The following is a 230,686-nucleotide window of genomic DNA, read 5'->3' as shown; positions in this document are numbered from 1 at the left end:
TTGTCGAGGTCTAAAAATGACACTTGTATGTCATATGCTTCAGCAATGCCGATTATTAAATCCTTTAAGTGAAGTTCTGAAAAATAAACCAATGGCACTTCTTCTTCTTTTGCGGTAAAGACTAAATGCTCCTGAAATTGATAGACAGCCATCCGGACATCTTCTGCACTGCCCCCGGTTATAGTAAAGGCGCTAAGGAGCTCGGTGAACAAGCAGAACCCGCTGTCTGTTTCTATGGCAAAGTCATCAAAAGTTTCTCCCTTTACACCAGATTTTATGTACCAGAGATTAAAAAATTCTTCGAATAGCCCGGCTTCGACAAGTACACTTCTTGTGAATTCGGCATGAGCCATCTGCTCAAACAGAAACGTGCTCTGCTGAAAATCGAACAGTTCAGTCTCTTTTTTTATTAGATCCATGAATTCGGGCACATCTTGAATAATATAGCTGGCTTCAACACCAAATAGGATTTTCATCTTATTCTCCTTTTGCAGATATAAGGCATTCCATTCTGATATAGTGTAAAATAATAAACAATTAAACCAACACTGGGAGGTGTAAGCAATGGAATGGAATCAGATCCCTCTTGGCCCATTGCAAACAAACTGTTATGTTCTTTCGAATGAAACCAAAGATTGTTTAATCTTCGATCCGGGTGAAGAGAGCGGAAAACTAAGCGGTATTATTGAACAGAAAGGACTAAAACCTCTAGCTGTAATTCTTACTCATGCTCACTTTGATCATATTGGCGCTGTAGACGAAATAAGAGATGCATTTTCTATTCCTGTATACATACATGAAAAAGAAGCAGCATGGCTTCCAGATCCAGCCTTAAACGGATCTCACCTTTTTAAAATAGGCAAGCTGATAAAAGCAAGGCCCGCCGACCATATTATAACAGGGGAACAAGAGTTGAGCATAGGTGAATTTAACTTGAAAATTCTAGAGACACCAGGCCATTCTCCGGGCAGTATTTCACTATATTTTGAAGATGCAGATCTCGTGGTTGCCGGGGATGCTTTATTCAGCGGGAGCATTGGACGCACAGACCTTCCTGGCGGCAATCATCAGCAGCTTCTTGAAAGTATACATAATAAGCTTTTAACATTGCCTGAAGAAACAGAAGTACTCCCTGGACATGGACCGGTAACGACAATTGGGCAGGAAATGGATTCAAACCCCTTCCTGAATGGGTTCTGAATGTAAAATAGAAAAGCCCTTCTCCAATGAGAAGGGCTTTTCTGGGGGATGTTTTATTCATATAAAAAATGGGAGGGGATATAGTTAAGCTACTACATTAACAATATAACAGAGAAAACACTATGTCAATAGTGAAAAAAAGTGATCAAAACAAGATTGCATGGCTGTTTCCAATAAGCTAGAATTTTTTAAAAAAGGGAGTTCTTATGCGGAATTTTTTAATGAATTTTATAGAAAATACTCCTCAGCAAATGATCAGCTATGCTGAATATATCCAGCAGGCCCTGTATCATTCCGAATATGGTTATTATATGAAAAACACACCAAAAATTGGGCCGGCAGGAGATTATATAACAAGCAGCAATATTTCTGATATATATGGAAGGACGATTTCAAAGTGGTTTTTTCAGATGGCAAAGGAGTATAAGCTGCCTTTTCAGGTCTGCGAAATAGGGGGCGGAAATGGGCGTTTCGCCCGAGCTTTTATTGATGAATGGAAGCTTATTGCTGATGAAGAGATTCATTACTGCATTTTTGAAACAAGTCCCTATCACAGAAAGCTGCAGGAGGAACAGATTGTATTTTCTGAAAGTATAAGACAAATAGATAGCTGGAATGACATCACCCCATTTTGCGGCATGATTTTTTCAAATGAGCTGTTTGATGCCTTGCCCGTACATGTGGTTGAAAAAAGGAAGGATCAATTGCATGAAATTATGGTTACCGTAAAAGAAGGGGAGCTTGCAGAGATAGCTGTGCCATTAACAAATGGAGATATTTACTTATTTCTTGAAGAAAGCGGTCTGTCACCTAGCAATGGCCAAAGAATTGAAATTCCTCTGCAAATGGAACAGATGATCAAGAGCTTGTCTGCTGCTCTGGATAAAGGCATTGTACTGACTGCCGATTATGGGTATACAGATGAGGAATGGCAAGAGCCGATGAGAAGGGATGGAAGTCTTAGAGGCTATTACAAGCATTCTTTAATGAATAATGTACTCGAGCACCCTGGAAAGATGGATATAACCAGCCATATCCATTTCGATTCCCTGATCCGCATTGGAGAAAAGGAAGGGCTGAACTTCCATTTTAAAATGAGACAGGACGAATTCTTGCTGTCTGCAGGCATACTACAGGAACTTGAAGATCATTATGATTCTAACCCGTTTTCTCCTATCAGCAAAAGAAACAGGGCAATCAGAAGTCTGATTATGCCTTCAGGTATGAGTTCAGCATTTCACCTGGTTCTTCAGGCTAAGAAAATATGAGAAAAATAAAAAAGCGATGGTTTCATCGCTTTTTTATATCGGCAATTAGTGGCCGCCCGCGCCTGGTGTCATCATAAATGTTGACCAATAAGTGAAGCCTACGAAGAAAACAGTCAAGTATGCTCCAAAAACATAAATATACATACGTTCGGAAAGCTTTAAGTAGCTTAAAAGCAGGAAAAATCCTGTTTGGCCGAAGAAAATCAGGGACGTTGTATACATGTCGCCAAGGTAAAACATAACGGCGAAAATTCCCGTCCAGAAGCCTAATACTCTGTACATACGATCCATATGTATCCCTCCTTTTACCCTTACAAGTCCATCACTACAATATTATAAAGTAAATGCTTAATAAAAGTAAATAATGGTTTCAAAATAGTCCAGAAAAGAGCAGGAAAAACGATATGCTTGTTAAGCTGGTTTTTTCCTGGATCTGTTTTTTTAGTTTCCAACAAATGCCTGATAGGAGCATGCATCACAGCCAGTCAGCATATTTTGCTTTTCCACCAGCTGAATAGAATGAAACAAACTTTCGAACATACCCTTCAAATATTCATTATGCATATTGCACACAGGCTCTCTGTGGCGGGCTGCAACTTCTTTAAATGGGCAATTATAAATTTGGAAATAGACAATAGTCTTTTCGGCGTTTACATCAAATTCAGGATGAAAACCTGACATATCGGCAGCATGCTTTAGGATGTTTAATTTCTGGTCAAAGGTAAGTTTTTCTGTTCCTGCAAATCTTTTAAGCTCTTGCTGGATCAGTTCTCTGCCAAATTTCTTTCCTGTCGAATACAGTGCCTTTCTGCCTTCTTCACCTAACTCCAGCATTGTCTCCATGGTTATTTTTGCAAGCAGCTGATAATCCCTGTAAGGAAAATGCAGCTGAATCACGTCATCAGATAACCGATATAAGCGGCTTGGCCTTCCGCCTTTGCCTGTTTTTTTTGTTTCAGATACAAGCATATTGACATCTTCGAGCTTGGATAAATGCAATCTTGCAACATTGGGATGAATGCTGAAATTATCTGCAATCTCCTGTACGGTCACATCTTTATGTCTTTTCGTAATGTATTGATAAATATAATAGCGGGTTGGATCGGATAACACATTAGTTATTTTTAATGTTTGCTCCATTTATTGTCACCTCAAAAGGGTAATTTATTCCCGAGGTCATCAGCTGTCACTTATATGAATGAGCTGGCGCCTTCCTGGCATGCTTCCATTATAATACAGTCGATTTAGGTTAACACTGTAATCACTATAAGTTTAGAAAATGTTCACAAATGAAGTTTAATTACGTATACAAATGTGTATACGTTTATTGTACAAATGATGTACAATTTAAGTAAAATAATATTGAAGTTTGTGAGGAGAAGAGTTATGAGCCAATTGACATTTTTCACATATCCCAGCTGTACTTCCTGCAGAAAGACGAAAAAATGGCTGACAGCCCATTCAATTGATTTTGAAGAAAGGCATCTCTTCAGGGAGACTCCATCATCAAGAGAATTACTAAAAATACTTTCCTTAACAACAAGCGGCCTTGACGAACTGCTCGCTACCCGCAGCCAGACCTATAAAAAACTGGAACAGAACCTTGAGGAATTATCTTTATCAGAAGTGGTGCAAATAGTAATTAAGGAGCCAAAACTGCTGCGGAGGCCCATACTGACAAATGGAGATAAAATTGTCATAGGCTATAATCCGGATGCATTTAAGAATATTGCCAAATAGATTTTATCGCAGTCTAACGGGCAGTAAAATTCCCGTTACAAGAATCAGAGGAATCAATTGAGGATAAGTGGTGGGCAAAATGCCCGTATAGGCCCGATTGGTTCAACTAACAATCAGTGGGTTATAAAAAAAACCACTGATTGAAATTTGAAATTTCACTTTATGGGAAATGCGTATAGATTGCGCATTTCCTTTTTTTGTAGTAAAAAAAGGAAGGAACACCTGGTGTCCTTCCATAATTACTGGGCTAGCAGGATTCGAACCTGCGCATGACGGAGTCAAAGTCCGGTGCCTTACCGCTTGGCTATAGCCCATCAATTCATTTGGTACACTTTTATTATGAAAAGAAAAAAATAATTTATTCACAAATTCGTCAAAAAGATTTGCCGAAATATGGAGGTTATACTCGGGATTAGGCGAATTATTATCTATAACAATTAATAAAGGTGGTGCATAATTAGTTGAGTGTAATTGAAAGAATGGCAGAACGAATTATCAAAGACGCCGTCAGGAGCCATGCTTCCGACATCCACATTATTCCCCGAAGAAAAGACACTCTAATTCAGCTCAGGTTCGGCAGCCAATTGACCCCCAGGCTTTATCTTCCTAAAGAAGAGTGCGACAGACTGATTTCTCATTTTAAATTTACCGCTTCGATGGACATTGGTGAAAAGAGACGGCCGCAAAGCGGTGCCTATTCTCTTGAAGTAGATGGACAAATGATTGGACTGCGTTTTTCAACCCTCCCATCAAGCCACAGCGAAAGCCTCGTTATCAGAATTCTGCCCCAGCAGGAACAAATTCCTTTTTTTCAAATCAGCCTTTTTCCAGACATGACCAGAAAAATGCTGGCATTGCTGAAACATGCTCATGGATTAATTATTTTCACAGGACCAACTGGAAGCGGAAAAACCACAACATTGTATTCTCTGCTGAATGAAACCTCTCATATGTTCCATCGCAATGTGATTACCCTGGAAGATCCGATTGAAAAAGAGAATGACTTGGTCCTTCAAGTTCAAGTCAATGAGAAAGCGGGCGTATCTTATTCCGCAGGCTTGAAAGCAATCCTTCGCCATGACCCCGATATCATTATGGTGGGTGAAATCAGGGATGCGGAAACTGCGAAGATTGCTGTTAGAGCAGCACTTACAGGTCACCTTGTCTTAAGCACGATGCATACTCGGGATGCTCAGGGGGCTGTATATCGTTTATGTAATCTTTCACCAATTATGAGATAGCGTCATAAAACGTGAGACAGTTTCATAAACCGTGAGAAAGAAGCATGTCAAAATGCTGATATAGCAACCCCCAATTTCATAAAACATGAGACAACAAAAAAATGGTATAAATCTGCCGACTTTTTAACGTAGGTTCTTTCTATCTCAACATTTGTGAAAGAAAATAATTTCATAAAGCTTGAGAGAAAGTGTAAAATTGTCAAAAAACTTGAGATAAAGTGACCGAAAAATAATGAATATTAAACATTGTTGCTCATCAATTTTTTCGAATTATACGGTGAATACATCAAAAAAATTATAGATAGTAAAAAGTTTTTTTGGATTTGGAAACCTTCATAGGTTTATATTCCAGGATTTACAATAGAAACCTGAGATATCTTAAATGCTGTAAACGTACATAAAAAAGATTGGTATGAAAAGATACTGCAATTCAACCATGGTAATTAAATCTTGTTCACTTACATTCGTATAATCCAGTACATTAGATAATGAATAGCCTATTTAGTTAAAGGAATAATAATATTGATTTTATCAGGGGGTGTATTATGATTAAAAAGTTACTTCTTGGAGCTAGTAGTTTTTTATTATTTTCCTTTTTCTTAACACCAATAAACACATACGCCTTAACCTTTGATAACCTGCCTATCAAACAAACATCGAAACAATGGGAAGTTCGAATAGGTGAAGCTGGTCAAGGTAAGGGGATGGTAAAGCCTGTGAAAGGAAAATTTCAAACTTACTCTTTAGAAGTTGAAAACATTGGTAAGGATGTATTTTCCGTAGAAATCAATTTGTTTAGAAATGAACCTAATTCTAAGACGAAGTTTTCCCTTCACAGTTGTCCACACGGATGGGATTGTAATAATGACAACTATGAAAGAGCAATTTCCTTAGCAAGGACTTTGAATACTAATGGTAATTTCTTTCGTCATTCAAATTTCCTTTTGGCTGAAAAAGCAACGGAATTGGAAGTGGAAATTGTTTGGACTCAAGGCAAGGATGGAAGACGTTTAAAAGAGACATTTACCTTTACTGATTAATACCCTGATGAAAAGCGTTAATTTCAGATGCTTTTTTCTTTTTTTCTTGCCAACATAACAAAAAGTCTTTGTTAATCCCATTATGCCTAGGTATCAAAAAATTAAGTGAGCACCATTCATTTTAAAGTATTGTAGAAGAAGAGGTTGCTGTTAAGGTATTTAAAACCTATTTAAAAGCCATTTGTAAACAAATACCAAATAAAAAAATCAAAAGGCATAACCGGTAGTGAACGACTATGTCTTTTGATTTTTTATCGCTATACTATTCTTTATCTTTTATCTCTTTATTATAGTCATGTAAATCAATTGTTGCCCCAAAAGTAGGTATGTCTGCATCCTTGTAACCTTTATTATGTAAGAAAGCTAAAAAACATTTTTAAGATATCGTTCTTTTTGTTTTTCTTTATTCTCCTTTTTAAATTCTAAAACTAATTCCTTTAAGACTGCCGTTTCAACAGGTTCTTTGAAAGTAAGCAAATAGCTACTCTGGTGTAAATCAACCATTATATGTGCAGCTTTGTTAATCATTTTTTCACTTCCCTCGGAGGTTCTTTTATATTTATTTATAATACATAATAAATGAAGGAACAAAACAAGCGGAGGTGTTTTAAGTGGATAAAAGCGACCTTCTAAACGAAGCTTCTAGAAGGGGAATTTTTGTTGAGCGGTTTCCTATTTTAACAACTGAAATTATATTAAAAATACTGAACATTATGAGTGATGAAGAGATTTATTTTTGGTCAGTAGTACAAAAAAAGGATAAATTAATTTCATATACCATTAAGCAGTTTACTTCTGAAATGTATCAATTTAGAATTTTAAAGGTAACTCAATTGGATATTGATAGTTACGATTATTATCGTAATGAGTTACTCATTAAAATGGTTGAAATAGATTTGAATAGTGGATTAGAAAATGAGACAAATATCATTCTTTAATAGACATAAATGTTTTTTGCTTATTAGGCAGGTAATAAGAAATTAATAATAATCTGCGAAAACAATGAGAACAGGGGGTGCAATTCCGTGTTACTTTTTGTTTTTTTATATATCGAAGACGGAGAAATGCAGGAAAATGTTATGTTGCAAAATATTGCCTAAATAGGTATTTTTAAAGGATAAAAAGCAGAAGCTACGAATATAATAATAACAGTCGAATTAATATTCGAACAGGGTATGGCGGCACTCTGTACCCCACGGGGGGGTCTCAAAAATACCTTGTTTACCAAAAAATGCCGCCTATTTAAATTTTCGTTGAGTTATTTATTGACGATTATAATTTTTGGCTTTATAATACGAATATAGAGATTAGGTTGTCTCCTTTTAGGAACAAGCTGGAACTGGTGGCTTCCGGTACCCCACGGGGGGGTCTCAAAAATACCTTGTTTATCTAAAGATGTGCCGCCTTTAAATTATTAAAGTGTAGGCTCTGATGATTTCATCAGGGCTTTTTTATATGAAAAGGGTTAAGGAGAAAAAAATATGTTAGACCTTACAGGTTTGTTAAGCTTAAATAGTCGACCAAATTTTGCAGACGTTGACCTACCAGTTCTACGAGAATTCTATTATACTCAACTTTACCCTTATACATACGAATTTGCTTTATCTTCGGGTGAAAGAATAAAGCTGAAATTTGATTTGGATAGGTTTTGTCATTTGGTTGCAATTGAAAAGACTATTAATCCTCAAAAAAGAATGAATTTTCAACTAGTGAAAGATTATAAGGGTATGGGTGGTTGGAATAATATATATGAGGGTAAACTTAACAAGGCATTTATCAGAAGTAAAGGTGTTAAATTAAATAAAATGAAGGATAAAATGCTTCATTTCTATTACTTACCATATTTGCTGGAACATGGTTCCTTAATGATAAAATATGTTCCGAGTCCAGGAAGGTTTATTAATTCCAACTTTATTGTATTCAACTTTCATCTCAATGATAATGCATTTATACAGTTAGGTATGAAGGAAGAATGGCATGGTAAGTGGTATTATCCTGAAACTTTTATAATAGAACGTAAAACTCCAGCACATCCAACTAATCCTTATACTAATCCCCCTAGCACGGTAGTGAACGTGACTGAAAGAATAAAGCACAAAAGATTTAAGTCAAATACCAAAAGAAGAAGAATTTACTCCCATAAAGGTGGAATAAGAGGAAATAATCCAAAACGCTGAAATTAACAGCGTTTTTTTATCTTATGAGTTTGGTTAATAAATAATTTTATTTTAAAAATAATGAAAAGGAGCTCCTTACAGTTATGGTATTGAGTTCCAAAAGCTCGCTTATAGCGGTCGAATTTAATAATCGAACTGAGTATAGTGGCACTCTGTACTTTACGAGAGCTCATAAATACCTTGTTTATCAAATAATATGCCGCCATAAAGTTTTTTTAGTGTATGCTCTGATGCTTTCATCAGAGATTTTTTATTAAGTATATTTTTCGACTGTTGGAAGGTAATTTCCATAATATATTGTATAATAATAGAAAAGGGGGTATCAGCCATGAATTTATGGATAGTTTTTTTAATCATTGCTGGTGGTTTACTTCTGTTCGGTTTTATTATCGATAAAGTTGCTAAAAAGAAAAACCTTGAGTTAAATCCAGAAGAAGGTCTAAAAAACGCAAGCAAATCCGAACATATCTATAAAGAAGCTCACTTAAAGCAGACCATTGATAATTTCAATAATCCTAATTCTTAAACATCGTGATTTGCACGATGTTTTTTATTCCTAAAATTAGGCTTGCTCTAAATTGCTCTAATGTTGTGTAGTTTAATTTTTATACAGACTAGAGAAGCATTTGTATACTTATTTTCAAATGCTTGCTTAAGACCCCTTCATGAAGACTTTATCAACCTGATTTCGGTCATAATCTAAAATCCAATCATTATATTCTTCATAAATATCTCGTATTGTATTGGTTGAAGTAGCAACCAAGTCACAACCTCTATCATCATAAACGTGAAAAATAGTTCTTCTATCTATATTTATAAAGAAGATATCATGATAAATACTAGGCTTTAATCCCATATCTTGATTACAGATAGCTTTTAGAATGGCTGCGTAATGAAGGTCAGATGTTTTGCATTTCAGAATAAATCGATGCGTTTTATATCTTCCATCCTCATCGTCTTCTGGGAAAATATAAGGAATTGTACGTTGTTGCAGCATAGACAAAACTGATTTCTCTTTTACATACTTAGAAAAGATGTTCAACTTACGTTTGAACGTTTCACCATCTGCGAAATCATTTACATTAGCTACAATATAAATACAGTCTTCAGATGAATGTAAAGACTTAAATAACGTAATTGCTCTTTTATAAACCCCTTTTAAATATGGACAATCTTCATAAATTTCATCGCTATCATAATCCACGCCTAATTCAAAACGAATACCAATATCCCAATTATAAAAAAGGGGTGGTCTGAGTTTTAAATTAGGAAAGTTTACTTCCATATATCTATTTAACTTCACCTTCAAACCTCATTTCTCTCGTGTGTCATAAATACTTCTTCCACTGGTCTGCCCGGTAACTAAACATATCCTATCCGTTTCTCTTTGTATATTAACATGAATTACTTGTTCTTTTCTTATTTCCTCAATTTGCCACCATAATCTCATCAAAAATAACAAACTGACATTGTCATCCTATTTAAGGCTGCTTCAGTTAAGGCAGTTATATACGTCTAAAGTATTTAAATAGAACCCTTTAGAAAAGCATTGTTGTTATTTTTCAATTGTATAAAATATCCAACAACATATATAATCACATTAGGCACAGATACCATGATAGAGGTGAATTTTCACATGCAATTTAACCCGACTATTTTCCAATTAAAAAAGGTAATTGGAGATATTAAAAATTACGATAAAGATTGGCATTATACCGATGATTTCATGAAACTTACCGGCGTAATGAATAAATGTACAAATGAATTGAACCTGCCAACATTTGAATTTGAAACTTTTCATTACTCTAATAGCGGAAAAACAATACACCAAACTGGATACAAGTCTTTACTAAATCATGTAACACTTCTTGAAGAAATGATTCCGTTATTGTCTGGACCTCAAAAGCAACAAAATGTAATGCAGGAAACGGTCATTAAAAGTGAAGAAAGAACTAAAATATTCATCGTGCATGGAAGGGACAATACTGCTTTGTTGGAGACGGAGGGAATTATAAGGAGAGCAGGACTGGAACCAATTGTACTAAGCAGGATGGCTAACTCCGGCTTAACATTGATTGAGAAGTTTGAGAAACATTCTAATGTTAAGTACGCCATTGTATTACTGACACCAGATGATATTGGAGCATTATCCGAAAATGCGCCATTGGAATCCTTAAACCTTAAGTTCCGAGCTAGACAGAATGTGATTTTTGAACTTGGTTTCTTTTACGGGAAACTGGGTCGTGCTAATGTTAGCTGCATCTATAAATCAACCGTAGAGCTACCTACAGATATAAACGGTGTTGCTTATTTGCCATATACTCAATCCGTTGAAGAGCTTGAATTTGCTATTTTAAAAGAATTAAAAGATGCGGATATTGAGGTAAAAGTATTTTGAGTAAGATGGGGAAAATCCTTACTGGAGAAGACTTCGCCAAGGAACTTTTGCTGGTACTTGGTATATCAGATAATAAATGTATTGTGGTCACTGAGAAATCAAATAAAGCTAGCGAGACAGTTTTTAGTGTTAAGAGTACTTCAAAAATAATATTACGAGATGACAGTAATGAAACGAGTAAAATCATAACAGCCGCACATGAAGTAGGACATTTTATCAATAATTCTAAGGACATTGCCGCTTATAAAAAATTTAAAATGTCAGGGGTCACTTTAATAGCTCTTACAGTCTTCGCAATTTTAATGGTCCTTTTTGATGAATTTCTAACCAATATCCCGAAGCTTTTCATGTTTCTAATATTCCTTATTTGTTTCGGCTCCTCCATTTGGTGTAACCGGATAAAAGTTCAGGACGAAGATGGAGCAAACAAGGAAGCTTTAAAGGTACTTGAAAAGCATTCTGATGAGATATTCAATAAATATAACGACTCAAGAAGTTGGAATATGATAAATAAGGAAGCGAAAATTCAACTAGAGAGTGGTACAGTAAAATATAAGGATTCAAATATTATTTTGAATTTTGTTAGTTTATTGCCATTCATTGTTTTTATATTTTTTATTGCAAGTTAAATTGACATCCTTTCCAAATGACATAAAATTTGGAAGGGGTGAAATTATGAAGATTATCATTTTGTTGGCTTTACAAAATATATTAACCACGATGTTTTATTACAGTGTGTATGTTGTATTAAAAAAGAAGAATGCCAGGTTGGAAATTGATTATGAAATAATCGGCTGTATTCTAATAGGACTTACAATAGTCATTACCTATTTTTCTTTATTCTTAAAATATTCTCCAAATGTATGGTTCAGTTGGGATAAAGTTTCCATTTGGATTATTATTTCAAATCTCTCACTTTGTTATTTTTTGAGGAAATTTTCGATGCTTAATAAGCAAAATAGTTAAATACAAAATTTAATTTTGGTAGGTAAAACATGAAGATATACGACAGAGATTACCGAGAAATAACTGTAGAAGAAAAAGAACAATGGGAAAAAGTAAAAAAAGAAGAAGTATGGGGAAAAGATTTGGCAGGAAATATTCTTATCAAGGTTAATAAATGGAGCGAATATCCAAAGGCTGTTAGGCATTGGCTAAGTCTTTTTCCAAATAACTTTTTAGACCCAATGGACTTAAAGAATAACCCAAAGCGAATGAGCGATGTTCTTCATAGGTATTTGTCTGTATTAGATGAAGAAGCAACGAATGAAAGAACCCTACTTAACTTCATTAAAGACCATAGGGCGTATTACATTGTTGGCGCAATTTTCAACTCTTTTACTTTTGGGCACCATGGCGCCTTCGTATTTCCTGAATTTCAGATAGGGAATTCATTCAAAATCGATTTTTTATTAGTAGGGGAATCATCTGGAGGATACCAGTTTATTTTTGTTGAATTCGAGCATCCACACAAAAACATCTTCAAAAAAGAAGGTCATTTAGGTGACGCGTTTCGAAAAGGTTTAAATCAGATACAAGACTGGAGAGAATGGGTGCAGGAATATTTTCCTTCCTTTAGCGAGACTTTTGAAAAAGTTAAAGGAAAGAACCAATCACTTCCTCGTGAATTCTTAAAATTAGATAGCAGTAGATTTCATTATGTTGTAGTAGCAGGGAGAAGAAGTGATTTTCAATTAAACATTGATAAGACCTATAGGATACAAAGGGAGTATCTCGAAAGAAAAATTCACTTATTGCATTATGACAACTTGTACGATATGACCAAAGAAGTGATAAGAAAAGGGAATTATTAAAGTAATGGGTTTCACAGCTAGAGAGAAAATAAAATTATAAAACTTGCGCCGATATATCAGCTTTATTGACTGTATCATAATAAAAGCTTTATCCTCAAATTTGTGAGTATCTCCAACATAATTCTTATCCAGGCAAGTAACATGATTGCTCATAATCCATCTGTTCTTCGGTGAAGCGGTCGGTTCAATAAAGAAATTCATATTATCTTATGTTTGTAGATTATGTGTATAGAAAAGGGAGAGTAAAATGAATTTTTTAATGGGAATTTTGTACGTCGCTATATGTTTTATTATCATTTTTCTTTCTTATAAAACTCTTGCTGAACTTATTAAATCACAGCAAAAGTACACTATTGGAGTTATTATTGGAATAATTTTATTTTTGGGGGCTATTTGGTGGGGAGCTTTTACTTCTTCCCCAATACCTAAATACTTTACGGTTATTTTTACTGTAATTACTTTTGCCTGGTCTTTGATTGAATTGAGTGGTTGTATTGAGGAAGAGCAAAAGAGGAATAGGTGGCAAGGTGTGACCAAAGTGTTATTTGGAATAGTTGTGGTAGGTTTAGTGATTCTTCTTGCTGAAGGAAAACATCTTATAGAAAATTTTGATACAAGCGTATTGGAAACAATTGCTTTTTCAATTTTTATTATGTTATTTGGTTTAAAGAAGTAAATGTATTAAGAAAGAAGTAAAGGGATATCCTCTCCTTAATCTAATACAAAATTATAGGAGGGGGTGTCTAATGATTATCAAAGTTAGGAGCCTTCAGTTGGCTCTTTTTTTGTACAGTCTTGGTCCTATAATTTTATTTGTAATGGGAAGACAGCCATCATCATTTTTCTTTAGTCATATTTTAGCAAGTTCTATAGGGGTTTACTATCTTGACTTTTTAAGATTAAAAGGCAATATTAAAACTCAAAATATCTTTATATTAATAATTGTTATGGTGCTATTTTTGCCTTTTTTTGCGATAGGCGACATTATTCCTGAATTTGCTCCTATCTCAGAAATGCAAGGGAATATCTTGATTTTTAATAGTGTAATTATGCTATCTCTATTTTTAAAACTTCGCCCAAAAAGAGATTAATTATGTTTGTTTTACTAAGTAGTTTTAATACTAGGGAGAAGATAATAACAGCATAACAAAACACCTACAGTTTCCAATTACTGATTTTATCAATTAAACAAGTGAAATGGGTATTTGTGTAAACCCAAAACATGTAATGTAAATGATAGTACATAAATTAACCGGGCAGGATAACATAAAAATGATTACTTCTCCTTTTGGTTTCTTGAATGTTTTGAAACTTCAGGTTCTTAAATTTGTATATGTATTTATTATGCCTTTATAGCTAGGTTTGATAGTGGAAGAAGGAGCTGCAGCCTTATAGTGGAATGTTATTAAGACAGGAAATATTTGAAAAAGCGAGTGGATTTATATGAAACACCGAGTCTATAATGGTTTTCCCTTGGTAATAGAAACAGATATTGACGGGTTTATCTATGGAGAAATCAGTGACCACTTTGATTTCGATGAAGAAGTAGGCTGTACGTTTGGAGATGGATTTGTTCAAGCACCTAATGGTAGCAGGGCAGGTATAATATGGGAAGTGTCTGAAAAGCCATATATATCTACATGTATTGAACCAGAAAGAATCAGATGGGGAGTATATAATGTGGGGTTCGTTAAACCAATAAAAACAATAGATGATTTAGTATACAATTTTAAAACAATATATCCATTGATTAAAGAAGCATACAACAACGCTAAAATGGGAAAGTAAATAATTGAACTAACGGGTTTTAGAACCGGCTGCTGTTTCAGTCGGTCTTGTCCCTTTTCAACAAAAGGGACAGTTAGTTAAATAAGTCCAAATGATAAGATAAAAGAACTAATAGGAATATAGGAGCGATTCAAAATGGATAACTGGAGAGATAATACGATTTGGTTTGAACAAATACCAGAAAAACTTCAGGCTTACTTTAACTTAAAAGAAGATGTATTTAATGAGATGGAGCTTGAAAACATTGAGTATTTAACTCTTTGGCATCATAAAAAGAATAAGCTAGGCAGCTTTGTTGGTATTCCTAAAAATCTCCTCTATCTAGAATTAAACTGGTCCAATTTACAAGATTTCCTTGGAATAGAAAAAATGAATAAATTAAAGCGTTTTGAATTACATTACTGTACTAAATTACATAATGATTTTGGTTTGTCTGGATTATCCGATACGCTAGAACATTTACATATTAACCAATCAAAGAAATTTGTACCGAATGAAGAATTATTCTCTCTGAAAAATCTTCGGGTTCTGCGCCTTAACTCTTGTGGTAACCTTGAGAATTTGAATTTTTTATATCATTTTCCTAACCTAATTGATTTTAGATTTGTTAATACTAATGTGTTAGATGGTGACTTATCACCAATTTTAGACCATCCAACAATCCGAAGTGCAGGCTTTCTAAATAAGAGACATTACAATATTAAAGATGATAAGATGGATGCTTTGTTAAAGGATAAAAATGATGGAGAAGAATTTAAAACTTTTATCAAGTATGGGAAACATGAGAATTTTAGATATATTTATTAACTCAATTCTTCTTAAACTAACTGGTGCATTTATTTAAAATACGGCTGCCAGGAACTCAAGTGCACCATCTCAGATGCAATTCTTCTTCAACAAAAGGGGCAGGTTTGTTGAAGAAGGAGTGGCATTTTTCATAGCGATTACAGACGTTTTTACAATAGAAGGTGGGGAGATTATGGATTTCATACCGATATACACCAGCATCAAAAGTATGTAATTTCTTTTCGCAGAGACTCTTTTGTGGTTAGCTTTGGTTCGGATAAGGACTTTGGTGAGGAACAAGAATATTTAAATTGGTTAAAACGACAGTCGACAAAATATCCAAATGGCTTTGTATTAGGGTTTGAAAACGATGAACCAATTGGTTAACTTGAGTTGACAGTGAAACAATATGATGGAAAAGAAATTGGATATGTTAACTTATATTATCTTATTCCAGAAAAACGTGGAATGGGACTAGGATTTAAACTCCACGATTATGCACTTAAATTCTTTAAAGCCAGTAACCTTAAGGAATATCATCTTCGAGTTTCAACAAGTAACCAAAATGCGTTAGCATTTTATGAGAAAAACGGGATGAAAAAAATCAGGCTGAAATGGATGGTAAAGTTATAAGAATGTCGGTGAAATTACTTAGTAAACCCTTTGCCTTGACCCAAATGGAAATAGGTTTTTATTGATATCCTTATTGAACAAACGGGGATTGTTTAATAAAAAAAATAATTATTTTAAGTGTAGTTTATTTTTATTATCATGAAACCTTTAGGGTGTTGTTCCGTATATATAGTGAAAAAGGAGATGTTAAAAAGTGAAAAAAAGTTTTTTGCTTGGTATTTTACTATCATTTTTCCTTTTTCTCTTTGGTTTTTCTACAAATTTGGATGCGTTTATTTTAATTTCAGGCGGTATAGGATTAGGTTGCCTTTTAATAGCAGGATTACTTTCGGGAGTTTTTATAAGTGGTGATAGAATCAGAGCTAATTTTGCTACTGAAACAAGTTCTGAAAGGCAAAAAAGGTACAATAGAATGCTTTCTTTTGTGGTATTTGGAGCACCCAATTTTTTAGTTGCTATCTTGTTGACATTAATTTCTTGATAGAGGAGACTGTCAAAGTATTTCAGGGGTTCAATAACTTATATCTAGAGCTGAAAGAATCGAGAGAAAAGTTACAATTTTTAGTTAATTTACTTATTAAGCTACCAAATGCAAGAGATAATGTTTAGGCTGTCGTTTGGCAGTTTTTTTTATTGTCAAAAGGAGCATCTTAGCTGAAGAAGAGATTGTATATATTCACTTTTTTTACATAAAATTGAAACGAAGATAGGGATTAAACGTCTATTATATATAAAAGAAAAGCACCTGAATGAAAGGAGTAAATATGAGGTTATTTTATGTATTTGGAATTTGCTTACTGCTGCTTACTGGTTGTTCGTTTGAAGAAAGTAATGCAAAATTTGTAAAAGCTAAAGAGCCAACTTATGAAGAAGATGTCAAAAAAAGCGACTCTATTAAAATTCCTCCTGGTAATCCATCAGAGCAAACACCTACTTTTACAATAAATGAAAAAGTAAAAGGTGTATTGATGCTTTATGAGGTAAGAGGAGAAAGAGGTAAGTTTGGTTTTTTGGATATACCGTTGATAAAAGGGAAAGACATTCAATTGGATTGGCTTTTTTGGAAATCCGATAACCAGCAGCTTACGGGAAATCTAAAGATAAGAGGGAAGAATCAAGAGACAGGACAAGACTTTATATCCAAAGGAAAAATTATTAATAAAATAAAATCAATAAAAGATTTACCTAGAAAATATAAACCATTGCCATTAAATGATAATAATTCATTCAATTCCGCAATAAAGAATGAAATTACTCCTGCATCAATAGCCTCAACTTCAATATCTTTCCCGGAATCGGGAATGTGGGAACTAGAGGTATTTGTGAATGAAAAAATGATTGGCAGTATGGAGGTCTTTGTAAAAGATAGTGAAGCAGGTATACAATACTTGAAAAATTAACTGATGATGAAAAAAAGAGCTGCCAAAAAACCGGCGGTTTTTCATATTCAACAATAGGGGACAGCATTTCTCTAGTAAGTTTGTGAAGAAATGTAATTAAATAAACGGGTGTGTTTATCCAGGAAGGATTAACCGCCTTTATCGTTAAATTCCTTTTTAAGCTAAGAAGCAGATTAGTAAAAAGGACTATTCCCCTTTTGTGTTGGAATATTTTGAAACTTTAAACTTTTATGTTCGTACATGTATTTATTATGCCTTTCTAGCGTGTCTAGCGTGTAAAAGCCCGCTTAGAGAAAGCAATCGACTCAAAGCTAACCAATTCCAATGTCCTCTGTACTAATGCGTGGCGAGCCTTCAAAACCTATGCAAAAGATAAAGGGTTAGAGCATTAATTAAACTTAGATTGATGGAAAGGAGGTTGAAATAGGTGAGCCCAAAACCCATCTTAATTTTAGATATTGCAGGAGTAATTGCAACTAACTTTTCCCCGATATTTTGGGAAGATTTATCTTCAAGATTTGAGGTTTCATGCGATGACTTAATTAAGTTTAGAAAGGAAGTTCGTGAAGAGTTATGGACAGGAAAAATTGAAGAAGTACAATTTTGGGCTAGGTTGATAAAAAGGTTTCCAACAATTAATAAAGAGTATGCCAAAAATAAATTATTATCATTGATTAAACCATTGCCTGCTCTTGAAGAAATCATTAAATGGAGTAAGTATGCTGATATCCATTTGTTAAGTAATCATCGCAAAGAATGGGTGGAACATATAATCAGGCCCTATGAAGACTACATAAAAAGTATAACTATTTCTGGTGATGTGGGATATTGTAAACCAAAAGTCGAAATATACTTAAAAGTTAATTCCTACTTTAACGGCAAGGATAATGTGTTATTCGTTGATGACCAAAAGAAAAATCTGATTGAAGCAAAAAATCTAGGTTGGAATACTTTACTTGCAGATGGTAAAGGTGAATGGATTGAAAAAGTCGGACTTCAGTTATTAAGCTAAAGGTACTTTTCTTCAATAATCAAGGACCTTTTTTTGAGGTCCTTGATTTTAATTTAATATCAACAATATTATTTAACAGAGCCAAATGAATAAAGGAAGGGCGATTGTTCTTAAATGGACAGCCGCTTTTTGTGCTAACGATGCAGTATAGTGCAATAAGAAGGAAAACTGTAAACTGTAATAAAGGTGAATTTATTCAGAGTTAAAATAGGAAAAGAACCAATGTGTAAGAAAGTTACTTTTTCATTCAGTAGTACAAAATTTGAAGGTACAGAGGCTACAGAAACATTTACTCTTAAAGAATTAGGTATTGATGAGGATATGGATGATGAAGCACTAAAAATAGAAATAGATAGGATTTTTCAAGCTTGGGTTTCGGATAAACTTAATATTTCATATAGTATTGTAATAGGATAAGGAAACCGGACATAATCAGATGATGTTCAATAACACTTTTCGACGGGGGCTTTTGTTTAAGATGGGAGTCCTTTGGCGATTCCCTATTTGTTATTCAACCAAAAGGCAGTTTAGTGGAAGAACAGTATAATAAAACAAATAAGGAGTTAATGAATGCGTGATAAAAAAATACGAGGTTTAAAACGAAAAACAAAAAATATGGTTAACAGAATTGTACAAGAAACAATCGAGTTCCCTTCAGATTTTTATAACGGATATTGGCATCTTCACTTGCCTGTTGCACAAGATTTTATTTCTTCAAGTAAAACACCCTTCGAGGTAAAAAAGATATGTATTGAAACTCTCATATCTAGAGCTGAACACTTGATTAAAATAAAGCCAATCACTTCCGAAAAAACTCGTGTGGTTGTTGCAATAGATTTCCAAAGGTTATGGGACTCGCAAATTATAGTGTTTTCCGGTAATTCATACTTTGAAGGTTTCTTTGAGAGGAATGACCAATATCAGAAGTGGATTTCCATTACTAAAGATAGGAATTTTGAAAGTGAATGGAGAATACAAATCCCAGAATATTTATATGTTAAAGGCTTTAACGAAGTAATTACTGAAGAAGAAGGAGAAGTTCATTCTGGAGAAATCTGGTTTATTGGTGAGTTGTAAGACACTTTCTTGGACTATCGGGTGCCCTAATCATGGACAATTATCGCTTTTTATTATTGAATTCCTTATCAGGCAGCTTTATGCAAAAAGGATTTAAGGTTCTGAAAAGAATGTTTATTGGAGGTGATGAAGTGGAAACTAATGTTTTATTTTATAAAATTCGAAAGGGAACAGTTTCAACTGAGGATTATGTAAATTGGTCACACAGTTTATTAGAAAGAAGCGTAACATCACCATCGATACCAATCCTCTCTTCATTTACCTCCAATGATAATATTTTTGAAGTTGAGGTGTACTTTAATAGAGCTATAATTGAGTTGGGAATAAAGGAGCCAATCTTTGAGGTATGTGCAAGAGCCTACATAGGTCTTTTAGCAGATAGAATAATACAAGTTAATGACCACAAAGAGATTTTCGATTTAACGAATATGATTTTTCAAATTGTTGCTATGGAATTGGATTATCCAGACGAATTATATACTTGGTTCGAACTTAATGAAATGATTGATAGGCTAGATTATGATTATGCAGCGAGAGATTTTAATGAAGACGATGTAATTTTAAGGATAAAGAATGAGGCTGAAATCTTTTTAAAGTCATAACATATATTCCACTGGTGTAAGAGTCCAGAGTATGCTAACAACCAGGCGGCACTTTATTCGGATAAAGAGGAAGGTTCGTTTAGGAAAGGGGTTTATATGAATTACTCTGAACTACTTCAATATCAAGGTTATATTTACTTAAACTCAATATTCGAACCCGAGGATAACACGTTAATCATCGATATTGACCGTTGTATAAGAAATGATATTCTAGTCTGTGAAAATGATACTTCTTCATCTTATGGCTCCATAGATGTGGACGAAACACTCCCCATTATTCGACTTAAATTTGATTGGTACATTGCTTACTCAGTTAGAAATGAGAGTTTTACTACAATAGATGCGTACGAGCATTATGAAGGAAGGGTTTTTTCTCTGTATTCAAAATCCCGATATCTTAACTTTATTGAAGTCGGCACCATAGCAGACGAAATTTATCCTGGACCGTTCAAACACTATGGGATAAATGCCTTAAATCACATAATTGATGTAATATCGACTGAACCTCCAAGCATTTCAGTAATACAAAGAAATGGTCAATAAGAGTAAGAAAAAGCAAGAAATGTACTTTAACTAAATGGTGCTTAGTTGAAATTGTACTGCCATTCCAGACAGTACTTTTCTTATTCTACAAACGGGTCAGGTGTGCGGCCGAGCGTAGGTCGTATCATATAGCGGGTGGGATTCCCGCCGAGTAAGAACTAGCCATTCGCTCGTAGCGAGTCTTGGAGGGCTAAAGGTAACTTTAGTCTTTAAGCGTAGACAGTTAGGTGGCGGGCCGAAAGCCATATGGTTGAAGGGATTGAGCTCCATAAACGTTTGTAAATCGAGAGGGCTGATGCCTTACCTGCGTGCAGAAAGCTACATTTTATCCTTTGTCAAAGGCAAGAAGGGTAAGACCTCTCTGGAGTCAGAGACCTTGGCACGTTACACATTGATATGATACGGCAACTCGGGAGACCCTACCGGTCTTTTCTTCTGAAGAGTATGGTCTACAAGCGATAACAAGCAAGGAAACCAAATGCCGATGGTAGGGAGTCGGATAGCAGCGTAGTACCAATGAAGTTGGGTAATGCCGATGGAGGGAAGGCTAGCTACCAGTTATCACCCTTACTAGGGACACATTTACTACACACAGAGGTAGGAATAATAAATGGAAACAAAACTACTAAGGATAGCAGAATTAGCAAAATCTGAGCCTAAAATGAAGTTTACCTCTCTTGCACATTTATTGAATGAGCAATCTTTAACTCAGTGTCATCATGAATTGCCTAATAAAAAGGCAACTGGTATCAACGGAACGACAAAAGAACAATACAGTGACAGCCTAGAAGAAAACATAGAGGATTTAGTAAGTAGGCTTAAAAGCAAAAGTTACCGTCCTGTTCCAGTAAGACGAATGTATATCCCAAAGCTCAACTCAAACAAGATGAGACCATTGGGAATACCGGAACATGAAGATAAAATTGTTCAAAAGGGCATTACGAAAATACTAAATGCCATCTATGAAAATGACTTTTTAGACTGCTCATTTGGGTTCCGTCCAAATAGAAACTGCCACGATGCGCTGAAAATACTGAATCAATATATTGAGAAGAGAGCAGTAAGCTATGTAGTCGATGTAGATATTAAAGGATTCTTTGATAACGTTGACCACAAATGGATGATGGAATTCTTGAAACTCCGAATCACTGACCCTAACCTACTGAGAATAATCAGCAGGTTTCTTAAAGGTGGATATATGGAGGAAGGTAAGAAATACAAGACAGACAATGGTACACCGCAAGGTGGAGTGATATCTCCGATATTAGCCAATGTCTATCTCCATTATGTTCTTGATCTATGGTTTGAAAAAGTGGTTAGGAAACAATGTAAAGGCCAAGCATATATAGTTAGATACGCAGATGATTTTGTTTGTTGTTTTCAGAATAAAAGTGAAGCCCAGCAATTCTTCCATTCATTAAAAGCGAGATTAAAGAAATTTAACCTGGAAATAGCCGAGGATAAAACTAAAATAATTCCCTTCGGACGGTTTGCGGAAAAGAATGCAAAACGTGACGGGACTGGCAAACCAGACACCTTTGATTTCCTCGGGTTTACCCACTATTGTGGCGTAAGTAAACAGGGTAATTTCCGAGTAAAGCGGAAAACCAGCAGGAGGAAAGTTCAAGGTAAACTAAAAGAAACGAAAGAATGGCTGAAGAATAATAGGAATAAAGATATTCATATGATTATGGATAGATTTAAACGCTCACTAATAGGTTATTACAACTATTATTGCATCACTGATAACACCCAAACTGTTAACAACTTTAAAGAGAAAATCCAGCGCTTACTATTTAAATGGCTAAACAGAAGAAGTCAAAGGAAATCCTTTACATGGAATAAATTCAGGCTCTTTCTTAATAAATATCCACTACCTTCACCAAGAATCAAAGTGAATATCTATGAACTTAGAAAAGAGATTAACTACATTCTGTAAATGATAACTAGGAGGAGCCGTGTGCGTTAATAGCGCAAGCACGGTTCTGTGAGGGGGGAGGAGTACAATTTACCGCAAGGTAGAAAGGCTCCCTTCTACTCGACTTGTGTAACAAGCTTATGGAACTAATAAGCCATAGAAAAAAAGTTTTAGGTGGTAAGATAATAAAAATATAATTATTCAAACCTTTTAAGAGAGGCGATTAAAATGAAGATGGAAATAAGCTACTTCCCTCCTGAAAACACTTATCCTTTTGAGATTAACGGTGAGTCCCAATATAGCGTAGAGTTTTCTTGTTATATAGATGGTGATTATACAAATGCCCATGAAGAGTTCTTTTGCAATTGGATGGAAAATCCAGATTATTACCCTATTTATTCACTTGCGGAAATCTATGATATACAACAGGCAGAGTACGAAGAACTGTTTAAGATGCAAAATATAGAGTTCAAATACATGAAGGGTAGCCGTAAAGATACGTTCTTTGTAAAGGCAATTATCCGCAACCCTCAGCAATTTAAAGCATATTATCCTTATTTGCACGGGAATGGAAGCATGTTGAACTTATCATTATGGTCCTTAAAACAGGATGTATTCCGATTAGAGGAAAGGGAATATGAGTCATCTTATCCTGTAAAAAAGACTAAAAAAAATCGAACCCGACTCGTTAAATTAAAGTGGATAGCCAATACTACGATAGTAACTTTAACTGAAAGTTCCACTATGTTTTGGGTAGGGTATGATGGTGATTATATTACTGCGTTCTCAAATAAAAAATGCTTTTCAACAATAGACTCTCTTCAAAAAATAGTACCAGAAACAATCGAACTGGTGATTGCTGGTTATGAGTGGCAGTAGTGTTTTCATACCCTTGTTGAACTAAAGGGTACTTTGCTTTTGTAAGCAAGGCATTTTCCTTATTCAAGTAATGGGGAAGTTAGTTAAGTACATATTTAGTGGACAAAAACCATGCTAATTTTAATAAAAGTTTATAAGGAGAAAGAGTATGGTTTATAAATTGCTCTCGTTTGCATTGTTTAGTATGGTTATAAGTCGTTTAATTTTTCATATTAGGTTCTCAGCCGTGGGATTAAATTTATGGTTCTCTTGTAATAATCGTTTTATACACATCCCCTTTTTACTTGGTATTAAAATCAATCTTATTTAGTTAGAAAAGCGGATGCTTGTAACTAATAAAGGGCAGCTACGGCAGCTCATTTTACTTGTTTGACTAACAGGGTAAATTACAGAAAATTCAGTCTGCGCTTATCTAATGTGTTATTATGGAAAAAAGGTAGCCTAGAAGCTGTGCTGATTTCACTTATTTATTATTAGCATATTGTGATTTGCATACTTTATTGTTTTAGAAGATAGAGAAACAAAAACATTCCAACTAATCCAATGCAAAGCTAGGTTATAGCTCAAAGTATATGATTGGTGACCATAAATATACAAATGGACAATGATATAGCCTTTAGGGGATGGCACTTAAAGTATAAGTTAAAAGCAGTAAATAAGGAGAATGTTATGAAAACAACAAATTACTCAAATATAGCTGAAAAATACGATAAAAATCAGTTCCGTGTTGATGAAATAAGATTAGACTATGATTTGAAAGATTATATAGAGAACAATAGGAAATTTGAATATAGTGTATTAGATTTATCTTGTGGAACAGGTCTTTATCTTGAAAAACAAGTAAATTATTTTAAGGGAGTTCATATAAGATGGAATGGACTTGACTTGTCCGACCGAATGCTTAAGAAGGCTAATGAAAAAGTAAAAAATGTAGAGTTTACTAATGCAAATGTTGAAGATATGCCATATAATTCAGATGAGTTTGATTTTATTTCAAACAATTATGCCTTTCACCATTATAGCAATAAGGAACAAGCATTAAGTGAGATACATCGTGTATTAACAAAGGGCGGCATTTACAAATTACATAATATTTCCATTCACGATATGCCTAAATGGTGGGTTTATTACTACTTCCCAACAGCTTATTATGAGGATTTAAAAAGGTATTGGAAAAAAGAAGTTATTTTTAACGAGCTTACAACAATGGGCCTACAAGTAAACTTAAAAATAGAGTACAGAATGGAAAATGTAAGGGTAAAGGATTACTTAGATTATGCCGTAAACAGGGATATTTCTGTACTGACTCTGATAAACGATAAAGATTATGAAGAAGGATTAGAAAAAATGAAATATGATTTGAAAACTAACCTAGACAAAACTATTGTCAATGACTTTGCAGAAATGTTTTGTATTGCTAAAAAACTTTAAGGCTTTTAACTAAAGATAAGCGATTGCTGAACAAGAAGATATCGCTTTTTTATTAACGAAACAGGATATTTGGATAAGAATGAATAAAAGGATAAATCAAATTAAAGAGAACAACAGGGGGAGAAAATGAACCCATACTGTAAAAGTGCATTAAATCAACTAAAAATAGCATTAACAAAAACAATCGAGATAATGGAAAAATTAGATGAGAGCGATTTGCTAAAAAGACCATCCTCTAATAAACATTCTATCGGTGAGTTGTTAGAACACATAGCGAATATATGTAGAGCAGATTTGCTAATTGCAAATGGTGCTACACAAGATGAAATGAATCAATTTTATTCATCAGTTAAATACATGGGGATAAATGAAATAAAAACTGGTATTCTAAATAACTTTAAACTACTTGAAGAAAGCTATTTGAAGTACACAGAGTTAGAACTTCAACAAAAAATTACTTCTTTTTAGGGTATTTCATATTCCAGATATGAATGGTTATTAGAAATTTTAGCTCACGATTATCATCACAGAGGACAATTACACGCAATAATTGTTCATTGTTATAATAAAGACCCTAAAATATTATTGTTTGAATAAAAGTAAGGCTGTTTTCGTAACCTTTGTTGCTTTTAGAATAAGGGTGGTTAAGTAACGAAATTTTATGGAATATTCTCCCCTGCATCTCAATGTGCTAAAATGGGAATATACGTTCGATAATAAAAGGGGAACTACAAGATGTTAAAGAATGAAGAAGATGTGATTAAGGTAATTCAATGTGATGAAAAAATGATGGAGATTATAAAAGTTGCAAGCACTTTAAATTTACCTGACTGGTGGATATGTGCAGGATTTGTGCGTTCAAAAATATGGGACGTATTGCACGGTGTAAACGCTAAAATAAAAGTTGACCACTTTAGCGCAATTCGCTAACCAAAAAGTTGACCACCCTTAACACCCAATCCCTTATCATAGAGTTTGTCGAGAACTTCATGATTCGGGAGGAAAAAAAGGATGTTAAAGATGGCTAATATAGAGCTTATCAGAAAATTGCACTTTAAAGAAGGTCGTTCTATACGACAATTAGCGAAAGATCTTACATTATCAAGACAAACCATTCGAAAAGCTTTACAACAGAATAAAATTCCAACCTATCAACGATCAAAGCCGGTTACCAACCCGGTCATCGACCCCGTTAAACCAATTATTATCCGATGGTTAACGGACGATGAAACAGCCCCCCTAAAACAGCGTCACAGTGCTGCTCAAATCCACAGACGCTTGGTGAAAGAATATGGCTTTAAAGGTGGAGAATCCACTGTACGCCGTTTTGTACGCCAATATAAGCAGCTCAAAGAAACTCCTAATTCCTCTATACCGTTGGAATTCGATCCCGGTGAATTTGCCCAATTTGATTGGGGGGAAATCATTGTGCTTTTAAATGGGATTGAAACGAAGGTAATGCTTTTTTGTATGAGACTTTTGTATAGCCGTAAGATTTTTGTAAAAGTGTTTCAGCATCAACGGCAGGAGGCGTTATTTCAAGGTCACGCAGATGCCTTTGATTATTTCGGTGGTGTCCCGAAAACGATTGTCTATGACAATATGAAAACAGCGGTAAAGAAGGTGTTAGAAGGGACCAAGCGTGAAGAACAGGAGGCCTTTATCCAGTTTCGATCATACTATCTTTTTGATGCCCAATTTTGTGCACCCGCAAAAGGAAATGAAAAAGGACAAGTAGAGAAACTAGTTCAAACAGCACGAGCTCAATTTTTAGTTCCCGTTCCACAGGTAAGTGACTTACAGGTACTTAATCACTATCTTTTAGAACAATGTGATGCCTATGAAGAAACCTATGTTCCAAAAACGAAAGAACAGGTGGGTGAACGATTTTTACTAGAGAAGCAACAGCTTCTGCCGATTATTGGTACTCATCCTTGCGCAAGGAAGGTAAGAGCCTCTGTCAACAGTCTTTCGCTTGTTAATTTTGAAACAAACGCCTACTCGGTACCTACTAGGTATGCCGGTCGGAAAGATGCACAAATAAATGCTTATGTAAATCACATTGAAATAAACATTGACGGAAACTGTGTAGCCAAACATGAGCGTTCATACGAAAAGCTTCAAGAAATTTTTGAAGTGGATCATTACTTGGATGAACTGGAGAGAAAACCAAGGGCCATCCAGCATGCGCGCCCAGTTCGAAGAGCTAATCTTCCACCAAGTTATCAAGAATTTTATAAGAGAAGTCTTTCAAAGTATGGGCATGGAAAAGAGTTTATTCAACTATTAAAACTCCATCGGGAGTTTACGATGGAAACAGTAGAAAGGGCAGTGGCAAGTTGTGTAAAAGAGCAGCTATATACAGCTGATAGTGTAAGGCATTATCTTTACCTCATGACTCAGCCGGAAGCAACAAAGCCAGCCCCAATAAAATATGAAATGGAGCAGTCCGTCACCGTCAAGGCTCCTACATTTAGCCCGTATGACCAACTATTACAGAAAGGGAGGTATATTCACTGAATACACACCATTATCAAATGGATGAATATCTAAAAAGGCTGCGCTTGCCGACTATACGTGAACAAGTTGACGCTTATTTGCGCGAAGCAAATGAGCAACAAATTACCTATGAAGAATTTCTCTTTCAATTATTATCGATTGAAATAGCTGAGCGAGAAATCAAAAAGAAAGAGTTAGCCAGAAAAAAGGCGCAATTCCCTGTACATAAGGACCTCCTCTCTTTTCAATTTGAGGAGGCTCCCCACGTACCAAAAAGACGCATTCTGGACATCTTTCAAGGAGAGTACATTCAGCAGAAAAGGAATGTCATTTTTATTGGGAACTCAGGTACAGGAAAGTCGCATTTATCAATTGCGTTAGGGGAAGAGGCGATTAATCAAGGCTATACTGTCAAATATTATACGGCCGCCCGCCTATCGAATGAACTGATGGAAGCCCAAGACGAAAAAAGGCTCCTCCAGTTGGAGAAACAATGGTTGGCTGCAGATGTCACGATTATTGATGAACTTGGCTATATCCCCTACCACCAGAGAGCAGCCGAATTACTGTTTCAATTTTTTTCTACTCGTTATGAAAGAGGAAGCATGATTATCACTAGCAATCGGGAGTTTAGCCGATGGGTAGAAGTTTTTCACGATGAACAGATGACCGCCGCCTTGTTAGATCGAGTGACTCACAAGGCCCACATTATCCCAATGAACGGAGAGAGTTATCGTCTCAAAGAAACATATTCGAAGTAACAAGAGGGTGGTCAACTTTTACATGAGCGACATGGTCAACTTTTGGGTTGACATTTACACCATTCAAACCATCTACCGTGTCCATCAGTTTCTGCAATAGTATTTTGACTTTCAATACCGTCCAAATAATAATCTAGATGTAAGTATCTATCTTGAACGTTATTGTAAATATGAAATACATCTCTTACCTTACCAATATCTTTCACAGTTTTTAACAGATTTTTTTTCATTTCTAAAGGCATTTGGTTTGCAACATGGGTATGAAAAATGCAAATAACACTTTCCTTTGGAACCTTCTCAACATATTTAGATAATAAACTTATCCCATCACCGTCAATTAAGCTTATTGGATTTTCTTTTATATAATTTGCAGCTTCTTCGAACATAAACAGCCTCTCACTATGTTCGGTCCATATTAAGGATTTAAGCCACAAGTTCTCTTCGATATCATTTAAATCAATAGTATTTAAATCTAAGCCAATCCTGGCTGAAACCGGTGGTGGTGTCGAGTGGAGGATTGGAGTAATTTCTCCTTTTATTTCAGCTGTAATATTAAGCTTTGAATCTATACTACCATAAATATTATTTTGCCCGTATGAATATGAATATTTATCCCAAAGAAGCTGTAACCCCGCACTTGTTCCAATTTCGACAAGATATAATGGTTTCTTTGCTTTCTCGTAAATAGTACAAAAAGCAGGATAGAGGTATGCACATCTTCGTACTTCGTTCGTTTGAACCAGCCTAGTTTTGAGTATCGACTCAATTTCATCTCGGTATTTGAAGCAAAAATCCTTAAATAATTCAAACGATTCATTATATGACTTTGGATTATTTACAATACTGGGGTAATACTCTTTTAATGGGTGTTCCATACCTTTTAGTAAGAGAAAGTGTACAGCACCAAATAATAGGTTTGGAATAGGTTGTCCCTCAGGTGCGTTACTACATATTTCAAGAAGACCGTCATCCCTAGCAATTTTATTGGACAAATATTCGTATAATAAGCTAGACCCCTTACATTCTCTTTCGGCAAAAGTCAAAAAAGTTCTAGACAAAGCTTCGTTATTAGACAAATAAACTCCCCCTTTTACAATCTCTTAATACCTTCGACACCTTCCAAAAAAATCCTTTTTTTATTCAATGATGATGCTATTTCACAAGAAAAGTCTAACATTGGATATTTAGAAACAGATGCTAATGTTCAAAATGATTCAGAAACCAGTGAACAAAATAATTCAGTAACAAACGATGACAATTTAGAGACCATTATACCTGAGTTAGAATATTTACATGAGAAAGATAAAGATAAAGAAGAGGAGGGATATACTGTTGAAACCTACAGAGAGTATGAAATTTAAAAGGATAAGGATGGCAACATAATAAAACAGGTTCCTACCTCAAACTTTAATTATTTAAGATATAAAAAATACTAATGGATTTCTCTATAAGTGAACATTTTTGGCAAAGGTATGTAATCTTTGTCTATTTCTTATTACACTTAATGTGTCAAAATAGAGGTGGTGGTTCGAAATACGGTCGTAACTCAATGAAACATATCTATCCAATACTTTAATAGTTTGTGAAAGTTATTTACGATATTAAGTTTGGAAATATCTTTATTAATTAAATCCTTTTTCATCAAGAACAATAGGCTCATGTTTCAATGCCTTTAATAGAGTATTTTCTTGTAGTTTGTAGCTAGTATCAGTACATAACAATTAAAACGGTTTTCGTTTTTTTTTTTGCTATTGGAAAATTGATAGCTGGGGGTATCTTCACATAGATTACCAATCAATTCGGGTAAGATTATCAAGCAAAAAAATCTGGATATCTATACAGTAAACGAACTAAGTCAAAAAGAGTTTTAAAAATATGTTGATTATTCTTCTTTTTAGAATATCTAATCAGATAATTAGTAATTTCATATTCTATTTTTTAACTTTATTTTTACGCTTTTCAAAGAATGAAATTAGGACATAAATTAAAATGGTGGATGCAAAGATTAGGAGTAAAGAATTTGTTAACAGGTTAAAATCCAATTCATTAATTACCTTCTCAACCTCTCCATTCTTATTGTGATGAATGTATGTCCAGCCGTTATAATTAAGTATTAAAATTGAGGAAATAAGCCCTAATATTAAACCGCCTGCAAGTGAAATCAAAGTTTTTTTCATTTATATTATTTCACTCCTTTTATTCAACTACCAATACCCTAAGCTAATGGTTAACTAAGGTTGGCATTACTCTTTTCCTAACAACAATTCATCTACAGAAGGCTTGATTTCACCTGGTGCCCGTATCCATATTTTTACATCTCTATCCAAGAAAAGCGAACCGGAGTTAATAATAAAAATTAAAATGATAAGAATGAAGATAAAAAATATTTCATTTTTATATTCTTCAGCTTCGTTTCTTTTTCGAACTTTTTCTCGATACTTACCTTGGACTTTTCGCATTTTATCCTTAGATTGCACATTGCAGCACCTCACATAAATTCCCTCTAATTGGGATTTTAACATAATTTCTGTATTTTTTTTATATTCAATTAATTTGATGGTTTTGTTTTTAACGGTGCTTTCGTAAGAAGATTTTTAAGTCTCAGCACTTCTTTTGTTAAAACATGCAAAACTATTCTCTTATCAAAAGCTAGTGGTCGAATAAAGGTCAGGGAAAAGTAAAGAAAAAGAAAGTATGCATATAACCATCAAGAAGCGGTAAATAACAATTTATAGACCTGGGCAACTTGCGATTAAAAAGATGCTCTAGGCTAATGGTTATATTTTTCTTTCTAATCGTTAACACTATTTTTTGGTGTTGAACATTCCCAATATATCTTCAGTTTGTGCACTTTCAATTCTTTTTAAAGTAACCTTGATGTCTTGTATGTCTGAATTAAGCATTCTCATATCCTGTTGTAATTCAGCTAAGATTTCGAGGATTTTTTGCTCCATGCGGTTCTCCTTCCTTAACTTTATTGAATGGTTATCTCTACTCTAACTTCTCTCGCAAATATGCCTAGATTGTCGTAATTATGAAGAGAATGGGGTATAAAAAGATTGTAAACTATAAAGGGAAAGAAAAGCTATAGAACCCTTAGCTACTTAAAATCCGTGGCATCAACCTAAGAACTTTATTGAACAATTCAAACCATTTCCTAGTTTGGAATTAGAGTATGAACATGGGATTAAGCGAAATTTTTTTGAGCAATCAGGGGGAAGTTTATAAATTATAGGAGTTAATTTATGAATATGAATTTGAAAGGAAGGTGCAAGAGGTGGGTAGGATTTTAATTACAGGGATTACAGGGAATGTTGGTCGGGAGGTGGCGGCTGCATTAAAAAAACGGAATGTGTCGATGGTTTGTGCCGTTCGAAACATCGAGAAGGCAAAAAAGCTTTTTTTTAATGAATATGATTTTGTTTCCTTAGATTTCTCAAATAGAGAAACATTTGATAAAGCGCTTGAAGATATTGAATGCATTTTTCTCAACTATCCACCAGAAACACCTTTTGATGATTTTCATGCCTTTATCCGTAGAGCAAAGGAAAAAGGTGTTCGCCATATAACTTATTTGTCAGTAAAAGATGTACAGTTTTTACCCTTTGTACCACATCATAAAAATGAAAAAGCGATTGTTCAGGCTGGTATCTCTTTTACTTTCTTACGAGCAGGGTATTTTACGCAGAATTTGAATATGTTCTTGCTCGATGAATTGGTAAAGAATGACCGCATCTATGTCCCTTGCGGAAAGGGTAAAACAAGTTTTGTCGATTTGCGTGATATTGGTGAAGTCGCAGCGATTACCTTGCTGAATCCAGATTATCATCTTAACCAAAAATATGTGCTTACGGGTAATAAAGCACTGGATTTTTTTGAAGTTGCTGAAATAATGACTCTTTTTCTTGAACGTAAAATTATATATTCAAACCCTAGTCTTAATGAATTTAAAAAATACATGATGAAAAAGGGGTATGAAGCTAAATATGTAAATTTGGTGGGGAGCCTACATTTTTTTACCAAGCTCGGTATGGCAAAGAGTGTTAAAAGTGACTTATCACAAATCTTAGGAAGACATCCCATCACAGTTGAAGAGTATGTGAATGATTATAAGGAAGTTTGGAGAAAGAATTGAAATCTTATTAATGCCGTTAGAGATAATCTATTTTACCTAATTAACATTTTATAAAAACAAAAAAACCGCCATAAAGCGGTCCAATAATTTTTAAATTATCAATAAAAAAACAAACGTATTTTATTTTTTAATTTAACGATTTGCATTGCTGTTAAATGTAGAATATCGGTCTCTTCCACCCGTTTTAGCTATATATAACGCTTTATCTGCTCTGTCAATCAACTCGGATTGAGAAATATTCTTTTTTGGTCTCATTGTAGCTATTCCCATACTCAACGTAACGATATCTTTAATTTTCGAGCTGGAATGAGGAATTTGCATGGAATGTATCTTGTTCATTACATCTAGTGCAACTTCTTTTGCTTTTTGCGTGTTTGAATTGCAAAGTAAGAGGACGAATTCTTCTCCACCATAACGTGCAACATTGTAATCAGTATCATTAATTGCCTCTAAAAGAGTTTTTGCAACTATCTTTAAGCATTCATCACCTTCGAGGTGTCCATATGTATCATTGTATTCCTTAAAAAAGTCAATGTCACAAAATATAAGAGAAAGAGGTTGATGTGATTCAATTGACTCTTTCCAAAGGTTGTCCAACTTTTCATCAAAGAAACGTCTATTTGGAATGCTTGTTAAACCATCTAGATTTGATAATTTTTTTAAGAGCTGGTTTGCTTCTTGCAACTGCTGTTTTGCTGCTTTACGTTCAGAAATATCTCTAAATGTGGTCATGATAGCTGGTTTGCTATTAAAATGTACAAGACTAGCAGATACATCATAATAATGTTTCTTTCCATCCACCCTCAATATGGCGATTTCTTCATTTGAAAACGAGTCTTTTTCATTATTAAGTTTTCGAATGAGTTCTTTTATTCTTTCATGATGTTCTGGAGCTAAAAACTGAAAGCTATCAGTTCCAATTAAGTCTTTAGTTTGGACCCCGATTTGAGTTGCAGCTTCATCGTTAGCAAAAATTAACTTCCCTCCTTGATATACACAAATACTATCAGGCGAAAGTTCAATAAGCTTGCGGTATCTCTCTTCACTCTCTAATAAAGAAGCTTGGGCATTTTTCCTACTAGTAATATCTCTAATGATGCTGCTGAAAAAATAAACCCCGCCAGTTTTCCATTTATTTAGTGTCAATTCAATGGGAAACTCTGTCCCATTCCTATTTACTCCTTTTAATTCCAATGTATTTCCAATAACCTTTGATTCCTCGCCTTGCAGAAACCTTTTAACTCCTCTGTTGTGAGCTTCTTTAAAATGGTCTGGAACGATAAAGTTAACATCTTGTCCTATTGCTTCTTCTTTAGTATATCCGAAGATGGTCTTGGCGCCTTTATTCCAAGAGATTATACGCATATGCTGGTCCGCAAGGATTATAGCATCCTGGGTAGATTGGGTTATAGTTTTAAATCTACTTTCGGAATCTAAAAGAGTGAAGCCAAAACTAATAATCGCGTTCAAATTACATGTATATTCTAATTGCTTCTTTGTGAAGTGATATGGAGTTAAAGAACCAAGATTTATACAAGCTATTACCTTTGTTTTTTAAATGATAGGAAAATGCATAGAAGAAAGTATTCCATCATTAACTAATCTCTTTTCTAGTTTTCCGTTAGGTCGCTCATAATTCCAATTTGAAAACACAAGTGGTGAACTGGTATCAAAAACTTTCGTTGATTCAATTTCCCCTTCTTTTAAAATATAGTTTGCAATATTGTAGTTACCTAGTTCAAGTGTGCAATAAATTTTATAAAGTGAGCCATGTGCAAACATAATGCTACCGAATTCACAATTATAGAATTGCATGATTTCTTCGAGTACTTTTCGATAGGCTATCTCAATTTCTGTTGTTTCAAAAATTGAGGTTAGTCTTGTAGTGGTATTGTTCGCTTGCAACTTTGTATTTATTGCTTTAAATAAATCGTGTACGAATGCTGAAATAACTCCTCCAAACAATATAAAGGATGAGAAATAAATGAGAATATGTGAGACGTTATCCTCCAGCACAATTAAAAATGTAAGGTTGCTAATGACTAAGGAATAACCAATTAAAAGTAGCCATTTATAAAAAACACGGTACACATATGTTGAGATTAACCCTAAACCAATGCCTTGAACGAGAATAGAGATTGTGCCAATAAGTGAAATTTCATTAAATCCATTAACAAAAAATAAACGATGTATTCCTAAAAAGAAGCTGGTCAAAATAGCAGCGGGAAAGCCACCAAAGAATGCAGACAGAATCAGTGCTAATTGCCTAAAATCTAGTATTGTATTTTTACTAATTTCAATAGCAATAAACATTGAAAACATTCCAAATATACCTTGTATAAACCCTATTGATAATTTGTCATATATTCTTAATTGCTGATGTGGCTTTTTAAATAAGAAAAGAATGACAAATAAAAAAAATACTACCAGAGAGAAGTTTTCAGCTGCTTGAACTAACAATTTATACCTCCATAAAAATAAACTATCTATAGAATAAAGATTTCTGATTCATTCGACCTAGAAAAGAAAGCAACATGATATATTTTACAATTTAAATCAATTGATTGTAAGTATTAGAAATAAAAATCAATCAATGGTTCCCGAAAATGAGGTAGTGAAAGTTTTTTGTAAATAAACGTTAATAAGTTGAAAGGAGAGATAATGAGACAAATATACTTGAGTCAATAGAGGATTACTTGCAATTGTATTTTGATAGTGAACAAAAAAATCCGCTACATGTTGGAGAGGTAATGAGTTGTTGATTTATTTGAGGCGAAGTTTATATTCAAATTGAATTGAATACTACGACTGACGATGATGTTCGGAAAATATTAAAAGAAAGGTTAAACCAATGTGATACATAAGGGAAGCGGTCACAGTTCGATAAATAATAGGTAATAATGTGGAGGAAAAAAAAGACATACATGTCTCAATGAGTTAACATTCTGTTCAGATGTACATCTCCTTGAGAAAATACTACTCTTTTCGAAATCATTTGTCTCGAAATTGGGAGAAATTCTAGAAGTTCGGTAACTTTGCTTTATTGAAGGCAAAAAAGAATTTTTGCCATTAAAGAATGGGACTTTAACCACTATGAAATAATCAAGGAGAAAGTCTATTTGGTGTTTTTTATTTTTTTAGCCAACAACACCCTTTTATTTCCATTTGTTGTGTTAGAATAAACTTAAACTCATGGATTAATATGGTGATAGAAATGTTGGAAAAAGAAATTGAAAAATTAATTAAGACGTATAATACTGAACTACGTTATTTCGCATATAAATTTGTAAGGGACTGGATTTTGGTAGATGATATAATGCAGGAAGTCTATTTAAAGATTTTCTTAAAATGGACCACCTTTGTACAAATATCAAATTTAAAGAGTTGGCTATATAAAATTACTTGTAATCAATGCATTGATTACTTACGAAGTAGTACATATAAATCAACACTTTTAATAGAAAACTTGGAGGAATTTTTAATAACAGATAAAATTTCTGCGGAGTATAAAGTTATGAAAGCTTTAGAAAAAGATACACTTCTTAAACACATAGCCACTCTCCCTTTTTATTACAGAACCACAATTATATTACATTATTTTAGAAATTATTCTTATAAGGAAATCAGCAGCCTTTTATGCAAAGATATAGCTTTTGTTAAAAATAAACTTTTTCATGGGAGACGTATGCTACGAGAAATGTATACCAATGAAGAAGTGATATTTGCTACGCAATTTTAAACCTACAAGGGTGGGAAGGAAGCGGAAACAGTAAATTTTATACCAGTTGCTTTAGGCACTCAAACTCATTAAAAAGCTTTGAATATGTGGGGGGAATTTATGTGACTACAATATGTTTGATAAGGCACGGAGAAACAGATTGGAATTCACTAGGCAAGCTTCAAGGAAGTGCTGACATCCCACTCAATAATATTGGATTATTACAAGCTGAGGAATGTCGAGAAGTTCTTAAAACCTTTAGATGGGACATAATTATAGCGAGTCCATTAAAAAGGGCAAAGCAAACAGCAACAATAATAAATTCTGAGTTAAACGTCCCTTTAATAGAAATGAAAGAATTTACAGAGAGAAATTATGGGTTAGCAGAAGGAATGACAGAAAAAGAGAGGTTAGCCGCATTCCCAAATAGAAATTACCCTAATCAGGAAGATAGGTATACTCTAAACAGCCGAGTAATTGATGGAATTAATAAAATTCATCAATTATATAGTGGACAAAAGGTCTTATTAGTAGCTCATGGAGCTGTAATTAACACAGTTTTAGGGCACTTTTCAAATGGTAAAATAGGCTCTGGTAAAACAAAGTTAGTAAATGGGTGCTTTAGCAATATTGAATATGCAGAAGAAGGGTGGTTAATTAAAAATTATAACCAAATTTCTCATCTTTCAAATTACTGTAAGGAAGGTAAACCCCCATTTCAGAAACAAGGGGTTGAATAATAATGTACCGACTAGCCTAATAAATACATTAAAAGTATGTCAATTGTCCAGGCCATTAATATGCCGGATACAACAAAAAAGGGTGAAATTCTTATGTGATGTTCCCTTAAATAACTTTAGGAGTATCATACTCAACAGGAATTTTATCTATTCATATTGAACAAAACTGCTCCCTGGTGGAATTTTAAAAGGGCTGACGTAGCAAGCCCAGATAAACACAAACAAGTTTAGTTGAAAACCGTAAAGTTAGGGAACACTTATCAATTCTCAGAACATCTACTCCAATTAAAAGGCTTCATGTGAAGTTGAACCGCATTTCTTTCGTCTACTGACATAACAACCCAAACTTCTCCAATTTTATGCAATTCCTTTAGTACATTGTTTCCATCATTTCTTTTATAAAGAAAATATCCCTTTGTACCTTCTAAACCATTTTCTAGGAACAACCTCATTGAACCAATACTAAACCCAACAAATAAATGTTGTAATGAGATTTTGTCAGAATGGTCATTAAGGTTATCCCCAACTTTTAAATTTAAATCATCCTGTCTAAATTCTTTATATCCTGATAAATCTAAGTTATAGCTCTTCACAATATCTGTAAGCACTTCATTATCAAATTTTCTCCACTGCTTTTCATATTCTTCTACACAAACACTTTTAGGAGGTTTTTCTTCTACTTTTGATTTTGCAGAAACACTTTCTTTATTTATTTCACAAAATAAGATACTTAACATAAGCATTAATACTGCAAACTTTTTGTTCATTCTCCATCACCTTAAATTATATTTATAGACATTTTGCCCATGTATAGTTCAACTATTCCTATTCAGTGCCTTGGTAGTCATAAATTAACCTCTAAGAAGTCACGAGTATCTTTCAACAATGGTCCCTTTTTATTCCGCATAAGACATTAACTATCTTTTTCTAAAAAGTTGTATTTTTATAGCAACTTAATTTGATGGTACTGTCACAGGTAGACTAGGTGAGGGAGGAAATAGGAGAAAAAGGAGAGAAGTAATAAATTATCCAGAAAATGGGGTGATTTAATGAAGTTAGGACTAAAGCGAAATGAAGTAAGACTAGTGCCATACGCTGCTGAATGGCATAAAGAGTTTGTGAATGTGAAACAGAGTATTTTAAACTCAACTCCTATTCAGGAAAGACAAATTGAACATGTAGGTAGCACAGCCATTAAAGGTATGGTCGCCAAACCTATATTGGATATTGCTATTGGTGTTGATGACATTAATAACGTTGATAGAGCAATATTTCAAGGACTAAACCATTTGGGTTTCTTAAGACTTCGAGTAGAACGTCCAAATGAAATCGTACTTGCAAAATTTACGGATGAAACTTTCGAAGAAAAAACTCATTATATTCATTTAGTTGAATATGATAATGAGCTTTGGAAGAATTTAATTTTTTTTAGGGATTACTTAATTTCAAATGAGGCAGCGCGGGAACAATATAAAAGTTTGAAAATAGAATATCTGAAACAAAATAATGGTGGTATTAAAGGGTATACCGATAATAAGGAACAGTTTGTAAGAAATATTTATGAGAAAAGAAAATAGTTCCTTATTATGTTGAACAGTACAGGAGTAAAAAAATCGTTAAATATATAGCCTTTCTGCATATAAATTATAATTAGGTTTTTTTCATGGTGTGAAAGAGAAAACAATTAGAAAGTAGTAAGGGGAGAAAGTTGTGGGGGAAAACCTAGCGTTTCACATACCTACTTACAGTGAAGGTAACTCAGCCTTCCCGAAACCTTTAAATGATGATTACGATTATTGGGTTCCCATTATAAATCACTATTTGGAAAAAACAAACATGGTTGAGGTTCATTGTTGGAATGATGAAACAGACACTATTGAAGAAATTAAATCCCTTCCAAATTTTTACGGATGTAAAGAAGTAAATCTCACGATATTACAAGGGTATGTAACTTCACTTCTTACAGATTATTTAACGAATGAAATTGTGGATATAGACGGACGATTTAAGTGGTTTACTATAAATTTATATAATGACAAATCATCTGTATTCCATTCAGGGCATTGGGGAACGGAGTTTTTTATACAGAAAGTGTCGGAAAAAGATGACGAATTTATCAGAAGAGTTACTCCACTTGGGACAGTTCACCATAGATAGTGATAATGCTCTAATACTGTTATGCCTATTTTGCTTCCACATTTTTTAATTTGAGTATTTTATGTACAAAGGTGAAAAATTGAAAGAAATTTTTTAGAAAGCACAAAAAGCTTTAGCAGGGTATAAAATTGTAATAAGAACACGTCATAAACATTACTTAGAAACGAAGGATTAACAACTTTTTATGAACCTACCCAAATGTAAAAAGTATTGGTAACATGAACATTATTTTAAGTTGATGCATTTAAAATTATTTAACTAACATAAAAAACTGAGGAGGTAATTTCCTTTGTAAAATTCCCTTTTTATCTTAAATTTTATGATAATAAGGGGTAGGTAAAATGAAAAGTAAATCTTTCCATATGCTTTGGCTAGGTCAATCATTCGCAAATTTAGGTGATGTATTTTATATAGTTAGTTTGATTTCTATTTTATATTCAGTTACAGAGTCGTCGATATATTTGGCGTTGTTACCTTTCTTAAATATGTTAGGGAGATTTATAAGTGGTATTATTTCACCTTTGATACTGCATATGTATAAATTAAAATCAGTACTGGTATGGTCACAATTTAGTAAAACAGTAGTATTGTTCCTTTTAGCATATTGCCTTAGTTCACAGGTAGCTTCTAGTATTTGGTTTATTATTATTTGTATGTTTTTTATTGCCTTTTTCGATGGATGGGCAATGCCAGCAACGGATGCGTTGCTTCCTAGATTGGTGGAACCGCATGAATTGATGAAGGCAAATAGTTTTGTTTCGGTAATAAGTGAGACAATTCAATTAGGTGGATGGGCATTGGGAGGAATCCTCGTTGCAATATTGGGGAAGCAAAATGTCATTTGGTTAACCTTTGCCTTATTTGTAGTTTCAACAATTATGATGCAATTAATTGTCGATAAAACCTCATTTCAAGCTATTGATGTAAAACAAAAGACAATGAAAATCCTATTAGAAGGTTGGGTTATCATATGGAAAAATCCGATATTTAGGAGTATCCATATTATAATTTTTATAGAAGCAATCGCAAATGTAGTATGGATAGCTGCCATTCTTTATGTGTTTATAACAGAGATATTAAATGTTACTGAAGTATGGTGGGGATATATAAACACTGCATTTTTTCTTGGCTTAATATTAGGTGGAATAATTTGTTCAAAGCTTTCGTTATTATTCGAAAAAGCTATTAAACTTACTATTTTAGCAACTTCTGTAGGAGTTTCCTTTGTAACGCTAATTTTTGGTTTAAATTCACTTGCTGGGATAGCATTAATAATAGTCTTCCTTAGCGGGTTAATCAACCAAATTAAAGGAATCACCATACAAACATATTTACAAAGTGTAGCTTTCATAGAAGACCTGCCAAAGATATACAGTGCTCAACATTCTCTGGTTTCATTGGCTTTTGGCTTTTCTACACTAATATTTGGGGGAGTTGCGGATTACATTGGCGTTCAATTTACATTTATAGTTGCTGGGATTTTATTAGCAGGTTCTGCATTATATCTGTTTACTGTCAATCAACGCTTCTCATCAAAATACCTATTGAATAGAGAAGATTAAACTTTGCTCCTATTGAATAAAGCCCATTTGCATCTAATTAAACAATCAGGTGTTTGTATCTAAAAAGAGTTGTTAAGGCAGCTCTTTTTTCTTATCAATCATTTATAAGAAAGTTCGGCTGCTGTTCTAATAGGAGTTTTATTTGGTAAAAAAGGATTTTTAACGCGATTGGAAGAATAAGTAAGTGTGTGGTTTGTTTATAAAATAGAGGAGGACCTATATGCGCCATAACACCCGTCCAACTGTCCCATATAATGAACAACTATTATCGATAGATGAACAAATTTGTGCTTTATTAAAACAACGTAAAGTTCTTTCTAACAATAATCCTGGTCTTCCATCGAGTAAAGTTATCACAAGCTGGGCTAAAAAGTATGAACTTTATGAAGACTACTTAAATCATTTGTTCGAAACTATGAGATTTGAGGGCTTATTTAAATCACGTATAGAGCCAACTGGATATAGAAAGCACCTTTCTGTATTAAAATCAATTGAACATGGTGAACGCATATATTCTGTTACAGTTATAAGACAATATCAAAATGCTAGTGTAATCCAACTTCATGTCGATTGGGATGGCACAGAGGAGTTGCAGCTTGATTCACAGCTAAAACATCATAATAATACATTTGAATTGTATATCGGGAACCAATACGAATGTAGACAGGACAGAGCAGGAGGTTCAACAGGTCACTTTACATATAACTTCATTGTTTCACCGCCTTTACCTGATAATATATCGGAAATTGATTTAATATTTAAAGAATATACGGACACCTTAAAAGAGCAGCCAACAGGTCTTGAAATTGTAATGCACCTAGATTAACTCCTATTAGCCTCTGTAAATATATTGAAAATTAAAGAATAAACGCAATTTGCATTACTACTAAGAAAGGATGGGATAATCTGTTAAAATACATTGATTATATATCACGATTATTAATGATTTCTCCTCCAATGATATTAGGATTTAAATTAGATGTTATTACTGTATCCATTTGTGCGTTTGTTGTGGGCGTGTTATTACAAATTATTAATAGCAAAGTAAAAAAGGATAGTGGTTTTTACCAAAAGAAGTCGCAAGATGTTGAATAAATAAAAGGTATATTCCTAAATAGTGCCACGAGGAGTGATTGTTTGAAAATAAGAACAAAAAAGCCCTATGTTTATTTTTTCTTCGAGCCAAATATAGTAATCGCGCGTGAAATACCAAACAAACCCTATGGAAATTTAGAGGAATTTTGCTTGTGCCCTAAGCTTCATTTTACATACGAACTTAAAGGTAACGAAGATTTTGAGTCATTTGACCATATAAAGAAGAAACATTTAGAAGGAAAAGGTTATATTATAGACCAAGAGTCAACACTTATTATGTTCAAAACAATGAATCGACACTCAAAAGGTAATTGAATCAAATTAAGTGAGGTCATTGTAACCCTTTTTCATCCTTTGCGAAGGTGGAGGTTTTCTTTTAAGGAAACACTACTCATACATTATTGTTCAGATTTTCATATTAGAAGAGTGAGAACATTAACTTATGGGGATAGATACGGAAAATAATCCTACAAGGGTTATTCATTTATTATTTTCCTTCCGTATAAGCGGTCTTTAAGAAATGGGGAGAGTACAGCTGATGTAAATGAAATGACTTCTATTGTTTTAACACCGTTAAGGGAGATTTAAATTTAGGATTGCAGAAAAAGTTAATAAAGTCATTTTTACGAGCGAGGGGGATTATTATTGGAAGACAAGAAGAAGGAGAAAATAAAAACTTGGTTACTGATTGTTATGGTACTATCGCTCATCAGCTCTTTTGTATTATTTTTCATTGGATATTATATGATTGGATTTGGGATTGGCGGTATCTGTATGTTCCTGGCTACGTTTTTATCGCAATGGAGTTCAGATAAAAGCGCAGATTACGTTTTTAGGGGTGAGTATAATAACAATAAAAACAAATGGAACAATAAATGGTGAAAACGCTCAGATGAGACTATATCTGAGTGTTTTCTCATTTATGAATACACAAATGACCTTTATAATTGGGGCAAAATATGTTCTGACAAACTAAAAGTCTTCATGAATTTTTCACATCCAATTAGCAATAACTCTTGTTGGAATATGTATATTGATTATTTCATATTTATGTAAAATAGAAAGGTGAAGGAGGGCTGTTTTGAATGGGATTGAAGTTCTGCCGCTATTAATAATCCTAATCCTTATTATCTTCATTGTTTGCCTTTACTTTATTTCTAGACACAAGCGACAGACTGTTCAGGTTTTTACACTAGAAAGTTTTATGAAAGTTAAACATTTGGATGAAATTGTAAATCAAAATAGTTTTTTTGATATCATGAGGGACTATTTCGATGAGAACCATGAAGAAAGTGATAATGCTAACGATGGTTCCGATATAGGAGACAGTGATGATGGTGGAGAATGAAAATTTGATGTCACCTACTAAAAGGTGCTGATTTTTTGTATAGAAATAAAAATGTGAATATAATAATTCTTTTGCTTTTTTGTTTGCTTATTATGCTTATTGTTCATGTTTTTCTCCATGTTAAAGTTTATATTGTATATAGCGCAAGTATTGGTTCTATTTTCATGATAGGTCTGATTATTTTCCTTATTTGTTTTCTTTATTTTAAAAGCTAAAAAACTTAAAGGGGGCATGCAGCAGCCAGGTAATATATACTTAAATTATGGATAGAAATTAGAATGATAAGAAGAAATCCCTCGTTAGGATATTAAGAGGTTCTCTTGTTTTGGGTAAAACAAACAAGTATTTAAAAATAGCAGACCTATTTGCAAAAGCGGGTAGGTCATTTCTTGTGAAGATAAAGCAATTTATACAGTTTTAACAGCGAAAATAATATAAGTTTAAAATAGAAAATTACTGATAAAAGGAAGTTGGTATAAAAACTAAAATATGAAATTGTTATGATGAACTTTTTGTGTAAATTGGGTAGAAAAAGGGGGAGGCAAATGAAAAGGTTAATAATGCTAGTATGCTTAATAATGCTTTTTTTGTTTTCTACACTTTTAATAGCTTGCTCGTCTAAATCAAATCTAGAACTTTTAAAATCAAAAGTTGATATTGTTAATGATAAAAGCAAAGTAGGAGCAATAGGAATAACAGAAGGCAAGAAGAAAGGTCAAGAACTAGTACCAACAGCGTTATATTATGAATTCGAAATCAAAAATAATGGTAATAAAAAGATAGGTGGTATTGGTGACAAGGGGTTACAAGTGAAAATTGAGCCACATGATAAACTAGTTTCAATCTCAAAAGAAACAGTTGGCTTCAACATTTTTAAACCCTCATCTTATATTGATACTGGTGTAGGATACGGAACTTCTTTTGATGGGGAAATCCTGCCTAATAAAAATGGGAAATACATTTTAACTTTCGATTTGGGTGTAAGCGAAGAAAATCCACAAGTTCCTTTAAGAGTTCCATCAAAAGATAAGCTAAACAAACTTAAGGAAAATGCTTTAGATGCTTCTCTAATAATAACTTTAAATGGTAAAGAATTAACTCGTTTTAATTTAAAGACGGAATAGATAAAATTGAGTTATTTAATTTGATGAAACTCCAATTAAAACAGTAAAGCATCGGTGCAAAAACCGATGTTTTTATAGGTTTTCAATTATTGTGTTTTTATCCTAATCTTTGTATCAGCAGAACCCGTAATGAGTAAATGTGGACTCTTTTATGCTTCACCTTCGTGGTTCTCAAATTTTTTTGCTGCGCATTATCTTTTGGTTCTCAAGAGCAAAAATACCGTACCGTATAAAAGAGACCAGAAGGACTATTTTTATTAATTTGAAAGGAAAGTATTGAAAATATTTAACAAAATCAAGTGTTTCGATTTAATATCATATTGAAACAAGTATTCATTAAATAAAACTATAGCGACCATGTATAAATTAGAAAATTCTGTCAATGATAATTGGTAAAACTTCCTGGATTGGAGGGATACCCATTACTTCATTACTGAATACTCCAATAATACACGAAGAAGAAAGCTTAGCTGGCTTTGTTTACAGACTAGCTAGTGCCAATTATTATTCGTCTCCAAAAATTATCGCCGACCATATAAATCTTACACTTTGGGACCTTCAGCAAAATGTTTTTGATAAGAATATGTGTAAAGAAATTTCTTATTTAAGCAATGTAGACATAGAGGATTTGTACGAAAGGTCGTACCATCCAATTGAAGAGTATATGGATTTGAAAATAAAAAAACTACTATTCTTAAAATCAAGTGTTAAATTTTGTCCCGAGTGTTTAAAAGGAGATAAAGTACATAAATATCTTTGGGGATTTAATTCGGTGAGTATGTGTATCAAACACTCCCTAATCCTAAGTAACTGCTGTCAATATTGTAAAAGGAAAATTCAATTGAAATCATTATTAGATGGGCGTTGTTCTGCTTGTGGATTTCATTATGAGAATTCACCTGTAAATAGAATACAAAAACAAAGTGAATATTATAAAGCCCAATATGAGCTACATCAATTTATTCTCGGTGATAATAATTGCAAATTCTCAGATTCAGAATTGACACTAGTGGAGTATATGACATTATTTGATGCTTTGTTCAAACTTTTTGATGGTTTAAATACCTTTATTCAACCTATGAGTGAAGGAATTTACATGAAATTTGATTATCATCACTTGTATGACCAAACATTTTATACTGCTGCTTTTGCTAATGTTTACTGGATGTGTTTTGTAAACTATCCTCATAATTTGATATATGCTTTAGAGTCATTCGATAAAAGTGATTGCACTATGAAAAAGTATAGAAAAAGACAATTTAAGAAAACACTATCTGGTAATAAGTCGTTCTTATTCTTAAAGAAGGAGTATGAAAAATATCTCCTTGAAAGCGCGAAAGCAGGGAGATTAAATAGAAATTTGGCTTCATATGATAAGGAAACTAGTCAAAAATTGAAAATTGAATATTATAATAAAAGAGATTTGATTGAAAGGTTCAACCTTTCCAAAGGAGAGGTAAATGAATTATGTGTTAAAGGATGGTTAAAGCCAAACATAATTAACAAGGGTAAATACATTAACTATCTATTTGAAGTAACTACAGCAAAAAAGGTAATCAGCGATTATCAGTTATCCCAAAAATCACTTATTACAAAAAAAGAGTCAGCTAGACTGTTGGGAATTAGTATTGAAAGCATTAATACTTTGATACAAGAGGGCATAATTGAGCAGAAGGCATCTCTTCTAAATAAGCAAACTTCATTTATTGATGAAAATTCCATTGATAAATTAACAAAATCAATCTCAAAAAAAGCAAAAAAACCGGAACGTAAGGAACCCTCATCCTTATTATCATTAAAAAAGTGCTTAGACAAATATGTAACTAGCGGGTTGCAAATAAGTAAGCTTATTAAGTTATCCATAGATGGAAAAATAAAGGTCTACAAGGAGGGAGATGGTAGCAATCTAACTCATCTATATTTTGAAGAGGATGAAATAAAGCGTTTCCTGAAAACAGAAAGCATTCAGCGTGATGGATATAATCTGGGAGAGGCTTCAAAAATTTTAGGCTTTGGTGAACGGACGCTTCATAAAATGATAAATGCTAACATTATCAACCCTGACAAAATAATGAAAAAATCAAACAATAGAGTTGTGTATATGTTCAGTCAAAAATGTGTAGATGACTTTTATAATCAGTTTATTACTGCATCTGATGCTTCCTTAAAATATCAAATAAATATTAACACACTACGCAACTACATATTTGACAAGAAAATCCGTAATGAGCTGAGTGGAATATGTAACAGAGTGTTGTTTGAAAAAAAGGAATTGGAAGCATTGTTATTTACTATTCGTCAACAACCCAAAAAGAAGAACTTCAGATTGGATTAGTGAATCATATTTTGATTTAAAAAATCAATCAGTTTGTCATGTTCCCGGTACTTTTGCGTATGGTATCGCTTTGTTGTTTTGCCTCTTTGAATACCTATTTTGTATATATCGAGATTGCTGCTTAAAAGAGTTAACAATTCTTTCTGTGTCAAGAGTACTGTACATTTGGGTAATTTAATTTCAATGAGCTCCATGACATTCTCTCCTTTATCAAGTAGTACAATTATTATTAGTTAGAACATTTGTTTTTATGTAATAAGGAGTATATAAGTTACCACCAATTGCTGCATGCCTACGTGAGAAGCAGCAATTGGCTACGCTATGTAATGTGTTTTATTGGAAATAACGACCTGATAAAGGGTTAGTTATGAACAAATTAATACAGGTGTTACAACAATAACTACACCTGTGCGTTAACTTATTCCCTCGATGTAACCACTTTCTGACCAACCTGCATAGAAAACAAGAATTCCTTCTTCAGTTTCTACTTCAGCAAACTCATAAGTTCTTCCAAGGCTTCTACAAGAAGCAACCGCTTTTTCAAAATCATTGTACTCACCACTGAATTCACTTACCCCCTGGTCTCTAGACCACTCGTCTTCCCAATATTTAACTGAGAAAGTTTGACCAATTCCAATAATTGATTGAAAGAAAGTATTGGCTGTTTGCATGCCTGAGTTACTCCATATGTCTTCATATTCAGTGAAGAAGTTATCGATGACTGCCTTTTCTTCCGGTAAATCAACTACCGCTCTCTCTTGAACGAAGCTTATTGCCTTTTGTAGGTCTTTTAAGGTGATGTCATTATTATTGCTGTTAGTTAGATACTTAGATACCTCGTAAGTAAGTGCCCAAAATGCTTCCTTTATTTGCTTCTTATTATTAAAAAATTGATTAATAATGAAATAATTTTTGTTAATGGACATGTTTTGACCCCCATGAAATATTGTCTTTGGATGTTAACAAATGATTACTTAAAAATAGAAAATTTATATTTGCATCATCGATAACCTCATAAATTGGCAACCTTCATAATCAATTATAATTTCCATTTTTTTACCTATAATGATAAAAGTGCTAGAGTTGATAGAGCTCAAACTATCAATTCCTAAATATCATAACTTATTGAAACACCTTATTAATTACTATTGCTGAAAATTTTTATCTATAAAAATAAAGAATGAATATCCCCAATTTGCTTTGTTTTTTTTGTATAATAGTATCTATTTTTTTCTTAATTGAACAGTATTCTAGGCAAACATTGTAGTTCTAATCATTTTTTGATTGCTTAACTTCTCTTTTCAAGAAATGCCAATAGAATTACAATAAAATTAATAGGTTTTTGGGGTTTGAATTGTTTTATTTTTACAATTTTATAATGTCTGGGGGAAAGTTATGGATATTGTATCGCAATTTAAGGATTGGCTTGTTAATGAGCAAAAAGTGTCAGAAGCTACCCAGCAAGTATATTTAGCTGCCGTTCGACATTTTTTAGATTATTATGAGCGCATAAATGAAGGAGAATTTAGACTTCTAGAAAGAGGAGTAGTTAATGGATACAGTTTGAAACTTGAATTAGACAATATACCAGCAGCTACCATAAATGCTCGAATTACGGGATTGAAAAAATTCAATAAGTTCTTAGTGGAAAAGGGTTATCAGAAGGACATAGTTATTAAAAGAAGTGATAGAGTGGAAAATAATCACCTGGAAATTCCTAAACCAGAGAAGCTAGATACTTACGAAAAGGAAAAATTTATTCAAGCCGTTAAAATAGGGAAGAATAAGCGAGATTTCGCAATAATGATGCTGATTTTGAAAATTAATTTAGGCGCTTCAGAGATTATAGAGCTCAGGTTAGAGGATTATAGGAATGGTGCTATTTTAATAAAAAATAAAGATAGAAGATTTGAGTATATTCTTAATACAAAACTCCAACAAGTGTTGGATGAATATCTGAATGAAAGAATTAATCATCATTTTTCAAACAGCGAATTCCTTTTTATAACTAATAAAAGTGGGAAAATGGTGAAGCGGCATATCTTTCAGTTATTCAATAAGTATAATCAAGAAGCAAACCTGGTTAATCCAATAACACCCAAAAAATTAGCAGCATTTAATCTTAAGGATGAAAAGCGGGTTATTGATAAAGAATTTAAATATAGTTTAGACGATGATATTCAATTAAATTGTAATACGGAGGACACTAAACATAGGAACCTCCTAAGAGTAATGGTTGAAGTTCAATATAATGGAAGTATTCGTACTTTTCTCTTTGGAGCAGCTAATCAGGAGTTTATGAACCATCTCTTACTAGAGGGAAAGGCGATTATTCCTAATGGTTTGATTTTAACAAGGAGTTTTAATCAGGATGATATTTGCTCGTCTCTTGTAAATATATTTAACAAAAAGGGCAAAACACCTTTAGAATTTCTGAATTTTTTAGAAGCATACAGCATAAAGGAAGATGAGTTCAATTGTTATTTGCAGAGATTGTAATTCTTTTCGAATTACAATTTTTTTTGATTTTATTATCATAAGTGTTTACAAATTTAAAAAAGTGTGAATAATAAAAAATATGAGATATTTAAATATGTGATATTTTAAGTTTGAAATTACGGTTAATTCAGGAAGGTGAGGACCTATGGGAAAAAGTTATATTGGTGTAAATACCAAGTTCTTACTTGATGGTAGACGGATGGAAATTATACAGGAAGAAGAAAAAGACGTATTTCTAGTCAAAGATTTAGAATTTGGTATAACAGAACGTTTCGAATTAATGGACATATTACATCATTTGAATATAGGAAATATAGTATTTACCAACAGTTTAACAGGCGATTCAGAGCCTCCAGGTTATTGTGATTTTTCAATGTTAGATGAACATATTAAAGCTCGTGCAATGTTTAAGCTTGAAGCTATAAAACCACTTCTTAAATTAAATGTTAAAGTCTTAACACCTTATGTTCAATCAAGAGTAGAGACATTAAAAAAGAAGGGACAAAATGTCTCAAGAGCATCTCTCTTCAGATGGTTAAAATCCTTTAGAGATAGTGACTTCGATATTCTAGGATTAGTGGATAATACAGAAAAGTGCGGACCAAGGGAAAAAAAAGTAGATAAAGAAGTGGAAATGATAATTGAAAGGATAATATCTAACTATTATTATGCCCGTGAAGAAATATCTAGTAAAACGATATATGAATTGGTTTATCACGAAATAGATAAAGTGAATGAGACAAGAATAGCAGGGGAACAGCTGTTACATCCGTCTGAATCAACCGTACGACGTCGAATAAAAGCGCTCCCAATCTATGATGTTGAAAAGGAAAAGAAAGGGATAAATGCTGTCCGAAATAAGTACAAAAATGTAAACTATCATGAAAAGCCAACATATCCACTCCAAAGAGTGGAGTGCGACCATACCAAATTAGATTTGATAGTAGTGGATGATGAAAATTATTTACCCATAGGTAGACCAACCATTACTAGTATCTTAGATGTTTATACTGGTTATCCTCTGGGGATTTACATAGGTTTTGAAGAACCTTCCTACACTGCGGTTAGTCATGCATTGTTACATGCAATTACCCCTAAAACCTATGTCAAAGACAAATATCCCGAAATTGTACATAGCTGGTTAGCATATGGAATTCCTGAATTATTAGTAGTGGATAACGGAAAGGAATTTAAAAGTAAGCATTTTAAAGAAGCATGTTTACAGCTAGGAATTGATATCTATCATTGTCCTGTAAAAATGCCATGGTATAAAGGTGCTATTGAAAGGCACTTCAGAACCATTAATCAGCACTTTTTGCACTCAGCACCTGGGACTACATTTTCGAATGTTTTTAAAAAAGGGGATTACGACCCAAAGAAAAATGGCGTTATTCGATTTAATAATTTTCTAGAGTATTTTCACCTGTGGTTAATTGATTACTACGCTATGTCAAAAAATACCGGAGTAAATGGAATTCCGTCTAACTTATGGAAGAGCTACTATGAACATTCACCTCGACCCGCTGTTCCTGATAAAATGATTGACTGGAAAATTGCTTTGATGAAAGTTGGATATGGCAGTATACAAAGGAGGGGCATACGGAGGTCTCACCTCTTCTATAAATCAGATGAATTATTTGAATTGAAGAAAGAAATAGAGGTAAAAGACAAGCCGTGTAAAGTGAAATATAAATATGACCCTACCGACTTAAGTAAGATATACGTCTTTAATGTAAACAGCCTGAAATACTTAGAAGTGCCATGCACTGACCAGAAATACACACAAGGACTAAATGAGTATGCGCATAGAGTCATAGTAAAAAACACCAATAAAGAAAGAGGAATACCTGATAAAAAGCATTTATCAGCTACTAAAGCAAAGCTTATTGAAAAAATAAAGAAAGAGAAAGAAAGTACTATGCAAGAACGAAAGAGAATGAAGAGGATTGAAGGTACAGGAACTGATAGAATATTATCGACTGAACCATTGAAACCTTCAATAAAAGAGATTGAGGTTCTTGAAGAGAAAGTGGAAGTAAATGATGAATTAGACTTTATAGATTTTGATGATTGGGAGGAATTTTAATGGTGACTGAAAACCGAGAAAGATATCTAACGATGAGCGTAAAAGAGAAGAAAAAGGAGATTAGTAACCTAAAAATACATCACCCAAGGTTCAAAAAGGCTCTGGAGCTGATTAAGCTATGTCACAAATCAAAGGAAATATCATCTGACCCTCAATGTATGCTAATCACTGGTCCTTCTGGCTCTGGCAAGTCAACCATATTAGAGAGTTATTTTAGTCGTTATCAAAGTACAACTTATGTCAATACACGAACCAAAAAAGTAATTTTAGCTGGGGAAATCCCTAGTCCTACTACAATTAACACTTTTTTAGAGACTATGCTGGACCGTTTAGGGGACCCCTTTCCGACTAGAGGGACTATTGGCAATAAAAATCATCGATTAGTTAAACTAATAGAGGATTGTAGTGTTGAAATTATATTACTTGATGAATTTCAGCATTTTGTTCATTCAGAAAATCAAAGGGTAAATAGAGCAGTTGCAGATTGTTTCAAGTCTCTTGTTAATCAAACAAAGGTACCTGTTGTTTTGTTTGGTTTAGAGGATGCCAAGACCGTCCTGGATTGTAATTCTCAGTTGAAAAGAAGGTTCTCTATTTCCTTTTCATTACCACCATTTGGTGATGAAGATGAAAGAAGAGAGAAGGAGTTCAGGACACTATTAAATCAGATAGACAACAAATTACCTTTTCCAATCATGGGGGGATTTAGTAAGCCTGAAATTGCTAAACTCATTATGGCTGCAACAGAAGGAAACATGAATTCCATTATAAAGTTAGTTAAAGGAGCAGCTCTATTTGCTTTGGAGGAACAAAAAAATCATATTGAAATTGCTGATTTATACAAAGCATATCAAATACATTCCTATATCCTAAAGGGGACAAATCCATTTATCAATAATAAGAATAAAGGAGCTTAAAATATGAAACCTTTATTAAATAGAGTGGTCGGAAAAAAAAATGAAAGTTTGTATTCGCTCCTGTTTAGAGCAGCAAGGGAAAACTATTATGACCATTTGGGCTCCATGCTTAAAGAGATAGCTGCGACGATTTATAATACTAATTGTAATTACTTAAGAGAAGAATATGGCTCAACACACGTATTTAAAGAATTAAGTCGGTCGTTGAAACTCGATGTCTCAAAATATATCCTAAATAAATATGATGATATTTTAGTAGATATAGTTAGTCCAAATGGAGAGGTATCTTCTCTATTTCAAAGCCATCGAGTTTATCAGAAATACCATACCAAGTATTGCCCGGAATGTATAAAAAATGATTATTATCATCGTTTAGATTGGGATTTATCATTAATTACCTTGTGCAATGAACATAAAATTAAGCTTATTGATGTATGTCCGAATTGTAAAAGGAAAATATTACTTGGTCGCTTTATGGCAGATAAGTGTAAGTGTAGTTTTCGTTTTAGCGCAACTGAAACTATTGATAAAGAGAATGAGGTAATGGTACTAGAAGCTCAAAAAGCAATATTTAATTACCTTCATGGTGTAGACATGCAACAATTCAAAAATGTTTCGCTAACTGCTCAAGAATATTTTTTTCTTTTCTTCTATTTATGTAAGGCTATGGATAATAGGAAGGTGGAATACTTTACTTCTTTTAACCATATCAGCCAGTTAAAAAAACTGAATTTTAATGGGAATAAGAATATCGATTCAATGAGATTGATGAATACCATTGCACATTTCTGTATTATTGACCCATTTGATTATTTTCATGAACTACTAAAGTGTGTTGATTCTCTAAGAAAGCAAAAGCAGGATACTTATTTTAGAGTTGCTAATTACCTTAAAAAGGTAATTAATCATCCGAAAGGGAGTATTTATCAACAAGCTTATGATAATTATCTTAATGAATTGACAGATGAAAATATAAACCAGAGATACAAAATAAAAAGCAAACTGAAGGAAAAAAAGTATGTAACTCGTACTGAGGCGCTAAAAATATTGAATACTGAATGGAAAGTAATACTAAATCTTTGTCAATATAATCTATTGAAACAAAGAATTATTAAAAGAAAGGAGAGGACTGTAAAGTTAATTGAAAGAGAAAGTCTTGAAAGGTATATAAAAATGAAAGAAGAGAGTTTGTCATTGAGTGCTCTTGGTAGATTTATAGGAGCTAACTTTTATACTACAAGAGGATTAGTTGAAAAGGATATAATAATGGCGGAGCATGGTCCTGGAATAGAGGGATATCCGATATGGTATATTAGGAAAGAGCGAGGAGAAGAGTTCCTAAATAAACTATCCAACTTAGCAGTAGAGGGAATAAATAGTATTAATCAAGAGTGGATTTCCTTCGAAAAAGTGAACACGCACTTAATGTGTTATGAAATTAAAACTGTGAACCTAATAGAATTACTTTTACAAAATGTATTCAGGTTTGCTTTCCTGCGTGGGAGTAAAAAAATTAAATCGATAGTTATAAACAGTCAAGATGTTAGTTTTTTTATAAATAGAAAAAAAATAGAGACCGTTTCAAGTGATGGTTTTAGTGTAAGGGAATTAGTAAAAATACTTAAAATGGCACAGCCAACCATAGAAAAGAAGTTAAATGCAGGGATTATCTCTATTAGCAATACGAAAAGAAATAGAAATGGTTCAATTGTAAGATATGTGTCTAAAGAAACAGTAATGCGATTCTTGATGGAACGAAATAATTTTAATGAAACAGAAGCTCAATGTTATATAGACCAATATATATTTGAGCGTTCTAATCTTGCTAAAAGAAAATAAATTTGGTGAAATCAAAGAATGGAATTAATTAGAAATACTCTTTATTAAAACGCGTAGGAAATTTTAAAAAACGGAGTTGTTATATGGAAGAAACTTTGAGGCAAATACTGTGGGAAATTCAAAAGGTAAATAATCGGCTTGAAAATTTAGAGAAAGGTCAAGAAATTCTTCTAACAGGACAAAAACAGTTGAATGATAACCTTATAAATGGACTTGTACCATATTTTGAACAGATTGAGAAACACTATTATGCAAAAACATCCGAATTCATAGATACATTAGAAAGACCAATAAAGATTCAAAATGCTTTAGTGTCTCACGATTAAACTCTAAAGCGAGATTAATAACTTAATACGAAGAACTAATAAAAGGAGCTATTGTGCTCCTTTTTCTTTGTCCCTCAAATTCTTTGTGCGTGTAACATATGATTTACATCACGATTAGGAGGTACAGTATTAAAAACTAGCAAATGAATTGCTAAATAAAGTAGTGGATGAACTTAAAATTCCCATCTGGATAATATTTAAATTAACAAGTTAACTCATTTAGTAAATAGCAGGAAAAAACTCTTCTCTAAGTATTTCTATTTTTAGGGGAGTCTAATCCATTCAACCCCTTTTTAGAAGGATAATGTTATACATTATTATTTAAAATAAAATTTTTTATATAACCAGGTTAAAGCATCATTAAGGTCATTAGCTATGTAGTCTATTTTAATGCCCTTTAATTTATCAAAGTGTTCATTAACTGTGAATTCACCAGCCCCAGTTCTAACTAAAATTTTAATGCTTCCTACTTTTTCAGCTGCAACAATATCACTCCAGCGGTCCCCAATTACGACACAGTTTTCGAGAGTTAAATCATGTTTTCGTTGAGCTTCGAGTAACATTCCTGGGCTGGGCTTTCTGCAAGAGCATCCCTCATCATGACCGTGTGGACATATATATACTTCATCAAAACCGAACCCTTTTAGTTCCTCTTTAAAGTCTTTTACTTTAGCGAACCCTCTTGATATTCCAGGTTGATTAGTAAAAGAAAATATTTTTACATTGTGTTTCTTTAATTTATTTATATGGAAGGCTGTAAAAGGAAAAAGTTCAAATTTTCCAGGATAATGGACAGTATCATCGCCACCGATTGTTCCATCTCTATCTAAAAAAATTGCTTCTATCTGTTTCACATTAATTTCCCCATTCTTAAGACTCCAGTATAAATATAATAGGACAATCTTTATACGGTTTTTTCTGTAGGTTCTCAACTAAAAAAATGTTTATTTTTTGTATAACTTATTTATATGGTTCCTTAATAGATAAATTAAGTGAAATCCATCAAATTTAATATATAGTGATTACCTATTATTCATAGAAAGCTCCTAGTTAATTGGTTGGAATAAAACAATTACTCTTTTATATTCTATTTAAAAGATATTCATTTAGTAATTTTCAAATTCCTAAATCATCAATTAAGCCTAATTTAAATAATCTAATCATTAAGGCTTGTTTGCTTACTTGAAAAGTTTCTGCAATACTATCTAGTTCATCACTATGCTCGAAATCAATTCCTTCTTTTAACTTTTTGTTATAAAATTGTTTGAGTTTCTTTTCTGGCATTAAAAGAGCGGCAGCAAAGGCATTAGCTTCAATTTCTTCAATACTATTTGCAAGTGAAGAATTCTTATCTCTAAAGTTTACTCGAAAAGTTCTATCAATATGTATCGGATTTCCTTCATGTAATATAAAATGACCTATCTCATGTGCAATAGTAAATCTTTGTCTGTTAGGTAAGTGCTTAGAATTTACTCCAATTACTGTTTTATCACTATCTCTTATCAAAACTCCTGATAAATCTCCCTCAAGTTTCTCTTCTTGAATTGATATTTTTAATCCTTCAGCTATTTTATCTAGTGGTATAGGAACTTCATCTATATTGAACATTTTTAATAATTCATTAGCTTTCTGTTCTATCTTCTTTTTTGTTTTCATCTTTCAAGCCTCCTTCATTTTCAGTTTTTTTCTTAATTTGATATACCCATTCAAGTTCTTTTAAAGTTAACCTTTCTTTTAAATTATCCAAATCTGTATTTAGATTTTTTTGCGATTTTGTAAGTACTTCAACTTCTGGTAGTAGTGATTTAGGTGACACGTCTAGACTTTCTGCTACTTGATATAAAGTATACAAAGAAATCTTTTGACTTCCTCTTTCAATATTTGCAATTGAAGCTCTAGTGATATTTATGGATTCACTAAGTTCTTGTTGGGTTAAATTCCTCAAAAGTCTCGTCTTTTTAATAAGTTTTCCAATTTCAATATATATAATATCTTCCATTTCCTCACCTATTCATAAATCTCTTATAAAAACAGTATAACTTAGTCAACATTTTAAAGGAATTCATTCCTAAAATGTTTCTATAGTAAACAAGTATGAAATAATAAACAAAATTTTATTTGTGGAGTTTAAAGAAGAAACTTAGCCATTATTTTGAACGAATATGACTAAAGTATAGATGCACCTCTATAAATACCATTATTTTCTTGTTTGTGACATAAACATTTTTAATTCATTTTTTTTGGATTTTTTGCTTGATATTTTCAGAAGACTTGCTATATACTGAATTTTGGAAGGAGTTGGTGGACTATGAAAATATAAAAAAGACAAGAGTAGTGTCAGTACCCTTGTCTTCTGGATGGAATTCTGTTTTTGTTTTTCAGAAAGAAAAAATAGAAGAGCTTTTCGAGGGTTGCCGCCCAGCGAAAAGATAAATTCTTTCATTTTTCTTAAAACTTATATAATTATAGTATGGTTTTAGTGAAATGTAAAGATTTCTCTTCTGAATAAAAATTTAAAGTAAGAGGAGAGGTTTATATGTTAACTGTAAATCAAGAGAGAATTAATGTTACTTGGGTATCCCTTAATGCAACTGTACTTTCGAGTTCTAGGTATGGAGAAGAATATGACCGGGTAAAAGTATTGCATGAAATTGGATTAGAGGCGCCGCTTCCACATGATGAATCATTTTACATTCCTGCACAAGGAAAAGCGCTGGATACACGTACGAATTTCCCTGATGGCAATATTACAAATTTTGCTGGGCAGCGCTTTAAAGATATTCAGGACGAATTAGAAATATTTAAGGAAGCTCTGAAAACAGGCAATGCTGAGAAATTGGACGAGATGTACAAGCTGCTCAGAACCACAACCATTTTATCTTCTGTGGTATTTAAAGCAGGTACAAAGGTTTTGACTTTTGAATATGACCTGGCTCTTTATCCGAAGGAAGATAAAACATTTGAACTTGGCTTATGGGCACCAATGCCGACTTTCAATGTTGTCACTAGTGGACAAGTTGTCACTAATATTCAAATACCTGGGAACGGTCCGCAATTCAGATGTTCACTGCTTGAAGCGGAAGGCTATATCCCAGACGCGCAGGGCAATCCAACCGGTCAAACAGTAAGTAAGACTATTGACAGCGAACAAGGATTAAGAAGGATTATTGGGTGGGTTTGGCAGAACGACCCATTATTCAAAGTTCGTTATCAATACCAAAACTAGTAAACTGGTAAAATTCCCTCTCCACATTGGGAGAGGGAATACCGGTAATATTTCATTGCCATATAATCGGAGAAAGACACGGCTAGTGGCTTACTAACCTTGAAAAAGGGGGATTTAAATGCCTGTTGTTCAGAAAATTGTTGAAATTATTGAATGGGCAAAACGTGTAGAGGCAGATATTGAAATATGTAATCAAAATTTGGTTGGTGCTACACAAGCTTCAAAGGGCTTTGAAGAATTCCGAAAAAAATTGTTATTTGACATGTTGCAAAAACCTCAAGCTATTTATCCTGCAACTGTTTATGAATTTTTACTTTTATTGAAGCAGCCAATTGGCAGCTGGGGTTATTTTTCAATAGACGAATTGAATAAAGAAAATATCGATGAATTCTTTACTATTTTAGATGATGAAATTGGTATAACGCCTGAAGCCGAAGAATTACTGAATGAGGAACAATCTTTTCATGAAAGTTCTACTAAGAAAATTCGTGAAGCATTGGTATCTTGTAGAAAGTTTTATGAAATTTATCAAAATGAAAGCATGCAGGAACAATATACTGCTTTTAGAACTTTTTTGATACATAATCCAATCACCGATGAGGAAACAATTGAAGCTTTTTGTTTTAAACATAGGTTAGAACCCTTCCTTATATCAATCCTTGAGGATTGCTATGAAAACATTCCTTCTGGCTTTGTATACAAATGTCAGGCGTGCGGGTGGACTTTAGAGGAAAAGACGAAAGGGTACTTTACATGTGTGAAAAGAGAGTGCCGTAAAAAACTTGATGTTTTCTCCCTGAAAAATTCAAAAATCGAAAGTCACCAAAATAAACGCGTTTTAAAAAGTATTCTGTTAAGTACAGTTATCCCTGGCAAAAAAGAACTGCAACTGGTTGAAGACTTAAAAAAATTGAGTGTTACAGTCCAGTTGTATCCGCAGCTTGAAAAGAAAGGCGATATTTATGCTTTTCAAGAATACGAAAATATATTGGAATATGCATTTATAGATGTTAAAGATTACACCAGACCAAAAAGGCTGGCAGAAGAACTGCTGAAAGAAAAGGAAGAAGGAACTCTAAAAACTGAAATCATTGCCGTGCCGGACGATAAGGCTTCAAAAAGGTATATTGAATACGTCAATCGGACTCTCCAGGAAAGAGGTCATATGGATGTTAGAATATACTCTTTCTCCATGATAAAAGAAATGTTCAAAAGAAACGGTTCATCAAGACTAAAAGGCAGAGTGAAGCACAAATCAGTAAATAGAAAGGAAAATGACAATGTTCAAATCCTTTTCTGATGTATCAAGGGGGACACTTGAAGCTTTCAGTGAGGAAGTGAGAAACCTTAATAATGAGGACTTATCATTTAGCCCGTCCGCGCTGAAAAAGGTTTTACTTGTTGAATTGACAGTTTATGCTTTTGAGAAGAGTTTCGGCAGTGAAAAGGCAACAATAGACAATGTTTGGTCAGTATTTCCAAATTATAAAAGCTTATATCCCGCATCTCAAGATGAAGCGTCTATTGAAATAATCCGTATTTTTTTTGGCAGTAATTTTTCACACATTAATTGGAAGGATACTGTTCGGGAGTATCTGCGTTTGGATAATTTTATAAGAATGTATCGGCTGGGCGAAGATGAAAAGTTCATTCAAAAGAGTGTATCGGTCTTTACAGAAAGGCTGACACATTACAAGACATTGCTTAATCCTAAAACGGTAATGCCGACATCAAGAGAATATCCACCTTTTCTTACAAAAGATAAGATTGATAACATATATTTTTACTCAAGTTCTGATTCAAAAAAAAATAACATTAAAAAGTATATGATGACTACTGAAGGTGGGGGGAAGAGAGCTGTTCCTGAACACCTTGTAAAAGAAGAAAATATCTTAAAGGAGCAACTGAATGAATTAAGATTGCCTCAGCAACGCAAGAAGGTTCCATTTGAGATATTGTCTACTAACATTGATGAAGAAACTTGGAAAACCACTGCTCAGTATATAAATGAATTTATTCAAGCTAATAAGCAACTTTATACGGATGAAGAAAACAGCAGGATGCGTGATTGGACTGCTGCAGCTGATATTTTTAAGCTAACTCCTACAAATCCAACTTCAAATAAGTTTTTATATAAAGATAAAGTGAGTATTGGTGGTATTGTCGGGGCAGGAAAATCAACATTTTTACAATTAGAGCTTTTCCGGTTAAAGCAGCTGAAGGCAAAGACTGCCGTTATGACAGTCAATGTGGTTGATACATTGGAACTTGTTTACAAACTTCATTTAGTCGGGCTCAAAGCTGTTCCCCTTATTGGAAAGAGAAACATGGCTCAGCACCTTAAAAATTTCATAAAAAAAGTAAAACGGGAAGCTGCAAGGGACTATCAAAAAAACCCATTATCCGAGTTGTCTTTGCAGTATGTATTGCAATTCTTTAGTGGGGTTTGTACAGCAGAAATTTTAGCTGATGCAAAAGAAAGTACCGGCTCTCCATGTGTTAGCTTGTATCATCATGATGAACAGTTTTCCTGCCCTATGTTTGATAGATGCGGTAAGTATACTGTGGAAAGGCAGCTTGCCGACGCGGATGTTTGGGTGGGCACACAGAGCGCGTTTATCCATACAAAACCCAATGTTCTTGTTAACCCATATGATTTTACATATGCCGAATTAGCCTATGAAATGATGGATGTAATTTACGTCGACGAGGCAGATAGTGTACAAGAGGCGGTAGATGGCTCATTTTTATCGCAAAATATTTTACTGGGTAACAAAGATGCTCTTTTTGATAACTCATTTCTTGCTGCAAGAAATACCTTAGATAAGCGATACGATTTTTCATCAAGTAAAACATCGAAGGAATGGCGACACTTTGTTAACGAAACTAGTAAAGTGGCACATTACCTTTATGAGCTGATACAAGATAGTGCCTATATCAGACGAGAGGTTAAAAACTATGCTTTCGGTCACCATCAGTTATTATCCAAAATAACAAAATCGTTATTTAAAAAAGTTAAGCAAGTTGCGAAACATCCTTTTTATGAAACCATGATAACTGTGGATTTCCCTAATTCTAATGAAAAAGGGGACATGTCTCTTGAAAAAGTGATTCGTAAGTATATAAGGGATATCGACGAAGTTAAAATTTACTCTGGTAATGCTATTGAGCAAAAAAAGCAGGAGCAAGATTTGACTGAAGGATTATTAAATAAAATCTTGGTTAAATACGACTATTCTGAGCTCTCGGTTTATACAGGAATGAAAGAGGTCGAAAAAAAGCAATTATTGCTTCTGTTTCAGTTTTACATTTATTTAATAAATTTCGATTCACATTTTAAATATTTATTAAAAATTAAGCACCAAGTTGAAAATATTTTAGGAGAAGAAATTCCTGAAATCTCTAGTGTGTTTAAAAATGTAAAAAGGTTTCTTCCTTTTCTTCCATACGCAGCCACCGGACGTTCATTTCAATACTTCTTTAGGGAAACACATGGTGGTGAAGAAGGGTCGGTCGGAACATTTAGGACATATGATTACTTGGCTGTGGGTAGACATTTTTTAATGAATTTCTCTAATTTATTCGAAAATATCACCCAAAAAAGGGACCTTCTATGGTCTTTATGTCAGGAACCAGCTTTGCTGAAGGTTCAAAGCATTATCATCTCAATACTGACTTGGATTATTTGCTGGAAACAACAACTCTAATAAAATCTAAAATTTATCAGGAATGCTTCCCCGTTTATTACAACGGTTCTCCTATTTTTATTTCAGGGCAATCAAATGAACTAACAAAACAAAAAATGCTTAAGAGAATGTCCTCTGAATTAGTACCCAAAATTAATGAACAACTGACGTTATGGGGTTCAGAAAAGCGGAAAGTATTGTTGGTAGTAAATTCTTACGAACAGGCATTGGTGGTTCTAGATGAACTTAAACAACATTTTCCTAATAGGGTAAAGGCATTAACTAATGAGGATGTCGAAAATGAAGATTTGGTCCTGAGGGGCGAGGTTGAGTTCTTTGGAGATACAGGAGCAGATATTTTGATTGCGCCGCTATTATCCATTAACCGCGGATATAATATATTGGTTCCTGGGACAGACAAATCTCTATTCGGCAGCGTCTTTTTTCTAATACGTCCGTTTATTCCATCAGGAGAGATTGAATATATTATTAAGGTTATCAATGGAAGTTTACCATTTTATATCAAAGCAGCAAAGGAAAATTATAATTATTCGTTCCATAAAGCTGTTGATTATGTCCGTAAAAGGTCGAATATGTTGCTGGAACATATGCTTGCGGAAGATGAGAGCGGCTGGTCGTATCTTCAAAAGGAAGAGCAAGAAAATATGGCATGGTATATGTTTATAAATTTTTGGCAAATGATAGGGCGACTGCTCAGGGGACAAACAAATGCGAATGTCTTCTATGTTGATGCACCTTTTGCCTGGGAGAATGCCAATCAAACAGGGAAAAAGGAAAAGTACCAAACTAGTATGCTAAGAATTTGGGTTTCAATTTTGGAACAGCAATCCAACTTTCCAGAGGCAAAAGAACTTCTTTATGGAGAGTTTCTAAGAGGACTAAAGAAAGCCTTAAAACTAGAGAATGCAGAGGTATTTTAATGAAAACAGCAAAAACGAAGGATATTATTTTTCACAGTCTGTTGCTTAATGAAGACTTCTTGCGTAATAAAACAACTCAGGTAGTTTATTTTCCGTATGAGACCTTTCTTTACTTGGAGAAATTTAAGGATGGATATAAATGGGAAACTAAGATATCTACATTTAGAACGGTGATGCAAGGTATATATGCCGATAAAGTGATATGTGCAAATTTTACAGATAATGCTATGAAAGGCAAAGAACCCTGGCTGTTTTTAAGTGATGAAGCAAAGAGCGATACAGGTACATTCATTCATCACCGATTTCTTAATTGGCTCAGTAATGTTCTGGAGAAAGACTACCCTGGCTTAGTAATTCCTGAGGATTTACGTTATCTGGAATTGTCATCCACTAATTTTCCTTTGACGGACATCCTAAACTTTAAACATAGAAAAATGATATTGTCGAGTTATCTTTCTTATTATTTTGTAAAAAATGAAAAGACACTTAAATTCCAGTTCGACGCATCTGAAGGAGTGAATCATTTTTCTTTTCCGGAAAAATGGTTCATAAGCTTTGATGGTTTTCAATATGAAATCATTTCTGAACCCATTTATCCAAAGCACTATATTGGTAAAAAAGAAGTTTACCAGAAGCAGTGTTTTTCCTACGTACTATCTTTTTCTTTTGAAGAAGAAATGAATACAGCTGGGATTAAAATTCATATTCACTCTTCTAAAAGGAGATGGAACTACAAGCCTTTGATTAATAAGGCAGGTAAATTAAGCTTTCCACGAAATGACAAAAGAACGATGTACTTTTTTGATTTTCAAAAGGAAACACTGTATACATTGCCTATTAATGAGTTCAGAGGAAATGTCGTCTTTTCCTATTCCAATTTGAACAAGTCTATGCTTAATAGCATAAACCTGGAAAAAAATTTATTAAAACAAATTTTGGAAAATCCAAGTCAATTTTATAAGAGCGAGCCACTAGCTGCATTTATTCCATATAAATTGGACGACAAAAAAGGAAGCAATTTTTTGGAATCAGGTCTTTCTAAATATGAAAAGCAGTTCTTGTTTGAAATGTTTGAAAGTGCTTTTCCTGGTTTGTGCAGCGCCTATGAAAATACAAAATTGTTGGAAATAAAAAACACTTCTCTCAGAAAAGGGTCAGTTTGGATTGATGATGTACAGGTTAGGGATAATGAGAAGGTGACTATTGAGCTCTGGTCAGAAAATAAGGATATACTTGAGTGGATTTCACACTCTTTTAAAAAGTGGAATAGCGTAGATGAAAAATACAAACGTTATGAAATTATTCAAGACTCATTAACTGAATACCGGTTATATGATAAAAAAAATGACCATCAATTAGCCATGTCAGTTGATATAAAGGTTGTCGAGAAAAATAAAGAGTTAATTTCTGATTTGACTGTCGAGTATAATTCGAAGACATCTGAATTAAAGCGGATAAAAGAAATAATATCATCCTTATCTAAGCCGGAAGAAATTATTTATTCACTCATTGAAAAAATGATTATCAATATGACAAAAAGTCTGACCCTAAAAATGCAATTAGGAAAGGGTTTAATGAAGTTGGGAGGATAACTCAATTCTTTCATCCTCTAGAAGAGAAATCTCTTACCCAACAAAGGTCAATAATAAATAGCGCATTGTCCGACCTTTTAGCCAGAAAAGGACTTACTAATCAAATGATAAACGATTACCAAGTGCTCTTTTCAAAATATGATTTTTATTTTCCGTATTTATTGGAGCTAAAACAAGGTGGAGCAGCCCGATATCTTTATATGCTCGTAAGAATGAAAAATGCCCTAATTGAAGTGAAATATCCTAATACAGGATGGATGTCCGTTGAAAAATCTTTAATTTATCTAAATGAAAATTATTTAAGGACCTTGATTAAGGAAGATAATAAAGATTTCACGATATTTATTGAGTTAAATGTAGACAGCGAGAATAGTATAGTTGTTTTCGAAAAGGATAAAGTGCCTGAAAAATACCTAAATAACTGTGCAGATTTTAATGTTGCTGTTTATGATATTTCCAGATATCGAAATCCATTTATTATGAATATGGTTGATGGTAAACCTTCTACTGGAACATTCTTAGTGCGAAACGGTGATGAATATTATTCGGTTCCACCTAAGCTAACAACTGATAAGACGGCTATGTCTGTTACAAATCATGATAGGAACTTAGCTTTCAAGAATAGACATACATTTAGGCTAAAAATGAGTGAGCCAAATGATGAAATTGCGACTTGCTTACATCTGATGAGGAATATTGCAATTACTTTCAGTAGTTACATTAATAATCCTTTGCCGATACATCTTGTAAGACATCATAAAGAATTATTAAAATAGGATTATTCATGTTGAGTAAGGATTCCCAAAATGATATGGGGAATCCTTATTTTTGTTACGCCGCAGCAAGCATTAAAAAATAATAATGTAAAAAACAGTTTTCTATCTTTTATAAAAGTTTACTGAGAGAGCAAGTGGACATAATTTCAATTTGCAATGTTTTACTGGTCTATTATAAAAGGAATTGCTCCTAGCCTTATCACTCATAATTTTAAGAATTCATTTTGTTGACTATTTTCTTCATTTCATCAATAGAGAGAACATTATCTGGTCTTCTGTGTATAATTCGATGACAATTAGAACAAACAGGTATGAGGTCTGTGCGTGGGTCAAAGAATTCTTGTTTTCCCCTTAATGTATGTAAAGGTTTTATGTGATGTACTTCTATGAATTCCTTTCCCCGCTCTCCATAAACCTTTTCAAAATTAAAATCGCATACTTTACAACAAAACCCATGTAAATCTAAAGCTTTCTTGCGGTTTACTGGACTTCTTTCATACTTATTACCAAAATATTGAACAGCTTTACCCTCTAACATTGATTGATATTTATCGGAATTCTCTTCAATTTCAGCTGCTTTTATATCTTTCTCAATCTCCTGGAGGTCAGCAGCATAAATCGTAGGAATGAATGTTAGAAATTCTGAAATAGGGTAGTTCCTTTTTACAAGTGGACGGCTTCTACCTGAAGAAAACGAGCAAATTCTTATGCTTTTAAGGATGGAAAAGAAATCGGCGCGATATACTTCAGAGAAATAGCGATAAGCAGTATGTCTTGTAGAGTTTTCACCTTGCATTTTAGAAAAAAGATGGGTAAAGAAAATTTCTTTTTGTTGGTCCTTTATAAAGAGAACATAATTTTGGGGTTCATACTTAAATTCCCATATTTCATAGTCGCATCTTTTATTATCTTCAATAAATAATTTTTTGAAGTTATGATAACCATTATCATGATGTCTCTTCATTTTATGGAATAAAGGAAAAGCTTTATTATTAACCATGCAATCTAGACACTCATCTTCTAGAACCTCAAATAATTGGTGACTTTTTAGATTGGTGTTTTTATTAAACTCATGTAAATCTTTATTTTCTCCACATTGGATGCATGACTTTAATATTTTGCCATTTGCATCTTGTATACCTTTTATAGTTCCTCTAGAACCAACTTCTTTTGTCCAAATCACAACCATAAATTCACCCCTTTAATGGATAATTTTACTATTAATTGATATTGTTATTGTAGTAATTTATTTTATAATTTGATGTTTTATTCGGGTTGGTTATTAAGTATAGAATTCTACAAAAATAGTTTTTAGGAGAGTTTGGTATGGAGAAAACGATATCCGAACAATGTAAGCTTATTGGTGAGCACCCCAATTCATCCTTTTTTTATGAATGGCTGGAATCAGTAGATGAACCAGTCACTGAAAATAAAAAACATAGGCATTTATCCGAGAAAAAAGCGTCAAGAGAATTTGCAATTGAGCAAATTTCCGATTGGATAGTAAAGCATCACATTGATGAAAAAAGAATAAAGAGATTGAAGAAAAAACGTGAGGAAATACTAGATAAATATGGATTCGAAGAATATGTAAAGAAGCAAACTTTATTACCTACTGTTGACAAAACAAAGAAGGGAAACGGTACAGAAATTATATTAGCTGAATACCTACAAGAAACTACGAAGCTTAACTTGCTAGTGTATAGACTAAGATATAACACAAACGTAAACCAGGCAATGAAAGGTGATGATGTCCTTCTTTTAAATCGTGAAAATTTGTATGAAAAAGTAATCATTGGGGAATCGAAATTTAGGACAACTCCTAGTAAAGCAGTAATCGAAGAAGTTACTAAGGAATTTGCTAAAGAAATGAGGTTGCCTCTGTCTGTAACTTTTCTAGCTCAAAAGATGAGTGACTTTGGTGACGAGGATTTAGCCGAGAGTCTAGAAGATTTAAATGTTACTCTGCATGATGGCAAGGTTCCAATTATTAGTGTTGGATTTTTACTCAGCAATCACAATACTACTGCTAATGTTAATAGACATCTGGTTTCAAATAATCCAAACTTTGTTTTTGTTTCATTGGGTATTGAAAAGCCAGAGGAGCTTATTGCAATGAGTTTTGATTTGGCAGAGGAGAAGTTAAAGAGGGGTAACGATGAATAAAATAAAAGCATTTGATTTATTACAAAAACTGGAGAGCGATAAATTTGTCCAAAAACTTATTGCTCAGGGAGACTCCAGATATATTTTATTTAACGTTCATGAACCAGTTGAAGATTTTCCTAATTTCACTGCCGGTTTAGACGGAAGGCTTACACATATTGCTTTATCTTATCTCTCGGTTGGTTGCTCTTTTGTAGAAAATAAGGATATAGAAAAATCGATTTTTCCGTTGGAAAAAGGGGCAAATATATTAGAGCACGTGCATAATCCCATAGAAAATCGAAATGAGCTAAGTACTTATTTTGTACTTGCTAGCTCCCTGGCATATTACGCTGCTCATCAGTACTCAAAGTCTTTCATTCTTTTAAAAAATGTGGAATTCGATACAGTTATTTCAAAAATAATAGGATACTTCTTGAAACGTGACTATAACCGACTCGGCAAATTAATATCTGAAGTTTTAATAAGCAATGATTATAAAAGTGAAGTTGTTTCGGACATTAATGATGATGATAATGCAAACACAAGAATATACACGTTTATATTATCCAAGGCAGTAGCATCTTTATTGGAGTTTGTATATTCGGGTAATGATGATTGGTTAGAAAAATGTAGAGAGTATACTAATGACTTGCTAGATTTGTTATCTATTGATGAAGAACCTTCACTATGGTGGTGCATACGATTATTCCGTATTATAATTGATGGCTTTTATCATAATTCTTTGTGGAAAACAATTCCGCCAACTGTTGGAGATGATGACCAAGGGATTATCGAAAACTATATTATGGCTATGGCATTCCAAAAAAGTCCTGTTGTTGAATTGTTTCATTCCCAAAAAGAGGCGCTATCAAAGGTAGTAAATCCTGCTGGAGCGGTAGCAAGTCTTCCAACAAGTGGTGGTAAAACCAGAGTAGCTGAAATAGCGATACTTCAAAAATTGATAGAAGAACCCGATGCAGTGATAATCTATCTAACGCCATTTAGGTCCTTAGCGTATGAAGTGGAGGACACATTATCAAAAGTGTTTCGTCCACTTGGATTTGAAGTGTCTCATCTCTATGGAGGTACCCAATTTAGCAAAATTGATGAACTGGTTATCAATGAATCAAATATCATTATTGCAACAGCAGAGAAGGCTAAAGCAATCATAAGAAGCAACTCGGAAATTAAATCACGAATCAAATTGGTTATTATTGATGAAGGGCATTTAATTGGTCCAGAAGAACGTTATGTAACCAGTGAGATTTTAATTGAAGAGCTAAGGTTTCATATTAGGAAAAATGAAGGGAAAATGGTTCTCCTTTCAGCGGTTTTGCCAAATACAGATGAAATTGCTAAGTGGATTGCTGGTGACGGTAATATGAAGGCTCACTCAAAATGGAGACCATCAACTCAAAGGTTTGGTTTACTGGAATATACAGGTAGTAATGTAAATATCACATGGAAAGGTGAAATTGAATCATTCAATCGTAATTTTATAACACCATTTGTAGTGAAAAAACCAAGGTCTGAATTCATTTTCCCAAAGGAAAAAAAGCAAGCAGTAGCTGCTTCAGCAGTTAAATTAGCTTTATCAGGTTCAGTTCTAGTTTATGTAGGTAAGCAAAACATGGTGGTATCACAAGGGGAAGAGATTATAAGGGCTATGGAAGAACTTCGCCTAGAACATACTTGGTCGAATCAATTTGAATGGAATGCTTTTAAACTGGCTTGTGAAGAGGCTTATGGTACCGAATCAAAAATTTATAGATTTGCTTCTTATGGAGTCTTATGTCATCATGCTGGTCTCCCTTCAGAGGTCAGGCTGCTTATGGAAAAATTAATGAGGAATTCAAATCCTAAAATCATTGTTTCGACTTCAACTTTAGGTCAAGGGGTTAACATTGGGGTTTCATCTGTAATCATTGCTAACGTTTGGTTAAATCAAAGTGATAGAGTCGAGCATTCTGATTTCTGGAATATTGCAGGAAGAGCTGGTCGAAGTTTTATTGACACAGAGGGGAAAATACTATTTGTAGTTGATGCAAGTAAAGGAGCCAAAAAAGCTAGCAATGACCGGAAACTGGCGATGGAATATTTCAATATTGAAAAACAGGAAAAAGCAGTGAGCGGGCTTCTATACGCCCTAAGGTTTTTTTACCGAGTAGCAGAAACATCCGATATAGAATTTGATATGTTGCTACAAATGATTGCTGAAAACGACTTTTCGCAATTAAAAGAAGAACAAATTGATACTTTCACTATGTTATTTGACCTGATTGATGATACACTACTTAGTTTAAATCTCGAATTTGAAAGTTACAAAGAGGAAGATGCATCTGCATGGGTTGATGATTTCTTTAGAAGTTCGTTAGCATATATTCAGGCAAATCATTTCAAGGAACTTGAGGAAGAAGATATTCTTGCTTTAATAAAAGCGAGAAATCGTGGTGTATTGAAAATGGTTGGAGACCCAATAAATTGGCGTGGATTTGTATCTTCAAGTGTCCCACTTCGTTCAGGATTATTCATCAAACAGGAGTTAGAAAATATCTTGGAATTACTCTATAAATTCCAAATTTCAGACCGAAGCACAGTAGAGTTAATTTCGTTTTTAAAAGAAATAGAGAATACAATTGCTAAATTTCCTTCCAACCAATTTAAAGTAGAAAATGAGCTTACGGAGTTGGATTTATTAAGAGAATGTTGGGTTAGCGGTAAATCAATAAGTTCATTCAGCGAAAAAGCTTTAAAAATCTGTAGTACTTATTTTGGGTTTAAACTACCTTGGGCAATTAACGCTATTGCTAGAATGTTATCTACAAAGGGATTGGAGGAAGAAAGCAAAGTTTTTGAAGAGTTAGCCGTCCTGGTTCAAATGGGACTTCCTAATATGTTTTCAGTTAACATTTATCTTTGTGGAATCCATTCTAGAGTTGCTGCTACTGAATTAAGCAATGTTTTAGACCAAAAGCTTCAACAATATAGTATCCGTAAGTTAAGAAATGAATTAATAAAAATGGCTGATACAATTTCAGGAATAACCGAAAGGACGTTTAAATGGCTTCAAATCCTTAAAAGTAATGACACTAATCTAATTAAATATACGAAAAGAGTGCCTAACTTTGCATTTAATAATAAGGTTGAAATTAAAGACTCGACACTATTTGTCAAACAGTTTCAAGATGAATACTTTTTATGTAGTCCTGATTATGAAGATATTATTAAAGTACAGATAAGCCATAAGCTTCCTTTTGATGTGTTTTCTGATGATTTTGGTGTGTATTTCGAACATACAGATGAGGGTCAATGGGCAATGCAAATAAGAAATCCTTTTATAAAGCATAACGTCTTTGATTTCCTAAATTAAGGAAGGGTATAAATATGAGTTCTGATAGAATTAATCTTATTCGAAAAGAAGAAAAACTATATCACGACTATTGCTATGATAACTTCAAACTTTTTGAACAAGGCTCTTGGTTGTATAGACCTGTAAAAGCTGTATTGGATTTAATGTCCTATTTCGAAGATAAAGATGTCGTAAAAGTACTTGACCTGGGTTGTGGAGTTGGAAGGAACAGTATCCCGATTGCACAAAAATTAAAAGTTGGTTCAGAAGTGGTCTGCGTAGATTTACTTGATACGGCAGTTGAAAAGTTAAGACAATACAGTAAGGAATTCGATGTTGAGCAATTTATCGTTCCCCATAAAGCAGACATTGCAGATTTTGTTATTCATTCAAATGAATATGACTATATTGTTGCCGTCTCTAGCCTAGAGCACGTTGATTCTAATGGAACCTTAGAAAAAGTTCTGTTAAATATGAGAAATGGAACAAAACCAAATGGTCTGAATTGTATTATTTTAAATTCCGAAGTAGAAGAATTTGACTTGGAAACTGGAGCTAAAATGGCTGCACTTATGGAAGTGAATATTTCGACAGAAGAAATGTTGGATACTTTACGACGGATATATACCGGTTGGGAAGAGGTATTAGTATTACCAAAGCGATTAGAATACCAAATTACACGACAAGACAAACCGGTTCTTTTAAAGACAACAGCTATTACTTTCGCTGTCCGAAATACCTAATTTATAATACTAACGCCAATATCTATGCTAAAAGGGATGCAAAATCATATTTAAAAGAGGTGCAAATTTGCACCTCTATTTTGATAGTTTTTTACTTTTTGCACTTCAAATCCGAACCCTTTAGTACAAATGAAGTAGCTTCATTGGTTAATCCCAGTCTTTTTAAAACTCTCTAATAATCGCTTGACTTCATCAATAGAAACATCTTGGGTAACCATCTCGTATTTATATTCTCCGGAACTACCAATAAAATGAGCATTTGGGTTATCTTTTATTTCAAATACAGTCCATTTAATTCCTTTTAAAGTGAATGTATCGAGTTCTTCTCCTTTTTCTGTATTAAAATCTCCCAGTGAACTCACAACTGAATCCTTATGATAAGCTCTAACATATATTAAACGAGAACCAGAACCAATTTCGTTTTCTTCTTTTTTATAGCTATATGTCAAATATGCATGCTTGTAGTCTTTATACCTTTCCATACTAGCTGAGAAAATCTTTAGGTCTGGATTTGAGAATTCAAATAGAAAAGGTACTTTTGAACGAAGAATACTCAATACAGCCTTAACTTCTTCTTCGATTGAATCAGCATGTTCTACTACCTCAATATCTTTCTCTCTGGAATCTTTATATTGTCTCTCTTGTACTTCCATTGGTTGATAATTATCCAAATTAGGAATGAATTGTTTTGAATCAATTGCAACATTTACCGATAAACTTTCTGGGTGTAGATAACTTATAATTTCTGACTTTTCATTGTAAATTTCGTACTTTAATAAAATGCCAGTATCTTTATCCACCCAAAAGCGAAAACTTTTTTCATCTGGCTGCGAATTATCTACAACGCTTTTATCAATACTTCCATGTAAAACAATGGTATTATGTCCAAGCAATTCTTCATTTTGTTTTTCAATTTCCCAAAGGTTATTAAATCTTAAGTATTTAGCACCCATTTCGTATGGAAACAAAGAGGCACCGGAAACTCCACTTGGAGGTCTTTCTCTGTACATATCTTCTGAATCGTACATTTTATTTATTGGAATTGAAAACACTCTTTCGGGTTTAACGATTTCCCTGCTAGGCTCAATTTCATAATCGTCAATATAATATGTCTTAACATCATCATTTTCTAATCTCCATATTTTCTTATCATTGTAGAACATTTCTTGTGTTGTTATTTGTGCTCCTACAACCTTTTCATCAGGGATATTTATTATTTTTTCATAGCCCCCGATTAAGTTCTTTAAACTTATCTTATATTCGACATTAGCTTTACTTGTGGAATCATCATAATATTTATTATAAATTTCAAACTTACCTGAAGCACTTTGAAAGTAGTCAACCGTATTAAAAAGTTTTGTTAATATGTCTTCTTTTTTCATGTTTTCGTAGTTTTCTTCTTGTTTGGGAGGAATATTCTTGGTATCTTGAACCTCGTTATTTGACTTAACCTCTTTATTATCAATTTGACTAGATATGGGCTTATCGTTCTGGGTAAACCCAAGTTTCTCCATACCATAATAACTAATTCCAATTATAAAAATACAGGTGAAACCAAGACTCAAAATCCGAGGATAAAGGCTTCTCATTCTTTTAGTTTTATTAGTACTGTAAATTGCTTTTCGTACCGCCGTTTTATTTACATCTTGAAAGTCTAAATCTTTTAAAATAGTTTTATCCATGTTTTCTTTCAATTGTTTTAACATATCATCCATCATTTCTTCCTCCTTCTTCAATTATTTTTTTTAAGTTAAGCCGCCCCCTATGTAACCTAGATTTTATCGTTTGTACGCTAATGTCCAGCAAATCAGCAATTTGGTTGTAGGATAACTCCTCATAATAATATAAAATAATAACTTCACGGTACTTAATTGGTAGTGATAACACTTTTAGTGATAAATCAGTTTTCCTCTCCAAGTTTAATAACTCTGATTCAGGAGTAGTATTAGTAATTTTACTTTTTGAAAAAAAATCTGTTAGAACGATGTTTCTGAAATTCCAACTTTTTAACCTATCCTTACATAAATTCACTGTAATACGGTAAATCCAGGTTTTATAAGATGATTCATTTCGAAATGTATCTAAATTTTGATAGCATTTAATGAAAACATCCTGTGCGATATCCTCTGCTATTTGTTCCTTCTTTACAAAAGTGAACGCTAACCTAACGACACTTTTTCCGTACTCATTCATTAACCATTCAATTGTCTCTTCCTTGTTGGAATAATTACCTTCCATAAAATCACTCTTCTTTTTCTCTAACATCTTCTACACCCTTTCAAACTTTAGACGATACTGAAAATGTATGGTTGCATAAATTTAAATTGAATTAAGGTTTGTTCTTCATAAAGGCATAAAGCATCACCTTGATTGCCTTTTTGTTCATATTAAATAGTTAATTATACCAGTTAGTAAATGGGTTTATTATTTTGATGTGAATGACCAGATGTAAAAAAGATAAAACCACTATATCGAAACGTCACCTACTAAATCTTCAATTTCAAGCTGCTTAACCATGCTTCTGTTACTCTAAAAGATATTATTAATCTTAGGATAATCTTAGATAAATCATCCTGTTTAGAAATAGGATGATTTTTTTAATAATAGAATACCTTGCTTTATTAAGTAATATATTTTATAACTAAGTAAGGTGGTGAAAAAATTGGAAATTAATAAAGAGGTTTTAAAAGGTCATATTGATACATTAATCCTATCTTTATTACATAGCAGAGAGATGTATGGATATGAATTAGCGAAATTGGTTCGTGAAAAAAGCGATGAACAATTTGAACTAAAGGAAGGAACGCTTTATTTATCTTTAAAGCGTTTAGAAAAGAATAAGTGGGTTTCTTCTTACTGGGGTGATGAACAAGGTCCTGGTGGAAGAAGGAAATATTATAAACTTACACCTTTAGGTGAAGAAGGCTTTGAAGAAAAGCGTAAGGAATGGCAATTTGTAAAAAAAATTATTGATTCGTTTTTAGAAGGGGGAGAAGAAGCATGAAACAAATAGAAGCATATGTTGAGGAAGTTTATCATAATGTCGGTGGAAACAAGAAAGAAATTGAAGAGTTAAAAGCAGAAATGAAAAGTCATTTGATAGAGGCTGTTCACGAACTAAAATCAGAAGGAAAGTCTGAACAAGAAGCCATTAGTATTGCCATTAAGCGTTTCGGTGGAGAACAAGAAATACGTTCGATTGTAGGTCAACTATTTAAAGCACAAAAAACATTCGCTAAATGGGTACTTTATCTTTCGATGGCTATAATTCTTTTTACTTTATCTGCATTTGGGTTTATATGGGCAAATGAAGAAGAAAATGCCCATGAAAACTCAATTTTAGCTACACAGATTTCAGAGATTTTAAATGATAGAAGCAATATTACTGAAGAAATGAAAAAAGAAATAAGTAGTTTAATAAAAGGAACTGACCAAATCTCAAAAGTTGAAATTTATAGTGTGAGCAATGTGGATAATGTCAATTTGGTATTTGATTATGTTAGAGATACAAAGCCAGATTACCGATATGAACAAAAAGTGTGGAATCCCAAATGGCTCCAAGCTGATTTCTTTCCATATGCAAACTGGGATAATCAGTGGTACATTGGAATGGAAACAAGACATGCTGGTAGTTTGATGGCTATAATTTTGTTTTCAGGAATTGCAATTTATGCAACTTTATTTACGATTTGGGCAACAATCAACGCATATCATCATAGACGATTAAATATTGGTTGGATACTTACTTTTGCTTTATTAAATATTGTGGGTTATTTAATTTATGTTTTAGTGGGAAAGAAAGCTCTACTTTCTAACGAAAAAAAATATTGAATTAAAAAAATGCTCAGAGTTGATGCCTGAGCGTTTTTATATGTTGTTTTTATTCTTATTTCCTTTGCTAAATAGTTGTTAATTGATACTGTTTTTAAAGTGTTATTTGACTATTTCTCCCCAACAACCGAACCCGATAGTATAAGTTTTCATTGCTTTTTTTGTTTAATTATTAGAGCTTGTCACTTTGTTTAATAAATCGTCAATAGTTCCCGTCACTATTTCAACTTCAGATAAATGATAAAATGTGCTAGTTGTGTTAATATTATGTACATCATTGTTTTGAGAGTAAAGGTATATCTTTTTGCTTTGACCTAAAGCAATACCTAGTTCGATATGACTCCCTTTACCTGCCGGTAGTACAACTATTAAAAAATCTGCTTTCATTACTGCTATTTTCTCTTCTTGACCAATTTCTTTTAAATCTTCAATTGATGCTGCTCTTTTATTTTTTGTCCAATCATAAGTTTGAACATACCCCATATTTTTTAACTGTTCGCTAACTAATCGAACTGTCTCTACATTTTGAAAACTTGATGCAACATAAAATTTATTCATTTTTTGTCCCCCATATCTTTCTATAGAACTATTTAAATCTTATCAAATTATTTCTGCTTTAAGGAATAAATTATTGTACACAAAAATTAACACATTCTTTGGCACAGTTTTGTCTACGGGCGGCAGACTCCCACTAATTATTGTTGTAATTGCCACTGCTAATTAGTTTCTATTCCAATAGCTTATAAATCAACAATTAATAGCAATCTAATTAATATGCATATCTAAACTCCTACTGATTAAATAAAAGTGAATAGTTATCTACCAATACGCTTGAATAAAAAAAGAAAAAGAACAATTTAGTGAAAAACGAGTTGGTATTATGAAAAAAATGTTATAATATTTGGAATTTATTGTAATTAAATTTCATATAGAGAGGCTGATAAGAATGGGATATTTAATTCGTAAAATGGAACAGGAAGATATAAAGCAAGTACAAGAAGTAGCGAAAACTACGTGGAATGCTACTTACGAAGGAATAATTCCTCTTGAAGTGCAAGAAAAGTTCTTAAACTCAGCATATAATGATGATAGGATGATGCAACGGTTAGGACGCTCTACTCTTTATGTAGCTGAAATCGAAGGTAGAGTTGTAGGATTTGCTAATTTCTCTCAGGTAAGGGAAGATGGGAAAGTTGAGTTAGGTGCTATTTATCTTTATCCAGAACAACAAGGTAATGGTATAGGTTCAGCATTGTTACAGAAGGGAATTAAAGATTTAGAAGGTGTAAATAAGATTTATATAAATGTCGAAAAGGATAATAAAATCGGAAAGACCTTTTATGAAGCCAAAGGTTTTGAAGTTGTTAAAGAGTTTGATGATGAATTCGATGGACATATTTTGAAAACAATACGAATGGTGTTAAAAGTTTAAAGCTCGCATAAGCGAGCTTTTCGATTGTAGAACCAGAGATAAACCCTGCTGCAATTGGTCGTCTTCCGCATTTCAGTGGTTGGCTTTTTTTATAATGGAGTTTCTATTATTAGATAATGGTATTAATTATTTTCCTCGGAGTAGTCATCAGGGAACATATCGGTGTGGTCAATGTTCTTCCAATCAATTACTTCAATATTAACATTGCTCAATTCGATTCCATAAACGTGCTGTTTTAAAGTAAATGTCTCTTCGTTAATTTCAGTTGCATTTCCTAAGGGTATAACAAAAACGATACTTTCCTCCACTTTGACTGTATCGGTTCCGTAATATTCAAACTTCTCGTCTCTATCTTCCCAAACAGGGTTATATAAATAAATTTCAACTTCCATTTCAACATCAACATCAACAGCTACTGTGATTTCATCACCATATACCTCTAATTCGTTTAGACGTATACCAGAAATTACTCCTTCCATAGAAGGGTCCACATAACCGCCGATAAAATAATCTTGATGTATCCTTTCTGGTTCTTTATTACGAAGAAAATCTTGCGTGAAGGAGGAGATTTCGCCAGTCAGGAATTTCGTTACTAATTCTGCCGCTAGTCCTTCTTCTAATTCCTCTTCTACTATCTCATATAATCTCTCTGAAATTTGGGTATTAATATCCTCAAAAAGTTCTTTCACTTGTTCATCATTATGTACAAGGAAACCTTTGATGGTTTTATATAGAATCAGATTAGTATCTTCGGCGAGTTCTGGATGTAAGGTATATGGTTCAGTTTCTGCCGTTTTATTAGCTCCAACATCTCCAAATTCTTTTGTATTGTTTGAAATAAAGTAACAATTCTCTAATTCGTTTTTCTTTATAAAAGTTTGGTATGAGTACCAAATAATAGCGTCACGTACCTCTTTTTTGCTAAAACGAACAATATCTCCACCTTTATTTTCAATTTCTTGTTTCTTAATAAAGGGGTTTTTATCGTACATGTCCATATCAACCACATGTTCAAGAACATCTGCATCATACTTAATTATTTCGAGTTTCCCTTCATCTTGTAGAGTTTTAAATTGGATTTCGAAGTCTTCAAGTAATTCATTAAGCTCCACATTTATAACAAATTTTTGTTTTTCTTCATTTAAATAAGGGCTTATTTTGGTTAGGGCATTGTTTGCTGCATTAAGCTCTTTCTCTAGAAAATCTTTGTGACCTCTAAGGACTTCTTTATACACTGTTTGATTGATATACATTTTAACATCTTCATGTCGTGCCATTCTGTTCAGGGTTTTATTAAACCCTTTTCTTAAAAAGGGGTCTTTGTAAAGAGCATTCGAGTCCAAAAATATATTCATTTGTTTCTCCTTTTATTGAAGGTAACATAATCCCCAAAGAGTTATTTATCTGGATAAAAATTTATTTGTTCAAACCACTTTTTTGAAGGCTCAAAAAATACATAATTGATTGCACCCTTGTAAGCAGCACTCTTATATTTTATTGCTTCAATTCCTGCCATTTGGCAACATTGTGCCAAAAAATTAGGAACAAGGTACGCAGGTTCTACTCTTTGATTTTTACTTGCAGGGTAGTGACAAAAATTAAATAAAGGACATTCTCTATCTGTAAGGTCAAGATACTGAATAGGATGATTTAAATCCCATTCTACAACATCTATGATTTCATCACTTCTACCTAGTTCTTGGATAGCTGCCTCTAGAGTATCACAAGTATACAATGTTCCATGTCCGGTTAAATTCCATCGACCATTGCTAGCTATACCATATGGCGCTTCAAACATTTCCAAAATAGAAAATGGCGTTTTCCTACCTGCATCTCTTATACGTGCGCGGTATACTCTAATAGGGAGTCCATCTAGTGTTTTTAATGGTGCCTGCTGGACACCATTAAGTATCTTCTTTCCGACTTCATGTTGAAGACCCATCATCGGATAAACAGATAAATGCTGATAAAACATCAGCACTTCTTCTTCTGTCAAGTTATCTAATATGTCTAAAACACCGAAAGTTGTAGGGATTTCTGATAAAGGAATTTCATCATGGGTAACTTCATTTTTTACTACCATTTCAGGTTGGGCTTCAACTATAGTATCTTTGGCATCCCCAGTCTCTATGACTGCCAATTGGTAATTGGAGGGAAGGTTCTCTAAGTGTCTTAAGAACACATCAGATACAGTTTTTGGAGAAAAATCTAAACTTTTTCTTATCTCTTCAGCAGCCCTGCTCACTTGAGTAACCTGGCTACCGTAGAACGTTTTAAATTCGAGAGCAATCTTGCCTAATGAAAAAAGAGGCGATTCCAAGGATTGATGAAGTTCGGCTGCCGCACGAGCTAATTCATTTATAGAAGGGTTTAAATTCCTTTGTAATTCCAAAGCTGCTCTAGTCATTTCAAGTTGGGCAGGGGTAATAGTACTGCTCCATTCTCTAGCAGCTCTATGAAGTTGAACCATATTGGTTTCTTGAGCTGGCAGCGAATATCTTACCTTTTTATTTGTTTCAGTTATTTGTCTTTCTTGAACACTATTCACTTCAGGAACAGCGGACAAATTTTCTTTTGGAATTTCACTCATTTTTGAATTTTTTTGGACTTTATTCTTCTCTAGTTTTGATTTTTCCAACTTTCTCTCTCCTTGAAAGAACTTCGTCATGAATATGCATTCATAATATTAAAATTACTCTTTCTCTTTCTTTAAATCAAATAATAAATGGGTTATTTTGCATAAGAATTCCGTTTAGGGGTTGGAACATTAAATATAATTTAAAAGACCATTTAGTATAGAGAGATATTTTTTTATTGTTATATCAATGTTAATCGGTGAATTAGGATTGAATAACAGCACAATTAGGAAACGCTTAACAAGTGTATTGTAGTTATTGTCTTATGTGAAAAGATTTTTAATATCTAATGTAATTATTGCTGATAATAACTTCAGTATGTTCCTAATAACTCTCAAGGACGTGGTCATTATGAAGATATCAAAAATCTTCGTTCTGTGTATTATGATAATCTACTCAATGTCTTACGGAACTAAAGCTAACTACACAAGCGAAGAATTCCAAAAATCGCTTTTTGATGTTGGTTTCAAAGAAGTTAATGTTGCATTGCAAGAAAGTAAAGACCACTTTAAGAAGGAAATAGCTTTGCCAATAAAAATACCTCCAATTGAATTTACACACAGTTTCGGAAGGCTTAGTGATTTGGATGGTGACATAAATGATGTATTTGAAATTGAGTACCGCCATATAGATAAACCGAAAAATCACTATATGATTAGGGTCTATCCAGTAAAGTATGGTTTACCAATTTGGAAGGAGCATATTGACCAAACCTTCAAACTTAGAGATGGAAGTAAAGCCACTTATAGTACCACAGCGGCAAAAGGATTTAATCTTTTGGTATTCGAAAAAAGTGGTTGGCAATATGTTCTAAACATTAATAAAGCTGTTTCGGACCAAGTAACACCAGAAATTTTAGTGGAGATAGCAAACTCAGTAAATCCATAAACAGAACCACATAAAAAAGCATCGGTCGTTTCATAAAGGCTTCGGTTTTGATGTGCTTTCCTAAAAAAATGTAACGAATTGACAGTCGTTTTGACATTGTAATTGGCATATAGAAACTCGTCACAGTATTGGCGAGTTTTCTTTAATAAAATCCGGAGTCCATATTGAACTAAAGCGCCTTATTGTTTGAGTACATTCTTTCACAAACCTTAACTTTTGTACTGTTTTTTATACAGGAATGCTATCCCGTTAATCGAAAAAAAGAGCTGCCGCAGCAACCCCTTATTAAAAGCAAGTTATTCGTTATCTATTATACAAAAACGATGACCTCAACAAATTTACTTTTGTTCTTTTCTTAAATAACTGTACCAAGGTTTTCCTATGAAGAATAAAGCCGTTATCAATAGTGCGATAAAACTTTTTGTTTCTAAACCATTAAAAATAACAAATACCAGGAGAATAATATAACCCATTAGTCTTAATGCAAAACATCGCTCCATTGCAATCTTAGGAATTTTCTTCAACTCCTTATTATCAAAAACAGTTTTACTTTTAAATAATACCTATATTTTACCTTAAAAACACCATGCTTGTTGAAGAAAACTGCACCGTTAGCAAAATAAGAAAAGCTGTCACAAGACAGCTTCGTTTATTAGTCTCCATTTCTTACGACCAGCTTATTGTAATCCTGGTTCGATTTTATGTCCTCAACTTTAATTCCCTTAAAATAATATCCTAATATTTCCTTAAAGTTCTTTCCTTCCGTTGCCATACTATTAGCCCCATATTGACTCATTCCAACCCCGTGTCCATAACCCTTGGTAGTTACTTGAATTTCATTCCCCTTAATTTTTAAGCTGAAATCCGTCGACCTTAAACCTAAAGCATTCCTAAATTCGGCACCGGTAAGTTTCTTTCCACTAATATTAATTGTGGACACTCTATCACTGGACGTTCTTTCAACATTAATCTCATTTGACATTTTAACTCCAAGACTTGATTCAACTTCATTAAAAGAAAATGTTTTCGTTTTAATAAAATCAGGAGCTGCTGTGTCCCAAGGACTAGGGACACTTCTTAAATAGGGAAGGGATGCTGTCCAGTAGTCCTCAGAATTCTCCGTATACCCATTGCTTATAGCAAAGAAAGAGGCATCAATAAGCTTATCATTGTAAGTCATTACCAGTCCTTGAGTTTCTTTAACAGCCTGAGTGATTTTTTTAATATTCTTTTCATAATTATCGTTCTTCCACATTTCTTTCAATTCATCCTGATTTTTATAGACTTGTTGTAGGGTTGAGTCTGTAATATCTGCTCCTTGTGGCATGTCACTTTTATTTTCATTCATTAAAAACTTCATAATATATGTTCTTGCACTAATAGCTTGTGCTTTTAGGGCATCCAATTCGTAATTTGCGGGCATCTCTGATGCTAAAACTCCTATTAAATATTCATCTAAGTTCACGTTTTCTATTTCCTTATTATTCATTCTAAATACAGACACAGTAATGTTTTCTGTATTACTTTTTGTATCATTTATTGGATTTTCACCTGTATTATTTTGTGACAATATAGTTGGACTTGTAGATTTGGGAAGTTCAGATGTTTTATTTTGGGGATATGTTTCATCCGTACCAAAAGCAATTACGATTAGAGAAGGGACACAAAGAACTAGAATAAGAAATGTAATGATAATTACAGGTATTGATTTCATAAATGCCTCCCATAACTTATATACATAATTTATATGGGTTTAGGACAAGCTTTTAGAACCTATTTTGAAGAAATCTGTATTATTATGGAAAAAGTTCAAAGAAGGAAGTTGACAGAGTGTCGGATTTGAAAACACCCAAGTTTATTCCTATCTCAGCTTTCCTGATAGTTGAGATAGAAGTACTTCTCTCTATCTCAAGTTTTATGAAAGAAAATCATCCTATCTCAAATATAGTGAAATGCTGTCTCAGGTTTTATGAATTTGGAGGTTGATGTATCAAGGGTTTGTCTTATTAGGTGTCTCAAGTTTTGTGAAAAGTTACAGTTTAGCTGAGTTTGGGGTGAATATGATGGAAATTGAGCAGACACTAGTGGCTGTCACGGCTCAGCGCCTTGTCGAATTGAATTGCCCTTATTGTGAAGGGGAATGTTCTCCATTCTGCTATGGATACGGCAGGTGGAAAAGGGCAAGTGTGTTTGAGCTTCTTGCAGGAAGAGCGCTTAATGCCTCCATAAAGAAGGCGAGAGGCGAAAGAAGCCTTGTTAAGTATCGCACACTTAAAGAGGTAATAACTAAAGGGATTGCTCTTGGATATATAAAGGAAACTGAGTACAGCAGGTGGGTGCACGATAATGCGGAAACATAAATGGACCATTCAAGAACAGGGCTTGTTTCTGAAAAATACTGGTGAACTGCTGTCCAGAGGGTACCCCTTATCTGAGGCACTGGAATCAATGATGCATCAGCTGCCGCCAAAACGAAAACATGAAATTAGTCAGTGCCTCTCTCAATTGAAAGAAGGATTTCCTTTTTATCAAATCCTTGCAAACATGAACTTTAATAATAATCTGATCGGCTATGTGTTTTTTGCCGAACAGCATGGCGGCCTTGCTTCTGCATTTCTTGAAGGAAGCGAAATGGTGCTGAGAAAAGGAAGGGACATTCAAAAATTGCAAAAACTGATGACCTATCCTATTTTCCTGATGTTCATTACCGCATTCCTATTTGTTTTCGTTGATAAAGTCCTGCTGCCCCGTTTCTCTTCCTTATTCGTTTCCATGCACCTTAAGCCTAATTTCTTCACAAAAGCCGTTTATTTGTTTGGGGACCTTCTCCCATTATTCATTCTGATTGTACTCTTCGGTTTAGTCACTTTACTTATATACTATTTTTTTAGATTCAGAAACCTTTCCCCTATCCAGCAAAAGATGGTCATAGTAAAAATTCCTGCTGGAGGCCATTTTCTTCGTCTTTACTACACCCATTTCTTTGCTGTACAGCTCAGTCACCTCTTAAACGGCGGCCTATCCACACATGAGGCGCTTAGTCTTTTTGAAAAAAATGATAAGCAGCCTTTTTACAGCGCCCTTGGTGAAGCCGTGAAAATCAAACTCCGTGAGGGGAATAAGCTTGAGGATATACTAATTAGTTATCCTTTTTTTGAAAGGGAGCTGGCCAATATTATCAGACATGGTCAAAAAAATGGCAGGCTGGACCAGGAATTATCTTTTTTCAGCAGGCATTGCCTAAATAAATTGGAGGAAAAGACAGAAAAACTTCTTAAAATGATTCAGCCTGTTTTATACATGTTTATCGGTTTTTTAATAGTGTCAATGTATTTGGCAGTTCTGCTGCCTATGTTTCATCTATTGGAGGGATTTTAATGAAATGGCGTACAGTAAATAATGACAAAGGGTTCACGCTCATTGAAATGATGATTGTTTTATTGGTGATTTCCGTACTCTTAATCATCACCATTCCGAATGTAACGAAACACAATTCAAAAATAAACAGCAAGGGATGCGATGCGTTTGTTAAAATGGTGCAGGCCCAGGTTCAGGCATATGAAATTGACAATAAAGAGCTTCCTTCAGGTATACAGGATTTAGTGGATGCCGATTACCTCAATGCTGAAACCACGACTTGTCCAAATGGAGATGCCATTAAGATTTCTGCAGAGGGGAAGGTTGAATCTTCAGGGTTATGATAAAGAACAAAGAGGGCTTTACATTAATAGAAACTCTTTTCGTTTTCAGTATTTTCCTTATAATTGCCACGATTACCTCTATTCTTCTTAAACCGCAATTCCTCTATCTTGAAAAGAGAATGTTCTTTTCCCAATTAAAGTCTGACCTGCTTTATGCCCAGAATTATGCCATCACCCATCAGACAGATGTAGCTATTCAAATTGTTCCCGAGGAGAAAAGGTATTACGCCCAGGTAAAGTTTGCAGCTGATCCTATCTTCAGCAGAGAATATCCTGGAATCATTGAGATTAAGGAGGGTACCATGCCATTGTATTTTCAATACGGGCCAGGGGGAATTACAAATAAATTTGGTACTTTCTATGTCAAAACAGACAATGAGCAATACAAAATTACCTTTTTAATCGGAAGAGGGAGATTTTATGTGGAGAAGGAATGACGGCTTCTTTTTGGCTGAGCTCCTTCTGTCTTTATCGGGGATGCTGCTTGCAGCGGGTGTAATGTTTCCTCTTGTCATTAAGGCTATTGAGCATTCTGAAGAGGTAAAACAGGATTACGAAAGCACACAGCTGCTTTATGAGAGTCTCCAGGAAGCCGCCTCGGAAGGGAGTTATCCTGTGGGGAAGACTATTATAAAAAATCAAACCGTCTATGAAATAGTCCCTATGGAAAACCAAGGATTTATGGAGGTTTGCATAAGATATGAAAACGTACGGGATAGATCGAAAGAAAAGTGTGAAGTATTCCAATAATAAAGGATTTACCATGCTGGAAATGCTGTTTGCGTTTGCAATATTCTTAATGATTGCTTCCTTTTTGCCTGTCAGCATTAATTTCCTCTTTCAGGACTGGAAAATGGAAGCCAGGACACAAAGACTTGAGTGGCATGTATTTATCAATCAGCTGAAAAAAGAGATTAGGCTTGCTGATGCTGCAGAAATATCACCTGTTTCCATTGTATTAACCATAGACGGGAAAAGTGTGATTTATGAAAAATATGGTTCCAATTTGAGGAGGAGAGTGGATATGAAAGGCCATGAAGTTGTCCTGCAAAAACTTGATAGAATAACATTCAGTTCCATTAATGGCGGAGTTGAAATAAATGTATCGGATAGTTTTGATCAGGAGCATTCAGCCTGTCTTTATTACCTGATGAATATGGAGGATATTGATGTACCGTAATCAGGATGGATTTTCTTACCCTCTTACTTTAACAATCATTCTGGCTGCACTCTTTCTCCTTACGATTCAATTAGATCAGTTTATTTCTGAGAAAAGGATAGTGAATCAGGCGGAAACCGTCATAATGCAGGAGTATTACTTACTATGTTCCTTTAAAAAAACTGAAAAAATGCTGAGCGAAAATATAGACCCTGATAAATCAGGAATTTTTTCGTTTAAAAATGGATCTGTTTCATATGAAATCTCCCCAGTGGCAACAAGCTTAATTCAAATTACCTTCAAAACGAAAATTGGCTCTGATAAGGAAATTTCCGGATATGCTTACTATGACACGGATCTGCAAAAAATGATAAAATGGATTGAAAAAAACTGAGTGGGGATAAAGATGAAGCCAATTTACTTAATCGGATTCATGGGTGCCGGCAAAACAACAATTGGAAAAGAGCTTGCATCCTGCTTAAACCAAGAAGTAATCGATACAGATGAAGAAATAGTTATGCGGGAGAAGAAAAATATTAATGATATTTTTGAAGAGCATGGAGAGGAATACTTCAGAAATCTTGAAACGCTTATATTAAATGAGTTTGACAATAGAGCGGGAATTGTTACTACTGGCGGGGGAATTGTAGTTAAGCCTGAAAACAGAAAAAAGCTGAATGAAAAAGGAATCGTTTTCTTCCTTTATGCTTCGCCGGAAGAAATATTTAAACGGATTGAAAATGATCATTCCAGACCCCTGCTGAAAGGCGATAAAAAAAAGCTGATTCAGGAACTTTATGAAAAAAGGATGCCGCTTTATAAAGAAACCGCCCATGTAGTCATTGATACCACCAATAAAGATAAAGCAGAAATAATTCAGGAAATAATAGATTGTTTAGGGTAAAAACTCGTTGGACATACTTGTAAATATAAATAGCAGGGTGTAATTGCAATATGTGCAGAAAAAGGCAGGTATGACAAATGAAATCCAACGATTATGTAAAGTATCTTACCCAGACAGTAGTAAAATATATAGATCAGCCCAAAGATGAGCGAAAACGGCATAGAATAGAGAAAAAGGACATGAAAGAGCCATTTTTATTCAGGTGGTTTGGCATGTTTTCATATGTTTTCTATTTGGGCATGAGAAGAAAAAAACATAAGTAGATTTCACGCAAAAAACCGGCAATTTCTGCCGGTTTTTTGTGTGCTTTCATACTGCGCTGTCTGTCAGATAGAAGAGGCCTCCATTTATTATAGAGATATTAATCTTTGGCTCATATTGCTCTTGAAGGGCTGCTTTCTCGTTTTCATAGCTTTCGCCCTTTTCTTCTGTATCTTCATAAAAATGTTCAAGAAGGCTGAGATCCTTTTGCCAGCGCTTGCGGGCTTCATCAGCCCATAAATGTTCTTCCTGTTCAATTACGGACTTTATGAAATTAGCTACCCTGAATACACCGCTTCCCGGCATAATGAGCGGTGACAGAGTGAAAGAGTAGTCGGGAATCTTTGGTGTAAGGCTCATGCCAAGCAATCTGTCATGAAAGCTTTCAACCATTTGCCCATTTATTAATTGGAGGCCGATGGATTTAAAGACATCTCTTTTTCGGTCGCATTGATAAGATACACGGACGTTCATTCCCAGCCATGGCCTTAATGGAACCTGCATGCCTGGTGCCTCCCGGTGGTTTTCATATAATCGTATATAGCCTGCCAGGTTCCGGGCAGAATGAAAGATCTGGTGAAGTCTTGGGGAGCCAAAATGAATGACTTCCCCCTTAATATGTGCAGGGGCGAGCTGCTGGTTTGTAATAAGTGTAAGCTGCATTGGGTTAGGAACTCCGCCTGTTTTTTCGAGATAATGCCAGTAAAAGGGGCGATTCATTAATTCCTTATCCAGATCAATCGTCAGCTGTACGGTCATATACCCCGGGCCTTTATCAATTATTTCGCATCCATTTGCGTGAAAATACCTTTCAAGGAATTTATGAATTTCCTGTTGCTGCATTCAGTCCACCTTCTTTCATATCCTCAGCAAATTGAATCATGCTCGTAAGGTTCTCCATTTTGATTCTCATTTCACCTTCAGAAGCAGATCTTCCGAAAATGTCAACAAGGTGATCGTCAATACTGCCAAATTCAAGTTTTGTTAAAATATCATCCAAATCACCTATGACTTTTTCAAAAAGATGTATTTTCTCATATAAAAGCTTCATTACATGTTCTTCGACTGTATCTTTAGTGGCAAAATTATAAATCATGACATCCTTTTCCTGGCCGAGACGATGGATACGTCCTATCCTTTGTTCGAGACGCATTGGATTCCAGGGGAGATCAAAATTAATGATATGATTGCAGAATTGCAGGTTTATCCCTTCTCCTCCTGCTTCTGTTGCAATCAGGACTTGAGCATTCTTTTGGAAAAGCTCCCTCATCCAGTCCTTCTTGCCTCTTTTAAATCCTCCCCTGAACGGCACAGATGTAATCCCATATTGTTTTAAAAACCACTGAAGATACATTTGTGTTGCTCTGTATTCAGTAAAGATTATGACCTTGTCATTTATGTTTTGTATTAATTCCAGAGCTTTTTGAGCTTTGGAATTTTGCTGGACAGCTTCCACTTTTTTAATAAGGTATTGAATTTGTTCCTGAAAAGCTATTGAGGGCTGTTCCTGTCTTTTTAGCATATTCTGAAGGGTGAAATAGACAGCTTCCCTGCTGCTGCACGCCTCTCTTTGCAGGGTCATCACAGAAAATTGGCTCGAACTGACCCAGTCACCTTCACCCCGCAGCTCTGTTACAGCTTCATAAAGCTCGCGCTCAGCCTGCGAGAATTCAATCGGTATTGTTTCCACCTGTCTTTTGGTCCATTCAATTCCTGTATCTGCCCTGCGGTTGCGGATCATTACTTTGTTTACGAGTTCTTTTAGATGTGCATCATCGTTTAAAGAACGCGAGTCCTTTTTATAATTCTCATAAAAGGCTGATTCATTGCCCAGATGGCCTGGTTTGAGCAAAGACACAAGGTTGAATATCTCACTTATGCGATTCTGAATAGGTGTCGCTGTTAAAAGGAGGCAAAACTTCTTTTTCAGGTTTTGCACAAACTCATAGTTTTTGGTTTTATTATTTTTAAGCTTATGAGCTTCATCTATAATGATCAGATCATAATCAAGGCTGTAGATAATATCCCGATGGGGATTTCGTTTGGCTGTATCAATGGATGATACCACTACATCGCATTGTTCCCATACATAGCTTTTCCGCTGTGCCACAGCCGGAATAAAAAATTTGCTGTTGAGCTCCATGGCCCATTGTGAAACGAGGGAAGCAGGAACGAGTATAAGGACTTTTTTTACGAGTCCCCTGATCATATATTCCTTTAATATCAAACCAGCTTCAATCGTTTTGCCGAGACCGACCTCATCAGCAAGGATCGCTTTGCCGTTCATGCTTTCAACAACCTGCTTGGCTACTTCCAGCTGATGGGGAAGGGGAGTAAGATTCGGCAGATGCTTTGGAGCCTGCAGGCCTTCAAAATCAGGAATAGTCGTGTGGTTTTCAACCTCAACAGCCAATTTATAAAGCTCCCAATTTCCCCATGGGCCGTCGTCATCAATTCTTTTTAAGAATTCATCCTGCCAGGCAGAATCAAAGCCAATTTGCACTGTCATAAAAACAGCTCCTTTTATCTATATAAAGATATTGCCCAAACCTCGTTAAGGTGGTACGATGTTAATAGCTTTGAAAGTTTTGAAAGTTAACACATTACATTTAGTTAACCGAAATAATGGATTTTTTATTTTTTCTGTTTGGTATAAGTATGACCAACTTGGAAAATTTTATAAATGCGAATGACAACAAGGGGAGAGACTACTTTGTAGCGCCGAAGGAGCAAGCAAAATCTGTGAATCTCTCAGGCAAAAGAACTCTTGTTTGACGCAGCTCTGGAGAGTGCTTTTTAATAAGCCACCCAAGGGGAAAGCCGATTTCGGTAAACTTTCAGGTGCAAGGACAGAGATCTTCTCATATTTGAGGGGATACTCTGTCCTTTTTTATGTTCAACAAGAAATTTTTGAACTTCGAGAACTGTCTAGCTCCATCGCCTACTCCCTCGAGGTCACAAGCTTGTCTTGTTTCGGCTTCTAGGGACTCGGGGTCATAAGCCGTTTCCTTTCAGAAGGAAAAACGCCTTCTTACAGGAACCGTCTTATGCCTGAGGCCCCCAGGATGAGGGTCATGCAGACGTTGCCACAGGACGTGGCGCTCTCAGTCTGCGTTCCTTGAAAGGACAATCGCCTCCACATTTCGAGCAATCCTCCCAAAAAGGCAAAGAACGCCTTTCCGTGAGGCTTGTCTTGTGCTTGTCGGGGGTGGGCAAGGCGCTTCCGCTTTTCTTATGTTCCTGCAACAACTTCAAAAGATTTAAGGGGGACGAGTAAATGTCACAGTTAAAACGCACGCCTTTATTTGAGGTGTACAAAGATTACGGAGCAAAAACCATTGATTTCGGGGGCTGGGACCTTCCTGTTCAATTTTCAAGCATTAAAGAAGAACATGAAGCAGTCCGTACAAAAGCCGGGCTTTTTGATGTATCCCATATGGGTGAAATCGAAGTGAAGGGGACGGATAGCCTTAAATACCTTCAAAAAATGATGACGAACGATATTTCCAAATTAAAGAACTCAGGTGCTCAATATACAGCCATGTGTTATGAGAATGGCGGAACTGTTGATGATTTACTTGTCTATAAAATAGAGGATGATCATTATTTGCTGGTTGTAAATGCTTCCAATATTGAAAAGGACTTCAACTGGCTTCAGGACCATGCTGAAGGGAATGTGGAATTGAAAAACCTTTCTGAAGATATGGCACAGCTTGCGATTCAGGGACCGCTTGCAGAAAAAGTGCTCCAAAAGCTTGCTGGCACGAACCTGTCGGATATCGGATTTTTCAAATTCCAGCAGGATGTAGATCTGAATGGAAAGAAAGCGCTAGTCTCCAGAACAGGTTATACAGGAGAAGACGGATTTGAAGTTTATTGTGATGCCCAGGATGCAGTCGCATTATGGATTGAAATCCTTGAAGCAGGCAAAGAAGAAGGCGTGCTGCCATGCGGGCTTGGCGCAAGGGATACTCTTCGTTTTGAAGCCAACCTGGCACTCTATGGGCAGGAGCTCTCGCCTGAAATCACACCTCTTGAGGCAGGAATCGGCTTTGCTGTAAAAGTCAATAAAGAAGCTGATTTTATCGGCAAAGAAGTGCTTAAGAATCAAAAAGAAAATGGGGTTCCCCGCAAGCTGGCTGGAATTGAAATGATTGACCGCGGCATTCCGCGCCATGGCTATCCTGTATATAAAGGGGAAGAACTGATCGGGGAAGTGACAACAGGAACTCAATCTCCGACATTAAAAAAGAATATTGGCCTTGTTCTTATCAAGAAAGAGCATGCGGAGCCGGGAACTGATTTGGAAGTGGAAATCCGCGGCAAACGACTGAAGGCTAAGATTGCAGCAACACCTTTTTATAAAAGAGAAAAGAACTAACCGGGGGGAGAAAATGATGAAACATCGCTATTTACCGATGACAGAGTCTGACCAGAAAGCAATGCTTGAAAAAATCGGCGTCAGTTCTGTGGAAGAACTATTCAGTGATATTCCCGAAAGTGTAAGATTTAAGGGTGAATATAAAATCAAGCCGGCAAAATCTGAGACAGCCTTACTGAAAGAGCTTACTAAAATGGCTCAGAAAAATGCTGATCTTCGTACAAATACATCTTTCCTTGGTGCGGGTGTTTATGATCATTACATGCCAATCATTGTTGATCATGTGTTATCCCGTTCAGAGTTTTATACTGCCTATACTCCTTACCAGCCAGAAATCTCCCAGGGAGAGCTCCAGGCAATTTTTGAATTCCAGACCATGATCTGTGAGTTAACAGGAATGGATGTTGCCAACTCATCTATGTATGATGGCGGAACAGCACTTGCTGAAGCAGCCATGCTAAGCGCAGGCAGCACACGCCGCAAGAAAATTCTTATCTCAAGCGCCGTTCATCCTGAATCTAAAGAAGTAGTAAAGACATATGCAAAGGGCCAATATATTGAAGTGATTGAAATTCCTCATAAGGACGGCATCACAGATCTTGAAGCTCTAAATGGAATGATTGGCGATGATATCGCAGCTGTCATTGTACAGTATCCTAACTTTTTTGGCAGAGTCGAGCCTTTACAAGAGCTTGAGGAGATTATCCATGCCCATAAATCCATGTTTGTTGTTTCAAGCAACCCGCTTGCTCTTGGCGCACTGACACCTCCTGGTAAATTCGGAGCAGACATTGTAGCAGGAGATGCCCAGGTTTTCGGAATTCCTACAGCTTTCGGAGGCCCGCATTGCGGATATTTTGCCGTTACAACCAAGCTAATGAGAAAAGTGCCGGGCCGTCTTGTCGGACAAACGGTAGACGATCAGGGGCGCCGCGGCTTCGTGCTTACTCTTCAGGCGCGTGAACAGCATATCCGACGCGATAAGGCAACCTCAAATATTTGTTCCAATCAGGCTCTAAACGCACTTGCGGCATCTGTAGCGATGACTGCTCTTGGCAAGAAGGGCGTAAAGGAAATGGCTGCTGCCAATATGCAAAAAGCCCATTATGCGAAACAGCAATTTAAGGCTGCCGGTTTTGAAGTTCCATTCGAAGGCCCTTCATTTAATGAATTTGTCATCAAATTGAATAAGCCTGTTAAAGAAGTAAATCAAAAGCTTCTTGATAAGGGCATTATTGGCGGCTACGATTTGGGCAGAGATTATGCTGACCTGAAAAATCATATGCTTGTTGCTGTAACAGAATTGAGAACGAAGAATGAAATTGATGCATTCGTTAAAGAAATGGGGGATTACCATGCATAAGGAAGATCAGCCACTCATCTTTGAATTAAGCACAGAAGGCCGTATCGGCTACAGCCTGCCTGAAATGGATATTCCAGAAATTGACCTGGGCGAACTTCTTCCCGAAGGCTACCTGCGAGAGGAAGAGCCTGAGCTGCCGGAAGTGTCTGAACTTGATATCATGCGTCATTATACTGCACTTTCAAAACGCAATCATGGCGTTGATTCAGGGTTTTATCCACTGGGCTCCTGCACAATGAAATACAACCCTAAAATCAATGAGAATGTAGCGCGCTTCAATGGTTTTGCCCACTTGCACCCGCTGCAGGATGAAAGCTCTGTTCAAGGTGCTCTGGAACTGATGTATGATCTGCAGGAGCATCTGATTGAAATTACGGGAATGGATGAGGTTACACTTCAGCCAGCTGCAGGAGCACATGGAGAATGGACTGGATTAATGATGATCCGTTCTTATCATGAAGCGAATGGCGATACAAAGCGCACTAAAGTAGTCGTTCCTGACTCTGCCCACGGAACAAATCCTGCATCTGCGACAGTCGCAGGCTTTGAAACAGTAACTGTTAAATCTGATGAAAATGGGCTGGTGGATTTAGAGGATCTAAGAAGAGTGGTTGGCGAGGATACTGCTGCCCTTATGCTGACTAACCCGAATACTTTAGGTTTGTTTGAAGAAAACATTCTTGAAATGGCTGAGATTGTTCACGGCGCCGGCGGGAAGCTATATTATGATGGAGCTAACCTGAATGCTGTACTTTCAAAAGCACGCCCTGGAGATATGGGATTTGACGTGGTTCACCTTAATCTTCATAAAACCTTTACAGGACCGCATGGCGGCGGCGGACCGGGATCAGGGCCAGTCGGGGTAAAAGCGGATCTGATTCCTTTCCTTCCAAAGCCTGTTTTGGTAAAGAACGGTGACCAATATGAATTTGATTATGACCGCCCGCAATCAATCGGCCGTGTAAAGCCATATTACGGAAACTTTGGAATCAATGTCCGGGCTTATACTTATATCCGTACTATGGGGCCAGATGGACTGAAGGCTGTTACGGAAAATGCGGTATTAAACGCAAACTATATGATGAGAAGGCTTGCGCCATTCTTTGACCTGCCATTTGACAGACATTGCAAGCATGAATTCGTTTTAAGCGGCAAGCGCCAAAAGAAACTTGGCGTGCGTACATTGGATATTGCCAAGCGTCTTCTTGACTTTGGCTACCATCCGCCAACCATCTACTTCCCGCTTAACGTGGAAGAGTGTATTATGATTGAGCCGACAGAAACAGAATCAAAAGAAACGCTGGACGCTTTTGTCGACGCCATGATTCAAATAGCTAAAGAAGCTGAGGAAAACCCTGAGATTGTTCAGGAAGCACCTCACACAACAGTAATTGGCCGTCTTGATGAAACAATGGCTGCAAGAAAGCCGGTTCTTCGCTATCAAAAGCAATAAAACGAAAAAGGGTGTCCCTAAGAGGGCACTCTTTTTTTGCGTCTTATAGACTACTTGTGAACTCTGGGAAGGAATAGGGAAATTTGGGAATTTGCAGCGATTCCGGGGAAAGGAATCGAAAACCTGGGCATGAAACAAGCTAAATGAGAAAAGAACAGCGGTTTTGGCGAATAGATTATATGATTGAACTTAGAAGAGGGGTTTCCAATCAATAGACCCCGTTAAAATAACGGGGTCTTTTTAAATATTGCTATTATTTTTTCGCTTTCACTTTTCCTGTCCATTTTTTAAATCCGCCCTGCAGGTGTGAAAGGTCTTTGTAGCCTTTACGATGCAAAAACTGGGCAGCTCTCGCACTTCTCATGCCGCTTTGGCAATATAAGTAGACTGGCTTGTCCGGACGCAATTCCTTCATGCGCATTTTCATTTGTGAAAGCGGTATATTGCGGGCACCTAAAATATGGCCGTTTTCAAATTCATTTGGTTCACGTACATCGATTAATTGGGCTTTTCTGTAGCCTTCTCTGAACTGGTCTTCCGTAAGCGTTTTAACAATTCGGCGCTGATAAAACCAGGTTATCACGGAATAGGTAATGATTGCACCCAAAATGATAAGAATGAAATAAAGTGTTTCCAATATGTCTTTCTCCTTTCACACATAGGTAAGCCAACTAATATTATATAAGCCTTTCCTAATAGGAGTAAAGGAAATCTGTTAAATTTGTTATGGAAATTCAACTTGCTTTAAATTTCACTGGAATTTTGGTAGACTATTAACCGCAAATGACTAGTTAAAGAATCTGAAAATGAGGGCTACATATGACTAAAGAGGTTTGGCGTTTTATCGATTCAAAAGAGGGGTCACCTTCTTTTAATATGGCTTTGGATGAGGCGTTGCTTGACTGGAACAGTGAGGGCAAAATGCCTCCTGTAATCCGTTTTTACGGCTGGAATCCGGCGACTCTTTCAATCGGCTATTTCCAAAAGGTTGAAAAAGAAATAGATATGGAAGCTGTGAAGCAGCATGGATTGGGATTTGTCCGAAGGCCTACAGGCGGAAGAGGCGTACTTCATGAACATGAACTCACATACAGTGTGATCGTACCTGAAGCCCACCCCGAAATGCCGAATACAGTAACTGAAGCATACAGAGTTATTTCGGAAGGGATTTTAAAAGGTTTTCACGGACTTGGGATGGAAGCTTATTTTGCAGTGCCGAAGACAGCTGAAGAAAGGGACTCTCTGAAAAATCCAAGATCTGCTGTTTGTTTTGATGCCCCCAGCTGGTATGAACTTGTTGTAGAAGGCCGTAAAGTGGCTGGGAGTGCACAAACAAGGCAAAAAGGGGTAATCCTTCAGCATGGTTCCATTTTGCTTGATTTGGATGAAGACAAGCTGTTCAGCTTGTTCAAATATCCGAATGACAGAGTCAAAGAGAGAATGCAAAAAGCTTTTAAGAATAAAGCTGTTGCTATAAATGAGCTGACAACTGAAAAAATTACCCTGGATCAAGCAAAAGCAGCTTTCAAAAAGGGATTTGAAGAAGGCTTGAATATTGAACTTGAACCTTACAAGCTTACAGATGAAGAAATGGCATATGTACAAAAAATCGCAAAAGAGCGATATGAAAGTGATGACTGGAACTATAAGAGATAAAAGCGGCAAAGTCGCTTTTTCTCTTTTTTTAATGAATAATTTTCCAATTGTTGCCCTGGAAAAGTGCAAGCTTCAAAATATGTTAAAATTTATCGTTAATTGTCGGAAATCGGCTATTAACTCTGTTTTTCTTTAAATTTTGGTATATTTTAAGTTTGACAAAATCACTTTTAGTTGAACTAGACACAATATGTAGTGGTGTCGAAAATATTTAGGACACTATATATTGATTTTGGGGTTTGAGGTATGGTAACTTTAGGGTACTCTTTTAAAACAGATAGATTTACCCTATCTGCCAGAATACTTACACAAATTGATAATTGAATTTAGAAGGAGTTGTAACAATGTCTGTTGCTCTAGGACAAAAAATGAAATTGAACATTGATCGTTTAAACAAGGATATCCGTCTTTTTCCTCAGGTTCACCCTGTAACCCCAGATATGAAAATGACCCACAAAGGTGTTTCCCGCTTAGTTATGCTAGATCGTTACACCTTCAAAGACACCGAGAAAGTGACACTCACAAACGGTGACTTCGTCGTCCTCACAATCAAGGAAGATCCAAAATTTCCGGCACGAGGCTTAGGATTCATCCAGGATATTGACTGGGAAAACAAGACAGCCAAGGTTTTAGTCGAGGAAGACTACAGAGGAGTACTGGATGATCCGGAAGAATCGAGAACAGGCATTATTACAAAGCCTCTTGATGTAATCGAGAAACCCCTTGAAATCTTCTATGAGCAAATCGCCAAGCGTAACGCAACAGGCCTGGCATCTGTTGAGAAAACCGAAGAAAAAAGAAAAGAATGGTTTGAAAAGTTCTATCAGGAATTGAAAAACTTGAATTTCATTCCGGCTGGCCGCGTATTGTATGGAGCGGGTGCCGACACAGATGTTACGTATTTCAATTGCTACGTAATGCCATTCGTACAGGACTCCCGTGAAGGAATTTCCGAGCACCGAAAGCAGGTAATGGAAATCATGAGCCGAGGCGGAGGAGTTGGGACAAACGGTTCAACCCTAAGGCCGCGCAACACACTGGCTAAAGGAGTAAACGGCAAGTCATCGGGTTCAGTATCCTGGCTTGATGATATTGCGAAGCTTACACACCTTGTGGAGCAGGGAGGTTCCCGCAGAGGCGCTCAGATGATTATGCTGGCAGATTGGCACCCGGACATCATCGAATTCATCATCTCGAAAATGCAAAACCCAAGAATTTTACGATTCCTTCTTGAAAATACAAATGATGATACAATAAAAAAATATGCTAAAGAAAAATTAAAATTCACTCCATTTACTGAACAGGAAATAGCCATGTACCAGGGTATTATCAATTACAAGAGCATTCCCGGCTATGGCGGTTTCAGCGATAAAATCATACAGGATGCTGAAGAAAAACTGGCGACTGGCGGTACTTACAGTGTTCATAATTCTGAATTCCTGACCGGGGCAAACATTTCAGTCTGCCTGACAAAAGAATTTATGGATGCAGTTGAAAATGATGCAGAATATGAGCTTCGCTTCCCGGATGTTGAATCATATGATGCTGATACCATGAAAACCTACAACGAAGAATGGCATAAAGTCGGTGACGTCAGAGAATGGGGAAAACTTGGCTATAAAGTCCGTGTTCACCGCAAAATCAAAGCGAAAGAACTTTGGAACCTGATTAATATCTGTGCAACATACTCGGCAGAGCCAGGTATTTTCTTTATTGATAATGCCAATGACATGACCAATGCACAGGCTTACGGACAAAAGGTTGTAGCAACAAATCCGTGTGGCGAACAGCCTCTTGCACCATATTCAGTCTGCAACCTTGCAGCAGTGAACCTTGCAGAAATGGCAGATAAGGAAAATAAGACCGTTAATTTTGAAAAGCTGAAGCGTACTGTTGAAGTGGGAGTACGTATGCAGGACAATGTAATAGATGCTACACCATACTTCCTTGAAGAAAACAAAAAACAGGCATTAGGCGAGCGCCGTGTTGGTCTTGGCGTTATGGGGCTTCATGACCTGCTGATCTATTGTGAAACAGAATATGGTTCTGAGGAAGGCAATGTGCTGATTGACAAAGTCTTCGAAACCATTGCAGCCACAGCTTACAGAGCTTCTGTAGAGCTTGCGGAGGAAAAAGGGAGCTTCCCATTCTTAACAGGTGAAAATGCTGAAGAAACAAATCGCCTGCGCAAAGCTTTTACAGAAACAGGCTTCATGCAGAAAATGCCTGAGGATATCCGTGAATCCATTTTACAAAGCGGAATCCGTAATTCACATCTTCTGACTGTTGCACCTACTGGATCCACAGGTACCATGGTTGGAGTATCTACAGGTCTTGAACCATATTTCTCCTTCTCATACTTCAGGAGCGGCCGCTTAGGCAAGTTCATTGAAGTAAAGGCAGATATTGTTCAGGAATATTTAGACCGCAATCCGGATGCAGATCCTAATAATCTGCCTGAATGGTTTGTGGCAGCAATGGATCTGGCTCCTGAAGCCCACGCAGATGTTCAATGTGTTATACAGCGCTGGATCGACAGCTCGATCAGTAAAACAGTAAATGCACCGAAGGGCTACAGTGTTGAACAGGTTGAGCAAGTGTATGAACGCTTATACCGCGGCGGTGCAAAGGGCGGCACTGTCTATGTAGACGGCTCACGCGATTCTCAAGTATTGACGCTGAAAGCTGAAGAGAACAGCTTTGAAGATACAGATACAGTCAAAAAAGAAAAATCAAAGCAGCATGTAGTTCTGGTTGATACAATCAGCGACCTGCGTTCAACCGATGTAACAATCGGTTCTGAAGTCGGCAATACATGTCCAGTATGCCGTAAAGGAAAAGTCAAAGAAATCGGCGGCTGCAATACTTGCACAAACTGTAATGCCCAGCTGAAATGCGGTTTATAAAAGAATAATTTAAACGAACCAAGAAGATGGAAATAATTGTTCCATCTTCTTTTTTTGCTGTTGGATTAATTGGTTCATACTACAGACATAGGGTTCTGCTGACATTTTTCCGCTGGCAGGACAAATTGATAAAGTGAGGTATGCCTAATGAAGCCATTTATCCCTCAGCTAGTTTATATAGAACCTCAAGCTCTCGAATATCCCCTAGGAAGAGAGCTAAAGGAAAAATTTGAAAAAATGAACTTGGAAATTAGGGAAACAACATCACATAACCAGGTGAGAAATATTCCCGGTGATAACGAATTGCAAAAGTACCGCAATGCGAAATCCACTTTGGTGGTAGGCATCAGACGAACTCTGAAATTTGATACATCCAAGCCTTCGGCAGAATATGCCATTCCGCTTGCTACAGGCTGCATGGGCCACTGCCACTATTGCTATCTGCAAACCACACTTGGAAGCAAGCCATATATTCGCACGTATGTAAACCTTGAAGAAATCTTTGAGCAGGCCTCTAAATATATGGAGGAGAGAAAGCCGGAGCTTACACGATTTGAAGCTGCATGTACATCCGATATCGTAGGGATTGATCATTTGACCCATTCTCTGAAAAAAACAATTGAATTTATTGGCCAGACGGAGTATGGCCAGCTCCGCTTTGTCACTAAGTATCATCATGTCGACCATCTGCTTGATGCTAAACATAATGGGAAAACCCGATTTCGATTTAGTGTTAATTCGCGGTTTGTAATAAAAAACTTTGAACCGGGCACTTCCTCTTTCGACGATCGGCTTGAAGCTGCCCGCAAAGTAGCTAATGCCGGCTACCCGCTTGGCTTTATCGTAGCGCCTATTTACATGCATGATGATTGGCGTGAAGGCTATCATGAACTTTTTCAAAGGTTAAGCAAATCGCTCGAAGGCATCAATCTGGAAGGATTAACTTTCGAGTTAATCCAGCACAGATTTACAAAACCAGCCAAAAAGGTAATTGAAAAACGCTACCCGAAAACAAAGCTGGAAATGGATGAAGAAAAACGCAAATACAAGTGGGGAAGATATGGAATAGGCAAGTATGTTTATCCGACTGATGAAGCAAAGGATCTTGAAAATACGATTAGGGGGTATATTCACTCTTGTTTTCCAGAAGCAGAAGTGCAATATTTCACCTAAACCTGAGTTTTTGCTTGTCAGCCGTACTATTTTAAAAAGCTCCTGATTAAAGATGTATAAGTAAGAGTTCCTCTATGGGCAAGTACATCGACAGGAGTGGCTTACATGTATATAGATGGGGTTTTTTCAGGAGGAGGCATCAAGGGGTTTGCGTTAATCGGTGCTTATGAGGAAGTTCACAAAAGAGGCTTTCGATTTAAGCGGGTTGCAGGGACAAGTGCTGGTTCCATCGTTGCTGCTTTAATTGCTGCCAATTATACAAGTGATGAAATATATCAGCTCGTCGATCAGTTTGATGTAAAAAAGCTTCTTGATGAAAGAAAAACCTTTATTCCCTTCGCAGTAGGAAAATGGCTTAACCTTTATTGGCGGCTGGGATTATATAAAGGATCCGAGCTGGAAACCTGGATTGCTCAAAAGCTGGCTGACAGGGGGATTAGAACCTTTTCAGACCTTCCTCCGCAATCGCTGAGAGTCATAGCTTCTGACCTGACAAACGGAAGACTGGTAGTACTGCCCGATGATCTTATAAATTATGGGATTGACCCCGCTTCGTTTTCGGTAGCAAAGGCGATAAGGATGAGCTGCAGTCTCCCGTATTTTTTTGAGCCGGTTAAGCTGAACGCATACAGCAGCTCGAGTGTCATTGTGGATGGCGGGGTTCTAAGCAATTTTCCCATGTGGCTTTTTGATAAGGAAAACGTGAAAAAGACAAGGCCTGTCCTCGGGATAAAGTTAAGCCATAATTTAAGCGAACGGCCGCCGAATAAAATTGACAACGCCATCCAAATGTATGCTGCGCTTTTTGAAACGATGAAGGATGCACATGATGCCAGATACATCTCCAGAAAACATGCACAAAACATTATTTTCATTCCAACGGATGGCGTGCTGACTGCTGAATTTAATATAACCGAGCAAAAGAAAAAAGATCTTCTGGAGCACGGCAGGCAATGTGCGGAGCAATTTTTTTCATCATGGAGCTATTAAAGAGAAAAGCCAGAGCCCGATTCTTGAAGGTTCCCCAGAATTCAGGACTTATCATATAAAAGTAAAAAATCGAGCCCGAGTTAAAGGGAGGCTCGATTTTTCTTTTTGCCTTTTTTGCCTTCTATGACTGTCAAGTGTGGAGAAGATTTTTTCTTAGCCTTTTTAATTGAAGTAAGGGAACCTACAGAAGCCTTTCTTCCATTGGCTGAGCCCGTTTCTTTATTGTTAAAGCGCCTTTTTGATTTTTTGGCTGCCTTTATAAAAGCTCGCTGTTCCCGCTTTGAGGGATTAAATCTGTTAAAGCGCTGAAAAAGAAAGTATACAACAGCACCAATGATGACAATGACAGCTATTCTCTGCAAAAAACCGGCAGGATTTGAGATCAGGCTGACGGCAACTCCGATAACAGCTAGCAAAATGAGCCCGGAGACAATATAAAATGTAAATGGTTTTTTCAAGAAAGCCACCTCCCTAAAAGCATGATGAGCAATTTTATAAGCTTTTAAACTATATAAGCTAAAGTTTATCGAAATAATTAATGAAAGTTGTCTTCATATTTTTCTTTTCCTATTTCTTTACAATTTAAACAGCGGAATATATCTTTTAATAAGTATCGGGAATAGCTGGATGCTGCCTATACTTAAATTTATGCTATGCACACAAGTCCCGGAACACACATTACCTCAAATAAGCACAAAATCAAAGGACTGTATCATTAATTATTTTATTCGACCTAAAATCTCATAAAACCTCTATACAACAGGAAATTATATAAAAAATATGGACGATCTTTGCAGGATAGTTAATCCAATCTGCATTTATTTTAAATCTGGTGCAATGGAATAAATGCGTGTGGACATAATAGGAAAAGGAGGTGGCGCAAAGTGGCAGAAGAAAAGGAGCGCTTGGAACAGGATCAAAGGGAAAAACCAATGTCTTTTATGGCAATGGTGGTCATTACCGGACTGGTTGGAGGCATTCTTTGGAGCGGCCTGGCCTATCTGGCATACGTGTTTAATTTTACCGAAATTCGCCCTAATGTCATTCTCGAACCCTGGACGATTGGTGCCTGGAAAGAGGGCTGGCTGGGAACATTGATCTCAATTCTCTTTATTGGAGGAATATCAATTGTGGCGGCCTTAATTTATTATGCAGCGCTGCGGAAATTTCAAAGTATTTTCGTGGGGGCTGGCTATGGAGTTGCCCTTTTTTTACTGGTATTTTTTATACTCAACCCAATCTTTCCTGGAATCAGCCCGTTTTGGGATCTTGAGCGGAATACAATTATCACATCGATCTGTTTCTATATATTATTTGGCGTTTTCGTAGGGTATTCCATTTCATATGAAGCCCAAGAAATCAGAGGCAAGACTGAAGATGAAAAAAAGACCCGCACAGATCCGGATTTAACTTGATGAACAAAGCATAATGACGAATGTTTTATCTTTGTGCATGATTGCTGTTAAGTGATGAAAAATTATGCGAAAAGCGCTATACATCAGAACTGTATGAAATTTTGCTTTATGATAGAATGTTCTTAATGGGCATTCTTTTTCGATGCTGTCAGGGAAATGACTTGAATAGAAAGAGAAGCCCGTCAGCAACTATGTTAAAGGGGGTTGAACATGGGGAAAATACTCCTGTTAAATGGGCCGAATTTAAATCTGCTCGGCAAAAGGGAACCAGGTGTTTATGGAAAAGAAACGCTTGATCAGCTGGAGCAAAATATGAAAGCATTGGGTGCTTCGTTTGAGACAGAAGTGTCCTGTTTTCAGTCAAATCATGAAGGGGAACTCATTGACAAGCTTCACTCCGCCAATGAAGATGGCACACAGGGTATTATTTTCAATCCCGGGGCATTTACCCATTATAGTTATGCGATCAGGGATGCTGTTGCAGGAATCCAGGTTCCTTTGATCGAAGTACATATTTCTAATGTTCATGCCAGAGAAGAATTCAGGCATACTTCTGTCATTGCACCTGCTGCAATAGGGCAAATAGTTGGCCTGGGCTTTAAAGGATATGAACTTGCTTTTCATGCATTATTGGATATTCAAAAGGGGAGAGGATAAGATGGAGAAAATACAAAAATTACGCGAACGCTTTACAGAGTCTGGGATAGATGGAATGCTGATTACCAGCAGTTACAATCGCCGCTATATGACTGGCTTTACCGGTTCAGCCGGCGTCGTATTAATCAGTGCGGATAAAGCAATCTTCATAACCGATTTCCGCTACACGGAACAGGCAGCTAAACAGTGTGAAGGGTATGAAATTGTAAAGCATACTGGTGCAATTCCTGAAGAAGTTGCCAAACAGGCTGAACAGCTTGGGATCAAAAAGCTTGGCTTTGAAGAGAATCATCTAACTTTTTCTTCCTATAAGGCTTATGAAAAAGCTGTTAACGCTGAACTTGTCCCTGTTTCTGACACAATTGAAAAGTTACGCTTGATAAAGACCGAATCAGAGATTAAGATAATAAAGGTGGCAGCTGACATTGCAGATGCTGCGTTTAAACATATTCTTGATGTCATTCGGCCGGGAATTACTGAACTGGAAGTTTCGAATGAATTAGAATTTTTTATGAGAAAAGCGGGTGCAGTTTCATCATCGTTTGATATTATCGTAGCATCCGGATACCGTTCAGCACTTCCGCATGGAGTCGCCAGTGATAAGGTTATCGAAAAAGGCGATTTTGTCACACTGGACTTCGGCGCTTATTATAAGGGCTATGTTTCAGATATTACCCGCACGGTTGCTGTTGGAGAACCTGAAGATAAGCTGAAAGAAATCTATACAATCGTGCAGGAAGCTCAGGAGCGGGGGATGGAAGGCATCAAACCGGGAATGAGCGGCAAAGAAGCAGATGCCTTAACTCGTGATTATATTTCTGGTAAAGGCTATGGCGAGTATTTTGGCCATTCTACCGGACATGGCATCGGGCTTGAAGTGCATGAAGGGCCTGCATTGTCATTTAAGTCTGATGTTATCCTTGAACCTGGAATGGTTGTAACGGTGGAGCCGGGCATTTACATACCGGGCCTTGGCGGTGTCCGCATTGAGGACGATACAGTCATTACAAAGGATCACAACGAAACGCTTACTCATTCTACTAAAGAATTGATCATTCTTTAATTGTACACAATAGGAGGACAAACTCATGATTTCTGTAAACGATTTTCGTACGGGATTGACGATTGAAGTTGATAACGGCATTTGGCGTGTAATGGATTTCCAGCACGTTAAACCTGGAAAAGGAGCGGCATTTGTACGTTCCAAATTGCGCAACCTCCGTACAGGTGCCATTCAGGAAAAAACCTTCCGCGCAGGTGAAAAAGTAGGGAAGGCACAAATTGATAACCGCAAAATGCAATACCTTTATGCAAATGGAGATCAGCATGTTTTCATGGACAATGAGTCTTATGAGCAAATCGAGCTGCCTGCATCTGCAATTGAGTACGAATTAAAGTTTCTAAAAGAAAACATGGAAGTTGCTATTATGCTTTACCAGGGAGAGTCTCTTGGAATCGAGCTTCCTAACTCTGTTGAACTTACAGTGACTGAAACAGAACCAGGCATTAAAGGGGATACTGCTTCCGGCGGAACGAAACCTGCTACACTTGAAACAGGCCTGACTGTACAAGTTCCTTTCTTTGTCAATGAAGGGGATAAGCTGATCATCAATACAACTGATGGTTCCTACGTGTCTCGTGCATAATTTGAAAAAAAAATCCCGATTTCTCGGGATTTTTTTTATCCTTTATATTTCCTGCCTTCAGCTCCAGGGGATATGTCAGTATCATTGCGATTATTATAATCAGGGTCAGATGCAGGAGCATTTCTGTTATCGCGTGTTCCGCCAAGATAAGCCCTGTCGCCTTTTTTCTGGTATTTTAAAAATTCACCTAAGTTCTCATTCATCCTTAAACCTCATTTCTCTGGGAAGTTACTAAGTGAGACATTATTAGTATTAGCTTTATCCTCAAGATTATAAGACGAAGATCTTTTAACTATAATATGTGAACTCTGCTGTGATTTGGCTTTCTATGTCTATGGTTCCCGGCTGGATAGGTGTACTGACGGCACTTTTCACAAAAGTGGAGGATTGAAACGAAATAGGCTGCTCCATGCCTAAAGTTCCTTCCGCAACGGATAGCGGGGTGCTGATTAATTGTACTCTTAGTGCAGAGGCAATTGTTTCTGCCTTTTTGTAAGCATCCATAACGGCCAGACTTAATGCCTGCCGGTACAATTCAGACTGGTTTTCAGCTTCAAAATGAATTCCTCTGATAGTGTTTGCACCATTATTCACTGCTGTATCCACAACGAGTCCCGTATTTTCTATCTCATCGACAGTAATGCCTAGTATATGCTCGACCCTGTATCCGCGGAAAATTTGCTTGCCATCCACAAAATCGTATTGCGGAAAAATGGTGAAATCGGACGTTTTAATCTGCTGATCTGTTATTCCAATAGCATTAAGAGCCTTTTTGACACTTGAAATGGCATCTGCATTCTGTTCCTGTGCCTTCAGAAGCTCCTTGTCTTCTGTTAAAACTCCCAGTTTTATGTTAGCCTGGTCAGGCTGTACAGCTAGCTTTCCCTCACCTGAAACCCTTAAAATATTTCTGTTTGATCTGGAATGGCTACCTGTTTGTACAGAATTGCGGACAAAGGGCTGATAATAATACATGAATTTCATTCCCCGCTTTCATTGAGGTATCATTCTAGAATTACGCCGGGGAAAGAGAGAAAATGCTACATAATTAATCCCAGCTGTAATTCATCAGCTGCGCAATTCTCTTTGGGATATCTATATTCTCCATCACTCCTGTAAAAGTTTCGCTTCCATTGCCATAAGCAAATAAAGGGATCATATTGCCTGTATGTCCGCCGGTTGAGCTGAGAGATCTTACTTTATTTGTTAAAATGCCCCCATGATACTTTTCTGCAATCAGGCTTCCTATTTCCCATGCTGCTATATATTGAGGATAAACTTGGCTGTCTGTGGCCATCAGCTTGCCATTAAATGCTTTAATTTCCTGCTCGGTTAAATCAATATTTGCATACTTTTTTAAAACATCCTTCACGCTTTCTGACCGGTAAGTACCTCTGTTTTCACCTTTTGCAAATTGGCTGACCATATACTGCGGCGTCGCCTTGATTTCTTTTAACTGCTGTATATCCAGCGGTTCTGATGCTGATATCCCCATTGTTTCATGATCAGCGGCAACCAATACCAGTGTTTCTTTGTCCTTTTTTGCCCATTCAACTGCATATTTTACAGCTTCATCAAATTCAATGGTTTCTTTCCAGATGCTTGTAATATCGCCTGCGTGAGAAGCATGGTCAATCCTTGCGCCTTCTGCCATAAGAAAAAATCCCTGTTTTCCTTTTGAAAGTACACTGATCGCTTTTTCAGTCATCTCTTTTAAGCTTGGTTCTTTGCTGTTTTTTAGAGGACGGTCCAGTTTAAAGTTCATATATCCATTATTGAACAATCCGAGAAGCTTTCCCCCTTTGGCATTCTGCATTTCCTCCCGATTGGCTGCATAGTCATACCCTTTCAGCCTGGCCTCGTTAATTAAATCCTTCCCATTTTGCTTATCCGGGCCGAAATAGGCTCTCCCGCCTCCCATTAACACATCGACCTCATTATTCAGCTGCTGGCGTGCAATTTCCTCCTGTCCGGACCATCTGTTTGAAACACTTGCTGTAAAGGCGGCAGGTGTTGCATCTGTAATTGTATTGGTAGAGATAACCCCCGCCTTCTTTCCGTTTTTCTTGAATAAATCCAGAATGCTGTCTATTTCCTTGCCATCAGGAGTAACTCCAATCATTTCATTATTCGTCTTTTTTCCAATTGCAAGTGCAGTACCACCGGCAGCTGAGTCTGTAACGAAATTATTGGCAGATTCGGTATGCACCAATGCCGTGTGGGGGAGAGATTCCAGGAACAGCCGCCCATCCTTTCCATATTCCAGTTTTCTTGCAATCTCAATCTGGCCTATTCCCATTCCATCTCCAATCATAAGAATGACATTTTGCGGTCCTTTTGTATTTCCCTGAAGAGCCATTCCTTCTGAAGGGAAGATGCCAAGGACTAAAAGAAGAAAAATAACCAGAATGTAAGTGCATTTAGCTTTCATAAATTGACACCAGCCTTTTTCAATGTTCTTATTGGATTATTTTTTGAAAAAAAGATTTTTTTTACTCAGCAAAAAGCTTGTCCTAAATAATTGTGAAGCTTGCAAATCTAAGTCATATTGTTTTGCCTCAGGCATACATTTTAAATAATGAGAAGCTAGTCCGAAATCAGATGATGAATGGAGGAGCAGACATGGAAACGATTATAGCCTTTTTGCCGAAAAAAATTGCCGAACAAATACAGAGAATCCCTCCGCAAATCTTAGAGGATCTGGAGGAAATCAGGGTCCGTATTTCCAGACCCATTGAGCTGACAGCAAGGGGGATGCCGCATTATCTCCCATATATAGTTGAGTCAGAGGATGCTGTGCATTTGCTGAATAAAATAAGCCATTTTTCCATTTACACACTGGAGGAAGAACTGAAGAGAGGTTATATCACGATTGAAGGCGGCCATAGGGTAGGACTAGCAGGGAAGGTCATTCTTGAACAAGGGAAGGTTAAGGCAATCAGGGATATTTCCTCTTTTAACATAAGAATTGCCAGGGAGAAAATTGGCATTGCCCAGAATCTGATTCCCAGAATTTACAGGGATGGGTGGCTGCATACCATGATTATTGGTCCGCCGCAGACTGGTAAAACCACCTTACTGCGCGACATTGCAAGAATCATTTCATCTGGTGATCCAAATAATGACTTTCCTGCCAGCAAGGTTGGGATTGTGGATGAACGCTCCGAAATAGCAGGATGTGTGAACGGGATTCCGCAAATGACATTTGGGAATAGAATTGATGTCCTTGATGCCTGTCCAAAAGCTGAAGGCATGATGATGATGATTCGTTCCATGAGCCCCGAGGTTCTGGTTGTTGATGAAATTGGCAGGCATGAAGATGCAGAGGCCATAATGGAGGCTGTAAATGCCGGAATAAAGCTGATAATGACTACACATGGGAATTCACTGGAAGAAATTAAGAAGCGCCCCACTTTAAAAGCCATATTGGAAATGGGCATTTTTCAGCGATTTATTGAACTGGGCAGGAAAGAAGGGCCAGGCAGCATTGTGTGCATTAGAAACTCAGACAGTGCGGGATATCCTCATAAAGCGGGCGTGATGTAAATGATGAAGGTTATTGGAGCTGTTTTGATCATCGTTGCTACAACGTGGGCAGGATTTGAAGCTTCGAGGCATCTGACCGAACGGCCGCGCCAGCTTCGCCAGCTTAAATCGGCACTGCAGTCCCTGGAGGCTGAAATTATGTATGGACATACGCCACTTCATGAAGCAGCCAGAAGACTTTCTGCCCAGCTTTCCAAGCCATTATCCTGGTTCTTTGAATCCTTTGCAAAGAAATTGACTGATTCCGAGACGACCGTTAAGGACGCCTGGGAAGAAAGTTTGAAGGAAATATGGAAAATGACGGCTTTTAAACAAGGGGAATTCGAGATTATGAAGCAATTTGGCGAAACACTTGGAAGACATGACCGTCTTTCCCAGCAAAAGCAGATTATGCTGACCCTTTCCCACCTGGAACGTGAAGAAGCAGATGCACATGACAGACAAGTGAAATACGAGAGAATGGTCAAAAGTCTGGGTTTTTTATCTGGATTGCTCTTAATCATTTTACTAATGTAGGAAACGCCGGCAGCCTGAATGCCGGACGCTGATCAGAGCTTAGGGGGAGAAAAGATGGGCCTAGAGGTAGATATCATATTTAAGATTGCAGGTGTCGGAATTGTTGTAGCCTTTTTGCATACTATTCTTGATCAGGTGGGCAAAAAGGAATACGCACAATGGGTGACGCTGTTCGGATTTATATATATCTTGTTCATGGTTGCTTCCATTGTAGATAACCTATTCCAAAAAATAAAATCTGTTTTTTTGTTTCAGGGTTAAAAGGGGGGCTCAGCCATTGAAATTCTGCAGATAGTCGGATTTTCGCTTGTAGCCACTTTCCTGGCGCTGATTGTTAAGGAGCAAAAACCCAATTTTGCTTTTTTGCTGATTGTTTTTGTCGGCTGTGCCATCTTTCTTTTTCTGGTAGACCAAATTTATGCCATTATCCATATGATTGAAAAGATTGCCGTCAATGCAAAGGTGAATATCGTATATGTTGAAACCATTTTAAAGATAATCGGAATAGCCTATATTGCTGAATTTGCAGCCCAGATCACGAAAGATGCAGGTCAGGGGGCCATTGCAGCAAAAATTGAAATGGGCGGGAAAATACTTATCCTCGCCATGGCTATCCCGATCCTTACTGTATTAATCGAAACCATCATTCGCATGATTCCGAGCTAGCTTATGCCGGCCTGCTGAATAGGCTGGGTGCCGGAATGGACAAGCACATATTGCGGGCATTAGACAGGGTCTTTTAAAAGAGGTGAAAAAAATGAAGCAAAGGATGCAGAAAACGTTATGGTTAAGCTTAATTCTATTCTTTTTCCTGGCACCAATTGTACAAGCCTCACCTAAGACCGGCGAAGCAGAGGAAACGATATCCCCCCAGGATTTAGTGGAATCACAGGTGGAGAAGTTAGATCTTAATGAATTGAAAGGGTTTTGGGAAGAAATCACAACAGAGTATGGAGGCTTTTTGCCTGAAAGCCAAAAGGGGAGCCTTTATGAATTTATAAAGGGAGAAAAAGAATTCTCACTAAAAGAGTGGGCTGCCGGCGCAATGAAGTTTGTGTTCCATGAGTTTATTGTAAATGGAAAACTGCTTGGAACCTTAATATTGCTGACGGTATTTAGCATGTTCCTCCAGTCCCTGCAGAATTCATTTGAAAAAAGCACTGTCAGTAAAGCGGCCTATTCAATCGTTTTCATGGTTTTAATAATTATTGCACTGAATAGCTTTCATGTTGCGATCACTTATACACAGGAAACCATTTCAACCATGGTGTCATTCATAATGGCTCTAATACCGCTGCTGCTTGCACTGATTGCTTCTTCGGGAGGTGTGGTATCCGCTGCTTTTTTCCACCCGGTGATTTTATTTCTGATGAATGTCAGCGGACTATTTATCCAGTATATCATCCTTCCACTCTTATTCTTATCCGCTCTGTTAAGCATCGTCAGTACATTGTCAGAGCATTACAAGGTAACCCAGCTTGCCAATCTGCTGCGGAATTGGAGCATAGGACTTCTCGGCATGTTCCTGACAGTCTTTTTAGGAGTCATTTCAGTTCAGGGAGCCTCAGCGGCGGTTACCGATGGAATTACCATACGTACAGCGAAATTTATTACTGGAAATTTCATTCCAGTCATTGGGAGGATGTTTACAGATGCGACCGATACAGTCATTAGCGCTTCGGTGCTATTGAAAAATACTGTTGGGATAGCAGGAGTCGCCATTCTCCTTATTATCGCAGCTTTTCCTGCAATCAAGATTTTAATGATTGCGTTTATATATAAATTCGCGGCTGCCATTTTACAGCCGCTGGGGGGAGGGCCGATCATATCCTGCCTGGATATAATCAGCAAAAGCATCATCTATGTTTTTGCCGCTCTGGCCATCGTCTCCCTGATGTTTTTCCTTAGTATTACGGTTATTATAGCAGCCGGTAATTTGACCATGATGGTCAGGTAGGGAGGGAATGAAGTGGATTTCATAAAAGAATGGGTAACGAACATCATATTATTTGTTCTGCTTGCCACTGTCATAGATATGCTCCTCCCCAATTCAAAGCTTCAGAAATACACAAAAATGGTGACAGGGCTGCTGCTGATTGCGATTATTCTTACACCGATTTTAAGAATTATATCAAGTGATTTTGAAGAGGCTCTTGTTTCAGTGCCAGTTTTTGAGGCATCTGGTGAAAAAAACATGGAAAATTTAATAGAAATGAAGAAAAAAGAAATACAAGCCTCAAGTGATGCATATATTTTAGAACAAATGGCTGTCCAAATGGAAAAGGACGCAGAAGAGGAGTTGATGGAACAGTACGGTCTGGAAATTGCCAACATTGATATTTTAGTAGATGAAAGCAGTGATCAAGCCTTCCCGGATAACCTGCAAAAGGTCATGATCCAACTTAAAGCAGAAGATGCAGAAGCAGAAGCTGTAGAAGTGGTTAAAACAGTGGATATCAATACCGGGGAACCTCTTCCATCCAGCGGACCCGATCATGAAGACACAAAAGGAATCGCTTCTTTTCTCGCACAAAAGTGGAATGTAGACGCAAACTCAATCGAAGTTCTGGCAGAAGGGGGGAATATGGATAAGGATGGATAATGAAAAAGGACCTTTCACGTGGATAAAAAAGATAATTTCCAAAGACGGGCAGTCTGACAAGAAGCCTGGGAAATTCCATTATTTGCTTCTAGTTCTCCTTTTTGGAGCAGCGATCATGCTGATCAGCAATACACTGTTTCAAGAAGACAGCTCCACCGAGGATTTGTCCGTTTTTAAAAATGGGGAAGAAGCGAAGCAGAAAGAAGAGGTGCCGGTATTCGGCCAGCAGAAATCCGGAGGAAATGATACAATCTCCAATTATGAAAAGGCATACGAAGCTCAAATAAAAGAGGCCCTTGATGCAATCGTAGGGGTTGAAGATGCAACAGTTGTGGTAAATGTGGATGCCACAGAGAAGAAAGTCCTTGAAAAAAATAAAACGACCCAAACACAGAAAACCGATGAAACTGATCGGGAAGGCGGCAAAAGGAAGGTTGAGGATCAGTCACAGGAAGAACAGCTTGTGATCGTCCGAAATGGAGAAAAAGAGGTTCCGATTGTCATAGAAACCAAGAAACCTGAAATAAGGGGAGTGCTGGTCGTGGCAAAAGGGGCAGAAAATATACAAGTGAAAAAATGGATTATTGAGGCAGTAACAAGGGCACTCGATGTCCCAAGTCATAGAGTATCCGTAATGCCTAAAAAAACAAAGGGGGAATAATAGATGCTTTTAAAGAAACAAACAGTCTGGCTTTTAACAATGCTAAGTTTGGTGGTTGTATTATCCGTATATTATGTAACATCTCCGGAGCAAAAAGGCAGTGACCTGGCTGCTATGGAAGAGAAGGCAAAGGGTGAAATGGAATCAGTTGAAAGTGAAGATGGCAAGGCGATTATTACAAACACTGCCAGTGATGAAATGTTTGAAACTTTGCGCCTTCAGCTTGACGATGAGCGCAGCCGCATGAAGGAAGACCTTACGTCAGTTCTTGGGCAAACAGATCTTCCGGCTGAAGAAAGAATGAAGGCAAAAGATCAAATTGATGAATTAAATGAAATCGCCCAAAAAGAAGCGATGCTTGAAACATTAATCAGAGCGATGGATTATGAAGATGTACTTGTCCGTGCTGACGGCAAGAAGGTTCAAATTACGGTTAAAGCAAAAGATCATTCAGCTTCTGCTGCAAACAATATCATTCAGGAAGTAAGGAACGAAATTGGACAGCTTGAGGCAGTCGCCGTTGAGTTCCAGGTTGAAAAGTAAATAATATAGAGGGAGCCTGCATAATTCCTGCGGGCTCCCTTTTATAATTTTATTTTATGTTTGGTAACTTTTTCATATAAGTGCATAATATAAAAGTCCTGTTTACTATAGAAATCTGGCTGAATTTCATGTAAAATCCTTAAATATTTCACAAAAAATTAGAAAAATATTAAAATGGAACACAGGATGGATAGAGAAATTATTATCCAGTACATAATAGGATGTTGAAGTTTTATAAGGTCTTATCGTATGATATTAGTATCTAGTCATAATTAAATCATGCAGAACATTCCTGCCGTATGTTCTAATTCTTTGCATCAAAAGGATAAATACGGATTAAAGGGATTGTCATGCAGTGAGAAAACAAGGGGTGCCAAAATGTTAAAAGTACAAGAAATCCGTGAACTGATTAAATTAGTTGATCAGTCAAATATTGATGAATTTGTATATGAGCATGAAGGTTCAAAAATTAAGATGAAGAAAAAGGGCAATGAAGCAGCCGTTGTTCAGCAAGTTCAGCCGGCAGCTGTTCAAGCGATAGCTCCTGCTCCGCAGCCAGTCCAGCCAGCTGCTGTAAAAGTGGAAGAGCCAAAAGCAGAAGCGCCAGCGCAAGTGCCGGCACCACAGGCTGATGCCGCGGAAGATTTACATAAGATTGTTTCACCAATGGTAGGGACCTTTTATCAATCATCTTCACCTGATGCCGATGCTTATGTAAAAGCCGGCTCCAAGGTTACAAAAGATTCCATTGTCTGCATTGTAGAAGCAATGAAGTTATTTAATGAAATTGAAGCAGAAGTTAATGGCGAAATTGTAGAAGTGCTTGTAAAGGATGGCCAGTTAGTAGAATATGGCCAGCCACTATTTTTAGTAAAGCCTGAATAAGGAGCGGTTACAGATGATCAAAAAACTCTTGATTGCCAACAGAGGAGAAATAGCGGTGCGCATCATTAGGGCAGCCCGCGAGATGGGGATAGAATCTGTAGCTGTATTTTCAGAAGCTGACAGGGAAGCACTCCATGTTCAGCTGGCCGATGAGGCTTACTGCATTGGCCCAACAGCGTCAAAGGACAGCTATTTGAATTTCACCAATATAATTAGTGTCGCTAAGCTTACAGGATGTGACGCGATCCATCCAGGTTATGGATTCCTTGCTGAAAATGCGGACTTTGCTGAACTGTGCAGAGAATGCAATATTATCTTTGTCGGCCCGACTCCAGAAGCCATCAGCAAAATGGGCACAAAGGATATTGCAAGGGAAACCATGAAGGAAGCAGGAGTACCGATTGTTCCTGGCTCCAACGGAATCATAAAGGATACAGAAGATGCTATTCAGCTTGCTGAAAAGATTGAATATCCGGTAATTATTAAAGCGACTGCCGGCGGAGGCGGGAAAGGAATCCGTGTAGCCCGTACTGAGCAAGAGCTTATTAAAGGAATTACGATCACTCAGCAGGAAGCACTAACGGCTTTCGGAAATCCTGGCGTTTATATTGAAAAATATATTGAGGACTTCCGCCATGTGGAGATCCAGGTTCTTGCAGATAATTACGGGAACACCGTTCATCTGGGAGAAAGGGATTGCTCCATTCAAAGGCGTCTGCAAAAGCTGCTGGAGGAAACGCCTTCACCTGCCCTTGACGGGGAAACACGCGAAGAAATGGGAAATGCAGCTGTTAAAGCAGCAAAAGCGGTTGATTATACAGGCGCTGGCACGATAGAATTTATATACGATTATCAAAATCGCAAATTCTATTTCATGGAAATGAACACGCGTATTCAAGTGGAGCATCCAGTTACAGAAATGGTTACAGGGGTCGATTTAATCAAGGAGCAAATTAAGGTTGCTTCAGGTGAAAAGCTTAATTTCACACAGAGTGATGTTACTTTTAGCGGCTGGTCGATCGAATGCAGAATTAATGCGGAAAACCCTGAGAAGAACTTTATGCCATCAGCAGGAAAGATCAATATGTACCTGCCTCCTGGCGGGCTGGGTGTCAGAGTGGACTCTGCTGCCTACCCTGGCTATATGATTCCTCCATATTACGATTCAATGATTGCAAAAGTGATCACTTACGGCAATACTAGAGAAGAAGCCATTTCCCGAATGAAACGGGCATTAAGTGAATTTGTAGTGGAAGGGGTACATACAACAATCCCATTCCACCTCAAGCTCCTAAGCCACGAAAACTTTGTGGAAGGGCAGTTTAATACGAAATTTCTTGAATTGCATGATGTAATGAATTCTTAAAGACTTGTGGAGGTGCTAAAATGAGCGAAAATAATATTCTCGAAATGAGCCCTGAAAATTCTGGCCTTGGCAAGGTGGAAATTGCACCGGAAGTTATTGAGGTTATTGCCGGCATTGCTGCTTCGGAAGTAGAAGGCGTAGCGCAAATGCGCGGAAACTTTGCTACAGGAGTGGTTGAAAGGCTCGGTAAGAAGAACCATGGCAAAGGCGTAAAAGTCGAATTAACAGAAGAAGGCATCAAAGTTGATGTATATTGTCTGATGAAATTCGGCGTCTCCATTCCAAGCGTTGCCCAAAAAATTCAGGATAACATCCGTCAGGCCCTCCTGAATATGACAGCCCTTGACGCCCAGGAAGTAAACATCCACGTAGTAGGAATCATGTTTGAAAACCAAAAGCATGAGGTTGAATACGAACAGGAAATGTAACCCACCATCAAGCCAAAGACATAGAATTCGTCTTTGGCTTTTCTCATGGTTCAGTCTCCTTCATCATTCACTCCTTAAGACGTAATAAAGGAGTTTTTAAAGGGAAAATTAAATTTATAAGTTTCCAGCCTGAAATCATGTTTCTGTCCAAACATAATGCTCTTGTTGTAGTGCGAAGATTCCTTACTTATGCTATTATCTTCTTATGCAATTTTTGGACGTGCAAATGCTCAAAAATGAAAAATTACTATGTTAAGCCATAAAGGGGTTTTATAAAGATGAAGAGAAGAACAGCCAGAGAAAAAGCATTGCAGGCTTTATTTCAAATTGATGTAAGCCAGGCAGAACCGGAGACCGCCATCGAACATGTTTTAGAGGGTGAAAAAAGCGATGAGTACCTAAACAAACTAGTATCGGGTGTCCTGCAGCATAAAGAAACAATTGATGGCAAAATCAAAGGATTTCTTGAAAAATGGACACTGGAGAGGCTTGCTACTGTAGACCGCAATCTTCTGCGCTTATCCGTTTACGAGCTGCTGTATTTAGCGGAGGAAGTCCCGGCCAATGTGGTGCTCGATGAAGCTATTGAAATCGCCAAACTTTACGGTGATGATCAATCAAGCAAGTTTATTAATGGTGTTTTATCAAAGGTAAAAGAAAAGCTTTAAAAATAATAGAGTTCTGACTCATACTGGATGTGCTGGCACTTTTTAGATGCAAGCGAGCCGGCAGTCCTTATCATAGGCGCTTCCGAGTTCCTGATAGGGGGATGAAAATGGCTGCAGAATTAATAGATGGAAAAGAAATTGCAAGAAAGAAACAGGATCATATCGGTTCAGAAGTTCAAAAGCTGAAGGCGGAAGGGATCACGCCAGGCCTGGCCGTTATTTTAGCAGGGAATAATCAGGCATCCAGGACATATGTGAAAAACAAGCAGAAAACATGCGATAAGCTGGGAATGAATTCTATGCTTATTGAACTTCCCGAAAGCGTCAGTGAGCAAGAGCTTATCAGAAAAATCACTGAGTTAAACGAAAGTGAAGATATCCATGGAATCCTTGTCCAGCTTCCGCTCCCAAGCCATATTAATGAAAAAGCCATCATCGAGGCCATATCTCCTGACAAAGATGTAGATGGGTTTCATCCCATAAATATTGGCAGGATGATGACAGCTCAGGATGCATTTATCCCCTGTACTCCCGCAGGGATAATTGAAATGCTGGATAGCATTGGTACAGACATTTCCGGAAAGCATGTAGTGGTTATTGGGAGAAGCAACATTGTAGGAAAGCCCGCCGGGCAGCTGTTCCTCAATGAAGACGCTACTGTCACATACTGCCATTCGAAAACGGCTGATTTGAAGGAATATACAAAGCGGGCGGATATACTGGTGGCAGCAGCAGGCAAAGCGAAATTAATCACGAAAGACCACGTTAAAAATGGTGCAATCGTGATAGATGTCGGCATGAATCGAAATGAGGGAGGAAAGCTTTGCGGCGATGTTGATTTCGAGGCAGTGAAGCACAAAGCAGGATTTATTACTCCTGTTCCAGGCGGAGTGGGGCCGATGACAATTACCATGTTAATGCATAATACGCTAAAAGCAGCAAAGCTTTCCATAAGCAAAGTTAAAAGTAATGGCCGCCATTGATGCAAAATCTGTCCATTTCCATTATCCTGTATTTAGGAAACCTGTCATGCAGGAAAAAGCATGCAGGCAGAATGGAAGGACAGTTTTTTTGATAGATAGGAAAGTATAACCTTGAACTTTGATAACTGTCCAGCTTCGCAAGGAAAGCTTCGACAGCTTTATCATCGCACGAATAAAAGCGCTAGCTTTTAGAAGGAGCGCCTACCCCCTCGAGATCATAAGCCGTGCCTCACAAAAAGGCAAAGAACGCCTTTCTATGAGTCGCGTCTTGTGCTTATCAGTGGTGGGCAAGGCGCTTGTGCTTTTCTTGCGTTATTGCTCTGCAGGAGATGCAATGCAGCTTCAGCATAAAGGAGATTGTTATGAAGGAACAGCAGTATCTGACAGTAAACGCACTGACCAAATACATAAAACGAAAATTTGATGCCGACCCTCATCTGCAAAATATTTTGGTTAAGGGGGAAATCTCAAACTTTAAACAGCATTCAAGCGGTCATATGTACTTCACTTTAAAGGATGAGAAAGCCCGAATTTTAGCCGTAATGTTTGCAGGAAATGCGAGGACAATGAAATTCAGGCCGGAAAATGGCATGAAAGTCTTAGTTCGCGGAGCCATATCCGTTTATGAATCCAGCGGGCAATATCAAATATACGTACAGGAAATGCAGCCCGACGGGATAGGAGAACTTTATCTGGCTTATGAACAGCTTAAAGAAAAACTTGAGAAAGAAGGATTCTTTTCACCTGCGCATAAAAAAGATATACCGCGTTATCCAAAAACAGTTGCGATAATCACATCCCCTACTGGAGCTGCAATCAGAGATATTTTGACAACGCTCAAAAGGCGCTATCCAATTGCGAACATACTTATATACCCTGCGCTTGTTCAGGGGAACCAGGCAGCTCCCTCAATTGTGAAAGCGATAACGGAAGCTAATACCTCCAGGGATGCAGATGTCTTAATCATCGGACGGGGCGGAGGCTCCATTGAAGAGCTTTGGGCCTTTAATGAAGAAGCCGTAGCAAGGGCAATATTTAAGTCTGAAATACCTATAATTTCAGCTGTAGGCCATGAAACGGATTTTACAATAGCAGATTTTGTTGCAGATTTAAGGGCCCCAACCCCAACGGGAGCTGCAGAATTGGCTGTTCCGCATATCGATGACTTGACGGAAAGACTTTTCAACAGGCAATCACGGCTGATAAGAGCGATGAAAGAACAAGTTGCACTGCAAAATGAAAGGCTTCTAAGGGTGCAGAAATCATACGCTTTCCGGTACCCGCAAAAATTGTATGAGCAAAAAATGGAACAGCTGGATAAAGTGACCGAACAGCTAATGAGAGGTTCAAGAAGGCTGCACGATTTAAAGCTTGAGCAGGCAGAAACCCTGCAAAAAAGGCTGGTTCGGAGTCATCCAGGGCAGCTGAAGAATCAGGCGAAAGAAAACAATGATCGGCTTCATAAACTTTTAAACAGAACAATGACAAACATCCTGGCTGCAAAAGAAAAGGACTTTGCGAGAGTTATTTCAACCCTCGAGGCGCTCAGTCCGCTAAAAATTATGGATAGGGGCTATAGCCTTGCTTATACAGAAAATGAAACCCTGATAAAGACCGTGTCCCAAGTTAAAGCGGATGATATGATAAAATTGAAGGTGTCTGATGGAAGCATTGAATGCAAGGTAACGGATATTGAGGAGTGAATGGCATGGCGGATGAAAAACAACTTTCATTTGAACAAGCAATGGAAGAACTTGAAGTTATTGTGGAAAAGCTTGAAGAGGGAGATGTTCCCCTTGAAGAGGCTATTAATATTTATAAAAAAGGCATGGAGCTTTCAAAATTATGCCATGATAAGCTTAAAAATGTAGAATCACAGCTTACGGAAATACTGGCGGAGGATGGCCGTAAATCGAACTTTGCCATTCCGGAGGAGGAATAATTTTGCATCAATCCTTAAGTTCTTTCTCTGAACTGCATAAAGAGAAACTGGAAATTCATTTAAAGGATTACGTACATAAATTAAATGCTCCTCCTGAGGTCAAGGAATCAATGCTGTATTCACTTGAAGCCGGAGGAAAGCGGATAAGGCCAATGCTGTTATTTGCTTCATTGGCTGCTTTTGGCGAGGATACGTCGAAAGGGCTGTGGACTGCGGCGGCGATTGAAATGGTCCATACTTATTCGCTCATTCACGATGACTTGCCAAGCATGGATAATGATGACTTAAGAAGAGGCAAACCGACGAACCATAAAGTATTTGGAGAAGCATTCGCCATCCTGGCAGGCGATGCCTTGCTTACATACAGCTTCCAAACAATTGCGGAAACGCCTGACGAATTTGCTTCTGCTGAAACAAAGCTTTCTTTAATTAAAGAGCTGTCGAAAGCTTCCGGTGCTGAGGGGATGGTAGGCGGCCAGGCAGCAGACATTAAAGGGGAAGGCAAGCAGCTGGGCTTAGAGGATCTTGAGTACATCCACTTGCACAAAACGGGCAAACTGCTGGAATGCAGTGTTGTATCAGGAGCAATTTTGGCAAATGCCAGTCAGGAAACAATTCAGGCTCTATCTAAATTTGCCTATCACCTGGGACTGGCTTTTCAAATCAGGGATGATATCCTCGACCTTGAAGGGACAGAGGAGATAATCGGGAAGCCTGTAGGCAGTGATGAATCAAAAGATAAAAGTACTTATCCATCTCTTCTTTCAATGAGCGGGGCGAAAGAGGCGCTTGAAGAACATATCAGATCTGCAAAAGAAAAGCTGAGGGAAACAGGCCTTCAAACAGAGCTGCTCGAAGAAATAACAGATCTAATTGCAAACAGGGATCACTAAATCGGAAGTCAGGGTGCCAAAAATGAATTAGAAAAACGATGGTCTTGCCGCTGTACTTTTGTATCAGCGGCATTTGCTGTTTAATAAAATGATGGTCTTCAATGTGTATATTTTGGTATCATAGGAATTGCTGCTGGAGAAGCTTGCACTTTTTTTCCTGTGGATGCATTGGCCAGCGGAAGAGACACCATCAAGACTAAAGCTGTTTAATATGAAAAGCATTTGGAAAATCTCCTGTAATAAGGTAATCTTAAGATACTATCTTTTAGACAGGCTAGACGCTGTAATAAATAGGCTTGTTTTGTTTAGGCTTATACAAACACTGCCTAACATTACGTAAAAAGAAAACGGATGAATAAGAAACGAAAGTGAGTGGTCCGCAGTATGGATCTGTTATCAATTAAAGACCCTTCCTTTTTAAAAGGGCTCTCGAATAAAGAATTGGAAAGTTTGAGTCAGGATATCCGCACTTTTCTAATAGAAAAGCTTTCAGGCACCGGGGGGCATATTGGGCCTAATCTTGGAGTTGTTGAGCTGACTGTCGCATTGCATAAATGTTTTGACAGTCCGAAGGATAAAATTATTTGGGATGTCGGACATCAGTCTTACGTCCATAAAATTCTTACGGGCCGTGCGTGTCAATTCGATACTTTAAGACAATATAAAGGTCTTTGCGGTTTTCCGAAAATGATTGAAAGCGAGCATGATGTATGGGAAACGGGGCACAGCTCCACTTCTTTATCTGCAGCAATGGGAATGGCTATTGCCAGAGACTTGAAAAAAGAGAACAATTATGTCATTCCAGTAATTGGGGACGGTGCATTAACAGGCGGAATGGCTTTAGAAGCCTTAAACCATATCGGTCATGAAAAAAAGGACATGATTGTCATATTAAATGATAATGAAATGTCAATTGCACCTAATGTTGGTGCTCTTCACAATGTACTTGGAAGGTTAAGGACTGCAGGCAAGTATAATTGGGTGAAAGATGAACTTGAATATTTATTAAAAAAGGTTCCGGCAGTCGGCGGAAAGTTGGCCTCAACTGCTGAAAGACTGAAAGATAGCCTAAAGTATCTGTTTGTGTCAGGCATGTTCTTCGAAGAATTAGGTTTTACCTATTTGGGACCTGTCGATGGGCATAACTATGAAGCCTTATTCGAGAACCTTGCTTATGCTAAGAAAACAGAAGGCCCAGTGCTCCTCCATGTTATAACGAAAAAAGGAAAAGGCTATCACCCTGCAGAAAGCGACCGGGTTGGCACATGGCATGGTACGGGACCTTATAAAATGGAAACAGGCGACTTTTTGAAACCTGCAAGTACACCGCCAGCATGGAGCAAGCTTGTCTCGGAAACCGTCAGGAAGCTTGCGAGAGAAGATGAAAGAATCGTTGCAATTACTCCTGCAATGCCTGTTGGCTCGAAGCTTGAAGGCTTTGCAAGTGAATTTCCGGATCGGATGTACGATGTTGGTATTGCTGAACAGCACGCAGCAACGGTAGCTGCCGGGCTGGCAACCCAAAACATGAAGCCGTTTCTTGCAATTTATTCTACTTTCCTGCAGCGTGCTTATGACCAGGTGGTACACGATATTGCTCGCCAGAACTTGAATGTATTTATCGGAATAGACCGGGCAGGACTTGTGGGTGCAGATGGTGAAACCCATCAGGGTGTATTCGATATTGCGTTTTTAAGGCATTTGCCGAATATGGTATTGATGATGCCAAAAGATGAAAATGAAGGCCAGCATATGGTAAAAACAGCTATAGAATATAATGATGGCCCTATCGCAATGCGTTTCCCGCGCGGAAATGGCATAGGAGTACCTATGGACACAGAACTTAAGCCAATTCCAATTGGAACATGGGAAGTTCTGCTCGATGGCAATGATGGAGCGATTTTAACCTTTGGGACAACCATTCCAATGGCTTTGAAGGCAGCACAAATCCTGGAGAAACAGGGACACTCCATTAAAGTCATTAATGCAAGGTTTATTAAGCCGCTTGATGAAAAGATGCTGCATGAATTGTTCACAGCCAATATGCCAATTCTCACTATAGAAGAAGCTGTGCTGCAGGGTGGCTTTGGCAGTGCAATTCTTGAATATGCTCACGAACATGGCTTCCATCATGCGGAAATCGACCGTATGGGGATACCTGATAAATTTATTGAGCATGGCAGTGTAAATGAACTATTAGAAGAAATCGGCATGACTTCAGAAGATGTTGTTGAGAGAATGGGAAAACTGGCAAGAAAAAAACAAAAAAGGGCTTAAAAAATGAAAACAAAGAAAGAACGATTAGACGTTTTATTAGTTGAAAGAGGTCTTGCTGAGACAAGAGAAAAAGCGAAAAGAGCCGTTATGGCCGGCCTGGTGTTCAGCAATGAAAGCAGGATGGATAAGCCGGGCGAGAAGGTTAGTGCGGACATTCCGCTTACTTTAAAGGGGAAGGTCATGCCTTATGTCAGCCGGGGAGGCTTGAAGCTTGAGAAAGCTCTAAAAGTTTTTAATTTAGAAATCGAAGGCAAGATCCTCCTTGACATTGGGTCCTCAACCGGGGGCTTCACAGATTGTGCCCTGCAGAATGGCGCCAAATTGTCATATGCATTAGATGTCGGATATAATCAGCTTGCCTGGAAATTAAGGCAGGATGAACGAGTAGTGGTAATGGAAAGGACCAATTTCCGGTATGTAACCCCGGCCGATCTTTCAGCCGGTATGCCTGATTTTGCTTCCATTGATGTTTCGTTCATTTCTCTAAAGCTTATATTGCCTGTATTAAAAACGCTGCTTGTTCCGGGCAGTGACACAGTTGCCCTAGTGAAACCCCAGTTTGAAGCTGGACGGGAACAGGTTGGGAAAAAGGGGATTGTCAGAGATCCTAAAGTACATGAAGCAGTGCTTGATAAAATTATCGGATTTGCACTGAGCCTCGGTTATGATGTCAAGGACGTTTCCTATTCACCCATTACAGGCGGAGACGGCAACATAGAATTTCTCCTCCATCTGTATTGGTCAGGCAGCAGAGAGGAAGGAGAAAACCTTCTTAAAGCCCAGACAGATGAAGTTGTAAAAGAAGCCCACGCCGAACTGAAAACGAAGGTTAAAGAAGAGGAATAGGCTGATGCCTGTTCCTCTTTTTAAAAAGGATATATAATGTCTGCTTCGAGAACTATCCAGCGCAAGCAGCCTGCCCTTCGAAGGTTTCAGGTGGGAATGGCCCTTGCGCTTTTCTTAAAGGAATTTGTCGAGTTTGAACGAATAATAATAAATAATATACGGGAAAAATTGTACTTTATTGAGAAAATCAGCTAACATTAGAGTACAAAATACTTTAAATTAATTTTTTTCTGCCCGCTGTTAAGCGGCTGATTATAGAGGTGAAAAAATGAATAAAGGGCAAAGACATATTAAAATCCGGGAGATTATTACAAATAACGATATTGAAACACAGGATGACCTGGTGGATGAATTGAAAAACGCCGGGTTTAATGTAACTCAGGCGACTGTCTCAAGAGATATTAAAGAGCTTCATCTGGTAAAAGTTCCTTTAATGGACGGAAGATATAAATACAGTCTTCCAGCGGACCAGCGCTTCAATCCGCTGCAAAAGCTTAAACGAAATTTAATGGATGCCTTTGTCAGAGTGGATACTGCAGGACATCTCCTTGTAATGAAGACTCTCCCGGGCAATGCCATGGCTATTGGCGCACTTATTGATAACCTTGACTGGGAAGAGATTCTGGGGACAATCTGCGGGGACGACACATGCCTGATCATATGCAAAACCCCAGAAGATACAGAAGCAATTTCAAACCGTTTTCTTGAAATGCTGTAGATAATTCAAGCTCCGAGCGCCGTCGCTTATGCCGATAGGCTGGTGTTCATCGTGTTTCTTAAAAGATAAGAATGTATGAATACTGAAGTTAGATAACTGCCTAGCTCCAGAGACTGCCCCATCGAGGTCACAAGCTTGTCTAGTTGCGGCTCCTAGAGACTCTCAGATCTAAGCCGTTTCCTTACAGAAGAAACGCCTTCTTACAAGAACCGTCTTATGCCTAAGGCCCGCAGGACAAGGAAGGCTTCGTCAGCATAAACATCGCACGACCGAAAGCGGAAGCTTTTAGGAGTGTACGGGTCATGCAGACGTTGCCATAGGACGTGGCGCTTTTAGTCTGTATTCCTTGAAGGGAAGTCGCCTTCACATTTCAAACAAGCCCCCAAAAAGGCAAAGAACGCCTTTCCGGGAGGCACGTCATGTGCTTGTCGGGGTTGGGCAAGGCGCTTGCGCTTTTCTTAAGAGGTGATATGATTGTTAAACGAAATATCCATACGAAATTTTGCCATAATCGAAGCCCTTTCTGTCTCATTTGAAAAGGGCTTAACTGTTTTAACTGGTGAAACAGGGGCGGGAAAGTCCATCATTATCGATGCCATTCACTTGCTGGCTGGAGGCAGGGGATCTGCAGAATTTGTCCGCCATGGTGAGGATAAGGCTGAAATTGAGGGGCTTTTTATCCTGGATGATCTTAAACATCCTTGCTATAAACGGTCTGCTGAATTTGGGATAGAGATTGAAGATGGAATGATTGTTCTCCGCAGAGATATATCAAAGACAGGAAAAAGCGTCTGCAGAGTGAACGGAAAACTTGTCACTATATCTGTATTGAGAGAAATCGGAAGTTCCCTTATTGATATACATGGCCAGCACGAACATCAGGAATTAATGGATGAAACCTTTCATCTTCCTCTCCTCGATCAGTTTGGGGGATCCAAATTATCCGCTGCTTTAACTGAATACCAGGATATCTACAGGTTATATGAAAACACACTGAAAAAGCTTAAAAATTTAAGTGAGAATGAACAGCAAATGGCGCACCGGCTTGATTTAATTCAATTTCAGCTGGATGAAATTCAATCTGCTCAGCTTAAATTGAACGAAGATGAAGATTTGATTGAAGAAAAAAGAAAGCTTTCCAATTTTGAACGTATTTTTGATTCTCTTCAGTCAGGCTATAATGCTCTTCAAGGAGAACAAAAAGGGCTTGATTGGATCGGAATGGTTATGGGCTATATGAATGATGCCGCGGAACTGGACCCCGCCTATAAAGAAATAGCGGAAAATGTGGCAAACAGTTTTTATTTGCTTGAAGATGCAGCGAGATCACTCCGCAATGAAATGGACTTTATGGAATATGATCCCCAAAGACTTAATGAGATAGAAAGCAGATTGAATGAAATTAATGGGTTGAAAAGAAAATATGGAAAAACGGTTGAAGAAGTGCTGGAATACTCTGCACAGATAGAAGAAGAAATTGAAACCCTGCTAAATAAAGAAACCCATATTGATAAGCTGCAAAAGGAAGTTGCTGCCCTGAAAAAAGACCTTCTGGTTGAAGGAGAAGAATTGAGCAAGCTGCGCAGAAAATCTGCCCTTAAACTTACCAAGTTAATTCACAAAGAGCTTAAGGAATTATATATGGAAAAGACAGTCTTTGAGGTCAGATTCTTTTCTGATTCCGAAGTCTTCCTGAAAAACGGAATTGACAGGGCTGAGTTCTACATTTCCACCAATCCGGGAGAACCGCTTAAGCCGCTGTCTAAAATTGCATCAGGCGGTGAATTGTCCCGAATCATGCTTGCTTTAAAGAGCATATTTTCAAAGCATCAGGGTGTCACAAGTATTATTTTCGATGAGGTGGATACAGGCGTGAGCGGCAGGGTTGCACAAGCCATCGCGGAAAAGATTCATCACGTTTCCGTGGATTCACAGGTTCTGTGCATCTCTCATCTTCCTCAGGTTGCGGCCATGGCAGATACTCATTTATTTATTGCTAAAAACACAAAGGATGGGCGGACAAAAACAACAGTAAAACCGCTCACTGAAGATGAGAAAATCAAAGAAATCGGCCGTATGATTTCCGGGGTGGAAATTACTGATTTAACAAAAGAGCATGCGAAAGAGCTGCTGCACCTGGCTAATCAGCTAAAGTAATTTTGATCCATTATAAGGTCTGTTCCCGCCAGCGGCGCTATCAGATCTAATACCTTGAAAAGCTATCCAAAGCAGGATAGCTTTTTTTATGTGAATGGCTGTTATAAATGCCCTCAATGCAGGCAAAATTAAAGATGTAGCCATTTGACGTGGATGGACTAGAAGCGAGGAGAGTGAAAAATTTGACATATGATGTTTTACGCAAAATAATTGGTGGAATTCTCCTTGTTTCATTAATTGCTTTAGGTTTTTCCAAGCCTGTTCAGGAATATTTGCAAGTACCTGCAAATATTACTCTTTTTGAAGGGCAGCAGCTGGACATTGCAAAGGCAGAAGCAGTGTCGGCCGGACTGTCCATAGATAATACAAGTGTTTCACTTAAAGAAGATAACCATTCGATTTCGCTTCATGCAAAAGAAAATGGAAAAAATGAAATGCTTCTCGAACTGGCAGGTTTTCCGATAAAGAAAGTTGATGTTAACGTCTTAAAAGATTTTAAAGTTATTCCAGGAGGTCAATCGATTGGGGTTAAACTGAATACAGTAGGCGTGTTAGTAGTTGGACACCATCAGGTTAATACGGCTGAAGGAAAAGCTTCGCCTGGCGAAACGGCCGGCATAAAAATTGGAGATATCATTACAGAAATCAATGGAACGAAAATAGAAAAAATGTCAGATGTTGCTCCCTTTGTTCAAGAAGCTGGCAAAAGCGGCAATCCGCTCCAAATTATCGTAAGCCGTGAAAGCGGAAAGGTGAAAACAGAGCTGACACCCTTGAAAGAAAACGGGGAAGAAACCTATAAGCTTGGATTATATATACGTGACTCTGCAGCAGGTATTGGGACGATGACCTTCTATCACCCGGAATCGAAAAAATATGGAGCACTCGGCCATGTTATTTCCGATATGGATACAAAGAAGCCAATTGTGGTTGAAGACGGGCAAATTGTCCGATCAACTGTTACTTCAATTGAAAAAGGAAGCAATGGCAATCCTGGTGAAAAACTTGCACGATTTTCTTCAGATAAAGAAATAATCGGGAATATTGTCAGAAATAGTCCATTCGGAATATTTGGGGAATTAAACCGGGATATGAAGAACGGAATTTTTGACAAACCGATGCCTATAGCCTTATCTCATCAAGTCAAAGAGGGCGCTGCCCAAATTTTAACTGTGGTCGACAATGACGAAGTACAATTGTTCGATATTGAAATTGTCAGTACGATTCCGCAGAAGTTTCCGGCAACAAAAGGAATGGTCATAAAAGTGACGGATCAGAAGCTGCTTGATAAAACAGGCGGCATAGTCCAGGGGATGAGCGGAAGCCCGATTATCCAGGATGGCAGGATTATTGGAGCAGTGACCCATGTATTTGTAAACGACCCTACTTCAGGATATGGTGTTCATATTGAATGGATGTTAAATGAAGCAGGTATTGATATATATGAAAAAGCTGAAGAAAAAGCATCCTAATACTGAATGGATCTTAAAAAAGGCGGGTTAAACCCGTCTTTTTTTTACTGCTCTTGCAGTGAAAAAACAGGCCGCATTATAGGCTAAACAAAAACTATGAGTAAAATAGTTATGTTAAAATGAAAATAAAGAATTTTCGACAAAGAAACACGGATTGTAAAGAGTATGACGAAATCGGTCGAAAACAGAAGAAAACAAAAGAATAAATGAGGTTTAGTTGGTTTTTTAAGAAAATTTCAAAAAAGTAGAGGAATTTTTGTTGCATTGTCGAATTTCTCATTTAGAATAGAAAATAGATATCAAAAAGAGCATGTTCGAAAATGAACATTTATTAAAGAGACCATAATTGGACCGAGGAGGAAAGTAAGTGAAGAAAATAAAAGTTTGTGTTGTGGATGATAATAGGGAACTGGTCGGGCTTTTAGAGGAATATATATCTTCTCAGGAAGACATGGAAGTTGCCGGTGTGGCACATAATGGACAGGATTGCCTCGAAATATTAGAGCATACACAGCCCGACGTTCTTGTATTGGATATCATCATGCCTCACTTGGATGGACTTGCTGTACTCGAAAAAATGAGAGATTTAAATTTGAAAACACTCCCTAATGTAATCATGCTCACTGCATTCGGACAGGAGGATGTTACCAAGAAGGCAGTGGATTTGGGAGCTTCATACTTTATCCTTAAACCATTTGACATGGACAATTTGGCAAGTCATATACGCCAAGTCAGCGGAAAATCGAATTCATTTCTCCGCAAACCCGCTCAATCTTACCGTCCTCAGGGAGAAGCAAAGCCTAAGAACCTGGATGCCAGCATCACCAGCATCATCCATGAAATTGGCGTTCCTGCCCATATTAAAGGATACTTATATCTCCGTGAAGCCATTTCAATGGTATACAACGATATAGAACTTCTCGGTTCCATTACAAAAGTGCTGTACCCTGATATTGCTAAGAAGTTTAATACTACTGCAAGCCGTGTGGAGCGTGCAATCCGCCATGCGATTGAAGTTGCGTGGAGCCGCGGTAATATTGATTCCATTTCCTCTCTTTTTGGGTATACAGTCAGCATGACAAAAGCAAAGCCAACCAACTCGGAATTCATTGCAATGGTTGCAGATAAGCTGCGTCTGGAGCACAAAGCTTCTTGAAAGGGTAAGGACTTATAACAAAATCATTTATTTTTTATGCTGCGCTCCTTATGGGGCGTTTTTTTATTGTCCTCAAAATTAAACGGAAACAAAAAAGTTCAGTTTGAAATTTTTCAAACTGAACTTATTAATTTATTTCTTTTCTTCATTCTCAAGCTCCATCATCTTTTGAATCAAAATGTGCTGAGGCATGTGCATGATTTGCTCAAGAGGAAGATTTAGTTTTTCAGCAAGCTTTAATGCTGTTTCCGGTGATAACTGCAGCGGCTTCACTTTTTATCCCCCCACTAACTTATTTGGTTTTAAATCGTTCCTGAACTTTGTTTCTCTTTCGATCGCGATAAAGAATAAATCCTGCGATAAAGCCAAGACCTATGATTAAGAAAAGGAAACCTGAAACAAATTGAAGCCATAAATATGGAAATGGGCTTTGCAGGATGCCAAAGACCATATCTCTCATTAATTTTATCCCATAGACAGCCAATATGCCTGGCAGGAGTAAAATTAATAAAGCAATTAGTCTAATCATAAAAAAATTCCCTTCAAATCGAATTACCTACCGAAATCATAAATCATTAAATAAATTTGTCAAGTACCGCTGCTGTGCTAAAATAAATTCATGAAGAATGTTGCACGGAATAATGTCAAGCGTGCAAGAATTTTCAATGAAAGCAGGTAGAAAAATGCAAACAGTAATGATTGTCGGTGCAGGTAAAGGCGGTACGGCCATCCTTAAAATTATAAAGGAAACGGCTGTTCTGGATGTAAAAGCTATGGTGGACATTAATCCGGGTGCTGAAGGACTTCGGATTGCCAAAGAAAGCGGCATCCCGATTGGCACTGATTGGCGTTATTTTATGGATCAGGATATTGATATCATTATTGAAGTTACCGGAAATGAACAGGTGTTTATCGACATCAGGGAAGCCAGGAGCAAAAATACGGTCCTGATTCCTGGAAGTGTAGCTTTCTTAATCGCGAAATTACTTGAAGAAAAGGAAGAACTGATTTCAAAATTCAGAAATGAAACGTATAAGCATGATTTGATTTTTAATTCGACTGATGACGGTATGATTGTAATCAACAACTTTAGTGAGATTACAGTCTTTAATCGAAGTGCGGAGAGAATGACAGGAATTAAGAGGAAAGACGCTTTAGGGAAAAAAATTAATGAAGTCATTACAGACAGCATGCTTCCCAGAGTTATGGCAACAAGGAGAATTGAAGCGAATCAGGAAATGACTTTGGCAAATGGCCTGAAAATTATTACGACAAGAATACCGATGCTTGGAGAAAATAACGAATTAATGGGTGCGTTTGCTGTTTTTAAGGATATAACAGAAGTAGTCTCGCTTGCGGAAGAAATTACGAATTTGAAAGAGATACAGACAATGCTTCAGGCGATTATTCAATCAAGTGAAGAAGCCATTTCTGTGGTTGATGAAAATGGGAAAGGGATTTTGATCAATCCGGCATATTCGAGGCTAACAGGCCTGGAAGAAGAAAAAGTGATCGGGAAGCCTGCCACAGCTGATATTTCCGAAGGTGAAAGTGTGCATATGAAGGTTCTTCAAACGAGAAGGGCAATGAGAGGTGTGGCCATGAGGGTCGGACCGAAAAGAAAGGATGTTATTGTAAATGTTGCGCCTGTCATTGTTGATGGAAAGTTAAAAGGAAGTGTGGGAGTTATTCACGACGTATCGGAAATTCAGAATCTGAATCGTGAATTAAGCCGGGCAAGACAGATTATCCGTACATTGGAAGCGAAATATTCATTCGAGGATATTATTGGATCATCTGAAGAGATGAAGCTTGCAATTGAACAGGCAAGACTCGGGGCTAAAACTCCAGCTACCGTTTTGCTAAGAGGAGAGTCAGGGACAGGCAAAGAATTGTTCGCCCACGCTATACATAATGCCAGCGACCGAAAATATAACAAGTTTATCAGGGTTAATTGCGCAGCATTATCAGAGTCTCTTCTGGAAAGCGAATTATTTGGTTATGAAGAGGGGGCGTTCTCAGGAGCAAAAAGAGGCGGCAAACGGGGTTTGTTTGAGGAAGCTGATAAAGGCAGTATCTTTCTGGATGAAATTGGCGAGCTGACAGCTAACACTCAGGCGAAACTGCTCAGGGTTCTTCAAGAACATGAAATTACAAGAGTGGGAGGGACCAAGCCCATTTCAATAGATGTTCGAGTTATTGCTGCGACCAATGTGAATTTAGAAAAAGGAATTGCAGACGGCACTTTCAGGGAAGACTTATACTACAGGCTGAATCGAATGCCTATACATATTCCTTCATTAAGACGCAGAAAGGAGGATATTCCTCTTCTATGCAGCAGGCTTATTCAAAAGATCAACCAGGAATATGGACGGAATGTAGAAGGTGTAACAGAACAAGCAGTTAATAAACTAATGGCCTATGATTGGCCGGGAAATGTGAGAGAACTTGATAATATCCTCGGCAGAGCCATTATTTTTATGAACTACAACGAAACAGATATAGAGGAAAGGCATATTCCGGATTTGATAGGTGCCAATAAGCCGTCTCCAAGTGTTGAAACAAGTGAAGGAGCACAAACTAAAACATTAACTCAGCTGGTAGAGCAATATGAGGCAAAAATGATCAGACAAACACTTCACAAGCTGGATGGAAATAAAACCAAGACTGCTAAATCGCTTGGACTCTCTGTCAGGAATCTTTACTATAAATTGGAGAAATACGATATTGCAAAAGATGGCATGCAATAAATTTCACAGTGTGCAATTAATTGCGCACTTTAACTCAGTGAATAAAGCGTTTTCACAGTAATTTTAAGTTGGCACACTTCTTGCAAGTATAATAAACGGATGGACATCAAGAAAAAGGCGCCGGTAATTGTCTAGCACAATCAGCCTGCCCCGCGAGGTGCCGTGGGAGGGCGAGGCGCGCGCTTTTCTAGTAAGGGGGTTGAACAGATGAAATTGGATTCGCTTCTAACGAAAGCAACCCAATATGGTGAGAAAACAGTAGCCGTAGCCGCAGCGGAAGACGAAGAAGTTCTCGAAGCAGTTGCTGAAGCAATTAAGCTGAACTTAGCAAGCTTTTTATTATTTGGGGATCAAGTAAAAATCCGCGAAATCATAAATCGGAACCATAGCGCAGCAGCTGAAAGCCCTAAGCTTGAAATCCTTCATGCAGAATCGCCTGCATATGCTGCAGAATTGGCAGTAAGGGCTGTAAAAGAGCAGAAAGCCAATGTGCTGATGAAGGGAAATATCCCGACGGCAGGTATTTTAAAAGCTGTCTTAAATAAAGAATTCGGCTTAAGAACAGGAAATGTTTTATCACATGTGGCGGTATTTGAGGTTCCAGGTTTTGAACGATTTACGATTGTCACTGATGCAGCAATGAATATTGCACCGGACCTCAATCAAAAAGCACAAATCCTGAAAAATGCAGTTGAAATTGCAAGGAGCATAGGAATAGAAAAGCCTCTTGCAGCCCCGATTGCTGCAGTAGAGGTTGTTAATCCTGCTATGCAGGCAACTCTGGATGCCTCAGCATTAACTCTTATGAACCAAAGGGGCCAGATAAAAGATTGTCTTGTCGACGGTCCCCTGGCTTTGGATAATGCAATTTCTTTTGAAGCGGCTGAACATAAGGGGATCAAAAGTGAAGTTGCCGGACAGGCAGATATTTTATTGGTGCCGACTATAGAAGTTGGGAATACTTTATATAAATCACTTGTCTACTTTGCGAAAGCAAAAGTAGGAGCTGTTATCGCAGGTGCCAAAGCGCCGATCGTTCTTACTTCAAGAGCAGATTCGGCAGAAAGCAAGGTTTATTCCCTTGCTTTAGCGATATGCTCAGCAAAGTAATGGGCTCTGAAAGAAAGAAATTAATTCATTCAGTATTTTATAAATCGTAAATTAAATTTTTTTTAACAAAACGAACATATTACTTTTAAAGAATCCGGGGAGGAATTATAACATGGAAATCTTCAAATACCTAGAAACTTATGATTACGAACAAGTGGTGTTTTGCCAGGACAAACAATCAGGATTAAAAGCTATTATTGCTATTCATGATACCACTTTAGGCCCAGCACTAGGCGGTACACGCATGTGGACTTATGAATCTGAAGAAGCTGCTATTGAGGATGCATTGCGTCTTGCACGCGGCATGACATATAAGAATGCAGCAGCTGGTTTAAATCTTGGAGGCGGTAAAACAGTTATTATCGGCGATCCGCGCAAAGATAAAAACGAAGAAATGTTCCGTGCATTCGGACGCTATATCCAAGGTTTAAATGGACGTTACATTACTGCTGAGGACGTGGGTACTACAGTAGCTGATATGGACCTGATTCATGAGGAAACAGACTATGTAACAGGAATTTCACCTGCGTTCGGCTCTTCCGGCAACCCTTCACCAGTTACAGCTTATGGCGTATACAGAGGTATGAAGGCTGCAGCAAAAGCGGCATTCGGAACTGATTCTCTTGAAGGCAAAACAATTGCTGTTCAAGGTGTTGGAAACGTTGCGTTCAATCTTTGCCGCCATCTGCATGAAGAAGGTGCACAGCTGATTGTTACGGATATTAATAAAGAAGCAGTTCAGCGTGCAGTTGAAGAGTTCGGTGCTAAAGCAGTTGAACCAAATGAAATTTATGGAGTTGAATGTGATATTTATGCTCCTTGTGCTTTAGGTGCGACAGTTAATGATGATACAATCCCGCAGCTGAAAGCAAAAGTAATCGCTGGAGCTGCCAACAACCAGCTTAAAGAAACACGCCACGGTGATTTAATTCATGAGATGGGCATCGTTTATGCTCCTGACTATGTAATTAATGCAGGCGGAGTTATTAATGTTGCGGATGAGCTGTACGGATACAACCGTGAACGAGCAATGAAAAAAGTTGAAACTGTATACAATAATATTGAAAAAGTTATTGAGATTGCTAAAAGGGATGGAATTCCGACATATAAAGCGGCTGACCGCATGGTTGAGGAAAGAATTGAAAGAATGCGTAATTCACGCGGACAATTCCTCCAAAATGGCCATCATATTCTAAGCCGCAGATAAGCTTTAGGGAGGAGTAACTTTCCTGAAATGCAAAGCGCTGAATGGAATATTCAGCGTCTTTGCCTTTAAAAACAGAGTAGAAAAAATGCAGCGGCAGTTAATAGTACCTGAGTAAGAGTATACTTTTACAAGGGAGATTTCCGCTCTTTATGGAGGTTTAAACGTGCTAGAACAAGAACATCGAATTCTCGTCATCAATCCGGGATCCACTTCAACTAAGATTGGAGTTTTCGATAATGAGATCTCTGTCCTGGAGAAGACATTGCGCCATGATGCAGATGTCATTAACTCTTATGAAAGTATTATCGATCAATATGAATTCCGAAAGCAGACCATTCTGGAAACATTGGATCACGAAGGAATCAATATCTCCAAATTAAGTGCAGTGTGCGGCCGCGGGGGGCTGCTGCGACCGATTGAAGGAGGCACATATTCAGTTAATGATGCAATGCTAGAGGATCTTCGTGCCGGTTTTGCTGGTCAGCATGCTTCAAACCTTGGCGGAATACTGGCATATGAGATTGCTTCTGGTTTAAATATTCCTTCGTTCATTGTCGATCCGGTGGTGGTAGATGAATTGGATCCAATTGCCCGAATTTCAGGCTTTTCAATGATAGAAAGAAAAAGTATTTTCCATGCCTTGAATCAGAAAGCTGTTGCCCGGAGAGTAGCCAAAGAACTTGGCAAAAAGTACGGGGAGCTTAACCTAATCGTTACGCATATGGGCGGAGGTATAACTGTAGGTGCTCATAAAAAAGGCAGAGTGGTGGATGTTAATAACGGACTTCATGGAGACGGGCCATTCAGTCCGGAACGGGCAGGTACAGTACCTGCCGGTGATTTGGTGGGACTTTGCTACTCCGGAAGCTTTTATCGTGAAGAAGTGATGAAAAAGCTTGTTGGACAAGGCGGTCTCGTTGGTTACCTGGGAACAAATGATGCAGTAAAGGTTGAAAAGATGATTGAAAGCGGAGATGAGAAAGCAAAGCTTGTCTACTCCGCAATGGCTTATCAGGTGGCTAAGGAAATCGGATCTGCCAGTGCAGTGCTTGGCGGAAAGGTTGATGCCATCATCCTTACAGGGGGTCTTGCCTATGGCAAGGACTTTGTAAACGAAATCAGTGAACGGATTAACTGGATTGCAGATGTCATCGTGCAGCCTGGTGAAAATGAACTGCAGGCACTCGCTGAAGGCGCTCTTCGTGTCCTCCGCGGTGAAGAGACTGAAAAAGAATATCCTGGAAAAAAAGCTGACAAAGCAGCGTTGAAATAGAAGGGGGAAGCAATTTGGCACAGGAATATGATTTGGTGATTTTAGGCGGAGGCACAGGCGGCTATGTAGCTGCCATCCGTGCTTCACAGCTTGGTTTAAAAACGGCAATCGTTGAAAAAGGAAAACTTGGAGGGACTTGCCTTCATAAAGGCTGTATACCAAGCAAGGCTTTATTAAGAAGTGCTGAAGTGTTTGCTACCGCAAAGCACAGTGAAGATTTTGGCGTAGTGACAAGTGATGTATCCATCAATTTCAATAAGGTACAGGAAAGAAAAAATAAAATCGTTGATCAGCTTCATAAAGGTGTTCAGCACTTGATGAAGCAAGGCAAGATTGATGTATTCGAAGGAACAGGCCGCATACTTGGACCATCTATTTTCTCTCCGATGCCGGGCACAATTTCTGTTGAAATGAACAATGGGGACGAAAATGAAATGCTGATCCCTAAAAATGTTATTGTAGCAACTGGATCACGTCCTCGTACTCTGCCAGGATTGGACATTGATGGACAACTTGTAATGACTTCGGATGAGGCTTTAGCTTTGGAAGAAGTGCCAAGCTCCATTATAATTGTTGGCGGTGGAGTCATCGGCATCGAATGGGCATCTATGTTATCAGACTTTGGTGCTGAGGTAACAGTAATCGAATATGCTGACCGCATTATACCTACGGAAGATAAAGAAATTTCAAAAGAAATGCAGCGCCTTATGAAGAAAAAGGGAGTCAAAATTGTAACAGGAGCAAAAGTGCTTCCTGAAACCCTTCAGAAAGGCGACGGAGTTACGATTTCAGCTGAAGTGAAAGGATCTCAGCAGGAATTCTCCGCCGAGAAATTGCTTGTTTCAGTGGGACGTCAGGCAAATACAGAGGGTATTGGCATTGAAAATACTGACATTCAGATAGAAAAGGGATTTATTTTAGCAAATGAATACTTCCAGACAAAGGAATCCCATATTTATGCGATTGGTGACGTCATTGGCGGCCTTCAGCTGGCTCATGTTGCTTCTCATGAAGGAATCGTAGCCGTTGAGCACATTGCCGGCAAGAATCCTTCTCCAATTGACTATAGCCTGGTTTCTAAATGCATTTACAGTTCACCTGAAGCGGCAAGTGTAGGATTAACAGAGGATGAAGCAAAAGAAAAAGGCCATAATGTCAAAACGGGCAAGTTCTCATTCCGGGCAATCGGAAAGGCACTGGTATTTGGTGAATCCGACGGTTTTGTGAAAATTGTGGCAGATAAGGATACCGATGATATCCTGGGTGTCCATATGATAGGCCCGCACGTTACAGACATGATCTCAGAAGCAGGTCTGGCCCGTGTTCTTGATGCAACTCCATGGGAAGTAGCACATACAATCCATCCTCATCCGACGTTATCTGAAGCAATCGGTGAAGCTGCCCTTGCAGTTGATGGAAAAGCTATCCACGGATAAAGTTCCAATTGAATAAACAGAAAAGTCCAGGCTTCTTTTGGGAGCCCGGTGATACATATTAGCTTAGGAGGTTGTATAAATGGCTGAAAACCGACATAAAGATTTAGGTTTAAGTGATGAGAAAGTTCTTGAAATGTATGAGACGATGCTATTAGCTCGCCGTATTGATGAGCGTATGTGGCTTTTAAACCGCGCGGGAAAAATCCCTTTCGTTATTTCTTGCCAGGGACAGGAAGCTGCTCAGGTAGGTGCTGCATTTGCACTTGATCGCGAGAAGGATTATGTCCTGCCATATTATCGCGACATGGGAGTAGTCCTTACGTTCGGCATGACAGCCAAGGAATTAATGCTGTCAGGGTTTGCTAAAGCCGAAGATCCAAATTCAGGCGGCCGCCAAATGCCAGGACATTTTGGTCAAAAGAAAAACCGAATCGTAACGGGCTCTTCACCTGTTACTACACAGGTGCCTCATGCTGTTGGAGTTGCTCTTGGCGGAAAGCTGGAAGGAAAAGATCTGGTAACCTTTGTAACTTTTGGTGAAGGTTCTTCAAACCAGGGGGACTTCCATGAAGGTGCGAACTTTGCAGGTGTTCATAAGCTCCCTGTTATCTTTATGTGTGAGAATAATAAATATGCAATCTCTGTACCGATTGAAAAACAGCTTGCTTGCGAAAACGTATCTGACAGAGCTATCGGCTACGGTATGCCAGGTATAACAGTTGATGGAAACGATCCGCTTGAAGTCTATAAAGCTGTGAAAGAAGCAGCGGACAGAGGCCGCCGCGGAGAAGGGCCGACATTGGTCGAAACCATTTCATACCGTTTAACACCACACTCATCTGATGATGATGACCGAAGCTACCGTGCTCCTGATGAAGTGGCTGAAGCGAAAACAAAAGATCCGATTATTACTTTTGGCGCATACCTGAAAGAAAATGGTGTAATGGATGATGCGATTGAAAAGGAAATTAATGACCGGATTATGAAATTGGTAAACGAAGCAACTGATTATGCTGAAAACGCTCCATATGCAGAAGCGGAATCTGCTTTAAAGCATGTCTATGCTGAACAGTAAGGGGGAGAGAATATGGCTGTAATTTCTTATATCGATGCGGTAACTATGGCAATCCGCGAGGAAATGGAAAGAGATTCAAAGGTATTTGTTTTAGGTGAAGACGTAGGTAAAAAAGGTGGCGTGTTTAAAGCGACACAAGGACTGTATGATAAATTTGGCGAAGACCGTGTAATTGATACTCCGCTTGCTGAATCAGCAATTGCAGGGGTTGGAATCGGTGCAGCGATGTATGGAATGCGCCCGATTGCTGAAATGCAATTTGCCGACTTTATAATGCCGGCGGTTAACCAGATTATTTCTGAGGCAGCACGCATCCGCTATCGTTCCAACAATGACTGGAGCTGTCCGATCGTTGTTCGTGCACCATATGGCGGCGGTGTTCATGGAGCACTATACCATTCCCAATCTGTCGAAGCAGTATTTGCGAATCAGCCGGGACTTAAGATTGTTATGCCTTCTACGCCTTATGATGTTAAGGGATTATTGAAAGCGGCAATCCGTGACGAGGATCCTGTACTGTTCTTTGAGCATAAGCGTGCATATCGCCTGATTAAGGGTGAGGTTCCTGATGATGATTATGTGCTGCCAATCGGAAAAGCGGATGTAAAACGCGAGGGTGAAGATATCACTGTGATCACTTATGGCCTATGCGTTCATTTCGCTCTGCAGGCTGCTGAAAGACTTGCCAAAGATGGCATCTCAGCGCATATCCTTGATTTAAGGACGGTATATCCGTTAGATAAAGAAGCAATTATCGAAGCTGCGACAAAAACAGGAAAAGTGCTTCTTCTTACTGAAGATAATAAAGAAGGCAGCATTATGAGCGAAGTTTCTGCCATTATTGCAGAGAACTGCCTGTTTGAATTGGATGCACCAATCAAACGCGTTGCCGGTCCTGACGTGCCAGCAATGCCTTACGCCCCGACTATGGAAAAATACTTTATGGTTAACCCTGATAAAGTAGAAAAAGCAATGCGCGAATTGGCTGAATTTTAATAAAGGCATTAGTTAATAAAAATGGAAAGAGCAGATGGTGCAGCTTTCCGGCTGGAATTCATACCGGATCAGCTGTACTAGCTGCATGACCCGCAAATGCGGGCAGCTAGAAGGAGGTTACCCAATGGCTATTGAGCAAATTAAAATGCCCCAGCTTGGGGAAAGTGTTACTGAAGGGACAATCAGCAAATGGCTGGTTTCCGTTGGAGATAAAGTAAATAAATATGATCCGCTTGCTGAAGTAATGACTGATAAAGTAAATGCTGAGGTCCCATCCTCTTTCTCTGGTGTAATCAAAGAGTTGGTTGCAGAAGAGGGAGAAACTTATGAAGTTGGCCAGGTTATTCTGACAATTGAAACTGAAGGCGGCGGAGAAGCAGCTCAGGAAGCCCCATCAGAATCTAAAGCAGAGGACAAAGCTGAAGCTGCACCTTCAGGTGTGGCGCCTTCTGCACCAGCGGCACCTATTTCGGCAGATGCTCCAAAAGGAGTCCGCTATTCACCTGCCGTCTTAAAGCTTTCTCAAGAGCATGGCATTGACTTAAACCAGGTGACAGGTACAGGCGGAGGCGGACGCATTACGCGTAAAGACCTTATGAAAATCATTGAGTCCGGAGATATTCCTACAGCGGCAGCTGCTGCATCAGCACCAGCACCGGAAAAGACAGAGGCACCGGCTCCAGCACCTTCCCAGCCTGCACAGAAACAGGCAGCGCCAGCACCTAATGTTCCAGTAATGCCGGGTGATGTTGAAATCCCTGTTACTGGAGTGCGTAAAGCGATTGCAGCCAATATGCTTCGCAGCAAACATGAAGCACCACATGCCTGGACAATGATGGAAGTAGATGTTACAAATCTTGTTGAATACCGTAACAGCATTAAAGGTGAGTTTAAGCAAAAAGAGGGCTTCAACCTTACGTTCTTTGCTTTCTTCGTGAAAGCTGTTGCGCAGGCCCTTAAAGAATTCCCGCAGATTAATTCTATGTGGGCAGGTGATAAGATTATCCAGAAGAAGGATATCAACATCTCCATTGCAGTTGCAACAGATGACGCGTTATTCGTTCCGGTCATCAAAGCAGCTGATGAAAAAACGATTAAGGGTATTGCCCGTGAAATCAATGATCTTGCTTTAAAAGTACGTACAGGTAAATTGACTTCCGCTGAAATGCAGGGTGGAACTTTCACTGTAAATAATACCGGTTCATTCGGGTCTGTCCAGTCAATGGGCATTATCAATTATCCTCAGGCTGCAATTCTTCAGGTTGAATCCATTGTGAAGCGTCCTGTAGTAATGAACAATGGCATGATTGCTGTCCGTGATATGGTTAACCTTTGTATGTCACTCGATCACCGTGTATTAGACGGCCTGGTTTGCGGCCGCTTCCTGCAGCGTGTGAAGGAAATTCTGGAGAACACTTCTAAAGAAAATACAACTATTTATTAGTAATTAAAATTGCCGCTGTCCTGCTTTGGGACAGCGGTTTCTTATTGTTCATTGCTTGTTTCTCTTTTGTATACTAAAATAGGTATATGGAGAATTTAGAATTTTATTATAATTTTCTTGCGGCATTGTTTCTTATAAGAAACGGGTCCGCTGCCGCATGAGGGGAGGGAACGCTGTCAGCTACAAGGACAGCAAATTTATGTCATTAAAGAAAATGATTGAAGAAAAATTCCCGCAGCAGACAAATGAAGATTGGGAACAAAGTGCGGAAAGAACTCTTAAAGGGAAATCCTTAGAAACATTATCACGAAATACATATGAAAACATAAAATTGAAACCGCTTTATTCCAGAGAAGACCTGGAAATAGGTGCATTATCACAGTATCCGGGCTTAGAAGATTTTAGAAGAGGTTCCTATGCAGCCGGATACCTGTCTGAAGAATGGAAGGTTGCACAGAAAATTAGTGCTTCCTCTTCCGAAGAGCTGTCAGATAAACTTCTTGCTGCCATCAAGACAGGGCAGACAGCTCTTGCGTTTGAGCCTGAACAGTTAAAAAATCCAGAGAAGATAAGCCTGTCTGTAGGCGAACTTTATGAAAGGTACCCTTTCAGTGTGGATGCCGGACGAAATCAGCATGTATTAATAGCAGGACTTGGAAAAGTAAAAGAAAGAGAAAAAGTCTCCGGATATGTTGCCGCAGATCCACTTGCTATTGCTGCTGCCGATACATTGAACGACCGCTCAATCGATGAACTATACGAAGCTTTGAATAAAACGATGAGTAATGCAGAAGAAAATCTGCCAAGCCTGAAAACAATCATGGTGAATTCAGCGGTTTATCATAATAGTGGTGCAAATGCCGTCCAGGAACTTGCATTTTCTCTTGCAGCAGGAGTAAATCACCTGCAATATCTTCTTGATAAAGGCAAAGGCCTTGAACAAATATTATCTAAAATGGTCTTTAAGTTTGCTGTTGGCTCAAACTTTTTTATGGAAATTGCCAAGCTGCGTGCTGCAAGAGTATTATGGGGCAAAGTGGCGGAAGCATTCGGAGCTGGGGGTGACAGTAAAAAAATGGTCATTTCAGCAGAGACGTCCTTCTTTACAAAGTCTGCCTATGATTCCTATGTAAATATGCTGAGAGCGGGGAATGAAGCGTTCGCAGCAGTATTGGGAGGAATACAATACCTTCATGTCAGTCCATATAATGATCCGGAAAGAGCCAAATCTCCTTTTTCAGAACGGATTGCCCGCAATACTCAGTTGATTTTAAGGGAAGAGGCGCATTTACTAAAGGTCTCTGATCCAGCAGGCGGCTCCTGGTATATTGAGCATCTGACAAATGAACTGATTTCCAAATCATGGGGACTTTTCCTTGAGATAGAAGAGCTGGGAGGAATGAAGGATGCCCTTCAAACAGGATGGGTTCATGATCAGATTACCCAAATTCTTGAAAAGAAGAAGAAAGATGTTCATACAAGAAAACAAAGTATCATCGGAACGAATATATATGCAAATCTTGATGAAAAGCCGCTTCAGACAGAATTGGAAACCGTCCAGAACAGCAGGAGTGATCTCAAGATTATCCAGCAGGTTCGTCTTTCTGAGTCCTTCGAGGGTTTGCGGAATTTATCTGAAAGATTAAAAGGAAAGGGCATTCGTCCAGAAGCAGGTCTTATCTGTCTGGGAGCATTGAAAGACCATAAGGCGCGTGCTGATTTTATTTCAGGCTTCCTGGCTCCTGGCGGGGTTGATGCAGTTAAAAGCGGTTCGGTATATAATCCTGAAGATGCTGAAGCATTTATTCAAAAAACAAATTGCAGGCATTATTTTATTTGCGGATCAAATGAACTATACGATAGCATTGCTGTACCTTTAATTAAACAATTGAAAGAAACTTTCCCGTCAGCTGAAATCTATTTAGCCGGCCTTCCCGAAGAGAGGAAAAAGGATGAATATCAGAACGCTGGCATCGGCGGATACATTCATGTAAAAAGCGATTGCTATGAAACTCTCTTAAATATGCTGAACGAGATGGAGGCGGCAAGCAATGGCCAATAAACCTGATTTTAAAAGCCTGGATATTCTTGAAGTAAAACAATCAGCCAAAGATGACTGGAAAAGAAAAGCAGAGGAAGAAATCGATTCATCCATTGATCAACTTCTCTTTGAAACAAATGAGCAAATAAATGTAAAGCCTCTGTACACAAATGAAGATCTTAGAGACATGGAGCACCTAAACGATAAGCCTGGACTGCCCCCTTATACAAGAGGGCCATATTCAACCATGTATGTGAACAGGCCATGGACTGTCCGGCAGTATGCCGGTTTTTCTACTGCAGAGGAAAGTAATGCCTTTTACCGGCGTAACCTTGCAATGGGTCAAAAAGGCTTATCAGTCGCTTTCGATCTGGCTACTCATAGAGGCTATGATTCAGATCATCCAAGAGTCGAGGGAGATGTCGGGAAAGCTGGCGTAGCCATTGATTCCATCCTGGATATGAAGATGCTGTTTGATGGGATACCTTTAGATCAAATGTCTGTATCCATGACGATGAATGGAGCGGTATTGCCTGTCATGGCTTTTTATATTGTTACAGCGGAAGAGCAGGGAGTAAGCCAGGAGAAACTTTCTGGAACGATCCAGAATGATATCCTAAAAGAATATATGGTGCGCAACACATATATATATCCTCCGGAAATGTCCATGAAGATCATTGCCGATATTTTTGAATATACTTCAAAATACATGCCTAAGTTCAATAGCATCAGTATTTCTGGCTATCATATGCAGGAAGCGGGGGCTCCTGCTGATATTGAACTTGCCTATACGCTGGCTGATGGTCTCGAATATGTAAGAACCGGCCTTAAAGCTGGAATCGATATCGACTCCTTTGCGCCAAGGCTCTCGTTTTTCTGGGCAATCGGCATGAATTACTTCATGGAAGTGGCAAAAATGCGCGCAGCCCGCTTCATTTGGGCAAAAATGATGAAGACCTTCGAGCCGGATAATCCCAAATCAATGGCGCTTAGAACGCATTCGCAAACTTCCGGCTGGAGCTTAACAGAGCAGGATCCGTTTAATAATGTAACAAGGACTCTCATTGAGGCGCATGCAGCTTCAATGGGCCATACACAATCCCTTCATACTAATGCGCTGGATGAAGCCATTGCATTGCCGACAGACTTTTCTGCCCGTATAGCCAGAAATACGCAGCTGTACCTTCAGGAAGAGACAGGGATCACGAATGTAATTGATCCATGGGGCGGCTCTTATTATGTTGAAGCTTTAACAGATCAGTTAATTAAGCGAGCCTGGGAGCATATTAAAGAAATCGAAAATCTTGGCGGAATGGCCAAAGCGATTGAGACAGGCTTGCCAAAAATGAGAATCGAAGAAGCGGCAGCCAGAAGGCAGGCACAAATTGATTCCGGAAAAGAAACCATTATTGGTGTGAATAAATACCGGCTGGAAAAAGAAGAGCCGATTGATATTCTTGACATTGACAACACGGCTGTCCGATTAAAGCAAATCGAGAAGCTGGAGCAGCTAAAGGCTTCCCGCGACAATGAGAAAGTTGCTGAAGCTTTGGCGGCTATTACAAAAGCTGCAGATACAGGGGAAGGCAATCTTCTTGAGCTAGCAGTAAATGCAGCCAGGGTTCGAGCCACTCTCGGGGAAATTTCTGAAGCGATTGAAAAAGTTGCCAACCGCCATAAAGCAATTATCCGTTCTATCAGCGGCGTGTACAGTTCTGCTTTTTCCAACGAAGAAGAAATTGCAGAAGTAAAGCAGATGACAGATGAATTTCTTGAAAATGAGGGAAGGAGACCGCGGATTCTGATTGCCAAGATGGGGCAGGATGGACATGACAGGGGAGCAAAAGTGATTTCAACAGCCTTTGCCGATCTCGGTTTTGATGTGGATATCGGCCCTCTTTTCCAGACACCGGAAGAAACAGCCATGCAGGCTGTAGAAAATGACGTTCATGTCATTGGGATCAGCTCACTTGCTGCCGGTCATAAGACTCTTCTGCCGCAGCTCGTTGCTGAACTGAAAAAATTGGATAGGGGAGATATTATTGTCGTAATTGGCGGGGTTATCCCTGCGCAGGATTATCAGTATTTATATGAGCATGGAGCATCTGCCATTTTTGGACCGGGCACAGTCATTCCAGTGGCAGCCCAAAAAGTCATCAGGGAGATCTACAGCCGTCTCGGGTATGAGGAAGTGACCCAGTAAATGACTGAGGATAAGAAACCGGAATGGTTTGATGAAGAAAAGGCAGATAATTTTACAAGCATTGTGCGCGGTGGTGTGGATACAGGCGAGCCGGAGCTGAAATTTGAGAAAAAAGGCAGGTTTCAAAAAAAATCTGCCTCCCTCCCTGATCTAAACGTTCTTGAAGAAGGCATTTTGAATGGCAGCAGAGGTCTGCTTGCCAGAGCGATCACTCTGATTGAAAGTAACGCTGAACATCATTTTCGCCATGCACAGGAAATCCTGCACAAACTTTTGCCCCATTCAGGACAATCGCTTAGGATTGGGATAACAGGAGTGCCGGGAGCAGGAAAGAGCACGTTCATTGAATCTTTTGGGACATACTTATGTGATTTAGGGTTAAAAGTAGCGGTGCTTGCGGTCGATCCGAGCTCCAGCTTGAGCGGCGGCAGCATCCTTGGCGATAAAACAAGGATGGAGCAGCTTTCCAGAAATCCCCGGGCATTCATAAGACCTTCACCTTCTGCAGGAAAATTGGGTGGAGTTCACCGGAAAACGAGAGAGACCATGCTGCTGTGTGAAGCGGCAGGCTTTGATGTTATTCTGGTTGAAACAGTTGGTGTGGGACAAAGTGAAGTCATTGTCAGGGACATGGTGGACTTTTTTATGCTATTAACGCTGACAGGGGCTGGCGATGAATTGCAGGGAATGAAAAAAGGCATTATGGAACTGGCTGATGCGGTAATTGTCAACAAAGCCGATGGAAGCAACAAAAAATTAGCTGAGAAAACAAAAGCAGAGTATAACCGTATACTTCACTTTCTCCAGCCTGCTACAAAGGGATGGCAAACCAGAGCCTACACCTGCTCTTCTGTTTTGAACGAGGGCATCCCTGAGATATGGAAAGTGATCAAAACGTTCGAAGATACTGCAAAATCTTCAGGTGTATTTGAGGAAAGAAGAAGACTCCAGACAAAACAATGGATCCATTCCATGATCCTGGATCAGCTTCAATTCAGCTTTTTTTATCATCCTGCCATTAAGCCGCTCCTTCCGAAAATCGAAAATGAGGTTATCTCAGGAAACAGGACGGTTACATCTGCAGTGGAAGAATTGTTTAATGTCTATTCGAAATGAAGCTGTCCTTCAACAGGGCAGCTTTTCCTGAAAAAAAAATGGCCAGTGCCTTGTGGGCACTGGCGAATCTAGGGAGTTTAGGGGTATGGATCTAGCTGTAGTTTTATCTTTCCCCCATAACCCAGATGCTAAACTTTTTTATTCAAAAAAATGACTTGATTGTAAATTTTGTTCTTGTATTGGTATTATGTATATAGTGAAAAAGATTAATCAGCATAAGGAGCGATGATCTATGAATATGGATTTCAATTTATTTATGAATGATGTTGTAAGGCAGGCACGCCAGGAAATCGTGCATGCCGGCTATACAGAATTAACTACACCGGAGGAAGTGGATGAAGCCCTTAATAAAAAAGGCACCACACTTGTAATGGTGAACTCAGTCTGCGGATGTGCAGGCGGAATTGCCCGCCCTGCTGCCATGCATTCTCTGCATTATGATAAGCGCCCTGACCATTTGGTTACTGTATTTGCCGGCCAGGACAAAGAAGCAACCGAAAAAGCAAGATCTTATTTTACCGGCTATCCGCCATCATCACCATCTTTTGCTCTTCTTAAAGACGGAGAATTATGCACGATGATCGAGCGCCATGAAATTGAAGGCCATGAGCCAATGGCTGTTGTTCAAAAACTGCAGGATACCTTTGAGAAATATTGCGAAGAGCTTTAAACAGGAAAAGCGGAAGCGCCTTGCTCGCGAAGGAACGCCACTTCCTCCCAAAAGCTGCCGCTTTCGGTCGTGCGATGTAAAGCTGTCGAAGTATTCCTTTTGGAACTAGATAGTTTTTCGACGTTCAAAGTTTTCTTTTTTATTTCTCCAGTAAAAGTCCCGAATTACGGGACTTTTTTTATGTCCATTTATCTGAATAATTAAACTTCTAATAAATATTTAAAAATCTTATTGCATAAATATAAAAATCTGTTAAAATTCATTTTAGTGAATATTTATTAATAGTTATGCAGAGATTATTCATATTTTATAGGGGGAAACTAAAATGAAAAAAGTCATCATGTTTGCTTTAAGCATACTTTTAGTTGGCGTATTAGCTGCATGCGGCACAAGTGAAGAAGCCAGCACTGGAAGCGGCTCAGGGGAAAACTCAGATAAAAAAGTATTAACTATGGGTACATCAGCTGATTATCCGCCATTTGAATATGTAGATTCCGCAAAAGGGGAAGAAATCATCGGTTTTGATGTGGATTTGGCCAAAGCGATCGCTGAAAAATTGGGTTATGAGATACAAGTGAAGGATATGGACTTTAACGGACTGATTCCTGCATTGGAAACTAACCAGGTCGATTTTGTTCTTTCGGGGATGACACCTACTGAAGAGCGCAAGCAAAACGTTGATTTCAGTGATGTATATTATACAGCCAGTCATATGATCGTTTCGAAAAAAGGAAGCGGAATTGAGTCATTGGAAGATTTGAACGGCAAAACTTTAGGTGTGCAGCTTGCCTCTATTCAGGCTGATAAAGCAGAAGAAATTGGTGAGACAGTTGATATGAAAGTAGAAAACCGCAACCGCATCCCTGAATTGATTCAGGAAATTATGGCAGACCGTTTTGATGCTGCCATGATTGAAGATATTGTTGCAAAAGGATACTTTGAAAAAAATGAAGATCTTGCCGGTTTTACGATCGAAGAAGCTGAAGCGGAGGCAGGTTCTGCCATGGCTTTTCCAAAAGGCAGCGAATTAACTGAGAAATTTAATGCAGAGCTTGTGAAGATGAAAGAAAACGGTGAATTGGAAGACCTGATCGTAAAATGGTTTGATAACAAATAATTCCGCTGGGAATTGGCGTCCAAGGCATATTTTCCTTTGGACGCTTTATTCTTCTTGGAAACTAGTAAACTATTTATAGAGAGAGGATGGAAAGATAGTGAATCTGGATTTTCAGCAGTTCGTTCCCTCCCTTCCATATATACTTAAAGGCATTGGCGTTACGCTACAAATAGTTTCTATGGCAGGCATATTGGGTTTTGTATTAGGCATTATTCTATCATTCTTTAAAATCAGCAGATTTAAAATTCTTGGGTGGATAGCAGATGCCTATACATCCGTTTTTAGAGGAACACCTCTTGTTCTTCAGCTGATGCTCATTTATTATGGATCGCCCCAGCTGATCGGGTATAAAATTGATCCGTCAACAGCTGCCGTCCTGTCATTTGGACTAAACTCAGCTGCCTATATTTCGGAGATTATCCGGGCAGGCATCCTGGCTGTTGATAAGGGCCAAAGTGAAGCGGCCATGGCTTTAGGTGTCCCATATAGGCCGGCCATGATGGATATTATTCTCCCGCAGGCGATGAAAAACATTTTGCCTGCTTTGATGAACGAGTTTATTACCCTTACAAAAGAATCTGCAATCGTAACAGTTATTGGGGTAACAGACGTGATGCGCCGGGCTTACATCGTGGGAGGCGAAAAGTTTTCCTACTTTGAACCAATACTGATTGCCGGGCTTATCTATTACATTATGGTAATGATCCTGACTGTGCTTGGAAAAGGGATTGAAAGGAGAATGAGACGCAGTGATTAAAGTGGAAAATTTGCATAAACATTTCGGTAAACTTGAAGTTCTTAAAGGAATTTCAACCAGTATTCAAGATGGCGAAGTAGTAGCTATTATTGGTCCATCCGGTTCCGGCAAGTCAACATTGCTGCGCTGCATCAATCTCCTGGAAGTGCCTACAGATGGCAGGATCATGATTAACGGGCAGGACATTACGGATAAGGGCACAAACATTATGAAAGTGCGCCAAGATGTGGGAATGGTTTTTCAGCATTTTCATTTATTTCCGCACAAAACGGTTCTTCAAAACCTGACCTATGCACCAATGAAGGTTAAGGGAGTTTCGAAATCGGAAGCTGAGAAAACAGGGCTCGAGCTTTTGGAGAAGGTCGGATTATCGGCCAAAGCCTACGAATATCCAAATCGGTTATCCGGGGGACAGAAGCAAAGGGTTGCGATATCCAGAGCTCTTGCTATGAAACCTGATGTCATGCTGTTTGATGAGCCCACATCCGCTCTTGACCCGGAAATGGTGAAAGAAGTACTGGACGTTATGAAAAATTTAGCCCATACAGGCATGACAATGGCGATTGTTACCCATGAAATGGGATTTGCCCGTGAAGTGGCAGACAGGGTGCTTTTCCTGGATGGCGGCGTGCTTGTAGAGGATTCTTCACCTAAAGAATTTTTTTCTAATCCTAAGAGTGAACGTGCAAGGGATTTCTTGCAAAAAATGCTATAATCGATATATGCTATGGGAGAAGATGGTCAAAAGGATCATCTTCTCTTTCACTTTTCTTAAAACAAACAGCCTTCTTTAAATTTAGGTGCGGGCAAATGAATATAGGAGTTTGACTATATGAAATACAGAATTGGCTACCGGACAATCAAGACTGCCGTGGGAACTTCCATTAGCATCATGATTGCACAGATGCTGCAGCTTGACAATTTTGTCTCTGCAGGAATATTGACTATTTTATGCATAAAAGTAACGAAGAAAAAATCTCTGCGAGCTTCATGGGACCGTTTTTTTGCATGCTTAATGGCAATGGTGTTTTCTTCCTTGTTCTTTGAGGGGATTGCCTATCATCCGCTTGTAATAGGACTGCTGCTTTTGTTTTTTATTCCCGCAGCTGTCATGTTAAGGGCCAGCGATGGTATTGTGACAAGCTCCGTTATTATTCTGCATATTTATTCAGCAGGGGAAGTTTCAAAGGAACTCCTGCTGAATGAGCTGGGCATTATTACTGTCGGAATTGGTGTGGCGCTCATCGCAAACCTCTATATGCCAAGTCTGGAATCGAAGCTTAAGGAGTATAGGCTCGAGATAGAAGATAACTTTAAGATTATCTTTGATGAAATCGTGAAGTATTTGCGTACACATGAAAGCAGCTGGGATGGCAGAGAAATCACTGAAACGATGGAATTAATCGATAAGGCAAAAACATTGGCCTTCAGAGATGTCGAAAACCACTTCCGAAGGAATGATAACTTATATTATCACTATTTTAAAATGAGGGAAAAGCAATTCGAGATTATTGAGCGTGTTCTTCCAAGCGTAACGTCCATAGCCCTGCCTGTTGAACAGGGGGAGATGATTGCTGATTTTATTGAGGAGCTATCGGACCACATTCATCCAGGGAATACGGCCATTCAATTTCTGGATAAATTATACAGAATGAGAGTTTCCTTTGAAAATATGGAGCTCCCCAAGACAAGAGAGGAATTTGAGGCACGGGCTGCGCTGCTTCACTTTGTAAAAGAAATGGAACAGTATTTAATTATAAAAAGCTCTTTTAAAGGATTAAAGGATAGGGAAATGAATCAAGACCGGACAGCAGAAGCAAACTAAGGAAAAGGAATTGGAGCGTGAATGATCATGCTGAAGTTTGCTGCAGCGGCCATCATGTTTTTTTCATTTTCCCCAATCTGGCCATTGGGACCCAACCCGCTGCCCGGAGATCCATTTTTAATTGTCAATAAACAGACAAATGAAGTCGCGTTTATTCATGATCATAAAGTACAAAGTGTAATCACAGCTGCAACCGGGAAAACCGATGATCTTACACCTGAAGGGATGTTCACTGTCACTGTTAAGGCAGCTAATCCTTATTACAGGAAAAAGGATATTAAGGGCGGTGACCCACGTAATCCACTCGGGACTAGATGGATTGGATTTGACGCAGAGGATACAGATGGAAGGATTTATGGGATTCACGGTACGAACGACCCTGCATCCATCGGCAGGTACGTCTCAAATGGATGCATTAGATTGCAGAATGAAGCAGTCGAGTCGTTATATGAATCTGTACCGGTTGGTACGAAAATTTTAGTTGTCAGCTCCCCAAAAAATTTTGATGAACTTGGAAGAGAGTACGGGGCAATAAAAAAATGATCCTTTGAAATAATAATTAGCTGCATCTGAATGGATGCAGTTTTTTTATGCATTGCAGAGCGTTTAAGAAGTAAAATAAAATGGTATGCATGTTAGGTAAATTGAGAATATGCTGATTAAAAAATAGAACATAAGAAAAATTCATGCCAGAAAAAAAAGCTGCCCGGAATTGCCCTCCGCAGCAGCTGAAAAAGTCTACATAATTTCTGTTATAAAAACATCGACATCCCCATAATGAGGGTAGATGCGAGCATTGCAAATATCATTAAATAAACAATCACTTTTGTCATTTTCTTATTTGACATTCTATTCCTCCTCGTTCCAATTCTTACTATTATTTTACTAAGAATCTTCAAATTGAACAACCGCTCAATTTTTAAAAGGATTTTCGACATTTTTAACGAATATTTAAATAATAGACCCAAAATATGCCCGCATTCTGCGGGAAATTGATAAATTCCGACATCCATGAGGAGGAAAACATATGATCAAGAAGGTGGACCATATAGGTATCGCTGTCAGGTCTCTTGATGAAGCGCTTCCATTTTATATTGAAGTGCTTCAGCTTGAATTTCTCGGAATTGAGGAAGTGGACAGCCAAGGAGTAAAGGTTGCTTTTATTAAAGCAGGGGAAACGAAACTTGAGCTGCTTGAGCCGACAAGTGAAGAAAGTCCAATTGCCAAGTTTATAGAGAAGCGAGGCGAAGGTCTTCATCATGTAGCATTAGGTGTTGACAGTATACAGGAACGCATTAATCAAATGAAGGAACAGGGCATCAGGATGCTGCAGAATGAACCGAAGATTGGTGCTGGCGGTGCCCAGGTAGCCTTTATGCACCCGAAATCAACAGGTGGCATATTATATGAATTTTGTGAAAAGAAAGGATTGAAATAAAGCATGGCAGACATCTATGAGAAAATAAATGAGTTATACGACCGCCGCAGGGAAGTCGAACTTGGCGGAGGGGATGAGCGTATACAAAAACAGCATGAAAAAGGGAAGCTGACTGCCCGTGAACGAATCGATTTATTAGTTGACCCGGGCACATTCGTTGAGCTGAATCCATTTATTGAGCACCGCAGCACGGATTTTGGATTGGAAAACCAAAAAGGCCCTGGCGATGGTGTTGTAACTGGCTATGGTAAAGTCAACGGACGTCCTATCTTCTTATTTTCCCAGGACTTTACTGTTTTTGGCGGCGCCCTGGGGGAAATGCATGCAAAAAAAATTGCTAATGTAATGGATTTGGCAGCTGAAAATGGGGCTCCATTTGTAGGCTTGAATGATTCCGGCGGTGCCAGAATTCAGGAAGGTGTTGTTTCCCTTGATGGGTACGGCCATATTTTCTACCGGAATTCCATTTATTCAGGAGTGATTCCGCAGATCTCTGTCATTATGGGGCCATGTGCAGGCGGAGCGGTTTATTCTCCAGCGATCACGGATTTTGTCTTCATGGTGGAAAAGACGAGCCAGATGTTCATAACTGGCCCAAAAGTAATCGAAACGGTTACTGGGGAAAAAATTTCACCGGAGGATTTGGGCGGTGCCCGTGTGCATAACACAATCAGCGGAAACGCACACTTTAGAGGCGAGTCCGAAGAGGAAGTTATTGAGCAGGTACGAAGTCTGTTAAGCTACCTTCCGCAGAATAATGAGGAAAAACCGCCAATGTCAGAACGGGATGAGGACGATGATTACCGTCCGGATCTCACAGACGCCATTCCTTTTGATGCCCTTCGTCCATATGACGTCCGAAAAGTCATTGAACAGGTAGTGGATAAAGATACTTTTATGGAGGTACAGCGTGACTTTGCTAAAAATATTGTAGTCGGGCTTGCCCGAATCAAGGGTGAGACGGTGGGACTTGTCTGCAATCAGCCGAAGGTAATGGCAGGAGGCCTTGATATTGATTCTTCCGATAAGGCTTCAAGGTTTATCCGGTTCTGTGATTCCTTTAATATTCCCCTTATTACATTTGAGGACGTTACAGGCTTTTTCCCAGGTGTTAAACAGGAGCATGGCGGGATCATACGGCATGGCGCAAAGATTCTTTATGCTTACTCAGAAGCAACAGTGCCAAAGCTTACTGTAATTTTAAGAAAAGCATTCGGAGGAGCCTACGTTGCCCTGAACAGTAAATCTATTGGCGCAGATCTTGTATTTGCATGGCCGAATGCGGAAGTAGCTGTAATGGGTCCTCAAGGTGCAGCCAACATTATTTTTGCAAGGGAAATCCAGAATAGTGAAGATCCTGAGGCTACCAGGGCACAAAAAATCGAGGAGTACAGAGAAAAGTTCGCCAATCCATATGTGGCAGCAAGCCGAGGCATGGTGGATGATGTCATCGATCCGCGAGAAACCAGAATCAAGATCATTCAGGCGCTTGAAATGCTGCGAAATAAAAAAGAAAGCAGGCCTCATAAAAAGCATGGAAATATCCCGCTATAATGGATTCCTGATTTGCTGTGCCAAAATATTGGAGTTATACTTGCTTAGTAAGCTTAAATTTGGAGGTTTGTACATAAATGATTAATGAGGAACGGTTATTAAACGAATTTCTGGAACTGGTGCAAATTGATTCTGAAACAAAGTATGAAGCTCAAATTGCAAAAGTGCTGAAGAAAAAATTCAGGGATCTTGGGGTTGAGGTATATGAAGACGATACAACTGCACAGACCGGACACGGTGCAGGCAACCTCATCTGCACTCTTCAGGGAACCAAAGAAGGAACAGATATAATCTATTTCACTTCCCACATGGATACGGTTGTTCCTGGAAAAGGTATTAAACCTTCCATCAAGGACGGCTATGTTGTAACCGATGGAACAACGATCCTGGGTGCCGACGACAAAGCAGGACTTGCCGTTATGCTTGAAGTTGTTAAAGTCCTGAAAGAGCAGAATATTGCTCATGGAACTATCCAGTTCATTATCACAGTTGGGGAAGAATCCGGACTGGTCGGAGCGAAGGTACTCGACCCTTCACTTGTTAAAGCGAAGTTTGGCTACGCACTGGACAGTGACGGCAAAGTCGGAAATATTATCGTTGCCGCCCCGACACAAGCGAAAGTTAAGGCTGCTATTCTAGGGAAAACAGCACATGCCGGTGTAGCCCCTGAGAAAGGCATTTCGGCTATCACTATGGCAGCGAAAGCGATCTCAAGAATGCCTCTGGGCCGCATTGATGAAGAAACAACGGCTAACATTGGCCGTTTTGAAGGCGGACAGCAGACGAATATCGTGTGTGACCATGTTGATATTTTAGCAGAAGCACGTTCATTAATTCCTGAAAAAATGGAACAGCAGGTTGCTAAAATGAAAGAAGCTTTTGAAAGTGCTGCTGAAGAAATGGGGGGCAAAGCTGAAGTGGATGTTCAGGTTATGTACCCTGGCTTTAAATTTGGCGAAGGCGACCATGTCGTTGAAGTGGCCCGAAAAGCGGCTGAAAAGATTGGCCGAAGCTCCGAGCTTCTTCACAGTGGCGGCGGAAGTGATGCGAACGTTATTGCCGGTTTAGGCATACCAACAGTCAACCTTGCTGTTGGCTACGAAGAAATTCATACAACCAATGAGCGCATGCCTATTGAAGAATTAAATAAACTGGCTGAAATGGTCATTGCCATTATCGAAGAAGTCTAAAGTCTAAGCTTAAAGAAAGGGAACCCGAAGCGGTTCTCTTTTTTATATCACTTAATTCTATTAGATCCTCTCTAGTTAGAAAATAATGCCTATGGTATATTAGTTCTATACATAAGAGTTTCCGGGGAGGAAATGGAATGACTGAAAATAATAAAGCTGTCGTTTTCCGGGCAGGAAATGAGGAATATGCCACACCCATTCCCTTTGTTATATCCATTGAGAAAATGGAAGGCATAACACCGATCCCTCATTTGCCCAGTTATGTAAGAGGAATTGTCAAAGTCAGAGGAGAGCTAATTCCTGTTGTTGATTTTGAAGAAATTCTTTACAGCCGGGCACTGTCCGATAGCGGTTCGGCAAGGATGATCGTGCTGCAGACAGAAGAGCTATCATTTGCAGTGCTGGTGACTGAAGCCAAGGAAATTTTAGATATTCCAGCAGACTGCCTGAAACAGCCAGGTTTGATTGCCTATCAAAAAACCAATTATTTTACAGGGGTAGCCAATATCGATCATAGGCTGATTACTATAATCGACCCTGCAAATCTGGTGGAATCTCTGGAAGGAATAAGGGAAATAAAAGAGTATATGAAAACACAGAAAACAACAGCATAGCGGGCGAATTCAAAAACAGAGGAGCAAGATTCTCTGTTTTTGCTTTTATAATCCTCATAATAAAAGAAAAGAAGAATATCTGCTAAAATAGAAGTGAATGATTTTACAGGGAAGTGCCGGCATGAAGCAAATGTATCCGAAAAACGGGAGAGTTATCCTCCATGTTGATATGAATAGTTTTTATGCTTCGGTTGAGATGGCTTATGATCCCACATTAAAGGGCAAGCCTTTAGCGATCGCAGGCAATCCGGAGGAGAGGCGCGGAATAATCGTGACTTGCAGCTATGAGGCAAGGAGCTTCGGGGTAAAAACCACCATGCCTCTGTGGGAGGCTAAAAAGCTCTGTCCCCAGCTGATTATTATGAAGCCAAATTTTGAGAGATATCGTGCAGCTTCTATGGGAATGTTTGATATATTGCACGAATATTCCACTCTTGTTGAACCTGTATCCATTGATGAAGGATCTGTGGACATTACAGACAGCTATGAGTTTGGGAGCCCAATAGAAATTGCTGAGACGATACAGAAGCAGATTTTCCAGCAGCTCGATTTGCCCTGCAGCATCGGTGTTGCTCCCAACAAATTTCTAGCCAAGATGGCTTCTGACATGAAAAAACCAATGGGGATTACAGTTCTTAGAAAAAGAGATGTACCCCATATTTTATGGCCGATGCAAGTGGAAGAAATGCACGGAGTCGGCAAGAAGACCGGGGAAAAGCTGAGAAATCTGAACATCGCCACAATCGGTGAATTGGCAAAAGCGGATGAAATTGTATTAAAAGCAGCCCTGGGGATCAATGGCCCGAGACTGAAACAAAAAGCCAATGGCCAAGATCTTAGGAAAGTTGATCCGGAATCGGCATCCGAATTTAAAAGTGTAGGAAATTCCACCACACTGCCAAGGGATGTTTCGAATCAAAGAGAGCTGCTTCAAGTATTTGAAAAATTGTCTTCACAGGTTTCTTCCAGACTGAAAAGAAAAAAGGTAATGGCGGTTTCTCTGGGGATTACCATTAGGTATAAGGATAGAAAGACCATTACCAGAAGCCGCAAACTGAAGAATCCTATTCAGCAGGATGAAGAAATTTATCGAATGGCAAAGGAGCTTTTTATAAAACATTGGAATGGAAACGCTGTACGGCTGCTGGGCATTACAGGAACAGACCTTGTCGAACCCGATCAGGCAGTTAAACAGCTGGATTTATTCAGTTTTGAAAAAGATGCTAAAAAAGAGCCGTTATTTCAGACAATGGACCTTTTGCGAAAGAAATATGGGGCTAAAATAATTGACAATGCAGGTGCACTTTCGGAAATGAAATTGCCCCGCCCCAAAATCGGCACTGATACCAGCTTTAATAAAGACTTTTTGCAGAGTAGGCCAGGGAAGGGCAGTAAAAAAGATGATATTTCATGAGTTTTTCAGGCGGCTATAAGCTAAACTAAGACAGGAAAGTTGAATAAGAATAGGAATCTTGCTAAAGTAAAGTGGATTCTTTTATTGGATGATGTTCAAATAATCTTAATAAAGATCTTCTTTTTGAACAAGCAATTACACGCTTAAAGGCTGGAAGGGAAGTAATAAAAGATGACGAAATCACAGTTTGGTGTTATCGGCTTAGCCGTAATGGGCAAAAATCTTGCCATGAATATTGAAAGCAGAGGCTACTCTGTATCCGTTTTTAACCGGTCACGCGAAAAAACGGATGAGATGCTTAAGGAAGTCGAAGGAAGAAATTTTAAAGGTACATATACAATTGAGGAGTTTGTTGATTCCCTGGAAAAACCGCGCAAAATCATGCTTATGGTTAAAGCAGGCGGCCCGACAGATGCGACCATTGAGCAGCTAAAGCCTTTATTGGATAAAGGGGATATTTTGATTGATGGCGGAAATACCTTCTTTGTGGACACACAGCGCCGCAATAAGGAATTAAGCGAGCTGGGCATACACTTCATCGGTACTGGTGTATCCGGCGGTGAAGAAGGCGCATTAAAAGGGCCTTCCATTATGCCTGGCGGCCAAAAAGAAGCCTACGAGCTGGTTGCCCCTATTTTTCAAGATATCGCGGCAAAGGTTAATGGCGAAGCATGCACAACATACATCGGTCCGGATGGGGCAGGCCATTATGTGAAAATGGTCCACAACGGCATTGAATACGGCGATATGCAGCTGATTTCCGAATCTTATTTTCTGTTGAAAAATGTGCTTGGTTTGACTGCTGAAGAGCTTCATGAAGTATTTGCCGATTGGAATAAAGGTGAGCTTGACAGCTATCTTATTGAAATCACCGCTGATATCTTCACGAAAAAAGATGATGAAACCGGCAAGCCGCTGGTAGATGTCATCCTAGACACAGCCGGCCAAAAGGGAACCGGCAAATGGACAAGCCAAAGTGCGCTGGATCTTGGCGTACCGCTTCCAATCATTACTGAATCCGTTTTTGCCCGATTCATCTCTGCCATGAAAGAAGAGCGTGTCAACGCAAGCAAAGTTCTTCGCGGGCCAGCTGCATCGGAATTCACCGGTGATAAAAAAGCCTTTATCGAAAGTGTCCGCAAAGCCCTTTACATGAGCAAAATCTGCTCATACGCACAAGGCTTTGCTCAAATGAGAGCAGCATCCGAAGAATATGGATGGGATCTTAAATACGGCGATATTGCGATGATTTTCCGCGGAGGATGCATTATCCGTGCCCAATTCCTGCAAAAAATTAAGGAAGCATATGACCGTGAGCCTGGTTTAAAGAACCTGCTTCTTGATCCGTATTTCAAGGAAATCGTGGAAAGCTACCAGGATGCTACCCGTGAAATTATCAGTACGGCTGTGAAGAACGGCATCCCTGTACCATGCTTCTCTGCGGCACTGTCCTATTATGACAGCTACCGCACTGAAACTTTGCCTGCAAACCTTCTTCAGGCACAGCGTGATTACTTTGGCGCACACACCTATCAGCGTACAGATAAAGAAGGCATCTTCCATACAAATTGGATGGAGTAATATAAAAAAACAGCGTTCAAAAGGCGCTGTTTTTTTTTGTAATTGCAGGAAGCCGGATCATGGTATCCCCTAAACGAACCCCCCTGCCGCGGCAGGGGGGTTCGAAAATTATTTAACACTGTTCAACATCAAGGTCTGTTACAGGCCACCAGAAGAAACCGTCTTTTTCAAGCATCTGGTCTGCTTCTTTTGGACCCATTGAACCGGATTCATAGTTAGGGAAGCCTGCTTCTTTTGTGTTTTCCCATACGTCGGAAATTTTGTCGACAAAGCTCCAGGAAAGGGCCACTTCATCCCAATGGGTAAAGTTGGTTGCATCTCCGCGCATGCAATCATATAAAAGCCTTTCATAAGCTTCAGGCGTATTCATGTCATCGATGCCTTTGTTGGCAAAATTTAATTTTACCGGTGTGGCTTCCATGTTTTGTCCTGATTTTTGGGCATTCAAATATAGAGTAATGCCTTCTTCAGGCTGAATATGGATGACCAGCAGGTTCGGATTTAACGTTTGCTCAGTCTGATAGTATAAGTTCATCGGAATATCCTTGAACTGGATAACAATTTTCGTTGATTTTGCAGCCATTCTTTTTCCAGTACGAATGTAGATTGGTACACCTGCCCAGCGGAAATTGTCAATCATCAGCTTGCCAGCTACAAAAGTTTCGGTGTTTGATTGTTCATCCACCATCGGCTCTTCATTGTATGCAGGGACTTCCTGTCCGTTTAATTGGCCTTTTCCGTACTGGCCGCGGACAAAGTATTCTTTCACCTGGTCCCCTTCAAGCGGACGCATGGCTCTTAATACCTTCACTTTTTCGGATCTGATTTCATCTGTTGTCAGGCGGATTGGCGGCTCCATTGCCAGGAGGGCAACCATTTGCAGCATATGGTTTTGAACCATATCACGAAGGGCGCCGCTTTTTTCATAGTAACGGCCGCGTTCTTCTACACCCAGTACTTCGCTTGATGTAACCTGGATATTTGAGATGTAGCGATTGTTCCATAAAGGTTCGAAAATGGCATTGGCAAAACGGATAACTTCAATATTTTGTACCATATCTTTCCCTAAGTAGTGGTCAATCCGGTAAATTTCATTTTCTGAAAAAGCTTTTCGAATTTGCTTATTAAGCTGTTTCGCTGATTCCAAATCATGACCAAAAGGCTTTTCAATGACAAGGCGCTTAAAGCCATCCACATCCGTCAGTCCATCTGCTTTTAAATGCTCTGCAATGGTACCGAAAAATTCAGGGGCCATGGCAAGGTAAAAAATGCGGTTGCCTTCAAGGGAATAATGAGCATCCAATTTTTCAGCCACACTCTTTAATGCCAAATAGGAGCCTGAATCCGTTACATCGTGCGAATGATAGTAAAAATGAGAAATAAAATCTTCAAGTTCTCCGTTATCTTTAATAGCTGACTCAACAGAGGCTTTGACACTTGCCTGAAACTCTTCATTCGAGAGCGGCCTTCTGGCGATCCCGACTACCGCGAAACGTTCAGACAGCCTGCCTTTTTTGTACAAGCGGTAAAGTGAGGGAAACAATTTTCTTTTAGCCAAATCCCCCGTTGCCCCAAATATCATTATTAATGCGGTCGGTTTTTCGTTTGATTTCACGATTCTAGAACCTCTTTTCGAAAATATTTCTGTATGTAAGGCTGGACTGGCATTTGCCCGCCCGCAGCTTGAATAAAAGCTGTTATATTGCATTCGCAAAAAACGTCTGTACAAGTATAAAATTGTATCTGTTTAAAGCTATTTTCGCAAATATTAAGTTTGCCTTTTTAACATAGTTTCTTTCTAAAGGCCAGGAACTATCCTGTTAAATAAAACAAAAAACAATTGATTTAAATATTCCGCAGTTGCTGTGGTATATTGTTTATATTCGAACTGGCAAGCTCTGACAGATTTTTTTATCCTGACTGCTGGAAAGGAGGTTGTTTTTTCAATGGATGTTTTTTTCTTGGGAACGGGTGCAGGAATTCCAGCTAAACTGAGGAATGTATCTTCGATGGCTTTAAAGCTCCTGGATGAAAGAGGGAGCATTTGGCTTTTTGACTGTGGGGAGGCTACCCAGCATCAAATACTGCATACAAGCATTAAACCGAGGAGAATTGAAAAAATCTTTATTACACATCTGCATGGAGATCATATCTATGGTCTGCCCGGATTGCTCTCCAGCCGCTCTTTTCAGGGCGGTGATACTGAGGTGACTCTCTACGGGCCAAAAGGGCTGAAAGAATATATTGAAGTCTCGCTCTCTGTCAGCGGTACATACCTTAAATACCCTTTGAAAGTTGCTGAAATCAGTGATGGCACTATATTGGATGAAAAAGACTTTAAGGTGGAAGCGCGCTTGCTCGAGCACGGGATTCCTTCATATGGCTACCGGGTTACTGAAAAGGACCGTCCGGGAACATTGCTCGCGGATAAACTTGCAGAAGCGGGAATTAAGCCGGGTCCGATATATAAGAAAATAAAAAATGGCGAAAACATAGAGCTTGAGAATGGGAGTATTCTGGAAGCAAAAAACTTTCTGGGCCCGGCTCAAAAGGGCAGAATCATCACGGTGCTGGGAGATACCAGGATTTGCGATGCGGCAATAGAATTAGCGGCTCATGCAGACCTATTAATTCATGAGGCAACCTTCTCACAGGGAGAAGAAAAGCTTGCACACGATTATTTCCATTCGACAACCCGGCAGGCTGCCAAAGTCGCGCGTGAGGCGAATGCAAGGAAGCTTTGTCTGAATCATATCAGTTCACGATATGAACGCCAGGATTGGGAACAGCTTGTGAAGGAATCGCAGACAATTTTCCCCAATACGGTAATTGCTGAGGACTTTAAAGAAATTCATATACCGCTTGATAAAGGAGAGGTGAATTAATTGAAAACTTTCTATGTCGTGCGCCATGCAAAGGCTGAGGGCCAGCCTTTCTCTGCCAGATTGACAGAAAGCGGAAGGGAACAGGCATTAAAATTAATTGATTTCTTTAAAGACAAGGAAATTAATCGCATCTATTCAAGCCCTTTTGTGCGGGCGATGGAAACTATCCGGCCGCTTGCACAGTCGAGAAACCTTGAGATTGTGGAGGAAAGCCGTTTGGGGGAAAGGGTGCTATCCTCCATTCTTTTTGATGATTGGCAGGAGAAGCTTAAGCAAAGCTTTTCCGATTTTGAACTGGTTTTCGAAGGGGGAGAATCCCATTCGTCAGGCATGGAACGAGCTGCTTCCCTGCTGGATGAATTAATCGCTTCCAGTGAAAATCATATCGTTCTGGTCAGTCATGGCAATTTATCCACTTTGCTGCTGCGCTATTTTGATGAAAATGCAGGCTTTGAGCATCTTATGAAGATGAGCAACCCGGATGTTTTCGAGATTAAGGCAGATAGTGAGGGTGCGGCATGGAGGCGGATTTGGAACGAAAAGTAATGTCTGGAAAAATTGAATTTTCAAATTTGGCATTGACGGTTTCCTGCAGGCATAATATAATCACACTTATACTTTAAAACATTATATTAAAAAGCTATGAAGAGACTCTATTAAGTCTTATCTCCCTGTTTATAGAGAGCCAGTGGATGGTGAAAACTGGCACAAAGATAAGATGAATTTCATCTTGGAGCTTATCTTTTCTGCTCTATAGCAGGAAAGACGGTTAATCCGTTATATTTCGAGTGGAAAGTCACATGCTTTCAAAAAGGGTGGTACCGCGTGAATCTGATTCGCGTCCCTTTTGAAGTATGTGGCTTTTTTGTTTTTTTGGGAAAGTTCTAAAAAATGGAAACCCGGCCGGTTTCTATTAAGAAAAGCTCCAGGCGCCAGCTTATCGCCGCCTGGAACCAGGCAGTATCTATATTGTAAATTATGGAGGTACAGGCATGCAGCAAAATGAGCAATGGTCATCGAAGATAGGATTTATTTTAGCCTCGGCCGGTTCGGCAATCGGACTTGGAGCTATCTGGAAGCTTCCGTATGTTACCGGGACAAGCGGTGGTGGAGCATTTATATTATTATTTCTGCTATTTTCACTATTAATTGGTTTTCCGCTTTTGCTGGCTGAGTTTGTGATCGGCCGCAGCACGGGGAAAGAGGCAATCTCGGCATACAAGGATATTGCTCCGGGAACTAAATGGCACTGGATTGGCTACCTTGGCGTATTTACCTGTTTTCTGCTTTTATCGTTTTATAGTGTAATAGGCGGGTGGATTCTGAAGTACATTGTATACGGGGTTACCGGTTCTATGAATGGAGCCGGCAATTATGAAGAGTTATTTGGCACATCCGTGTCAGACTCTGTGTCTGTTGTAGCGGCACAAGGGCTCTTTTTATTAATAACTGTTTTAGTGGTTGCTAAAGGTATCCAGAAGGGTATCGAGCAGGTCAGCAAAATTATGATGCCGGCTTTGTTCCTTTTATTTATTATCTTGATTGCACGATCCCTAACACTGGAAAATGCCATGGAAGGCGTCGCATTCTTCTTAAAGCCTGATTTTTCAAATCTGACGTCTGAAACCGTCCTTTATGCGATGGGTCAATCGTTTTTCTCTCTAAGTGTCGGGGTATCGGTTATGGTAACTTACAGCTCTTATCTATCTAAAAATGAAAATCTGATGCAGCCGGCCTTTTCCGTTGTCGGAATGAATTTGTTTATTTCTATTCTAGCTGGATTGGCTATTTTCCCGGCCGTTTTCTCACTGGGATTTGAGCCGGCTGCAGGTCCTGGTTTATTGTTCATTGTTCTGCCATCTGTTTTTGATCAGATTCTGTTCGGACGAGTGTTCTTGCTCTTATTCCTTGCACTGTTTCTATTTGCAACCTTAACTTCCGCTTTTTCAATGCTTGAGATAGTGGTGGCTGCTCTGACGAATAAGGAGGGAAGAGGCAGAATCCGTGCAGCCTGGCTGACAGGATTGGCAATCTTTATCGTAGGAGTCCCATCTGCACTTTCCTTCAGCAGCCTATCAGATATTTCAATTTTCGGCAAAACGATATTTGACAGTGCTGATTTTCTTGTCAGCAATGTATTAATGCCGGTAGGGGCGCTCTTCATTTCTATTTTTGTTTCATACAAAATGAAGAAGGATCTGCTGAGAAATGAATTGATTCAAGGTTCAAAATCGCTGAATGGAATCTTTTCCGCCTGGTATTTCCTTTTGCGTTATGTAGTGCCTTTGGTTATCATCATTGTATTCCTTGATTCACTGCAGATTATTTAATAGAAAAGGGATGGCGAACCGCCATCCCTTTTCTTTATTTTAATTTCAGAATTTATAACTTTGTATACCTTGAGAGCTGTCTAGCGCAAGCAGCCTGCCCCCTCGAGGTGAGGCCCCACGATGGGGGTCATGCAGACGTTGCCGCAGGTCAAGGAAAGTTGCGGCAGCGATCGCACATCCGAAAGCGGCAGCTTTTTGGGAGGATGTGGCGTTCTTAGTCTGCGTTCCTTCGTGGGCAAGGTGCTTCTGCTTTTCTTTAAATCCAGCCGCGTTCATATTGCTTAGGTGGTTCAATTGCTGCTCCAAGTTCCTTTGCTGCTGTGCGAGGCCAATAAGGGTCCCTCAGCAATTCCCTCGCAATGAAGATTAAATCTGCCCGTCCGTTTTGCAGAATTTCTTCTGCCTGCAGGCCGGATGTAATTAGCCCGACTGCACCAGTCTGAATATTGGCACCTTCCTTAATGGTTTCAGAGAATTTGACCTGGTAGCCCGGGTAGCTATTTATTCTAGCCGGCACTACCGCTCCGGAACTTACGTCAATAAGATCCACTCCCTGCTCCTTCATCCATTTTCCCATTTCTGCATAATCCTCTGCAGTTAACCCCTCATCATGATAATCATGTGCTGATACTCTAACAAACAAAGGCCCACCCCAAACGGTTTTAACTGCTTCAATGACTTCACGGAGGAAACGGTAGCGGTTTTCGGCTGATCCCCCATACTCATCACTTCGTTTATTGCTTAGCGGTGAAAGAAACTCATTGATCAAGTAGCCGTGTGCCGCATGAATTTCAATTACTTCAAAGCCGGCTTTCTTCGCCCTTTCAGCCCCTTTTTTGAATGCCTCCACAGTTTCAGACACTTCTTCTTTTGTCATTTCTTTAGGTGTTTTCATTTTTTCATTAAAAGCAATAGCTGATGGGGCGAGAATTTCCCCTTCGACAGTCGCTTTTCTGCCGGCATGTGCAAGCTGTATCCCAGCTAATGCCCCGTGTTCTTTCATTAGCCCGGTTAATTCTTTCAGGCCTGCGATATGGTCATCGTTCCATATTCCCAGATCCTGCGGAGAAATACGTCCCTGCGGAGTTACAGCAGTTGCCTCCAGGATGATTAATCCCACCTGGCCAACAGCCCGGCTCGTATAATGTGTCCGGTGCCAGTTTTCAACCATGCCGTCTTCATTATGGCTTGAGTACATGCACATCGGTGCCATAACAATTCTGTTCTTAAAGGTGATTCCTTTAATTGTTAAAGGGGAAAAAAGCTTTGTTTCCATAATCAATGCCTCCTTATTTCGCTATCCTAAATATTAAGTATATCAGGCGATTCCGCAAATGAAAAAGAACATGCACTTAGGAAGGTGTTTGCTTACTTCAGCGTTTATTCCTGAGTTCGCTTAATCTATATAATGTACCTCTCCAGACAATGCCGCCCCTTACAAAGGTTAGAATGCTGGCACGAAGTATGGAATAAATAAACAGGAGAGCTGTAATTGGAAATACAACAAACAGAAGCGGGGAAAATTTGGACATTCTTTTTGTAATAATTGTATAAACAACTGCTAAAAAAATGATGTTTACAAGGCTTAAACTGAAAATAACTTTTTCGGCTGAAAAAATTGTGATAAAGGGAAGCACCTGAGAAATGAATGTGCCGGCAATTGCAAACAGAACCATGCTAACCCGGTAATGAAGGCCTGCAAAAGTATTTTTCTCCAATCCTTTGAAGGCCTCTTTTAAGCTTTCATACCATTCAACTTCAATCAGGTCCATCGCCGTTGCAAATTTCTGTTTGAGGCCATTTTGTTTTATTTTCATTCCAAGCATTAAATCATCATCAGGCCGCATTCTTATTGCTTTATGTGTTCCGATTGCTTCATAGGATTGCCTGGATACCATGTTAAATGCCCCAATGCCAATGCCGGTTTTGGAACGTTGATTGTTCGCCAGCCAGGGGCGTTTATAATAGGAAAAACCGAAAAGAAAAAAAGCAATGAACGTGTTGAGCCAGAAACTCCTTCCCATCAAGCTCGGTGCCGCGGTTAAATGGTCAAGGTCATTCTTACTAAAATAATGAACCGCCCTGCTGAGGGCGTCCTTTTTAAATAATACATCAGCATCTGTGAACAAAATTAATTCCCCTGATGACTCCAAATATCCCATGTAAAGGGCATGGTTTTTTCCAAGCCATCCACTGGGAAGAGTCTTGATATCGATACACTTAACCCTTGAATCACTTTTCTGGAGGCGGTCCATGATGCTTCCTGTGCTGTCGGTTGAACGATCATTGACCAATATCCATTCAATGCGTTTATAGCTTTGCTGCAGCTGGGTTTTTAAGCTCTCCTCAAGCCTGGCTTCTTCATTCCTTGCCGCTGTTATGATAGAAAGAAGAGGGCCATCAGTCATCGTATTGCTACCTTCAAGGCGGTCCAGGCTTTTTAGTCCCAGAACGGCATCAATTAGTACTGCAATCCATACAAGGAGGCTTGCGCTTAATAGAATAGTGAGCATTTGCGTGTTTCTCATCCTTTTTTCATAGTTTGCAATAAGAAGACGTAATTACAGGGGAGATGCCCCTAGCTAAATTTTCACTGTGCTGCTGAAGCTTTGGCCAAGCCGTCTGGATTGGGCTGTCGCTTCCTTGATGCATTCAATAAAGGCTCGCTGCACCCCGTTTGCTTCAAGCACTTTTACACCTGCTTCTGTGGTGCCGCCGGGGCTTGTTACTTCCTTCCTAAGCTGCTGAGGATCCTTGGCCGACCTGGCCAGCATTTCGGCTGCCCCGATGAGGGTTTGGATGATGAATTCTTTCGCCATCTCCTTTTCGAGCCCGATTTCTTCCGCGCTTTTTTCCATGGCTTCTGCAAGATAATAAATATACGCTGGTCCGCTGCCTGACAGACCTGTCACGGCATCGAGCTGACGTTCCTCAACAAACGCTGACTTTCCCACTGTATCAAAAATGCCTCTTACTGCTTCCATCTGTTCTTTGGTCACTCTTTCATTAGCCGATAAGGCGCTCGCTGACTTTCCGACGGCTGCCGATGTATTCGGCATGGCTCTCACGACTGGCAGCTTTTTTTCCGCCAATAGTTCAATGCTTTCGATTGAAACGCCTGCCAGAACAGAAATGATCAGCATATCTTCCTGTAAATAAGGTTTTATTAGAGTAATGGCATCCGCTGCATCTTTTGGCTTCATCGCTAAAATAACCGTTTCAGCCCCCCTGAACAGTTCACTGTGATTATAAGTTGTCTGAACGCCATAGGCTTTTTGCATGGATTGCAGCTTTTCCCTGCTGCATTTGTTTGTGACCCAAATATTGCTGCCGGTTATGAGCCGGCTTTCAATCATTCCTGATATTAACGCTTCTGCCATTGATCCTGCTCCAACAATAACTAATTTTTTCATTTGCTGTTATTCCTCCTTTATTGATCCAAATGCCGGCTGACTAAAATAAAAAAAGCCTTTCCATCCAGTAAAGGACGAAAAGACTATGCTTCCGCGGTACCACCTTCATTGCCTTTCCTTCTGAGTGCAGCATGCCTGCTGCATCCGCTGTCTTTGAAAAGGCATCTCGATCCCGATAACGCCGGGGGTGCGTTTAGGTTTTCCTAACAGCTCATAAGGCAGGTTCAATGGTCAAGTGGACTGTGAAGCCTTTCAGCCGCTGAGCTTCACTCTCTTTCGCCGTTTTCCATTTACTAATCTTATTCATCGCTATTTTCCTGCTGTCCAATAGTGCAGCTTGGTTTGTGAAATCAAATTTTAATTGTGATTATGCAAGAAGACACGCTTATTTGTCAAGCAGTATTTTCCTAAAAAATATTAATAATGTGCAAAAGTTATGTGAAAATAATGACAATTGATAAAAAGAACGGTACACTTATTTTTATATATGAAGATTTCTAAATTATGTTATGGAATTTCGGTAATTTGTACGCATGGCAAATGCTGATATTTTAAGGGTAAAACAAGTTGGTTTATCTAAAGGGCATATGGACTGTATGACTTGGATGGCCTGCGGAAGTATATAAAAAAACAGCTTTATTTTATTTAAATATAGTGATTTAGGGGGATTGTTAAAATGGCAAATTGGAAGAATGGAATTGCAAAGCTTGTTATCCCGACACCTTTTCCTGTCGGTGACGTTAATGTATATGCAGTGAAAGGGGAAAAGCTGACTCTTGTTGATGCCGGCCCTAAAACGGATGAAGCATGGGAAGCCTTAAAATCCCAGCTTAAAGAGCTGAATTTAACTCCCGGTGATTTTGAACAGGTTGTCCTCACACATCATCATCCCGATCATGCCGGGCTGCTTGACTTTTTCCCTGATAATCTCGATTTGTTCGGGCACCGGGTTAACCAAAGGTGGCTGTCCCGGACGGACCAATTTCTAAAATTTCATGATGAATTTTACATAAAACTGTTCAATGAATTTGGGATTCCTGAAAGTTATTTTTCCTTTATAAATAAGATGAAAAAGACTCTGCGCTATTCCTGCAATCGTACTCTGACGGGCGAACTGGAGGAAGGCAGGCAGCCTGAAGGGCTGGACGATTGGACGGTAATGGAGACACCCGGGCATGCACAGAGCCATATAGGTTTGTTCAGGGAGAAAGATGGTGTATTTCTTGGAGGAGACCATTTGCTTGCACACATTTCTCCTAATCCCATCCTGGAGCCGCCGCTTCCCGGCAATACGGAACGGCCAAAGCCGCAGATTCAGTATAATGAGTCGCTGAAAAAGCTGCAGCAGCTTCCAATATCCCTTTTTTACTCTGGACATGGCGAGGATATTACAAATGTGAATGAGTTAATAAACGAAAGGCTTGGCCGGCAGCATGAGCGGGCAATGAAAGTAAAGGCATGGCTCGAGTCCGAATCGCTCACTGTTTTTGAAGTGTGCCGCCGCCTTTTTCCGAAAGTTTATGAGAAGGAGCTTTCCCTGACGATTTCCGAAACGGTTGCTCAGCTTGACTATTTACATTCAATAGGAGAGATTTATATAAATAAAGAGGAGGAAGCATTCTTGTATTCCGCATCAAAAGAGGTGGTTTGATTTGTCAGACAGATTAAAGAATAAAAATGTGATTATTACAGGTGCATCCGGAGGGATCGGGGCCCAGATGGCTGTCCTTTGTGCCGAGAGGGGAGCGAACCTTGTCCTTCTTGCCCGCAGTTTTGACAAATTGCAGGAACTGCAGGCAGATTTGCTGAGGCGTTTTTCAGTGGATGTTTACATACATAAACTTGATGTTTCGGACACTGACGAGGTCTCGGCTGTTTTTTCCGAGGTACTTGCCCGGTTTGATCATATAGATGTTCTTGTGAATAATGCCGGGTTCGGCGTTTTCCGGGAAGCGCATGAAGCAAACGTTGAAGAAATAAAGGGAATGTTTGATGTAAATGTAGTTGGTTTAATGGCTTGCACCAGCATGGTGCTGCCGGTGATGAGGAAGCAGAGGAGCGGCCATATTATCAACATCGCCTCACAGGCGGGCAAAATTGCCACACCGAAATCCAGTGTCTATTCCGCAACCAAGCATGCTGTTCTTGGCTATACGAACAGCCTTCGGATGGAGCTGGCTGACAGCAATGTCTTTGTGACTGCTGTTAATCCCGGACCGATTGAGACAAACTTCTTCAATATTGCCGATGAAAAAGGCACATATGTGAAAAATGTCAGCAAATTTATGCTTAAGCCCGAATATGTTGCGCTCAAGGTAGTTAATGCAATGCTCCGGCCGGTCAGGGAAATTAATCTTCCTCGGTGGATGAATGCGGGAAGCATCGTCTATACACTTTTTCCAGGGCTTTTCGAAAAAATTGGAAAACGTGCATTCAATCAGAAATGAAAAGAAGCCGGAGCAATTGAACTGTGCCCCGATTTACGGACAGTTTAAAAAGCGCCTATGCGGCTAGTAAATGGCCCCGGTATTGCTCCGGGGTCATTTTATTTAAGCCCCATTGATAACGATGCTGGTTATATTCCTCAATCACTCGATCCACTTCTTTTCTAACATCTCCTAAATTATCTAATGATTTATACTCTGCTAAATCCTTAAAGTGCCCAAAGAAACTTTCCATTGGTGCGTTATCCCAACAGTTTCCCTTTCGGGACATCGATTGTATTAAGCCAAGTTCTTTTACTTTGCTTTGGAATTGGGGATGGGTATAGTGGAAACCTTGGTCAGAGTGCAGTATGGCTTCTGGATGAAAATGATCGCCAACAGCTTGTTTTAACTTTTTAAGCGTCTTATATACAATATCCATTTCTAACGAAGTGGATAGATGATAAGCGACAATTTCTTTGGTAGCTCCATCTTTTACGCAGGATAAGTATGCTTTTTGTCCCTTTCCGAAATAGAGATAAGTAATGTCAGTAAGCAGGACTTTTCCTGGTTCTTCTTGATTAAATTCTCGGTTAAGGAGGTTGGGACAAGATCGATGCTCATGGGTTGCCTTAGCCATTTTACGATAAGGATTGGCTTTCCTTACTTTTGTTACAAGATTATATTTTGCCATCAGACGCCTAATCTTTTTGTGGTTCATTACCGATGAATAATCATTCTCCATAATCATTTTGATCTGGAGGACACCTACTTTTTCTTTTTTACTTATGAATATTTCTCGAATTAACTCTATATCCAATTGATCCTTCTCGTCACGTTGTGCCCGTAATTGCGCTGCCTTCAGCCAATCATAGTAGCCACTTCGACTTACGCCTGCCAGTTCACACAGGTAGGAAACAGATTTTTTCAACTGATATGTTCTGATGGTTTTCTCAATTAAAGAAAACTTCTCAGCTGCCGTTAGAATCGTTTCTTCATCAACGCCTGCCTTTCTAGTTCTTCCAGCTTTTTTAAGAAGTCATTCTCTGCCTCAAGGAATTTAATCCTTGCCTCAGCCTTCCTTAGTTTCTCCTCAATGGAAAGTTGTTTAGAAGAAGGACGTCCAGTGCTCCCTTTACCTCGACGTTCCGTAAGGAAACCTTCCTCCCCGAACCTTTCGAATGTTTCTCTCCAACGCTTAAGACAACGTTTTGGCTGTTCCTTGCCAATCATCTCGAGATCAAAGCCTTGTTCAATAAAGATTTGCGATGGTGTTTTCCCACTTTTGTACTCCGCCACTGCTTTTATCTTAAATTCAGAACTATAGGAGATTGACCTCTCAGAAGCCCTCAAAACATTAGGATTCTTTTCAAGCTCTTTCATTTGGAATTCATTATAGATATTCTTACTCATAAAAAATCCTCCGCCTTATTCATTAAAACTATTGAAACACAAAAAACCCCAGAAAGGGGCACTTTTTTATCAGTGTCCACTATCTAGGGTATAGTTCAATCGCTTTGGCTTCTTTTTCATTCAAAAATATGGTGAACCAGTAATATACCCGTATACCACATCATTTACTATTTCATGCAGCTCGCTGTCTGCTTCTTTATTTTTCTCCTCTATTACTTTATTGAATATCTCTGCAAATTCCCTGCTCTCAAACGAAATGGAATGGCTGTCCTCGTTATATTGCTTTAAACAGTTTTGAACCATTTTATATATCAGTTTTTTGTTCATTATTTTTGCACCTCAAGCTGATTATACTGGCTTCTGGTAATATCGGCACCTGGCAAAAGAACCTGTTTTAAGAAAAAACGCGTAAAATTTCCATTGAAACCGAACGCATATTCGCTTAATATAATGGGTATACATATATAGAACGGATGTTCTTGTTTGTTTTTATTGGATTCAGGAGCTGCCGGCCAGCATAAGCAGGTACGGCGCCTTGCGCTTTTCTGAAGGAGGATGTCGATGTCATGGTTGATTACAGCGCAATGCCGAATAATCAAATTTTGTGTGTTGATATGAAGAGCTTTTATGCAAGCTGTTCTGCTGTCATGCTTGGTCTGGATCCTCTTGATTGCTATCTTGTAATTGCCGGGAATGTGGAACGGAAGGGCAGCGTTGTTCTGGCTGCCTCTCCGCGAATGAAAAAAGAGTTTGGGATAAAGACAGGGGCCCGCCTTTTTGAGGTTCCAAATGATCCGCGCATTAGAATTGAGGAGCCGAAAATGGCGACTTATTTAAGAATCTCCACTGAAATCACCAGGGTGTTTAACCGTTATGTCCCCAAGGAAGCCATCCATACCTACAGTGTCGATGAAAGTTTTATAAAGGTAGACGGTGCAGTGCATCTCTGGGGTGATGCCCAGACAATTGCCTGGAAAATAAAAGATGATATTGAACGGGAATTTCAGCTCCCCTGTGCCATAGGAATAGGGCCTAATTTGCTTATGTCAAAGCTCTGCCTGGATCTTGAGGCGAAAAAAAAGGGGGTTGCTGAATGGACGTACGAAGATGTGAAAGCAAAGCTGTGGAATGTATCCCCTTTAAGGGAAATGTGGGGCATCGGCCGCCGTGTTGAAAAGACATTGAATGGAATGGGGATTTTTACAGTTGGACAGCTTGCCCGCTATGATCTGGCTAAGCTTGAAAAAAAGTTTGGGATTATGGGCAATCAGCTCTATCACCATGCATGGGGTATTGATCTGTCGGAAATAGGGGCACCGATCATGGAAGGGCAGATCAGCTTTGGGAAAAGCCAGATTTTACTGAGGGATTATAAAGAGGAAAAGGAAATTAAGCATGTGGTCCTTGAGATGTGTGAGGAAGTGGCAAGAAGGGCCCGCAGCCACCGCAAAGCCGGAAGGACCATCAGTTTTGGCCTTGGCTACAGCCAGGATGAATTTGGAGGAGGCTTTTACCGCTCAAGGACAGTTGACCAGCCAACCAATATTACGATGGATCTTTATCGCGTTTGCCTCGAGCTTTTTGACGAGAATTATGAGGGCAAAACAGTGCGTCAGATTTCCATTTCCCTCGGCAATATTACGGATGACAGCGAAATGCAGCTGAATCTGTTCGATTTGGATGGCTGGAAAAAAAGGGAGCTCGGCTACACAGTGGACCGGATCCGCTCCAAGTTTGGAGGAGGAGCTTTGCTAAGAGCCGTCTCTTATACAAGCGCAGGAACCGCCAAGCACCGTGCGACATTGGTTGGCGGCCATAAAATGTAAAAGGGGGTCAGCTCATGATTCGCGATCGGGGCAGAATAAAATGGACTTCTATGATGCTGCCGGAACATGTAAAGCTCTTGAGAGACTGGGCAGAGGAAGATACGTACGAGCAAAAGCGGGAATTGGATGAGCAGAAATTTGAATATATGAATGAAATTCTTTCGGAGGCAATGGAATTTCAAAAAAGCGTTACACTTACTCATTACAGGAGCAGAAATTATGAACTGGTCATCGGGAGCATCCATTACTGGGATGAACTTGGCCAAAAGCTTCATATTGTTGATCGATTTGGGGAGATTCACCGTATTTCCATTAACGCTATAGCGGATGCGCGGTTCACGGAAGAATAGAGCTGTCTGAACTGGATGAAATTAAAACGGGTAGTTTTTGGGCGCGGGAAGCACCTTAACAGCAGGGGGTGTAAGAAATATGCCTAGAGGAAAAGAACTGGAACAGCTGCCGATGGCTAATATCGCACCAGGGGCAGGAGAAGACAGTACGGACAGGGACCGGGAAATGCTACAGGGGATTGTACAGGATGAAAGAGCAACACCCGCAGGAATAAAAAATGAAAAAAAACGGGGATGACTGTCCCCGTTTTCCACCCTTATTGCTTGTCGTCGAGAGCTTTCTCCGCACGGACACAGGATTGGAAAGTTCCTTTATGAGTGCCGTCACAAAATGGGATTTTTTGGGACCTCCCGCAGCGGCAAAGGGAGAAGGTTTGTTTTGTTTCAAATTTATTGCCATCCATATCAATTAACTCTACATCACCTGTTACACGCAGCGATCCATTATCCATTACTTTAATCTGCGCCTTTGACATATCCAATCATCCTTTCACATTTTGGTGGCTGAATAAGCAACTGTCTCTTTCAGAAGCATGTTATTCCTATCTGTGTTAAAATACAGCATATGCAAAGGGGAGGTAGTTTTAAACATGGAAATTGCATTAACTGAATTGGCGGCTGAAAAATTGTCCGAACGGATTGCCGGCAAAGATGGATTCATAAAACTAAAGTATGATATAGATGGCTGCGGCTGTGTAGTAAGCGGGGTAACGGCTCTCTGGCTTGTTAATGACCTGGATGAAGATGACAGGGAAATTAAAACGAACGCTGGCAGCATATATGCGGAAAAATCAAAGGAAGTATTTTTGGATGACGATTTAACAATAGACTTTTCAGTGAAAGCAAATTGCTTTCAGTTAAAAAGCCCAAATCAGTATTTAAACCCTAGGATGAGCTTTATTGATAAAACAAAATAATGATGTAGCAGGCGGCCGCTGAGGGAAGGCGGTCTTTTTTAATAGGTTACATAGGTAAAAATACCCTTCCAAAATTCTGGAAAATAAGGTTTTAATATATTAGTAAAAGGTTACAGGCTAAATAGAATAACAATAACAAAGATGTTTTGTCATTATTGGTGAAGAGAGAGTGCTGATGGGGGGAGATTCGAATGAAGCAGAAGTTATTTTTGCTGGCGGCAGCTTTCCTGATGCTGTCAGGGTGCAGTACAGCAACAATGGGCCAGGCGATTGATGATGGAATTCCATTCAACGTAAAAGAAGTCTTACATAAAGAAAAAGTAAAAGATGGAGTCATACTGCTGTATTTAACGCAGCAGAATGATGGACAAAACGAGGTCGAGGCCATGGCGGCTGCCTATTTGAAGGGCAGTGACAAAAAAGGCTGGAAAAATGAAGGCCATAACCATTGGGAATATTATGAGAATGAACATATGACCGTTTATAAAGATACTTTTTATGATTACGATAAGGAAGGTAAATTAGAAAACAGATTACCGATTATTTTTGGCGAGATTCAGAGCGGAGATATAAAAAAAGTAGAGGTGGCCGGCAAGGAAGAGAAATTTGAAGAAGCGGCTATTATTAAAAAAGAAAACAAACGCTATTATTTTAAAATGGGAGATTTTCATACTGCAAGAGGGCTGTCGGCAGAGGGCAAGGAAATCATAAAGAAAAAGAAAAATTAGAGGATCCTATATGAAGCAGCTGGCTCACATTGAAGCCAGCTGTTTCTATTGTGATAAAGTATCTTTGCTGCTGACATACTGATCCAAAAACTCGTCGATGACTTTTTCATAATCTTCTCTGTTTTCATTGAAGGATTGGGCATGGATTCCATTGACAGCAAGGTAAAGTTGTTTAGGGCCTTTTTTCTTCTCGTATAAAGCCTCGGACATGGTCGGCAAAATAAAATCATCTTTTTCACTGTGTATGAACAGGATGGGTTTCTTTATATTTTCAATTACAGAAATAGGCGATACATCTGCGATGGAGTATTTCTCACGCATCCGCAGAAATAGATCGGCAACAGGCAAAAAGAGCTTTGGAGACAGCCTCATTTCTGCTTTCAGACGGTAAGCCAGCTGCTCTTTAAAGTCTGAAAAAGGGCAATCGGCGATGTAAAAGTCGGCACCGTCTTCGAGCATTCCCGCATAGAGGATCATTGTAGCAGCTCCCATGCTTTCGCCATGAATGCCAATCTGAATAGTTGGCCCTTTTTCCGCTTTAAGCCAATCAATAATTGCTTTTAAATCAAACTTTTCATAATGTCCGTAACTTGTCGTTCTTCCTCCGGATTCTCCGTGGCGGCGATGATCATAGATAACCGCATTAAATCCCCGATCTAAAAAAAGGTTCATATATTTAATCGAGTTCATTTTATTTTCCGTAACCCCGTGGGAAATAACAATATAGCGACTATTTTTATGCGGTTCGACAGCCACAGCTTTTAAGTTATAGCCAAATGGGGAGGGAATAAGCACTTCTCTTTTTGGCAGGCTTTCATACTTGATAAGATCAAGTCTGCCGGACTCCTTCTCCCTTTCTAAAATAAAGTCATCTTCCTTCTTTCTCATAAACATAAGCCTATTGGTAAAATAGACGCCGAGTGATGAAAGAAAGAGTACGATGGAAAATAAATAACGTAAAAACCTTCTCAAACCCATCCCTCCATCTTTTTTCTTTATTTTACCATTCCGGATAAAATTAAAACAGAGATGTGAGCCGGGACATGCAGAAATTTCAGAAGGAATCTCGGCATGAAAAAAGCCGCTTTTCGGCGGCTTATTGCTTTGCGTTTTGTCTTTTAGTTGGATGAATTGCCTTTTCTAAATCCTCGGCAGCAATCGTCTGGTTTACTGTATCGGAATTCGGCTTTCCCTTCTGGCTATATCCTTTATCGCGTTTTTGGCTCATCGGATAATCCCCCTTCTAATAGGCTTCAGCTGATTTGAGTTCGTCAGCTGCTTTAGCAGTTGCTTTCATCTAATAAGATGCTATAAGAAAGGGCGTATTATTCATCTTAAGAAGCTGCTATTGAACAGTTTGAGCGTTCAGCCTGAAATAGGTGCTTTCAATCGGCCTGGAAAGATGAGGCTGAACAATTTTTACCGCTTCAAGTAATTGATCAAGATTAACATTGGTTTCAATTCCCATACGCTCTAGCATATACACAACATCTTCAGTTGCCGCATTGCCTGCAGCGCCCGGGGCAAATGGGCATCCGCCAAGTCCTCCGGCGGAAGTATCAAAGCGGTCGACACCTGCCTGTAAGGCTGCAAAAATATTAGTGAGGGCCATTTTTCTTGTGTCATGGAAATGTGCAGTCAGCAGGGTAGTTGGAAACTCTTCTTTTAAACGGGAAAAAAGCCCGTGCGATTCATGGGGAGCAGCCATCCCGATTGTATCTGCCACGCTTAATTCATCAGCCCCTGCGTCAACAAATTGACGGCATAGCCCAACTGTATCTTCAGGGTCGATTGCTCCTTCATACGGACAATGAAATGCCGTAGAGATGCAGGCGCGGACAAAGTAACCTTTCTCCTTCAGTTCTCCGATAATCGGCTTTAGTTCATCCATGCTTTCCTGAGTGGATTTATTAATATTTTTCTTATTAAATGTATTGCTTACACCGACGAAAACGGCAACGGCCCGGCATTCAGTCATATATACCCTTTCAATGCCCTTGCGGTTTGGGGCCAGCACGATATCCCTTGTATTTGCATCAAGGCAATCTGCCGTAATTTCAGCTGCATCCCCCATCTGCGGAACCCACTTAGGAGACACAAATGAAGTAAGCTCCAATTCTGTTAATCCTGCATTTTTTAAACTTCTAATAAAGTCTTTCTTGACTTCGGTGGGTACAAAGGACTTTTCATTTTGAAGTCCATCCCGAGGACCCACTTCAATGATGGTTACTTTATTTGGAATTGCAAGCGTCATGTTTTCCTCTCCCGTTTCATATTTTAGATTGTGCCTGGTAAGCGCTTTCTCAAGTGTGTTAAATCCCTTGAATTTATTGTAGTAGGAAAGCATTTTTGATTGCAAGAATAATAAAAATTTTGACAAAATAAAAGGGATTTTGAGATCTTGGCACGAATATAAGCAGAGAGATGTTTTGAAAGGATGAGAGAGATGGCACAAACAGAAGTCGTAATAGTCAGCGCTGTCCGGACAGCAATCGGCAGTTTTAATGGAAGCCTTAAAGACGTATCAGCACCAGAGCTTGGGGCGATTGCGATAAAAGGCGCACTTGAAAAAGCAGGTGTAACACCGGATCAGATAGATGAAGTAATCCTGGGGAATGTCCTGCAGGCAGGTCTGGGACAGAATCCGGCAAGGCAGGCAGCTCTTAAAGCGGGCCTTCATGAAAGCGTTTCCGCAATGACGATTAATAAGGTCTGCGGTTCCGGGCTGAAAGCAGTTCATTTAGCTGCACAGGCCATTTTAGCCGGTGATGCAGAAGCGGTGATTGCTGGCGGCATGGAGAATATGAGTCAGGCTCCTTACATACTGAAAAATGCAAGAAATGGCTTTAAAATGGGAGATCAAAAGCTTATAGATTCGATGATATCAGACGGGCTCTGGTGTGCATTTAATGATTACCATATGGGAGTTACTGCTGAGAATCTCTGCTCTAAATACGAGCTGAGCCGGGAAGAACAGGACGAATTCGCAGCAGCCAGCCAGGAAAAGGCGGCAAAGGCAATTGAAGAAGGAAAATTCAATGATGAAATCGTTCCTGTGGAAATTCCTCAGCGAAAAGGGGATCCGATTGTTTTTAATACAGACGAGTATCCAAAAAAAGGGACGAATGCTGAAAAGCTCGCAGGCCTGCGCCCGGCGTTTAAGAAAGACGGCAGCGTAACAGCCGGTAATGCTTCCGGGATTAATGACGGTGCTGCGGTATTGCTTGTTATGAGCAAAAAGAAAGCAGATGCACTTGGACTTAAGCCATTAGTAACGATTAAAGGAAATGCAAGTGCAGGTGTGGATCCAAGCATCATGGGCATTGGCCCTGTTGCTGCGGTAAAAAAAGCTCTTGAAAAGGCTTCTGTTTCCATGGATGAATTGGAGCTTATTGAAGCAAACGAAGCATTTGCAGCCCAGTCGCTCGCAGTTGACAGGGAGCTTCGTTTTAACAAGGAGATTCTGAATGTAAATGGCGGGGCAATTGCGCTCGGACATCCAATCGGCGCAAGCGGTGCAAGAATTCTTGTAACTCTTATTCATGAGATGCAAAAAAGACAGGCGAAAAAAGGCCTTGCAACTCTATGCATCGGCGGTGGCCAGGGGGTAGCCACGGTGGTGGAGCTTGCATAGGAATATCGAAAATAAATGAAAAGCAAAAAAATTGAGTATTTCAATGAAAGGAGTGATTGAAGTGAAGAAAATTTGTACTTCCTTCAGTGAAGCAGTTCAGGAAATTCATGATGGCGCTGTCCTTATGGTTGGCGGCTTCGGTCTGTGCGGAATCCCTGAAAACCTTATTCTTGCTTTAGTTGATAAAGGGGTCAAGGACCTTACTGTCATTTCAAATAACTGCGGTGTTGATGATTGGGGGCTTGGGCTGCTATTAAAAAATAAACAGATTAAGAAAATGGTCGGTTCTTATGTCGGCGAAAACAAAGAGTTTGAGAGACAGGTTCTTTCAGGCGAAATTGAAGTAGAGCTGCTGCCTCAAGGAACGCTGGCGGAAAAAATTCGTGCAGGCGGTGCCGGCATTCCTGCTTTTTATACGCCGGCAGGAGTAGGCACACCGATTGCAGAGGGGAAAGAAACCAAGGTTTTTGACGGCAAGGAATATCTACTTGAAGAGGCACTGAAAGCAGACTTCAGCCTTGTAAGAGCATGGAAGGGCGATAAAATGGGCAATCTTGTATATCACAAAACTGCCCGGAACTTCAATCCGATGATTGCAGCAGCAGGCAAAGTGACAATTGCAGAAGTGGAGACACTTTATGAAATTGGTGAATTGGATCCTAACTATATTCATACGCCGAGCATCTATGTCCAGTCGCTGATTGAGGGAAAACAGGAAAAGCGCATTGAAAGACTGACTGTGAAGAAATAGATACGGACGGAAGGAGAGGGACTCATGAGTAACGATAAAGCAGCAGTCCGCGAGAAAATTGCCAGACGTGCTGAGAAAGAAATTGAAAATGGCTTTTACGTTAATTTGGGAATCGGCATGCCGACATTGGTTGCAAACTATATTTCTGATAATAAAGAAGTAGTCCTTCAATCTGAAAATGGATTACTGGGAATTGGACCATACCCTGCCGAAAGCGAAGTTGATCCGGATTTAATTAATGCAGGAAAAGAAACAGTTACCGCAATTTCGGGGGCCTCCTATTTTGATAGTGCTGAATCTTTTGCGATGATCAGGGGAGGCCATGTGAATATTGCCATTCTCGGCGGCATGGAGGTTTCTGAAAAAGGGGATCTGGCAAACTGGATGATTCCCGGGAAAATGATCAAGGGAATGGGCGGTGCAATGGATCTGGTTCATGGCGCCAATAAAATCATCGTCATCATGGACCACACCAATAAAAATGGAGATTCGAAAATCCTTAAAGAATGCAGCCTGCCTTTAACAGGAAAAAACGTTGTTGACCGCATTATAACTGAGCGGGCAGTCATCGATGTCACTGATTCTGGTTTGAAGCTTGTTGAAGTCGCTAAAGGCTTCACAATCGAGGACATAATCAATTCAACAGAACCTGAATTGCAAATTGATGAAAACGTTGTAACAGAAGCTTATTAATTTCTTTTGAAAAGTACAGCTGCATGCTGTGCTTTTCATTATTTTTGAATTGTTTTTAATAAATTTCAGTGTTTATATTTGCACATAACTCAATGTCCTGCGGGAGGAGGCTCTCGTTCCTCCCCGCGGGAAAGCTTGAGTGCCTGCAGCGGAAATCAACGGGCAGCATTCAAAAGTGCAAACAACTAATGAGAAATAGAAATAGGCCTCTTAATAAGAGGTTGAAAGAAAAGAGGAGAAAAAATGAGTTTTTCATTTAAAGGAATCGATCATATCCAGCTGGCAGCTCCAAAAGGCTGCGAGGATGCAGCGAGGAAATTTTACGGTGAGCAGCTTGGACTGAAGGAAATTCCCAAGCCTGAAAATCTTCAGAAGCGCGGTGGCTGCTGGTTTATATGCGGAGATCAGGAAATCCATATCGGGGTGCAGGAAGGCTTCCTACCGCCCAAAAAAGCCCACCCTGGATTCATTGTAGAAAACCTCGAAGACTTGAGAAGCAGTCTCCAAGAGCAGAAGATAGCTATAAAGGAAGAACCGCCAATAGAAGGAAGGAAGCGATTCTTTGTTGATGATCCATTCGGAAACAGAATTGAGTTCCTGGAGTATTTGTCGTAATAGCCATGCAGCCTGTTCCTTCATGAATAGAAAAATATGATATAATAAATGGCAAAATTAGTTGATGAGGGGATTATATGAAAAAGAAAAAACACCATTCCCAGCCTAAAAAAGACGATAAGCCAGTCACGCTTGGCGATATGCTAAACCAGGACTTAATGGAGCAATTAAAAGGGAAAAAGCAGGAATTAAAAGCTGCCGAAGATAAACAGAAGGAAGAAGATGAGCGCAAAAAAAGAGAGGAAAGAAGACTGCGCGAAAAAAATAAAAGTTTTGAAGAACTGCTTGGAGAAAGCGATCTTAACTGGAAAGAGTTCAAATAATAAGAAAAGCGGAAGGCGCACGCTTAGCAGCTTAGGCCCGAGAGCCGATGGTGCCTGAGCTGGACAGTTATCTAACTTCAGAAATTACATATTCTTATCTTTCAAAAAAAGAAGGGGCTGACTTTCCATCAGCCCCTTCTACTCTCATTATTACAAGCTATTATTATCGATGCTGCTCATATTTGTTTAGCTTGGCAATGGATTGAATAATAGTCAATTCATCTTTATTCAGGGGATTAGCTCTTATTGCTCTTGCATTTGCTCTAACTTGCTCTGCCTTGCTGGCACCTGCCGTCACGGAAGCGACAGCGGGATCCGCAAGATTATACTGAAATGCTATCTCAGTCATGGAGCGCTCATCCGAAATTTTTTCCCTGATGCTGGTAAGCGTTTCTTCCAATTCAGCATAGCTGTAATCCAAATAGCCTTTCTTTTTAACTGACTCCGTTGCCTTATACAGCATTTTGTCGCTGAGCAGACCTTTAGCGAGCGGACCTCTTGTAACCGCGCTGATGCCTTTTTGATTTAGAAGCGGTAAAGCTTCTTCTTCCGGTCGCCGATCTAGAATGCTGTATTGCATCATGACCGAAATGATGGAGGACTTTGAAGCATATTCACGGATCACATTTGGACGGATGGAGGATATGCCATATTGCCGGATGTATCCTTCTTCCTTCAGTTCCTCAAATGCTTCAATGGTTTCATCAATAGGATCTTCAATCGTGCCTCCATGAAGCTGATATAAATCAATATAGTCTGTGCCCAGCCTTTTTAAACTGTCCTTTACAGCTTCTTTGATGTGGCTTTTTGAGGGATCCCAGCTCCAGCCATCTTTATTATTATTCCAGCGGTTGCCGGCTTTGGTAGCAATGATAACCTGTTCCCGGACACTCTTTAAGGATTGTCCAACAAGCTTTTCATTTTCGCCAAAGTCATATAAGTCAGCTGTATCAAAATAATTGATTCCTTCCTCAAGGGCAGCTTCAATAATCTCCTGAGCCTGGGAAGGGTTGGTGCCAATTGACATGCAGCCCAGCCCAAGCTCGCTTACGTACAAGTCTGAGTTTCCAAGTCTTCTCTTTTTCAAGTACCCACCTCATTTGAGTGTTTTCTATAATTGTACATAAACAAATGAGGCATACTCAAATTTAGAGGCTTATCATTTTATATTGTTCTGAGATTCAACCCAGTCTTTTACAAGAACGTACTGCCTGCTGTATTGTTTTAATTTCTCACGGACTTCCCAGGCTTTTCCGGTCAGAATAATTCCCCTTTTGTGGACATACACCTTCATGCCATACTCCCCCTCATCAAGTATGATAAAATGTATGAGCAATCATTATCGGAATAGAACAGGAGTGACTTAAAAACAATGAGCCGCCTAGAAGAAAGAACGATTAATACGGAAAAAATCTTCACTGGTAAAGTCATTAGTCTGCAGGTGGAAGATGTTGAATTGCCGAATGGCAAAACATCGAAGCGGGAAATTATCAAACATCCCGGGGCAGTAGCTGTATTGGCTGTAACAGAAGATAATAAAATAGTGATGGTCGAACAATATAGAAAAGCGCTGGATAAGATTATTGCTGAAATCCCTGCCGGAAAGCTTGAAGCAGGAGAAGAGCCCAGAGTTTGTGCAGAAAGGGAACTTGAAGAAGAAACGGGGTACGGCTGCACGGAAATGGAATGGCTGATCTCATTCTACACTTCTCCTGGATTTGCCGATGAGCTGGTACATTTATATATAGCAAAGGGTCTTATGAAAAAAGAAAATGCCGCTTCGCCTGATGAGGATGAATTTGTGAATCTTATGGAAGTAACGCTTGATGAAGCAATTTCCCTGCTGAAGCAGCAAAGGATTTATGATGCGAAAACCGCTTATGCTATCCAATATCTGCAGCTGCAAGAGGCGCAGAAAAAATAGCATGAAGCGCTTTTTTACTGATCTCCATATCCATATTGGACGTACGTTTACGGGAAAGCCGGTTAAAATAACAGGCGCTAAATCCTTAACCTTCACAAATATCATCAGGCATGCCCGAAATGAAAAAGGGCTTGATATCATCGGCATTATTGATTGTCATTCTCCTGAAGTCATTCTTGAAATCGAGGATTTGGCTCAAAAAGGACTGGTAACTGAACATAGCGACGGGGGACTTCAGTATGGAGATTTAACGATTATACCTGGCTCAGAGCTTGAAATATATGATGAATTCTGTAAAGGCCCCATTCATGTTCTTTGCTTCTTTCCGACCCTTTCAGCTATGAAGGTTTTCTCAGCCTGGCTATCGGGACATTTAAAGAATATAACATTAAGCTCACAGAGAATTTATGCCTCAGGCAGAATTCTTCAGAAAAAAGTGAAGGAACTGGATGGGCTTTTTATACCTGCCCATGTTTTTACCCCATTTAAAAGTTTATTCGGGAAAGGGGTGGAACGGTCGCTGTCAGAAGTGTTTGATCCTGGCTTAATTGATGCAATAGAGCTGGGGCTCAGTGCAGATACTATGATGGCTGATCAAATAGCTGAACTACACAGATATACCTTTTTAACCAACTCAGATGCCCATTCACTAAAAAAAATTGCAAGAGAATATCAAATCCTTGAAATGGAGTCACCAACATTTGCTGGCCTGAAAAAGGCTTTGGCTGAAAAAGAAAAATGCAAGGTGAAAGCCAATTTCGGGCTCGATCCGCTGCTTGGAAAATACCATCAGACTGTTTGCTCTGAATGTTTTGCCCCATTTGATGGAGCAAAGGGCATATGCAGAAATTGCGGTAACCACAAATTTATCAAAGGCGTGGCTGACCGGATCTCTGAACTAAAATCATCTGGAGAATTGCTCGTTGAACGGCCTCCCTATATTCATCAAGTGCCGCTTGAGTTCATTCCAGGGTTAGGCCCGAAAATGCTGGAGAAGCTGCTGAATCATTTCGGCACTGAAATGGCCATTCTTCACGATGTTCCTTTATCAGAAATAAGCAAAGTAATCCCTGAGAAAACAGCCAGGCTTATTGAGAAAGCCCGAGGAGGAACATTAAACCTCAAGGCAGGGGGCGGGGGCAAGTACGGCAAAATTATGGATATCTAAAAAACATAGAGCCCATCAGGCTCTATGTTTTTTAGATACTTTAGCATAAATGCATGTATCCCTAAGCTCTTTTCCATCTGCGCTCAGACTGTCATTGATTAGTACCCCTTCAAGCGTGTATCCCAGCCTTTCGGGAATCCTTCGGCTGTTTATGTTTTTCGGATCACATCTAATTTCCACTCTGTTCGCTTGAAAATGCTCAAAGGCAAATTTCGTCAAACCTTCGGCAGCTTCAGTAATATATCCTTTTTTCTGAAACCTCGAATCTCCCCAATAACCTATTTCGAATTTGCGGACATCCCAATCAATACGATGCAGGCCAGTGGAGCCAATAAAGACATCGTCTTCTTTCCTATAAATATGGATACGGAAATCTTCCCTAAGGATAAACTTGGCATAAGATTTGCGGATGCCAGCTTCAGTTTCTTCCACTGATTGTTCATTCTGTGCAAAAGGAAGCCATTTTCTTAGCTCAGCAGCTGAAACTAATATAGCTTCATGCACTGTTTTCCCATCTCCGGGCAAGGCAGGTCTCATATATAGCCTTTCGGTTTCAATCCTCTCTGGAAACTCATTTAAAATCGAATCCATTTTCTCATTCCCCTCTATGACAATTTAAATAATTTTGAAAATTATAGCGGAAATAACTGAAGTATTCAAGACTTTTTTTCCATTGGGGAGTAACCAATTCTTTGTCATACAAATCTGGGACAGGCATAGAATTTAATATCCAATCTGTTTTGTTTTAGGAGGAAGAGCAATGAAGAAAAAAATGTACCAGAACGCTGCAGCAGCCCACTTTCGCGAACATTCCTCAATCTATTTATTTGTTGTTGTATTATTCCTGATGGGTGTCATTTTTGGGGCTATCGTTGTGAATAGCTTAAGCTTTACACAAAAGGAAGATTTATTTTATTATCTGTCGCAGTTTTTTGGCCAGGTATCAGATGGACATGTTGCAGCAGCAGATGAATTATTCAAACAGAGCTTTTTTCATAATACAAAATTTATAGGACTGATGTGGATTTTGGGAATCTCCATAATTGGACTGCCTGTCATTCTGATTCTTCTATTTATGAAAGGGATGGTGGTTGGCTTTACAGTTGGTTTTCTCGTTAACCAAATGGGATGGGAAGGGTTTTTGCTTTCCTTTGTATCGGTCCTTCCCCAGAATCTGATCATTATACCTATATTTATTCTCGCTGCAGCACTGGCTGTTTCTTTCTCTTTAAAAATGATAAGAAGACAATTTATGAAAAAAGTCGGTCAGCCCATGATGCCTCTTTTTGGAAGGTATATGGTTGCTTTTGCAGTAGCCATTCTGTTTCTAATTGCTGCAGCCGGAGTGGAGGCGTTTATCTCGCCTGTCTTAATGAAGTCTGTTGTCAACTCAATCCAATCCTAACATATGAATGAATGTAATGGCAGAGCTACCAGCTCTGTCTTTTGTTTGTGCAGGAAAAGGGATAGAAACAAAGAAGATAGGGTACATATAAAGAGGTTTAAATATGTTTTGAATCATATTATAATAATTATTATATGAAAGTAATTTTTATCTGTTATTTATAATTATTTTATTTTGAATGTGATCTCATTTCTGTTATAATGAGAATGTTAGTGGCGAGGGAGGGACTTTCGGTATGGAAAGCAGAATTGAAAGAATAAAAAAACAGTTGCATTCATCCAGCTATAAACTAACACCACAGCGAGAGGCAACAGTTCGCGTCCTGTTAGAACACGAAGAGGATCATTTAAGTGCGGAAGATGTCTACCTCCTAGTAAAAGAGAAATCGCCTGAGATAGGCTTGGCAACTGTATATAGAACACTTGAATTGCTGACTGAACTAAAAATTGTCGATAAAATTAACTTTGGTGATGGAGTTTCCCGTTATGACCTGCGTCAGGAAGGGGCAGCCCATTTTCACCACCATTTAGTCTGTATTGAGTGCGGAGCTGTTGATGAAATTCAGGAAGATTTGCTTGAAGACGTAGAGGAAGTGGTTGAACGCCGCTGGAACTTTAAAATAAAGGATCACCGCCTTACGTTTCATGGCATCTGCTACCGCTGCCAGGATAAACAGACAGACAACGAAACCGAAACAGAAGAAAACTAATATTTATTGACAAAGCTTATTCTTACATTAGAATGGGCTTTTTATTTTGATCTATTTTCACAAAGTTTGCTGTTTTCGAATGGATAAAAATATTTTTTACCGCAAAGTTGATCTTCGCTGTGGGCACTTGATCCTCGAAAATGCTATCGCATTTCCTTCGTGCGGTGTTCATTCAAGGAGGTTTATTCAATGTTCTGCGGGAGGAGAGGGAAGGGAGAGACGCGAAGCCGAGGAGGCTCTCATTCCTCCCCGCGGGAAAGCTGGAGTGCCCCGTGCTGAAATCAACGGGCTTCTTTCAGAAAAACAACAATCCATAAGAGCCTGGTTATAAAAGTAAATCCCCAATAACAAACAAAAAGGAAGAGTGCCCTGAAGAAACGCCAATTATGCAGATTCAGGTATAATTCTTGTCCAAAATGGCATACCTTTTAATAATAGAAAGCATTTGAATCTTTGCTTATTAAAAGTGATGGAGGACCAAACAATGAAATCCTGGCTGAGTATGGCTTTTCAGACCATTAAAGTGTTTGTCATTTTTACTGGATGCACAATCCTTTTTTATTATGGTATTATGTGGTTAAACGAAGAATACCAGGATTATCACCGCTATGACGAACCACAGGGAGCGGCTGTTAAGGTGTCGGCGAGCGGTACAGATGAAGATAGGAGCTTGCTGGACCGGTTAATTCTTTTCTATTTAAATGGGGAGTAATGCAATCATATGGATGATCAGTTAAGGGACTTTATTCATTATTTACTTGTAGAAAAAGGCCTGGCCAAAAATACAATTGTATCTTATGAAAGAGATTTGAAAAGTTATCTGAAATATCTCAAGTCTGAAGAGAAGATTTCAAGCCTTGAGAGTGTGCAGCGGACACAGATTGTCCAATTTCTCGGCTTTTTAAAAAAACAGGGCAAATCCTCAAAAACCTTGGCCCGGCATATAGCCTCCATAAGGGCCTTTCACCAATTTCTGCTCCGCGAAAAAGCAGTTGGCCATGACCCTTCGGTCCATATAGAAACACCGCAAATGGAACGTTCGCTTCCAAAAGTATTAAATATGCAGGAAGTGGAAACTTTATTGGATTTTCCAGAGATAAAGGATCACTTTGGTTTGCGCGATAAAGCCATGCTTGAACTTTTATATGCTACAGGCATTCGCGTAAGTGAGCTGATTGGCCTGAACATAGGTGATGTCCATTTAACGATGGGCTTTGTAAGATGTATAGGCAAAGGAAACAAGGAGCGGATTGTGCCTATTGGCAAAACAGCCTCAGAAGCGCTGGAAAAATATTTAAATGAAGGAAGAGGAAAGTTTGCTCCAAAAAAGCATAAAGATGAAGCGTTATTTTTAAATCATCACGGCAAACGTCTTTCAAGACAGGGATTTTGGAAAATATTGAAGCGGCTGGCTCAGGAGGCAGGGATCGAGAAGGAACTTACTCCGCATACGCTGAGGCATTCATTTGCTACTCATCTGCTTGAAAATGGTGCGGATTTGCGGGCAGTCCAGGAAATGCTTGGACATGCCGATATTTCCACCACGCAAATTTATACGCATGTAACCAAAACTCGCCTTAAAGATGTGTACAGCCAATATCATCCCCGTGCTTAAACCATTAATTAACTAAGTAAATATAAATGTCATAAAGCTGCCATGAAAAATAGGCAGCTTTTTCTTGTCTTTTTACCTGTTTATTATGTAAAATATAGATGTCAGACTTCTGACGAATGAAAGGGCTATCTATATATTTATTTAACTGAAAGAATTACCTTTTTTACTGTCCAGGTCCATCGCCTGCCTCCTTGAGGTGTGTGGGCAGACAAGGCGTTCCGCTTTTCTTTCAGCAAGAGAATCAGTGTTAAATAAACCTAAAAAGGGTACTATACGAATATGATTTTTGTAACCGTATTCAAATAATTAGGAGGTTTACATATGTCTGCATATACATATAAGCGCGTTTTTTTAATCGTCATGGACTCAGTAGGAATTGGAGAAGCGCCTGATGCCGATAAGTTCGGTGATAAAGGCGCTGATACGATTGGCCACATTGCAGAAAAAATGAATGGCCTGAAGATGCCGAATATGGGCAAACTCGGGCTTAGTAATATCAATGAAATCAAAGGAATCGAAAAAGCAGAGAAGCCAATGGCATTTTACACTAAAATGCAGGAAGCATCTAACGGAAAAGACACAATGACTGGACATTGGGAGATCATGGGCTTGAATATCCAAACCCCCTTTCGGGTATTTCCAGACGGGTTCCCGCAGGAATTGATTTCTGAACTTGAAGCCCGTACCGGGAGAAAAATAATCGGCAATAAACCGGCGAGCGGAACGGAAATTCTAGTTGAACTCGGGGAAGAGCATATGAAAACCGGCGCTTTGATTGTTTATACATCAGCCGATTCAGTACTGCAGATCGCGGCACATGAAGATATAATACCAATCGAAGAACAGTATGAAATCTGTAAGATTGCACGCGAACTGACGCTGGATGAAAAATATATGGTCGGCAGAGTGATTGCCAGACCATTCATTGGCGAGCCGGGAAATTTCCAAAGAACATCCAATAGACATGATTATGCGTTAAAGCCTTTTGACCGCACGGTAATGAACGAAATGGCAGACATTGGCCTCGATGTATTGGCAATCGGCAAAATTTCCGACATTTTTGATGGCGAAGGGGTAACGGAAGCCATTCGTACAACTTCAAATATGGACGGAATGGATAAGCTGATTGAAACATTTGAAAAAGAGTTTACGGGGCTGAGCTTTTTGAATCTTGTTGACTTTGATGCATTATTTGGGCATAGACGTGATCCGGTAGGCTATGGAAAAGCACTTGAAGAATTTGATGAGCGCCTGCCTGAAGTATTTGAAAAAATGCAGGACGGCGACCTATTAATGATCACTGCGGACCATGGTAATGACCCGGTCCACCATGGCACAGATCATACACGTGAATATGTTCCTCTTCTTGTTTACTCAAAAGACATGGAGGAAGGGCAAGAGCTTCCAATTAGCGAAACCTTTGCAGATATTGGAGCAACAATTGCTGATAACTTTAATGTAAAGATGCCGGCTTTTGGCAAAAGCTTTTTAAATCAATTGAAATAACGAATAAAAAAGCAGATGAGGAGAATGACGATGAATTATAGCAAAATTCAAAATGCGGCTGAATTTCTTAAAAATAAGTATACTGGACAGCCAAAGATTGGGCTGATATTAGGGTCAGGACTTGGAGTGCTGGCAGACGAAATTGAAGAACCGGTTAAAATCCCTTATAACGAAATCCCTGATTTTCCTGTATCAACAGTAGAGGGCCATGCAGGACAACTGGTATTCGGACGTTTGAACGGCATTGAAGTGGTTGCTATGCAAGGCCGTTTCCATTATTACGAAGGATACTCATTTGATAAAGTAACCTTTCCGGTAAGAGTTATGAACGAAATGGGTGTTGAGAAGCTTATTGTTACGAATGCAGCAGGCGGAGTGAATGAAGCCTATTCACCTGGTGATCTCATGCTTATTTCAGACCATATCAACAATATGGGCAGCAATCCGCTTATTGGTCCCAATGATTCCCGCATGGGTCCGCGTTTTCCGGATATGTCAGAAGCATATTCCAAAGAATTGAGAAAGCTTGCCAGAGATATAGCCGATAAGCTAGACCTGAAGATTCAGGAAGGAGTTTATGTCGGCAATACAGGGCCAACTTATGAAACACCTGCAGAAATTCGCATGCTGAGAACAATGGGCGGAGATGCAGTCGGCATGTCAACTGTTCCAGAAGTCATTGTGGCACAGCATTCAGGAATGAATGTTCTTGGAATCTCCTGTATCTCAAATATGGCTGCAGGTATCCTGGATCAGCCGCTGAACCACGAAGAAGTAATCGAAACAACTGAGAAAGTCAAAGCCGATTTCCTTCGTTATGTGAAAGCAATTGTTAAGGAACTTGGTGTATAAGATTTTTTAAGGCATGTTGATTCTGAGGCTATGCGGCTAACTTAGTTTAATTACTAAGTTGGTTGGAGCGGAGGGCACTTGACTCCTGCTCAGAGGAGGCTCTCGTTCCTCCCTGCGGGAAGCAAGTGTCCCGTGCTGAAATCAACGGGCTGCTTATTGAACAAAAACAACAATCCGATTAGATTAGAGCCATAAGAAAAGAATAAATGAAAGCAGTGGTGTTTGATGATGAGAATGGTGGATCTTATTGAAAAGAAAAGGGATGGACTTGAGTTAACAACAGAAGAAATTCAGTTTGTCATTAAAGGATATACAGACGGATCAATCCCGGATTATCAGGTAAGTGCTTTAACAATGGCTATCTTTTTCCAGGGAATGACAGAGAGCGAAAGAGCCGACTTGACTATGGCGATGGTAGAATCCGGTGATCAAATCGACTTATCGAAAATAGAAGGCATTAAAGTAGATAAACATTCAACTGGCGGTGTTGGCGATACAACAACACTGGTCCTGGGGCCGCTTGTAGCGGCAGTGGGTGTTCCGGTTGCGAAGATGTCAGGCAGGGGACTCGGACATACAGGCGGAACAATCGACAAACTTGAGTCTGTAGTAGGTTTCCATGTGGAAATTGAAAATGATGAATTTATAAAGCTTGTTAATCAAAATAAAATTGCAGTAATTGGACAGAGCGGAAACTTAACACCAGCTGACAAAAAGTTGTATGCACTGCGCGATGTTACAGCTACAGTCGACAGCATTCCTCTAATTGCAAGTTCGATTATGAGCAAGAAAATCGCTGCAGGTGCTGACGCCATTGTCCTTGATGTTAAAACAGGCGCTGGCGCATTTATGAAGACACTTGATGATTCACGTGAATTAGCGAAAGCGATGGTTCGAATCGGAAATAATGTTGGCAGAAACACAATGGCAGTTATCTCCGATATGAGCCAGCCGCTGGGCTATGCAATTGGAAATGCCCTTGAAGTAAAAGAAGCGATCGATACATTAAAAGGCGAAGGTCCTGAAGATTTGACAGAACTTTGCCTGACCTTGGGCAGCCATATGGTTTTCTTGGCGAAAAAAGCGAATTCATTGAAGGAAGCGCGTGAGAAGCTTGAAAATGTTATTAAAGACGGTTCCGCTTTAGACACATTCAAAGTATTCTTAAGCTCTCAGGGCGGAGATGCTTCCGTTGTTGATGATCCGCAAAAATTGCCTCAGGCAAAATATACATTTGAATTAGAAGCTAAGCAGGATGGCTATGTTTCTGAGATTGCAGCGGATGAAATCGGAACAGCAGCCATGCTTTTAGGAGCAGGAAGAGCAACCAAGGAATCCGAAATCGATCTTGCTGTCGGCCTTATGTTAAGAAAGAAAATCGGCGACCAGGTACAGAAGGGCGAATCTCTCGTAACCATCTACAGCAACTTCGAAAATGTAGAAGAAGTAAGAAATATGCTTTATGAAAACATTGCTATGTCGACTGAAAAAGTACCGGCTCCAGTATTGATTCATGAAGAAATAACTGAATAATATAGCAGCAAAAAGCCGCCAGGACTTCATGTCTGGCGGCTTTTTTGTGGAGCTGTTTCTCTTATTTTCTTTTTAGTCAGCCAGAACTTGTATAAATTTTCTTTGAATGGAAAAAATGGAGGCTATAAAGAATGGAGGTATTGTGTGATGAAACGACTCGTCTCATTGATGTTAATAACATTATTAATGGCAACAATCTTTGTTCCTTCAGGATTTGCAAGAGAAAGCAGTGCAGATTTAGCGGATAATGTGAAATCCGCAATTCTTATCGAACGTGATACCGGATCGATATTGTATGAAAAAAATAGCGGTGAACAGCTGCCGCCTGCGAGTATGACTAAAGTAATGACAATGCTTCTAATCATGGAAGCTATAGATGAAGGAAAGCTGTCATGGGATGAGAAAATCCGGACAAGCGAGTATGCGGCATCAATGGGCGGCTCGCAAATTTTCCTTGAGCCAGGTGAAGAAATGACCACAAAGCAAATGCTGCAGGGAATCGCTATTGGTTCAGGAAATGATGCGTCCGTTGCAATGGCTGAGAGAATTGCCGGTTCAGAAGAAGCTTTCGTTGAAATGATGAATAATAAGGCAAAGGAATTAGGCCTTAAGAACACTAATTTCCAAAACCCTACAGGCCTGTCAGCTAAAGAACATTACAGTACTGCACATGATATGGCAATAATGGCAAAAGAGCTCCTTAAATATGAAAAGATAACAGATTTTACTGGAACCTATGAAGCCTATCTTCGTGAAGACACAGATAAAAAATTCTGGCTTGTCAATACAAATCGCCTTGTGCGATTTTATCCAGGAGTTGATGGGCTTAAAACAGGTTTCACATCTGAAGCAAAATACTGCTTGACAGCAACTGCCGAGAAAGATGGCATGCGGGTAATAGCAGTTGTATTTGGCGCACCGACTTCCAAAGAACGCAATGCCCAAGTGACTAAAATGCTCGACTATGCATTTAGCCAATATAAGACACATCCAATGTATGAAAGAAATCATGTCCTTGGCAAAGTTGCAGTAAGCAAAGGGGAGAAGAAAATGGTTGAAGCCCTGACAAGCGAACCGATTTCCCTATTAACTAAAAAAGGTGAAAGCATTGAGGAAATTGAACAAAAAGTTACATTAAATAAAAATATTAAAGCACCTGTCCAAAAGGGCGATCAAATCGGGACACTAACCTTGAAAAAGAATGGAAAAGTTTTAGTTGAAAGCCCTCTGGTTGCTAAAGAAGATAGTATGGAAGCATCATGGTGGACCTTGTTTAAGAGATCTATGGGATTATTTTCAAAAGCTGAATAAATAACCATTCATTTTTGTCGAAAAGAATCTTTATGTTAATTATTTTTAGCGAAAATGCACTAGTTTTGTCTCCAGGAAGGAAATGAAACATCATGCATCGAAATTGACTCACTATAAGGGCGGATACCGGAATTTTTTGATATTCCGGCTTATCCTATCCGGAGAAAGAGCATGGAGTATTAGCGGCTTTTTCAGTTGCGGGTACCAGATAAGGAGGCTAAGATAGTGAGTCTTAACATTAATTTGGAAGTGAAGCATGATGTCTTATGTATTCGTTTAAGCGGGGAGCTGGACCACCATTCGGCAGATGAGCTGCGTGAACAGGCAACAAGGGCGATTGAAGAGCATGACATCCATCACATTATTTTAAACCTTGAGCAGCTTTCTTTTATGGATAGTTCAGGGTTGGGAGTTATTTTGGGCAGATACAAACAAATCAAACAAAAGCATGGTGAAATGGTTGTTTGTGCCATTTCTCCAGCGGTGCAGAGACTATTTGATATGTCGGGTTTATTTAAGATTATCCGTTTAGAACCGACAGAAGAAAACGCACTGCAAAGATTGGGGGTTGCCTGAAATATGAAAAATGTGATGAACCTCGAATTCAGCGCACTTAGCCAAAATGAATCATTCGCTCGTGTCACTGTTGCTGCTTTTATTGCTCAGCTTGATCCGACAATGGATGAACTGACAGAAATTAAAACTGTCGTTTCCGAAGCTGTAACCAACTCCATTATTCACGGATATGAAAATGATCCTAATGGGATTGTCTATATTTCTGTCCTGATTGAAGATGGATTCATTGATTTGACCATTAAGGATAAAGGCCTTGGAATTATGGATGTGGAGGAGGCACGTCAGCCGTTATTTACAACAAAGCCTGAACTGGAAAGATCAGGTATGGGCTTTACCATCATGGAAAATTTCATGGACGAAATCGAAATCAAATCGCAGCCGGGGATAGGCACAGAGATCCGATTAAGGAAGCATTTATCAAATAGTAAAATGCTATGCAATTAAGGGAGTCTTGCTATGGATGTGGAGGTTAAAGCAGAGAAGGGCCAAACCTATTTAAAGGACAATGAAGTCAAGGAGCTTATAAAGCAAAGCCAAAGCGGAGATCAGGGTGCGAGAGACAAAATTGTTCAAAAAAATATGCGTCTTGTCTGGTCTGTCGTCCAGAGATTCTTGAATAGAGGATATGAACCGGATGACCTTTTCCAAATTGGCTGTATTGGCTTGTTGAAATCGGTTGATAAATTTGATCTCAGTTATGATGTGAAGTTTTCAACCTATGCGGTTCCAATGATTATCGGAGAAATCCAAAGATTCATCCGCGATGATGGAACGGTGAAGGTAAGCCGTTCATTGAAGGAAATGGGCAATAAAATCAGGAAGGCCAAAGATGAGCTATCAAAAACGCTTGGCCGCATCCCAACAGTTACAGAGCTTTCCGAGTTTCTGGAAATCTCTCCGGAAGATATTATCCTAGCCCAGGAAGCAAGCCGGATACCTTCATCAATACATGAAACAGTTTATGAAAATGATGGAGATCCCATAACGCTGCTCGATCAGATAGATGATGGCAATGAAGGGAAATGGTTTGATAAAATAGCTCTAAAAGAAGCGATCCGCGAATTGGATGAGCGGGAAAGACTGATAGTTTATTTGCGCTATTATAAAGATCAGACTCAATCTGAAGTGGCAGCAAGGCTTGGTATTTCCCAGGTTCAGGTATCGCGTCTTGAAAAAAAGATACTCCAGCAAATGAAAGATCGAATGGATATATAAATCCATCCGGTCTTTTTTTTTATTTTCAAAATACCAAAGCATAAAGCTTTGGACATCGATAACTGTCTAGATCCCCCACTTCTGCTGCTTTTCTAAACAGCCAATTATTGGAGTTCATGAAGCTAATATATGTAACTCATACTAAATATAGACACAAAAGCGGAAACGCTCTAAATAGTCGTACCAAGTTTATAAAAAGGAAATCACTTTGTGGGAAGTGAGCGTTTTGGAGAAAACAGTTTATATTCGCTTGCGGCACCGTCTGCAAATACGGCCCAATCAGATAATACTGCTTAAAGATATTGCACAGGTCATTGCCGATGATGATATTTATGTAAAGCTTTGTGCACTTCCGCTATATAAAGTAAATGAGCATGACCAAAATATTGTGATAATTGACGTTATGAAGGTAATTCGTGCCATTACCCAATTATTTTCAAACCTGGAGGTCCAGTCGATTGGGCCGGCTCAATCGATAGTTGAGGTTGTTACAAAAAAGCAAAAAGTATCATTCCCTCTTTTCCTGCTGGTTTGGCTGCTTCTGTTTATTGGTGCCGCCCTGGCAATTATGAATTTTCATGAAGATGTGAGCATGCAGGCTGTACAGCTTAGAATTTACACTCTCATAACTGGGGAAGTGGACAGAAAGCCCCTCATTTTTCAAATTCCCTATTCCATAGGCCTGGGGCTCGGCATGATCATATTCTTTAATCATGTTTTTAAGAAGCGGCTTAATGAAGAGCCTAGCCCATTGGAAGTGGAAATGTTCAATTATCAGCTGGATCTTGATAATTATGTTGCATTGAAAGAAAACAAGGAGAGTATGAAGTATCTTGATGACCATTAATGTTGTCCTGGTAATGATCATTGGATTTGCGGGGGGGCTCGCTGTTGGTTCAGGGTTCGTTGCCTTTCTGGCTGTTTTAGGCATTATCCCGAGGCTGACCCAGCTGACCAAAACGATGAAAATGATCCATCATTATGAAGCTGCAGTTGTTATGGGTGCTTTGGTAGGTGCCCTGGCAACTTTATGGGATCCGGTGCTCCAGTTAACACCGCTGCTTTTAATCCCCCTGGGGCTCGCGTCGGGAATATTTATTGGAATGCTGGCAGCAGCTTTAACCGAAGTTTTGAATGTATTTCCAATCCTTGCGAAAAGAATCGGAGTGGATGGGAAAATTGCGATTTTATTAATGGCATTTGTATTTGGAAAGGTGTTCGGATCACTGTTTCAATGGATTTATTTTGTAAATAAATAAGCAATCGGCTGGGCATATTTAAAGAAAAAATGAGGATTCGGAAAGGAAAAGCCGCTATGGATGAACGGAGGCACGTCATTCTTATAACAGATGGAGACGATTTTGCAAGGAAGACAGTTGAACTTGTTGCTAAGGAAATCGGAGGAAGATGTTTGTCCTTGTCGCATGGAAACCCTTCAATCTTAACCGGTCAGCAAATCGTCAAGCTAATAAAAAAGGTTTCCCATGATCCTGTCCTGGTTATGTTTGATGACAGCGGGTTTATCGGGGAGGGAACTGGAGAGAATGCGCTGAAATATGTTGCGTGCCATAAGGATATCGATGTTCTGGGAATCATAGCAGTTGCCTCAAAAACAAGACAGGCCGAATGGACAAAAGTAGATGTGTGTATTGATAATAATGGCGAATTAACCCCCTACGGAGTTGATAAGTTTGGAGTTCCCGAGATGGAAATAGGCAGAATCAATGGTGATACCGTTTATTGTCTGGATCAGCTGGATGTGCCGATAATCGTGGGAATTGGCGATATCGGGAAGATGTCCAAAAAAGATCATTATGATGCAGGATCACCGATTACTAAAAAGGCAGTAGAACTTGTATTGGAAAGGAGCGGCTATTATGGCACAAAGGAAGACGAAAGAAGATAAGACACCCATATTTGAATCCGTACATGAAATTGAAAAATATATGAAAAATAGAGTCGGCCTGGGAGAAAGCTTCGATCTGGGTGTCAGAAAGCTAACGATCTTAAGGAAGGATGTACATTTCTATTATATTAACGGATTAACGGATACGAATTATATCATTGCTATCATTGAGGGATTGGTTGGAATCAATGACAGTGAAAAACTTTCCGCTAACCTTTTTAAAATCATTGAAAACAGGCTGAGGCATCAATCAATTGAACACATTAAAACAATGGATGAGCTGGTCGATCAGGTGCTCTCAGGTCTAATTGTGGTTGTAGGCGAGGGAGAGGGAGAAGGGCTTGTCATCGATGTCAGAAGCTATCCCGGCAGAACCCCTCAGGAGCCGGATACTGAAAAAGTTGTCCGCGGATCAAGAGATGGCTATGTAGAAAATATTATAGTAAACACGGCCTTAACCCGCAGAAGAATTAGGGATGAGAGACTGCGATTTGAGATAATGCGCGTAGGTGAAAGGTCTAAAACGGATGTTGCCATTGGTTTCATTAAAGATGTGGCCAATCAGGATTTAGTTGATTTAATTAGAAAAGAAATAAAAGCCATTGAAATAGATGGCATTACCATGGCTGATAAAACAGTTGAAGAATTTATACTGAAACAGGGTTACAATCCCTTCCCGCTGGTACGGTATACGGAAAGGGCAGATGTGGCAGCAGCCCATTTGCTTGAAGGGCATGTTATTGTTTTTGTTGATACTTCACCAAGTGTGATTATAACACCTACTACTTATTTCCATCATTTACAGCATGCGGAAGAATACAGGCAATCGCCAGCTGTCGGCACATTTGTCCGCTGGATTCGCTTTTTAGGTCTCTTGGCTTCTGTTGTGCTTTTGCCGCTATGGTTCTTGTTTGTTTTGGAGCCTTCGCTTCTGCCTGAAAGGATCGCGTTTATCGGACCAAACGAAGAAACGAATGTGCCTGTCATAGCCCAGCTGTTTCTTGCAGACATCGGAATTGAGTTTCTAAGGATTGCAGCCATCCATACACCTACACCGCTTTCAACAGCTATGGGCTTAATAGCCGCTGTACTTATAGGCCAAATTGCCATAGATGTTGGCCTATTTGTTCCTGAAGTCATTTTATATGTATCACTTTCGGCAATTGGAACATATACGACACCAAGCTATGAACTGAGCATTGCCAATAAAATTCTGCGATTGTGTTTGCTTGTGGCAGTTGCCATTTTCCATACACCCGGCCTAGTCGTGGGACTCACACTAATCATTCTCCTGCTGGCAAGCATTAAATCTTTAAATACACCATATCTATGGCCATTTATTCCATTCAGCCCGGTGGCTTTAACCCAAATCCTGATTCGCCGTTCCATGCCCGGTTCAAAGATCAGGCCGAGTATTGTCCAGACTAAAAATCGTTATAAGCAGCCTGTTAAATAAGAAATACGCGTAATGCCGATTGCGGAAATACACGAAATATGGTAAAGTTTTTTTAATTAAATAAAGGATTAAAGGAAACAGAATAGACAGTCTCTTACGCAGCTGTCTTTTTCTTTCATAAACTGATTAATCACGGGGGCAGGGGAACCTGGCCTGGCTCCTGCGGAAAAGGAAGAGGGGGAACCATGTATTTTCACGGCACCATGAAGGTAAATGAAAAAGGGCATCTTGAAATTGGCGGTATGGACACAGTCGATCTTGCCGGTCAATTTGGAACACCTTTATACGTATATGATGTGGCATTAATAAGAGAACGGGCAAGGGGATTTAAGCAGACTTTCGATAAGCTTGGAATAAAAGCACAAGTGGCATATGCAAGCAAAGCTTTTTCTACAGTGGCCATGGTTCAGCTTGTTGATGAAGAAGGTCTTTCTTTGGATGTAGTTTCAGGCGGAGAGTTATACACGGCTCTTGCTGCAGATTTTCCACCTGAAAGAATTCATTTTCACGGGAATAATAAAAGCAGAGAAGAATTGAAAATGGCTCTTAAGAATCAGGTCGGCTGTATTGTTGTCGATAATTTTTATGAGCTGGAATTATTAGAGGAGATTTGCGAATCTCTTGCAGCCAGGACAAAAATCTTACTGAGGGTTACACCTGGAATTGAAGCCCATACCCATGATTATATCTTAACTGGCCAGGAAGATTCAAAATTTGGGTTTGACCTTCAGAATGGACAGGCGGAAACGGCTTTACAAAAAGCGCTGAATTCAAGCTGGATCGAAACACTTGGACTGCATTGTCATATCGGTTCTCAGATTTTCGATACAACAGGATTCATTTTGGCTGCCAAGAAAATTTTTGAAAAGATGGCAGAATGGAAAGAAAAGCATGCTTATGAACCTATAGTGCTTAACTTAGGCGGAGGTTTTGGAATCCGCTATACAGAAGATGATGATCCGATTCATGCATCTCAATATGTTGAAGAAATCATTGGGGAAGTTAAGAAACAGGCTGAACATTACTCAATGAAGATGCCGGAAATTTGGATTGAGCCGGGGCGCTCCCTTGTGGGAGATGCAGGGACAACTTTATACCAGACGGGATCACGCAAAGAGGTTCCAAATGTCAGAAATTATCTGGCTGTGGACGGCGGCATGAGTGACAATATCAGGCCGGCTCTTTATCAGGCTAAATATGAAGCGGTATTGGCAAACCGGGTATTGGATAAACCCGAAGAGACAGTATCAATTGCCGGTAAATGCTGTGAATCAGGCGATATGCTTATTTGGGATTTGCCTCTTCCAAAAGCAGGGGATCAAGACCTCTTGGCGGTTTTCTGCACCGGCGCATACGGCTATTCCATGGCAAACAACTATAACCGAATTCCAAGGCCGCCTGTCGTTTTTATTGAAAATGGAGAGGCAAAGCTGGTTGTTAAAAGAGAAACATACGAGGACATTTTAAGATTGGATTTGCCAATCAATGAAAAAATAAAAAATTAAGCTGCCCGTCAAGGCAGCTTAATTTTTTAAGAGAAGAAGGCTTTAACAGCGTCTATTACACTCACAAAAAAACGCTTTAAACTTTCTAAAAAACCTTGGCCTTCTTCACTTTCAAGGTATTTGGATATTTTGTCTTTTGCCTGGTTAAGCTGCTCGCCGACCTGATTCCAGTCGATATCAAGCTCTTTCAGCTTGTTGAACAAATCTATTAAACTTAAAATCTCCTGTTCAGTCAGAGTGATGCCGAGTTCCTTGGCGGCATTTTCGATAATAGTTCTTAGTTCTGCATCGGTTTCAGGTGAGTTTTTTGCAATTTCCTCTTTAATTTTGGCAATTAAAGCAGCAGCATTCTCGTTTCCGACCGAATCGCCAAGCTTAGCTGTTTCGACCATTTCTTCATTAGCCGCCTGTTTTACTTCTTCAGGGATTGTTTTTTCGGCCGAAATTTCATATGCCTTGATGATGCCTGTTAAGGCAGCTGTTCCGGAAACATTCGCAGGAGCTGTTATATAGATTTTCGCATCTTTTACACCTGCAGTAATCAAGGCATTAATATACATTTCATCAGTAACCCAGTTGATATTCTTTGTCTCAACTTCAAGTCCGGAGCCTTGTTTTGCTATTGTGACAGCTGAAGAAGATATCGCTCTCGTGCCTATTAAAGCTTTAGAGATATAATTGCCAAGATATTTATGTTCTTCTTCATTTGAAACAGTAATGATGGCCGCATCTTTCGGAGCTTTCATTTCAGCCAGAAGCATATTTTTTTGTTCTTCTGATAGATTCTCTCCTAGGGTGACAATTACGTCACCTTCTGCCATATCGGCAAATGCCTGTATCGGCATAATAAATAATAGCGAAATCATGAATAGCGCAAGCATTTTATTCCATTTCATGCGGTTTCCTCCCGAAGCAAAAATAGGTAAGCCATGTATGACAAGTCTGCCTTAATTATAATGGCTTCCTGTAAATAGACGATTCTTATGCGGAAAAGTTTCAATTCTTCTTTACCTGAAACATTAGCTCAAAATGCCTATTTCAGCAAGCAGAATGGAATTATCAAAAAGAATAGTGTAAAATGAATGATAGTTTGTGAGTCATAGGATTTATATAAATGGGGGCAGTAAGGAATCATGAAAAAAAGCAATTGGCTTCTTTTTATTTTATTGCTTGTCTTAAGTATCGGATGGGGACTGGTTTACTGGTTTTTTATAGTTTAGAGCCGTCTTGTATCAAAAAAGGCGCTAAGGCAATGGATTATACGGTTTTTATTCGAAAATAGCAACATTCAGCATGAATACATATACTGTTATGGTAAGTTTATAAATATTAAAAAGTGGGAAAAATAGTTATGATGTTTTTATTCAAATAATGAGGGATTAATATGCTAATTCGATATAAAAAATCATTTGAAAAAATTGCAATGGGTCTTTTATCTTTCATGCCTAATGAAAAAGACCTGAAAAGGCTGCAGCAGACGATGAAGCAATATGAATCAGAAGAAAATTGGCAGCTGTTTTTGTGGAAGGAAGACGAAGATATAATTGGGCTGGTTGGGGTTACATCAAGTGATCAGACCATGGAGATTCAGCATATCTCTGTTAACCCGTCACACCGGCATCAAGGGATAGGCAAAACAATGATAAAAGCATTGGATGAACTATACCCTGGCAAAACGTTAACTGCAACTGATGAAACGGAAGCTTTTTTGAACAAGTGTGATATCAATAATGAAAATAAAGAAAAAGGCAGCGAATAATTATTATTCCTGCCTTTTTTTCTGATTCAGGGCATCCAGTCTCTCTTTAATGACCATTGTTCTATCTCTTCTTTTATGGCGGTGAACAATTTCTTTATCCAGTAGAATGCTGTCAGAGCACCAGGCAAATCCCTTGGAGGAGCAAACATCCATGCATTTTTCCTTAAGCAAGTGGTCTGTTATTGGCAAATTAACGCTCGTGTACTTACCGCCTTTTTGTATCAGCTCGAGCCTGTCCTTAAGGTCTTTCATCAATTGATCTGCATTAAGTCCCAGTGCCGTCAAATCTGCAGGACTGCACTCCAATATGCCGATTCCTTTGCGGAGAGTACGTTCGGCACCATTATTATTTTCTCTGCGATGATGATAAAAAGAAACTGCCATGAGAATTAGCCCAACCCATGTAGAACTTTTATTGTTTCGATCTGTATTCTTCCAGTATTCCTCCAGTATTTCGTGACATTCAAAATAATCACGGTCACCATGAAAATGGACCATGAACTCGATATATGCATCAGGATACATACTTTCACTCCTTGACAATTCTTTCTTTATTTTAACATAGGAGAAGCGGTTATCAGAAAAATAAAAACCCGGCGATTTAACCGGGCTTTTGAACACGTATATTTTGGCGCTTCTGGCTGGTCTCTGAAAGGCAATCCTTTTTCAGGTCCAGCCAGCAAAGTGCTGAATTTGTTATTTACTGTATTTAACGCAACAATTTAGAAGCACCAGGAAGCTCCTACAATAATTAAAAGGATGAACAACACTACAATTAAAGCAAACCCGGTTCCGCAATCTCCAAATCCAGAATTAGACATTCAAAATACCTCCTGTATCTTTATTTCCATACATCGTATGTAGGCAATTGCCTGAATGATTGGGCGCATCAAAAAAATTTGAAAATGAAATTGGGGGCATTCCGGACATCAGGGTTATTTTTCTATTGGATAACATTAATGAATAATCTATACTAGATATAGTCTTTTGGCGTTTAACGGAATCAATATTAGGAAAATTTGGTGGGTATTTATGCAATATGATCATTATAACGTAAAAATAGATGCGTTCGAGGGGCCGCTGGATCTCCTTCTTCATCTTATCAATCGGCTGGAAATCGATATCTATGACATTCCTGTATCAGAAATAACCGAGCAATACCTCATTTATATACATACAATGAAAGAGCTCCAGCTTGACGTAGCAAGCGAATATCTTGTGATGGCAGCTACACTGCTGGCTATTAAAAGCAAAATGCTCCTGCCAAAGCATGAAGAGGAAGAGCTGGAGGATGAATTTGGAATGGAAATGGAGGAAGATCCAAGAGATGAACTTGTAGAACGGCTGATTGAATACCGTAAATATAAGGAAGCTGCAGAAGAGCTTAAGGAGCGCGAACAGGATAGAAGTTTAATGTATACAAAGCCGCCTGCAGACCTTTCAGAATATGTGAATGATTCTCAGCAGGAAAAAGCTGATTTGAATGTAAGTCTTTATGATATGCTTGGTGCTCTGCAAAAGTTATTAAGAAGGAAGAAACTGCAAAGGCCGCTTTCTGCGAAAGTTGCCCGTCAGGAGATTCCCATAGAGAAGCGGATGTCTGAAATTGTGGACCAATTAAGGAATTTTAAGGGGAGGAAAAAATTCACCGACCTTTTTCCAATATCAGACAGAGAACATATAGTGGTTACTTTCTTGGCGGTGCTGGAGTTAATCAAGCGCAAAGAAATACAGGTCGAGCAGGACAGAAACTTCTCGGATATCTTTGTAGCGTCCATGGAAGGAGACAAATAGTATGGAGATTATTAATTGGAAAGGAATTGCTGAAAGCCTTCTGTTTGCAGCCGGTGATGAAGGCTTATCCCTAAAGCAAATTGCCCATGTTCTGGAGGTGGAAGAACTTCAGGCCCGTGAAATCATGGACAGCCTTATTGAAGACTACAGCAATAGCAGCCGCGGAATTATGGTGGTTGAACTGGCAGGGACTTTTCAGCTGGTTACGAAAAAAGAGTTTTCTGCGTATTTAAAAAAGCTGGTAGAATCTCCATCGTCCGCTTCCTTATCTCAGGCGGCACTCGAGACATTGGCAATCATTGCTTACAGACAGCCTATTACAAGGACAGAGATTGAAGAGATAAGGGGAGTCAAGACAGAGAGGCCTCTTCAGACATTATCGGCAAAAGTACTGATTAAAGAAGTTGGACGGGCAGAAGGAACAGGGCGGGCCTACCTGTATGGAACGACTAAAGAATTCCTTGATTATTTTGGCCTTAAAAGCATAGAAGAGCTTCCGCCGCTCCTCGATAAGGTTAGTGAAGAAGAGGATTCCTTCCAGGAAGAGGCAGATTTATTCTTTGAGAAGTTCCAGGAGCTAGATTCTTGAGTTTTCTGACACATTACATAGGAAGTGTGGTAAAATAGATTTATATTTTTCCCTTTCCTTTTAAAACAGCTGTCATACATATCATCTTAAAACCGTCGGGGGAAATAGGAGGGTTTTGCTTGCTGATTAAACATTGCATTGGATACGAGCTTGAAAAAGAAAAGCCGAACACTTCGGAAGACTTTTTTAACAGAAGCGAGATTGTGTTCGAAGAAGATGGGCAGGAGAAAACTTTTCATGTTTTATATGTCCGTTTCTTTGATGAATCCATGAATGAGTTCACACCCTATGAACAGGACCCGGTCTTCATTGCTGGTTCGAGAGAGGTGCAGTTCAAGGATCTTGTTGCTCTTTCATGTTTATTAAAGAACCCGGGTTTTAGGCATCGCAAACGAATTTATCTTAACTCAAAGGCTGATTTTGCATCCTATTTTCAGGATCTGGACTTTTCCAAGCTTCCATCCATTTTTGAAGCGCTGGAGAATAAAAAATCCTTTGACCTGCGATCACCTTTAGATTTTATTGTTCAACCGCAGTAATAGCCAGTGTATAAATACGGGGGTGTAATGGATGGGGAATTCAATCGTTAAATCACAAATGGAAGATGTGAAAAATTTCCTCGGTAATAGCGTTGCCGCTTTTGAAGATTTCTTAAATAATACAACGATTAAAGATCTTGAAACAGAAAAGCAGGGAAATGTGAATTATTATAAAAGCATTCTTTCACATGTCAGAAAACTCCTGGTTTATTGTGAAGAAGGGCTTGATACCTGCACGATCATTTTAAAAAGTGAACCCTTCCAAAAGGGGGCTGCCGAAAAGACATTATATCGGATTTACCATCAGTGCATTGAAGAGTTTTTCTCTCCGAAAAATGATGCCTGGTTTGAGAATAGCCGTTCAGCATATACTGGAAAAAACTCAATCCAATTCCACGAGGAAGTTCCTGACAGCCTAAAAACAATGTTCAGGCAGCTGGAAGGAGAGTTCCAGCGGATTCGGGAGGAACTTGAATATTACGAAACCGACTACCGGACAAAAATGATTCAATCAAAATAGGAATGTTGAAGAACAGCAGGCGGCTGTTCTTTTTTTTGTGGGCGGGTTTACTGCAGTCTAGCGGGCAGTAAAAGATTGAAGTTTCACTTTATATGCAGGTTTCCAATTTTCTTTGGAAAACGTACAAACTTCCACTCATACAAATAGAAAGTGAGCTATAAAAAGAAGTGAGTGAGGGATTGTATGAGTAAAATGGAAGATTACATCAAGGAAGTTACAAAATGGAACAAAGAGCTAAGAGATTTCTTAGACTCGGAGGATGTTGAACAAAACGATGAACTGTGGCAAAGGCTGGATCATTTTACCGAAATTATGGATGGAATAAACGGTCCCCTCGATATTGAAGCCCTGGAAAAGCTGCAGGAACACGTAGATACTCTTCATTCCGATATGGAGAATTATTTTACTAATAGACAGCAGCTTGGAAATATCTATATCAATGAACCGTACATTTCTGCGGGTAAGCACTTTTTGCCTCCGCTCCCTTATGATTACAGTGCACTTGAACCGCATATCTCAGGTGAAATTATGAGACTGCATCATGATAAGCATCATCAATCTTATGTGGATGGATTGAATAAAGCAGAAGTGATGCTTCAAAATGCGAGAGACAATAATGACTACAGTCTCGTAAAACACTGGTCCCGTGAACTCGCCTTTCATGGATCGGGCCATTATTTGCATACGATATTCTGGAATAATATGAGCCCTGAGGGCGGAGGAAAACCTTCTGGGGCACTCCTCAAAGAAATTAACAAATACTTTGGGAGCTTTGAGAGGTTCAAAAACCATTTCACTGAAGCAGCCAAACAGGTAGAGGGCGTAGGCTGGGCAATACTGGTCTGGTCGCCAAGAGCGCGCAGACTCGAAATACTTCAGTCGGAAAGACATATGCTCTTAACCCAGTGGGATACGATCCCATTGCTGGTTTTAGATGTATGGGAACATGCATATTATCTGCAATATAAAAATAATCGTGGAGATTATGTGAAAAGTTGGTGGAATGTTGTCAACTGGAAGGATGTAGAAGACAGGTATTTAAAAGCATCTGAGTTAAAATGGAAGCCGTTCTAAATAGGAGAAGAAATAAGAAAAAGGGGAGTACCAAGAGTATTCCCCTCATTTTTGATGGACAAGCCTTTTCCAAAGCCGCCTGACAAGTCAAACTTAATAGTCATATCACTACTTGTCCTGCATAAACTTGTACAAATAAATGAAAAACATGGAGCTCCTCTCTGCGGGGGGATCCTGTATTTCGCTCAATTTGACATTCCACAAAGGAGACGGGGTTTTGTGCAATGAAATGGTTTAGAAGGCTGATGGCCATGGTTTTGGCCACCGCGTTGATGGTGATGAATATTCCTCAGAAGGCAGAAGCGTCTGTTTCAGTAAGTGCCCGGAGTGCCATATTAATGGAGCAGGATTCTGGCCGTATCCTTTACCAGAAAGATGCAAATGAAGTGAGGAGAATAGCAAGTATTACAAAAATAATGACAGCAATTCTGGCTATAGAGTCCGGAAAAATGGACGACATGGTTAAAGTAAGTGAGCGTGCTGTCAGAGCGGAAGGCTCCTCGATTTATCTAAAGGCAGGCGAAAAAATTAAGCTTGAAGATCTGGTCTATGGACTCATGCTTCGTTCAGGCAATGACTCTGCTGTTGCAATCGCAGAGCATGTTGGCGGAAGTCTTGAAGGATTCGGCTTTTTAATGAATAAGAAAGCTGAAGAGATTGGCATGAAGAACACACATTTCGCAAATCCCCATGGTCTGGATGATCATGAAGACCATTATTCGACAGCGTATGATATGGCTTTGCTGACCAGGTATGCAATGAATAATGAGACATACCAAAAGATTGCTGGTACAAAGGTGCACAGAGCACCAAATCCGAATGAAAGCTGGGACAGGGTGTGGAAAAATAAAAATAGGCTCCTGACTGAATTATATGAGTATTGCACCGGGGGAAAAACAGGATATACAAAAAGGGCAAAAAGAACTCTTGTTACAACAGCATCCAAAGGCAGCCTTAATCTGATTGCAGTAACCTTAAACGGACCCGATGACTGGAATGACCATATTAATATGTATGAGACAGCTTTTAAAACCTATGAAATTGTGGAAGTCCTGCCCGAGGGAATTATAGATGATATTGATGAAGAATATTATAAAGGCAAAGTTTATTTAAAGCATCCCTACCACTACCCTGTTTTAAAAGAGGAAAAAGACAAGTTTAAGATTAATATAGAGCTGCAGAAACCTGAAACAGAGTGGAAAGACAGCCGGACAATGCCTGAAGTCATAGGACAGGCAACAGTGTATTTTGAAGATCAGCCTGTTAAAAAACTTCCTTTATATTACAAGCATGATAAAGCAAAAGAAGATAAATCGCTTTTAGAATACTTTAAGGGTCTTTTTACCTCCATTGCGGGAGTGAAGATCAATGGTTAATATCATTTGGGTAATGCTTACCGCTATAGGCATTGTCTTTGCCATGATAAATGGCACCATAAACGAAGTGAACGAAGCCATTTTCAATGGTGCAAAAGAAGCGGTCACGTTATGTATCGGTCTAATCAGCATACTCGTTTTTTGGCTGGGAATGATGAGAATTGCAGAGGATGCCGGATTGCTGAAGAAGCTTGCTTCCTTATTCCGGCCTCTTGTGAAAAGGCTATTTCCAGAGGTGCCGGGTGATCACCCGGCGATGGGATATATGCTGTCAAACATGATGGCCAATATGTTCGGTCTTGGAAACGCAGCTACCCCGCTCGGTATAAAAGCTATGGAAGAGCTGAAGCAATTGAATGGGGGCAAAAATGAAGCGAGCCGCTCTATGATTACCTTTCTGGCCATCAATACTTCAAGTCTTACTTTAATTCCTACAACCGTGATTGCAATACGGATGAATTATAATTCCGCCTCGCCAACTGATATTGTAGGTCCCACTTTAGTGGCTACATTCTGTTCAACATTGGCCGCAATAATGATTGACCGTTATTTCTATTATCGAAGAACGCGTAAAGGATGAGGTTAGGATGGAGATTGTGTCAGCTGTTTCCCTTTGGTTAATTCCTATTTTAATAGGATTTATATTAATATATGGAACATTTAAGAAAGTTCCTACCTATGAAAGCTTTACTGAAGGCGGAAAAGAAGGCATAAAAATTGCTGTATCCATCATTCCGTTTCTTGTCGGCATGCTTGTAGCCATATCGGTCTTCAGGGCTTCCGGCGCTCTGGAGTATTTTATGGATCTGATCAGGCCCGGACTAGATGCCCTTGGAGTACCTCCTGATATCGTGCCCCTGGCTATTATCCGTCCGATCTCTGGTACTGCAGCTCTGGGAATGACCAGTGATTTAATCGCTGTCCATGGTCCCGACTCGTTCATAGGCAGACTTGCCTCAGTGCTTCAGGGCAGTACAGATACAACTTTTTATGTACTGACGGTCTACTTTGGGGCGGTAGGAATCAAAAAAATGGGAGATGCCCTCAAAGTCGGACTCTTAGCCGATTTGGCAGGCATCATTGCCTCCATAGTGATTGTAACACTTGTTTTTGGAAATATGTAAAACAGAATGGAAAATAAAAGGCGTTTAATATAGGGTCTTAACGATGAGTCAGGTTGTTGCTATTTAACTGCAAACGAAGTTTAACCATCGGGCTGATTGGACTGGAGAGCACTTGATCCTCGAAAATGCATTCGTATTTTCTTCGTGCGGTGTAAATTCACAGAAGAAAATCCAATGTCCGGCGTGAGGAGGCTATCGTTCCTCTCTGCGGATTCACTAGCCGCAGCGGAAATCAGCGGATATCAGTTTAAAAACAAAACATCCTATTAATTAAAAGATACCTAATTAGGTGTCTTTTTTTATTTTTATCTAAATTCCAACATTCAGTAATTACAGACTATTTCTGATGCAAGCTGTTTTAACTATGGTTTGCTTTGAAAACTTGACGAATTATGTCATAATTCAGTAGGAGTGAAAAAGTATGAAATACTGTTAATAAAACTTTGAGGTGACATATATGGAAAGATTGCAGAAGGTTATTGCCCATGCTGGGTTTGCTTCGCGAAGAAAAGCGGAAGAGCTAATGGCTGAAGGCCGTGTAAAGGTTAATGGAAAAACAGTGAAGGAACTGGGAGTTAAGGTCTCTCCTTCAGATCGGATTGAAGTGGATGGAATTCCAGTTGAGAGAGAGGAGCCCGTTTATTTCCTTCTCTATAAGCCAAGAGGAGTAATTTCTGCCGTTTCCGATGATAAAGGCAGAAAAGTCGTCACGGATTTCTTTGAAGGAATCAAACAAAGAATTTACCCTGTTGGCAGATTGGATTACGATACATCCGGAATTCTCATTCTTACCAATGACGGGGAATTTGCAAATCTTTTAATGCACCCAAGCAATGAGATTGAAAAAGTCTACGTTGCCAAGATAAAAGGCATCCCTTCAAAAGAAAGCATGAGAAGCCTTCAAAGAGGAGTGGTCCTCGAAGATGGAAAAACAGCGCCTGCTAAAACCAAACTTTTATCAATGGATAAGAAAAAACAGACAGCCATTGTGGAAATCAGCATCCATGAAGGACGAAATCGCCAGGTTAGAAGGATGTTTGAAGCCATTGGCCATCCTGTTCTGAAACTGAAGAGGGAGAGATACGGCTATCTTACTTTGCAGGGTTTATCAGCGGGAGATGCGAGAGAACTTACTGCCCATGAAGTTAAACAGCTGCGGGCACTTGCTATGAAGAAGAAATAGTGAGCACAATAAAAATTCATAGAAGTGTCACAGTTACGATAATTTGTTAACAATATAGGTATGATGAAAAATGCTATAATAGTAAACAGCTATGAGGCTAAATTCTTTTTCCATATGTTACATATTAACGTATTAAAGGTACGATTTTTGATCTGAAAAGGATGCCTTAGGAGGGAAGTTTTTTATGAAGAAGCAGCGTCTGGTAATGAGAACAGTCATATTGCTTGTCCTTGGTGCTGCCGTGGCATATACGCTATACGCTAATTTTACGAAAGACAAGATTCAAAAGGTTGCTGTAGGAGAAAAGGCACCTGATTTCGTTTTGACAGACATGGATGGAAATAAACACCGGTTATCAGATTATGAAGGCCAGGGTGTTTTCCTGAACTTTTGGGGAACATGGTGCAAGCCCTGTGAGAAAGAAATGCCATATATGAACAACCAATACAAGCAATTTAAAGATGAGGGTGTTCAGGTTTTGGCTGTCAATGTAGGAGAAACAGATTTGGCAGTTAATAAATTTTCTGAGCGTTACGATTTATCTTTCCCGATTGTCATTGATAAGAATACCCAGGTTCAATCAGCTTACGGGATTAATCCTCTTCCTGCAACTTTCCTTATCGATAAAGACGGGAAGGTAGTCAAGTATATTACAGGAGAGTTGACTGAAGATACAATCAAGAACTATATGGAACAGATTAAACCATAAGTTACGGGGAGTTTTATATATGAAAGAAGTAAAATGCGACTGCGGCCATGTAAATCCCATAGGAACGATACTATGTGAGTCATGCGGCAAGGTATTGGAAGAAAAAGAAAAAGATAAGAAACTTCTGGATATGCGGTATGAAGGTAGTGCACGCCGTTCGCAAACCTATAACAAAACCATAATTGATAAAATATGGAATTTCTTCTCGTCTGTAAAGGTTGGAGTCTGGCTGATTGTCATAACGCTGATTGCTTCAGCCCTAGGAACGATTCTCCCTCAGGAAATGTATATTCCGCCGATCATGCCTGCTGAAGAATATTACGAAGATCAATATGGATGGATAGGCAAATTATACTATGATTTAGGATTCCATAACCTTTACAGCTCATGGTGGTATTTGATTTTGATTGCCTCAATCGGCATATCGCTTGTAATATGCAGTCTGGATAGGGTAATCCCTTTGTACAGGGCTCTAAAAAAACAGAGGGTAAGCCGTCATGAAAGCTATCTCCAGCGCCAGCGGGTTTTTGGGGTTTCACAGGCAGAAGACACTGATCAGGCATTTACTATGGCAAAAGAAAAATTAAAATCAAAGAAATACAGCATCAGAGAAGAGGATGGAAACATCCTTGCCGAGAAGGGACGTTTTTCAAGATGGGGCCCATACGTTAACCATGTAGGGCTTATCATATTTTTAATCGGCGGAATGCTGCGTTTTGTACCAGGCATGTACGTTGACAAAATACTCTGGATCCGGGAAGGCGAGACAAAGGTCATTCCTGAAACCAATGGAGAATACTACCTTAAAAATGATGGCTTCATCCTTGAAATGTACGATAAAGAGAAAGATAAAGAAGTGTTTGAAGAAGCGATCGATAAAGCAGGAATGGTAGCAAAAAATTATCAGTCCAATGTGACTCTTTATAAAAAACAGGGAGATACAGTTGCAGGGGAAGAGGCTGATCTCGAGAAAGTTAAGGATTTTGAAATTAAGGTAAATAACCCTCTGAAGTTTGAAAAATTTGCATTATACCAAGTAGATTACAAGCTTAATGAGCTTAACAAAATGTCCTTTGCCCTGACCAATAAAAAAACGGGTGAAGAATATGGTGATTTAACAGTCGACCTGAACGATCCTCAGGATGTATATGATCTTGGAAATGGCTATAAAGCTGAAGTTGTCAGCTATTTTCCTGATTTTGAATTTGATGAAAATGGGGAACCGATAACAAAGTCCAGAGTTCCTAATAATCCTGCCTTTGTTTTTAAAATGTATACTCCGGATAAGCCAGATGGCGAAATTAGCTTCGTTGCAATCAGACAGACAATTGAACCTTTTGGTGATAATGAATATAAGATGGCATTTAAAGGCATAGATACTAAAAATGTATCGGCTCTGACTGTCCGAAAAGATTTAACCCTATGGATTATTGCATTGGGCGGTGTTATTTTCATGATAGGTGTTGCACAGGGGTCTTATTGGAACCATCGAAGAATCTGGCTGCGCCGTGTCAATGGAGAAGTATGGGTAGCCGGACACACTAACAAAAACTGGCATGGACTTAAAAGGGAAATAGAGGCAGCATTGGACGGAACCGGAATTAAGGTGCCGGAAGACCAGCTGCAAAATCAAAGTGAAAAGAAAGGCTAAGGAGGAATCTGAGTGGTTACAATAAGCAGCAATTTACTATACACAGCTTTTATCCTCTATTTAATTGCTACTGTCTTTTTTGCTGGCTCCATAAAGGATAAGAAAAATACAAACAAAGGGCCAAACAAATGGGCGGCAATCGGATTATGGATTACCATTATCGGGTTTGCTGCACAGTTGGGCTACTTTATTACGAGATGGATTGCAGCCGGGCATGCGCCTGTCAGCAATTTATTTGAATTTACAACATTCTTTGGAATGTCGCTTGTAGGTGCTTTTATAGTGATTTACTTAATTTATAAAACACCTATTTTAGGAGTCTTTACGCTTCCTGTTGCTTTGCTTATGATCGCTTATGCAAGTATGTTTCCGCGGGAAGTTTCACCCCTGATCCCGGCTCTGCAGAGTGATTGGCTTCATATTCACGTTACAACTGCAGCAGTTGGACAGGCTATTTTAGCTGTCAGCTTTGCTGCAGGAATTATCTATTTGGTTAAATCAGTCGATCAATCTAAGCAAAGCAAACAGAGATTCTGGCTAGAAGCCGTTATGTTTGGCTTGGTTTGTACACTTGGCTTTATTATTATAAGCTCAAGCTTTTCAGCTTCCGGCTACAAGGCCGAATTTAACTGGGTTGATAAAAACGGACAGGAAGATGTTCTTGAGTATCATATGCCCGCTTTAACAGGTCCTAACGAAGGAAAGCTGATTACGGAAGGGAAATTTGAACCGCTGGCGGAAATGCCTGCAATTATTAATGCAAAAAAATTAAATACAGTTATATGGTCATTGGCTTCAGGTATCATTTTATATCTTGCATTAAGATTGATTCTCCGAAAAAGAGTTGGAGCTGCGCTTCAGCCGCTTGCTAAAAATATTAATCTGGATTTGGTTGATGAGATCGGCTACCGTTCAGTATTAATCGGATTTCCGGTATTTACGCTCGGAGCGTTGATATTTGCCATGATATGGGCACAAATTGCCTGGACTCGTTTCTGGGGATGGGATCCAAAGGAAGTATGGGCACTTATTACCTTCCTATTTTATGCTGCCTATCTTCACCTTCGCCTTTCAAAGGGCTGGCATGGTGAAAAGTCTGCGTGGCTTGCAGTAATCGGATTTATCATTATCATGTTTAATCTGGTTGCGGTAAACCTGGTCATTGCAGGATTGCACTCCTACGCCGGATCATAACAAGAAAAGCGGAAGCCGCCTTGCTCACCCCCGACAAGCACAAGACGGGCCTCCCGGAAAGGCGTCCTTTGCCTTTTTGGGAGGATTACTCGAAATGTGGAGGCGACTGCCCTATCAACGTACGCAGACTAAGATCGCCACGTCCTGTGGCAACGTCTGCATGACCCGCATCCTGCGGGCCTCAGGCATAAGACGGTTCCTGTAAGAAGGCGTTCTTCCTTCTGAAAGGAAACGCCTTATGACCCCGAGTCCCTAGGAGCCGAAACAAGACAAGCTTGTGACCTCGAGGGGGTAGGCGCTGGAGTTAGACAGTTCTCAAAATTCAAAGATAATAATTCTGATATTAATCATACAAGCCTTCACTTCACAACAGTGAAGGCTTTAATTAAAGCTATAATTCTTCTGTGATTTTCTGCTCTATATTTACTATGTGTCACCGCGATTTGATTGGAGCGGAAGGTGAGAGATCCTCGAATATGCATCCGCATTTTCTTCGTGCGGTGTTCTTTCGAGGAAGCTCATTCAACGTCCTACGGGAGTAGCGTACCAGGGGAGACCCCGCAGACGCTAAGCGTCGGAGAATCCAGGCAGCCCCGTGTGTCGCTAAGTGCCTGCAGCGGAAATCAACGGGCAGAATTCTTTAGCTAAAATAGATTTTTGAGAAGAGCCATTTCTATTGAACGTTAGGGGGATTTGAAAAATGGAAAACCAAGTGAAAATTCTACTAGTGGATGATGAAGAAAGAATCCGCCGTTTATTAAAGATGTACCTTGAGCGTGAAAATTATTCGATTGATGAAGCGGAAAATGGAAACCAGGCTTTGTCAAAGGCTCTCGCAAATGATTACGATGTCATCCTTTTGGATTTAATGATGCCCGGCAAAGACGGCATTGAAGTCTGCAGAGAGCTGAGAGAGAAAAAAGCTACTCCTGTGATCATGCTGACAGCCAAAGGGGAAGAAGTTAACCGCGTACAGGGATTTGAAGTGGGCACAGATGATTATATTGTAAAGCCTTTCAGCCCGAGGGAAGTTGTGCTGCGAGTGAAGGCATTATTGCGCAGGTCTTCTAAAACTACCTACCTTCAAACAGAAACAACAGCAAAGGATGTAATTGTTTTTCCTCATCTAACGATTGATAATGACGCTCACAAAGTGTTGGCTGATGGAAAAGAAGTCAGTTTAACGCCAAAGGAATATGAACTTCTCTATTTCCTGGCAAAGGCACCGGATAAGGTTTTTGACAGGGAGCAGCTGCTTAAGGAAGTTTGGCACTATGAATTTTTCGGAGATTTAAGAACTGTCGATACACATGTGAAGCGCTTGCGTGAAAAATTAAATAAAGTTTCTGAGCAGGCTGCCAGAATGATTGTCACTGTTTGGGGAGTGGGCTACAAGTTCGAGGTTATTAATGAATGATGCTCTTTAGGAGTGTTGCAGGTAAGCTTTGGGGCACAATTCTTTTGTTAGTTTCCTTTGTACTGCTGATTTTAACAGTCATGCTGCTTGAGTTTTTTGAAAATTACCATATAAATGAAACAGAGAAAGGATTATCAAATACAGCCCATAAAATAACCAGAATTTTAAAAGAGCATAAGCGTGAAGTTGGTTTGGAGATCTCCTGGGAACTTGTCGACGATGTTACAAAAGTAGTCATTATTAACTCGCCGAAAGAGTACTACTATTCTCCAAATCATACAGGTTCATTAAAACTCCCTATCTCCTACCTCACCGAGGAAGATGATTTAAAAGAAGTCCTCACGGAAGATAAGACTGTAAAAAAAGTAACATCCGTTAATCCTGAGTACACAGATGTAGCCGCAGATGATGACAGCAAGATTCTTATAATTGGGGTCCCTCTTGAAGGGGACAGCAGCAATGGGGCCGTCTTTATCTATCAATCCATTGAAGTCATGCATGAAACACTGCGTTCAACGACTAAATTTATTTTGCTGGCTGCAGGAGTTGCCATTATCCTAACAACCATCTTTGCATTTTTCTTATCGACAAGAATTAATGCTCCGCTCAGAAAAATGAAAGAAGCTGCCTTTGAGGTAGCAAGAGGTAAATTCGACACAAAGGTTCCGATCCTGACTAATGATGAGGTTGGCGAATTAGCCATGGCTTTTAATCAAATGGGCAGACAGCTGAAATTCAATATGAATGCTCTAAGCCAGGAAAAAGAACAGCTGGCAAGCATTCTAAGCGGGATGGCTGATGGGGTAATCACCTTCAACCGGGATGGCACGATCCTCATCACAAATCCTCCTGCAGAGCGGTTTTTGCAAAGCTGGTTTTATGAACTGGATGACATTGAGAATAATACAGAGGAAGTGCCATCCAAAGTCATGGAGCTTTTCCAGCTTGCTGTTAATACCGAGAAGGAGCAGATCGGAGAAATCTCTATACAAGGACGTTCCTGGGTGATAATCGTAAGCCCTCTTTATAATAATAAATATATAAGAGGAGCGGTTGCGGTTATCAGGGACATGACGGAAGAGCGTAAGCTTGATAAGCTCCGGAACGATTTTATAGCGAATGTTTCTCATGAATTAAGGACGCCGATTTCTATGATGCAGGGATATAGTGAAGCGATTGTCGATGATATTGCCGGAACGGACGAAGAGAAAAAAGAGATGGCAAGTGTCATTTATGATGAATCCCTGAGAATGGGCCGGCTTGTGAATGAATTGCTGGACCTTGCCAGAATGGAAGCCGGACATATTCAGCTGACAATGGAAGAAACTGAAGTGAATTCCTATCTGCAAAGAATTATCAGGAAGTTCCAGGGGCTGGCAAAAGAGAAGGAAATTAGTCTGGAACATGATCTGCAAAGCAAGGGTGTTCCTATTCAAATTGATCCGGACAGAATTGAACAGGTTATGACTAATCTGATTGATAATGCCATCCGGCATACCCCTCAGAATGGAGAGGTAAAAGTGCTCGAGAGAAGTGATGAACGGGGACTGTTTATCGAAGTGAGAGATTCTGGCTCAGGGATTCCTGAAGAAGACCTGCCGTTTGTATTTGAACGCTTTTATAAAGCGGACAAAGCAAGAACGAGAGGCCGATCTGGAACTGGCCTTGGCCTTGCAATTGCAAAAAATATAATTGAAGCTCATAAAGGACATATTACCGTTCAAAGCAAGACCGGACACGGTACGACATTTTCAATCTTTATCCCTCGAAATGAAGGATAAAGGCGAGAAATGTGGCGATTGTTCTTGATACACGGGAAACAATTTGTCATAGGCTTAGGGAAGGAGATGCATAAAGTTTCCTTCCCTTTTTTTTGAAATATAGTTCTAATCAACAGGCCGGGCGTTTTTGAAGGCAAGGGAGTAATCCTGCACCCAAACAGGCTCTTGCGCTTTTCTGCAAAATAATAATATAGTTAAACTGTAACTTTTTTTAGAGAGAGAACGACTATTTTATTGAACGGGGAGGGGAATCCATGGACTCCGTTTTTGATGATCTTTATAAAAAATACCATCATGACGTTTTTCAATTTCTATTTTATATGGTCAAAAACAAGGAACTGGCTGAGGATTTAGTCCAGGAAGTCTATATAAGAGTATTAAAATCATATGAAAAGTTTGAAGGGAAAAGCAGCGAAAAAACATGGCTCTTTTCCATTGCGCGGAATGTTGCCATAGATTCCTTTCGCAAGCAAAAGGGCTGGAAGCAAAGGATTATGGAGAAATTTGACTGGTCAACTCAGGAGGTAAAGGATGAACTTCCCTTGCCGGAAGAAATTGCCCTGCAAAGAGAAGAAATTCAGCTGATCTACCGCTGTCTGGATTTATGCACCATTGACCAGAGGCTTGTCATAATTATGAGATATATACATGAACTCAGCATTAATGAAACAGCTGATGCACTTGGCTGGTCCGAAAGCAAGGTTAAAACAACCCAGCATCGTGCCTTAAAGGTGCTTAAGAAACATATGGAAGATTTTAAGGTAAAGGAGGGAATGGATAATGAAGGAATCAAAGTGGAGCGATGAGCAGCTTCAGGAATTGCTGAGACAGTTGCCTAAAATTAAAGATGATCGTGATCCGAGAGACATTTATCAAACCATCGAAATTAAGATGGGAAAGCAAAAAAACAAAACATGGATCCTGCCATCTATCGCAGCGGCTGCTGCATTGCTCCTGCTTTTTATTCTCGTCCCAAACCTTATGAGCTGGCAGGAGTCTGCCGATAAGCAGGTCGAATCGAAAGCGGACCAATCAACCTCATCTGAACAAATAACAAGTGAAAATAACACTTTTCTGGAAGCAAAAGAGGAAGACTCTGAATTAATTGCTCAAGAGAAAGGCTCAGAAGAACAGGACCAGGCAGAGCTATCCGCTGAGCCGGAAGCGGAAGCGGAAGTAAATGATGAGGAGATAAGCCAGAAGACGGTTGCATCAGAATCTAGCCCTACTGCCGTTTATGAAGAAGATTTGGCAGGGAAAGAGGTACTGACTTATGCGATTCCAGATCAGGCTGCACAAAATATTGTACCCGTCAGTGTTTTAGTTGATGAAAATCCTGCCAGGACGAAATTTGAATTATTTGAAGACACAATGGGCAGGCTGACCGAAGATGAATGGGGTTTAGAGGATTACTATCCTCTGAAAGCAAATTTCACCTATGATCAGGGAAATAAAATGTTAACTGTTGATGTGCCAGCGGATCATCCATATAGTATGTCTTCCACGACAGAATTACTTTTAGAGAAGGTCTTGTCCAATATAATGAATAATCTTGATATTGAAAAGATTAACCTCATGACTGAAGGGGAAATCGGCATTGAATTTAGCCATTACGGATATAGAGAGGAATTTATCCCGGAAAATAGCAATGGTAACTTAATTTATTATTTCTTATATCCAAATGGCGCAGATTCAACACCATTCCTGGTCCCTCTAAGAGAGCAGCTCAACTCTATAAAAGATGCTCTAACAGCTATGAAGCAAAACCGGACTGAAAATAATTTACAGGCATCCATACCAGAAGACATTGATTTTGAAACAGAAGAAATACAGGATGGCAAACTCTTAATCCGTTTTAATAATGAATCAGAAATAATTGATGATGAATCAACACTTCATGCGATTGAAGCAATACTTCTGACGGCAAAAGACTTTGATTTTGACACGGTTAAATTGGAAAATGCAGATGTTGATAAAATAGGCAAGTTTGACCTTACAGAAGAATTAAAAGTACCAATAGCAGCGAATAAACGAGATTTGCCAAATTAGAGAGGCGGCCCATGTGGCTGCCTTTTCTTTTTTCAGGGATAAAAATCCCTCAGGTCTGCATAAAAACTATGCTGCTGGAAGTATACTAATAACTGTGCTTTTAAGAGCTTTATTATTAATTGTTCTAAAAGAGTACAAGCTGTCATAGGGTGAAAGAGAGTGCGGTCACTGAAAGGCACTCGTACGGATATTTCAGCTGACAACATAGGAGGAAAAGAATGAAGGATTACATAAGACGTTTCTTTATCGCAGGAATAATGGCTCTTTGTGTGAGTCTGTTATTTCTGGGAGGGAAGCATTCTAAAGCTGCCGAGCCAAAAATTCCGGAACTGACAGAGCATTGGGTATGGCCTGCAGATGGTGTAATTACAGACACGTTTGGGACAAGAGAAGGACAGCATAAAGGCATTGATATAGCTGGAGATTCCGGGTCTCCAGTTTATGCTGTTGACGCAGGAATTGTGTCCAGGTCTTATTATTCCCAAACATATGGAAATGTGATATTCATTAAACATAACAATCAAACTGAAACAGTATACGCCCATCTGGATAAACGCTTTTCTGCTGAAGGAGAAAGTGTTGGGCTGGGACAGAAAATCGGACTGATGGGAAGCACGGGTGACTCCTCAGGGGTGCATCTCCATTTTGAAATACATACGCAGGCATGGACAGCTGATAAAATAAATGCAGTTGACCCTTCTGTTGCATTTGGGATGGGAGAAGTTGGACAAGCTGTAAATGCAGTGATGAAAGTTGAAAATGCGCGTGAAGTTTCAGCACGGCCATCTAATTTTGAGTCAGGGAAAATAAAAAATGGTTTCGAGGAAACTTACCATATAGTTAAAACAGGGGAAACATTATGGTCCATTGCTGCACACTATAATTTGCGGGCCGGGGAAATTGCGGATTTAAATAATATTAATCCTGATCACATTTTTTCAGGTCAAAAACTATTGATAAAACCCGTGAAATCTTTAGAATACACTGTTAAACAGGGAGATACTCTATCTTCTATAGCAAAAATGCATGATACAACGGCAGAAACAATCAAAAAATTAAATAATGCTGATTCAGATACAATAAAAATTGGACAAATTCTAATCATTCGCAAAAAATAGAATAGAAATGATTGCACCGCTTTACTCCCTTAAAGTATAATGGGTAAAAAAACTGGGGGAGTTTGAGAAATGCTTACAGACTATCATAATCATCTCGAAAATGGCACGTTGAGCCTCGATTATTTAATAAAATTCACAGATGCTGCAGCCCGGAAAGGCATTGAATCTTTTGGAATCTCAGAGCATGCATATCATTTCTATCAGACAGCAGACATCCTGCAGAATTCATGGGTAAACGAAAGGCGCTTTTATGATATGAAAGACTATGTGAATGTTTTTCATGAAGCGTGGAGCAATGACATAGATGTGAAGATGTCAATTGAAATGGACTACACGCCAGGCAAACACCGTGAAATGGCGAAGTTTATCAATAGTTATTCTTTTGACTATGTTATTGGATCCATTCATTGGGTTGGAGATTTCGGCATAGACCTGGCTGAATTTAGGAAAGAATGGGACAAAAGGGATTTATATGATGTATATCGTAAGTACTTTGATCAGGTGGTCACTCTGGCTCAGTCAAATTTATTTGATATTGTTGGCCATTTAGACCTCGTGAAAATTTTTAAATATGTTCCCCAGGACGAAGAATTCCTGCTGGAGCAATATGATCGTGCAGCCAATGCGCTGGCAGAATCCAAGACATGTGTTGAAATCAGCACGGCTGGTCTGCGAAAACCAGTGGGGGAACTATACCCGGACAAACGGCTTCTTCAGAAATGCTATGATAAAAATATCCCGATTGTTCTTTCGTCTGATGCACACTTTCCTGAACATGTAGGTGCAGATTTTGAAAAAGCAATTGATCTTGCAAGAGAAGTGGGGTATCAGTCCATCATGACATTCTCAAAAGGAGAAAGAAAGGAATTTCCGCTTGGATAATATAAAGGATGGCATATTGCCGTCTTTTTTTGTTATATCGATAAAAATCTGTAAGGCTCTAGGTTAGAGAGATTCTCTATATCTGTCAGGTAAACATATCCCTTCACAGAATAACTTTTTTTCAGTATAATTAATTTGTATAAATAAATACGGTCTATCTTCGGGGCAGGGTGAAATTCCCGACCGGCGGTGATGGGTCATTCTTGACTCTAAGCCCGCGAGCCTGAAAGCAGAGTTTTTGAAGAGAAACCTTTGCGGTTAATTTGGGCAGGATTTGGTGCGATTCCAAAGCCGACAGTACAGTCTGGATGGGAGAAGATGGAGGTTCTGCAGACGTTCAAAAAATGCAGGTTTTGAACGTTATTAAGCGTGCCTTTGCAACTCTCCCTCAAGTTATATTAGCTTGAGGGTTATTTATTGCGAAGACATTTGCTTAGCTGAACCTTTCTTCTTTAGGAGAGATAGTCCTTAAAAGGAGAGAGGAACATGAAAAAACTTAATATCAAAACCATGGTTGCCATCGGAATGCTGAGCAGCATTTCTTACGTATTAATGCTTCTCAATTTTCCAATCCCGCCGTTTCCGCAATTTCTGATGATTGACTTCAGTGATATTCCTGCATTAATCGCTGCGTTAATTTTTGGGCCGGCAGCAGGGATTTTGGTGGAACTTATTAAGAATATTCTTGACTACTTCATGACAGGGAGTGCAACAGGAGTACCTGTTGGGCATATTGCAAACTTTGCCGCAGGCATTTTGTTCGTCCTGCCGACTTACTATATGTACAGCAAGCTGAAAACAAAAAAGGGCATGACGTTTGGACTTGTTATCGGCACAATGGTTATGGCTGTCATAATGAGTGTGCTTAATTACCTTGTTATACTGCCGGCATATACTTTCTTCCTTAACTTCCCTGCAATGTCAGCACCTGAAATGAGAACTATGATTGTGACAGGGATTTTGCCATTCAATATTATAAAAGGTTTAATCATTTCATTTGTTTTCATGCTTATTTTTACACGCATGAGAACTTGGGTGGAGAAGCAGGCTGTTATAAAAAGCGCAGCTTAATAATATATAAGTTTAAAGCAGCGGCAAATGTGCCGCTGCTTTTTCTATTCACTCCATTTAATCTTGTTAAATGTTAACATAAAAAACTCCCTTTCATGATGAAAGGGAGCAGCAGCTTAACAAAGGGTAAAGTATGGTTGAAGGATTATTCGTATTTAAGCGGATCGCCATCAAAAGCATCATCAGCTACTTTAATTGAATCGGTTGGGCAGCCTTCAAATGCATCCATCATATCATCAACTAATACATCAGGAATTTCAACGATACCCTGGTTATCATCAAGGGTAACGAAAGCGATGCCTTCATCATCATAATCATAAATGTCCGGTGCAGCTGCGCCGCAAGCTCCACATGCAATGCATGTTTCTTTGTCAACAATTGTATACTTTGCCATGAAAAAAACCTCCCAAGATTTAAACAATTAATCGTCCATCAAGATGATGGTAACACATTCCTCACATCTATTGTAAAACTGAATGTTCAACTTTTCAATAGAAAATGTATTGAGAATGCTTATCACACAAGGGTTTAGGCATAATTTACCCTGTGAATAAATAATTAAAACGGCCTGCCGATTTCTTTCATGATAAAATGGAAGAAGGGCAACAAGCTTCTTAAAACAAGAAAAAAATCTTTGGCCGTAAGGTGAAAAAAATGGAAAGATCTTATTTAAAAACTATAATAATGTACTGTATTAAAGAATTACAGGGACAAAGAACTATATATTCTATTTTACATTTGCTCAATGGAAAAAAATCTTCCCAAACCATTCAGGATGCTCATTTATTTCAGCTAACCCCGCTTTTTAGAACATTTGGAAGTTTAAGCCGGGATGTTCTGGATCAACTTGCACAAGAAATTGTAAGCAAAAGCTGGATGACTCCAACTGATGAAAAGCATTACATTTTGACTTCAGATGGTAAGGAAGAGCTGGAAAGGTCTCTTTTAGAATGTCCAATACCGTCTTCATTAAACGGATGGCTGTATCATAGTGCAGGTGACCTGTTTTGGGAGAGGATTACTCTTTTAATCCAGGTTATATCACATTTAAATAATAACAATGTAAAATACCTTCCTATTCAAAGAAAAAGAGATGTTCACGAATGGCTGAAATACTTTTTGAGAACATCTGGATTCGCCCGCAATGAAGTAGGAAGTGTGCTAAACAGGGAACTTTGCCAGTGCCTTGAAAGACTAAGTGATATTAATCCTGCTGTACTGACATTGAGGCTGACAGGCTATAACCGTATTGGCCTCACTGCTGTTCAGACTTCAGAACAGCTGGGAATCAGTCATGATTATTATCACCATCAGTTCCTTGGAGCCATTCATCATATCCTTGCAAGCGTAAGAGAAAATCCTGACGAATATCCGCTTATCGATAAATTAGTGAGCGGGACAGGAAATGAAGTTCAGCTAACGTTGTCTGCTCAAAAAACATATACACTGCTAAAACAGGGACTGGATTTGGATGTGATCGCAAAAACAAGAAACTTGAAAAAAAGCACAATTGAGGATCATGTTGTGGAGGTAGCGTTAAATGACAGCGGTTTTAATATCACAAGTTATGTTTCAGAAAAGAAGCAGAAATTGATTCTTCAAGCAGCGAACAGTGCTGATTCATTGCAATTAAAGCAAATACGTCAAATGGTGCCGGAATCCGATTATTTTGAAATCAGATTAGTCATGGCAAAGCTTGGAGAGGGACAATGAGATTAGAAGCGCTATTACAGAGCAAATTTGGATTTTCTGCCTTTAGACCTGGACAAAAGGAGATCATTGAATCTGTGCTTTCAGGGAGAAATACTGTTGCCATGCTGCCTACAGGTACAGGTAAATCCCTATGTTATCAGCTGCCGGGATATATGATTGAAGGTCAGGTGATTATTATATCTCCTTTGCTGTCCCTTATGCAGGATCAGGCTGAACACCTTATGATGAATGGGGAAAAAAAGGTGATTGCATTCAATTCCTTTTTAACCCGCGGAGAAAAAAAACAGGCATTGATTCATCTGAATCAATATAAGTTTATCTTTATTTCACCCGAAATGCTTTATTATGAGTCAGTACTATCACAGTTGAAGAAATTGCGCATTGCTTTATTTGTTGTGGATGAAGCTCATTGTATTTCCCAATGGGGGTATGATTTCAGACCCGATTATTTAAAGCTGGGGGAAGTCAGGAAAATTATAGGGAACCCGGTTACTCTGGCATTAACAGCTACAGCTACCGCTGAAGTTAAAGCAGATATAAAAAAGTCACTTGGCATACTGGACTGCAGCGAATTTATATACTCCGTTGACCGTCCTAATATTGCATTATCTGTAGAAAGGTTAGAGAATTTCCGTGAAAAAACAGAGAGACTTGTGGAGCTTGCTGAAATCCTTCAGGGCCCTGGAATTATTTATTTTTCCAGCAAAAAAATGGCGGAACAGTCAGCTGAGCTGCTTAGGGACAAAGGAGCCAAAAGAGTGATGGCTTACCATGGGGGAATGGACCAGGAAAGCCGTATCCTTGTGCAGCAGCAGTTTATTCATGGGCAGCTCGATCTTATTTGTGCTACAAGCGCCTTTGGCATGGGGATTAATAAAGATAATATCAGGTATGTAATACACTTTCATATGCCTCTTCAGATTGAATCCTATTTGCAGGAAATTGGCCGGGCAGGGAGAGATGGAAATCAAAGTATAGCCATTATGCTCTATGCACCGGGTGATGAGCAGCTTCCCATACAGCTTGCAGAAAGTGAATTGCCTGACAAAGCACAAATTGATTGGATTAAGGAATGGATAGAAGAAAACCCAAATGCGATCCAGAATATTGGTCCTTTTGAAGAGCAAATTAAGCAGCGTTCCGGTTTGACCGATGTTCAGTGGCGAATTTTTAATGATTTTTTTGAAAAGAAAAGCAAATCTGGACTCGATTACAGAAGGATTCTGCAGGAGATGAAGGAGTATTATGAAGGCAGAATCAAACTGAAAAGGGATAGCATTGAGGAAGTATATAAGTGGATCTACAAGAAGACATGCCGGAGAGAGAGTATACTTTCCTGCTTTGATGAGGAAAAAAATGCCTCAGTCCCATCCTGCTGCGATATTTGCGGTTTGCAATTGGAAAATTTCTTAAGGAATACAAATTCAGATAATCAGGAAAGCCCGCTGTATGATTGGAAAAATCATCTGGAATACCTCCTGATTCCAAGTGAGTGAACCAAAATGAGGAAAAGATACGCGGACATTATTAAGGAATTGACTGACAAGGAACTATTATTCCATCTTTATCTTACTCAGGTGCTTATTTTATCCATTTCTTTGATACTAAGTATTATATTGTTTAATAGTTTTGGGGAGTTCCAAGCTCTTTTTGAATTCAATGATATAAACATTTTTGTAATTGGAGCGGCGGCAGGAGCTGCAGTTGTCCTGATTGATATCGTGTTGATGAAGGTTCTCCCTGAAGTGCTGTATGATGATGGAGGATTAAATGAGAAAATCTTTCAGAATCGCAGTTTTATCCATATTGCTTTTATTGCGGCTGTGGTGGCGTTTAGTGAAGAACTTCTATTCAGGGGAGTCATTCAGACCCATTTCGGCCTTGCTATTTCCAGTCTTATTTTTGCGCTTGTTCATTATCGATATCTTTTTAATTGGTTTTTGTTTGTAAATATTATTACATTAAGCTTTTTAATAGGTTATATTTATCATATAACCAATAATTTGCTTGTTACGATTGTTATGCATTTTCTGATTGACTTTCTTCTTGGTATTCTTATTCGAAAACGTTACCTGAAAAAAACTATAAGGAAAGCTGAAGAGGACAATTCAATTAACGATCATTAACAGCAGCACACAAAATATACTTCTTATGATTTTTATTACAGGAAGGGATGAAACATGAATAAAGAAGACCCTTATAGAGATCAAGCTGAAAGACTCCGTAAGAAGATTGACCGAAAACAGGAAGCGGAATATAGCGGGCAAAAATCCGCTTTGCCGCCACGGAGCCGTGTTCACCAGGAAAAAAGGAAAAAGAGTAAATGGAAGGTTAAATACCCAGTTATTCGCCTGCTTGCTTTATTTTTTATCCTTTTGCCCATCACCATTTTCAGTATATATCAATATGTAAGTAGTGATAAAAGCATTAATGCCGGGTTAAATGCAGAAAATGAAGAAACCGGTTCTGAAACGGTCGTTTTTGCCACAAATGATGAAGGGGAAGGGACAACCATAGAAGTAAGAGAAGAGCCGGAATCCCAGGAACCTGAGAAACCTGAAAAAGCTGAAAAAGCTGAGGGCGTTCAAGTAAAAGAAGATGCCAAAGTCCAGCAGGAAAAAGAGGCCTCTCAAACGACTGATAAAGAAGATAAAGGATCTGAATCCAATTCCAAAAAGCAAGCCCAGCAAACAGCACCTGAAAGTACAGACTCTTCCAAAACTGCCGGGAAACAGGAACAGGAAGAATTAAAAACGGAAGGCAAAGTTGTTTACCATACGGTCAAACCAAAGGAAACAATTTTTAGAATTGCCATGACCTATTATAAATCCCAGTCGGGAATTGAAAAAATAAAGCAAGCCAACAATTTGCCGTCGAATGAAATACAAACGGGCCAGGTATTAAAGATTCCGCTTGAGCAATAGAAGGAGCGGAAACAGGTAAGGCAGCGGCCTCTCTTTCTTAGTCATATAATAATGGACAGGCTCATACATTATTGAGAAAGGGAGGGAGAGTATTGGAATCGCCAATTAGAATGCTTGACGAACGTACAGATCAGGCTACCAGAAAAATGCTTGAGAAAGTGGTAGAGAGAAAGCAAAAATTTGATCGATTCAAGTCCTGGCATTTACTTGCCATGTGGGCAACTGTTTTTATTTCTTTTTTATTCTTTTTATATATTTATAAAAGTGTTATGCAGCCTTACTCTTACTCGTTTGCTTCCATGTTTTCGGCTTTTGTCAATCAGTCAGCTAATTTCTATTTGCTCGTTTTTTCTGTTGGCCTATATGGGCTTATGAACCTTCTGAGGGAAAAAAGAGAAAAAGCAGAAAAAGAATATCATGCTCTAAGGTGTGAAATAATAGATAAGAGCAAAGACCTTTGGAAAAAAGAAGATGAATGGAAAAACCGCCATACTGTTTTCGAAATGATGAAAAAAAATTATGATATAAATCTTTATCATGAGAATAAATGACAGTGCAGTTAATGGAAAAAGAAGCAGCTTGCCTGCTTCTTTTTTGTTAAGTACCTTTTAAAAGAATTTCTTCTTATCCCGTTCTTCCTTAAGAATTTCCACGGCTTCTCTAAAGCGCTGTGAATGAACAATCTCTCGTTCTCTTAAAAACCGGAGTCCGTCATTTAAATCCGTGTCATCACTCATATTAATGATCCACTGATAGGTTGCTCTGGCTTTCTCTTCTGCTGCGATATCTTCGTATAAATCTGCAATTGGGTCTCCCTTTGCCTGGATATAAGTAGCTGTCCAAGGAACACCTGCAGCATTATGGTAAAACAGTGCGTTATCATGGTCAGCATAATGATCACCGAGACCAGCGGCTTTCATTTGATCAGGCGTAGCGTCCTTCGTTAATTTGTATACCATTGTTGCGATCATTTCCAGGTGGGCAAACTCCTCTGTTCCAATATCTGTAAGTAGCCCGATGACCTTATCAGGTATAGAATAACGCTGGTTCAAATATCTTAGGGCAGCAGCAAGTTCTCCGTCAGCCCCCCCATATTGTTCAATTAGAAACTTTGCCAGTTTGGGGTTGCATGTGCTTACCCTTACCGGATATTGCAGCTTCTTTTCATAAACCCACATTCTTTCTCAGCTCCTTTCAAATATCCAGATATATTCCTATTTAGCGCCTTCATATAAGAAGGCGCCGGGAAAAAATTTATACTTGCCAAGGCCACGGTGCATCATCCCAATTCCAAGGCTGGCCGGAATAGCTGTGTCCAAATTGCATTAATGGACCATACTTGCTCTCAATGGCATTTCTCAGTTTTTTTCGTTCCTTTGCATAGTGATTGAATTGCTTAATGGCTTCAGAATCATTGTTATGAGTGTCAAGGTATAGAGTCAGTTCAACAAGGACAAAATCCACAGCCTGGAGCTGTTCAAGAAGCTGATAGTAATCTGCCGGCAATTGTTTCATGGCTATTGTCCCTCCCTGGCTTTTTCATAGGGACTGTACCATGGATCATAGAAAGCCTTCCAAAGCGTTCCTGCTCTTAAAGCCTCCATTGGCGTAAATTGTTCAAGCCCTGGCGGCTGAAATCCCATATATAGATTTGGAGGAGTGGAATAAGTTTTGACCTTTATAGGAGTGCAAGGGTCAAATGGGCTTACATAAGGGTGCCAGGTTTTACGGAGTGTATTCATCATAATCCCTCCTTTTTATGCGTCATTGAAACTTATGAAAAGTGCAGTGTTTTTATGATTGTTTACTCTAATAAAAAGAAGGGAAAGTTGAGGTGATGGCGAAATTAAATGTTAGGTTTAATTAATATTACTCTGAGGTGATGGCAATGTTTGTGAAAAGTATCATGATCCCCAAACATACCTGTTATACAATCGGACAGGATGCACCATTGAAAGAAGCTCTGGCTCTGCTGGAGGACCATCAGATTGACGGGCTTCCTGTATTGGATGGCGAACAATATGCCGGCATAATTACGAGATATGGAATATATGAGAACTTCTTTTTGTCAGGTAATTCAAAGGAGGGTTTCCTGGAAGGAACACTGGTCAAGGATATTGCCACACATCAGGAGCAATATTTAAAAGGAAATGAGATTTTTGAAAAAACGCTTCTGGATTTAAAGGATTTCCCTTTACTTGCAGTTTTGGGCGATAATCGAAAATTTCTGGGCATTGTTACACGCTTTGATGTTCTCGCTCAATTCCAATCGGCCTTCGGAACCAATAAATCCGGTGTCAGGATTGCGTTTACTTCGGTAGAAGCGGAAGGGCGAATTGCACGTTTAGCCGAAATCGCCCATTATTTCCATGAACACATCATTTCCCTTGTTACCTTTGATGAAACAGACAAGCTGGTCCGCCGCATCGTGATGAAGGTTGAAAAAAATAATAATATGGATAAGTTCATCAGCCGGCTTGAAAAATCCGGTTTCCGTGTTTTGGACATAACTGAGGACTAGAGTAAATATAGTCAACAAAATAAATCCTTCTCATACACTTTGTATGGGAGGGATTTATTTTGTTTTTTATTTTGCTGAAGCTATTTACAGGCTTTATTAGCGGCATATTATTTATTAAATTTTTTCCGGTGTCTATTCCAATGGGCATCTCGGATATGATTGTCATTTTTGTACTGGAGCCGGCGGGCTTCGTCATGGGAATGATTTTTTTCCTTATCGCTTTTATAGCCAACGCAGAGATCATCAGAAGTATTATCGAGTGGACTGCCAGGCTTTTAAAAAATATGAGGTCATTAAAACATATGGATGCTTTATTTGGGCCTGTGCTGAGTTTATTGCTAATTGGAGGCTTTTTTGTTTTGTCAGTCCTTTCGCCATGGGAAGCATTTGCCCTTTTCTGTTTTTCAGTAATTTATGGTATTATTTCTTTAGATTTCAAGAAAATCAATCTTGCCGAAGACTGATCGAAGGCGATTGATGGCAGGAGGATTTATGATATACCTAATAGCTTTGGCCATAATTGGCGGTGCGTGTTTACTAATGTATATGTTTAGTGAGGCATTTGCAGATAGAATTATATATAAAGAGCTTTCTTTTCCTGAGTTTCCGGAAAGCTTCGGTGAAGTAAAGCTTTTTTTTATTTCGGATATTCATAAGAGGACGGTGTCAGAATCGATAATCGGGGAGGTTAAAGAAAAGAAGCCTGATCTGGTCATCATCGGCGGCGATCTCTTGGAAAAAGGAGTCCCTTTTGAAAGAGTAAAGAAGAACCTTTTGGGATTAAAGGAATGCGGGCCCGTCTATTTCGTTTGGGGGAATAATGACTATGAAGCGGATTACCACGAGCTCGATGCTCTGCTTCTCGAATGCGGAGTAAAAATTCTAGATAATACTGCCCTTTCCTTTGAATCAAATGAAGGAGAACGTTTTATTTTGATGGGAACAGATGATCTAAGCAAGGATAGGGATCGGCTCGACCTTGCACTTAAGGATGCAGGCTCAGGGGGGTTTCAGGTGCTGGTCAGCCATGATCCAAGAATCATTAACAGTATAACAAAAGAACAAAATATTCACCTGGTGTTAAGTGGACACACACATGGCGGGCAAATTCGCATTTTCGGGTTTGGTCCTTATGAGAAGGGCCGGATAAAAGTGCTGCCGCAAACAACTATTCTGATCAGCAACGGCTATGGTACGACCGGTGTGCCATTGAGGCTGGGGGCAAAGCCGGAAACTCATTTCATTACAATTAATAAGGGCTGAAAATAAAACACACCCAGATTTTACAGTTCTACCGGCGGTTTTTATAATTAGTAATGAATGGAGGGCTGGGTATGGCAACTGAAGAAGGAAAGTATAATATTAAGGCTGTATCTAAGATGCTCGGCATTCAGCCAGGAACGTTAAGAGCATGGGAGAGACGGTATCAAATTGTTGCTCCAAAGAGAAATGAATCTGGCCATAGGCTTTATACAGAGGAACATATCAAAGTGTTAAAATGGCTGATCAGGAAAGTGGATCAGGGTTTTTCCATAAGTCAGGCTGTTTCCCTTCTGGAAAATAAGGAACTGAATGCCGAGCCGCTTCAGATGGATAAGGAAGGTGATCGGTCTGGTGCCCTCGCCAATGAGCTGCTTGAAGCTCTCCTTCAGTTTAATGAAACAAAAGCACATGATTTAATTAATCAGGCTTTCAGTTTTTATACAATAGATAAAGTTCTTATTGATATATTAGGTTCACTTCTTGTAAAAATCGGGCATCAATGGGAAGAGGGGAAAATAACAAGTGCACATGAGCATTTTGCCTCATCTATATTAAGATCCAGAATTGGGATGATTCTGCATTCTTTTCCGCATAACGGAGTTCTGCCAAAGGTGATAGCAGTCTGCGGACCAGGTGAAGCTCACGAATTAGGGCTATTAATTTTTACTTTATTTTTGCGCAGAAGAGGATTTGAAGTCGTTTACCTTGGGACAAGCATCGCTGAAGAAGATATCGAAACTGTGATTGAGATAGTTAAACCAAAGTTTATATTCTTATCCTGTACGATGAAGTCCAACGTACCAGAAACCCTAAAACTGTCAGAGAGCCTTGCAGAGACTTATGGGAATTTGCATGTAGGCATTGGGGGATTCGGGATTGATACCCTCAGTAATGAAGAAAAAACGAAGTATGAACAGTTAATTCCCGGCAGTTCCACAAATGAATGGGAAGAATGGATTAGAAAACGGCTCCAATAAGATAAGATCTGGCGGTAAATTGCCGGGTCTTTTCTTTTTAGCCATACAAAATAAGACGACTCACAAACTGCGCAATGTTTCATACACTAAATCAAAGAGTTGGTTCAGGTCAGGGGGCTTATTATGCGCTTAGAACGTTTGAATTATAATAAAATCAAAATCTTTCTCACATTAGATGATTTAAATGATAGAGGACTGACTAAGGAAGATGTCTGGAAGGATTCACTTAAATGGCATCAGCTTTTTCATGAGATGCTGGAAGAGGCAAGTGAAGAATTTGGTGTAGATATTCAAGGTTCAGTTGCTGTGGAGATATTCTCCATGCAGTCTCAGGGAATGGTTATGATCGTTACAATGGAGGAGCAGATGGATGATGAAGAGCTCCTTGAGGATGGTTTTATTGAAATGCAAGTAACTGTTGAGGGCAGTGAAGATATATTATTCGAGTTCCAGGATTTTGAAGATGTAATTCAAATGGCTGCAGAGCTGAATCGTGTACAGATTGAGGAAGGAAGCCTTTATTCTTATAAAGAGAAGTATTATTATCATGTTACTGATATAGCGGCAGAAAACGTTCATAGAGTAATTGCCATACTAGCTGAGTACGGTGATTCAGCCTTTACCAGCATACATGTTATTCAGGAATATGGGAAAGTACTTATCGAGTCCCAAGCAGTAAAGGAGCTGGTAAAATACTTTTCATAAGGCTGAAAAGAGGGAAATCCTCTTTCTTTTTTTTGAACATAGGCAATCTTCCCCGCACAGATTATCAGGGAGGATGATTACAGCGAAATACAGTGATTTTGGATTAAATGGTCATGAACTATATAAAAATTGGGTAAAACAAGTATAGTCAATCAAATGCAATAATAGCATAAAAATGGAAAAGTTTTTAACTAAACAGTAAAGAGGGAAATGGATGTTTCCTTTAGGTTAAAACGGGAAAACGGGTACTAGGAGTAAACAGAAAATTCCCTTTAATACCAGGGCTGAGAGCGGTTTCATGAAAATATTAAAAAATGAGGAAAAGTACATTATTCTTCTTGCATAAATTAGGCAAAGGTGTATACTAATCCATGGAAGCGGACAACTAATGAAAGTGATTTTTCTAGGAGGTTTACAAATGGTAGCCGAGAAAGGTACTGATTCAAATAAAGCTGAAAAATTGGACGTCTTAAGGTCGACTCAAACTGTCATACATAAGGCTTTAGGGAAGCTGGGATATTCTGATGAGGTCTATGAGCTTCTAAAAGAGCCAATTCGCATGATGACAGTGAAAATCCCTGTACGGATGGATGACGGAACAGTAAAAGTCTTTACTGGCTACCGGGCCCAGCATAATGATGCTGTTGGTCCTACTAAAGGCGGTATTCGTTTTCACCCGAATGTAACTGAAAAGGAAGTAAAGGCACTGTCAATCTGGATGAGCTTAAAATGCGGAATTGTGGATCTTCCATATGGCGGAGGTAAAGGCGGAATCGTTTGCGACCCTCGCGATATGTCCTTCGGTGAGTTAGAGCGGCTAAGCCGCGGTTATGTACGGGCAATCAGTCAAATTGTGGGACCGACTAAGGATATTCCTGCACCTGATGTATTTACCAATTCGCAGATCATGGCATGGATGATGGATGAATACAGCCGGATTGATGAATTTAACTCTCCAGGCTTCATTACAGGTAAACCACTTGTACTAGGCGGTTCACATGGACGGGAATCAGCAACAGCTAAAGGGGTTACAATTTGCATACGCGAAGCTGCAAAGAAAAAAGGCATTAATCTGGAAGGTGCAAGAGTAGTTGTTCAGGGATTCGGTAATGCTGGAAGTTTCCTCTCAAAGTTTATGCATGATGCTGGTGCAAAGGTTGTTGGCATTTCAGATGCTTATGGCGGTTTATATGATCCAGACGGTCTTGATATCGATTACCTCTTGGATCGCCGTGATAGCTTTGGCACTGTGACAAAGTTGTTTAATGATACAATTACAAATAAAGAGCTGCTTGAACTTGATTGCGATATTCTGGTTCCTGCGGCCATCGAAAATCAGATAACAGAAGAAAATGCACATAATATAAGAGCGAGCATTGTAGTGGAGGCGGCTAACGGCCCAACTACTTTGGAAGCAACACGAATTATTTCCGAGCGCGGAATTCTGCTTGTGCCTGACGTGCTGGCCTCGGCTGGAGGAGTAACGGTTTCATACTTCGAATGGGTGCAAAATAACCAGGGATATTACTGGACCGAAGAAGAAGTAGAAGAAAAGCTTGAGAAGGTAATGGTTAAGTCATTTGATAATATTTATCAGACGTCCCAAACCCGCCGTGTGGATATGCGCCTGGCTGCTTATATGGTTGGTGTGAGAAAAATGGCGGAAGCTTCAAGATTCCGCGGATGGATTTAATTATAAATCCCATTGGTGAAAGTAAGACATTTGAATAATCATAAAAAATCTCCTATCATAAACTGATGGGAGATTTTTCAGTTGTTTTCAGTAAAGGTTGTTGCTTTTTATCTTCAAACTAAGTTTACCTGTTGAGTTGATCTTCGCTGTGGGCACTTTATCCACGGAATTCATCCGCATTTCCTTCGTGGGGGGTTATTTCTAGGACGCTTATTCAGTATCCTGCAGGAGGTTAGGGAAGTGAGAGACCCCGCAGGCGGAAGCGAGGAGGCTCTCATCTCTCCGCGCGGAAAGCAAGTGCCCCATGCTGATTTGAACGCGCATATTATAGGCTAAAACAATTATTTGTAAGAAAAACAGCAACATGAAACTTTTTTCATGGGTATTGATTAAGGAGTGAGAATCTTGAATATAGACGCTATTATTGTTGGCGGAGGACCATGCGGATTGGCAGCTGCCATAGCCCTTCAGGAAGCTGGGAGAAACCCGCTTGTTATCGAAAAAGGCAATATTGTAAACGCAATTTACCACTATCCAACACACCAAACCTTCTTCAGCACGAGCGAAAAGCTCGAAATCGGCGGGGTACCCTTTATAACAGAAAATT

At 38.8% G+C, this 230,686-nt stretch carries 243 protein-coding genes, 1 tRNA gene, 2 pseudogenes, 2 riboswitches and 2 other annotated features (2 of these 250 running past the window's edge); of the genes and pseudogenes, 190 read left to right on the top strand and 56 right to left on the bottom strand.

The annotated features are described in order from the left end of the window. Positions 1-476: the 5' portion of a hypothetical protein gene (locus A361_RS20810; protein ID WP_009332941.1), read on the bottom strand. 4 nt of this gene lie to the left of the window's left edge; 476 of the gene's 480 nt are visible here — the first part of the coding sequence; its start codon is at positions 474-476; its stop codon lies off the left edge, out of view. A gap of 88 nt (positions 477-564) precedes the next feature. Between A361_RS20810 and A361_RS20805 the strand changes: the two genes are divergently transcribed. Both A361_RS20805 and A361_RS20800 read left to right on the top strand, forming a co-directional pair. After that, the gene (locus A361_RS20805) at positions 565-1,200 is read left to right on the top strand and encodes an MBL fold metallo-hydrolase (RefSeq protein WP_009332940.1); all 636 of its coding nucleotides are present in this window, start codon (positions 565-567) and stop codon (positions 1,198-1,200) included. Positions 1,201-1,406: 206 nt separating this feature from the next. Next, positions 1,407-2,468, top strand: a complete 1,062-nt coding sequence (locus A361_RS20800) for a class I SAM-dependent methyltransferase (RefSeq protein WP_019380411.1) — start codon at positions 1,407-1,409, stop codon at positions 2,466-2,468. A gap of 45 nt (positions 2,469-2,513) precedes the next feature. Here A361_RS20800 and A361_RS20795 read toward each other — a convergent pair whose 3' ends face one another. Next, a complete protein-coding gene (locus A361_RS20795; RefSeq protein ID WP_009332938.1) occupies positions 2,514-2,759 on the bottom strand; it encodes a DUF2626 domain-containing protein in 246 nt (81 codons plus the stop codon). Between the two features lie 150 nt (positions 2,760-2,909). Beyond that, positions 2,910-3,608 carry a helix-turn-helix transcriptional regulator gene (locus A361_RS20790; RefSeq protein WP_019380413.1) on the bottom strand — a complete coding sequence of 233 codons (699 nt, stop codon included), beginning with the start codon at positions 3,606-3,608 and terminating at the stop codon, positions 2,910-2,912. A 246-nt stretch (positions 3,609-3,854) separates the two neighbouring features. Here A361_RS20790 and A361_RS20785 point away from each other — a divergent pair, with 246 nt between their 5' ends. Further along, complete coding sequence (locus A361_RS20785; RefSeq protein ID WP_019380414.1) at positions 3,855-4,208, top strand: Spx/MgsR family RNA polymerase-binding regulatory protein; 354 nt, start codon at positions 3,855-3,857, stop codon at positions 4,206-4,208. A gap of 242 nt (positions 4,209-4,450) precedes the next feature. Here the strand turns inward: A361_RS20785 and A361_RS20780 are convergent. Beyond that, a tRNA-Gln gene (locus A361_RS20780) sits at positions 4,451-4,522 on the bottom strand. A 147-nt stretch (positions 4,523-4,669) separates the two neighbouring features. On the opposite strand from A361_RS20780, the pseudogene comGA reads away from it, so the two are divergent. Both comGA and A361_RS20770 read left to right on the top strand, forming a co-directional pair. Then, a pseudogene (gene comGA, locus A361_RS20775) lies at positions 4,670-5,422 on the top strand (competence type IV pilus ATPase ComGA); the annotation flags it as partial. A gap of 572 nt (positions 5,423-5,994) precedes the next feature. Next, positions 5,995-6,489, top strand: coding sequence for a hypothetical protein (locus A361_RS20770; protein WP_019380416.1), 495 nt, complete (start codon positions 5,995-5,997; stop codon positions 6,487-6,489). Positions 6,490-6,852: 363 nt separating this feature from the next. Here the strand turns inward: A361_RS20770 and A361_RS30035 are convergent, their stop codons facing one another. After that, positions 6,853-7,017: a hypothetical protein gene (locus A361_RS30035; RefSeq protein ID WP_019380417.1), complete on the bottom strand. Its 165-nt coding sequence runs from the start codon at positions 7,015-7,017 to the stop codon at positions 6,853-6,855. Positions 7,018-7,100: 83 nt separating this feature from the next. Here A361_RS30035 and A361_RS20765 point away from each other — a divergent pair, with 83 nt between their 5' ends. From A361_RS20765 to A361_RS20750, 3 genes are all read left to right on the top strand, one after another. Further along, positions 7,101-7,427, top strand: a complete 327-nt coding sequence (locus tag A361_RS20765; protein ID WP_019380418.1) for a hypothetical protein — start codon at positions 7,101-7,103, stop codon at positions 7,425-7,427. 543 nt (positions 7,428-7,970) lie between these two features. Then, positions 7,971-8,666, top strand: a complete 696-nt coding sequence (locus A361_RS20760) for a hypothetical protein (RefSeq protein WP_019380419.1) — start codon at positions 7,971-7,973, stop codon at positions 8,664-8,666. A 328-nt stretch (positions 8,667-8,994) separates the two neighbouring features. Then, positions 8,995-9,192, top strand: a complete 198-nt coding sequence (locus A361_RS20750) for a hypothetical protein (RefSeq protein ID WP_019380420.1) — start codon at positions 8,995-8,997, stop codon at positions 9,190-9,192. A 126-nt stretch (positions 9,193-9,318) separates the two neighbouring features. On the opposite strand, the gene A361_RS20745 is transcribed toward A361_RS20750, so the two are convergent. Then, positions 9,319-9,951 carry a DUF3885 domain-containing protein gene (locus A361_RS20745; protein ID WP_082919449.1) on the bottom strand — a complete coding sequence of 211 codons (633 nt, stop codon included), beginning with the start codon at positions 9,949-9,951 and terminating at the stop codon, positions 9,319-9,321. A 351-nt stretch (positions 9,952-10,302) separates the two neighbouring features. On the opposite strand from A361_RS20745, the gene A361_RS20740 reads away from it, so the two are divergent. The 22 genes and pseudogenes from A361_RS20740 (at position 10,303) to istB (ending at position 28,207) form a co-directional block, all read left to right on the top strand. Further along, positions 10,303-11,064, top strand: a complete 762-nt coding sequence (locus A361_RS20740; RefSeq protein WP_019380422.1) for a TIR domain-containing protein — start codon at positions 10,303-10,305, stop codon at positions 11,062-11,064. A gap of 5 nt (positions 11,065-11,069) precedes the next feature. Further along, a complete protein-coding gene (locus A361_RS20735) occupies positions 11,070-11,693 on the top strand; it encodes a zinc metallopeptidase (RefSeq protein ID WP_162272012.1) in 624 nt (207 codons plus the stop codon). 366 nt (positions 11,694-12,059) lie between these two features. Continuing rightward, complete coding sequence (locus A361_RS20725) at positions 12,060-12,878, top strand: Shedu anti-phage system protein SduA domain-containing protein (protein WP_019380425.1); 819 nt, start codon at positions 12,060-12,062, stop codon at positions 12,876-12,878. A 247-nt stretch (positions 12,879-13,125) separates the two neighbouring features. Continuing rightward, complete coding sequence (locus A361_RS20720) at positions 13,126-13,554, top strand: hypothetical protein (protein ID WP_019380426.1); 429 nt, start codon at positions 13,126-13,128, stop codon at positions 13,552-13,554. Positions 13,555-13,624: 70 nt separating this feature from the next. Then, entirely contained in the window at positions 13,625-13,969 is a 345-nt protein-coding gene (locus A361_RS20715; RefSeq protein ID WP_019380427.1) for a hypothetical protein, read from the top strand. Positions 13,970-14,321: 352 nt separating this feature from the next. After that, positions 14,322-14,666 carry a hypothetical protein gene (locus A361_RS20710; RefSeq protein WP_019380428.1) on the top strand — a complete coding sequence of 115 codons (345 nt, stop codon included), beginning with the start codon at positions 14,322-14,324 and terminating at the stop codon, positions 14,664-14,666. Between the two features lie 135 nt (positions 14,667-14,801). Further along, positions 14,802-15,473 carry a hypothetical protein gene (locus A361_RS20705; protein ID WP_019380429.1) on the top strand — a complete coding sequence of 224 codons (672 nt, stop codon included), beginning with the start codon at positions 14,802-14,804 and terminating at the stop codon, positions 15,471-15,473. A gap of 378 nt (positions 15,474-15,851) precedes the next feature. Then, positions 15,852-16,085, top strand: coding sequence for a GNAT family N-acetyltransferase (locus A361_RS31000; RefSeq protein WP_236888081.1), 234 nt, complete (start codon positions 15,852-15,854; stop codon positions 16,083-16,085). A gap of 193 nt (positions 16,086-16,278) precedes the next feature. Beyond that, positions 16,279-16,566, top strand: a complete 288-nt coding sequence (locus A361_RS20695; protein ID WP_019380431.1) for a DUF5316 domain-containing protein — start codon at positions 16,279-16,281, stop codon at positions 16,564-16,566. A gap of 268 nt (positions 16,567-16,834) precedes the next feature. Further along, positions 16,835-17,485 carry a hypothetical protein gene (locus A361_RS20690; protein ID WP_236887918.1) on the top strand — a complete coding sequence of 217 codons (651 nt, stop codon included), beginning with the start codon at positions 16,835-16,837 and terminating at the stop codon, positions 17,483-17,485. A gap of 278 nt (positions 17,486-17,763) precedes the next feature. Then, positions 17,764-17,874 (top strand): annotated as a pseudogene (locus tag A361_RS29735) (IS1595 family transposase); the annotation flags it as partial. A 38-nt stretch (positions 17,875-17,912) separates the two neighbouring features. Beyond that, the gene (locus tag A361_RS20685) at positions 17,913-18,497 is read left to right on the top strand and encodes an HAD family hydrolase (protein WP_019380433.1); all 585 of its coding nucleotides are present in this window, start codon (positions 17,913-17,915) and stop codon (positions 18,495-18,497) included. Between the two features lie 186 nt (positions 18,498-18,683). Beyond that, entirely contained in the window at positions 18,684-18,914 is a 231-nt protein-coding gene (locus A361_RS20680) for a hypothetical protein (RefSeq protein ID WP_236887917.1), read from the top strand. A gap of 153 nt (positions 18,915-19,067) precedes the next feature. Beyond that, complete coding sequence (locus A361_RS20675) at positions 19,068-19,574, top strand: DUF3916 domain-containing protein (protein ID WP_019380435.1); 507 nt, start codon at positions 19,068-19,070, stop codon at positions 19,572-19,574. A gap of 32 nt (positions 19,575-19,606) precedes the next feature. Then, complete coding sequence (locus tag A361_RS20670) at positions 19,607-20,176, top strand: hypothetical protein (RefSeq protein ID WP_019380436.1); 570 nt, start codon at positions 19,607-19,609, stop codon at positions 20,174-20,176. A 1,153-nt stretch (positions 20,177-21,329) separates the two neighbouring features. Continuing rightward, positions 21,330-22,658 carry a group II intron reverse transcriptase/maturase gene (gene ltrA, locus A361_RS20660; RefSeq protein ID WP_019382772.1) on the top strand — a complete coding sequence of 443 codons (1,329 nt, stop codon included), beginning with the start codon at positions 21,330-21,332 and terminating at the stop codon, positions 22,656-22,658. 207 nt (positions 22,659-22,865) lie between these two features. Beyond that, positions 22,866-23,516, top strand: coding sequence for a hypothetical protein (locus tag A361_RS20655; RefSeq protein WP_019380480.1), 651 nt, complete (start codon positions 22,866-22,868; stop codon positions 23,514-23,516). 669 nt (positions 23,517-24,185) lie between these two features. Next, positions 24,186-24,947, top strand: coding sequence for a class I SAM-dependent methyltransferase (locus tag A361_RS20650; RefSeq protein ID WP_019380481.1), 762 nt, complete (start codon positions 24,186-24,188; stop codon positions 24,945-24,947). Between the two features lie 126 nt (positions 24,948-25,073). After that, positions 25,074-25,415 (top strand): DinB family protein, encoded by a 342-nt coding sequence (locus A361_RS20645; RefSeq protein ID WP_019380482.1) that lies wholly within the window; start codon positions 25,074-25,076, stop codon positions 25,413-25,415. A 267-nt stretch (positions 25,416-25,682) separates the two neighbouring features. Then, positions 25,683-25,877: a nucleotidyltransferase family protein gene (locus tag A361_RS20640; protein ID WP_064328221.1), complete on the top strand. Its 195-nt coding sequence runs from the start codon at positions 25,683-25,685 to the stop codon at positions 25,875-25,877. Positions 25,878-25,958: 81 nt separating this feature from the next. Next, positions 25,959-27,467: an IS21 family transposase gene (gene istA, locus A361_RS20635; protein ID WP_019380290.1), complete on the top strand. Its 1,509-nt coding sequence runs from the start codon at positions 25,959-25,961 to the stop codon at positions 27,465-27,467. A 17-nt stretch (positions 27,468-27,484) separates the two neighbouring features. Next, positions 27,485-28,207 (top strand): IS21-like element helper ATPase IstB, encoded by a 723-nt coding sequence (gene istB / locus A361_RS20630; protein ID WP_019380289.1) that lies wholly within the window; start codon positions 27,485-27,487, stop codon positions 28,205-28,207. A 35-nt stretch (positions 28,208-28,242) separates the two neighbouring features. Here the strand turns inward: istB and A361_RS20625 are convergent, their stop codons facing one another. The 4 genes from A361_RS20625 to A361_RS30030 form a co-directional block, all read right to left on the bottom strand. After that, entirely contained in the window at positions 28,243-29,283 is a 1,041-nt protein-coding gene (locus A361_RS20625; RefSeq protein ID WP_019380123.1) for a DUF2332 domain-containing protein, read from the bottom strand. A gap of 855 nt (positions 29,284-30,138) precedes the next feature. Then, positions 30,139-30,384 (bottom strand): hypothetical protein, encoded by a 246-nt coding sequence (locus A361_RS20620; protein WP_019380124.1) that lies wholly within the window; start codon positions 30,382-30,384, stop codon positions 30,139-30,141. Positions 30,385-30,450: 66 nt separating this feature from the next. Further along, entirely contained in the window at positions 30,451-30,684 is a 234-nt protein-coding gene (locus A361_RS20615) for a hypothetical protein (RefSeq protein WP_019380125.1), read from the bottom strand. Positions 30,685-31,011: 327 nt separating this feature from the next. Next, positions 31,012-31,161, bottom strand: coding sequence for a hypothetical protein (locus tag A361_RS30030; RefSeq protein WP_019380126.1), 150 nt, complete (start codon positions 31,159-31,161; stop codon positions 31,012-31,014). A gap of 323 nt (positions 31,162-31,484) precedes the next feature. On the opposite strand from A361_RS30030, the gene A361_RS20610 reads away from it, so the two are divergent. Then, on the top strand, positions 31,485-32,342 hold the full coding sequence (locus A361_RS20610; RefSeq protein WP_019380127.1) for an SDR family oxidoreductase: 858 nt from the start codon (positions 31,485-31,487) through the stop codon (positions 32,340-32,342). Between the two features lie 132 nt (positions 32,343-32,474). On the opposite strand, the gene A361_RS20605 is transcribed toward A361_RS20610, so the two are convergent. Together A361_RS20605 and A361_RS20600 are read right to left on the bottom strand one after the other, a co-directional pair. Next, complete coding sequence (locus tag A361_RS20605; protein ID WP_019380128.1) at positions 32,475-33,812, bottom strand: sensor domain-containing diguanylate cyclase; 1,338 nt, start codon at positions 33,810-33,812, stop codon at positions 32,475-32,477. An 84-nt stretch (positions 33,813-33,896) separates the two neighbouring features. After that, positions 33,897-34,802: a LytS/YhcK type 5TM receptor domain-containing protein gene (locus A361_RS20600; RefSeq protein ID WP_019380129.1), complete on the bottom strand. Its 906-nt coding sequence runs from the start codon at positions 34,800-34,802 to the stop codon at positions 33,897-33,899. Between the two features lie 754 nt (positions 34,803-35,556). Here A361_RS20600 and A361_RS20595 point away from each other — a divergent pair. Together A361_RS20595 and A361_RS20590 are read left to right on the top strand one after the other, a co-directional pair. After that, complete coding sequence (locus A361_RS20595) at positions 35,557-36,081, top strand: RNA polymerase sigma factor (RefSeq protein WP_019380130.1); 525 nt, start codon at positions 35,557-35,559, stop codon at positions 36,079-36,081. Positions 36,082-36,182: 101 nt separating this feature from the next. Continuing rightward, positions 36,183-36,800, top strand: coding sequence for a histidine phosphatase family protein (locus A361_RS20590; RefSeq protein ID WP_019380131.1), 618 nt, complete (start codon positions 36,183-36,185; stop codon positions 36,798-36,800). A gap of 260 nt (positions 36,801-37,060) precedes the next feature. On the opposite strand, the gene A361_RS20585 is transcribed toward A361_RS20590, so the two are convergent. Continuing rightward, positions 37,061-37,567 carry a hypothetical protein gene (locus A361_RS20585; RefSeq protein ID WP_019380132.1) on the bottom strand — a complete coding sequence of 169 codons (507 nt, stop codon included), beginning with the start codon at positions 37,565-37,567 and terminating at the stop codon, positions 37,061-37,063. Between the two features lie 282 nt (positions 37,568-37,849). On the opposite strand from A361_RS20585, the gene A361_RS20580 reads away from it, so the two are divergent. The 9 genes from A361_RS20580 to A361_RS20535 all read left to right on the top strand — a co-directional run bounded on the left by A361_RS20580 (position 37,850) and on the right by A361_RS20535 (position 46,421). Then, a complete protein-coding gene (locus A361_RS20580; RefSeq protein WP_019380133.1) occupies positions 37,850-38,377 on the top strand; it encodes a GrpB family protein in 528 nt (175 codons plus the stop codon). A 133-nt stretch (positions 38,378-38,510) separates the two neighbouring features. Further along, on the top strand, positions 38,511-38,957 hold the full coding sequence (locus A361_RS20575) for a hypothetical protein (protein ID WP_019380134.1): 447 nt from the start codon (positions 38,511-38,513) through the stop codon (positions 38,955-38,957). Between the two features lie 341 nt (positions 38,958-39,298). Next, positions 39,299-40,519 (top strand): MFS transporter, encoded by a 1,221-nt coding sequence (locus A361_RS20570; RefSeq protein ID WP_019380135.1) that lies wholly within the window; start codon positions 39,299-39,301, stop codon positions 40,517-40,519. A 220-nt stretch (positions 40,520-40,739) separates the two neighbouring features. Continuing rightward, entirely contained in the window at positions 40,740-41,345 is a 606-nt protein-coding gene (locus A361_RS20565; RefSeq protein ID WP_019380136.1) for a hypothetical protein, read from the top strand. A 311-nt stretch (positions 41,346-41,656) separates the two neighbouring features. Next, positions 41,657-41,929 (top strand): hypothetical protein, encoded by a 273-nt coding sequence (locus A361_RS20560; RefSeq protein ID WP_019380137.1) that lies wholly within the window; start codon positions 41,657-41,659, stop codon positions 41,927-41,929. 330 nt (positions 41,930-42,259) lie between these two features. Beyond that, positions 42,260-42,496, top strand: a complete 237-nt coding sequence (locus A361_RS20555) for a hypothetical protein (protein ID WP_019380138.1) — start codon at positions 42,260-42,262, stop codon at positions 42,494-42,496. Between the two features lie 199 nt (positions 42,497-42,695). Continuing rightward, on the top strand, positions 42,696-42,962 hold the full coding sequence (locus A361_RS20550) for a hypothetical protein (protein ID WP_019380139.1): 267 nt from the start codon (positions 42,696-42,698) through the stop codon (positions 42,960-42,962). Positions 42,963-43,507: 545 nt separating this feature from the next. Continuing rightward, on the top strand, positions 43,508-44,086 hold the full coding sequence (locus tag A361_RS20540; protein WP_019380141.1) for a hypothetical protein: 579 nt from the start codon (positions 43,508-43,510) through the stop codon (positions 44,084-44,086). 382 nt (positions 44,087-44,468) lie between these two features. Beyond that, positions 44,469-46,421 carry a TniQ family protein gene (locus A361_RS20535; RefSeq protein WP_019380142.1) on the top strand — a complete coding sequence of 651 codons (1,953 nt, stop codon included), beginning with the start codon at positions 44,469-44,471 and terminating at the stop codon, positions 46,419-46,421. On the opposite strand, the gene A361_RS20530 is transcribed toward A361_RS20535, so the two are convergent. Next, positions 46,418-46,615 (bottom strand): hypothetical protein, encoded by a 198-nt coding sequence (locus A361_RS20530; RefSeq protein WP_019380143.1) that lies wholly within the window; start codon positions 46,613-46,615, stop codon positions 46,418-46,420. The two genes, A361_RS20535 and A361_RS20530, sit on opposite strands and share 4 nt — an antisense overlap. Positions 46,616-46,834: 219 nt before the next feature. Next, the gene (locus A361_RS20525; RefSeq protein ID WP_019380144.1) at positions 46,835-47,347 is read right to left on the bottom strand and encodes a hypothetical protein; all 513 of its coding nucleotides are present in this window, start codon (positions 47,345-47,347) and stop codon (positions 46,835-46,837) included. A 469-nt stretch (positions 47,348-47,816) separates the two neighbouring features. On the opposite strand from A361_RS20525, the gene A361_RS20520 reads away from it, so the two are divergent. From A361_RS20520 to A361_RS20500, 5 genes are all read left to right on the top strand, one after another. Continuing rightward, positions 47,817-48,920, top strand: coding sequence for a tyrosine-type recombinase/integrase (locus tag A361_RS20520; protein WP_019380145.1), 1,104 nt, complete (start codon positions 47,817-47,819; stop codon positions 48,918-48,920). 145 nt (positions 48,921-49,065) lie between these two features. Further along, positions 49,066-51,006 carry a Mu transposase C-terminal domain-containing protein gene (locus A361_RS20515; RefSeq protein WP_019380146.1) on the top strand — a complete coding sequence of 647 codons (1,941 nt, stop codon included), beginning with the start codon at positions 49,066-49,068 and terminating at the stop codon, positions 51,004-51,006. Beyond that, a complete protein-coding gene (locus A361_RS20510; protein ID WP_019380147.1) occupies positions 51,006-51,923 on the top strand; it encodes a TniB family NTP-binding protein in 918 nt (305 codons plus the stop codon). The genes A361_RS20515 and A361_RS20510 overlap by 1 nt, the downstream gene beginning before the upstream one ends. A gap of 3 nt (positions 51,924-51,926) precedes the next feature. Next, positions 51,927-53,762: a TniQ family protein gene (locus A361_RS20505; protein WP_019380148.1), complete on the top strand. Its 1,836-nt coding sequence runs from the start codon at positions 51,927-51,929 to the stop codon at positions 53,760-53,762. 83 nt (positions 53,763-53,845) lie between these two features. Then, positions 53,846-54,088 carry a hypothetical protein gene (locus A361_RS20500; protein ID WP_019380149.1) on the top strand — a complete coding sequence of 81 codons (243 nt, stop codon included), beginning with the start codon at positions 53,846-53,848 and terminating at the stop codon, positions 54,086-54,088. Between the two features lie 317 nt (positions 54,089-54,405). On the opposite strand, the gene A361_RS20495 is transcribed toward A361_RS20500, so the two are convergent. From A361_RS20495 to A361_RS20485, 3 genes are all read right to left on the bottom strand, one after another. Then, positions 54,406-54,942, bottom strand: coding sequence for an HAD-IIIA family hydrolase (locus A361_RS20495; protein ID WP_019380150.1), 537 nt, complete (start codon positions 54,940-54,942; stop codon positions 54,406-54,408). A gap of 262 nt (positions 54,943-55,204) precedes the next feature. Beyond that, positions 55,205-55,744, bottom strand: coding sequence for an ImmA/IrrE family metallo-endopeptidase (locus A361_RS20490; RefSeq protein ID WP_019380151.1), 540 nt, complete (start codon positions 55,742-55,744; stop codon positions 55,205-55,207). Further along, entirely contained in the window at positions 55,710-56,087 is a 378-nt protein-coding gene (locus A361_RS20485; protein WP_019380152.1) for a helix-turn-helix domain-containing protein, read from the bottom strand. Before A361_RS20485 ends, A361_RS20490 begins: the two co-directional genes overlap by 35 nt. A gap of 537 nt (positions 56,088-56,624) precedes the next feature. Here A361_RS20485 and A361_RS20475 point away from each other — a divergent pair. The 6 genes from A361_RS20475 (at position 56,625) to A361_RS20450 (ending at position 64,309) form a co-directional block, all read left to right on the top strand. Further along, positions 56,625-57,314: a hypothetical protein gene (locus A361_RS20475; protein ID WP_019380154.1), complete on the top strand. Its 690-nt coding sequence runs from the start codon at positions 56,625-56,627 to the stop codon at positions 57,312-57,314. 118 nt (positions 57,315-57,432) lie between these two features. Further along, positions 57,433-58,614, top strand: coding sequence for a hypothetical protein (locus A361_RS20470; RefSeq protein ID WP_019380155.1), 1,182 nt, complete (start codon positions 57,433-57,435; stop codon positions 58,612-58,614). Next, positions 58,589-61,021 carry a hypothetical protein gene (locus tag A361_RS20465; protein WP_162272011.1) on the top strand — a complete coding sequence of 811 codons (2,433 nt, stop codon included), beginning with the start codon at positions 58,589-58,591 and terminating at the stop codon, positions 61,019-61,021. Before A361_RS20470 ends, A361_RS20465 begins: the two co-directional genes overlap by 26 nt. After that, positions 60,991-61,941 carry a hypothetical protein gene (locus tag A361_RS20460; protein WP_162272010.1) on the top strand — a complete coding sequence of 317 codons (951 nt, stop codon included), beginning with the start codon at positions 60,991-60,993 and terminating at the stop codon, positions 61,939-61,941. The genes A361_RS20465 and A361_RS20460 overlap by 31 nt, the downstream gene beginning before the upstream one ends. Then, on the top strand, positions 61,941-63,533 hold the full coding sequence (locus A361_RS20455) for a pPIWI_RE module domain-containing protein (protein ID WP_019380156.1): 1,593 nt from the start codon (positions 61,941-61,943) through the stop codon (positions 63,531-63,533). Before A361_RS20460 ends, A361_RS20455 begins: the two co-directional genes overlap by 1 nt. Continuing rightward, positions 63,500-64,309: a hypothetical protein gene (locus A361_RS20450; protein WP_157888605.1), complete on the top strand. Its 810-nt coding sequence runs from the start codon at positions 63,500-63,502 to the stop codon at positions 64,307-64,309. The genes A361_RS20455 and A361_RS20450 overlap by 34 nt, the downstream gene beginning before the upstream one ends. A 211-nt stretch (positions 64,310-64,520) precedes the next feature. Here A361_RS20450 and A361_RS20445 read toward each other — a convergent pair whose 3' ends face one another. Then, entirely contained in the window at positions 64,521-65,498 is a 978-nt protein-coding gene (locus tag A361_RS20445; RefSeq protein ID WP_019380158.1) for an HNH endonuclease, read from the bottom strand. A gap of 137 nt (positions 65,499-65,635) precedes the next feature. Here A361_RS20445 and A361_RS20440 point away from each other — a divergent pair, with 137 nt between their 5' ends. Genes A361_RS20440 through A361_RS20430 form a run of 3 tightly spaced genes read left to right on the top strand, consistent with a single transcriptional unit; the run spans position 65,636 to position 70,549 of the window. After that, complete coding sequence (locus tag A361_RS20440) at positions 65,636-66,475, top strand: Hachiman antiphage defense system protein HamA (RefSeq protein WP_019380159.1); 840 nt, start codon at positions 65,636-65,638, stop codon at positions 66,473-66,475. Next, the gene (locus tag A361_RS20435) at positions 66,468-69,827 is read left to right on the top strand and encodes a DEAD/DEAH box helicase (protein WP_019380160.1); all 3,360 of its coding nucleotides are present in this window, start codon (positions 66,468-66,470) and stop codon (positions 69,825-69,827) included. The genes A361_RS20440 and A361_RS20435 overlap by 8 nt, the downstream gene beginning before the upstream one ends. Before the next feature lie 14 nt (positions 69,828-69,841). Next, a complete protein-coding gene (locus tag A361_RS20430; protein ID WP_019380161.1) occupies positions 69,842-70,549 on the top strand; it encodes a class I SAM-dependent methyltransferase in 708 nt (235 codons plus the stop codon). Positions 70,550-70,689: 140 nt separating this feature from the next. Here the strand turns inward: A361_RS20430 and A361_RS20425 are convergent, their stop codons facing one another. Then, positions 70,690-72,267, bottom strand: a complete 1,578-nt coding sequence (locus A361_RS20425) for a hypothetical protein (protein WP_157888554.1) — start codon at positions 72,265-72,267, stop codon at positions 70,690-70,692. Beyond that, the gene (locus tag A361_RS20420; protein WP_019380163.1) at positions 72,257-72,814 is read right to left on the bottom strand and encodes a sigma-70 family RNA polymerase sigma factor; all 558 of its coding nucleotides are present in this window, start codon (positions 72,812-72,814) and stop codon (positions 72,257-72,259) included. The genes A361_RS20425 and A361_RS20420 overlap by 11 nt, the downstream gene beginning before the upstream one ends. 397 nt (positions 72,815-73,211) lie before the next feature. On the opposite strand from A361_RS20420, the gene A361_RS20415 reads away from it, so the two are divergent. Together A361_RS20415 and A361_RS20410 are read left to right on the top strand one after the other, a co-directional pair. After that, positions 73,212-73,553 carry a PadR family transcriptional regulator gene (locus A361_RS20415; protein WP_019380164.1) on the top strand — a complete coding sequence of 114 codons (342 nt, stop codon included), beginning with the start codon at positions 73,212-73,214 and terminating at the stop codon, positions 73,551-73,553. Then, positions 73,550-74,380, top strand: coding sequence for a permease prefix domain 1-containing protein (locus tag A361_RS20410; protein WP_019380165.1), 831 nt, complete (start codon positions 73,550-73,552; stop codon positions 74,378-74,380). Before A361_RS20415 ends, A361_RS20410 begins: the two co-directional genes overlap by 4 nt. A gap of 165 nt (positions 74,381-74,545) precedes the next feature. Here A361_RS20410 and A361_RS20405 read toward each other — a convergent pair whose 3' ends face one another. Then, positions 74,546-74,938: a nucleoside 2-deoxyribosyltransferase gene (locus A361_RS20405; protein WP_019380166.1), complete on the bottom strand. Its 393-nt coding sequence runs from the start codon at positions 74,936-74,938 to the stop codon at positions 74,546-74,548. A 388-nt stretch (positions 74,939-75,326) separates the two neighbouring features. Between A361_RS20405 and A361_RS20400 the strand changes: the two genes are divergently transcribed. After that, positions 75,327-75,812, top strand: a complete 486-nt coding sequence (locus A361_RS20400) for a GNAT family N-acetyltransferase (protein ID WP_019380167.1) — start codon at positions 75,327-75,329, stop codon at positions 75,810-75,812. A 122-nt stretch (positions 75,813-75,934) separates the two neighbouring features. On the opposite strand, the gene A361_RS20395 is transcribed toward A361_RS20400, so the two are convergent. Next, the gene (locus A361_RS20395) at positions 75,935-77,167 is read right to left on the bottom strand and encodes a PIN domain-containing protein (RefSeq protein WP_019380168.1); all 1,233 of its coding nucleotides are present in this window, start codon (positions 77,165-77,167) and stop codon (positions 75,935-75,937) included. Positions 77,168-77,208: 41 nt separating this feature from the next. Further along, entirely contained in the window at positions 77,209-78,450 is a 1,242-nt protein-coding gene (locus A361_RS20390) for an RES family NAD+ phosphorylase (protein WP_019380169.1), read from the bottom strand. Positions 78,451-78,715: 265 nt separating this feature from the next. Between A361_RS20390 and A361_RS20385 the strand changes: the two genes are divergently transcribed. Continuing rightward, a complete protein-coding gene (locus A361_RS20385; RefSeq protein WP_162272009.1) occupies positions 78,716-79,336 on the top strand; it encodes a hypothetical protein in 621 nt (206 codons plus the stop codon). Between the two features lie 652 nt (positions 79,337-79,988). Here the strand turns inward: A361_RS20385 and spoIID are convergent. Further along, the gene (gene spoIID, locus A361_RS20380; RefSeq protein WP_019380172.1) at positions 79,989-81,050 is read right to left on the bottom strand and encodes a stage II sporulation protein D; all 1,062 of its coding nucleotides are present in this window, start codon (positions 81,048-81,050) and stop codon (positions 79,989-79,991) included. 310 nt (positions 81,051-81,360) lie between these two features. Between spoIID and A361_RS20375 the strand changes: the two genes are divergently transcribed. The 9 genes from A361_RS20375 (at position 81,361) to A361_RS20335 (ending at position 85,363) form a co-directional block, all read left to right on the top strand. Continuing rightward, the gene (locus A361_RS20375) at positions 81,361-81,696 is read left to right on the top strand and encodes a hypothetical protein (RefSeq protein WP_236887916.1); all 336 of its coding nucleotides are present in this window, start codon (positions 81,361-81,363) and stop codon (positions 81,694-81,696) included. Continuing rightward, positions 81,683-82,714: a competence type IV pilus assembly protein ComGB gene (gene comGB, locus A361_RS20370; RefSeq protein WP_019380174.1), complete on the top strand. Its 1,032-nt coding sequence runs from the start codon at positions 81,683-81,685 to the stop codon at positions 82,712-82,714. The genes A361_RS20375 and comGB overlap by 14 nt, the downstream gene beginning before the upstream one ends. Then, positions 82,714-83,037: a competence type IV pilus major pilin ComGC gene (comGC, locus tag A361_RS20365; RefSeq protein WP_019380175.1), complete on the top strand. Its 324-nt coding sequence runs from the start codon at positions 82,714-82,716 to the stop codon at positions 83,035-83,037. Before comGB ends, comGC begins: the two co-directional genes overlap by 1 nt. Continuing rightward, a complete protein-coding gene (comGD, locus tag A361_RS20360; protein WP_019380176.1) occupies positions 83,034-83,474 on the top strand; it encodes a competence type IV pilus minor pilin ComGD in 441 nt (146 codons plus the stop codon). The genes comGC and comGD overlap by 4 nt, the downstream gene beginning before the upstream one ends. Further along, on the top strand, positions 83,458-83,787 hold the full coding sequence (locus A361_RS20355; protein WP_009332930.1) for a hypothetical protein: 330 nt from the start codon (positions 83,458-83,460) through the stop codon (positions 83,785-83,787). The genes comGD and A361_RS20355 overlap by 17 nt, the downstream gene beginning before the upstream one ends. Continuing rightward, entirely contained in the window at positions 83,738-84,217 is a 480-nt protein-coding gene (gene comGF / locus A361_RS20350) for a competence type IV pilus minor pilin ComGF (RefSeq protein WP_226280632.1), read from the top strand. The genes A361_RS20355 and comGF overlap by 50 nt, the downstream gene beginning before the upstream one ends. Next, positions 84,207-84,590: a competence type IV pilus minor pilin ComGG gene (gene comGG / locus A361_RS20345; RefSeq protein WP_019380177.1), complete on the top strand. Its 384-nt coding sequence runs from the start codon at positions 84,207-84,209 to the stop codon at positions 84,588-84,590. The genes comGF and comGG overlap by 11 nt, the downstream gene beginning before the upstream one ends. A 12-nt stretch (positions 84,591-84,602) precedes the next feature. Next, the gene (locus tag A361_RS20340; protein ID WP_009332927.1) at positions 84,603-85,100 is read left to right on the top strand and encodes a shikimate kinase; all 498 of its coding nucleotides are present in this window, start codon (positions 84,603-84,605) and stop codon (positions 85,098-85,100) included. Between the two features lie 77 nt (positions 85,101-85,177). Next, complete coding sequence (locus A361_RS20335) at positions 85,178-85,363, top strand: YqzE family protein (RefSeq protein WP_009332926.1); 186 nt, start codon at positions 85,178-85,180, stop codon at positions 85,361-85,363. A gap of 46 nt (positions 85,364-85,409) precedes the next feature. Here the strand turns inward: A361_RS20335 and A361_RS20330 are convergent, their stop codons facing one another. Both A361_RS20330 and A361_RS20325 read right to left on the bottom strand, forming a co-directional pair. Then, positions 85,410-86,204 carry a YqhG family protein gene (locus A361_RS20330; RefSeq protein WP_019380178.1) on the bottom strand — a complete coding sequence of 265 codons (795 nt, stop codon included), beginning with the start codon at positions 86,202-86,204 and terminating at the stop codon, positions 85,410-85,412. Beyond that, a complete protein-coding gene (locus A361_RS20325) occupies positions 86,182-87,870 on the bottom strand; it encodes a DEAD/DEAH box helicase (RefSeq protein ID WP_019380179.1) in 1,689 nt (562 codons plus the stop codon). The genes A361_RS20330 and A361_RS20325 overlap by 23 nt, the downstream gene beginning before the upstream one ends. Before the next feature lie 180 nt (positions 87,871-88,050). Further along, positions 88,051-88,138, top strand: a riboswitch (glycine riboswitch). A 500-nt stretch (positions 88,139-88,638) separates the two neighbouring features. Here A361_RS20325 and gcvT point away from each other — a divergent pair. From gcvT to gcvPB, 3 genes are read left to right on the top strand one after another with little or no spacing between them, the layout of a single operon-like run. After that, a complete protein-coding gene (gene gcvT / locus A361_RS20320) occupies positions 88,639-89,742 on the top strand; it encodes a glycine cleavage system aminomethyltransferase GcvT (protein WP_019380181.1) in 1,104 nt (367 codons plus the stop codon). A gap of 16 nt (positions 89,743-89,758) precedes the next feature. Further along, positions 89,759-91,105: an aminomethyl-transferring glycine dehydrogenase subunit GcvPA gene (gene gcvPA, locus A361_RS20315; protein ID WP_019380182.1), complete on the top strand. Its 1,347-nt coding sequence runs from the start codon at positions 89,759-89,761 to the stop codon at positions 91,103-91,105. Beyond that, the gene (gcvPB, locus tag A361_RS20310) at positions 91,098-92,558 is read left to right on the top strand and encodes an aminomethyl-transferring glycine dehydrogenase subunit GcvPB (RefSeq protein WP_009332921.1); all 1,461 of its coding nucleotides are present in this window, start codon (positions 91,098-91,100) and stop codon (positions 92,556-92,558) included. Before gcvPA ends, gcvPB begins: the two co-directional genes overlap by 8 nt. A gap of 253 nt (positions 92,559-92,811) precedes the next feature. On the opposite strand, the gene A361_RS20305 is transcribed toward gcvPB, so the two are convergent. Beyond that, a complete protein-coding gene (locus A361_RS20305) occupies positions 92,812-93,195 on the bottom strand; it encodes a rhodanese-like domain-containing protein (RefSeq protein ID WP_009332920.1) in 384 nt (127 codons plus the stop codon). 182 nt (positions 93,196-93,377) lie between these two features. On the opposite strand from A361_RS20305, the gene A361_RS20300 reads away from it, so the two are divergent. The 4 genes from A361_RS20300 (at position 93,378) to A361_RS20285 (ending at position 99,283) form a co-directional block, all read left to right on the top strand. Continuing rightward, on the top strand, positions 93,378-94,214 hold the full coding sequence (locus A361_RS20300) for a lipoate--protein ligase family protein (RefSeq protein WP_019380183.1): 837 nt from the start codon (positions 93,378-93,380) through the stop codon (positions 94,212-94,214). A gap of 344 nt (positions 94,215-94,558) precedes the next feature. Next, on the top strand, positions 94,559-97,120 hold the full coding sequence (locus tag A361_RS20295; RefSeq protein ID WP_009332918.1) for a vitamin B12-dependent ribonucleotide reductase: 2,562 nt from the start codon (positions 94,559-94,561) through the stop codon (positions 97,118-97,120). 147 nt (positions 97,121-97,267) lie between these two features. Next, positions 97,268-98,293: a spore photoproduct lyase gene (splB, locus tag A361_RS20290; protein ID WP_019380184.1), complete on the top strand. Its 1,026-nt coding sequence runs from the start codon at positions 97,268-97,270 to the stop codon at positions 98,291-98,293. Between the two features lie 105 nt (positions 98,294-98,398). Then, positions 98,399-99,283 carry a patatin-like phospholipase family protein gene (locus tag A361_RS20285; protein ID WP_009332916.1) on the top strand — a complete coding sequence of 295 codons (885 nt, stop codon included), beginning with the start codon at positions 98,399-98,401 and terminating at the stop codon, positions 99,281-99,283. An 80-nt stretch (positions 99,284-99,363) separates the two neighbouring features. On the opposite strand, the gene A361_RS20280 is transcribed toward A361_RS20285, so the two are convergent. Further along, entirely contained in the window at positions 99,364-99,750 is a 387-nt protein-coding gene (locus tag A361_RS20280; RefSeq protein ID WP_372675453.1) for an SA1362 family protein, read from the bottom strand. Between the two features lie 417 nt (positions 99,751-100,167). On the opposite strand from A361_RS20280, the gene A361_RS20275 reads away from it, so the two are divergent. The 4 genes from A361_RS20275 to efp all read left to right on the top strand — a co-directional run bounded on the left by A361_RS20275 (position 100,168) and on the right by efp (position 103,001). Beyond that, complete coding sequence (locus tag A361_RS20275; RefSeq protein ID WP_009332914.1) at positions 100,168-100,698, top strand: YqhR family membrane protein; 531 nt, start codon at positions 100,168-100,170, stop codon at positions 100,696-100,698. Positions 100,699-100,908: 210 nt separating this feature from the next. Next, positions 100,909-101,355, top strand: coding sequence for a type II 3-dehydroquinate dehydratase (gene aroQ, locus A361_RS20265; RefSeq protein ID WP_009332913.1), 447 nt, complete (start codon positions 100,909-100,911; stop codon positions 101,353-101,355). A 1-nt stretch (position 101,356) separates the two neighbouring features. Then, on the top strand, positions 101,357-102,418 hold the full coding sequence (locus A361_RS20260) for a M24 family metallopeptidase (protein WP_009332912.1): 1,062 nt from the start codon (positions 101,357-101,359) through the stop codon (positions 102,416-102,418). Positions 102,419-102,443: 25 nt separating this feature from the next. Then, positions 102,444-103,001, top strand: a complete 558-nt coding sequence (gene efp, locus A361_RS20255; RefSeq protein ID WP_009332911.1) for an elongation factor P — start codon at positions 102,444-102,446, stop codon at positions 102,999-103,001. A 35-nt stretch (positions 103,002-103,036) separates the two neighbouring features. Here efp and A361_RS30600 read toward each other — a convergent pair whose 3' ends face one another. The 3 genes from A361_RS30600 to A361_RS20245 form a co-directional block, all read right to left on the bottom strand. Continuing rightward, positions 103,037-103,204 (bottom strand): hypothetical protein, encoded by a 168-nt coding sequence (locus A361_RS30600; protein WP_009332910.1) that lies wholly within the window; start codon positions 103,202-103,204, stop codon positions 103,037-103,039. An 85-nt stretch (positions 103,205-103,289) separates the two neighbouring features. Further along, a complete protein-coding gene (locus tag A361_RS20250) occupies positions 103,290-103,976 on the bottom strand; it encodes an SIMPL domain-containing protein (RefSeq protein WP_019380187.1) in 687 nt (228 codons plus the stop codon). Between the two features lie 73 nt (positions 103,977-104,049). After that, a complete protein-coding gene (locus A361_RS20245; RefSeq protein ID WP_019380188.1) occupies positions 104,050-105,432 on the bottom strand; it encodes an alkaline phosphatase in 1,383 nt (460 codons plus the stop codon). A gap of 191 nt (positions 105,433-105,623) precedes the next feature. Between A361_RS20245 and spoIIIAA the strand changes: the two genes are divergently transcribed. The 16 genes from spoIIIAA to A361_RS20165 all read left to right on the top strand — a co-directional run bounded on the left by spoIIIAA (position 105,624) and on the right by A361_RS20165 (position 118,034). Beyond that, positions 105,624-106,547 carry a stage III sporulation protein AA gene (gene spoIIIAA, locus A361_RS20240; protein ID WP_019380189.1) on the top strand — a complete coding sequence of 308 codons (924 nt, stop codon included), beginning with the start codon at positions 105,624-105,626 and terminating at the stop codon, positions 106,545-106,547. Continuing rightward, positions 106,548-107,063 carry a stage III sporulation protein SpoIIIAB gene (gene spoIIIAB, locus A361_RS20235; RefSeq protein WP_009332906.1) on the top strand — a complete coding sequence of 172 codons (516 nt, stop codon included), beginning with the start codon at positions 106,548-106,550 and terminating at the stop codon, positions 107,061-107,063. It begins immediately after the preceding gene. A 54-nt stretch (positions 107,064-107,117) separates the two neighbouring features. Continuing rightward, complete coding sequence (spoIIIAC, locus tag A361_RS20230) at positions 107,118-107,324, top strand: stage III sporulation protein AC (RefSeq protein WP_009332905.1); 207 nt, start codon at positions 107,118-107,120, stop codon at positions 107,322-107,324. A gap of 15 nt (positions 107,325-107,339) precedes the next feature. Next, positions 107,340-107,729: a stage III sporulation protein AD gene (gene spoIIIAD, locus A361_RS20225; RefSeq protein WP_172581968.1), complete on the top strand. Its 390-nt coding sequence runs from the start codon at positions 107,340-107,342 to the stop codon at positions 107,727-107,729. Positions 107,730-107,820: 91 nt separating this feature from the next. After that, positions 107,821-109,020: a stage III sporulation protein AE gene (gene spoIIIAE / locus A361_RS20220; RefSeq protein ID WP_019380190.1), complete on the top strand. Its 1,200-nt coding sequence runs from the start codon at positions 107,821-107,823 to the stop codon at positions 109,018-109,020. A 12-nt stretch (positions 109,021-109,032) separates the two neighbouring features. Then, positions 109,033-109,665 carry a stage III sporulation protein AF gene (gene spoIIIAF, locus A361_RS20215; RefSeq protein WP_009332902.1) on the top strand — a complete coding sequence of 211 codons (633 nt, stop codon included), beginning with the start codon at positions 109,033-109,035 and terminating at the stop codon, positions 109,663-109,665. After that, the gene (gene spoIIIAG, locus A361_RS20210) at positions 109,658-110,326 is read left to right on the top strand and encodes a stage III sporulation protein AG (RefSeq protein WP_009332901.1); all 669 of its coding nucleotides are present in this window, start codon (positions 109,658-109,660) and stop codon (positions 110,324-110,326) included. Before spoIIIAF ends, spoIIIAG begins: the two co-directional genes overlap by 8 nt. A gap of 3 nt (positions 110,327-110,329) precedes the next feature. Further along, positions 110,330-110,869 carry a SpoIIIAH-like family protein gene (locus tag A361_RS20205; RefSeq protein WP_009332900.1) on the top strand — a complete coding sequence of 180 codons (540 nt, stop codon included), beginning with the start codon at positions 110,330-110,332 and terminating at the stop codon, positions 110,867-110,869. Between the two features lie 378 nt (positions 110,870-111,247). Then, positions 111,248-111,754, top strand: a complete 507-nt coding sequence (gene accB / locus A361_RS20200; RefSeq protein ID WP_019380191.1) for an acetyl-CoA carboxylase biotin carboxyl carrier protein — start codon at positions 111,248-111,250, stop codon at positions 111,752-111,754. Positions 111,755-111,767: 13 nt separating this feature from the next. Next, positions 111,768-113,120: an acetyl-CoA carboxylase biotin carboxylase subunit gene (accC, locus tag A361_RS20195; protein ID WP_009332898.1), complete on the top strand. Its 1,353-nt coding sequence runs from the start codon at positions 111,768-111,770 to the stop codon at positions 113,118-113,120. A gap of 20 nt (positions 113,121-113,140) precedes the next feature. After that, positions 113,141-113,548 carry an Asp23/Gls24 family envelope stress response protein gene (locus A361_RS20190; RefSeq protein WP_009332897.1) on the top strand — a complete coding sequence of 136 codons (408 nt, stop codon included), beginning with the start codon at positions 113,141-113,143 and terminating at the stop codon, positions 113,546-113,548. A 278-nt stretch (positions 113,549-113,826) separates the two neighbouring features. Beyond that, entirely contained in the window at positions 113,827-114,216 is a 390-nt protein-coding gene (nusB, locus tag A361_RS20185) for a transcription antitermination factor NusB (RefSeq protein WP_019380192.1), read from the top strand. Between the two features lie 107 nt (positions 114,217-114,323). Further along, entirely contained in the window at positions 114,324-115,199 is an 876-nt protein-coding gene (folD, locus tag A361_RS20180; RefSeq protein ID WP_009332895.1) for a bifunctional methylenetetrahydrofolate dehydrogenase/methenyltetrahydrofolate cyclohydrolase FolD, read from the top strand. Between the two features lie 362 nt (positions 115,200-115,561). Beyond that, complete coding sequence (xseA, locus tag A361_RS20175) at positions 115,562-116,902, top strand: exodeoxyribonuclease VII large subunit (RefSeq protein ID WP_019380193.1); 1,341 nt, start codon at positions 115,562-115,564, stop codon at positions 116,900-116,902. A gap of 5 nt (positions 116,903-116,907) precedes the next feature. After that, positions 116,908-117,141 carry an exodeoxyribonuclease VII small subunit gene (gene xseB / locus A361_RS20170; protein WP_009332893.1) on the top strand — a complete coding sequence of 78 codons (234 nt, stop codon included), beginning with the start codon at positions 116,908-116,910 and terminating at the stop codon, positions 117,139-117,141. A 2-nt stretch (positions 117,142-117,143) separates the two neighbouring features. Next, positions 117,144-118,034: a polyprenyl synthetase family protein gene (locus A361_RS20165; RefSeq protein ID WP_019380194.1), complete on the top strand. Its 891-nt coding sequence runs from the start codon at positions 117,144-117,146 to the stop codon at positions 118,032-118,034. Between the two features lie 63 nt (positions 118,035-118,097). Here the strand turns inward: A361_RS20165 and A361_RS30025 are convergent, their stop codons facing one another. Continuing rightward, positions 118,098-118,256, bottom strand: a complete 159-nt coding sequence (locus tag A361_RS30025; protein WP_019380195.1) for a hypothetical protein — start codon at positions 118,254-118,256, stop codon at positions 118,098-118,100. Positions 118,257-118,418: 162 nt separating this feature from the next. Between A361_RS30025 and dxs the strand changes: the two genes are divergently transcribed. The 6 genes from dxs to spo0A all read left to right on the top strand — a co-directional run bounded on the left by dxs (position 118,419) and on the right by spo0A (position 126,660). Continuing rightward, positions 118,419-120,311: a 1-deoxy-D-xylulose-5-phosphate synthase gene (gene dxs / locus A361_RS20160; RefSeq protein ID WP_019380196.1), complete on the top strand. Its 1,893-nt coding sequence runs from the start codon at positions 118,419-118,421 to the stop codon at positions 120,309-120,311. 3 nt (positions 120,312-120,314) lie between these two features. Next, complete coding sequence (locus A361_RS20155; RefSeq protein WP_009332890.1) at positions 120,315-121,157, top strand: TlyA family RNA methyltransferase; 843 nt, start codon at positions 120,315-120,317, stop codon at positions 121,155-121,157. Between the two features lie 268 nt (positions 121,158-121,425). Then, positions 121,426-121,875: a transcriptional regulator AhrC/ArgR gene (ahrC, locus tag A361_RS20150; protein WP_009332889.1), complete on the top strand. Its 450-nt coding sequence runs from the start codon at positions 121,426-121,428 to the stop codon at positions 121,873-121,875. 474 nt (positions 121,876-122,349) lie between these two features. Beyond that, on the top strand, positions 122,350-124,032 hold the full coding sequence (gene recN, locus A361_RS20145; protein WP_019380198.1) for a DNA repair protein RecN: 1,683 nt from the start codon (positions 122,350-122,352) through the stop codon (positions 124,030-124,032). A 182-nt stretch (positions 124,033-124,214) separates the two neighbouring features. Further along, entirely contained in the window at positions 124,215-125,504 is a 1,290-nt protein-coding gene (gene spoIVB / locus A361_RS20140) for a SpoIVB peptidase (protein ID WP_019380200.1), read from the top strand. A gap of 367 nt (positions 125,505-125,871) precedes the next feature. Beyond that, complete coding sequence (spo0A, locus tag A361_RS20135) at positions 125,872-126,660, top strand: sporulation transcription factor Spo0A (protein WP_019380201.1); 789 nt, start codon at positions 125,872-125,874, stop codon at positions 126,658-126,660. A 132-nt stretch (positions 126,661-126,792) separates the two neighbouring features. Here the strand turns inward: spo0A and A361_RS29155 are convergent, their stop codons facing one another. After that, entirely contained in the window at positions 126,793-126,933 is a 141-nt protein-coding gene (locus A361_RS29155; RefSeq protein WP_009332885.1) for a YycC family protein, read from the bottom strand. A 19-nt stretch (positions 126,934-126,952) separates the two neighbouring features. Further along, the gene (locus tag A361_RS20130; protein WP_019380202.1) at positions 126,953-127,189 is read right to left on the bottom strand and encodes a DUF2627 domain-containing protein; all 237 of its coding nucleotides are present in this window, start codon (positions 127,187-127,189) and stop codon (positions 126,953-126,955) included. A 154-nt stretch (positions 127,190-127,343) separates the two neighbouring features. Here A361_RS20130 and A361_RS20125 point away from each other — a divergent pair, with 154 nt between their 5' ends. From A361_RS20125 to A361_RS20045, 17 genes are all read left to right on the top strand, one after another. Next, positions 127,344-129,410 carry a sigma-54 interaction domain-containing protein gene (locus A361_RS20125; protein ID WP_019380203.1) on the top strand — a complete coding sequence of 689 codons (2,067 nt, stop codon included), beginning with the start codon at positions 127,344-127,346 and terminating at the stop codon, positions 129,408-129,410. Between the two features lie 207 nt (positions 129,411-129,617). Further along, the gene (yqiS, locus tag A361_RS20120; RefSeq protein ID WP_009332882.1) at positions 129,618-130,520 is read left to right on the top strand and encodes a phosphate butyryltransferase; all 903 of its coding nucleotides are present in this window, start codon (positions 129,618-129,620) and stop codon (positions 130,518-130,520) included. 112 nt (positions 130,521-130,632) lie between these two features. After that, positions 130,633-131,727, top strand: a complete 1,095-nt coding sequence (bcd, locus tag A361_RS20115; protein ID WP_009332881.1) for a branched-chain amino acid dehydrogenase — start codon at positions 130,633-130,635, stop codon at positions 131,725-131,727. A gap of 163 nt (positions 131,728-131,890) precedes the next feature. Beyond that, positions 131,891-133,000 carry a butyrate kinase gene (gene buk / locus A361_RS20110; RefSeq protein WP_009332880.1) on the top strand — a complete coding sequence of 370 codons (1,110 nt, stop codon included), beginning with the start codon at positions 131,891-131,893 and terminating at the stop codon, positions 132,998-133,000. A gap of 14 nt (positions 133,001-133,014) precedes the next feature. Beyond that, a complete protein-coding gene (lpdA, locus tag A361_RS20105) occupies positions 133,015-134,436 on the top strand; it encodes a dihydrolipoyl dehydrogenase (RefSeq protein ID WP_009332879.1) in 1,422 nt (473 codons plus the stop codon). A 79-nt stretch (positions 134,437-134,515) separates the two neighbouring features. Next, positions 134,516-135,511, top strand: coding sequence for a thiamine pyrophosphate-dependent dehydrogenase E1 component subunit alpha (locus A361_RS20100; RefSeq protein WP_009332878.1), 996 nt, complete (start codon positions 134,516-134,518; stop codon positions 135,509-135,511). A gap of 12 nt (positions 135,512-135,523) precedes the next feature. Beyond that, complete coding sequence (locus tag A361_RS20095; RefSeq protein ID WP_019380204.1) at positions 135,524-136,507, top strand: alpha-ketoacid dehydrogenase subunit beta; 984 nt, start codon at positions 135,524-135,526, stop codon at positions 136,505-136,507. A gap of 124 nt (positions 136,508-136,631) precedes the next feature. Continuing rightward, positions 136,632-137,951 carry a dihydrolipoamide acetyltransferase family protein gene (locus A361_RS20090; RefSeq protein ID WP_019380205.1) on the top strand — a complete coding sequence of 440 codons (1,320 nt, stop codon included), beginning with the start codon at positions 136,632-136,634 and terminating at the stop codon, positions 137,949-137,951. A gap of 199 nt (positions 137,952-138,150) precedes the next feature. Then, positions 138,151-140,013 carry a methylmalonyl-CoA mutase subunit beta gene (locus tag A361_RS20085; RefSeq protein WP_019380206.1) on the top strand — a complete coding sequence of 621 codons (1,863 nt, stop codon included), beginning with the start codon at positions 138,151-138,153 and terminating at the stop codon, positions 140,011-140,013. After that, positions 140,003-142,195, top strand: a complete 2,193-nt coding sequence (gene scpA, locus A361_RS20080; RefSeq protein ID WP_009332874.1) for a methylmalonyl-CoA mutase — start codon at positions 140,003-140,005, stop codon at positions 142,193-142,195. Before A361_RS20085 ends, scpA begins: the two co-directional genes overlap by 11 nt. Further along, positions 142,196-143,311, top strand: a complete 1,116-nt coding sequence (gene meaB, locus A361_RS20075) for a methylmalonyl Co-A mutase-associated GTPase MeaB (RefSeq protein WP_009332873.1) — start codon at positions 142,196-142,198, stop codon at positions 143,309-143,311. A gap of 232 nt (positions 143,312-143,543) precedes the next feature. Continuing rightward, positions 143,544-143,981: a BrxA/BrxB family bacilliredoxin gene (locus A361_RS20070; protein ID WP_009332872.1), complete on the top strand. Its 438-nt coding sequence runs from the start codon at positions 143,544-143,546 to the stop codon at positions 143,979-143,981. A 325-nt stretch (positions 143,982-144,306) separates the two neighbouring features. Beyond that, a complete protein-coding gene (locus tag A361_RS20065; RefSeq protein ID WP_009332871.1) occupies positions 144,307-145,098 on the top strand; it encodes a transporter substrate-binding domain-containing protein in 792 nt (263 codons plus the stop codon). Positions 145,099-145,195: 97 nt separating this feature from the next. After that, positions 145,196-145,855, top strand: a complete 660-nt coding sequence (locus tag A361_RS20060; protein WP_009332870.1) for an amino acid ABC transporter permease — start codon at positions 145,196-145,198, stop codon at positions 145,853-145,855. Continuing rightward, positions 145,848-146,570, top strand: a complete 723-nt coding sequence (locus tag A361_RS20055; RefSeq protein ID WP_009332869.1) for an amino acid ABC transporter ATP-binding protein — start codon at positions 145,848-145,850, stop codon at positions 146,568-146,570. Before A361_RS20060 ends, A361_RS20055 begins: the two co-directional genes overlap by 8 nt. 117 nt (positions 146,571-146,687) lie before the next feature. Continuing rightward, positions 146,688-147,680 (top strand): aromatic acid exporter family protein, encoded by a 993-nt coding sequence (locus A361_RS20050; protein ID WP_019380207.1) that lies wholly within the window; start codon positions 146,688-146,690, stop codon positions 147,678-147,680. Positions 147,681-147,701: 21 nt separating this feature from the next. Further along, positions 147,702-148,223 (top strand): L,D-transpeptidase, encoded by a 522-nt coding sequence (locus A361_RS20045; protein ID WP_009332867.1) that lies wholly within the window; start codon positions 147,702-147,704, stop codon positions 148,221-148,223. Positions 148,224-148,432: 209 nt separating this feature from the next. Here A361_RS20045 and prli42 read toward each other — a convergent pair whose 3' ends face one another. Continuing rightward, positions 148,433-148,528 carry a stressosome-associated protein Prli42 gene (prli42, locus tag A361_RS30020; RefSeq protein WP_019380208.1) on the bottom strand — a complete coding sequence of 32 codons (96 nt, stop codon included), beginning with the start codon at positions 148,526-148,528 and terminating at the stop codon, positions 148,433-148,435. A gap of 179 nt (positions 148,529-148,707) precedes the next feature. Between prli42 and mce the strand changes: the two genes are divergently transcribed. The 6 genes from mce (at position 148,708) to gndA (ending at position 155,471) form a co-directional block, all read left to right on the top strand. Next, positions 148,708-149,118, top strand: coding sequence for a methylmalonyl-CoA epimerase (gene mce / locus A361_RS20040; RefSeq protein WP_009332866.1), 411 nt, complete (start codon positions 148,708-148,710; stop codon positions 149,116-149,118). 3 nt (positions 149,119-149,121) lie between these two features. Then, a complete protein-coding gene (locus tag A361_RS20035; protein WP_009332865.1) occupies positions 149,122-150,672 on the top strand; it encodes an acyl-CoA carboxylase subunit beta in 1,551 nt (516 codons plus the stop codon). Between the two features lie 77 nt (positions 150,673-150,749). Next, positions 150,750-151,862 carry a tripeptidase T gene (locus A361_RS20030; RefSeq protein WP_009332864.1) on the top strand — a complete coding sequence of 371 codons (1,113 nt, stop codon included), beginning with the start codon at positions 150,750-150,752 and terminating at the stop codon, positions 151,860-151,862. Positions 151,863-151,999: 137 nt separating this feature from the next. Continuing rightward, the gene (locus A361_RS20025; protein ID WP_009332863.1) at positions 152,000-152,476 is read left to right on the top strand and encodes a chemotaxis protein CheW; all 477 of its coding nucleotides are present in this window, start codon (positions 152,000-152,002) and stop codon (positions 152,474-152,476) included. Positions 152,477-152,597: 121 nt separating this feature from the next. Continuing rightward, positions 152,598-153,890 (top strand): DNA polymerase IV, encoded by a 1,293-nt coding sequence (locus tag A361_RS20020; protein ID WP_019380209.1) that lies wholly within the window; start codon positions 152,598-152,600, stop codon positions 153,888-153,890. Positions 153,891-154,061: 171 nt separating this feature from the next. After that, on the top strand, positions 154,062-155,471 hold the full coding sequence (gndA, locus tag A361_RS20015) for an NADP-dependent phosphogluconate dehydrogenase (RefSeq protein WP_009332861.1): 1,410 nt from the start codon (positions 154,062-154,064) through the stop codon (positions 155,469-155,471). Between the two features lie 112 nt (positions 155,472-155,583). Here gndA and zwf read toward each other — a convergent pair whose 3' ends face one another. Continuing rightward, positions 155,584-157,086, bottom strand: a complete 1,503-nt coding sequence (gene zwf, locus A361_RS20010; protein WP_019380210.1) for a glucose-6-phosphate dehydrogenase — start codon at positions 157,084-157,086, stop codon at positions 155,584-155,586. A gap of 331 nt (positions 157,087-157,417) precedes the next feature. Between zwf and rnz the strand changes: the two genes are divergently transcribed. The 3 genes from rnz to A361_RS19995 all read left to right on the top strand — a co-directional run bounded on the left by rnz (position 157,418) and on the right by A361_RS19995 (position 160,686). After that, the gene (gene rnz, locus A361_RS20005) at positions 157,418-158,356 is read left to right on the top strand and encodes a ribonuclease Z (protein WP_009332859.1); all 939 of its coding nucleotides are present in this window, start codon (positions 157,418-157,420) and stop codon (positions 158,354-158,356) included. Further along, complete coding sequence (locus A361_RS20000) at positions 158,357-158,902, top strand: histidine phosphatase family protein (RefSeq protein WP_009332858.1); 546 nt, start codon at positions 158,357-158,359, stop codon at positions 158,900-158,902. Positions 158,903-158,989: 87 nt separating this feature from the next. Next, positions 158,990-159,205, top strand: a binding site (T-box leader). A 143-nt stretch (positions 159,206-159,348) separates the two neighbouring features. After that, positions 159,349-160,686 (top strand): sodium-dependent transporter, encoded by a 1,338-nt coding sequence (locus tag A361_RS19995; RefSeq protein WP_009332857.1) that lies wholly within the window; start codon positions 159,349-159,351, stop codon positions 160,684-160,686. Positions 160,687-160,942: 256 nt separating this feature from the next. On the opposite strand, the gene namA is transcribed toward A361_RS19995, so the two are convergent. The 3 genes from namA to proC all read right to left on the bottom strand — a co-directional run bounded on the left by namA (position 160,943) and on the right by proC (position 164,099). Continuing rightward, positions 160,943-161,962, bottom strand: a complete 1,020-nt coding sequence (gene namA, locus A361_RS19985) for an NADPH dehydrogenase NamA (RefSeq protein WP_019380212.1) — start codon at positions 161,960-161,962, stop codon at positions 160,943-160,945. 97 nt (positions 161,963-162,059) lie between these two features. Next, the gene (locus A361_RS19980; protein ID WP_019380213.1) at positions 162,060-163,199 is read right to left on the bottom strand and encodes a glycosyltransferase; all 1,140 of its coding nucleotides are present in this window, start codon (positions 163,197-163,199) and stop codon (positions 162,060-162,062) included. A 69-nt stretch (positions 163,200-163,268) separates the two neighbouring features. Next, entirely contained in the window at positions 163,269-164,099 is an 831-nt protein-coding gene (proC, locus tag A361_RS19975) for a pyrroline-5-carboxylate reductase (RefSeq protein WP_019380214.1), read from the bottom strand. 67 nt (positions 164,100-164,166) lie between these two features. After that, positions 164,167-164,415: a binding site (T-box leader), on the bottom strand. A 360-nt stretch (positions 164,416-164,775) separates the two neighbouring features. Here proC and A361_RS19970 point away from each other — a divergent pair. Next, positions 164,776-165,750, top strand: a complete 975-nt coding sequence (locus A361_RS19970) for an MBL fold metallo-hydrolase (protein ID WP_019380216.1) — start codon at positions 164,776-164,778, stop codon at positions 165,748-165,750. A 1-nt stretch (position 165,751) separates the two neighbouring features. Further along, positions 165,752-166,546: an SDR family NAD(P)-dependent oxidoreductase gene (locus tag A361_RS19965; protein WP_009332852.1), complete on the top strand. Its 795-nt coding sequence runs from the start codon at positions 165,752-165,754 to the stop codon at positions 166,544-166,546. A 55-nt stretch (positions 166,547-166,601) separates the two neighbouring features. Here A361_RS19965 and A361_RS29520 read toward each other — a convergent pair. Together A361_RS29520 and A361_RS19950 are read right to left on the bottom strand one after the other, a co-directional pair. Further along, positions 166,602-167,935, bottom strand: a protein-coding gene (locus A361_RS29520) for an IS3 family transposase (protein WP_099049178.1) whose coding sequence is annotated in 2 segments (ribosomal slippage) — positions 166,602-167,563 and positions 167,563-167,935 — 1,335 coding nt in all. Because the reading frame shifts where the segments join, the coding sequence is not laid out codon by codon here. Positions 167,936-168,055: 120 nt separating this feature from the next. Further along, positions 168,056-168,262, bottom strand: a complete 207-nt coding sequence (locus A361_RS19950; RefSeq protein ID WP_009332851.1) for a YqzH family protein — start codon at positions 168,260-168,262, stop codon at positions 168,056-168,058. Positions 168,263-168,501: 239 nt separating this feature from the next. Between A361_RS19950 and A361_RS19945 the strand changes: the two genes are divergently transcribed. The 3 genes from A361_RS19945 to A361_RS30595 all read left to right on the top strand — a co-directional run bounded on the left by A361_RS19945 (position 168,502) and on the right by A361_RS30595 (position 170,349). After that, entirely contained in the window at positions 168,502-169,761 is a 1,260-nt protein-coding gene (locus tag A361_RS19945; RefSeq protein ID WP_009332850.1) for a DNA polymerase thumb domain-containing protein, read from the top strand. Between the two features lie 14 nt (positions 169,762-169,775). After that, entirely contained in the window at positions 169,776-170,111 is a 336-nt protein-coding gene (locus A361_RS19940) for a YolD-like family protein (RefSeq protein WP_019380329.1), read from the top strand. A 79-nt stretch (positions 170,112-170,190) separates the two neighbouring features. Continuing rightward, entirely contained in the window at positions 170,191-170,349 is a 159-nt protein-coding gene (locus tag A361_RS30595) for a hypothetical protein (protein WP_019380330.1), read from the top strand. 19 nt (positions 170,350-170,368) lie between these two features. Here A361_RS30595 and A361_RS19935 read toward each other — a convergent pair whose 3' ends face one another. Continuing rightward, positions 170,369-170,587, bottom strand: coding sequence for a CDGSH iron-sulfur domain-containing protein (locus A361_RS19935; RefSeq protein ID WP_009332847.1), 219 nt, complete (start codon positions 170,585-170,587; stop codon positions 170,369-170,371). A 114-nt stretch (positions 170,588-170,701) separates the two neighbouring features. Here A361_RS19935 and A361_RS19930 point away from each other — a divergent pair, with 114 nt between their 5' ends. Beyond that, entirely contained in the window at positions 170,702-171,028 is a 327-nt protein-coding gene (locus tag A361_RS19930; RefSeq protein ID WP_009332846.1) for an iron-sulfur cluster biosynthesis family protein, read from the top strand. A gap of 191 nt (positions 171,029-171,219) precedes the next feature. Then, positions 171,220-171,756 (top strand): hypothetical protein, encoded by a 537-nt coding sequence (locus A361_RS19925; RefSeq protein ID WP_009332845.1) that lies wholly within the window; start codon positions 171,220-171,222, stop codon positions 171,754-171,756. A 45-nt stretch (positions 171,757-171,801) separates the two neighbouring features. Here A361_RS19925 and A361_RS19920 read toward each other — a convergent pair whose 3' ends face one another. The 3 genes from A361_RS19920 to A361_RS19915 all read right to left on the bottom strand — a co-directional run bounded on the left by A361_RS19920 (position 171,802) and on the right by A361_RS19915 (position 174,010). Then, complete coding sequence (locus A361_RS19920; RefSeq protein WP_009332844.1) at positions 171,802-172,728, bottom strand: alpha/beta hydrolase; 927 nt, start codon at positions 172,726-172,728, stop codon at positions 171,802-171,804. A gap of 124 nt (positions 172,729-172,852) precedes the next feature. Next, complete coding sequence (locus tag A361_RS31300) at positions 172,853-172,984, bottom strand: hypothetical protein (protein WP_019380331.1); 132 nt, start codon at positions 172,982-172,984, stop codon at positions 172,853-172,855. 117 nt (positions 172,985-173,101) lie between these two features. Next, entirely contained in the window at positions 173,102-174,010 is a 909-nt protein-coding gene (locus A361_RS19915) for a hydroxymethylglutaryl-CoA lyase (protein WP_019380332.1), read from the bottom strand. Between the two features lie 192 nt (positions 174,011-174,202). Here A361_RS19915 and A361_RS19910 point away from each other — a divergent pair, with 192 nt between their 5' ends. From A361_RS19910 to A361_RS19890, 5 genes are all read left to right on the top strand, one after another. Continuing rightward, positions 174,203-175,390: an acetyl-CoA C-acetyltransferase gene (locus A361_RS19910; protein ID WP_019380333.1), complete on the top strand. Its 1,188-nt coding sequence runs from the start codon at positions 174,203-174,205 to the stop codon at positions 175,388-175,390. A gap of 61 nt (positions 175,391-175,451) precedes the next feature. Next, positions 175,452-176,141 (top strand): CoA transferase subunit A, encoded by a 690-nt coding sequence (locus A361_RS19905; protein ID WP_019380334.1) that lies wholly within the window; start codon positions 175,452-175,454, stop codon positions 176,139-176,141. A gap of 24 nt (positions 176,142-176,165) precedes the next feature. Continuing rightward, positions 176,166-176,834, top strand: coding sequence for a CoA transferase subunit B (locus A361_RS19900; RefSeq protein ID WP_009332840.1), 669 nt, complete (start codon positions 176,166-176,168; stop codon positions 176,832-176,834). Positions 176,835-177,077: 243 nt separating this feature from the next. After that, a complete protein-coding gene (locus tag A361_RS19895; RefSeq protein WP_019380335.1) occupies positions 177,078-177,449 on the top strand; it encodes a VOC family protein in 372 nt (123 codons plus the stop codon). A gap of 77 nt (positions 177,450-177,526) precedes the next feature. Further along, positions 177,527-177,772, top strand: a complete 246-nt coding sequence (locus A361_RS19890; protein WP_009332838.1) for a YqkE family protein — start codon at positions 177,527-177,529, stop codon at positions 177,770-177,772. A gap of 163 nt (positions 177,773-177,935) precedes the next feature. On the opposite strand, the gene A361_RS19885 is transcribed toward A361_RS19890, so the two are convergent. Next, positions 177,936-178,859 carry an aldo/keto reductase gene (locus A361_RS19885; protein ID WP_009332837.1) on the bottom strand — a complete coding sequence of 308 codons (924 nt, stop codon included), beginning with the start codon at positions 178,857-178,859 and terminating at the stop codon, positions 177,936-177,938. Between the two features lie 72 nt (positions 178,860-178,931). Next, positions 178,932-179,066, bottom strand: a complete 135-nt coding sequence (gene mciZ, locus A361_RS29515; RefSeq protein ID WP_019380336.1) for a Z-ring formation inhibitor MciZ — start codon at positions 179,064-179,066, stop codon at positions 178,932-178,934. Positions 179,067-179,144: 78 nt separating this feature from the next. Between mciZ and A361_RS19880 the strand changes: the two genes are divergently transcribed. Together A361_RS19880 and A361_RS19875 are read left to right on the top strand one after the other, a co-directional pair. Further along, on the top strand, positions 179,145-179,696 hold the full coding sequence (locus A361_RS19880) for an NUDIX hydrolase (RefSeq protein ID WP_009332836.1): 552 nt from the start codon (positions 179,145-179,147) through the stop codon (positions 179,694-179,696). 1 nt (position 179,697) lies between these two features. Beyond that, on the top strand, positions 179,698-180,864 hold the full coding sequence (locus A361_RS19875; RefSeq protein ID WP_009332835.1) for an endonuclease Q family protein: 1,167 nt from the start codon (positions 179,698-179,700) through the stop codon (positions 180,862-180,864). A 15-nt stretch (positions 180,865-180,879) separates the two neighbouring features. On the opposite strand, the gene A361_RS19870 is transcribed toward A361_RS19875, so the two are convergent. Next, positions 180,880-181,455 (bottom strand): GNAT family N-acetyltransferase, encoded by a 576-nt coding sequence (locus tag A361_RS19870; RefSeq protein WP_009332834.1) that lies wholly within the window; start codon positions 181,453-181,455, stop codon positions 180,880-180,882. A gap of 169 nt (positions 181,456-181,624) precedes the next feature. Here A361_RS19870 and spoIIM point away from each other — a divergent pair, with 169 nt between their 5' ends. The 16 genes from spoIIM to lysA all read left to right on the top strand — a co-directional run bounded on the left by spoIIM (position 181,625) and on the right by lysA (position 196,453). After that, positions 181,625-182,269 (top strand): stage II sporulation protein M, encoded by a 645-nt coding sequence (gene spoIIM, locus A361_RS19865; protein WP_009332833.1) that lies wholly within the window; start codon positions 181,625-181,627, stop codon positions 182,267-182,269. A gap of 235 nt (positions 182,270-182,504) precedes the next feature. Then, positions 182,505-182,978, top strand: a complete 474-nt coding sequence (locus A361_RS19860; RefSeq protein WP_009332832.1) for a Fur family transcriptional regulator — start codon at positions 182,505-182,507, stop codon at positions 182,976-182,978. A 484-nt stretch (positions 182,979-183,462) separates the two neighbouring features. Beyond that, positions 183,463-183,690 (top strand): YqzK family protein, encoded by a 228-nt coding sequence (locus A361_RS19850; protein ID WP_009332831.1) that lies wholly within the window; start codon positions 183,463-183,465, stop codon positions 183,688-183,690. Between the two features lie 9 nt (positions 183,691-183,699). After that, entirely contained in the window at positions 183,700-184,593 is an 894-nt protein-coding gene (gene xerD, locus A361_RS19845; protein ID WP_009332830.1) for a site-specific tyrosine recombinase XerD, read from the top strand. A gap of 321 nt (positions 184,594-184,914) precedes the next feature. Then, positions 184,915-186,099 (top strand): phosphopentomutase, encoded by a 1,185-nt coding sequence (gene deoB, locus A361_RS19840; RefSeq protein ID WP_019380338.1) that lies wholly within the window; start codon positions 184,915-184,917, stop codon positions 186,097-186,099. Positions 186,100-186,129: 30 nt separating this feature from the next. Continuing rightward, a complete protein-coding gene (locus tag A361_RS19835; protein ID WP_019380339.1) occupies positions 186,130-186,951 on the top strand; it encodes a purine-nucleoside phosphorylase in 822 nt (273 codons plus the stop codon). Positions 186,952-187,179: 228 nt separating this feature from the next. After that, entirely contained in the window at positions 187,180-188,484 is a 1,305-nt protein-coding gene (locus tag A361_RS19830; protein WP_019380340.1) for a pyrimidine-nucleoside phosphorylase, read from the top strand. Between the two features lie 147 nt (positions 188,485-188,631). Continuing rightward, positions 188,632-189,795 (top strand): D-alanyl-D-alanine carboxypeptidase family protein, encoded by a 1,164-nt coding sequence (locus A361_RS19825; RefSeq protein WP_009332826.1) that lies wholly within the window; start codon positions 188,632-188,634, stop codon positions 189,793-189,795. A gap of 225 nt (positions 189,796-190,020) precedes the next feature. Continuing rightward, positions 190,021-190,371: an anti-sigma F factor antagonist gene (spoIIAA, locus tag A361_RS19820; RefSeq protein ID WP_009332825.1), complete on the top strand. Its 351-nt coding sequence runs from the start codon at positions 190,021-190,023 to the stop codon at positions 190,369-190,371. 3 nt (positions 190,372-190,374) lie between these two features. Then, a complete protein-coding gene (spoIIAB, locus tag A361_RS19815) occupies positions 190,375-190,815 on the top strand; it encodes an anti-sigma F factor (protein ID WP_009332824.1) in 441 nt (146 codons plus the stop codon). 12 nt (positions 190,816-190,827) lie between these two features. Continuing rightward, positions 190,828-191,586 (top strand): RNA polymerase sporulation sigma factor SigF, encoded by a 759-nt coding sequence (gene sigF, locus A361_RS19810; protein WP_009332823.1) that lies wholly within the window; start codon positions 190,828-190,830, stop codon positions 191,584-191,586. 226 nt (positions 191,587-191,812) lie between these two features. Beyond that, complete coding sequence (locus A361_RS19805) at positions 191,813-192,433, top strand: stage V sporulation protein AA (RefSeq protein ID WP_009332822.1); 621 nt, start codon at positions 191,813-191,815, stop codon at positions 192,431-192,433. Further along, positions 192,423-192,845 carry a stage V sporulation protein AB gene (locus tag A361_RS19800; protein ID WP_026041596.1) on the top strand — a complete coding sequence of 141 codons (423 nt, stop codon included), beginning with the start codon at positions 192,423-192,425 and terminating at the stop codon, positions 192,843-192,845. The genes A361_RS19805 and A361_RS19800 overlap by 11 nt, the downstream gene beginning before the upstream one ends. A 56-nt stretch (positions 192,846-192,901) precedes the next feature. Continuing rightward, on the top strand, positions 192,902-193,492 hold the full coding sequence (locus tag A361_RS19795) for a stage V sporulation protein AE (RefSeq protein ID WP_019380344.1): 591 nt from the start codon (positions 192,902-192,904) through the stop codon (positions 193,490-193,492). Beyond that, the gene (locus A361_RS19790) at positions 193,464-194,948 is read left to right on the top strand and encodes a spore germination protein (protein WP_009332819.1); all 1,485 of its coding nucleotides are present in this window, start codon (positions 193,464-193,466) and stop codon (positions 194,946-194,948) included. Before A361_RS19795 ends, A361_RS19790 begins: the two co-directional genes overlap by 29 nt. A 185-nt stretch (positions 194,949-195,133) precedes the next feature. Beyond that, positions 195,134-196,453, top strand: coding sequence for a diaminopimelate decarboxylase (gene lysA, locus A361_RS19785; protein WP_019380345.1), 1,320 nt, complete (start codon positions 195,134-195,136; stop codon positions 196,451-196,453). A 26-nt stretch (positions 196,454-196,479) separates the two neighbouring features. On the opposite strand, the gene A361_RS19780 is transcribed toward lysA, so the two are convergent. Next, the gene (locus tag A361_RS19780) at positions 196,480-197,349 is read right to left on the bottom strand and encodes a DUF1002 domain-containing protein (protein ID WP_009332817.1); all 870 of its coding nucleotides are present in this window, start codon (positions 197,347-197,349) and stop codon (positions 196,480-196,482) included. Between the two features lie 488 nt (positions 197,350-197,837). On the opposite strand from A361_RS19780, the gene A361_RS19775 reads away from it, so the two are divergent. Continuing rightward, a complete protein-coding gene (locus tag A361_RS19775; RefSeq protein ID WP_019380347.1) occupies positions 197,838-198,212 on the top strand; it encodes a GNAT family N-acetyltransferase in 375 nt (124 codons plus the stop codon). A 3-nt stretch (positions 198,213-198,215) separates the two neighbouring features. On the opposite strand, the gene A361_RS19770 is transcribed toward A361_RS19775, so the two are convergent. Beyond that, positions 198,216-198,737, bottom strand: a complete 522-nt coding sequence (locus tag A361_RS19770) for a DUF309 domain-containing protein (RefSeq protein WP_019380348.1) — start codon at positions 198,735-198,737, stop codon at positions 198,216-198,218. A 197-nt stretch (positions 198,738-198,934) separates the two neighbouring features. After that, entirely contained in the window at positions 198,935-199,033 is a 99-nt protein-coding gene (locus A361_RS19765) for a YjcZ family sporulation protein (protein ID WP_019380349.1), read from the bottom strand. Positions 199,034-199,244: 211 nt separating this feature from the next. Here A361_RS19765 and A361_RS19760 point away from each other — a divergent pair, with 211 nt between their 5' ends. The 19 genes from A361_RS19760 to A361_RS19670 all read left to right on the top strand — a co-directional run bounded on the left by A361_RS19760 (position 199,245) and on the right by A361_RS19670 (position 218,283). Then, complete coding sequence (locus A361_RS19760) at positions 199,245-200,006, top strand: segregation/condensation protein A (RefSeq protein ID WP_009332813.1); 762 nt, start codon at positions 199,245-199,247, stop codon at positions 200,004-200,006. A 1-nt stretch (position 200,007) separates the two neighbouring features. Continuing rightward, a complete protein-coding gene (scpB, locus tag A361_RS19755) occupies positions 200,008-200,595 on the top strand; it encodes an SMC-Scp complex subunit ScpB (RefSeq protein WP_019380350.1) in 588 nt (195 codons plus the stop codon). 119 nt (positions 200,596-200,714) lie between these two features. Then, a complete protein-coding gene (locus A361_RS19750) occupies positions 200,715-201,134 on the top strand; it encodes a hypothetical protein (RefSeq protein ID WP_019380351.1) in 420 nt (139 codons plus the stop codon). A gap of 31 nt (positions 201,135-201,165) precedes the next feature. Further along, entirely contained in the window at positions 201,166-201,654 is a 489-nt protein-coding gene (locus A361_RS19745; RefSeq protein WP_009332810.1) for a YpuI family protein, read from the top strand. 183 nt (positions 201,655-201,837) lie between these two features. Further along, a complete protein-coding gene (locus tag A361_RS19740; RefSeq protein ID WP_019380352.1) occupies positions 201,838-202,728 on the top strand; it encodes a superoxide dismutase in 891 nt (296 codons plus the stop codon). A 224-nt stretch (positions 202,729-202,952) separates the two neighbouring features. Then, positions 202,953-204,104 (top strand): D-alanyl-D-alanine carboxypeptidase family protein, encoded by a 1,152-nt coding sequence (locus A361_RS19735; protein WP_019380354.1) that lies wholly within the window; start codon positions 202,953-202,955, stop codon positions 204,102-204,104. Beyond that, on the top strand, positions 204,097-204,684 hold the full coding sequence (locus A361_RS19730; RefSeq protein WP_019380355.1) for a nucleoside recognition domain-containing protein: 588 nt from the start codon (positions 204,097-204,099) through the stop codon (positions 204,682-204,684). Before A361_RS19735 ends, A361_RS19730 begins: the two co-directional genes overlap by 8 nt. A gap of 7 nt (positions 204,685-204,691) precedes the next feature. Next, complete coding sequence (locus A361_RS19725) at positions 204,692-205,228, top strand: spore maturation protein (protein WP_009332806.1); 537 nt, start codon at positions 204,692-204,694, stop codon at positions 205,226-205,228. Positions 205,229-205,685: 457 nt separating this feature from the next. Then, positions 205,686-206,411: a 23S rRNA pseudouridine(2605) synthase RluB gene (gene rluB, locus A361_RS19720; protein WP_019380356.1), complete on the top strand. Its 726-nt coding sequence runs from the start codon at positions 205,686-205,688 to the stop codon at positions 206,409-206,411. A gap of 184 nt (positions 206,412-206,595) precedes the next feature. Further along, positions 206,596-207,120 (top strand): thiol-disulfide oxidoreductase ResA, encoded by a 525-nt coding sequence (gene resA, locus A361_RS19715; RefSeq protein WP_019380357.1) that lies wholly within the window; start codon positions 206,596-206,598, stop codon positions 207,118-207,120. A gap of 19 nt (positions 207,121-207,139) precedes the next feature. Beyond that, complete coding sequence (gene resB / locus A361_RS19710) at positions 207,140-208,771, top strand: cytochrome c biogenesis protein ResB (RefSeq protein ID WP_019380358.1); 1,632 nt, start codon at positions 207,140-207,142, stop codon at positions 208,769-208,771. A gap of 12 nt (positions 208,772-208,783) precedes the next feature. After that, positions 208,784-209,965, top strand: a complete 1,182-nt coding sequence (ccsB, locus tag A361_RS19705) for a c-type cytochrome biogenesis protein CcsB (RefSeq protein WP_009332802.1) — start codon at positions 208,784-208,786, stop codon at positions 209,963-209,965. A 700-nt stretch (positions 209,966-210,665) separates the two neighbouring features. Continuing rightward, positions 210,666-211,382 (top strand): response regulator transcription factor, encoded by a 717-nt coding sequence (locus A361_RS19700; RefSeq protein ID WP_019380359.1) that lies wholly within the window; start codon positions 210,666-210,668, stop codon positions 211,380-211,382. Beyond that, positions 211,379-213,163, top strand: coding sequence for an ATP-binding protein (locus A361_RS19695; RefSeq protein ID WP_019380360.1), 1,785 nt, complete (start codon positions 211,379-211,381; stop codon positions 213,161-213,163). Before A361_RS19700 ends, A361_RS19695 begins: the two co-directional genes overlap by 4 nt. A gap of 254 nt (positions 213,164-213,417) precedes the next feature. Continuing rightward, positions 213,418-213,969, top strand: coding sequence for an RNA polymerase sigma factor SigX (sigX, locus tag A361_RS19690; protein ID WP_019380361.1), 552 nt, complete (start codon positions 213,418-213,420; stop codon positions 213,967-213,969). Continuing rightward, positions 213,944-215,212 (top strand): hypothetical protein, encoded by a 1,269-nt coding sequence (locus tag A361_RS19685; RefSeq protein WP_019380362.1) that lies wholly within the window; start codon positions 213,944-213,946, stop codon positions 215,210-215,212. The genes sigX and A361_RS19685 overlap by 26 nt, the downstream gene beginning before the upstream one ends. A gap of 218 nt (positions 215,213-215,430) precedes the next feature. After that, positions 215,431-216,330, top strand: coding sequence for a LysM peptidoglycan-binding domain-containing protein (locus A361_RS19680; protein WP_019380364.1), 900 nt, complete (start codon positions 215,431-215,433; stop codon positions 216,328-216,330). A gap of 69 nt (positions 216,331-216,399) precedes the next feature. Further along, entirely contained in the window at positions 216,400-217,212 is an 813-nt protein-coding gene (locus A361_RS19675) for a histidinol-phosphatase (RefSeq protein WP_019380365.1), read from the top strand. Between the two features lie 152 nt (positions 217,213-217,364). Further along, positions 217,365-217,536, top strand: a riboswitch (FMN riboswitch). A 162-nt stretch (positions 217,537-217,698) separates the two neighbouring features. Beyond that, entirely contained in the window at positions 217,699-218,283 is a 585-nt protein-coding gene (locus A361_RS19670) for an ECF transporter S component (protein WP_009332794.1), read from the top strand. Between the two features lie 145 nt (positions 218,284-218,428). Here A361_RS19670 and A361_RS19665 read toward each other — a convergent pair whose 3' ends face one another. Beyond that, positions 218,429-218,677 carry a ferredoxin gene (locus tag A361_RS19665; RefSeq protein ID WP_009332793.1) on the bottom strand — a complete coding sequence of 83 codons (249 nt, stop codon included), beginning with the start codon at positions 218,675-218,677 and terminating at the stop codon, positions 218,429-218,431. A gap of 290 nt (positions 218,678-218,967) precedes the next feature. On the opposite strand from A361_RS19665, the gene A361_RS19660 reads away from it, so the two are divergent. From A361_RS19660 to A361_RS19640, 5 genes are all read left to right on the top strand, one after another. Beyond that, positions 218,968-219,996: a helix-turn-helix domain-containing protein gene (locus tag A361_RS19660; protein ID WP_236887915.1), complete on the top strand. Its 1,029-nt coding sequence runs from the start codon at positions 218,968-218,970 to the stop codon at positions 219,994-219,996. Then, positions 219,993-221,492 carry a RecQ family ATP-dependent DNA helicase gene (locus tag A361_RS19655; RefSeq protein WP_019380367.1) on the top strand — a complete coding sequence of 500 codons (1,500 nt, stop codon included), beginning with the start codon at positions 219,993-219,995 and terminating at the stop codon, positions 221,490-221,492. The genes A361_RS19660 and A361_RS19655 overlap by 4 nt, the downstream gene beginning before the upstream one ends. A 6-nt stretch (positions 221,493-221,498) precedes the next feature. Continuing rightward, complete coding sequence (locus A361_RS19650; protein ID WP_019380368.1) at positions 221,499-222,122, top strand: CPBP family intramembrane glutamic endopeptidase; 624 nt, start codon at positions 221,499-221,501, stop codon at positions 222,120-222,122. A 54-nt stretch (positions 222,123-222,176) separates the two neighbouring features. Continuing rightward, a complete protein-coding gene (locus tag A361_RS19645) occupies positions 222,177-222,920 on the top strand; it encodes a LysM peptidoglycan-binding domain-containing protein (RefSeq protein ID WP_019380369.1) in 744 nt (247 codons plus the stop codon). A gap of 92 nt (positions 222,921-223,012) precedes the next feature. Beyond that, positions 223,013-223,471: a YpbF family protein gene (locus A361_RS19640; protein WP_019380370.1), complete on the top strand. Its 459-nt coding sequence runs from the start codon at positions 223,013-223,015 to the stop codon at positions 223,469-223,471. 57 nt (positions 223,472-223,528) lie between these two features. On the opposite strand, the gene A361_RS19635 is transcribed toward A361_RS19640, so the two are convergent. The 3 genes from A361_RS19635 to A361_RS19625 all read right to left on the bottom strand — a co-directional run bounded on the left by A361_RS19635 (position 223,529) and on the right by A361_RS19625 (position 224,662). Beyond that, a complete protein-coding gene (locus A361_RS19635) occupies positions 223,529-224,098 on the bottom strand; it encodes a manganese catalase family protein (protein ID WP_009332784.1) in 570 nt (189 codons plus the stop codon). 76 nt (positions 224,099-224,174) lie between these two features. Continuing rightward, complete coding sequence (locus A361_RS19630; RefSeq protein ID WP_009332783.1) at positions 224,175-224,435, bottom strand: spore coat protein CotJB; 261 nt, start codon at positions 224,433-224,435, stop codon at positions 224,175-224,177. A 2-nt stretch (positions 224,436-224,437) separates the two neighbouring features. Then, positions 224,438-224,662, bottom strand: a complete 225-nt coding sequence (locus tag A361_RS19625; protein ID WP_019380371.1) for a spore coat associated protein CotJA — start codon at positions 224,660-224,662, stop codon at positions 224,438-224,440. A 146-nt stretch (positions 224,663-224,808) separates the two neighbouring features. Between A361_RS19625 and A361_RS19620 the strand changes: the two genes are divergently transcribed. From A361_RS19620 to A361_RS19590, 7 genes are all read left to right on the top strand, one after another. Continuing rightward, positions 224,809-225,441: a CBS domain-containing protein gene (locus tag A361_RS19620; protein ID WP_019380372.1), complete on the top strand. Its 633-nt coding sequence runs from the start codon at positions 224,809-224,811 to the stop codon at positions 225,439-225,441. A gap of 59 nt (positions 225,442-225,500) precedes the next feature. After that, on the top strand, positions 225,501-225,905 hold the full coding sequence (locus A361_RS19615; protein ID WP_009332780.1) for a hypothetical protein: 405 nt from the start codon (positions 225,501-225,503) through the stop codon (positions 225,903-225,905). A 28-nt stretch (positions 225,906-225,933) separates the two neighbouring features. Beyond that, the gene (locus tag A361_RS19610; protein WP_009332779.1) at positions 225,934-226,704 is read left to right on the top strand and encodes a metallophosphoesterase; all 771 of its coding nucleotides are present in this window, start codon (positions 225,934-225,936) and stop codon (positions 226,702-226,704) included. Positions 226,705-226,775: 71 nt separating this feature from the next. Then, the gene (locus A361_RS19605) at positions 226,776-227,681 is read left to right on the top strand and encodes a MerR family transcriptional regulator (RefSeq protein WP_009332778.1); all 906 of its coding nucleotides are present in this window, start codon (positions 226,776-226,778) and stop codon (positions 227,679-227,681) included. A 123-nt stretch (positions 227,682-227,804) separates the two neighbouring features. Then, positions 227,805-228,386, top strand: coding sequence for a genetic competence negative regulator (locus A361_RS19600; RefSeq protein ID WP_009332777.1), 582 nt, complete (start codon positions 227,805-227,807; stop codon positions 228,384-228,386). A gap of 418 nt (positions 228,387-228,804) precedes the next feature. Then, positions 228,805-230,079 carry a Glu/Leu/Phe/Val family dehydrogenase gene (locus A361_RS19595; protein WP_019380373.1) on the top strand — a complete coding sequence of 425 codons (1,275 nt, stop codon included), beginning with the start codon at positions 228,805-228,807 and terminating at the stop codon, positions 230,077-230,079. Between the two features lie 405 nt (positions 230,080-230,484). Next, positions 230,485-230,686 carry the start of a YpdA family putative bacillithiol disulfide reductase gene (locus A361_RS19590; RefSeq protein WP_009332775.1) on the top strand. 773 nt of this gene lie beyond the right edge of the window, so the window shows 202 of its 975 coding nt (coding positions 1-202); it begins with the start codon at positions 230,485-230,487; its stop codon lies off the right edge, out of view.

Source organism: Cytobacillus oceanisediminis 2691, from assembly GCF_000294775.2.
GTDB lineage: Bacteria > Bacillota > Bacilli > Bacillales > Cytobacillaceae > Cytobacillus > Cytobacillus pseudoceanisediminis.
The sequence above is the reverse complement of the archived record's forward strand: the minus strand, read 5'-3'. Positions and strand labels throughout refer to the sequence as shown.

What these genes read in the sequence shown, in the direction of transcription:
- A361_RS20805 (WP_009332940.1), top strand. Translation starts at nt 565, where the DNA reads ATGGAATGGAATCAGATCCCTCTTGGCCCATTGCAAACAAACTGTTAT.
- A361_RS20800 (WP_019380411.1), top strand. Translation starts at nt 1,407, where the DNA reads ATGCGGAATTTTTTAATGAATTTTATAGAAAATACTCCTCAGCAAATG.
- A361_RS20795 (WP_009332938.1), bottom strand. Translation starts at nt 2,759, where the DNA reads ATGGATCGTATGTACAGAGTATTAGGCTTCTGGACGGGAATTTTCGCC.
- A361_RS20790 (WP_019380413.1), bottom strand. Translation starts at nt 3,608, where the DNA reads ATGGAGCAAACATTAAAAATAACTAATGTGTTATCCGATCCAACCCGC.
- A361_RS20785 (WP_019380414.1), top strand. Translation starts at nt 3,855, where the DNA reads ATGAGCCAATTGACATTTTTCACATATCCCAGCTGTACTTCCTGCAGA.
- A361_RS20770 (WP_019380416.1), top strand. Translation starts at nt 5,995, where the DNA reads ATGATTAAAAAGTTACTTCTTGGAGCTAGTAGTTTTTTATTATTTTCC.
- A361_RS30035 (WP_019380417.1), bottom strand. Translation starts at nt 7,017, where the DNA reads ATGATTAACAAAGCTGCACATATAATGGTTGATTTACACCAGAGTAGC.
- A361_RS20760 (WP_019380419.1), top strand. Translation starts at nt 7,971, where the DNA reads ATGTTAGACCTTACAGGTTTGTTAAGCTTAAATAGTCGACCAAATTTT.
- A361_RS20750 (WP_019380420.1), top strand. Translation starts at nt 8,995, where the DNA reads ATGAATTTATGGATAGTTTTTTTAATCATTGCTGGTGGTTTACTTCTG.
- A361_RS20745 (WP_082919449.1), bottom strand. Translation starts at nt 9,951, where the DNA reads ATGGAAGTAAACTTTCCTAATTTAAAACTCAGACCACCCCTTTTTTAT.
- A361_RS20740 (WP_019380422.1), top strand. Translation starts at nt 10,303, where the DNA reads ATGCAATTTAACCCGACTATTTTCCAATTAAAAAAGGTAATTGGAGAT.
- A361_RS20735 (WP_162272012.1), top strand. Translation starts at nt 11,070, where the DNA reads ATGGGGAAAATCCTTACTGGAGAAGACTTCGCCAAGGAACTTTTGCTG.
- A361_RS20725 (WP_019380425.1), top strand. Translation starts at nt 12,060, where the DNA reads ATGAAGATATACGACAGAGATTACCGAGAAATAACTGTAGAAGAAAAA.
- A361_RS20720 (WP_019380426.1), top strand. Translation starts at nt 13,126, where the DNA reads ATGAATTTTTTAATGGGAATTTTGTACGTCGCTATATGTTTTATTATC.
- A361_RS20715 (WP_019380427.1), top strand. Translation starts at nt 13,625, where the DNA reads ATGATTATCAAAGTTAGGAGCCTTCAGTTGGCTCTTTTTTTGTACAGT.
- A361_RS20710 (WP_019380428.1), top strand. Translation starts at nt 14,322, where the DNA reads ATGAAACACCGAGTCTATAATGGTTTTCCCTTGGTAATAGAAACAGAT.
- A361_RS20705 (WP_019380429.1), top strand. Translation starts at nt 14,802, where the DNA reads ATGGATAACTGGAGAGATAATACGATTTGGTTTGAACAAATACCAGAA.
- A361_RS20690 (WP_236887918.1), top strand. Translation starts at nt 16,835, where the DNA reads ATGAAAGGAGTAAATATGAGGTTATTTTATGTATTTGGAATTTGCTTA.
- A361_RS20675 (WP_019380435.1), top strand. Translation starts at nt 19,068, where the DNA reads ATGCGTGATAAAAAAATACGAGGTTTAAAACGAAAAACAAAAAATATG.
- A361_RS20670 (WP_019380436.1), top strand. Translation starts at nt 19,607, where the DNA reads ATGGACAATTATCGCTTTTTATTATTGAATTCCTTATCAGGCAGCTTT.
- ltrA (WP_019382772.1), top strand. Translation starts at nt 21,330, where the DNA reads ATGGAAACAAAACTACTAAGGATAGCAGAATTAGCAAAATCTGAGCCT.
- A361_RS20655 (WP_019380480.1), top strand. Translation starts at nt 22,866, where the DNA reads ATGAAGATGGAAATAAGCTACTTCCCTCCTGAAAACACTTATCCTTTT.
- A361_RS20650 (WP_019380481.1), top strand. Translation starts at nt 24,186, where the DNA reads ATGAAAACAACAAATTACTCAAATATAGCTGAAAAATACGATAAAAAT.
- A361_RS20645 (WP_019380482.1), top strand. Translation starts at nt 25,074, where the DNA reads ATGAACCCATACTGTAAAAGTGCATTAAATCAACTAAAAATAGCATTA.
- A361_RS20640 (WP_064328221.1), top strand. Translation starts at nt 25,683, where the DNA reads ATGTTAAAGAATGAAGAAGATGTGATTAAGGTAATTCAATGTGATGAA.
- istA (WP_019380290.1), top strand. Translation starts at nt 25,959, where the DNA reads ATGTTAAAGATGGCTAATATAGAGCTTATCAGAAAATTGCACTTTAAA.
- istB (WP_019380289.1), top strand. Translation starts at nt 27,485, where the DNA reads ATGGATGAATATCTAAAAAGGCTGCGCTTGCCGACTATACGTGAACAA.
- A361_RS20620 (WP_019380124.1), bottom strand. Translation starts at nt 30,384, where the DNA reads ATGAAAAAAACTTTGATTTCACTTGCAGGCGGTTTAATATTAGGGCTT.
- A361_RS30030 (WP_019380126.1), bottom strand. Translation starts at nt 31,161, where the DNA reads ATGGAGCAAAAAATCCTCGAAATCTTAGCTGAATTACAACAGGATATG.
- A361_RS20595 (WP_019380130.1), top strand. Translation starts at nt 35,557, where the DNA reads ATGTTGGAAAAAGAAATTGAAAAATTAATTAAGACGTATAATACTGAA.
- A361_RS20585 (WP_019380132.1), bottom strand. Translation starts at nt 37,567, where the DNA reads ATGAACAAAAAGTTTGCAGTATTAATGCTTATGTTAAGTATCTTATTT.
- A361_RS20580 (WP_019380133.1), top strand. Translation starts at nt 37,850, where the DNA reads ATGAAGTTAGGACTAAAGCGAAATGAAGTAAGACTAGTGCCATACGCT.
- A361_RS20570 (WP_019380135.1), top strand. Translation starts at nt 39,299, where the DNA reads ATGAAAAGTAAATCTTTCCATATGCTTTGGCTAGGTCAATCATTCGCA.
- A361_RS20565 (WP_019380136.1), top strand. Translation starts at nt 40,740, where the DNA reads ATGCGCCATAACACCCGTCCAACTGTCCCATATAATGAACAACTATTA.
- A361_RS20540 (WP_019380141.1), top strand. Translation starts at nt 43,508, where the DNA reads ATGAAAAGGTTAATAATGCTAGTATGCTTAATAATGCTTTTTTTGTTT.
- A361_RS20535 (WP_019380142.1), top strand. Translation starts at nt 44,469, where the DNA reads ATGATAATTGGTAAAACTTCCTGGATTGGAGGGATACCCATTACTTCA.
- A361_RS20530 (WP_019380143.1), bottom strand. Translation starts at nt 46,615, where the DNA reads ATGGAGCTCATTGAAATTAAATTACCCAAATGTACAGTACTCTTGACA.
- A361_RS20525 (WP_019380144.1), bottom strand. Translation starts at nt 47,347, where the DNA reads ATGTCCATTAACAAAAATTATTTCATTATTAATCAATTTTTTAATAAT.
- A361_RS20520 (WP_019380145.1), top strand. Translation starts at nt 47,817, where the DNA reads ATGGATATTGTATCGCAATTTAAGGATTGGCTTGTTAATGAGCAAAAA.
- A361_RS20515 (WP_019380146.1), top strand. Translation starts at nt 49,066, where the DNA reads ATGGGAAAAAGTTATATTGGTGTAAATACCAAGTTCTTACTTGATGGT.
- A361_RS20510 (WP_019380147.1), top strand. Translation starts at nt 51,006, where the DNA reads ATGGTGACTGAAAACCGAGAAAGATATCTAACGATGAGCGTAAAAGAG.
- A361_RS20505 (WP_019380148.1), top strand. Translation starts at nt 51,927, where the DNA reads ATGAAACCTTTATTAAATAGAGTGGTCGGAAAAAAAAATGAAAGTTTG.
- A361_RS20500 (WP_019380149.1), top strand. Translation starts at nt 53,846, where the DNA reads ATGGAAGAAACTTTGAGGCAAATACTGTGGGAAATTCAAAAGGTAAAT.
- A361_RS20490 (WP_019380151.1), bottom strand. Translation starts at nt 55,744, where the DNA reads ATGAAAACAAAAAAGAAGATAGAACAGAAAGCTAATGAATTATTAAAA.
- A361_RS20485 (WP_019380152.1), bottom strand. Translation starts at nt 56,087, where the DNA reads ATGGAAGATATTATATATATTGAAATTGGAAAACTTATTAAAAAGACG.
- A361_RS20475 (WP_019380154.1), top strand. Translation starts at nt 56,625, where the DNA reads ATGTTAACTGTAAATCAAGAGAGAATTAATGTTACTTGGGTATCCCTT.
- A361_RS20470 (WP_019380155.1), top strand. Translation starts at nt 57,433, where the DNA reads ATGCCTGTTGTTCAGAAAATTGTTGAAATTATTGAATGGGCAAAACGT.
- A361_RS20465 (WP_162272011.1), top strand. Translation starts at nt 58,589, where the DNA reads ATGACAATGTTCAAATCCTTTTCTGATGTATCAAGGGGGACACTTGAA.
- A361_RS20455 (WP_019380156.1), top strand. Translation starts at nt 61,941, where the DNA reads ATGAAAACAGCAAAAACGAAGGATATTATTTTTCACAGTCTGTTGCTT.
- A361_RS20445 (WP_019380158.1), bottom strand. Translation starts at nt 65,498, where the DNA reads ATGGTTGTGATTTGGACAAAAGAAGTTGGTTCTAGAGGAACTATAAAA.
- A361_RS20440 (WP_019380159.1), top strand. Translation starts at nt 65,636, where the DNA reads ATGGAGAAAACGATATCCGAACAATGTAAGCTTATTGGTGAGCACCCC.
- A361_RS20435 (WP_019380160.1), top strand. Translation starts at nt 66,468, where the DNA reads ATGAATAAAATAAAAGCATTTGATTTATTACAAAAACTGGAGAGCGAT.
- A361_RS20430 (WP_019380161.1), top strand. Translation starts at nt 69,842, where the DNA reads ATGAGTTCTGATAGAATTAATCTTATTCGAAAAGAAGAAAAACTATAT.
- A361_RS20425 (WP_157888554.1), bottom strand. Translation starts at nt 72,267, where the DNA reads ATGATGGATGATATGTTAAAACAATTGAAAGAAAACATGGATAAAACT.
- A361_RS20420 (WP_019380163.1), bottom strand. Translation starts at nt 72,814, where the DNA reads ATGTTAGAGAAAAAGAAGAGTGATTTTATGGAAGGTAATTATTCCAAC.
- A361_RS20410 (WP_019380165.1), top strand. Translation starts at nt 73,550, where the DNA reads ATGAAACAAATAGAAGCATATGTTGAGGAAGTTTATCATAATGTCGGT.
- A361_RS20405 (WP_019380166.1), bottom strand. Translation starts at nt 74,938, where the DNA reads ATGAATAAATTTTATGTTGCATCAAGTTTTCAAAATGTAGAGACAGTT.
- A361_RS20400 (WP_019380167.1), top strand. Translation starts at nt 75,327, where the DNA reads ATGGGATATTTAATTCGTAAAATGGAACAGGAAGATATAAAGCAAGTA.
- A361_RS20395 (WP_019380168.1), bottom strand. Translation starts at nt 77,167, where the DNA reads ATGAATATATTTTTGGACTCGAATGCTCTTTACAAAGACCCCTTTTTA.
- spoIID (WP_019380172.1), bottom strand. Translation starts at nt 81,050, where the DNA reads ATGAAATCAATACCTGTAATTATCATTACATTTCTTATTCTAGTTCTT.
- comGB (WP_019380174.1), top strand. Translation starts at nt 81,683, where the DNA reads ATGCGGAAACATAAATGGACCATTCAAGAACAGGGCTTGTTTCTGAAA.
- comGC (WP_019380175.1), top strand. Translation starts at nt 82,714, where the DNA reads ATGAAATGGCGTACAGTAAATAATGACAAAGGGTTCACGCTCATTGAA.
- comGD (WP_019380176.1), top strand. Translation starts at nt 83,034, where the DNA reads ATGATAAAGAACAAAGAGGGCTTTACATTAATAGAAACTCTTTTCGTT.
- A361_RS20355 (WP_009332930.1), top strand. Translation starts at nt 83,458, where the DNA reads ATGTGGAGAAGGAATGACGGCTTCTTTTTGGCTGAGCTCCTTCTGTCT.
- comGF (WP_226280632.1), top strand. Translation starts at nt 83,738, where the DNA reads ATGAAAACGTACGGGATAGATCGAAAGAAAAGTGTGAAGTATTCCAAT.
- comGG (WP_019380177.1), top strand. Translation starts at nt 84,207, where the DNA reads ATGTACCGTAATCAGGATGGATTTTCTTACCCTCTTACTTTAACAATC.
- A361_RS20340 (WP_009332927.1), top strand. Translation starts at nt 84,603, where the DNA reads ATGAAGCCAATTTACTTAATCGGATTCATGGGTGCCGGCAAAACAACA.
- A361_RS20335 (WP_009332926.1), top strand. Translation starts at nt 85,178, where the DNA reads ATGAAATCCAACGATTATGTAAAGTATCTTACCCAGACAGTAGTAAAA.
- A361_RS20330 (WP_019380178.1), bottom strand. Translation starts at nt 86,204, where the DNA reads ATGCAGCAACAGGAAATTCATAAATTCCTTGAAAGGTATTTTCACGCA.
- A361_RS20325 (WP_019380179.1), bottom strand. Translation starts at nt 87,870, where the DNA reads ATGACAGTGCAAATTGGCTTTGATTCTGCCTGGCAGGATGAATTCTTA.
- gcvT (WP_019380181.1), top strand. Translation starts at nt 88,639, where the DNA reads ATGTCACAGTTAAAACGCACGCCTTTATTTGAGGTGTACAAAGATTAC.
- gcvPA (WP_019380182.1), top strand. Translation starts at nt 89,759, where the DNA reads ATGAAACATCGCTATTTACCGATGACAGAGTCTGACCAGAAAGCAATG.
- gcvPB (WP_009332921.1), top strand. Translation starts at nt 91,098, where the DNA reads ATGCATAAGGAAGATCAGCCACTCATCTTTGAATTAAGCACAGAAGGC.
- A361_RS20300 (WP_019380183.1), top strand. Translation starts at nt 93,378, where the DNA reads ATGACTAAAGAGGTTTGGCGTTTTATCGATTCAAAAGAGGGGTCACCT.
- A361_RS20295 (WP_009332918.1), top strand. Translation starts at nt 94,559, where the DNA reads ATGTCTGTTGCTCTAGGACAAAAAATGAAATTGAACATTGATCGTTTA.
- splB (WP_019380184.1), top strand. Translation starts at nt 97,268, where the DNA reads ATGAAGCCATTTATCCCTCAGCTAGTTTATATAGAACCTCAAGCTCTC.
- A361_RS20285 (WP_009332916.1), top strand. Translation starts at nt 98,399, where the DNA reads ATGTATATAGATGGGGTTTTTTCAGGAGGAGGCATCAAGGGGTTTGCG.
- aroQ (WP_009332913.1), top strand. Translation starts at nt 100,909, where the DNA reads ATGGGGAAAATACTCCTGTTAAATGGGCCGAATTTAAATCTGCTCGGC.
- A361_RS20260 (WP_009332912.1), top strand. Translation starts at nt 101,357, where the DNA reads ATGGAGAAAATACAAAAATTACGCGAACGCTTTACAGAGTCTGGGATA.
- efp (WP_009332911.1), top strand. Translation starts at nt 102,444, where the DNA reads ATGATTTCTGTAAACGATTTTCGTACGGGATTGACGATTGAAGTTGAT.
- A361_RS30600 (WP_009332910.1), bottom strand. Translation starts at nt 103,204, where the DNA reads ATGAATGAGAACTTAGGTGAATTTTTAAAATACCAGAAAAAAGGCGAC.
- A361_RS20250 (WP_019380187.1), bottom strand. Translation starts at nt 103,976, where the DNA reads ATGTATTATTATCAGCCCTTTGTCCGCAATTCTGTACAAACAGGTAGC.
- A361_RS20245 (WP_019380188.1), bottom strand. Translation starts at nt 105,432, where the DNA reads ATGAAAGCTAAATGCACTTACATTCTGGTTATTTTTCTTCTTTTAGTC.
- spoIIIAA (WP_019380189.1), top strand. Translation starts at nt 105,624, where the DNA reads ATGGAAACGATTATAGCCTTTTTGCCGAAAAAAATTGCCGAACAAATA.
- spoIIIAB (WP_009332906.1), top strand. Translation starts at nt 106,548, where the DNA reads ATGATGAAGGTTATTGGAGCTGTTTTGATCATCGTTGCTACAACGTGG.
- spoIIIAC (WP_009332905.1), top strand. Translation starts at nt 107,118, where the DNA reads ATGGGCCTAGAGGTAGATATCATATTTAAGATTGCAGGTGTCGGAATT.
- spoIIIAE (WP_019380190.1), top strand. Translation starts at nt 107,821, where the DNA reads ATGAAGCAAAGGATGCAGAAAACGTTATGGTTAAGCTTAATTCTATTC.
- spoIIIAG (WP_009332901.1), top strand. Translation starts at nt 109,658, where the DNA reads ATGGATAATGAAAAAGGACCTTTCACGTGGATAAAAAAGATAATTTCC.
- A361_RS20205 (WP_009332900.1), top strand. Translation starts at nt 110,330, where the DNA reads ATGCTTTTAAAGAAACAAACAGTCTGGCTTTTAACAATGCTAAGTTTG.
- accB (WP_019380191.1), top strand. Translation starts at nt 111,248, where the DNA reads ATGTTAAAAGTACAAGAAATCCGTGAACTGATTAAATTAGTTGATCAG.
- accC (WP_009332898.1), top strand. Translation starts at nt 111,768, where the DNA reads ATGATCAAAAAACTCTTGATTGCCAACAGAGGAGAAATAGCGGTGCGC.
- A361_RS20190 (WP_009332897.1), top strand. Translation starts at nt 113,141, where the DNA reads ATGAGCGAAAATAATATTCTCGAAATGAGCCCTGAAAATTCTGGCCTT.
- nusB (WP_019380192.1), top strand. Translation starts at nt 113,827, where the DNA reads ATGAAGAGAAGAACAGCCAGAGAAAAAGCATTGCAGGCTTTATTTCAA.
- folD (WP_009332895.1), top strand. Translation starts at nt 114,324, where the DNA reads ATGGCTGCAGAATTAATAGATGGAAAAGAAATTGCAAGAAAGAAACAG.
- xseA (WP_019380193.1), top strand. Translation starts at nt 115,562, where the DNA reads ATGAAGGAACAGCAGTATCTGACAGTAAACGCACTGACCAAATACATA.
- xseB (WP_009332893.1), top strand. Translation starts at nt 116,908, where the DNA reads ATGGCGGATGAAAAACAACTTTCATTTGAACAAGCAATGGAAGAACTT.
- A361_RS30025 (WP_019380195.1), bottom strand. Translation starts at nt 118,256, where the DNA reads ATGCTTTTCATATTAAACAGCTTTAGTCTTGATGGTGTCTCTTCCGCT.
- dxs (WP_019380196.1), top strand. Translation starts at nt 118,419, where the DNA reads ATGGATCTGTTATCAATTAAAGACCCTTCCTTTTTAAAAGGGCTCTCG.
- A361_RS20155 (WP_009332890.1), top strand. Translation starts at nt 120,315, where the DNA reads ATGAAAACAAAGAAAGAACGATTAGACGTTTTATTAGTTGAAAGAGGT.
- ahrC (WP_009332889.1), top strand. Translation starts at nt 121,426, where the DNA reads ATGAATAAAGGGCAAAGACATATTAAAATCCGGGAGATTATTACAAAT.
- A361_RS20130 (WP_019380202.1), bottom strand. Translation starts at nt 127,189, where the DNA reads ATGATTAGACTAATTGCTTTATTAATTTTACTCCTGCCAGGCATATTG.
- A361_RS20125 (WP_019380203.1), top strand. Translation starts at nt 127,344, where the DNA reads ATGCAAACAGTAATGATTGTCGGTGCAGGTAAAGGCGGTACGGCCATC.
- yqiS (WP_009332882.1), top strand. Translation starts at nt 129,618, where the DNA reads ATGAAATTGGATTCGCTTCTAACGAAAGCAACCCAATATGGTGAGAAA.
- bcd (WP_009332881.1), top strand. Translation starts at nt 130,633, where the DNA reads ATGGAAATCTTCAAATACCTAGAAACTTATGATTACGAACAAGTGGTG.
- A361_RS20100 (WP_009332878.1), top strand. Translation starts at nt 134,516, where the DNA reads ATGGCTGAAAACCGACATAAAGATTTAGGTTTAAGTGATGAGAAAGTT.
- A361_RS20095 (WP_019380204.1), top strand. Translation starts at nt 135,524, where the DNA reads ATGGCTGTAATTTCTTATATCGATGCGGTAACTATGGCAATCCGCGAG.
- A361_RS20090 (WP_019380205.1), top strand. Translation starts at nt 136,632, where the DNA reads ATGGCTATTGAGCAAATTAAAATGCCCCAGCTTGGGGAAAGTGTTACT.
- A361_RS20085 (WP_019380206.1), top strand. Translation starts at nt 138,151, where the DNA reads ATGTCATTAAAGAAAATGATTGAAGAAAAATTCCCGCAGCAGACAAAT.
- scpA (WP_009332874.1), top strand. Translation starts at nt 140,003, where the DNA reads ATGGCCAATAAACCTGATTTTAAAAGCCTGGATATTCTTGAAGTAAAA.
- meaB (WP_009332873.1), top strand. Translation starts at nt 142,196, where the DNA reads ATGACTGAGGATAAGAAACCGGAATGGTTTGATGAAGAAAAGGCAGAT.
- A361_RS20070 (WP_009332872.1), top strand. Translation starts at nt 143,544, where the DNA reads ATGAATATGGATTTCAATTTATTTATGAATGATGTTGTAAGGCAGGCA.
- A361_RS20065 (WP_009332871.1), top strand. Translation starts at nt 144,307, where the DNA reads ATGAAAAAAGTCATCATGTTTGCTTTAAGCATACTTTTAGTTGGCGTA.
- A361_RS20050 (WP_019380207.1), top strand. Translation starts at nt 146,688, where the DNA reads ATGAAATACAGAATTGGCTACCGGACAATCAAGACTGCCGTGGGAACT.
- A361_RS20045 (WP_009332867.1), top strand. Translation starts at nt 147,702, where the DNA reads ATGATCATGCTGAAGTTTGCTGCAGCGGCCATCATGTTTTTTTCATTT.
- prli42 (WP_019380208.1), bottom strand. Translation starts at nt 148,528, where the DNA reads ATGTCAAATAAGAAAATGACAAAAGTGATTGTTTATTTAATGATATTT.
- mce (WP_009332866.1), top strand. Translation starts at nt 148,708, where the DNA reads ATGATCAAGAAGGTGGACCATATAGGTATCGCTGTCAGGTCTCTTGAT.
- A361_RS20035 (WP_009332865.1), top strand. Translation starts at nt 149,122, where the DNA reads ATGGCAGACATCTATGAGAAAATAAATGAGTTATACGACCGCCGCAGG.
- A361_RS20030 (WP_009332864.1), top strand. Translation starts at nt 150,750, where the DNA reads ATGATTAATGAGGAACGGTTATTAAACGAATTTCTGGAACTGGTGCAA.
- A361_RS20025 (WP_009332863.1), top strand. Translation starts at nt 152,000, where the DNA reads ATGACTGAAAATAATAAAGCTGTCGTTTTCCGGGCAGGAAATGAGGAA.
- A361_RS20020 (WP_019380209.1), top strand. Translation starts at nt 152,598, where the DNA reads ATGAAGCAAATGTATCCGAAAAACGGGAGAGTTATCCTCCATGTTGAT.
- gndA (WP_009332861.1), top strand. Translation starts at nt 154,062, where the DNA reads ATGACGAAATCACAGTTTGGTGTTATCGGCTTAGCCGTAATGGGCAAA.
- rnz (WP_009332859.1), top strand. Translation starts at nt 157,418, where the DNA reads ATGGATGTTTTTTTCTTGGGAACGGGTGCAGGAATTCCAGCTAAACTG.
- A361_RS19995 (WP_009332857.1), top strand. Translation starts at nt 159,349, where the DNA reads ATGCAGCAAAATGAGCAATGGTCATCGAAGATAGGATTTATTTTAGCC.
- namA (WP_019380212.1), bottom strand. Translation starts at nt 161,962, where the DNA reads ATGGAAACAAAGCTTTTTTCCCCTTTAACAATTAAAGGAATCACCTTT.
- A361_RS19980 (WP_019380213.1), bottom strand. Translation starts at nt 163,199, where the DNA reads ATGCTCACTATTCTATTAAGCGCAAGCCTCCTTGTATGGATTGCAGTA.
- proC (WP_019380214.1), bottom strand. Translation starts at nt 164,099, where the DNA reads ATGAAAAAATTAGTTATTGTTGGAGCAGGATCAATGGCAGAAGCGTTA.
- A361_RS19970 (WP_019380216.1), top strand. Translation starts at nt 164,776, where the DNA reads ATGGCAAATTGGAAGAATGGAATTGCAAAGCTTGTTATCCCGACACCT.
- A361_RS19950 (WP_009332851.1), bottom strand. Translation starts at nt 168,262, where the DNA reads ATGAACAAAAAACTGATATATAAAATGGTTCAAAACTGTTTAAAGCAA.
- A361_RS19945 (WP_009332850.1), top strand. Translation starts at nt 168,502, where the DNA reads ATGGTTGATTACAGCGCAATGCCGAATAATCAAATTTTGTGTGTTGAT.
- A361_RS19940 (WP_019380329.1), top strand. Translation starts at nt 169,776, where the DNA reads ATGATTCGCGATCGGGGCAGAATAAAATGGACTTCTATGATGCTGCCG.
- A361_RS30595 (WP_019380330.1), top strand. Translation starts at nt 170,191, where the DNA reads ATGCCTAGAGGAAAAGAACTGGAACAGCTGCCGATGGCTAATATCGCA.
- A361_RS19935 (WP_009332847.1), bottom strand. Translation starts at nt 170,587, where the DNA reads ATGTCAAAGGCGCAGATTAAAGTAATGGATAATGGATCGCTGCGTGTA.
- A361_RS19930 (WP_009332846.1), top strand. Translation starts at nt 170,702, where the DNA reads ATGGAAATTGCATTAACTGAATTGGCGGCTGAAAAATTGTCCGAACGG.
- A361_RS19925 (WP_009332845.1), top strand. Translation starts at nt 171,220, where the DNA reads ATGAAGCAGAAGTTATTTTTGCTGGCGGCAGCTTTCCTGATGCTGTCA.
- A361_RS31300 (WP_019380331.1), bottom strand. Translation starts at nt 172,984, where the DNA reads ATGAGCCAAAAACGCGATAAAGGATATAGCCAGAAGGGAAAGCCGAAT.
- A361_RS19915 (WP_019380332.1), bottom strand. Translation starts at nt 174,010, where the DNA reads ATGACGCTTGCAATTCCAAATAAAGTAACCATCATTGAAGTGGGTCCT.
- A361_RS19910 (WP_019380333.1), top strand. Translation starts at nt 174,203, where the DNA reads ATGGCACAAACAGAAGTCGTAATAGTCAGCGCTGTCCGGACAGCAATC.
- A361_RS19900 (WP_009332840.1), top strand. Translation starts at nt 176,166, where the DNA reads ATGAGTAACGATAAAGCAGCAGTCCGCGAGAAAATTGCCAGACGTGCT.
- A361_RS19895 (WP_019380335.1), top strand. Translation starts at nt 177,078, where the DNA reads ATGAGTTTTTCATTTAAAGGAATCGATCATATCCAGCTGGCAGCTCCA.
- A361_RS19890 (WP_009332838.1), top strand. Translation starts at nt 177,527, where the DNA reads ATGAAAAAGAAAAAACACCATTCCCAGCCTAAAAAAGACGATAAGCCA.
- mciZ (WP_019380336.1), bottom strand. Translation starts at nt 179,066, where the DNA reads ATGAAGGTGTATGTCCACAAAAGGGGAATTATTCTGACCGGAAAAGCC.
- A361_RS19880 (WP_009332836.1), top strand. Translation starts at nt 179,145, where the DNA reads ATGAGCCGCCTAGAAGAAAGAACGATTAATACGGAAAAAATCTTCACT.
- A361_RS19875 (WP_009332835.1), top strand. Translation starts at nt 179,698, where the DNA reads ATGAAGCGCTTTTTTACTGATCTCCATATCCATATTGGACGTACGTTT.
- A361_RS19870 (WP_009332834.1), bottom strand. Translation starts at nt 181,455, where the DNA reads ATGGATTCGATTTTAAATGAGTTTCCAGAGAGGATTGAAACCGAAAGG.
- spoIIM (WP_009332833.1), top strand. Translation starts at nt 181,625, where the DNA reads ATGAAGAAAAAAATGTACCAGAACGCTGCAGCAGCCCACTTTCGCGAA.
- A361_RS19860 (WP_009332832.1), top strand. Translation starts at nt 182,505, where the DNA reads ATGGAAAGCAGAATTGAAAGAATAAAAAAACAGTTGCATTCATCCAGC.
- A361_RS19850 (WP_009332831.1), top strand. Translation starts at nt 183,463, where the DNA reads ATGAAATCCTGGCTGAGTATGGCTTTTCAGACCATTAAAGTGTTTGTC.
- xerD (WP_009332830.1), top strand. Translation starts at nt 183,700, where the DNA reads ATGGATGATCAGTTAAGGGACTTTATTCATTATTTACTTGTAGAAAAA.
- deoB (WP_019380338.1), top strand. Translation starts at nt 184,915, where the DNA reads ATGTCTGCATATACATATAAGCGCGTTTTTTTAATCGTCATGGACTCA.
- A361_RS19835 (WP_019380339.1), top strand. Translation starts at nt 186,130, where the DNA reads ATGAATTATAGCAAAATTCAAAATGCGGCTGAATTTCTTAAAAATAAG.
- A361_RS19830 (WP_019380340.1), top strand. Translation starts at nt 187,180, where the DNA reads ATGAGAATGGTGGATCTTATTGAAAAGAAAAGGGATGGACTTGAGTTA.
- A361_RS19825 (WP_009332826.1), top strand. Translation starts at nt 188,632, where the DNA reads ATGAAACGACTCGTCTCATTGATGTTAATAACATTATTAATGGCAACA.
- spoIIAB (WP_009332824.1), top strand. Translation starts at nt 190,375, where the DNA reads ATGAAAAATGTGATGAACCTCGAATTCAGCGCACTTAGCCAAAATGAA.
- sigF (WP_009332823.1), top strand. Translation starts at nt 190,828, where the DNA reads ATGGATGTGGAGGTTAAAGCAGAGAAGGGCCAAACCTATTTAAAGGAC.
- A361_RS19800 (WP_026041596.1), top strand. Translation starts at nt 192,423, where the DNA reads ATGACCATTAATGTTGTCCTGGTAATGATCATTGGATTTGCGGGGGGG.
- A361_RS19795 (WP_019380344.1), top strand. Translation starts at nt 192,902, where the DNA reads ATGGATGAACGGAGGCACGTCATTCTTATAACAGATGGAGACGATTTT.
- A361_RS19790 (WP_009332819.1), top strand. Translation starts at nt 193,464, where the DNA reads ATGGCACAAAGGAAGACGAAAGAAGATAAGACACCCATATTTGAATCC.
- lysA (WP_019380345.1), top strand. Translation starts at nt 195,134, where the DNA reads ATGTATTTTCACGGCACCATGAAGGTAAATGAAAAAGGGCATCTTGAA.
- A361_RS19780 (WP_009332817.1), bottom strand. Translation starts at nt 197,349, where the DNA reads ATGAAATGGAATAAAATGCTTGCGCTATTCATGATTTCGCTATTATTT.
- A361_RS19775 (WP_019380347.1), top strand. Translation starts at nt 197,838, where the DNA reads ATGCTAATTCGATATAAAAAATCATTTGAAAAAATTGCAATGGGTCTT.
- A361_RS19770 (WP_019380348.1), bottom strand. Translation starts at nt 198,737, where the DNA reads ATGTATCCTGATGCATATATCGAGTTCATGGTCCATTTTCATGGTGAC.
- A361_RS19765 (WP_019380349.1), bottom strand. Translation starts at nt 199,033, where the DNA reads ATGTCTAATTCTGGATTTGGAGATTGCGGAACCGGGTTTGCTTTAATT.
- A361_RS19760 (WP_009332813.1), top strand. Translation starts at nt 199,245, where the DNA reads ATGCAATATGATCATTATAACGTAAAAATAGATGCGTTCGAGGGGCCG.
- scpB (WP_019380350.1), top strand. Translation starts at nt 200,008, where the DNA reads ATGGAGATTATTAATTGGAAAGGAATTGCTGAAAGCCTTCTGTTTGCA.
- A361_RS19745 (WP_009332810.1), top strand. Translation starts at nt 201,166, where the DNA reads ATGGGGAATTCAATCGTTAAATCACAAATGGAAGATGTGAAAAATTTC.
- A361_RS19740 (WP_019380352.1), top strand. Translation starts at nt 201,838, where the DNA reads ATGAGTAAAATGGAAGATTACATCAAGGAAGTTACAAAATGGAACAAA.
- A361_RS19735 (WP_019380354.1), top strand. Translation starts at nt 202,953, where the DNA reads ATGAAATGGTTTAGAAGGCTGATGGCCATGGTTTTGGCCACCGCGTTG.
- A361_RS19730 (WP_019380355.1), top strand. Translation starts at nt 204,097, where the DNA reads ATGGTTAATATCATTTGGGTAATGCTTACCGCTATAGGCATTGTCTTT.
- A361_RS19725 (WP_009332806.1), top strand. Translation starts at nt 204,692, where the DNA reads ATGGAGATTGTGTCAGCTGTTTCCCTTTGGTTAATTCCTATTTTAATA.
- rluB (WP_019380356.1), top strand. Translation starts at nt 205,686, where the DNA reads ATGGAAAGATTGCAGAAGGTTATTGCCCATGCTGGGTTTGCTTCGCGA.
- resA (WP_019380357.1), top strand. Translation starts at nt 206,596, where the DNA reads ATGAAGAAGCAGCGTCTGGTAATGAGAACAGTCATATTGCTTGTCCTT.
- resB (WP_019380358.1), top strand. Translation starts at nt 207,140, where the DNA reads ATGAAAGAAGTAAAATGCGACTGCGGCCATGTAAATCCCATAGGAACG.
- A361_RS19700 (WP_019380359.1), top strand. Translation starts at nt 210,666, where the DNA reads ATGGAAAACCAAGTGAAAATTCTACTAGTGGATGATGAAGAAAGAATC.
- A361_RS19695 (WP_019380360.1), top strand. Translation starts at nt 211,379, where the DNA reads ATGATGCTCTTTAGGAGTGTTGCAGGTAAGCTTTGGGGCACAATTCTT.
- sigX (WP_019380361.1), top strand. Translation starts at nt 213,418, where the DNA reads ATGGACTCCGTTTTTGATGATCTTTATAAAAAATACCATCATGACGTT.
- A361_RS19685 (WP_019380362.1), top strand. Translation starts at nt 213,944, where the DNA reads ATGAAGGAATCAAAGTGGAGCGATGAGCAGCTTCAGGAATTGCTGAGA.
- A361_RS19680 (WP_019380364.1), top strand. Translation starts at nt 215,431, where the DNA reads ATGAAGGATTACATAAGACGTTTCTTTATCGCAGGAATAATGGCTCTT.
- A361_RS19675 (WP_019380365.1), top strand. Translation starts at nt 216,400, where the DNA reads ATGCTTACAGACTATCATAATCATCTCGAAAATGGCACGTTGAGCCTC.
- A361_RS19670 (WP_009332794.1), top strand. Translation starts at nt 217,699, where the DNA reads ATGAAAAAACTTAATATCAAAACCATGGTTGCCATCGGAATGCTGAGC.
- A361_RS19665 (WP_009332793.1), bottom strand. Translation starts at nt 218,677, where the DNA reads ATGGCAAAGTATACAATTGTTGACAAAGAAACATGCATTGCATGTGGA.
- A361_RS19660 (WP_236887915.1), top strand. Translation starts at nt 218,968, where the DNA reads ATGTACTGTATTAAAGAATTACAGGGACAAAGAACTATATATTCTATT.
- A361_RS19655 (WP_019380367.1), top strand. Translation starts at nt 219,993, where the DNA reads ATGAGATTAGAAGCGCTATTACAGAGCAAATTTGGATTTTCTGCCTTT.
- A361_RS19650 (WP_019380368.1), top strand. Translation starts at nt 221,499, where the DNA reads ATGAGGAAAAGATACGCGGACATTATTAAGGAATTGACTGACAAGGAA.
- A361_RS19645 (WP_019380369.1), top strand. Translation starts at nt 222,177, where the DNA reads ATGAATAAAGAAGACCCTTATAGAGATCAAGCTGAAAGACTCCGTAAG.
- A361_RS19635 (WP_009332784.1), bottom strand. Translation starts at nt 224,098, where the DNA reads ATGTGGGTTTATGAAAAGAAGCTGCAATATCCGGTAAGGGTAAGCACA.
- A361_RS19630 (WP_009332783.1), bottom strand. Translation starts at nt 224,435, where the DNA reads ATGAAACAATTGCCGGCAGATTACTATCAGCTTCTTGAACAGCTCCAG.
- A361_RS19625 (WP_019380371.1), bottom strand. Translation starts at nt 224,662, where the DNA reads ATGAATACACTCCGTAAAACCTGGCACCCTTATGTAAGCCCATTTGAC.
- A361_RS19620 (WP_019380372.1), top strand. Translation starts at nt 224,809, where the DNA reads ATGTTTGTGAAAAGTATCATGATCCCCAAACATACCTGTTATACAATC.
- A361_RS19610 (WP_009332779.1), top strand. Translation starts at nt 225,934, where the DNA reads ATGATATACCTAATAGCTTTGGCCATAATTGGCGGTGCGTGTTTACTA.
- A361_RS19605 (WP_009332778.1), top strand. Translation starts at nt 226,776, where the DNA reads ATGGCAACTGAAGAAGGAAAGTATAATATTAAGGCTGTATCTAAGATG.
- A361_RS19600 (WP_009332777.1), top strand. Translation starts at nt 227,805, where the DNA reads ATGCGCTTAGAACGTTTGAATTATAATAAAATCAAAATCTTTCTCACA.
- A361_RS19595 (WP_019380373.1), top strand. Translation starts at nt 228,805, where the DNA reads ATGGTAGCCGAGAAAGGTACTGATTCAAATAAAGCTGAAAAATTGGAC.